The sequence below is a fragment of the Paraburkholderia sp. J67 genome, from assembly GCF_905220265.1.
GTDB lineage: Bacteria > Pseudomonadota > Gammaproteobacteria > Burkholderiales > Burkholderiaceae > Paraburkholderia.
Genome location: NZ_CAJMZK010000005.1, coordinates 115,344 through 346,029, shown reverse-complemented (window position 1 = coordinate 346,029; position 230,686 = coordinate 115,344). Strand labels below are relative to the sequence as shown.

Genomic DNA, 230,686 nt, shown 5'->3' with positions numbered 1-230,686 from the left:
AGAAGTGGGAAATGACAAAGGCCATTGTCAAAGCAATTGCCGATACGCTGGGTATGCGGGCGATAGCATGGCTTGTGCGTATCCCGGTTGCCTGCGCAGCACAACTGGCGCTCTCGATTGAGATCCTGCTGCAAGCAGCGCGGCCACGAGTCATCGCCCGATAAGAGCGACGCCTCGTGGCCGATTCGATCGCAGATTCAGTACCACACGCTCGACGGCAATGCAGCTAGCACAGGCGGGGTGAGCGCGCCATAGTACGACGAGGTTGTGCCGCCCGCGGTCGTGCTGCCAGCTCGATTCGCGATCAGATGCGCGATCACGCACTTCGTGCAAGGCGGCGGCGAGCAAAGGGAATTGGAATTGCACGCAGGCGTCGATTTGCCGTTGGCGCCGATCACGTAGTCGATCTGGATCGAGGCGAAGCCGACCACGGGCGTATCGCCGCCGCTGCCACTGCCGCTCATGATGGTGCTGTCGGCCACTACGGGCACCGTGACCGTCAGCGGCGGCGTCAACGGGAAGTTGTTGTAGATCGAGGATTCCACGCCGGGCTGGATCGATATCTGCGTGCCCGTGCCGATGGCCGGTCCGTTGCCCGCGCTCATCAGGCACTTCGCGGCGGTCACGCTGCTCGGGCTCATACCGGCGCAGGGGCCGTAGGCGCTCGAATTCGAATCGAGTGTAAGCGCGGTCCATTGCGCGGCGGCGCCGATGCAGTTCGACGGTGCGCCGTTGCCGATCTGAACTTCAACGCCCGCGATCGGCTGGCCGTTCTTCCAGTACGCCGCATTCTGATAGACGCACTGGTTCAAGGCGATCGGGAACAACGCGCCCGGCAGCGCAACGCCCGGCGCGGACACCACGGCCACTGCGGTCGCGCTCGCCGGTAGCGACGACACGCCCACCAGCGCGCCGAACACGAGCGGAAGGTTCGCACCGCCCGCGAGGCTCACCGTGACGATCACGGCGGGCTTGACCGTCGTCGAGGTGATGCTCTGAGACAGCGAAGATGGCATGGACGATGGCACATTGGCGACATCCCAATAGCCGACGCTGATGCTCTTGGCGCTGGCCGCTTGACCGTTGGCGATATTCGCCGACGCATATTGCGTGGCGGCGTCGTTCGCGGCCGTCGTGGCGGTGGCCCAGACGGCGGGCACGGCGCTCGCCGCCAACTGGCCCGGCAGCGCCCGCACGCCGGCGAGCGCTGCCGCGTCCGCGGCGTTCTGCAACTGGTGACGCACGACGACCCAGCGTCCGATGTCGAGCGCCATCGCGGCGCAGCCGAGCAGCGTGATCAGCAGCAAAGCCACCTGGACGGCGATCGCGCCGCGCTCACGGCGCGCGCGGCGTCCCGTAAAGTTCTTGTTCATGCTGTGGACTCCTGAAATGCGGGCTTGCGCGCCGTTATTCGCAACTCATCACCGTCGACGAGGTCAGCGTGAGCAGGTTGTTGAACGAGGCTGGAAACGGGCTGAGCGCCGCGCCTAACAAGAGTCCCTGGAACGTGTAGCTGACGGTCACGGTCAGCGAGTTGCCCGCGCTGCATCCGGCGCCCGTCGTGCAACTGCTCGCCGCCGTGCAACTCGAGAGCGTGACGCTGGGCTGATTCGACGAGTTGAAGTTGATCAGCATGGTCGAGAGTCCGCCCGTGGCGATCTGGGTGACCGTGGAGGGGGACATATAGTAGGGCGTTCCCGTGGCGGTTTCGCCGAACGCCACGCCTTGCCTCACGGCCGCGCGGCTCGCGCTCGTGATGACGGTCTTGTCGTAGAGCACGAAGCCCAGCTCGACGATGCCGAACAGCAGGATAAGCAGCATCGGCATGACGAGCGCGAATTCAACGATTGCCGACCCGCGTTGACCTCGTTTCCCTTGTTGTCCCCGTTGTCCAGAACGTGCGCGCCGTGCGCCGTTGCTGCGATGTCCCCGCTGAGCGGCAACTGTGCTGGAAGTCGCGGCACTCATGTGCTTGTGCATGATTGGTCTCCTTTCTTGTAGGGCTGTCAGCACGTGCTGTGGCTTGCCGCTTGTCGGCGTCGCCCGCCTGGTCCGAGGGCGCACGGCTGTCAGTTCGAGCAAATCTATTACGAATTGCCAGTCGCCTGCGTGCGGAATCAAACCAATCGCGTAGAGAGTGGCGCGATTTTACGAAATCGCTTAATGGAGGTGTCGCTATTCTTGTTGATAATCATATTCATTTAGAGCGATCGCTATATTTTAATTGCCGTATTATTTTTCGGTGCATTGCACGTTGCTGGTGCGGCATGCATTTTTTGTGGTGATTTTATGCGGGTTTGTACGGGCATTTTTCATGTCAACATAAAAAATAGCATGACTTTTTATCGTCGTTATATACATGGATATACGTCGAAAGTTCACGGACAGCCTTTCTGGATCGGCTGTGTCAGGCCTTTTCATCTCGTGCAAACCACCGTGTGGCATGGGATTGATGCCTGGTCAATCATAAGCATGGGCGGTTATCGGCGGCGCCATCAATGAATTAATCGGGGAATTCCCCAAGGCACTTCTGATTTAATCTCCTTGCTTGTGGATGATAATCAATCTCAATTCCAGTTCAGGTGCTAAAACGCAATCAGGAATTAATGGAAAACCCGGCTTATTGCTGTAAATCGCGATTAGCGTGCGAAATCCAACATTAGACGAATGGCGGGGTGCGTAAAACGGAATCACCTGAGCGGCACAATGAAATCGAAGTGCGATCACTCAGGAAACGGCGGGTAACCGGAGGGTCGTTAATCAAACGTAATGGAGTTAATCATGCAGACACTTATCGCCACGGCCAGGGATTTCATCAAGGACGAGCGCGGAGCAACGGCCGTCGAGTACGGCATGATCGTCGCGTTGATCGCCGCAGTGATCGTGACGGTGGTCACGACGCTGGGCACGCAGATCAACAACGCGTTCACCGCTATCTCGAACGCGATGCCGAAGAGCTGACGGGAAAGTGATAGGGGTGGGGGCAGGGAGCATCCACTCGGTTTCGGGCAACAAACTACATTCCACATCAAAGGGGTTTAATCATGCAAAAGCTTATCGCTACGGCAAAGGGTTTCATCAAGGACGATCGCGGCGCAACGGCTGTCGAGTACGGCATGATCGTCGCGCTGATCGCGGCCGTGATCGTGACGATCGTCACGACGCTCGGCACGCAGGTCAACCTGGCGTTCACCAAGATCTCGAACGCGCTGCCGAAGAGCTGATACCAGAAGTAACAAAGGTGGGTCATAGGTCGTTCTAATAATTGTGGATGACTAAGTAATTCTCAATTCAACGGGGTTAATCATGCAAAAGCTTATCGCTACGGCAAAGGGTTTCATCAAGGACGAACGCGGCGCAACGGCCGTCGAGTACGGCATGATCGTCGCACTGATCGCGGCCGTGATCGTGACGATCGTCACGACGCTCGGCACGCAGGTCAACCTGGCGTTCACCAAGATCTCGAACGCGCTGCCGAAGAGCTGATACCAAAAGTGAAAACGGTGTGGCATAGGTCGTCCTTGTAATTGTGGATGGCTAACTAATTCTCAAAGAAACGGGGTTAATCATGCAAAAGCTTATCGCTACGGCAAAGGGTTTCATCAAGGACGAGCGCGGTGCAACGGCCGTCGAATACGGCATGATCGTCGCGCTGATCGCGGCCGTGATCGTGACGATTGTCACGACGCTTGGCACGCAGGTCAACCTGGCGTTCACCAAGATGTCGAACGCGTTGCCGAAGAGCTGACGAGGAAGTGACACGGGTGGGCGCCGCGTGCGTCCACCCAGTATGGATAACGAATCAAATTCCGGCATGGAACCAGCCGGACGATACGGCGCCGCGCGATGTTTCACGCGCGCAGACCAGGTGCCGCGATCGGATAAATAACGGATCGAAAAACAGATCCAACAAGAACAATCGTAACGGGGTACATCATGATCATCACTCATCTTTCGGCGCAGCCGGTGCCGCTTGGCGTGACCTTGTCGGTCATCCTGGCGGCCAGCACGGACCTCACGGCACGACGTGTGCCGAATCTGCTCATCGCAGCAGGTCTGGCCGCCTCGCTCGCGGCGCAGTTGTGGCTCAACGGCGTCCAGGAAGGCGGCCTGCACTGGCTTGCCGGCGTGCTCACGGGTTTCGCGCTCCTTTTCCCGGTGTATCTGCTCCGCGGCATGGCAGCCGGCGACGTCAAGCTTCTCATGCTCGTGGGCGGCTGGCTCGGCGCGGACGCCACGCTCGGCGTCGCGCTGTTCGCCGGGTTGATCGGCGGCGTCTGGGCGCTCGCCATCGTGATCGTCCGAGGGCGGCTGCGCACGCTATGCACGAACCTCGTGTGGCTGCTTGGCGACATGCTGCATGGCTCCCGCGGACGCGGCTCGATCGAGCATCTGCCTGGCGGCTCAGTCGGCACGATTCCCTACGCCGGTGCGATCGCCGCCGGCACGATCATCGTGCTCTACCAATCCATTCGCTAACCACTCATCAGTCATCGAGTCCGGCCAGCCTGGACGGACCGTGTGCAAGCGGCGCGAGGCCCCCTGCCGGACGACGCGTATTTGACGGAGGAAGACATGAAAAACAGCCGTGTTTTTGCCATGCTGGCGATCGCCATGCTGGCCGGCCTTGCCGCCGTGGTGTTCGCATCGCGCTGGCTGGTGCAGACGTCGTCGGGCGCTACCGTCCCCATCGCGGTTGCCGCCAACGACATCAATCTCGGCGAGCCGATCAACGAAGCGATGGTGCGCACCGTCAACTGGCCGCGCGACAGTGTGCCGCCCGGTGCGTTCACCACGCCGAAGGCGCTCGACGGCCGCGTGGTGCGCGTCGGTCTCACGCACGGCGAACCCGTGCTCGAAGCCAAGCTCGCGCCGGTCGGCACCAAGGGCGGTTTGTCGGCGGTCATCGGCGCGGGGCGGCGCGCGATTACGGTGCGCGTCAACGATGTGGTCGGCGTCGCGGGCTTCGCGTTGCCGGGCAACTACGTCGACGTGATCGTGAACACGCAACAGACCGACGGTCCCACAAAGCGTGCCGACAACCAGGAAAGCATTTCGAAGATCGTCCTCGAAAAGATTCTCGTGCTGGCCGTCGCGCAGCAGGTCAATCGCGACGACACGGCGCCGAAGGTGGTCAACGCCGTGACGCTCGAAGTGACGCCCGAACAGGCCGAAAAGCTCGATCTCGCGCGCAGTGTCGGCACCTTGTCGCTTGTGCTGCGAAACCAGGTCGACCGCGACAGCGGCAGCACCGGCGGCGCGACCAAGCAGACGCTGCTCGACGAGAAGACGCCCGCGCCGGTTCAAGCGCCCGCGCCGAAGCCGGTGCACGTGAAGTACATCGCGCGGCAGGAAGTCAAGCGCGATTGCGTCGGCGTGCTCTCGGGCGTGGCCGGCAGTCAAGAGTGCTTTTGAGCGGCTGTCGCGATCCTGGCTCGCCCGGATCCGGTAAAAGTGACAAGTATTCCTTACTAGTTTAAACGGCAGTAATCGGGCAACCGACATCGTGCAACAGAGAAGGCAGCGAAGTCGCGACCACGGCAACGCAGCACGAGTCGCATGAAGCAGACAGACGCGAGCGCGGCAAGGCGTTGCGCGATCCATAAGATTCGATACGGGGTGTTAAGCCATGAACAAGCAAAGCAAGCGCGCCGCTTCGGCGCAAGGGCGAGACCGCCGCTCGGCGCTCGCGGCCACGGCCTTGATGGTCTACTCGGGACTGCTCGCGAGCACGCCCGGCGCGGCGCAGGAACTGGCGGAGGGCGCGGTTCTGTCGAAGGGCGCGCTCACCGCGCCCGCGCCGATGGGCAAAGGACCGATGCAGATGACCATCAGCATGGCGCCGACGCCGGCGGCCGGCGCGCCCAAGCCCGTGGCGGGACCGCTGCGCGGGCCGAACTGCGTCGGCGCGATTCATTCGGAGCGCAACGTCGTGGTGCCGCTCGGCAAGTCGGTGCTGGTACCCGTCGACGAACCCGTGCGCAACCGCACGCTCGGCAATCCGGAGATCGCGCAGGCCACCATGGTCTCGCCGCAGACGCTTTATCTCGTCGGTCAGGCGGTGGGCACCACCAACATGATCGTCCAGGGACGCAGCGGTGCGTGCCAGGTGATCGACGTGATCGTGAGCGCGGACGCGGGCGGCCTGCAAGCGGCGCTCGGCCAGCTGATGCCGGAGGAGCGCGACATCCGTGTGTCCACGGCCGCCGACAATCTCGTGCTCGCGGGCCATGTCTCGAGCGCGCAGGCGGCGGCGCAGGCCGTGGAGATCGCCAAGGCGTTCGGCGTGAGCAAGGAGGGCAGCAACAATCAGAAAAACAACGGTGGCGTGCTCAACATGCTCGCCGTCGATACGCCGCAGCAGGTGATGCTGGAAGTGAAGGTCGCCGAAGTGGACAAGACGCTGCTTGACCAACTCGGTTCGGCGATCAACATTCAGGGGGGCTTCGGCTCATGGCAAGGCGCGCTCGTGAGCAATCTGCTCGCGGGGGCGTCGAGCGTACTAGGCTTCTCGAAGGCGAACAATCTGCCGCTCAAGTTCGCCATCGACGCGCAAAAGACCGACCAGCTCGTCAAGATTCTCGCCGAGCCGAATCTCGTCACCATCAGCGGCCAGGAAGCCACCTTCCTCGCGGGCGGCGAAGTGTTCATCCCGGTGCCGCAAAGCTCGGGTTCCGGCGCGACGGCGATCACGCTGCAAGAACAGGAGTTCGGCGTGGGGCTCAAGTTCACGCCCACGGTGCTGGGCAACGGCCACATCAATCTGCGCGTCGCGCCGGAAGTCTCGGAGCTCTCGCCCACGGGCGTGACGCTCACGGCGGCCAACGTGAGCGGCCAGACCATCCTGCCGCTCATCACGACGCGGCGGGCCTCGACCACGGTGCAGATGGCCGATGGCGAGTCGTTCGCGATCGGCGGCCTGATCCGCAACAACATCACGGGCTCGCTCAAGGCGCTGCCGGGACTCGGCGAGATTCCGGTGCTCGGCGCGCTGCTGCGCAGCACGTCGTTCCAGCAGGACCGATCGGAACTGGTGTTCATCATCACGCCGCATCTGGTGAAGCCGGTGAAGTCGCTCGCGCAACTGCCGATGCCGACCGACAGCTTCACGCAGCCAAGCGAAGCCGACGTCTACGCCACCGGCAACATGGAAGGCCGCGCCGCGCGCAACACGGGACGTTTCGCGCCGCCGCCCGCCGCCACGCCTGCCGCACCGGCCGCGCCTGGCACGGCTCCGCAAAGCGACATGCAGCCCGCGCCGCAAACGCCCGCTCAGTTGCCGGCCCCGGTGCCCGCAGCCCCCGCCGCGCCCGTGACGTCTGCCGCACCGCCGGCACCCACGGCGGCGAACGACGGCCAGCCAACGCGGCGCCTCGCATCGGCCACCGGTGCGGGACACGACGAACCTGCCGACGCGGCGCCCGCCGCCGGCGCACAGTGATCGAGGGAGATGGGACGCCATGAACACACTTTACGCATACATCGGCCGCCTGCTGGCGATGACGGTGGCGAGCGCCGCGCTCGGCGGCTGCATGACCAGCTCGCCGATCTGGGAAGCGCACTTCGGCGAAGCGGTCCGCACGTCCATGCGCGCGCAGATCATCGACCCGGATGCCGCGCAGCACGTCAACCTGTCGCCGGGCATCGACGGCAAAGCCGCGGCGGCGTCGATCGAGCGCTACACCGAGTCGTACCAGAAGCCGCCCGTCTCTGACAACGCCTTCACGATGGGCGTGACCAGCGGCACGAGTCACTGACCCGACCCGTCAACGACTCTCGAAGCGGCGCGCCGCGCGGCCAGCCAGCAGCAACAGCGCTGCGGCGGCGCGGCAAGCGCGATCAAGCCACGGGCGGCGGGAACGCGGCCCTTAGCGGAGCCACACGATCATGATCGACTTACTCATTACCTCGACGGACGAAGCGCGCCTGAGCAGCCTCGTGCGGCTGGTCGCCGAGTGCGGCTCGTACCGCACGACGCGTGCGGCGGTGCGCCCTGGCCAACTCGCGGGCCGCGCCGATACGCTCGACGCCTTCGACGTGCTGATCGTCGACGCGCGCACGCTGCACGACGCCGACCTCGCCGCCGTGGCCGACCTCACGCGCCGCCACGAACGCCTGACCTGCATCCTGCTGATTCCCGAGGCCTCTCCCGAAGCGCTGATCGCGGCGATGCGCGCGGGCTTTCGCGATGTACTCACGGGCGAACCGGAGCGCCGCGCGATCGGCGACGCACTGCAACGCGCGGGCGAGCAGCGCAGCGCGGCCGCCGTGCATTCGACGCGCGTGATTTCCTTCGTCTCGTGCAAGGGCGGCGTGGGCGCGAGCTTCATCGCGGCCAACGTCGCGCACATGATCGCAAGCACGCATCAGCGGCGTGCGCTGCTGATCGACCTGAACCAGCTTTACGGCGACGCCGCGTTTCTCGTCACCGGCGAAGCGCCGCCCTCGACGCTCGAACAACTGAGCGCCCAGGTCGACCGCATGGACGTGGCGTTCTTCGAGGCGAGCGTCACGCACGCGGGCCCGCAGTTCGACATCCTCGCGGGTGCGGGCGATCCGGTGAAGGCCGCCGAGATTCGCGCGGAACGGCTCGAATGGATTCTCGGCGTGGCGATGCCGCGCTACGACTTCGTGATCCTCGATCTGGGGCCGAGCATCAATCCCCTGTCGATGCTCGCGCTCGACCGCAGCAGCGAGATTCATGTGGTGCTGCAGGCGAGCATGCCGCATCTGCGTGCGGGGCGGCGTCTGCTCGACATCCTGCACGCGCTCGGTTACGCGCAGGACAGCCTGCACCTCGTGCTCAACCGCCTCACGCGCCACGACGAGGCCGCGCGCGAGGCCGCGCCCGGCGTGCTCGGCATCAAGCCGCAACTCGTGATCGCCGACGACGCGCGCGCGGTCGGCGAAGCCATCAATCACGGCGTGCCGATCGCCGAAGCCGCGCGCGGCAGCGCCGTGACGCGCAGCCTGCAAACGCTCGCGGCCGACATCGTCATGCCGCAGCGCGCCAACGGCGGCGCGCGCGTCAAGCGCGAGTCGATGCTTGCACGCTTCGTCGGGCGCCAGGGCGCACCGAAGCTCGGTACCCTTTAACGGAGACACGTCATGTCGCTTCGTGACCAGATTTTTTCCCAGCGCATTGAACCGGCGCTCGCCGATTCGGCGAAAACGGGCTCGGGCGGCGCCGGTGCGCCGGCAAGCTCGAGCGCGGCCGCGGCGGCTGCAACGGCGGCCTCGATCAAGTCGGACGCCTATCGCAAGCTCAAGTACGACATGCACCAGGCGGTGCTCGAACGCGTCGAGCTCGAACGTCTCACGCGCCTGCCGCAGGACCAGATCCGCCAGGAGATCGCGGCGTTGATCGCGCGCATACTCGAAGAGCAGAAAGCGCCCGTGAGCGAACTCGAACGCCGCCAGCTCGCCATCGACGTCTACGACGAAATGTTCGGCTTCGGCCCGATCGAGGCGCTGCTGCGCGATCCGGGCGTGTCGGACATTCTCGTGAATACCGCACGCCAGACCTATATCGAGCGCAAGGGGCGGCTCGAACTCACCGATATTACGTTCTACGACGACGCGCATCTGATGAAGGTGATCGAGAAGATCGTCTCGCGCGTGGGCCGTCGCATCGACGAATCGAGCCCGATGGTCGACGCACGCCTGCCCGACGGCTCGCGCGTGAACGCGATCATTCCGCCGCTCGCGGTCGACGGCCCGCTTGTCTCGATCCGCCGCTTTGCCGTGAAGCCGCTCCTGATCGAGGATCTGGTCGCGCTACAGACGCTCACGTCGCCGATGGCCGAAGTGCTCAACGCGCTCGCGCGCGCGAAGATCAACATCCTGGTCTCGGGCGGCACGGGCAGCGGCAAGACTACGCTGCTCAACGTGCTGTCGGCCTTTATTCCCGACGACGAGCGTATCGTCACGATCGAGGACGCCGCCGAGCTGCAATTGCGCCAGACCCACGTGCTGCGGCTCGAAACGCGTCCGCCCAACATCGAGGGACGCGGCGAGATCACGCAACGCTCGCTCGTGCGCAACGCGCTGCGTATGCGGCCCGATCGCATCATCCTCGGCGAAGTGCGCGGCGAGGAAGCGCTCGACATGCTCAACGCGATGAACACCGGTCACGAAGGCTCGCTCGCGACGATCCACGCGAACACGCCGCGCGACGCGCTAACGCGCCTGGAAAACATGATCAGCCTCGGCGGGCTTTCACTGCCGCCGCGCACGATGCGCCAGCAGATCTCCTCGGCAATTTCGGTGATCGTGCAGGTCGCGCGTCTGACCGATGGCCGCCGCCGCATCATGAGCATTTCGGAAATCACAGGCATGGAAGGCGACGTCGTGAACATGCAGGAGATCTTCACGTTCAAGCGCTCCGGCATCGACGCGGCGGGCAACGTGCGTGGCTACTTCTGCGCGAGCGGCGTGCGGCCACACTTTGGCGACCGGCTTACCGCGTTCGGCGTGAACCTGCCTGACGCGGTGTTCGATCCGGGCCGCCGTTTCGACGTGGCGTGAACGCAGCCCGCGTCCACAAGGAGACGATATGAACACGACCTTCCTCACCGCCGCCGTGCTGCTGTTCGTCGCGGTGGTCATGAGCTGCCAGACCGCCTGGGTCTGGTGGAACGGCCGCCACGGTGCGGCGGCGAAGCGGATGGCCGCGCGCCTCGAATCGCTGACGGCGGGCAGTACGTCTCGCCGCGAAGCGCTCTCGATCCTCAAGGCGCGGCGGCTCGGTGCGGCCACGCCGCTTGCGCGCGCGCTGCCGTGGCTGCACTCGCTCGACGCGTGGCTGATGCAGTCGGGCCTGCCCTGGTCGCTCGGCCGTCTGTGCGCGAGTTGTGCCGCGTTCGGCCTCGCGGTGCTGGCGGGTGCGTCGCTCGCGAACCTGCCGCTCGCGGTGGCGTTGAGCGGTGCGCTCGCGGGCGCGCTGCTGCCGGTGCTCCACGTGCGCCGCCACCGCGCGCGCCGCCTGCGCCACTTCGAGCGCCAGTTGCCCGAGGTCTGCGACATGCTGGGGCGCGCGCTGCGCGCGGGCCATGCGTTTTCCAGCGCGATCGACATGGCGGGCACCGAGTTCCCCGAGCCCGCGGGCGGCGAATTCCGCACGACCTTCGACGAGATCAACTACGGCGTCTCGCTCAACGACGCGCTGTGCGGGCTCGCGAACCGCATGCCGGTACGCGATCTGCGCTACCTCGTGATCGCGGTGTTGATCCAGCGCGAGACCGGCGGCAATCTTGCCGAACTGTTCGACAGCATCGCGTGGCTGGTCCGCGAGCGCTTCAAACTGTTCGACAAGGTGCGCGTGCTGTCTGCGGAAGGGAAGCTCTCGGCCTGGGTGCTCGGCATGTTGCCGATCGGCTCGGCGGCGATCATCAACTTCGTCAACCCGGATTTTCTGGACCCGTTCTGGAACGACCCGGTGGGCATCCGGCTGCTCGATGGCATCGTGATCTCCATGATCTGCGGGGCCCTCTGGATTCGCCGGATCGTGCGCATCCGCGTGTGAGCGAGGCGCGCCGGATCACGCAGATCGACGGCATCGACAACATCGATAACGAATAGACGGACGGGGGAACATCATGCAGACGCTGGATCTGAAGCAGTGGGTCGTGTTGATCGGCCTGTTTGGCGGCGTGTTCGTGCTCACCTTGAGCGCGCTTTACACCCTCATGCCGCGCACCTTGCGGCGGCGCGTGGAGCAGGCGGCCGGCGCGCGCGCGGCCGGTCAGCGGATCGAGCCTGGCGAGCTCGACGCGGCCAATGACAAGCCGGTTTGGGTCGAGCGCGTCGCGCAGATGTCCGCACCGCTCTCGAAGCTTTCCGCGCCCGACCAAAGCGGCGACCTCTCGGCGCTGCGCGTGCGCCTCATGAATGCGGGCTGGCGCTCGCCGGGCGCGGTGGGGGTCTTTCTCGGCACGCGTACGGCGCTCGCGCTCGCGCTTCCGCTGGCGGCCTCGCTCACGCTCGTCGGTACGACGTTGCGCCCGAACACGGCGGTGCTGCCGCTTGCGCTTGTGGCCTTCGCGGGCATCGGCTATTACCTGCCGGGACTCGTGCTCAAGCACTACGCCTCGCGCCGCCGCAGGCAGATTTTCGAGGACTTTCCCGATGCGATCGACCTGATGACCGTGTGCGTGGAAGCCGGTCTCGGGCTCGATGCGGCGATGGTGAAAGTGGCCGAGGAAATCCGCCTGCGCAGCCCGGTGGTCGCCAGCGAACTCGATCTGCTGCTGCTCGAAATGCGCTCGGGCTTTTCGAAGGAGCAAGCGCTGCGTAACTTCGCGATGCGCACGGGCGTGGAGGACATCGACGGCTTTGCAACCATGCTGATTCAGGCCGAGCGCTTCGGCACCAGCATTGGCACTTCCTTGCGCGTGCTGTCCGACACGCTGCGCACGCGGCGGCGCATGCGCGCCGAAGAAACCGCGGCGAAGATCGCACTGAAGCTGCTCTTTCCGCTGATGTTCTGCATCTTTCCGACTCTGCTCGCCGTGCTGATGGGGCCGGCGTTCATCCATATTTTTCGTGCGCTGTCGCCCAGTCTCGGGGGAGGCTAAAGAGGCGGGAATCTTTCGAAAAGAAGTGTGCCCTTATGCCGGCTTTCACGTGATCAAGGCCCGTGGTGGCCGGCGCTTTTTTCTGTTGTCGGAGAGCGTGATAGGTAGCCCCTTCGGCCGTCAAGCGGTGGCACGGCAGGCGTAGTTTGCATCAACAACTGCGCAGCCGGACCAGCAGACATTCGATCGAGATTTCAGCTGAACGCAACTCACTGCGTGTGCGATCTTCGTTTCGCGTGGTGTTGCGGAACTACCCGCGCGCGGATGCCTCTTCCTCAACGAGCCTCTTCAGTCGATTGAGCCCTGCTCGATACACTACCTCGTAATGCCCGGCGAGCAACTCGGCCTTTTGCGTGTCGAGGGGATCGAAACGGCTCGACCACGTGACGGTCGTATCGCCGACAGCGCTTTGCTGCGCGCTGAGCGTCGCTGTGTAATCGGTCACCGGATCGGGGCCTTCCACGATCGAGTAGCGATAGAAAGTGTGCGGCTCGCTAAGCTCAAGCAGTTCCTCGACGATGGTCTTTCCATCAATCGTTTCCAGGTGCCGCAGCTGGCCATCGTGAGACAGGCGCGACGAACGGACGAATTCGAGCCAGCCGGGCAGGCCATTGAAATCGCGGAGTCTTGCCCAGACCCACTCCACGGGCGCCGCCATATCGACGGATACGCTAACGCTTGTCATGTTCAGTTATCCTTGGTATTTAGTTCTGCGGCGTCGGCGCGTCAGGGTTGATGACACCTGCCGTTTTCAGCTCGGTCCACAGCGCGGCGGGAATGGGGCAACGAGCGAGCGCGAGATTCTCCGCAATGCGTGCCGGGCGGCTCGCACCGGGAATGACCCCGGCCACTGCGGGATGCGCAAGCGAGAAAGCCAGCGCGACCGCGCGAATATCCACGCCGAAGCGCGCGCAGATCGCCTTGATCTCTTCGACGCGGGCGAGCATTTCTGCTGGCGCCTTCTGGTATTCGTAATATGAGCCGCCGGCGAGCACGCCAGAATTGTAAGGACCACCCACTACGATCCCGAGCCCGCGCTGCGCCGCCGCTGGCATCAACTTTTCGAGTGCATTCGCATGGTCGAGCAGCGTGTAACGACCGGCGAGCAGGAAGCCGTCCGGATCGGCGCGATCGAGCGCGAGTTCGCACGGTTCGACACGGTTCACGCCAAGCCCCCAGCCTTTGATGACCCCTTCTTCACGCAGGCGCGTGAGCGCCTTGGCCGCGCCCGACATGGCCGTGTCGAAAACATCGCGCCACGCTTCGCCGTGGAAGTCCACAGCCGGATCATGAATCCAGACATAGTCGAGATAGTCCGTGCGCAAGCGCTTGAGGCTGTCCTCGATCGAGCGCAGTGTGCCGTCTTCGCTATAGTCGTAGACGATGTGATTCGGCAACCCGTGTTCGAACAGGCCGCCTTTCTCGCCCAGATCGCGCGCCGTGGTGGATTCGATCTCATCCAGAATGAGGCGGCCCACTTTGGTGCCGAGGACATATTCATTGCGCGGATAGTGTGCGAGCGCCTCGCCGAGGCGCAGTTCCGCAAGCCCTGCGCCATAGAGCGGTGCACCGTCGAAGTATCGGATGCCGCTATCCCAGGCGGCATGAACGGTAGCGATGGCTTCCTGATCAGGGATGTTGCGATACATGTTGCCGAGCGGAGCGGTTCCAAAGCCGATCCGCGAGGGAATGGTGATACGCATGAGTGTTCCTTTGAATGTTGGGGCGGCAGAGGTGCCGCAGATGTGTGTATGGAAGTCGCTCGGGCGGCAGCCGCGGCGCTGTCGGCTTCCGCGATGCGAATGGGCTTCTGCGTATCAGTCCCACTGGGCGGCGAGACCCTCAGGGCTCACTTCGCGGCCATTGCGTTCGAGTGCGGCGATATCCGCCATGTCTTCGTCGGTCAGTTGGAGCGTCTGCGCGAGCAGGTTGCTCGCGAGGTTTTCGCGCTTCGTCGACGACGGAATCACCGAATAGCCGAGGCGCAGCGCCCAGGCGAGCGCCACCTGGGCCGGCGTCGCGTGGCGCCGTTCAGCGATCGCGCGAATGACCGGGTCGCCGAGCACCTTGCCGTAAGCGAGGGTCATGTACGACGTGATGTGAATGCCTTCCTGCTGAAGGAAGCTCACGAGCCTGCGGCTTTGCAGATACGGGCTCAGCTCGATCTGGTTGGTCGCGATGTTCTCCTTGCCGACCACGGCGATTGCCTGCTTCGTCAACTCGATGTTGAAATTGGAAATGCCAATCTGCTTCGTGAGGCCCTGCGACTTTGCTTCGGCGAGCGCACTCATGAATTCCTCGAGCGAAACACCGTTGTTGGGCGCGGGCCAGTGGATCAGCGTGAGATCGACTTCGTCGCTGCGCAGTTTCTTCAGGCTGTCCTTGAGGCTCGGGATCAGCTTGTCGCGCGAGTAGTTGTCGACCCAGATTTTCGTGGTCAGGAACAGGTCTTTGCGCGCGACGCCCGAAGCGGCCATCGCTTCGCCCACTTCGGCTTCGTTGCCATAGATCTGCGCGGTGTCGATCGCGCGGTAGCCGGCTTCGAGGCCGTTGCGCACCGAGTCGATGACGACCTGGCCTTGCAGGCGGAACGTGCCGAGGCCGAATGCGGGAATGTTGCTCATGGTGTTCTCCGGGTCAGTGATGGAAAGGAGAGGTCGATGGCGTCATTGTGCCGATTTCGATCTATGCGAAAAACGGCAGTAAAGGCGAAATACAATTGAATTGAAATCAAATATTGCCCGGCGGGAGATCGCGTGCCGAGCTGTGCTGCGGCTGCTGGCGCTGCAGGGCCATTTGCACGAACACGAGCGCCAGACCCGAAGCGGCGATTACGGCGCCGACGATGGGTACCGCGGCGTAGCTGAAGCCTGCTGAAATCGCCGCGCCACCCGCGGCTGCACCCACGGCATTGCCGAGATTGAAGGCGCCCACGTTGACGGAAGAGGCCAGCCCTGGCGCTTCGGAAGCGGCGCGCATGACGCGCATCTGCAAGGGCGGCACGACGGCGAAGGTCGCGATGCCCCAGACCACGACGGCAATCGCGGTGCCGATGTGATTCGTCGCGAGCAGCGGAAACGCAAGCATGATGGCGACGAGCAGGCTAAGGAACACGATCAGGCTGCCGTTGAGCGAGCGGTCCGCCAACCGGCCGCCCGCCACGTTGCCAATCGAAAAACCCACACCCACGAGCACGAGCATGGCCGTCACGAAGGAGGGCGAGGCACCGGTGAGTTGTTCGAGCGTCGGCGCGATATAGGTGTAGAGCGTGAACATCGCGCCAGCGCCGAGCACGGTCGTGGCCATCGCCATCAACACCACGGGGCGGGTGAGCACCTTCAACTCGCCGCGCACGTGCGGCACCTTTCCGGCTTCGCCCTTGGGCAGCGCCATCCGCAGGATCAGCATCGTGACGACCCCGAGCACCGCGGTCGCGGCGAACGCCATGCGCCAGCCGATCGTCTGGCCGAGCCAGGTCGCGGCGGGCACACCGCCAATGTTCGCGATCGTCAGCCCCATGAACATGGTCGCCACCGCACTGGCCTGCTTGTGACGGGGCACGACGCTCGCCGCGACCAGCGAGCCGAGTCCGAAGAACGCGCCGTGATTGAGACTCGTGACGAGGCGCGCGAGCAGGAGCATCGTGTAGTCCGACGAGAGCGCCGAGAGCAGGTTGCCGAAGGTGAAGAGGCTCATGAGCGCGATGAGCGCCGTTCTGCGCGACCAGCGCGAGAGCGCGAGCGTCATCAGCGGCGCGCCGACCATCACGCCAATCGCGTAGGTGGTGATCAGCATGCCGGCGGTCGGGATGGAGACGTGCAGCGTGCGCATTCTCGCGAGCCCGGCGTATCTGGAGGCCCACGGGCACCCCAGACGGGTTCAGGACCTCGCGAAGCATGCATTGCTGGGGTTCAATCAGCCTGAGGCGCTCAATGTCTGGCCGATATCGGGGCCGGACAACGAGCCGTATCGCATCTCACCAACCATCTGGTCGTCGAGCGGCGAGACGTTGCGCCAGCTCGCTCTGGCGGGCGCCGGTATCGTGTGCCTTTCCGACTTCATGACGGCGCGCGACCGGCACGAGGGCGCGCTCGTGCAGCTCTTCACTCGCCAGACCCAGGATGTCCGGCAGCCAATCAACGCGGTCTACTACCGCAATACTGCGATCTCGGCGCGCATTGCCTCGTTTGTCGATCATCTGATTGAGGCGGTGCGCGGGACCGAGTTCGAGCGCTAGTGGTTGGCTCGCACTCGGGCGCTGCTGCCAATAGCCGGCTTAGCGCGGAGAGACAATAATCGCGACCCGGCGATTCTGCACCCGGCCGGCTTCCGTGCTGTTGTCGCCCACCGGGTCGCGCTTACCTTTGCCGATGATCTCGACATTGGCAGCGGGAAGGCCGGCGTCGATCAGTTCGAGCGCCACGACCGTGGCACGGCGTTTCGACAACTCGAAGTTATAGGCGTTGGAACCCTCTGCGTCGGTGTACCCATAGACGCGTACGCTGGTAAGCCCTGCCGACATGAGCGTATGGCCGATGTGTTCGACAATCCGGCGGCCGTCGGGCTTGAGGTTGTAGCGGTCGAAGTCGAACAGAATGGGACCCGTCGACCCGAACTCGAAACCTCGCCCGGTCTCCTCGAAACCCGCCGATGTCAGTGCCTGGACCTGCGTTTGCGTCAGGCCACGATAAAGCGGCGGTGCTTTGCAGCCCGCAAGCAACATACACAGGAAAAGTGCGCTCGCAACGACCATTCGCCTGGTACCTTCAGGAGACGTGTGTTTCTTCATCGAATTCTCCTTGAGCGCGCGGGCGTGGTGCGCGCAGTTTCAAATTTTTGCGGCAGTTATCGCGCATTGCGTCAAACCGGCCCCGCGACACCTTCAGCGAATTGCCACGAGCCCGGTCGCGCACGCTTGGCCCGGTACATCGCTGCGTCGGCAGCTCGCAGCAAGCCGCTCGCGTCGCACGCGTGATCGGGATACAGCGCAATCCCGATGCTCATCATGGTGGCCACCGTGCGGCCGTCGGGCAAGGCGATCGGCGGTGTCATGCCGGACGCGATGTCCTCAGCGATACGGGTGGCGCTCGCCAGTTCGTGCATCGGCGCCAGCATCACGGCGAATTCGTCGCCGCCGAGGCGTGCCACCAGATCGACTTCGCGCAACTGCGTGCGCAGGCGCGCCGCGATGCTGATCAGCACCGCATCGCCGGCTTCATGGCCGAGGCAGTCGTTGATCTCCTTGAAGCGGTCGCAGTCGAGATAGAGGACAGCGACCCGCTGGCCCGTCACCATCGCCTCGTCGAGGGCGTTCTTGAGGCGGGTTTCGAACTGCGAACGGTTGGGCAGGCCCGTGAGCGCATCGTGGGTCGCCTTGTGTTCGAGTGACGCGTTTTCATGGCGCAGGTTGTTCTGCCAGTCTTCGAATTCGTCGAGCAACGCGTTGAAGTCGTCGCCGAGTTCCTTGAGTTCAGCGATTGCCGCGGCCTCGACCCGCGTCCCGAATGCACGCTCGCGGCGCACCGCGTGGGCGACGCCGGCCAGCGCGTGCAGCGGGGCGACGATGTTGCGCAGTACGTGCTTCGAGCTGACGTAAGCGCCAAGCACGCTCACCACGAGGCAGGCCAGGATGCCGCCCACGCCGCCGATCAGGAAGCCAAAGAACTGGTGCCCCTGGCCACGAACTTCGACGTAACCGACGACGACCCCGTCGTGGATCACCCGTACCGTTACGGGTCCAGGCAACGCTATGCCGGCGACCCCTCGCTCGAGCTTCGCAATCGTGCTCGCCGCTGGCGATTGCCATGCCGCGAATGGCCGGCCCCCGCTATCCGAGACGACGATCTCGGCCACGTCCTCTTCTTTGGCGATCAGCACGATCGCCTGGGTCGCCGCGACGCGGTCGCCGAACACCAGCGCCGCCTCCACCGTATAGGCCAGCGAGCGGGCCAGCAGGTTCAGGTTATTGCCGGCATAGGCACGCAACGCGATCACGGCGACCATGATCAACGACACGGCGGCCATCGTGACGGCGACGAACGCCAGACGCAGGTGCGCGCGGCGCAAAACGCTTTGCAGCGTCGGGCGCGCACAGGAGGCGGAGGACGGGGGCTGTCTCATGGTGTCACCGGCCGCCGCGCGAGACTGAGCACATTGGGCTGGACGCGTACGCCGCTGCGCGCCACGGCGTCGAGATTGATGTCGAACGTAACGCGTTCGCCATCGACATTGAGGCAGAACATGCTGCCAGCGGTGCAGGACGGATCGTGTTCCGCGATGGTCAGGACAGGGTGGCCCGCCACGGTGGCGCTGACCCGCTGTTTCTCGGCGCCGCTCAGGGCGCCGAGATAGACGACTTCGCAGGCCGCCCCAAGGGCGGAATCATCGAAATGGATATGCTGCACCTCGAGCGGTGTCGAGCCTGCCTGCAACGCGTCGACCAGGCCCTGTGCGTAGTCGGGTCGGCCCGTCACGCAAAGATGCAGGCGGCCGGGCGGCGTCGGCCAATGCGTAAAGCTGATGATGCCCAACACGACCTGGCGCACGGCGGCGTCTCGTGGCGAAATGGCGGGTTCGGTGTGGCTCGTGGCGACGACGTCGGGCGCCGTGTGGGTGGGATCGACTGTACTCGTGGATGTGTCGGCAAGCGCGCCTGGTACCGTACCTAGCACGCAAGCCAGTGCGAGCAAGGCATGGTGCATTCTGGTCGTCCAGCCAGGCCGGGCAGACGTCGGCAGCGCGGCGATCGGCGCCGCGCCCCCTGGCCTCATTGCAGCCGTACGACGGGCGACCACGGCGCGCACGCTCGCATGCATGATGAAAACACCTGTTGGCGTCGATTCAGGCGCTGTCTTCTGGCTCCCGCGATTCGCGGGCGGGTAGAAAGATTATGCGCATTGATTCCATCTTAAGCGCAAAGTCGCATAAGCAACCAGTTGGCAACATCCGTTTTCGCTGTGAAGAGCGTCGACTGCCGCGTTTCAGCGAATTGGTCTGCACATTGGCGAGATAAACCCGTTGGTGTGACCACTTGTGGGGTGCCTGCTCGCTCGACAAGGGCATACGTCATCGCGGACGCGCGAACGTTCCCAGCGGCACGCAACGTACACAGCGCACAGCGTTGCGTCGATTAGCATGCGCGTACGATGCCGACGAAATCTCGATCTTTCGTATGACGAACTGCCGTGCATTGCCCTGTGATTGAACGGGTAACGCAGCCACATTCCCAGTCCCGCAAGCCAGCGCCAAGCCGACCCGGACCGTGGCGCCCCGTCGCGTTGAACTTCGAGGAGCCGGCACAAAGATCTTCACGTACCGCATTGATAGCCGGGTGCCGTATCACATCCTGAAACTATGTCGCGTATGCCAGAAGGGCGAAACCTGGGAATGCACACCTGTCTTGCACATGGAACAATGGGATTGCATATTGTGAAATTCAATATATAGGCGATTGATTTATTTGTGTTTTTTATCGATTTCTCACGGGCGGAATGATGGCCTGTTCGAGGCGGGGTTGAGATACGCTGACTAGCAAGCGTATCAATCTGGCGGCTGCCCGAGAAATCTCAGGACAGCGGTTACCCGATTTTCAATCCTGTGGAGTGATGAGATGTTGCACGTTTATATTGAACCTCTGCCAAAGGGGCAGTGGGGCCCAATCGATGGCTATGCCATCGAAACCCCAGACGGTACAAAGCTCTCGGAGGAACGCCTTGCTTCGGAGACGCTTGCGGTAAGCGCAGCAAAATTGCTCGGGTATAGTCCGCTGTTGCCGACGGTCCGCATTCCAGACAAGACGAATATCGAACACTGGAAATCCGCCGGCAAGCAGGTTGCGGCTGCCCAGATATAAAGGCCGAGAGGAAGTACGTCGCCTGGCAGATCGATGCGAACGTCGGCAGGTCGTCCACGAACGAAAGAGCCCGCGGAAAGCGGGCTTTTTCTTGACCGTACAGGGTGCCGAATCTGAAGCCGGAAAGCGTGGGCGACGCGTACTTGATTGCAATTTTTTGCACGCCGATTGAGCAGGTAGAAGGTCAACCGGACTGTGCACTCCGACAGGTTCAGCTGACCGGCTCAATCCGGCCAGAAGCGCAAACGGGTGATGGCGATGCGAGTGTTTGTTCCGAGCCTGGATTCGGCCTCCCGGCGGATCCCGGTTAGAGCCCAGTGACAACCGACGCGTGGACCTCACGTGTGCTTACTTGAAAGCGTGCCCGCTACGCACAAGGCGGGCGACACTCACGTACCCTTTGCCCACGCCGACATTATTGACCATGCTGCCAAAGCATTGGCCAACATTGACGTTGTTTTGATCGTCTCGCATCGAGCTCGATAAATAGTACGTATTGGGCAACATTTCAGGGAAAACGGGCACAGGGTTGTCCGCCGTTTTAGTATCTGCGCAGGCTACTTCGAGAAGACTCATGACTTCTCCAATGTCAGGCAGTCGCCATCCGTTCTGATCCTTCTCAACGTCCGCTAAAACCTGGGTCATGCTCAAGCGCTTCGTCACACCCTTACACCAATGCTCCTCTTCGTCCCACGTTTCGCCGTAGTTGCATCGCTGCCATGTCAAATCGGTCTTTTTGTCATAAACCTCATTCCCGTGGACTACGAAGCGCCGCTTCAAAATTTGCTCAAATTCGACACGTTTGATCTGAGCGGCCGTCTTCGCTGATTCAACCTGATCAGGCGACGCAAGGCCAATTGTGGCGGGAGTTCGAGGCGTACCGGATAACATTTGTGCTTGAGCCGAAGCTAGCGGAACGCATGTGCCAAGCGCTAATGCTGTCAGGATATTTCTTATATTCATCATGATCTCTTCTACTTTGTTTTTATAGTAAAACAAGAAAATCGAAACAGAGAATCAGGTACTTCACGGACCTGCGGATGCCCTATCGGTTGATAACCTGCTCCCGCGCTTTCCCAGGTGTCGATTATGTGAGACGCAGACCGACGCACCCCGTATATGCCGGATAGAACACACAATGCAATGCATGGGCTTACTCCATGACGCAACGAGTTCGACCACCGGAGTATAACCAATCGGAAGATGATGGGATCAGCCGGTATCGGCATGACTTTGTCGTACTCTCCTGGCTAGCACAGGCATGGTGCACGCGACGCGAACGGGCCGATGATATCCCGCACTCGCGCAAAATCCAGGCATCTCCTTCAGTTTACTTCGCATGCGAATCACTTATATACTTCACATGCGAACTAAAACTTCAGGAGATAGTGATGATTGCGGAGATCCGTGTCGAACAGGCCAATGGCATTCTGACAATTACGTTGGCCCGGGCCGACAAGAAGAATGCCCTGACGAATGAGATGTATGGCGCGTTAGCCGATCTCATCGAAAACGCCGGGCAGGACGGTACGACTCGCGTGGTACTCGTACAAGGCGACGGTGACATCTTTACCGCGGGCAACGACGTGGGCGAATTCGCCGCGATTGCGGCCGGAAAAGGGCCCGGCGAGCGGCATGTGCATCGTTTCCTGCACGCACTGGCGAAATCGACGGTTCCGTTGGTCGCGGCGGTTCACGGCAAGGCGGTGGGTATCGGCACTACGATGCTGCTGCATTGCGACTACGTCCTGCTCGCGCCGGACGCGCAATTGATGACGCCATTCGCAAACCTGGCGCTCGTGCCCGAGGCAGCATCGAGCTACCTGCTTCCGCTGCGTGTGGGTCACGTGCGCGCCTTCGAAATGTTCGCGCTGGGCGAGCCGATCGACGCAAACAGTGCGGTAGCGTGGGGTCTGGCGAACAAGATCTGTGCGAAAGACGAGTTACGTGCGCAAGCGAAGCGCATGGCGGAAAAGATCGCCGCAAAACCGGCCGGTTCGCTCAGCGCCATGAAACTGCTCATGCGCAATGCCGAGGCGCTGATTGCGAAAATGGACAGCGAGAGCGCGAAGTTCGAAGAACGGCTGGCAAGCGCTGAAGCGAGGGAAGCATTCTCGGCATTCGCCGAAAAGCGCAAGCCGGATTTTTCCAGCATCTCGCAGCATTGATCGCTGTATGAATGGGGAGGGGCGATCAGGCGTCGCGATCGTCAGCGAGGGGGAAGCGGGATTGCAGGCTGGTCAGCCAGCGCGCCACGATGTCGATCTCCGCTTCCGTAAATCCTTCGGTCAATCTGGCGTTGAGATCCTTCATGCGAAGTTTCGAACGCTGGCGCGCGGCGCGACCTTCCTCTGTGAGCCACAGGCGCGAGGCTCGTCCATCGGACTCGTCGGCGCGGCGTTCAATCAAACCCGCTCTTTCTGTACGGTCGGCAAGACCGCTCATGCCCGGCGCGCCCAGATCCAGTGCCGCAGCGGCCTCGCTCAACAGCGAGCCGTCATGCTCGCCGAGGAAAAAAAGCAGCCCTGCCTGGGCGGCCGTCACGCCGCTGCTTCCCGCGCGTTCCTGCGACCAGCGTTGCAGTCGGCGTTGCCCGACGTTCAGCAAATAGAGGAGACGGTGCTTCACGATTGAGCGGGAAAAATTGATGGATATTTAGTTCGTATGTGAATCATATCATGCAGAATCAACCCGGCTTCACGGCAATATGCAGGTCTGATAGATCCTCACGCCGCTAGCCAAAGCACGCGTTGGCGTAGGTCAGTACACCTCTAGAGGCGAGCACCTTTCACGATCAGTACAGAGCACGCGGTAGGGAGTTTGCAATTCTGCAATACACCTGTAGTCCACCTGGCCCAGTGAATGGCAATAGAACTGTATCTGTCGGGCCGTACGACCGACAGATACACTGGGTCGTCCTGGGCAGCGGAACTGATCGGCCCAGGTTTGCTGCGTCGCCCCGACCAACCACGAACCTGCTGTCATCGCCATGCTGCAAATACTGGGGAAGGCCTCTTCCATCAACGTGCGCAAGGTTCTCTGGACCTGCGCCGAACTGGACATCGTGTTCACGCGTGAGGACTGGGGTGTCGGCTTCCATTCCACCCACACGCCCGAGTTTCTCGCGCTTAATCCCAACGCGATGGTGCCCGTCATTCGCGACGGAGATTTCGTGCTCTGGGAATCGAACACGATCATTCGCTATCTGGCCAATCGTGAACATGCCACCCACCTTTACCCAACGCCAGCACCGGCTCGCGCCCGCGTGGACCAATGGATGGACTGGCAGGCGACCGATCTGAACAAGTCGTGGGCTTACGCGTTCCTGGCGCTCACCCGGCGTCTTCCTGATTACCAGGATCCGGAACAGATCGCGCAGTCCTGCACAGCGTGGAGCAGGCACATGACAATCATCGAGCGGCAACTGGAGAAGACCGGCGGCTTCATCGCCGGAACGTCGTTCACGATGGCGGATATTCCTATCGGCCTCTCGGTTAACCGCTGGCTCGAAACGCCGTTGGCGCACGAAGATTTCCCAGCCACGCTGGCGTACATGGATCGCATGCGAGGGCGTCCAGGCTACGCCGACTACTGCCGCAACGGTATCCCTTGAACACCCCCCACCTCTCAACAGGATGGTCGACCGTCAGGCGTATTCATGCTTCGCACCGACTTCTCACGAGTTCGACAAGCCAGTCGGCAAACGCCTGAAAGCGACGGGAGAGGTGCTGCCGATGCAGATAGAGCAACGTGACCGGCATGGGTGCGGCACGATATTCCGGCAACACTTCAACCAGTTCTCCGGCACGGATATGGGCCTCCACGTCATAGGCTGGGATCTGTATGAGCCCGAGGCCCGCGAGACAGCAAGCGATATACGCCTCTGCATTGTTGACGGCGACGCGCCCCTTGATCGCGAGCGTCCTCGTCGTGTTGCCGTCGACCCATTCCCACGGCGCGAGCCGACCGTTGGATGGCGATGCATATCCAATCGCTATGTGGTGGGCGAGGTCGCCAGGATCGCGCGGCGTGCCGTGCCGGGCAAGATAGGCAGGACTGGCGACGTTGACAAGCGAGAGCGTGCCGATCGGACGGGCAATGAGTTCGGACTCGACAAGCGTGCCAACGCGCAGCGCGCAGTCAATCCGCTCCTCCGTCAAATCGACTGGTCGATCTGTTGCGTTAATTTCGACGTCAATCTGGGGATAGGCATCGAGAAACGCGGGAAGCGCTGGCGCGACGATCAAGCGGCCGATCCGGCCGGGCATGTCGACGCGTAACGTCCCGGCGAAGGCGAAGTCCGCTGAACGAAACAGATTCTCCGTTTCCTCGACATCGGAGATCAGGCGCTGACACCGCTCGTAGAAGGCTGCACCGTCCTGGGTTGTTGTGACCTTGCGCGTGGTGCGGTTCAGCAAACGCGTGCCAACGCGGTTCTCCAGGTCCTGAATGGCGGCCGATACGGACGAGCGAGGCATGCCGAGCGTATTCGCCGCGCGCGTGAAGTTCGCGCACTCCACGACGCGAGCGAATACACGAAAAAGGTCTATACGGTCCATGCTTGCCGATCAGCCAAAGCGGATTCGCCGGAAAAAACGCATCAACGGGTGGTCATTGCCGATGGATACGTCCAGAAATAAGGACGTCATAGACTGCAATTCGAGCTATGCCATTCGCAATCGAGTGACTGCATGGGGCGCTCACGTGCTACACCGGCCCCGGCGCGATGCCTGGATTCGCAGCCACAAATGCGGCCAGCGCCTGGATAGGCATGGGTTTGCCGAATACCCATCCTTGCGCGAACTGCACTCCGGCAGCACGCAGGATGTCACGTTGCTCGATGGTCTCGACGCCTTCCGCGATCATTTGCAGATTCAACGAGTGCGCCATTTCGATGATGTGCATCGTCACTTGCCGCGTGGGCGCCGTCGTGGCAATGGAGTCGACGAACATTCTGTCGATCTTCAGGTAATCGAGTTTGTACGTGGCGAGATACGACAAGCTCGAATTACCGGTGCCGAAGTCGTCAATAGCGACCTTGAATCCTTGTGCCCGCACGGTCAGCAATACATCCGTCGCCTTCTCCGGCGTCATGAAGCCGCGCTCCGTTGCTTCGATGACGATATTCTCCGGCAGTGCATTCATGGCGGCGAGCATGTCATTGAGTTTGGCTGGCGTCTCGGGAGAGTTTAAATCGGCGGCGGAGACGTTGATCGCGATATGCAGATCCGGATGGTTCTTGATCAGCAGTGCGGCATCGCGCGTGACTAATTCGATGACTTTCTGTGTGATATCGACGATCAGGTTGCTCGTCTCCGCAACCGGAATGAATTCGGATGGGCCGACCGCTTTGCCGTCGCGACGCTTCCACCGGATCAGCGCCTCTGCGCCGACGCATCGAAGCGTACGTAAATCCATCACGGGTTGATACAGCAGGTAGAACTCGTCCTTTTTCAACGCGATCTTGATCTGCGTTGACAGAGAGAAGTACCTGCGAATAGCGATCCAGCTGAGTACTGCCAACAGAGTACCCACCAGAACAGAAAGCGGAAGCGCGCTGCGCGCGGGGCCGTCAGATAGTGTCTGCCACCACGTGACGGGCATCGACGCGAAAATCACGTCGCTTTTCTTTTCCGTCCGCACGGCGACCACAAGCGTGTCTTTGTCGACAAAATGCGTGTGACCTTGCTGAAACCGTCGTGCCCATGCGGGTTCATAAATGCCATGAGAACGAATCACGGATTCAGATGGAAAGCTGATATGAGCAAACGAGACCGACGACGATGCCGGCAGGATATCGAGCACGACGCTCGGCGCAATGAATACGACATAGTTGCCTTGCGCATTGACATTGAATGTCGTGCTCCTCAAGGAGGGCAGACTCACGTCGCTCCACGATTTCATCCCGGTTGAGTCGACGCGCTTCGGTTCGCCCAACGGTTGGCGCTGCGTCAGGTTCGTCATCGTGGTGCATTCGAGTGCGCCGTCGGCTAGATAGCCCATGCCCTTGAGCATCGGTTTCGTCGCGACGACGTTTCGCATGCGCGCCAATTCGCTTTCGGAGCAAGGATCCCTGGTGGTTGAAACAGATGTCGATCCAGGCCTGCGCGCGCTTTGTACCTCGCCTAGCGCGCGAATAGCCTCGTAGCGCGTTTCGGACGAGCGTCGACCAATATCGGCAGCCAGCGCGCTCAGGTGCCGCACTTGCGTCTGCCGTCCGGCAAGCCAGGTCAATGTCACGCCGAGGGTAATGGGTAGAACCATGAAGACGGTTGCCCCAAGAAGTGCGGGAATCCAATATTTTCCGCCGGAAACCACGTTTGCCTCGCTATTGCTGTTGGAATTGCGGTAACGACCGGGTCGGGTTCTTTATGCAGAATGGGAACAAAAGGATGCGCGCGTCATCTAGGGATGCTTGCTGATGACCAGTGTAAGCGGTCGCGAGTCGAACGCGACCCAGAAATTCCGACGCTTAACAATAGTTAACAAATGCAAAGTGGCGGCGTTTTGGAAGCTTTTTTCACCGAGCCAGACTATCTGGGGGAGGCATGGTTTGCGAGGGAGCGATGGCTTTTCGACGGGCCGAGCATTGCGCATCACGGAATATTTTGAAACGGGAAGAAGGAACGGTAAATCGCCCAAATACCGGACAAATAACGGGGTCATCCGGAGGAAGCAGCACCGCCAACACAAAATCGCCTTAAAATCGGCCGAGTATCGTGACCATTGCGGACCAGGCACTCGTCACCGGTTGCACGCATTGCCTCGAAGTCAAGTGTTTTGTAGTGGCGATGCCCCAATGTGGGGTGTGCATCGGGGCATTTGCTGAAGTACATTGTCGTTAAGAATTCAACGAAAAGAATCGAACCGATGATGCAATACGCATTGGCAGTCATCCTCACTTTGACGGGGCTTCTCGGGGCGGCGGCGCACGCAGCGCGGCGCGTTGCACGGGCCACACGTGTATTGGCGGATAGCGAGAGGCGCTACCGTAATCTGATCGATCACATGCAGGATGGGCTGGTTCGCTTTGACCAGGACGGCGTCATCACACTTGCGAACGCGTCCGCCGCACGCCTTTTTGGCTTCGCGCATGAGCGCGATATGCCGGGCAGGCATGTGGAATCACTCTGGATGCCCACCGCCGGATGGAGCGAACTGGACGATCGCCTACGCGCAGCAAGCGCGCTTCAGCATGTATCGATTACCGGACGCCACCGGGACGGAACTGCGCTCGTGCTCGAAGCCACAATATGTCCGTTTCACGCGGCGAACGAAGCCTGGCTCGGCGCCGAAGCGGTATTGCGTGACGTAAGTGAATCGAGGCGGCTCGCTGCCGCGATTGCAGAGGCTGAAACTCGTGTGCAGGCAGCACACGAGGCGACAGTGAGTGTCAGGGCCGAACTCGAGCAGGCGCTGCTGGAGCAGAAAGCGGTACTGGAGCACACACCGGTCGGCATCTGCTTTGTGAAGGATCGGACAATCGTCCGCTGTAACAGCGGTTTCGAGAAACTTTTCGGCTACGACAAGGGTGAGCCGGTCGGCAAGTCCACACGCATCCTCTACGGCAGCGATCAAGAGTGGGAGGCGGCGGGAGCCGATTACAAAGTCATCGCTGACAACGTCTATGTTGGCGACGCGCATTTTGTGCGCAAGGACGGTACCCAGATCTGGTGTGCGGATCACGGTGCCGCGCTCGACCCGCAGGACTTGAGCAAAGGCTCGGTGTGGACGGCACTCGACGTGACCGGGCGAAAGCGCGCCGAGGAAGCGGTGCGCATGGCGAAAGACGAAGCCGAGCAGGCGTCACGGATGAAATCCGAGTTCCTCGCCAACATGAGCCACGAAATCCGTACGCCGATGAACGGCGTAATCGGTATGAGCAGGCTCGCGTTGAAGACCGATCTCAATCCGAAGCAGCGCAATTACGTCGAAAAAATTGCAGCCTCTGCCGAGAGCTTGCTCCGTATCATCAACGACATCCTCGACTTCTCGAAGATCGAGGCCGGCAAGGTCGTTCTCGAAAAGGTGCCATTCCGACTGGACGACATCCTTGACAACCTGTCCAGCCTGGTTGTCCTGAATACCGAGGCGACTGGCGTGGAGGTCGTGTTCAGGGTGGGCGACAACATTCCGCCCATTCTGCTGGGGGATCCGCTGCGGCTCAGTCAGGTGTTGGTCAATCTGGGCGTGAACGCTGCGAAGTTCACCCGGCAAGGCGAAATCGTGGTCAGCGTCACGTTGCTTGAGGCGAGCGGAACCAACGCGATTTTGCAGTTCTCGATCGCCGACACTGGCATCGGGATGACCGAATCGCAACTCGCGATGCTGTTCCAGTCTTTCTCGCAGGCCGACGGTTCAATCACGCGCCAATACGGCGGAACGGGTCTCGGACTGGCAATCAGCAAACAACTGGTCGAAATGATGGGCGGGGCGATCGATGTGCAGAGCACATCGGGCGTTGGGAGTCGCTTCACCTTCACTACGCAGTTTGAGATCAGCAGCGAAGACAGCGCTCGCGACCGGAGCGCGATCCTGTCGTTGCGTGATCAACGGGTTTTGGTGGTCGATGACAATGCTGTTGCGTGCGAGGTGCTCGCAGAGATGGTCGCCTCGTTCGGCGCGAAGGTGACCACCGCCTCGTCCGGCATTGCCGCGCTCGACGCTCTCGTTGCCGCATCCAGTGCCGGAAGGCCGATCGACCTGGTGCTGATGGACTGGCGCATGCCTGGCTGGGATGGTGTGGTCACGACCCGATGCATTCGAGGCGATGCGCGTATTTCCTCGACCCCGGCGATCCTGATGGTTACCGCCTACTCGCGCGACGACGTGGTCGCGGAGTCGGAGGGCCTTCACATTGATGGCTTCCTTTCCAAGCCGGTCAGTCCTTCGGATCTGCATGACACGCTGTTGAATGCGTTGTACCCGGCGCTGCGCAACGACAGGGCAGCCGATATACACGAAACGCAGCAGCCCGATGGCGCGAGTCGTCTCGCAAGACTGGCGGGTGCGAGAGTGCTGCTGGTTGAAGACAACGCGATTAATCGGGAGGTGGCGCTGGAGTTCCTTGCGCAGGCGCCAATCGAAGTCGATGTTGCCTGCAACGGCAGTGAAGCGCTCGAGCGCATACTCGGTGCTCACTACGATCTGGTGCTCATGGATATACAGATGCCAGTCATGGACGGTTTGAGCGCCACACGAAAGATCCGCGCGATGGCGGGTTTCGATTCGTTGCCGATCATTGCCATGACGGCTCATGCGATGGCGGGAGATCGGGACGCGAGCCGCGCGGCGGGGATGAATGACCACATTACGAAGCCGATCGATTCTGCCGGGTTGATGCATGTGTTGCTTAGCTGGATCGGACCGCTCACCCCGAAGCGCACGGTAACCATCCCGGATACTGGCCACCCGGCGCATTCTGCTGAACATCGCCCGCGAGTGCAGTTACCACGGCTCGCGGGCGTCGACTGGCAACTCGCGTTACAGCGTACCAATCGCAACCCAGCGTTGCTGTACAAGCTTGTGCAAAATTTCCGTGCGGATTATGCCCAGTCTGCGCAGGCGCTTCTGGATGCCGCACAGAACGGTGGCGATCTGAAAACGATCGAGCACATCGCACATGGGCTGAAATCATCCTCGGCGTATCTTGGCGCGGGAAACCTGTCATGGCTTGCACGCGAGGTCGAGAAGGCGGTGCGTCGCGGTGCAGGCGATGAGGCGCTGGCGCTGGTTCCCGATCTCGCCGGGACGCTGGCGGCCGTCGTTGAGGGCCTCGGGCAACTGGATATCCCGGCAGCTCCATCCGGCGACATGCCGGATCCCGCCAGGCTCGCGTCGCTCATGAACAGGCTGGCCGCTCTGCTGCGGGCGGATGACGCCCGTTCGGAGGAAGCCCTGGCCGACTTGCAGGCGGCTATGGGAACGACGTTTCCAGGCAGTGAGTTTGCGTCACTCAGGAGTGCAGTGGCCGACATCGAATATGGAGCGGCTCTGAAGCAACTCGAAGCGCTGGCTGTATCGGCGGGAATCCAACTGGGAGTATCGCTTGACCAAGAGTGACACGCAAAAGATTCTGGTGGTGGATGATGCGGCCATCAACCGTCAAGTCCTGGCTGAACTGTTAAAGGCCGACCACACGGTCATCCTCGCAAAGAACGGCGAACAGGCGCTGGCACTCGCGGCCCAGCACCAGCCCGACCTGATGCTGCTGGATGTCGTGATGCCCGAGATCAATGGCTACGACGTCCTGCGCCAATTGAAGTCCGACCCGCGAACCGCGGCGATCGCAGTGATCTTCATCACCGGACTGGATACGCCGGAGGACGAGGAGCATGGGCTGATGCTGGGTGCCTCCGACTACATTACGAAGCCGTTCAATCTCGCCGTAGTGCGCGCCCGGGTGCGGTGCCATCTGCAACTCGCGAGGCAGCGCCGCATGCTGGAAACGCTGGCTAACATCGACGGACTCACCGAGATCGCCAACCGTCGTCACTTCGACGACCGTTACGCGACCGAATGGGCCCGTGCAGTGCGTGATGGTCACTCATTGTCGGTGGCGATTCTCGATATTGACTTCTTCAAGGACTACAACGACCGGGCGGGACACGCGATGGGTGACAGGGTCCTGCAAGCCGTTGCGTCGGTATTGGCTGGCGGACTGCAACGCTCGACGGACCTCGTGGCCCGCTACGGTGGCGAGGAGTTTGTCTTGCTGATGCCGGGCACGGATGCGAAAGGCGCCGTGCAGTTAACCAATCATCTGCGCGAGGCGGTGAACAAGCTAGCCATGCCACATTCCGACGCGGCGGATACGGCTCACGTGGCTGTCAGTATCGGCGGCGCTACGCTGCAACCGGATTCAGGCGAACCCGCGGCCGACCTTCTGAAGGCGGCTGACGATCATCTGTACCGTGCAAAGAGAGAGGGGCGCAACCAGGTGGTCTGGCGCGCAAACAGTGTGACCGTGTAGGGCTCGTTTGCCCCGTCCACATGGCTCTTTGCGAGTGAGCAAGGCATCGGCAGGGAATCGGCGCGCACCCTGCAACGACTAGAACCAGAAACCTTTCGCGGTCAATTCATACTCAGGTATGAACTGATTGTCCAAAAGCATCTGAGACGCTACGCGGTCGTGGAATACCGGATCCCGATAATGTCGTTTAAGCTGCGCTTCAATTGAAATAATATTCGCCGCTTGAAAGACTGAGTCGATCCGTAAAGCGCGGTAAGCGTAAACATCTCGTTGGCCACGATCAGGGGAGTGAGCTGTGGTGAGGTCGAATTCGCAAAGGTCGTTGTATGCGGGCGCACCGGGCCGGTGTGAAAACCCGTGGGCACACATGGTACGCGGTCTGCTTTCGTCGCCATCCTCCCGGACGAGCGCCCCCGTTCGCCCTCAACGCAATGCGTGCATCCGGGACGATGACGCATTCCGGCGCTGCACGGTCAAAGTGGAGGAGCGCTTGCCCAACGCCGCCTTCGCGTTGTCGTGGACCGACCCAACGCGCTGTAGCTACCGCGAGCAGGTTTGGAAACGTGCGACCGCAAGGCGAGCCGGCGTTTGCGTGCTATCCGGTCAGGCCATTAAACGGGGCGATGCGGTATTTCGCCCTCAGGCTCACCGGTTCAAAATTCCTCTAAACTCCGGCGCAATGATTCTTGCCGTTTCGCTTGAAATGTGGGGCGGCAGCCAGGCCGATCCCGAATAGTGAAATAACGCGTCGTCAATCCATCCGGAAACATTGCCTGAAATTCATTATTTGGGATTTCAGACATTCGATGTTACTGTCGATCCGATCCACGCGACAAGCCGCGTGGAGTCGCCTATGCTTCAGCAAGGGAGTGGTATCCTTAATGGCTTGAATTCGCACAACATTATCAGCGTAGAAAAAATTGTAGATGATCAACACCGAGACAGCCCAGTCAACTCATTGCGACACGCATAGCATCGCGGGAATCGTCTATGTCGTGGACGATGACGAGTCGGTGCGCAGTGCCCTGGTGAGTCTGCTGCACTCGATTGACCTGGAAGCCGAGGCATTCCATTCGGCCGAGGATTTTCTCGCGGCGCCCAAAGGCCAGGGCCCTGCGTGTGTCGTGCTGGACGTGCGCCTGCGTGGTCAAAGCGGCCTGGCGCTGCAAAAATCGCTATTGACGATGGACCGTGTACCCATGCCCGTGATTTTCATGACGGGTTATGGTGACATTGCGATGACAGTCGAGGCAATGAAGGCGGGCGCCATCGATTTCCTCACCAAGCCGTTTCGCGACCAGGACATGATCGATGCGGTTGTCGCCGCTTTGCGGCGCGATGCAAAGCGCCTTGAGGTGAGTAGTTCGCTCGTCGAGACGCGCGAGCGATGGAACGCGCTGACGCCTCGCGAGCGCGAAGTCCTGTCCAACGTGGCGGCGGGGCTGATGAACAAGCAGATCGCTGCAAGAATGTGCATTGCCGAAGTCACCGTCAAGATCCACCGCGGACAGGCCATGCGCAAAATGAACGTGCGAACCGTCGCCGATCTGGTGCGAAACGTCGTCGCGCTCGGCATCGACTCCCCTGCGCGTTAGCGCCGCGCCGTCAATCCTCCGCCTTGATCCCGCACCGGCTGTTTCAAATCGGTGCGCGTGCAACCAGATGTCGTGGATTCATGAAACGCCCGTACTATTGTGACGGGCGTTCCTGCATGGGATAATTCCCTCATTTCCCTGGTTCAATCGATTGATCCACCTGAACGCAGGTCCTGGTGAATAACTTCGTCGCCTGCTCAAAAATATCAAAACAATGATGGGATTGGCAATTGATCTCGGCATCATGCTGGACGGGCTATTCACCATCGCCTGGACGGCCCATCCCGACGGTCGCGTCGATTTTGTGAACCGCAAGTGGTCCGAATACACGGGTCTCGATATCGAGGCGTCATCTGGCTGGCTATGGCGCGAGGCGGTTAGCGGCGAAGACCTGCCGCAAGTGCTCGAGCAGCACGACGCCATTCTGGCTTCCGGGCAAGCTGGAGAAATAGCGGCGCGTTTGCGGCGCTTCGATGGTCGGCAGCGCTGGTTCGCCATGCAATTCAGCCCGATCCGCGATCCTGAAGGTCAGATCGTGCGCTGGTGCGTCATGTGCAACGACATCGACGATTTACGGCAGGCGCAGGAGGCACTGAAACGCCGCGAGATCGACCTGCAATTGATCGTCGAAAGCATTCCTGTGCGCGTCACCGTCACGTCGCCAGCGGGCGAGGTCGAAGGCCAGAATCAGCTCACGCTGGACTATTTCGGCAAGTCGTTCGAGGAGCTCAAAGCGTGGCGAGGCGACGAAGTCGTGCATCCGGAGGATCTGGAAGCCGCGGTTGGGTCGCTGGAAGCGTCGCTTGCCAGCGGTACTTCGTACAACGTGGAAAGCCGTCATCGGCGTGCCGACGGCGTCTATCGCTGGACCAACGTGCGTGGATTTCCGCTGCGTGACCGCGACGGCAGCATTTTGCGCTGGTTCCTTCTTTCCATCGATATCGAAGACAGAAAGCGCGCGGAAATCACGCTCGCGGCAAGCGAGCGTCATCTCAACGAGACCATTAGCGCGCTGCCCGCACTGATCTGGTCGGCGCGTCCGGACGGGACCGGCGAATTCTATAATCGCTACTACCTCGAATATCTCGGGCGCACACTTGAACAGGTGCGCGATCTTGAATGGACCAAGGCGGTTCATCCGGATGATCTGCCGGGCCTGATAGCCGAGTGGACCGCCATCATGGCGAGCCGCATGCCGGGCGCCGCAGAGGCGCGCATGCAGCGCTACGACGGCCAATACCGATGGTTTCTGTTTCGCACGAGCCCCTTGCGGGACCAGCAGGGAAACGTCATCAAATGGTTTGGCGTGAATATCGATATCGACGACCGCAAGCGTGCAGAAGAAGAGTTGCGGCGCAGCGAAGCTTTTCTCGCCGAAGGTCAGGCGCTCGCCAGGATGGGCAACTTCTCCTGGCATGTCGATTCGAACGAGATCGCGTGGTCCGAGCAGCTTTATCACATATTCGGCATTGAGCCGGGCACAAGCATGACGCTGGAGCGCATCGTTGCCCGCTGCCATCCGGACGATTTGCGTTTCATTACGCAATTCATCGAGCAGGGACGACGCGGCGACGCCGATATCGAATGCCAGCACCGGATCGTGATGCCGGATCAGTCGATCAAACACCTTCACCTGATCGCGCATCGCGCAACCGACAAGCCCCACAGCTATGAATATATCGGCACGACGCTCGATATCAGCCAGCGACGCAGTTCGGAAGAGGCGCTCGACAAGGCGCGCTCGGAGCTTTTGCACGTTTCGAGGGTGATGAGCCTGGGCGCGTTGACGGCATCGATTGCGCACGAGGTCAATCAGCCGCTGGCGGGGATCGTGACCAATGCGAGCACGTGTCTGCGTCTGTTGGCAGCCACCCCGCCGAATATCGAAAGCGCACAGGAAACCGCCCGGCGCACGATCCGCGATGGCCACCGGGCCGCCGATGTGATTGCGCGGCTGCGCGCGCTGTTTAGCAAGCGCAGCGCGACGATCGAGGCCGTCGATCTGGGGCACACCGCCCGCGAAGTCATCGCCCTGATGCAGAACGATCTGGATCGGACCCGCGTCATCCTGCGCACGGACTTCGCCGACGATGTGCCGCTTGCCGGCTGCGATCGTGTGCAGGTGCAGCAGGTCATCATGAACCTGCTACGCAATGCGGCGGATGCCATGAGCGACCTGCACGACCAGCCTCGGCTCATGTGGGTCAAGACCGAAGCCGACCAGGACGGCATGGTGCGTTTGACCGTGCGGGATTCGGGTATCGGCTTCGATCCCCAGGACGCGGAACGTATGTTCGACGCGTTTTACACCACCAAAGAGGACGGCATGGGCGTGGGTCTTGCGATCAGCCGCTCCATCATCGAAAGCCAACGCGGGCGTCTTTGGGCGGAATTGCCGATGGACGGCCACGGCGCGATCTTTGCATTTTCCCTTCCGGCCTGCACGCCCGGGCTTATGCCGTAACACACGGCCCCCGGGTGTACACATACTTCCGTATGGTGGACGCGCCCGGTGGAATCAGGCATCGTAGGGCGTTTGATCCAGGGTCACACGGCGCGCATGCGTATTCGCGCCACCTGTCTCAGGCAGTCTCCGCGGGGCAAAGATGCTGGTAACGTTGGTTGATGATGACGAGGCAGTGCGGGAGTCGCTTCCCGACCTGGTTAGTGTGTTCGGATATGCGGTGAACGTGTTCCTTTGCGCGGAGGCGTTCCTTGCGTCTGCAACGGTCGATCAAACCGATTGTCTGATTCTCGACCTCAACATGCCAGGCATGGGGGGCCTAGGGCTGTTTCGCGAGTTGAAGCGGCTTGAGAAAAACTTGCCGATTATCTTCATCACCGCCCACCAGGACGAAGCGTTGCGCGAGCGCCTGCTCGAGCAGGGGGCAATCGACTGTCTGTTCAAGCCTTTCAGTGATACCGCACTTCTCGCGGCGCTCAAGGTTGCGCTGGGCGAAGACTGAAGGTCATTGCTCTGTTGAGCATTCCGGTATCCAGCGCCTATTCAGCGCCTATACCTGCGTATAGGGTGGTTACCCCATCGCCGTATGGCGCGCGGCGCGTACGCAATGTTACGCTGACGCCGTTTCTTATAGGCTTCGATTCAAAGTAAATTGGTGAATCGCGAGAATTATTATTCTGGATTACGAATTATAGGCCTCCAATGCGTTTGCCGACGCCATGCTCCAATTCAGCACCTTTAAACCGGAGACGAAGACGGATGATGTTCCATCGCTTTAGCGCCCGACTGCTTGCATCCACCGCGATGCTCGTGGCCGGCGCGAATCATATCGCGCTCGCCGCGGATGCCACGCCTGCCGCATCGCCCATTTACGGCGTGACGATTCCCCAGGGCTACCGTGAATGGCAGATGATCACGCCAGCGGCAGAAGCCGCGCCGCTTGACGAACTGCGCGTGGTGTTGGGCAATCCGCTTGCGATCAAGGCGATCAAAAGCGCTACGCAGCCGTTCCCGGACGGCACCATCCTGGTCAAGCTGGCCTACAAGAAGAAGCAGTCGGACGACTTCGCGCCTGCAACGGTGCCAGGCGCACCCACCACGGTTCAGATCATGGTGAAGGACTCGCGCAAGTATGCATCGACCGGCGGTTGGGGTTTCGGGCGCTTTATCAACGGCGTGCCCGCCGATCTGGCACAGCATCAAACATGTTTTGCGTGTCACGCCGCGCGCGTCAAGGATCGCGATTACGTTTTCTCGCGATACGCGCCTTAAGGCGGAAATCCGCGCATCAGTCCGATAGCGCGGAAATGCCCTGAAGCCGGCGTTTCAATGTGCGCCGGTTCGCACGGGCAGACTCGTCACACCGCGCAGATTGTTACGGCGATGCCAAACCAGCGAGTCAAGATCGACTGGGCGAATCCTGGGGAAGCGGGCCAGCAGGCTCCTGATAGCGATCTCCATTTCAAGCCTGGCGAGCCGTGCGCCGAGGCAATGATGAATACCGGCTCCAAACGCCAGCGATGGCGCACTCGTCTCCCGCGTGATGTCCAGCGTATCGGGTTGGGTGAAGATGGCCGGATCGCGATTCGCCGCGCCGATCAGCATGAAGACGACCGAACCGCGCGCGAGCGTCACATCCGCCACCGACAAATCTTCGAACGCGGTACGCACCAGCATTTGCACCGCGCCGTCATAGCGCATGCACTCGGCGATCGCGCGCGGCAATTGCGTCGGATCTTGCTGTAACGCCTCCATTTGCTGCGGATGGCGAAAGAGCGCGATCATCGCATTGCCAATCATATTCGACGTTGTTTCGTGGCCGGCAATGAACAGCAGGACCGCATTCGATACGACCTCTTCGTCAGTCAATCGCGAGCCTTCGTCTTCCACGCCCAGCATCGCGGAAATCAGATCGTCGCCCGGCTGTGCGCGACGCTGCTCGACCATGTCCTGAAAGTAGCGTTCGAGCGTGAGTGCCGCTTCGTCGGCGGCATGCAGGGCGTTTGCATCGAGCGGCGCAAGATCGAATGCCGCGACGAGCTGGCTGGCCGCCGTGCCCAATACCGTGGCTTGCGCAACAGGGATGTCGAGCAGGCGGCAGATGATTTGAACGGGCAGCGGGTGGGCATAGTCGATCACCAGATCGAATTCGGCGCTCGCGCCTGCGCGTTCAAGCAGTTCGTGACTTGTCGACTCGACAATCGCAGTCAGTTTTTCGATCGCCCGCGCATTGAATGTCTTCATCAAAAGCGCGCGTAAGCGTGTGTGCGAAGGGGGATTCATCATCAGCAGCGTGCGGTTCAACGACTGGAATACGGGCTGCGCCGTCGCCTGCTCGCCATAGCGCGCGGTCACGCTCTGTAGATAGGTCTTACCCATGCGCGAATCGCGCAGCAGCGCATCGACGACCGAGAAACGCCCGGTTACGAAGGCATTGGGGGCTACGGGCAATAGCGGTCCTGCATCGCGAATCTTTTGATACAGAGGATAGGGATCGGCGAAGAAGGCGGGCGACGAGAAGTCGGAGAATTGCATGATGACGATGGGGTATCAGACGTGGAGTGAAAGAAGTGAAACACGCGAGATCATAGGTTTATTCCTCGAACTTCAGGGCAACCAGAAAAAAGGCCGCTGGCGGCAAAATGCCTGGCCGTCAATTGACGCCGGGGGCGTCTGGCGCACCAGCATCATGCACGTCGTGGTGGACCGTGACGGCAATCGACAGCACATAGCCTTCGCTGCGCAGCGTCTTGATATAGCGTGCCGCGCGTGCCGTGTCGTTGAGCTTCTGCCTGAGTCGGCTCACCAGCAGATCGATCGAACGATCGAACGAATCGGCATTGCGACCCTGCGTGAGGTTCAGTAACTGGTCGCGCGTCAACACGCGTTGCGCGTGGTCGAGAAATACCCGCAACAGGCGATATTCGGCGGCGCTTAGCGTCACGACGGTGTCGTCGGATTCAAGCAGATGGCGCGCGGTGGTGTCAAGACGCCAGTCGCCGAAGCTGAGCACGCGCGCTTCGTCCGCAGGCTGAAGGGCAGGCGGCAGCATGCGCGTGCGGCGCAGCACCGCCCGTATGCGGGCGAGGAGTTCGCGCGCCTGGAAGGGCTTGGCCATATAGTCGTCCGCGCCCATTTCCAGCCCGATGATCCGGTCGGTGACGTCGCCGCGTCCCGTCAACATGAGAACGGGCACCGATCGATGGCGACTTTCGCGTAACGCACGGTAGAGCGTCAGGCCGTCTTCGCCTGGCAATATGAGGTCGAGCAGAATCAGGTCGGGCGTCCGCTGGCCCAGACGTTGGTGCATTTCCCGTCCATTGGACGCGCTCGAAACCTCCATGCCGTTTCGTTCGAGATAGGTGGTGATCAGTTCGCGTATGCCGCGGTCGTCGTCGACAACCAGGATGTAGTCGATTTTTTCCATGATGGTCATAAGCGGTGCCGCGGCGCATGGTGGCCGCTTGCAGCAGGCTAACCGGCTCGTGGAAATCGAGCTATTCCATGATCGATTGTGGCGGGCGATGACAAAGGATAGGCGCACTCATACTTTGGTATGGGTGCGAGGGGAATATAGGGTGAGCGCGTGCAAAAAATATAAATCAATCTGCGCGCAATGACCATACTCTTCGCGGCTTACGAAACATTACATTGGCGACACATACTAGATACATGGCCTGTTTTAAATGAGAGGCGACTTGTCACGCTCTCTCACCAAACAGGATGCTATCTATGCCCGAGAATACTTTTTCGCCGATGCGACGGACGCTTCTGGCTGCTTCGGCCGCGGCCGGTGCGCTCGCATTCTTTCCCAAGGCAATGTATGCCGCGACGGAAAACGCCAATATCCGCCCTTTCAAGGCGGATATTCCGGAATCGGCCTTGGTCGATTTGCGCCGGCGGCTCGCCAATACGCGCTGGCCCGCAAAGGAAACCGTGGCCGACGAATCACAGGGCGTTCGCCTTGCGCGCATGCAGCAGCTCGTCCAGTACTGGGGCACCGAATATGACTGGCGCAAGGGGGAAGCCAAACTCAATGGCTTTCCCATGTTCGTGACGGAAATCGACGGGCTGGACATTCAGTTCATCCATGTGCGGTCGCGTCATGAGAAAGCGTTGCCGATGATCATGACGCACGGCTGGCCTGGCTCGATCTTCGAACTGATCAAGGTCATCCGGCCTTTGACCGATCCCACGGCCTTCGGCGGTAGCGCCGACGACGCTTTCCATGTGGTCGTGCCGTCCTTGCCGGGCTTTGGCTTTTCGGGCAAGCCGACGACGCCGGGCTGGGGTTCCGATCACATCGCGCGCGCATGGGGCCAATTGATGTCGCGGCTCGGCTACGAGCGCTTCGTTTCTCAGGGCGGCGATTGCGGCTCGGTCGTTTCGCACCGTATGGCCATGCAGCATGTAAAAGGCTTGATCGGAATCCACGTCAATATGCCGGCGACCGTCCCTCCCGATATCGCGCGTTCGCTTGCGTTGGGCGAACCCGCTCCCGCAGGGCTTTCGCCGGACGAGAAGCACGCGTATGAAAAACTGAATGTTTTCTATCGCGACAACTGCGGTTATTCGGCGATGATGGTGACGCGACCCCAGACGGTGGGTTACGCGCTCGCCGATTCGCCCGTTGGTCAGGCGGCGTGGATGTACGACAAGATTTCGCAGTGGACGTATAGCGGCGGCATTCCCGAGCGTTCGTTGACGCGCGATGAAATCCTCGACGATATTTCGCTGTATTGGCTGACCAATAGTGCGACCTCGTCGGCCCAGATTTACTGGGAGGATCATTCGAATAATTTCAATGCGGTGGATATTTCGCTGCCGACTGCCATTACCGTGTTTCCGGGCGAAATTTATCAGGCACCCCGCAGTTGGGCCGAGCGCAGTTATCACAATCTGGTCTATTTCAACACGGTGGATAAAGGCGGCCATTTTGCGGCGTGGGAGGAACCGCAGCTTTTCGCGCAGGAGGTACGCGCGGGATTCCGGCCCATGCGAAAACTGGCTTAGTGCTTGTTTAGTGTTTGTTAGACGCGGTAGACCCACGTAGACCCGAACCTATACGTTCATATACTGGTGGGCACGTACAACGTGCCCTATTCTGACGCTGCCGGGCAGGGCGTCGCGTGCCCCTCCCGTACCAATCGAACAGTACAGGAGAACCGATATGAACGTGCACGCAATCGACGCCGCTCAACCGTACGATGCTCGCGTGGGCGCGTGTTCGCGTCTGTCCTTCGACGCATCGTCGCGGGCCTTGTGGGTCCTGCTCGCGCTTGCGTGTGTCTATGCCTCTTATGCGGCGCAGACCATCAGTGGGTCTGTGCTCGCGCGCGAGGCGCTGCCACTGATCTTGCCTGCCTTGCTGGCCACTGCGCTGGCCGCGCTCAAGGTTGTGGAATTGCATGCGCATCTTCGGCGCATGGTGGCGGCGCTCGCGCGCAACCTGGGCGACGAGGCGCAAGCCGTCCTGCCCGATTCGATTGGACCCGAGGCCATTGGCCGTCTCGCGCACGCGATCAACGCTTGCGCGCGCCATCGCGCCCGACGCCAGGCCGAATTGCTCCATGTGCTTGCTGCGTATGCTCACGATCTGCGCACGCCGCTTACACGAATGAACATGCGCAATGAACTCGTGGAAGACCCGGCGTTGCGCAATGCACTGGCCCGCGACCTTGCTGAAATGGCCGAACTGGTCGAGGGGAGTCTTTCGTGCGCGCGAATGCAATGCAGCGCCCAGGAGCCCCTGCGGGCTGTCGATGCGGATGGCCTGCTCGATGCGCTGATTGCCGATTATCGTGACGCGGGCTGCCTCGTCAAACTCGAGGGGCAGGTCGGGCGCACCGTGATGACGTGTCCGCATGCATTGCGCCGCGTGCTGGTGAATCTCATCGACAATGCGTTGCGCTATGGCGAGGATGTTTGCCTTGGCGTGAGCGTGGACGCCCAGCGACTCGTGCTGGCGGTGCTGGACGCCGGGCCTGGCATCGCTCCCGCGCGCCTCGAAACGGTATTCACCGCGTGGTATCGCGCGCCAGAAACGGCGAGCGCGGCGTCGGGCTGCGGACTGGGTCTTGCGATTGCGCAACGCCTCACCCAGATCATGGGCGGCGAACTCGAACTCACCAATCGCGACACCGGCGGACTGGAAGCGCGCCTCACCTTGCCGTTGCTGGCCGCGTGAGCCTGGCGCGGACAAACGCAAAACTAGTCCGATGCGAGGGTGACGGTCACGATCGTCGAGCCGCGCAGGCGCTCGGCCAGATCAACGTGTGCGGGGCGCTCGCTCCACCACGCTGGGCGTTTTGCGCGCGCCCGGTGGCCAAGCACGATCAGGTCGGGATTGAATGATTGCGCATGACGTGTGACGACTTCGGCGATGCGGCCGAATTTGACATACCCATTGGCCGCGATGCCGATGTCCGCCAACTGGCTGACTGCATCGTTTAGCGCATTGCGCGCATGTTCCTCGATATGCGTGAAGGCGACATCGGAAAGCAGGCCGCCACACTGCGCGTTGGCGCTTTCCGTATCGACGATGGCGACGACATCGACGGGGGCGGACAACGCGAGCGAAAGCTGCGAGCAGCGCTCCAGCGCCGCGCGGGCCTCGCGGGTGCCGTCATAAACGAGAAGCATGCGGGAAAAGGCAGACATGGTGTATCGATAGCGTTACGGCGCCGTCTCGGGCGCCTGGATGAAGGATGCGCTATCAGAACAACTGGTCAGGCCAATCTATTCCCTGCCTTCGTCGATCAACCGGATTGCGTCGAGGGTTCGGCGATCTGTTTGCCGATTTCAAGCAACTGCTTGTCGTCCAGTGCGCCGATCAATGCATAGCTGAGCGTGGCGCGACGCCATGTCAAAACGTTCATGCTTTCCACGCGCTGCTGAGTCATCGTCGTGTCCGGCATGTCATCCTTCATGACGCACAAGGCAACGGGCAAGCCCGCTTTCGGCAGATAGACGATCTGCACGAGCGGCTTGCCGTGAAAGCGCAGACGTTGAATGCGCTTGAACGTGAGCCCCGCGCGACGCAGGTCGGGTATATGGATCGATACGCGATCGTCGTCATGAATCTGTGCGACGACTTGCGAGGCGATGGCTGGCGTGGTCGCATCGAAAGCGACCGTATCGCGCGTGTACAACTGCTGATAAGTCACGGCCGCCGCTACCCAGGGTGAAACGCTCGCCGTCATGGCGTGTTGCGACCCGGAGCGTGCAATCGCTGTGTCGTGCGTCCGATCCGTTGCGAGGCGCAACACGAATGCGCAAGTCAGCGCTCCCGCCGTAAATGTCATGGCGAGACCCGGCAAGGCCAGTCGCGATGGAAAGCGAAAGCGCGCGATAAAACGCGAAAACCACTTAAATGGCGGGGCGGAATGAAGATCGCCGCCGATGGGTGGGGGCGTGGTCGAATACGCGCTGCCCAGACGAGTGAGTTCGAGCGCGAGCCGCTGCGGAACCGGCGGTAACTTCTGATGCCTGAAAGCGTGCTGATAATCGAGCGCCGACGCGGCATATAGCGCGACGCGCTGCGCGATTTCGGGCGATACGCTGATCGACTGCTCCACCTCGCTGCGTTCGCGTGGCGTGAGTTCGCCGTCGACATAAGCCATGAGCAGGATGTCATCCATCGTCATGCGCCAATTTCCTTGCGGTTCGCCGCGCTTTTCGCGCGTCCTGCTTCTTTGGGTTCGCTGAACCGGGCGCCGATGGCCTGGCGTGCCCGGGAAAGCCGGCTCATGATCGTGCCGACCGGAACGTCAAGCGCTTTGGCGGCTTCGCTGTAGCTCAATCCTTCCACCGCCACGAGCAGCATGACGACGCGCTGTGCCTCGGGCAATTGCTGAACGGCGCGGATGATCTGGCCATTCATTGCCTGTTCTTCCGGCGTATTCGCGGCCGGATCCGGCACCGTCTCCAGCAAGCCTTCGTCCCATTCCATGCCCGAACGATTACGCACGCCGCGCGCGCGAACTTCGTTGAGCCAGGTGGATTGTACGATGGAGAACATCCAGCTAAGCGGCGCTGTGCCGGGTTGAAGCTGGTGCGCACGCTCCAATGCCCGCACGCAGGCGCGCTGCACGAGATCTTCGGCATCGTGCTGATCGCCCGAAAGGCGCAGAGCGAATGCCCACAGACGCGGAAGCATGGACGGCAGCAGCGCGGACAGTTCGGCGGCCGTCATCGTCCTGATTGAGTTCATGTGTCGACGATAGGGTTGAGCGGCGAAATCGTCGCCTTGACCAGAACACCCGTTGGGTGAGGGAAATTCCATCCGCGTGGCGGACTCATCAATTAAAGCTGTGGAAGGTATCTGCGATATGTCTGGTCTGACGTTTATTGAAAACGTTTGTATCCAGGCGGGAAACCCGATACATGGCGACACAAATGTTTGCGCATCACGATCGACGCGCAGGATGGAATGCAGCGCGGGGCATGAGTGTTCTGGGTGATGTGGCGATGATGTTTGGCGCTTTCATCCTTTTATGGGCACACAATGCAGATGCGAAATCAACAAGCCGATACCCAATCGATCCGCAATCTCGGGGCGACGGAACAACTGTTCTGGCTGATCGATCGAAACCGTCCGATTCATTTCGCGCTCGTCGCGCAGATCGACCGGGTTTTCGCACCGCGAGCGTGGGACGCCGCATTGAGCGCGGTGCAGCAGCGCCATCCCTTGCTCCGCGCGCGTATCCTGGCCAACGCCGATGGCGCTGTCGCGTTCTATCACGATGCCGATGCACGGATTCCTCTGCGGCTGGTGGACGACGCGCAGGGGTCGCTGTGGCAGTCGGAGGTGCGCAGGGAAATGGCCACGCCCGTCGGCGGATCGTCCGCACCGCTTGTGCGCGCAACGGTCTTGCAGGGTGAGGGCATATCGACGATCGTCCTCACGGCGCATCACGCGCTGCTCGACGGCATGGGGGGCGCGTATGTGATGGAGGATCTGCTGCGCGCGCTATCGGGCAACGCGCTGGAACGCTTGCCCCTCGTTCAGCCGCTCGAGAACCTGCTAGGCGCGCAGATGAAGACGGCAACGGTATCCGGGGAGATGTCGCCTGCGCCCGAGCCCAAGGCATTCCGCGCAGCGCAGGGCGCGCGCGCGGAAGTCGCCACGCTGGCGCTCGGCGCGCAACTGACCCAGGCGGTGATCGAACGCTCGCGCAAGGAGCGAACGACGGTACACGGCGCCATCGCCGCGGCGGTACATGAAGCGGGGCGGCGTCTGTCGCAGGCCTGGTGCGCGCGGCCCATCCGCACGGTGACGCCAATCGATCTGCGCAAGACCGTTGACGGCGTGGGCAAAGCCAATGGTGTCTATATTGCGCAGACCATCACGATCGACGACCGCGAACGCGGCGCGCCGTTCTGGCATGCGGCGCGCGACGTCAAGGCGTTGATTGCGCCCGCGCAGACGGGCGAATCGGTTGCGCGAGAAACCAAAGCGCTCGACGCCTTCATGGCTTCGAATCCATCCGTCGACGATGCCGCCGGTTTCCTTTCGCACATGCTGGCATTCGACGTGCTGCTGTCGAATCTGGGCAGCGAGCCGATTGCTGCCTCGACTTATGAGGGTTTCGCGTTGAAGGCGCTGTGGGGGCCGTTCGTCAGTTCCGGCTTCGCGGACGATCAGGTGATCGGCGTGTGCACGCTTGGCGGCGTAATGCGGCTCGCCCATACGAGCTATGACGCCATGCCGGGATTGCTCGAAGAAGTGCGTGCGGTATTGAGCGAAGCGGTCGCCGCCTGAAGCGGCGCACGCCGACTACCATGACACTCGCAGGATCAGGGCGCTGCGTAAAGCGTCAGCTTCGTCTGGACCGACTGGACGCCCGCTACTTTCGACGCGGCATCCTGAGCGATCTGGTCCTGCGATTCGTCGAGAATCGTGCCCGCCAGAATGATCTTGCCGGTACGCTTGTTGGCGAACACGGCGATATCCGTGTCGTTCAGATCCTTGTTCTTGTAGAGGGCGTCGCGCACCTGCTTTGCCAGTGCATGGTTGGCGGCGCGGTCGGCACGCATCTCGGCGCGCAGTTGAGCCTTGGTCGGGGCGACGGTGTCGCCGGCCGTTGCGGTCGCGGGGGCGGCGCTCTGTGCGAGGGCGGCCGTCGAAAGCAGTACGGCGAGTGCGCCCGTCAGTACCTGATAGCGAAGCGTCATGAAATCACCTGTTGACTTGAGGGATGAACGAGAGGTTGTCAAAGCGGGTCTTGCCCGCCAGGAAGCATAGACCGCTGCGTGTGCTCTCTCCATCAGACCTTGGGTGGTTGGCCCTATACCAAAGTCAACGGTGCGCTATACGTGGGGATATTGATGCGGTGTGCTATCTACTGTGCGAGCGCGGCGGCAATCGTGACCTCGAGATCGCTGCCTCTGACCGGTTTGATCAGGAAGGCGCACGCGCCGTTCTCCAGTGCTTGACGCTGGAGTTCCGGCATGGGATAGGCGGTGATGAAGATCGTGGGGATGCGGATATCCGCGTCGATCATGTGCAGGAACATCTCGACGCCGGTCATGGCAGGCATCTGCACGTCCGAAATGATGCAGTGTGGCGGTACGCTAACGGTGTTCAGCGCGGCCAGCACATCCACGCCGGATGCGAATGTCACGACGTCGTAATCGAGTGAACGCAGAAAGCTGGAAAGGCTGCAACGTACCGAAGGGTCGTCGTCAACCACCCAGAATACCCGTGGCGTACACAATGATTTTCTCCCTTGGATTGCTGGGGCGCGCCACGATAAGGCGATTCACCGTGGCCGGCGGCGCTGACGCGGCGCGTGTACGCGGCTTCAGCTTACAGGAGTCGCGCGGCCGCTAGAACTATACGGAGGTATAGATAGGGTTTGCCGGTATCCCCAGGTAACATGCGGATAATATGCGGCGTAATTATCGGTAAGGTTGAAGGCGCCAGGCCCACGGCTCGTCGCGCAGCAAGAGCGGCTTGCAAAATGGTTGCAAATATCACGCCTGGCAGGTGCGGGGCATTCCATTGTACTGACGCATGAAATCAGATACCGGAGGAACGCGGCATGCACCCTGACGACCGCGATCGTGAATCAGGACGCCATGCGGCGAATCGCGGCGTAAAGGGATCAGGGTCGCCATACGGTTTCGAGGCAATGCGCGCGGTGAACCGGATCTGCGTGGAGCCTGGCGGATCAAAAGTCTTTGTCGTCGACGATGACGAAACGCTTCAGGAAGCGCTCAAGAGTTTGCTTGAATCGGCGGGATTTCTTGTCGAGACATATGCCACGACGGCGCAGTTTTGTGAGCGTGCGCGAGTCGATATTCCGAGTTGCCTGATACTCGATGTGCGCCTGAAGGGCGAGAGCGGGCTGGAGTTTCAGAAGTGGGCCGCAACCAGCGATATTGGCATGCCGATCATATTCATGAGCGGATACGCCGATATCGAAATGTCGGTGCGCGCCATGAAGGCGGGCGCCGTGAATTTTCTGGCCAAACCGTTTCGCGATCAGGACATGATCGAGTCGGTAAGCGAGGCATTGAGCCGCGATGCCGTGCGGCTCGCGAAATACCGGCAGGCGCACGAGCTAAGAGAGCAGTTCGCCATGCTGACGCCGCGTGAGCGCGATATCGCCCTGCTGGTTGCCGCCGGTTATATGAACAAGGCGGCGGCGAGCGAACTGGAACTCAGCGAAATGACCGTGAAGATTTACCGCGCGCGCGCCATGAAGAAACTCGCGGCGCGCACGACTGCGGAACTGGTGAGAAAGATCCGGACGTTGCAGATCGATAGCGAGGATCGCGCCTGATCATGGGAACGCTAATGGAGAAGAGCGCAATGCAGGTTGCACCGGTGATCGAAGGCGGCGTTGTCTACGTCATCGACGATGACGAATCGATTTGCGAGGGCCTGTCCAGCCTGTTGCGTTCGTGCGGCTTCATGGCTCGCACCTTTACGCGCATCGACGACTTTCTGCGGGCGCCCAAGGACGACATGCCGGGTTGTCTGCTGCTGGATGTGCGCTTGCGGGGCGAGAGCGGCCTGAGTTTCCAGCAGAGTGCGAGCCGCTATGAAGTCGACCTGCCGATCGTCTTCATGACGGCGCATGGCGACATTGAAATGTCGGTGCGGGCCATGAAGGCCGGCGCCATCGATTTTCTGACCAAGCCGGTTCGCGAGCAACGCGTGATCGACGCCGTTTCGACCGCGCTCGGACGTCACGCTGCGTGGCGCGAGCGCGCCCGGGCGGAGGCGTCGCTGCGTGCCCGCTACAACCTGTTGACGTCGCGCGAACGCGAAGTCGTCTCGTATGTAGTGGAGGGGCTGCTGAACAAGCAGATTGCCGGCGAATTGAAGCTCAGCGAAATCACGGTAAAGATCCATCGTAGTTCGGCCATGCGCAAGCTCGAAGCGCAATCCGTCGCCGACCTCGTGCGCAAAATGGAAGTCATCGCCGGCACGCAATACGCGCGCAATTAAACACGCTGGAACGCGGACAGAATCGGGTCAAGGAGACGTATGGCAGTTGGAGCGGGGCGGCTTCCGAGCGCCTATATTCCCGGTTGGGAGGCGACGGGCGCCGCCGAGTTTCACGGGCGCATCGTCACGGCGCAGCTTGTCCAGCGCCAGGACGACACGGTGATGTATCGCGTTGTCACCGAGATGAGCGCGCAGGCCATTCTGGTGAGAGCGCCGTCCGAAGAGCGCGGCTCGCGCGAACTGCTTGCGTCGTTCGAAAACGAATATGGCCTGCGGGCGGCCATCGACTCGCAATGGGGGATACGGCCGCTCGGACTGTTTCGCTCGGGCAGCCAGTTTCTCCTCACGCTGCGGGATTGCGATGGAGCGCCGCTAGATGGCGAATGCGGCCCTGAGCGCGCGATGGGGCGCATGGGGCATTTTCTCTCGCTGGCCGCCTCGTTTGCCGCCGCGATCAAAGGCATGCACGCCTGCGGAATCGCGCATTACGATCTGCGCCCGGAGAATCTGTTCCTCGATCAGGCGCTGCGTGTCTCGATCACGGGGTTCGGCAGCGCCAGCCGTATCGGCGGCAATCGCGCGCGCGGCAGCGAGAGCGGCGTCGTGTCGTTATGCCAGCTTCCTTATCTCGCTCCTGAACGTACGAGCGCACTTGGTCAGCGCGACGATCCGCGCAGCGACCTGTATTCGCTGGGCGTGCTGCTGTATCAATTGCTCTGTGGACATCTGCCGTTCGAGGCGCAGGGGCGCGACGAGTGGATCTACTCGCATCTCGTCACCACGCCGCGGCCCTTGAGCCACACGGTGCCGGACATCCGACCCGAGATCGGCTTTGTCATCAACAAGCTGCTGGCCAAATTCGTCGACGACCGCTACCAGAGCGCCGCCGGCGTCGAGGCGGACCTTCAGCTTTGCGTTGAAGAAGTGGCCCAGGGTGCGCATGTCCGCGCGGCGCAATTCGGCCGTGCCGACCACCAGGCGCCCGCGCTGTTCCCCGTGCGGGCGTACGGACGACAGCGCGAACTCGAACAGCTCCACGGTGCGCTCGAGCGCGTGCGTAAAACGGGCGACGCCGTTGCGGTGATCGTCGAAGGCGAGCCCGGCGTCGGCAAGACGTTTCTCATCGAGGAATTCAGGCGCAATATCGGCACGGCGGGCGTGCACTTCACGCTGGGCAAATTCGATCAGTACAGCGACAACGCTCCCTATGCGGCCTTCGTTCAGGTGCTGCGCGGGCTCGTGCGGCCGCTTCTGGGCAAGTCCGGCCCGGAAATCGCGCTGTGGAAGCAGCGCTTTGAAGACGCTGTTGGCAAAAGCGGAGCGTTGATCGTCGGTCTGGTGCCGGAAATCGCGGCGGTGGTAGGCCAGCAACCCGAAGTCGAAACGCTGCCGCCTCAGGAAGCGACCAACCGCTTCATGATGATTCTGAAGCGCTTTCTGATGCTGTTTTCTGACCGGCAGCGCCCGCTTGTGCTCATGCTCGACGACGTGCAGTGGCTCGATACCGGCACGCTGGAAATCATCGACGGACTGGCTTCGGATAACGAAATCACCCATCTCCTGCTGGTGCTCGCGCATCGCAGTGTCGATCCTGGCCGCTCGCGGGTGGCGAGCGAGCGGCTCAACAGCATTCTGTTCGGGCGCAAGGCGACGGCGAGAATCGGTTTGTTGCCGCTCACGCTTGCCGACGTCGTGATCCTGATCGCGGAGGCGCTGGGCGCGCCGCCCGAAACCGTCACGCCGCTGGCATCGGTGATTTTCGAAAAAACGGCGGGCAATCCGTTCTTCACAATCGAATTCCTGCGCGAGTTGATGCAGGAGCGGCTTATCGTGGCGGCCGCGCCTGGCGAGGGCTGGACGTGGGATATCGACAGGATTCGCGAGAAGGGCTACACCGATAACGTCGTCGATCTGCTGACGCTGCGGCTCACGCGCCTGCATGATGCGACCAAACAGGTGTTGGCGCTGTTTGCGTGTGTTGGCGCAACGGCGCGCATCGGCGCGCTGTCCCGCGTGCTGGGCGCGGACACGCAGAAGGTGCAGGAAACGCTGCGCGAAGCCGAGCACGCGGGTCTCGTGTCGCGCAAGGGCGATGCTTACCGTTTTGCGCACGACCGCGTGCAGGAAGCGTCGTACGCGATGCTGGACGAAGCGGCGCGCGAGCGCGCGCATGCGCAGATTGGCGCGAGGCTGCTGGGCGCGATGCCCGAAGCGCCGACGACCGCCGAGGTGTTCGAAGTCGTCGGGCATTTGAACCGCTCGCAGCGCATTCTGTGCCGGGAAGATCTTGCGCGGCTGGTCGAACTCGATGTGGTGGCGGGCGATGCGGCGCGGGCGGCGGCCGCATGGGGTTCGGCGCGCGAGTATCTGACTCACGCGCAAAAGCTGATCGTGCAATACGGGGTGAGCGAGGCGCGTGTCGACGTGTTCCGGTTGCTGCTTGATCTCGCCGAATGTGAGTGCCTGACGGGCGACTTCGAACGGGCGCTCGACACCGCGCGCAATGCGGCCCGGCATGCGGGCAATCTGCTGCAACGCACGAGCGCGCGGCGCACGGAAATTCGTATTCATCAGGCGTGCGGGAATTACCGGCGCGCGGTCGATACGACGATCGAGGCACTTGCGCTGTTGGAGATCGACGTGCAGGGCGATAGCGATGCGCGGGTCGAACACAGGCTTGCCGCGGTGCGCGCGCAATACCCGGCTCCTGCGGTTGCCGGATTGCTGACACGGGGTTGCGTGGAAGACCCCCGGCTCGATGCCGTGCTCGGCCTGATTATCGATGCGATCCCCAGCGCCTATATCTCCCGGCAAAAGCTGTTTCCGGTGCTGGTGATCGAGGCGCTGGAGTTGTGTCTCACGCGCGGAAATTCACGTCTGGCGGGTTACGTCTATGCGATTTACGCGCTGCTGCTGGTGGGGGTGGCGCGCGATTTCGATCTGGCGTTGTGCTTTTCGGAACTTGCGCTGGCGGTGAACAAGCATCATGGCGAAGCGCGTCTGAACGGCACCTTGCTGCATTTGCATGGCGATCATATTCTGATCTGGCGGCGACCGTTTCGCGCGGCGATTCCCGTATTGAGCCACGCCATGAGCCAATGCGTGGAGGCCGGCAACTTCATTTACGCTGGCTATATTGCGTTCGAAAGTATCTGGCAGGCCTACGAGCGCGGCGAACACCTCGACGAAGTCACTCGTCTTTGCCGCGAGAATTTGCGTTTTGCGAGTGAGCTGCGCAATCAGACGATCTGCGCCACGATCGAACTCGAATTGAGGTTCCTGCTGCGTTTGCAGGGCGTCAAGGCCACGGACTCCGGTGTAACGTCCACGTATGAAGCGCACCTGGCGTTGCTGCATGAAACGCAGTTCGGCTGCGGGATCGTCTTTGCGGCGATCATGGAAATGAAGCAGGATTTCCTGAGCAGCGCTTTTACCGCTACCGTTGCGCGCGCAAGGGAAGTCGAGCCGTTCCTGGGCGCCGTGATGGCGATGCCGATCGAGGTGACCTATTATTTTCTGCGCGCGCTGGCGCTCGTGCGCGTGCTCGGCGAGGAAGCCCATCAGGAAGCGCGTGGCAACGGAGAACGCGAACTCGTCGATGCCATTGAACGGTTGAAGACCTGGGCCGAAGGCGCGCCCGAGAATTACGGCAGCCGCTACGCGCTGGTCATGGCCGAATATGCGCGGTTCGTAGGCGATGATGCGCAGGCCGAGCAGGAATACGAGCGCGCCATCGAACTCGCGCGGGAGAACGGGCAGCCGCATTACGAGGCGATGGCGCGCGAATGCTCGGCGCACTTTTACAGGCAACGCGGTTTGACATCGGTTGCGCAGGCTTGCCTGCGCTCGGCGCGGGACGCCTACGCGCGGTGGGGCGCCGAAGCGAAAGTACGCAGCCTCGAACAGGAATTCCACTACCTGCGCGAAACCGCGCTTGCCGCGCGCAACGCCGCGGGTCAGGCCGCACTGGTCGGCACAGTCGATGTCGCGGCGATGGTGCAGTTGTCTCAGGCCGTGTCGAGCGAGATCGACCTGGACAAACTCGTGCATGCATTCATGCAGATCGCGGTTCGCCACAGCGGCGCGCAGCGCGCGTTGCTCATGCTCTGGCAGGGCGAGCGTTTGCAGATTGCGGCGGAAGCCGGTTTCGAAGGCAGCGGCATGACGATCGAAGCCCGGGAGATGGATCTGTGTGAGTCGTTGGTGCCGCTCGCGGTGATTCGGCATGTCGCCAGAGCGCACGAAACCGTCGTCATCGACGATGGTGCGGAACCGAACGACTTTCACGAGGATGCTTATCTGAAGGCCGGGCGCTGCCGTTCGATGCTTTGTATGCCGCTATTGCGGCACGCGGGACTGGTGGGCGTGCTGTATATGGAGAATGGCCTCACGCCTTTCGTGTTCGACGCCGCGCGGGTCAACCTGATGAATATGCTGGTGACGCAGGCCGCCATTTCAATCGAGAACGCGCGGCTGTATTCGGAACTCAAACGCGAGAATGTCGAGCGCCGCCACACCGAACAGCGGCTCAGACGCAGCGAGGCCTTTCTGGAGGAAGGCCAGCGCATCAGCAAGACGGGCACGTTTATCTGGAATACGGTGACGGGCCGGTTACTGTGGTCGCGAGAAAATTACGAGCTCTGGGGCGTGGAATTTTCCTGCGAGCAGCCTACGATCGAAATGTGTCTGGCGCGCGTGCATGTCGACGATCACCCGCGTTTCAAGGAGATTTTCGTACAGGCGGTGAGCGAGGACGCGCTCTATCGCTTCGAGTTCTCGACGGTGCAAGCTGACGGCAGTCTGCGCAGATTGCAGGTCATTTTCCGACCCTGGTCGGGCGGCGAAAACGGTACGCGCGAATATATCGGCTCGACGACAGACATTACCGACCGGCGTGCTTTCGAAGACGCCCTGCGCCGTAGCGAGATGTATCTATCGGAAGCGCAGCGGCTCAGCAATATCGGCAGTCTTGGCTGGAATGTGGATTCGCGCGAGATGACATGCTCGGCACAGACGTACCGGATCCTCGAAATGGAGGAGCCCCCACGAGCGCATATGGGCCTCATGCTCGAGCGCATTCACCCCGACGATGTCGATCAGGTCAGGCGCGCCTTGCGCGAAGCGGAAGAGGGCGCGTCGATTATCGAGGTCGAATATCGGGTGCAGGTGGCCACGGGCGCGCTCAAATATTTGCGCATGGTGGCGAGGCCCATCGCGTCCGCTTCGCGGGCGGTGGAATATGTGGGCGCGCTCGCCGACATGACTGAAATCCATCAGGCGCAGAATGCGCTGTTGCGCGCACAAGCCGAACTCACGCATGTCACGCGTGTTTCGACGCTGGGCGAACTGACGGCATCGCTCGCGCACGACCTCAAGCAACCGCTCATGGCGATCATCACGCACGGCGAGGCGGGCATGCGCTGGCTCAACCGTGCGGTGCCGTCGATCGACGAAGCGCGCAACAATCTCGCGCGCATTGTGAGCGATGCGGATCGTGCGAGCGAGGTCATCAATCGACTGCGTGCGCTCGCGCGCAAGGAGCCCTCGAATCGCACGCCCATCGACTTGACGCAAACCGTGACCGAAGTCGCCGCGCTGGTGCGGCAGGAAATGGAGAAGCACGATATTCGCCTGCGCGTCACAGGCGAGAGCGATCTACCGAAGGTGGCCGCCGACAAGATCCAGATTCAGCAGGTGGTGATGAACCTGATCTTCAACGGCATGCACTCGATCCTGCGCTCGTCCAGCGGCAACCGGGTGCTGAAAATCTCGGCGGAACGCTCGGGCGTGCAATCCGTGCGCGTGAGCGTGAGCGATTCGGGCACGGGCATCGACGGCGAGATCGTCGAAAGGCTGTTCGAGCCGTTCTTCACGACGAAATCGGATGGGATGGGACTGGGGCTGTCGATTTGCCGCTCGATTATCGAGGAACATCGCGGCGTGATCTGGGCTTCCAACAATGACGATAGCGGCGCGACCTTCTGCTTCGAACTCTGCGCGGCGGAACAGGACGCGACGGGCGGGATGGCAGCCTAACGCGTCCCGTCTTTATCTGCCCGTTAATCCCGCCGCGATTGCGTTCTGCACGTGCATTTCCAGTACCCGTGCACTGACGGGCTTCGTGAGGAATGCGTGAACCCCCAGCCCAAGGGCCTTTGCCTCGCTCTGAGCGGTGGGATAGGCCGTAATCAGCAGGACCGGCGTGCGTATGCCCATGTCGAGCATGGCCTGGCACAGTTGCAGGCCCGACAGACCCGGCATTTGAAGGTCGGAAACGACGCACGCGGTCTGGTGCCAGGCGAGCCAGCGCAGCGCGTCGGTGCCCGATTCGAATGTCTCGACTTCGTATTCGAGAGAGCGTAGCAAACTGGCGAGGGCGATCCGGATCGACTGATCGTCGTCGACCACGCAGACGTGATGAGCAGCGGACACGCATGATCTCCTGAGCAACGATATCGCGAAGGAGCGGAATTCCAGCGCGTATCGACGTGCCGATACTAATGGCGCAATCCGTCAGGCGGAATCATACGCTTGTATAGCGTGGTGTATCGGGCACACCAACACGGCATGGCAACATGTATTGCGGCCCGATGCAGGGCGGTACGCGGCCGGCGCGTTTGGGTCGTTAGCCGAGATTTTTCCAGAACGTTTCGGCCAGGCTCAGGCCGGTGCTCAGGAAGTTATCGGTTTTGGCCTGGTCCAGATTGCCGTCCGCATCTCGTGTATAGGAATCCAGAAGATCGTTGAACACCTGGCTTCCGCTCGCAATGCTCTTGTTCACGCCCGTCACGAACTCGGTAAGCGATACCTGTCCGTCGTCGGACGTGTCGAAGCTGCTGAAAAGCTGCTTTGCGTCGTCGGCGCCTACGCCGGCGCGCGCGAGTTGCGCCTGAAATTCGTCGAGCGACAGGGAGTCGTCGTTGTTCTTGTCGCCCTGTACGAACATCTGGGGCGCCCATGCAACTGCAAGCGGCGTGGCGCGCAGCGTTTGCGTTTCGGCCGCGCCGGTGCTGGTATTGATCGCCGTGACCGTTTGCTGGGTCGAAAAGCTGTTGAGCGTGGCACGATCGGGCGAGTCCGACGACGCTGACTGCTTTTGCGCGAAGCCGAAATAGGCCTCGTATGCAGAGGTCGAACCGTTCACTGAGGATAGGGACATGACGGAATCCTTTGACGAGTTGTGTTTGGTGGGCCGCAAGATGGCGTACGGCCGCGCAGACATTCACTCAGGATTACGGTTGTATTTCATCTCGCTTTAGGCTGTTGTACAAATCTGTACAAATCTCTACAAAAGGCAGGCGCGAATCGCGTGCGTGGCAGGTCGTAGATCAGGTGATCGCGCCCCGCGAGCCGAATGGATGCGGAGCGCGACGAATGACAATCTAAACCGGCACGCCGTCGCGGCTGCGCCGCAAGGCGAGCGGGTTGCCATCACGCAGCGAAGCGGGCAGTAGCGCGTCGGGCATATCCTGATAGCTCACCGGGCGCAGGAACCGCGCGATGGCGAGACTGCCCACCGAAGTCGAGCGGCCATCCGAAGTCGCGGGGAACGGCCCGCCGTGCACCATCGCATGCCCCACCTCCACGCCGGTTCCGAAACCATTCACGAGCACGCGGCCCGCGCGCCGTTCGAGCGTCGGCAACAGGGCGCGCGCGAGGTCGTGATCGGCGTCGTCCAGATGGAGCGCAATCGTCAATTGGCCTTCGAGTTGTTCGACGATGGACTGCAGCGTGTTCGCATCGGGGCAGCGCACCACGAGCGAAGCCGGCCCGAAGATTTCGTCGTGCAGGGCAGGCTGTTGCGCGAACACGGCTGCCTGCGTCACGAACAACGCACCGCGGCCCGCGTTCACGCAGCGGTCGCGCGAGGCCGCGCCAACGCCGGCCTGATCGACGCCCGGTTGTGCCGCCATGTTTTCAACGCCACGCTCGTACGCACCGTGTATGCCCGCTGTGAGCATGGGCGTGGCGGGCAGGGTTTCCAGCGCCGCGGCGGCTGATTCGATGAAGCGTTGCAGGTCCGGTCCATCGATGCCCAGGATCAGGCCGGGGTTGGTGCAGAACTGGCCGGTGCCGAGCGTCAGCGACGCGGCAAATGCCTGACCGATGGCTTCGGCGCGACGGGCGAGCGCATTCGGCAACAGCAGGACAGGATTGATACTGCTCATTTCCGCGTACACCGGGATCGGTTCAGGACGGCGCGCCGCGCGTTGCATGAGCGCCATGCCACCCGCGCGCGAGCCCGTGAAACCCACGGCCTTGATGTGCGGATTGTCGACCAGCGCAATACCCGCGTCGATTCCATCGTCGAAGACGAGCGAGAAAACGCCTTCAGGCAACGCGCAGTCACGCACGGCCTGCTGGATGGCGCGGCCGACCAGTTCCGATGTGCCGGGGTGGGCGGGATGCGCCTTCACGACTACCGGGCAGCCCGCCGCGAGCGCCGCCGCCGTATCGCCGCCCGCGACCGAGAAGGCGAGCGGGAAATTGCTCGCACCGAACACCGCCACGGGACCGAGCGCGATCTGGCGCATGCGCAAATCGACACGTGGCGCGGGTTTGCGCTCCGGCTGGGCGGGATCGATGCGCAGACCGAGAAAATCACCCGCGCGCACTACGTCCGCGAACAGTTTCAACTGGCCGATGGTGCGGCCGCGCTCGCCTTCGATGCGTGCGCGCGGCAGGCCCGTTTCGGCGACGCAACGCTCGATGAGCGCATCGCCGAGTTCGACGATGCACGCGCCGATCCGTTCGAGAAAGGCTGCACGTTGTTCGAGCGAGGTGTCGCGGTAGCGATCGAAAGCCTGGGCGGCGAGTTCGCACGCGAGCGCGACGTCTTGCGCCGAGGTGCGGGCGAAGGCGGGTTCGAGTTGCGCGCCGCTGACGGGATCGATCGCGCGAAATGCGGGTTCGCCCGCGACGCTGCGTTGGCCGATGAGCGCGCTGCCTGAAATCTGCATGGTCCTTCCTGTGGTCCGGTGTGAATGTGAAACGAGGGCGTGCTTAACGGCCCCAGCGCAGCACGAGCGGATCGAGACGCTTCGCGATGCGCAGCAGGCTGGCGCGGGTGGGTTCGGCGATGCCGGGCAGGGGCGCGCGCACGGCGTCGGACGCAATCACGCCGCCTGCTTTCATGAGCGCCTTCGCCGTAGCGATCCCGCCCTGGCGGTTTTCGTGATTGATGAGCGGCAGCCAGCGCTGATATTCCTGCTCGGCTTCCTCGATGCGGCCAGCCGCCCACGCATCGACGATGCGGCGAATGCCGTCGGGATAGCCGCCGCCCGTCATCGCGCCGGTGGCGCCCGCTTCGAGGTCGGCAATCAGGGTGATCGCTTCTTCGCCGTCCCACGGGCCGACGATGGCGTCGCCGCCCACGGCGATCAGTTCGCGCAGCTTCGCGGCCGCCTGCGGGACTTCGATCTTGAAGTAGCTGATGTTGTCCAGTTCGTGCGCCATGCGCGCGAGGAAGGGCACGGAGAGCGCGGTGCCGCTCATCGGCGCGTCCTGGATCATCACCGGGATCGTGATGGCCTCGGAAACCGCACGGAAGAAGGCGTAGATCGCCGCTTCGCTCGCGCGCAGCGTCGCGCCGTGATACGGCGGCATCACCATCACCATCGCGGCGCCGGCGTCCTGTGCGGCGCGGCTGCGTTCGGCGCACACACGGGCGCTGAAATGCGAAGTCGTCACGATCACGGGCACGCGGCCCGCGACCTGTTCGAGCACGGTGCGCATGACCGTGTCTCGCTCGGCGTCGGTGAGCGAGAACTGTTCGGAGAAGTTCGCGAGAATGCACAGGCCGTTCGAGCCTGCGTCGATCATGAAGTCGGTGCAGCGACGCTGGCCATCGAGATCGAGTTCACCGCTATCGGTGAAAATGGTCGGCATGACCGGGAACACGCCGCGATAGGGCGTAGGGAAGGTTGGCGTCGTCATGGGCCTGGGTGTCCTTGGAAAATAGTTCGGAATGCGATGCAGTGTGCGATTCAGGTAATCGCGCCAATCTGCCAGGGCACGAATTCGTTCTGGCCGTAACCGTGAAGCTCGCTGCGCGTGCGCTTGCCCGACGCGGTGTCGAGCATCATGCGAAACAGCACCTCGCCGAGCGCATCGATATCGTCGCCGCCATCCACCACGCCGCCGCAATTCAGGTCCATGTCGTCGGACTGGCGCTTCCACAGCGCGCTGTTGGTCGCGAGCTTGAGCGAGGGCGTAGGCGCGCAGCCATACGCCGAGCCGCGTCCCGTGGTGAAGCAGATGAGGTTCGCGCCGCCCGCCACCTGACCCGTCGCGGAAATCGGGTCGTAGCCCGGTGTGTCCATGAAAACGAGGCCTTTTGCGTTGACGGGCTGGGCGTATTCATAGACTTCGACCAGATTCGTGCTGCCAGCCTTGGCGATGCCGCCCAGCGACTTTTCCAGCACGGTCGTGAGGCCGCCTGCCTTGTTGCCCGCCGAAGGATTGTTGTTCATCGCGGCGTTATGACGGGCGCAATACGCTTCCCACCAGCGGATGCGCGCGACGAGCTTTTCGCCCACTTCAGGCGTGAGGGCGCGACGCGTGAGCAGATGTTCGGCGCCGTAGATTTCCGGCGTTTCCGACAGGATGGCCGTGCCGCCGTGGCGCACGAGCCGATCCACTGCCGCGCCCAGCACCGGATTCGCGGTGATGCCCGAGTAGCCGTCCGAGCCGCCGCATTGCAGGCCCACGCTCAGATGGCTCGCACTCACCGGCTGGCGGCGCACGGCGTTCGCATCGGCCAGCATCGAATTGACGATGTCGATGCCCTTGGCAATCGTCTTCGCCGTGCCGCCCGTGTCCTGGATCGTGAACGTGCGCAGACCGGCGTGCTCCTTGAGGCCCTGCGATTCGAGCAGACGTGGAATCTGGTTCGTCTCGCAGCCCAGGCCGATCACCAGCACGCTCGCGAAGTTGGCGTGACACGCGTAGCCGCCCAGCGTGCGCTGAAGCATCGCGAGCGCTTCGCCTTCGGTATCGACGGCACAACCCACGCCGTGGGTGAGCGCGACCACGCCGTCGACATTGGGGTAATCGGCGAGCGCTTCGGGGTGGATGTCGCGGCGGAAGTGATCGGCGATTGCGCGCGCGACCGTGGCCGAGCAGTTCACGGAAGTCAGGATACCGATGTAATTGCGCGTGCCCACACGCCCGTCTGCCCGCACGATGCCATCGAAGGTCGCGCGTTGAGACTCGGGCACGTAGTCGGTGGCGCGGGCGCCCTGGCCGAATGCATAGTCGCGTGCGAACTCGCCCATGTCGAGATTGTGCGTATGCACGTGCTCGCCTGCGGCGATCGGCTGCCGCGCAAAACCGATGATCTGGCCGTAGCGGTGTACCGGCGCGCCCGCCGCGATCGCGCGCGTCGCCACCTTGTGGCCCGGCGGAATCAGGCCGCTGGCGCGGATGTTTTCGCCTTCGATGGGCATGCCGCCGATCAACTGTTCGAGCGCGACGACCACGTCGTCGGCGGGATGCAGCCGGATGGTGCGGGCGCGCGCCTGCGGATCGCGTGTTTCACGTGTATCGCGCGTCAGTTCTGCGGTGGAAGTGGGGTGCATGAGTTCGTACCGGAAGGGTTAGCAGGTTCAGTCGAGGCCGCGATCGCGATAGTCGATCAGGCTCGCGCACACCGCGAGGCCGAATGCAGCGGCGACGAAGAACATGAGTGCAAGGAAGTAGGTGCCGGTCGTCTGCACGATGATGCCGATCAGGATGGGCACCACCACGCCGACGATGTTGCCGGAGAAGTTCATGGCACCGGCCAGCAGGCCGGCGCGCGACTGGCCGCCGAGCGTGGCGGGCACGCCCCAGAACATGCCGCACCAGCGGATAAAGAAGAGGGCGATCGAGAGCAGGACGACGACGCTCACGAGACCGCTCGCATAGCTCACGGCGAGAATCGCCGCCGCCGAGGCCAGGCCCGCGAAGCTGAACATCGACTTCATCACGCGATTGGCTTCGCCGCCTGCTGCGCGCCATTTGTCGGCGAGCCAGCCGCCAAACAGTTCGCCGATAAAGCCGCACATGAAGATCACGAAGGTTGCGCCGCCCATCTGCTTGAGGTCGAAGCCGTGCGCCTTGTGCAGGTAGCTCGGCATCCACGTCATCAGGCCGTAGAACACGCTGTTGTAGCAGGCCCAGCTCGCGAACATGAACAGCACGGAGCGATCGGCCAGCACGGCGCGCAGCGGCAGACGCTCGCGCGGCGCATGGGCGCTGGGCTGGCGGCGCGCCGCTTCGACGTGAGCCAGTTCGGCGGCGTTGACGCCCGGGTGCTCGGCAGGATGATTGCGGATGTACCACCAGGCCAGCACGCCGACCACCACCGTGCCGACGCCCGCCACCACGAAAGCGAGGCGCCACGAGCCCAGCCAGGCAATCAGCGCGGTGATGATGATCGCGCCGAAGGCCGAGCCGAGGGGTGCGCCGCCGTCGAGCAGCGCCGCGCCGCGGCCGCGTTCGGACGGCGTGAGCCACGAACCGGCCAGCTTCGCGCCTGCGGGCATGATCGGCGATTCGGCCACGCCCAGACCCAGCCGCGTGAGGAGTAGCGGCATCCAGTGAAAGCAGCCCGCGGCAAAGGCCTGGCATGCGCCCCAGGCAATCGTCGCCACGCCCACGATGTTGCGCGCCTTGAAGCGATCGACCAGCAGGCCGCTCGGAATCTGCATCAGCGCATAGGTCCAGAAGAAGGCGCTCAGCAGCACGCCTTCCATGGCCGGCGTGAGATTGAATTCGGTCGAGACGATCGGCAGCGCGACCGACAGCGAGGCGCGGTCGATGTAGTTGATCGACGAAAGCAGCAACAGGATCCAGAAAATGCGCCAGCGAACGGCGGTAGGCGCGGCGGCATGGGCTGCGGCGCGGGCCGTCTCAACCTCGTGGCGGGCGGCGGTGTCTTCGAATTGCATGGTGTCTCCTGCGTGGGGTACGCGTAGGTGCTCAATGCACTAGTCAACTAATATATTAGTACGCAAATGATAGGGAGTTCTCCGGTGAACGGCAACTGCGCATTGCCAGATCGCGGGAAAACCCTGGTGAACAGGCCGCCAGCGGGGTAAAAAGACTAGGACACTAATATACTGACACCCATGCCCCCATTCCGAAGTCGGGGCACACCGCTATCCAGACCGATATGACCGAAGACCGTAACGAACCGGACGCATTCGTCGCCCGGCTGCTTCCCGCCGACTTTTCGCTGGACCGCTCGAAGGCGCTGTCGACGCAGCTTTATCAGCTCCTGCGCGACGCCATCGTGACCATGACGTTGCAACCCGACGATGTCGTGTTCGAACGCGCACTGGCCGATGCGCTCGGTATTTCGCGCACGCCGGTGCGCGAGGCCTTGCTGCAACTGGCGCGAGAGGAGCTGGTGCGCATCGCGGCGCAATCGGGCACTTTCGTCGCGCCGGTGAAGCGGGAGCAGTTCGCGGAAAGCGCGTTGATTCGTCAGGTGCTGGAAATCGCCAGCATCCGGCGTGCCGCCGAGATCATTTCGACGCGTGAGCTCGAACAGCTCCACGACATTCAGGAAGCGCATCGGCGTGCGATCGAGCGCAACAACGCAGTGGCGGCGATTGCCTGCGATAACGCGTTTCACGCCACGGTCTGCACGGCGGCGCGTCTGCCGCGTGTCCAGCAACTGGTCGAATTCGCGCGCGCGCCGATCGACCGCGTTCGTCATGTGACCGTGCGCGACCCGGTGGTGGCCGACGTGACGCTCAAGCAGCATCAGCGCGTGCTGGATGCGCTGGAGAAGCATGATCCCGATGCTGCCGAACAGGCACTGCGCGAACATCTGGACGATGCATTCCGGCGCCAGCAGGCGGCGTACGACGCGAACGTTGCGCTGTTCGAGGGGCGTTAGACACTTGGCTCGAATGTTTCGCGCTATCGGCGTGAGCGACTGAATCTATCCGGGCAAGAAGCTAAAGGCAGCCCATTTATTGCCGTTAACACACAACTGTGCCCAAGGAGTGAGAGGACAGAGGAGTGGAGTACAGCAGGAAAAGAACGGGAATTAACGTAATGGTGATGATCATGGGCTGCTCGTTGATCGCTCATGTCGCCCATGCGAACACGCAGACCAAGGGGCATCACGGTGCTGACGCCCATAACACCAAGGTTCACCACGTCCAGCAATCCCGTCATCCGATGGTCGTCGCCCGCTCGCATGGACGACGCAGGACTGAGCACGCGCAGCACGCCGGGCGCTCGAAACACGAGGAGCGCACTGAACACGAGGAACGTGCGAAACACACGCGAGTGGCGATGGCCCATGCAGGCGGGCACAGATATTTGCATCGTGTGCGAATGCAGAAGCACACGGTGCACTACGGCGAGGTGCACCTTGTTCAACGGGCGCCGACCACGCAAGATCTGTGGTCCGCCCAGACCCGACGCGCTCCCACGTGGGTTCTGCCCCAGGTCTGTGAGCAGGTGTTGAACTACACCGGCGCGTGCCAACCAGCGGTCCTGGAGAGCTTACGCGTTCTCGGTCTCCAGGCGCCGCATGTGGAAGACCGCGAGCAGATGGCCCAGCATCTCCAGTCGATTCTGGATCACCAGGGATTGGAACAGGTGCAGGCCCAGTGCCAATCCGTATTGGCTGAAGATCAGCGAAAGATCGACGGGCTTCAAACGCTGTTGGCTCGTGCCCATGTTGTCCCCTCGGACGACTGCGCCCAGGAGGTCCAGAGTCTGGCGGCCCAGCCACTGACGGTCCAGGCCACTGCGGCCCAAGCCCAGTCCGCGTCAGCGTCCGTCGCTACGTCTGCGTCGGACGTTGCTCAGGCACCCGTGGCCGTGTCCGCACAGCACAACGCACAGCCGTAGTAACGGCTCCGCCAGGTTGACGGGTAGGCGACGGTAGCATTGCCGTTGCCGACCTGGCGGGAAGGTGCGCACACCTCTAAATCTATTTTAGAAATCGAATCGACTCGATACTGCGCGCCGTATCCGCGTCATCGCCAATGGATCCTTCCGTATTGGTGACGACCGCACGTTTCCCGTTAGAGATCACCGCATTGATGCAAAAGCCCGTGTGGGGGCCGGACTCAGGATCAAATACTTCACACGCGCTCGCCGCTCGCATCCCTTTCCAGCCGGGACCATCAAAGGACTCGACTTCCGCGGTGGCATCTCCTGAGACGACCCATTTGCCCTCTTCGAGGCTAAAGCCGGCTTCATCGGTGGCCACTTTCGCCAGTGTCCCTGCCACGACCTCAAACGCAATGATGTAGTCGCTAGTCCCCATATTGCGACCTGCCAGCGCTACGCAACGATTTCCGGAGTAGGGGCGACAGGGCTTCTTGATCCAGCGATTTCCGGGGTATTCGAATGAAATGCCGAGATCAGGGTCACTGTAGGTTTTCCATTGCGCGTGCTTGACGTTTTTTATTGAGGCGATTTGCTTCGAATAGATATTTTCGAGGCATTCGACATCAATGCAGCGATTACGTGTTTTTATCCATTCACGCTGCGACTGAACGAGCGATGACGGGTCGGCAGCCTCGCCGAGGGCAGTCTGGAACACGTTGCCAAGTTCATCGTCCAGTCTGCCAAGTTCCGGGTGATCACAGATTAAATGCTCAATCCTGGTTTTGGCGTTGCTGCAATCGAAACTTGCCGCGTGCGACCAACTGGTGGTGATGAGCATGAGGACTGCGATGAAGAGCCTTGCTGAGTTTCTACGCATGGAGAAGTGCCGGGTTATATCGAAGTCATCGCAAGTGAGCGAGTTCTACGGACTTTACCCTGCGTGGTTTGTTTGTTGTGCGCCTTTTGTGAGCACTCCAACAGCCGAATGTAAAACAACCCACGCGGCTCCTTTGGATATCAGAACAAATTCGTTTCATTCCGATCGGGAGGCAACTCACAATGCATTGACGATATGGACTAGCTGACCCAGCCTTCAGCCGCTGGCGGCCGTGCCGATCGGCGTCGAGTTTTCGATCCTCGTTGATGACGGGCGATGGTCGCCGTGACGTCAAGCCCTGGAAGGAGCGACGAAAATGCATCGGCCCGCGAGACGTGACCAGCATGCCCACGCCGCCTGGCATGAACCGGGTGCGAACGTTGCGCGCCCGCGCCGCCGGGCCGTTGTTGCCTTTCTAGCCGTCATGCTCGTGCTTGCATTCCTTGAGAGGGAGGTATGGGGCAAACACGAAGGATCGCTGCGCGCCTGGCTCGCCCCTTATATCGTCAAATACACGGGGGACGAGCGAACAGAAGACGGTCAACGAAGCAGTTAAACGGCGCGCTGGCGGATCGGGTGAGCGGCGTGCGAAGGTGCGATGCCAATGCTCGCCGCTTGATTCAACGGTTACGATGCCGCTCGGGCGCGTCCGTCGAATGCGCCGCCCGTCTGCGCCTTGTCCGAGATCGTGACGGCCTGCTTGCCGGGCAGCAGCGGGAAGACGAGTTCGGCGAAGCGCCACGCTTCCTCCAGATGCGGATAGCCGGACAACACAAAGGAGTCCGCGCCGATATCCGCATATTCGCGCAGTCTCGCCGCGACGGTGGCGGGGTCACCCACGAGAGCGGTGCCCGCGCCGCCACGCACCAGCCCGACGCCGGCCCAGAGGTTGGGGCTGATTTCGAGCTGGTCGCGCCGCCCCTGGTGGAGCTGGGCCATGCGGCGCTGGCCCACGGAGTCCATGCTCGCGTAATTCTGCTGGGCCCGCGCGATGTCCTCGTCGCTGAGCTTGCTGATGAGGGAGTCGGCGGCGGCCCAGGCTTCTTCGTTGGTCTCGCGCACGATCACGTGCAGCCGCACGCCGAAGCGGACCTTGCGGCCGCGCTGCGCCGCCCGCGCGCGCACATCAGCGAATTTTTCGGCGACGGCCGCGGGCGGTTCGCCCCACGTCAGGTAGGTGTCGATGTGCTCGGCGGCGATCTCATGCGCCGCCTCGGACGAGCCGCCGAAGTACAACGGCGGATGAGGCTTCTGCACCGTCGCCACCAGGTTCTGGGCGTTCTCGACCCGAATGTGCTTGCCGTCGAAATCGACTGGCGCGCCGTCGAACAGTTTTCGCCACACCGTGAGGAATTCGCCCGCGTGCTCATAGCGTTCGTTATGCGAGAGGAACACGCCATCGGCGGCGAGTTCAGCGGCGTCGCCGCCCGGCACGACGTTCAGCAGCAGCCGTCCTCCGAGGGCCTCGTCGAGCGTGGCGGCCTGGCGCGCGGATGCGGTCACGTTGCCGAGCGAGGTGCGCAGCGCGACCAGCAACTTGATGCGTCGCGTGACCGGCGCGAGACTCGCGGCGGTCACCCACGGATCGAGGCAACTGCTGCCGGTCGGGATCAGCAGGCCGTCGTAGCCGAGTTCTTCGGCAGCGACCGCGATCTGGCGCATGTAGGCGTTGGTGGGCGCGCGGCCTGAATCGGATTTGCCGAGATAACGCGTGTCGCCGGAGGTCGGCAGAAACCAGAAGATGTCGAGGCTCATGAGGATTCGCTTCCGTAGGGAGGGGCTGGGCTCGTGCGTTCGAGCAGCATGGATGGCGATTACAGCAGACAAGACCCGCGCGCCCTACCAATGACGAGGAAATAGCTTATTCCTGAGTGATGAACCGCTTGCCGCACGGCCGCGCCGGCGCGATCGCGGCGAATCGACGCAGTCGGTGCGGGCCGTGTTGCCTCACTCCGCGTATCGCCAATATCAGAAGAACGCGCCCGTGGGCGGCAACTGTCCGCTCAACAGGTTCTGGCCAAGCAGCCGCTCCTTGTAGAGCCGCGGATTGTGCGAGGCGATCACCTTGATGTTGCGCCAGTGCCGGTCGAGCGCGGCGACACTCGAGACGGCCGAGCCCGAGCCCAGGTCGATTAGCCAGCTGGCGACCTGGGGCGCGAGATCGTCGATTACGACCTTGGCTTCCGACGCGGCGAGCGTTGCCGCGAGCGTGCCCGCATATTCGTCGCGCGAGCCCCGGCTGTCCGACGCGCGTTGCAATGCCTGCACGGCGCGCTCCGCGCTGGCCTCGATGCTCGCGGCGTAAGCGCGGATGCGTCCCAGCAAGGCCTGCAAGGCAGGTTCATCGGCGGGCTGAGCGGCGTCGCCGTGGTAGAAGTTGCGCTTGCGCGCGCGCAGCACCTCCACCGCATCGAGCACCACACGCCGCACGATGCCGGCGATGCAGTTGGTGAGATAGACCTGGTGGAAGGTGAAGCCCCAGGGCGCGGCCTCGGGCGCTTGCTCCGGGTCGGGCGGATAGACGTGCGCGGGCTGTACCACGACCTCGCGAAACCGCGCCGTGCCGGAGCCGGTCAGGCGCTGGCCGAAGCCCTGCCAGTCGTCGTCGCTCGACACGCCTTCGCCGCGTTCGAACACGTATTGCACGGTGCGGTTCTCGCGGCCTTCGATCGCCACCCCGACGAAGGCGTCGTTGTAGAGATTGCCGGTCGCGTAGACCTTGTCGCCCGAGCCCACGTACACCTGCCTGCCAGCGTCCCACTCCAGGCGGCTCAGAACGCGGCTGGAACGCGCGCCGGCTGCCGTTGCATCGCTATCGGCGAAGCTGAGCCCGACCGTCTTGCGCCGACGCGCGAGCTCGAGCACGTGAGCGTGAAAGGGATGATCGCGACGGGGCAGCGCCGCTTCGATTTGCCAGAGGTGATTGCGAAACGCGTGAGCGATGTTCGAGTCGGCCGCGGCAACGTCGCGTGCGAGCGCAAACAGCTCGCCGAGCGAGAGGCCGTGGCCGCCCTCATCGGCACTCAGGCGCGCCGCGCCGAAGCCGAGCGCTTTGAGCGTGTCGATTTCGGCGTGCGGCAGGCGTTGTTCGCGCTCGCGGGTGGCCGCCGTCGCGGCGATCTCTTCAAGCACGGAGGAGAAACCGAGCGACGCCGCCAACCGCGAAACAAGCGTAACCGCTCCGGCTGATTGCGTGGAAATGTCGGACATACGAGTACCTGGCATCACACCTTCACGCTGTAATCGGCGACCTTGATCGGCGCGTTGATGATCTTGCGTTGCGCGAGCCAGTCGGCGGCGCGCTGGAACTGCGCCATGAAGGCGGCGTCGTCAGGCTCGTGGAACTGGTTGACGCGCTTGAGGCTGGCCAGATAGTCGCGCACCTGATCGGGATATTTCGCTTCACGTTGCACCAGCGCTTCCGATTCCGCCGGATGCTGCGATTGCCACGCGCCTTCCACGTAGTACGCGTCGAGCACGGCGCGCACGAGTTCGGAGTTTTCCTCGGTGAACTTGCGGCGCGACACCAGCGAGCTGTAATCGATCAGGAAGTCGAGATCGCGCCCCTCGTTGAAGATATCCTTCGCGTCGTTCGCGTGACGCGCGATATCCACGGCCGGCGACCACATCGACCATGCGTCCACACGTCCCTGAGCGAAGGCGGGCGCCGCATCGGGCGGATTCAGATAGACGAATTCCACCTTGCTGCGATCGACATGGTATTTCTCCAGCGCCGCAATCAGCAGGAATTCGCCAAGACCCGAACGGTTCACTGCGACCTTGCGGCCGGCCAGATCGGCCACCGAATTGATGCCGCTGGTCTTCTTCACGATGATGGCGGTGGAGCGCGGCGAATAGACGTCGAAGCCCGTGAAGACGATGGGCGAGCCGGCCAGCATGGCGGCTAGCGCGGGGGTGGTCGATCCCCAGAAGCCGAAGTCGGCGCTGCCGCCCACCACGGCCTGGATCGACGGTGCGTGATTCGGAAACGGGCCGATCCACTCGACCTTGATGTTCTTCGCGGCCAGTGTCTTTTCGAACACGCCGCGTTGTCTGGCGATGTCGGGCAGGGCGCCATAGCCCCAGCCGATACGAACCGTGTCGGTGTTGCGCGTGAGTTTCGACGACACTTGCGCCGATCGGGCCACCTGGGCGGGAATCAGGCTTGCCGTAGCCGCGCCGGCCAGCAGTCCGCCCGCCGCGCGCAGGATCTGGCGGCGGGTCATCGGAACGTTATTCATTCGTTATCCTTTCTTTGTTGCCGTGGGGCGGTTCAATGCGATTGAACGCCGAGTTCCGCGAGTAGCGTGAGCCGCAACGATGGCGGCGTGTGATCTTTGAGGTGAAACGACGCGGCGATGCGTCCGGCGCGCATGACGAGAATGCGGTCGGCCAGCGCGAGCGCCTCGTCCACGTCGTGCGTGACGATCAGGACGCCCGGCGCGTGACGCTCGACCAGCTCCTTGACGAGGGCGTGCATCTTGATGCGCGTGAGCGCATCGAGTGCGGCAAAGGGTTCGTCGAGCAGCAAGAGCGCAGGATCGCGCACCAGTGCCCGCGCGAGCGCGACACGTTGCGCCTGCCCGCCGGAAAGATTGCGCGGCCAGTCGTGCTCGCGTCCGGCCAGACCCACTTCGGCCAGCGCGCGCGAGGCGCCTGCCTCACCGATGCTCGATTCGTGGCCCAGCGCCACGTTCTGCCACAAGTTCGCCCACGGCAGCAGCCGGTGCTCCTGAAACACGACCGATGGCCGCTCGGGCGCGCGGATCTGTCCGGCGTCCGGCGTATCGAGGCCCGCCAGCGAGCGCAGCAACGTAGTCTTGCCGCAGCCGCTTTCGCCGAGCAGCGCGACGAATTCGCCTTTGCGGATATCGAGGTCGAGCGCATCGATCACGATACGCGCGCCATAACGGCGCTGAAGCCCGCGTACCGAAACAGCCAGTGATGAAGCGACAGTCGCGCTCATGGCGTTGCTCCCTTCGTGTAATTCGCGTGCCACGACAGGAAGCGCGCTTCGAGTGCGCGAACCAGCGCGTCGGCCACCACGCCGATGATCGCGTAGATAATCATGGTGAGCAGGATGACGTTGGTCTGCAGGAACTCGCGCGCATCCATGGCGAGAAAGCCGATGCCTTTGGTGGTCGCGAGCGTTTCGGCGATCACGAGCGCAAGCCACGCATGCGCCAGCGCGTAGCGCACGCCGGTGAGGATGGCGGGCATGGCGCCCGGCAGAATGATCCGGCGCACCACAGCGGGCCAGCTCATGCCGATCACCTTGGCAAGTTCCATCAGCTTCGGGTCGATCTGGCGAATGCCGAGCATCGTGTTGATGTAGATCGGAAACAGCACGGCCAGCGCGACGAGAAAGACTTTTGCGCCTTCGCCCACGCCGAACCACACGATCACGAGCGGCAGCATGGCGAGAAACGGAATCGCGCGCACCATCTGGATCGAGCGGTCGATGAGCGCCAGCGCCAGACGCGAGAAGCCGACCAGCACGCCAAGCGCAAGCCCGATCGAGCCGCCGATCACAAAACCGCACACTGCGCGCAGCAGCGACACGCCAAGGTGGACGAACAGATCGCCATTGCGGGCCAGATTCCCTGCCGTCACGGCGACGCTGCTCGGCGCCGGCAGCACTTGCGGATCGATCCAGCCGATACGTGCAGCGAACTCCCAGAGCACGACGATCAGTGCGGGAATCCCCCATGAAAGCCAGTAGTAGAAACGATTCGTCGAGAGCCGGGTGACGCTGCGTGAGCGCAGCATGAAGCGGTTCGAAGTAGAAGTGACGTCAGCCATGTCGGTCCCGTGTGCGATGAACAGATACAACCGTCGGTAAAAAGCCGCCCATGCGGTTGGCTGCGTGGCCTTGCGCGAGCAAGGCAATGAGTGCCCTCGAAAACAGGCGTGGGAAGCATGCACGGGAAACAGCCGGCGCTTCGTTGAAGGAGTCCGCGTTGACGCGGCACGAAGCTCGGTATTAAAGACGCTCTAACGTAGCGATGACAAACGGTTTTTTATTCTTTGCTTTTTCGTTTTGCTGCGCTGGACGTCGGAAATCAGTCATGCGTTGTGCGCATGATATTTTGGCATTAAAATGTCGGGCGTAAATGTTATCGCGGTTGGATATGCGCGTAGCGCTGCGGCCGGCATATACCTAAGCGGCGGACGTGCGCGGGTAAGCCTCCACGCAAGCAGTCCGGCATGGCAAATCGCGCGTCAGGCAAAATTGCCGGCGCGAATCGTGCGGATAAATCGGCTAGCGAGCAGCCAGACAGGATTTTCCTTCTGCATGAAGCCGAACAGAAAGATCAGGCAACCGATCAGCGCAGTCGCGCTTTTATCGAAGAAGGGCGCGCCCACCAGCATGCCCATCACGCCAACCGCGGCGATACAGGAAGAAATCGAGTCCGCAACGGTATGCCGCGCGCTCGCGCGCAGCACGCCCGCATAACTCGCGTGGCCGTTTTTCTCGGCGTGGCTGGCGGTCCATTTCAAATAGCCATAGAGACCCGCCTTGACGAGAAAACTCGCCAGCGCGATCACCAGCGAAACCAGCGTGACGTGATGCTCAGCGTCGTCGCCCGAGGCGAAGGTGCCAAACACGCTGATGAGCAGGAATTCCGCGCCTACCGCCATCACCATGAGGCTGGCAAAGGCGGCTACCACGGGTAGCAGGTGTTTTCTGCGGCCGTCGGGATTGCTGTGCACCCAGAAAATCGCTGCTGCCACGAGGCCGTCGGTGACGACATCCATCAGGCTGTGCGCCCCGTCCGCGATCATGGCGTTGGAGCCCGACGTCCAGCCGGCCCATGCCTGGAAAATCATCAGCACGAGATTGACGAGCAGGGTAACGAGTGACGCTCGCTTGAGCGTTTTCATGGTGTGCACGCGCAACGAATAACCGTGGGATCGACTTGGCGAAGAGCCGCTAGCGTATCGAGGTCAGATTGCAGGCGAGTGACAACACGCGTTTGTCATGGTGCGGCGTGTAGGGTGCGGGAAGCGGCCGTTCGGGCCGCGCGTCGCGAGACATTCAGTTATCTTTATCAACGTGCCGAGTTGGCGACGACGGGGGCCATGAACATGTTCCTCCCGTTCTTTATCGAATCGATTCAGGCGATGGAGAAACGTTTCGATGGGCGAGGGAGTAAAACGGCTACGCGCACACGTTTGGTGCTCACAGTGATGTGACAGCGACACATCGAAGTCGCAGCGGTAACATCGCCGGGCCCTGCAATCGGCATCGGCATCGGCATCGGCACGGTGCTTGCTCCTCGACTGTCGCAGCCGTTGCGATCGTGAAAGTGAAACCGTGAGAAGGAGCAAGCATGAAAAAACTGGCAGCCCTGTTGGGAACGGTTGTGCTGGCGACCACGTTGAGCGGATGCTGGTGGGGACCGCCGCCGGGCGGTCCGGGTGGCGGGCCTGGCCCCGGTGGTCCGGGTGGGCCTGGCGGCCCAGGCGGTGGACCGGGCGGCCCAGGAGGGCCAGGAGGCGGCCCGCGCGGATCGATTCAGGTTCCGCATTCGTCCGCTGTTGCGTGATGGGTCGCGTCTGAGCGACGGCAATCTCGAGGACCGGAGGGCGCGATTCGCTCTCCGGTTCGACGCCTGACGCCTGGCTTCGTGAGGGTTCGCTTGCCCCTCACTCGCGCTCGTTCACCGCCCCGAAGCGCTGATTCACCACGCGCCGCCGAATCGAGCAGAACGCCGAGCGCGCCGATCACCAGCGAAGCGGCTCGAACTTCCGATTGCTGCATCCGTGAGCTGCGCCGGCGTCTCAAACGACAATTTTTCGAGAAGCCCCGCCTTTTATCGTCGTTTGCGATAATATTTCGAGACTTCTGAACGTTTTCCGAGTCTCATGGCCGATCTTGAACCTGTTGGCTACCAGCACCTTATCGAGAGCCTCAACCTGGAATCGCGGGTTCGGCCACTCGAGCACCCCGCCTGGCTCAACCGTTCCGTGAACCAGAAGGTGCGTGGCCACAATGGATTCTGGTATCCGCGCAAGACTGCGGTCGAGCCAACGCTTGTCGGCCACGTCGAATTCGCACTTCGCAATGAGGGAGTGAATCTTGAGGTGCTTGAGGCGGTGTTCGAGCACCTGCCTGAGACTGAGCTTCTACGCCGGTGGGCCGAGTCACCGAACAGCGCATTCGTACGAAGGGCATGCTTCTTTTGGGAGTGGCTGACTGGCGGGAATCTGGCCGTCGAAGGAGGCCCAACCGGTGCCTACGTCGATGCACTGCCGCAGACTGATTACTTCACGGCGGATGCCGCGCACGCAGTCCGGCACCCCAAGTTCCGGGTTCGGGACAACCTGCCAGGGAGCCGCGATTTCTGCCCGCTCGTGAGACGCGATGTGCTGGCGGATGGACCGTCGCTGGAAGAGTTGCTGGATGAGGCGAGCTTGACGCTGGAGCGGGTCACCGACGCAACCCTCTATGAGCGCGCGGTGCGCTACCTGTTCCTTTCCGAGACCCGCAGCAGTTACAGCATTGAACGGGAAACGGCCAGCGGTAGCAAGGGCGAGCGCTTTGTCCAGCTTCTCGCCCGGGCCGGCGAGGAAGAGCGTATTACCGAGGACTGGCTTATCGACCTGCAGAACGTGATCGTCAGGGATGCCTACGCCCAGGAAGCGTCGTACCGGACGAAACAGAACTGGCTCGAGGATGGAACGGGGCGCGTCACGTTTTTTCCGCCACCGCCCGATGAGCTCCCGCGCGCCATGCAAGGATGGGGGGCCTTCATCAACGAGCAGCCCGACGCTGGCGGATACCGGTGCGCGAACGCGCTCGTGCGGTGTGCCTGTGCGGCCTTTGGATTTGTCTACCTGCATCCCTTTCTGGATGGGAATGGGCGTATCCACCGCTTTCTGATTCACCATGTGATCAATGCCACCAGGCGATTGAAGGGCGGGGCCATCGTGCCTGTTTCAGCCGTCTTCAAGCGCCATGAAGACGCGTACCTTGGTGCGCTGAACGGCTTCTCCCGCCCGACCACGCGGCTGTGGCGATATTCGCCCGGCGAGGACGCACCGCACATCATTTCGTCACCGGGTGGGCGGCCGTACCGATTCTTCGACGCGACAGCAGAAGTCCGATTCCTGCACCGCATGCTCATCGAGGCCGTGCGGACGGAGTTGCCACGCGAGTTGCACTGGCTGAGCGGATTTGACTCCGCGTTTGAGCAACTGAACGGCGAACTCAATCTTCCCCGCCCGGACCTGTCGGCACTCATCCGCATGGTGCATTCGAATAACGGAAAGCTGTCGTCGAACAAACGCAAGTCGTACCCGCATCTACCCGATGAGGTCATTGTCCGCATCGAAGAGGTGGTCCGCGAGGCTTTCAACTCGGCATCGGAGCACAAGGGCAGTGAGGGCTAGTTGTCCTGGCCCGGGGGACGGCAAACCACGCCATGCCTCTGGCAGCGATCGTTTTTCGAGGACTAAGCGCCGATGGCGAGGTGGATTGAAGAACTTTCGATCAATGCGACAGAATTTCGGGACTTAGCCGCGATTTCGACGTAAACGTCGCGGCTTGGGCTAGCCCTAAGCTTCAACGCGAGCACTGCGCTCCAGGTGCGTTTCCCCCTCTGCGATCAAGTCGGCGGCCGTCTCCAGTACCTCGGCTAGCCTGAACAGCAATTGGTCGCGCCACTCATCGTCGTCTTCGGACGGCGAAGGCTTCGCAAGGCTCTCGATGAGCGAGTTGGCCGTTTCAAGAAAAGGGAGCGAACGGTGGTAGTTCAGCACGGCCGCCGTTGCGTCATCCGTTGCGCCCTTCAGCACGCTCAAGTACTCGTCGGTGTGATCCGTTGGCGGCGATTGCATTGCCGCAGCCAACTGGTCAATGCGTGACTGTCCCAGAGAGCTGAGCAGCAGGGCGCGCTGCTGGAGGTTTGCATACTGGCCTCGGAGTTCGGTTTCACTGGGCATTGCGGTATCTGCTGGTTCGATGTTCATGGGCGGCATTTTACGGCATCACTCTGAAACGGCTCACCATTCGCCGCTCGTTGGCTCATTCCCGCCGACAATGGCGCTTCTCCGGGAAGGCGAGGCTTTGCGCGGGTTACACTAGCCGGCGCGTACCGATCGACGACGGCCTGAACAGGCATCCTTTCAAGACAATGCTCTGGAAAATCAAAGACTCGAATACCTACATTCTCGGCTCCGTTCATCTGTCCAACACTTCGAACCTGCAGTTTTCGAACGTCGTGGAGCGGGTTTTTGCGGAATCTACCCAGGTGATTTTCGAGGCTGATCAGAGGCTGGCGCCCGATCCGCTGCTATTGATGTCGCCACCGGGCGTGCTGCTCGATAGTCTCATTCCGAAGGCGCTATTGCGCAACGTTCGCGAGCACTGGCTACGACTCGGACTTCCAGAAGAAAATCTGCTGAAACTACGACCCGTCGTGGTCGGGATCACCTTGCAAGTTCTGGAAGCCGCGCGTCACAGCTATGTCGTAACACTTGGCGTCGACACGGTTCTTCGCGAACGGGCAGAAAAGGCAGGAAAGGAAATTCGCTATCTTGAGAAAATAAATGATCAGTTCAGTCTGTTGGCTGGCATTGCGCAGAATGAACAGATTTCATTTCTCAGCCATATCGCTAACCAGGCCGATGCGGGTTTTTCGGAGATCGTTAATATGATCTCGGCATGGCACGGTGGTGATATTCAATATTTCGAAGGTCTCCTGGACCAGCGAAGAAAGGATTGGCCTCAGATGGTTAATGATGTGCTGACGAAACGCAATATGAATTGGGCGCGACAGATCGCGGATCTAGCGAAAGCTTCCGAGCATAATCTGGTAGTTGTCGGCGCATTGCATCTTATCGGCGAGACTGGCCTCCCAACGCTCATGCATCAATATGGACTGACGCTCGTAGCGATGCCTTGATCATGGTATCCACGGCGTGGTAGATCGACCCATTTGAATAAGTAACCGGGAGATGTCATGCTCGACGCGAATCCGTTCCCGACCGGCGCTTTCGAAGGTCGACTCGGGACCGTGCTTGTACGATTCAATCTCAGCGTTGGCCCCGACGACCGACTGGCCGTAACAATTGATAGCCCACATCAGGGCGCGTACGCAATACCTTGCGATTCCGTCTCGATTCGAGACGCCACGCTAGCCTTCACGGTCCCTTCGATTCAGGCGTCGTGGTCCGGGACGTTTCTTGAAGGCGACCGCACCCTCTCGGGCATCTGGACGCAAACGACGGCGTCGTCGCTTGTGCTGACCCGCGACACCTTTGAACCCGCAATGCTGCCACCTCCTGTTGACGGCATCTGGCTCGGGACCCTGTCGCTGGAAGATGAACGGCTTCGAATCCAGCTTGTTATCAGGACAGACGCCAATGGCGTGACGCGTGTTCGGCTCGACAGCGTCGATCAGCATGCCGCGGAGCTGGAGGGCGCGATGGCTTCGCTCGATAGCGACCGGTTCTCGTTCGAAGTGCCGTCGATCAGAGGGCGCTGGGAGGGGCAGCTACAAAACGACGCCCAGACTCTGCAAGGAACCTGGCGACAGCTTAAAACCCGGCCACTGAACTTCAAACGACAAGCCGCGTTGATTCCCATCGAACCGCGCCCGATGCCCCGCATGTTGCCCGCCCGGCCACCTGTGCCGATCGACGACCTCGATGCCCTGTTGAAGGTCGACATGGCGGAGTCTCTTGCAAAAGGCTGGCTCTGCGAATCCAGACAAGGCGCACTCGCGATAGGCGTGATGCGCGCCGGCAAGCGGGTTGTGCTCACATACGGCGCGGCCACACCAGAATCACTGTTCGAAATCGGCTCGGTCACGAAGCCGTTCACTGGTCTTTTGCTGGCGCAGTTGTCGCTGCAAGGTCGTGTTGCGCTGGACGAATCGGTCGACACGTTTTTAGGCAGGCAATCAGCGATGAAAGAGGGCGAGGTTCCCATCAGCCTTCTCGATTTGTCGACGCACCATTCCGGCCTACCGCGGTTGCCCGAAAACATGACGCCCGCCGATCCCGCGAATCCCTACGCGGACTACGACGAACCGAAGCTTCTCGAATACCTGTCCAGTATCAGGCTCGTGCGCGCGGCGCAGACCGAATTCGAATACAGCAACCTTGGCGTGGGTCTGCTCGGATACTTGCTTTCGAAACGCGCCGGCATGGCTTTCCTTGACTTGCTCAGCCAGCAAATCCTGGAGCCCCTGGACATGCGCGAGACCTTTATCGATGCGCCCGCTTCTTCCCAGGAGCATTGCATCCAGGGCAGAAACCGAAAGGGCAAAGCCGTCCCCGCGTGGGACCTTGGCGTCCTTGCGGGCGCCGGCGGCATACGCTCGACGGCTTCCGACATGCTGACGTTTCTCGCTGCCTTTCTCGATCCTGAGCGCGTTAGCCCGAGAGGCGGGTTGCCAGGCGAAACCCTCGGCGCCGCACTGGTTGAAGCGCAACTCGCGCGAGCCGATGCGCCCGGCTCGAGCATCTGTCTTGGATGGAGCCGGTACGGCGACCCCGAGACATATGGCCACAGCGGGGCGACTGACGGATTCTCGAGCCACTGCTCTTTCAGCCATGACGACGAGACTGCCATCATCGTGCTCACGAATAGCGGCCCCAACGGTACCGCGTCGATGGCGGCCAACATGCATGCCTACGTGTTGGCCAGGCTTCGCGGCAAGGACGCACCCCTGCCTCCCGACTGTTCGCTGGGCGCCTGAACGCGATTGTTCAGGATTCTCTTGTGCGGATTTCGTTGTCGAGTCGATTAGTATTGCCAGGAACTACGCGATTCAGTTGATCACCCCGGTGTTGTTTCGCATGCGTTTGGAAGTGAGGCACCAGGCATCCATCGGTACGCTTTTCAAGCGCCTTATGTCTTCATCAGTTGATAGTTTTTATTAAATAAATTGGTTTCTATTATTGATTTTCAATAATTAAAAGGATTGCAAACCAGTGCAGGAAAATTGACATTCTTTAGGTGTCGCCTATATTGTCCTGACGCGTCGAATGGCGCGTGTCTATGAAGCCGGTACACGAATCGGCACGATCGCCAACTGTCGGGCGTCGTTTATAGATGCATTTGATAACGCCGCCAGAGGAGTCAGGCTGCGTGCCACGGCGCGTTGCTGTGGGAGCTACGCAGTCGCCGTTGCACTCTGGATTGCGCATTTTCGGGGGAGGGGTGATCGTGCATTCACTGCCCAGTCTGGAAAGCGAAAGACCTGTGCGGGCGTGGCGCCATCGAATTTCTCATTCACTGATTGCCGGTAGGCTAATAGTCGCTTCCTGCCTGTTGGGAGGGACAGCGGCCAATGCCACGGATGCGTGTATACCCGCATCATCGTCTGTCAACACGATGTGTGACGTTAGCGCAACCGAGTTGGCGAATGCGATCAAGCGCTATCCGGCGGCCGCAATCGCACCTATGCTCGCGAAGGATGCCCCGCCCCCTGGCGAGGTAGAAAAGAACGCTCCCACCGATGAAGCAGCGGCCACGCAAACCGTAGGGGGTGTACGCCTGTTTCCGCGTAACGAGCAGTGTTTTCCGACCGAGACGCGAAATATTTTTAGCGAGGTCGACAAAGTCGTTGCAGGCGACGATCCGACGCTGCGCCCAATGGACTGGTCCGATGGGCACACCACTTCCAGGACCGCACGATCCGCCATCATGGGGCAGAACACCTGGATGCTGTGGGGCGAGGGCAATGAAGCATTCTGGGGCTGGGTGCAGGAGAATGGGTACGGCATCGCGGACTTTCTCGTCCTGCTGGATTCGAAGAACCGGGCGCATCGTTTCAGGGACGGCGGCTTGATCAATCAGCCCGGCATGGTGGAGCGCGACACGCCCCTGGCCGGGCTGGGTCTTTACATCGACGGACCTGACGGTGACAAGGTCAAAATGCATGCGCCGGGCAATGATGTCGATGCGGACGGCAAAGCCGTGGAGCGTCCGAAAATGCCCAGGGACCCGGCGCACGATCACACGACGTTCTTCGAAATCGGCGACCAGGCGCTGTATGACCAGGCAATCGCGCAACTCGGTGACGATGGCGTTGACCCGCTTATCTACGGTTATCCCTCCGGTGTCGTCGGTCTGCGGCTATTTCCGAATCCGGATTTCTTCGGCAAGTCGACCGCCGCGCAGCAAGCACGCGAGCACTGGAACGAACAGGTCGTCAGCGATCAGGGCAAGAGGTACTACTCGACCGATCCACGGGACGCTGATTTTCACGCCGATCCATTGCTCGTGCGGCCATTTCGCGTCAGCATGGCATGCGCATTCTGTCATGTCGGCCCGCATCCACTCTCCACACCGAAGGATGCAGAGCATCCCGAATGGGGCGATATGTCGAGCATGATTGGCAATCAATACTGGCTGCCATCGAACGCTTTTACGAATCTGAAAACGCCGGATAGCTTTCTCTGGCAATTCGTGGCGAGCCAGCAGCCAGGGACCATCGACACGTCGCTGGTGGCGACGGACCACATCAATAATCCGAATACGATCAACGCCATTTTTGAAGTGAACGCACGCCTTGCTCGCGCTGCCATTAATCCACCGGAAGCGCAAAGCAAGAGCAATCTGATGATGCGCGGCATCGAGGACAAACCGCTTTTCACGCTCGACCCGCGCCACACGCCGCGCGTCTTGCTCGATGGTGCTGACAGCATCGGCATTGAAGGTGCGTTATTGCGGGTTTATCTCAACATCGGCGCTTATTCGGAGCAATGGCGCAGGGTGCAGAACACGATTGTTGGCTTTGCGCCGCAGCGGCCATTCGATATTTCGACTATCAAGGCCCGGTCGGTCTACTGGAACACGACCGAACACTTCCGGGTGGAGGAGCTGGAGAATTTTTTCACCTATATCACGCAATCCGGAGCCACGGTAGCCCAGCCAATGAAGCTCGCTTCGACCGAAGAGGGCCTCGCGCGAATTAATGCCAGCAAGGCAGATAGCGATAAAGGTCGCGAGGTTTTCATTCGCAATTGCGCAATTTGCCATTCGAGCAAGCAGCCTCCCAATTTGCCAATTACATTTTCGCGCGGCTGGCGTACGGCAAACGCGAGCGCCCAAGGCGGTATCACGCTGCCCATGGATTTCGCCGATTGGGATGCCTTCAAGCTGAGCGCACCCTGGCTCGCTTATGTGGACCGGCTCGAAAAATATATCGCGACACAACCGAATGGAGGGCAGGACTTCTTCGAGGAGAATAACTATCTTTCGACCGATGTACGCATACCCATCACCCTTGTCGGCAGCAATTCGCAGCGCGCGGTGGGCACCAATGCGATGCGCGGCCAGGTCTGGGACAACTTCTCGTCGGAAACGTACAAGTCGCTCCCGGCCGTCGGATTGGTCCACTTCTTCAATCCATTCAAGGATACGGGAGCCGTCGACAGGTGGGGTAACAACGACGAATACGCGCCGCCGGGCGGAGGACCGGGTTACTACCGGCCAGCCTCGCTTGTCAGCGTGTGGGCGACGGCGCCATTTCTGCACAACAATGCGCTCGGTCTCTATGACCGGGATCCGTCGGTGGACGGACGCCTCAAGGCATACGACGACGCAATCGACAAGCTACTCGACAATAGCAGGCGTGCCGTCGTCGGTGCGGCCGCGCATGGCGCTGCGCGGCGGGTGAACGTTTATCCCGCTGAAAAAGAGGCGTTCTGTCATGAAAATCCCACTGATCAGAGCCTGGAATGCAGCGCGCTGCGAGGCGATTTCCGCCAATCTTTCGCAGCGGCAGGCATTGCTGATCAACGTGGATTCAGGGACGTCGGTTTTATCTACAGGACGACGAAGGATTCCTGGATCGACTTCGCCCCGCGATTCATCAAGCCGCTGATCACCGGCGTGCTGGGTGAGCGCTGGACGTCGTTCCTGTTCATCTATATCTGGCTGTTGTTGGCGCTGATTGCCGTGGTCCTGATTTTCGTGGGGCAACCGCGCCTCGCAGGCGGCTTGCTAGCTTTGCTCGTGGCGGGGCTGGCGACGCTGCTGCGCGTGTCGGGTATCGATACCATTTACCCGTGGCTATGGGTCGTTCCTCTCGTCTTCCTCGGCCTCGTGGTGGCGTTTTTCCGCTTCCCCAACGCGTTGCGTTGCGCACGCGTGTTCTTCGCTGCGAGCGCCGTGGGGTTCATCGTCATGGGCGGCGTAGGGAAGGCATTTATCGATGGCCGTCTTATCGGCATCGACATCGGTCCGATTCCGCGCGGCACGCCGGTGAATCTGCTCATGAACATCAATCCTGATGCGCCCACCGTGGACCTCATCAATGCGGTGACTGCGCTCACGCGCGGGGTATTGCTGGTGCGCCGCGACGACCCGAAGGACGGCAGTTTCAAGGCGCTCGACGAGTTTCAGCAGGAAGCCGGACCGGCGCTGCTCAAAGCGAGCAAGTGTCCCGACTTCGTGCTGGATCGGGGCCACTGGTTTGGCGAGTCGCTTCCCGCTAGTGAAAAGCAACAGCTGAAGGCCTTCCTCGAAACGCTCTGACTTGCCACCTTCGTCGACCGGAGCCGCGATGAATCCCGATGACCCGCTATGGCAAGCCAGAGATCCGGACACGACGCCCTTCGACTATGTGATCGTGGGGTCGGGTGCGGGCGGAGGCCCGCTCGCCGCGCGGCTGGCGCTAAATGGGTGCCGTGTTCTGTTGATCGAAGCCGGCAATGATCCCGCCGTTGCACAGCACGGCGCGCCTGCTCAGCCACTGACGCGCGGTGCGCCCGATCTCGCGCAGCAGCCCATGCGCCAGGTGTACGCGGTGCCAGCCTTCCATGCGCGTGCGACCGAAGACCCGGACATGAGTTGGGAATTCTCGGTGCGGCACTATACGAATACCGCGCGCCAGCAGGATGATTCGAAATACAACGGCGCGATGGACCCTTCGCTGGCAAAAGGCGGGGAGCAGCAGGGCGGCATCTTTTATCCGCGCGCGGCGGCCATAGGCGGCTGCACGTCGCACCACGCAATGATCATCATTCGTCCAAATGACGCCGACTGGGACCATATTGCACAATTCACCGGCGACGATTCATGGCGGTCGCAGAACATGCAGGGCTATTTCGCCAAGATCGAAAATTGCCTGTATTACGCAGCCTACCGCACGTTCGCCGGCAAAACGCTGGGACTGTTATTCCGCTTTCTGGCGTGGTCGGCACGTGTGCTCGATCCGCGTGGTCAGCTCGATCCCGGTGGCCACGGCGGCGCGGGCTGGCAGAAAACGAGCTTCATCGACCCGTTCGTCATCTGCGCCATCGTGCGGGGCGACCGCACCTTTTTAAGTGTCATCAAGGACGTGCTGTTTGCGTCGCTGGCGAATCGCAACGCGGCCTCGATGTTCGGCCGGGCGCTTGCCCGTTTTCAGATTTTGCAGTTCCTCGATCCTAATGTCCGCTTGCCCGATATTCAGAGCCGTGCCCATGTTTCGCTGATCTCGATTGGCACCGATGGCAAGCGTCGCTGCGGTCTACGCGACCATCTGCTGAATGTCAGGGACGCATTCCCGGATCGGCTCGTGATACTGAACCCGGCGCATGCAACGCGGATTGTGTTCGAGAAACCCGGCAACGACGTGCCGCGCGCGATCGGCGTGGAGGTTCGCATTGGCCCGCATCTCTACGCGGCCAGCCCGAAACATGGCGGCAACGACGTTACGCCCGACACCTGGCAGGTATTCGCCCGCCGCGAGGTGATTGTCTGCGGCGGTGCATTCAACACGCCGCAATTGCTCATGCTCAGCGGCATTGGCGATGCAGCGAATCTGGGCGCCATCGTCAAAGGGCCGTGCGGCCGCGATGGAACACCGGTCGCGCCGATCGTGAATCTGCCGGGCGTCGGCCGCAATCTTCAGGACCGCTATGAAATCAGTGTGATCAGCGAGACGAGCGAGCCGTTTTCCACGCTCGACGGCGCGAGTTTCGATCCCGGCGACAACGCGGACCCCATGCTGCGCCAGTGGCTCGCCGATCAGAGCGGCCTGTACTCGACCAACGGCGGCGCGCTCGCCATGATGATGTCGTCCACTCATGGCGCCCGCATACGCAGCGACCCCGATCTGTTCGTATTCGGCTTGCCGGCCGCGTTTCGGGGCTACTACTGGAATTATTCGAAGCAGTTGCTCTGCCGGAGCATGACGTCGCATGAAAAGACGCGAAATTTGTGGAGCTGGGTGATCCTCAAGGCTTACACCAATAACAACAATGGCACGCTCACCCTGCGTAGCGCAAACCCCTTCGAAACGCCGGAAATCAATTTTCACTCGTTCGACGATACCCCCGAGGGCGCGCAAGACTGCGATGACGATGTCGATGCGCTGTGTTACGCGATCAAGCGCATGCGTGAAATCAATGGCCGCGTGAGCGCGTTGAGCAATGAAGTTCAGCCGGGTCTGGACAAGCCTGATTGTTCGCCGGCGATGCGTCAGTGGATCAAGAACGAGGCGTGGGGGCATCACGCGTGCGGGACTTGCCGGATCGGTCACGATCCCTGGCACGCCGATCCGCAGGCGCTCCAGGACCGCTTTGCCGTGGTGGACAGCAATTTTCGCGTGCATGGGGTGGAAGGTTTGCGCATTGTCGATACCTCGGTCTTTCCGCAAATTCCTGGCTACTTCATCGTGACGCCGACCTTCATGATCAGCGAAAAGGCCGCCGATGTCTTGCTGGCCGACTCGCAGGGATATCCACGCGCGCTTGAGAGCGTGGAAGCGCGCGCGGTACGCGAGCGCCGTCGCCTGGCGCGGCCCGAATGGCAGGAGCCTGCCCATGCAGACCCGGCGCGATTGCCTGCCGATGCGGTTGGACTTGCCTTGTCCGGCGGTGGCGTACGCAGCGCCACCTTTTGTCTTGGCGTTCTTCAGGCGCTCGCCAAAACGCGGCGGTTGCGTGATATCGACTTCATGTCATCGGTATCCGGCGGTGGCTATATTGCTTCATTTCTCGGCAAGCTCTATACGCAGATGCCGAATCAGGATCGCCAGATGCCCGTGGAGCGCGTCGAGCGTACGCTGACGAATCTGGCTTCGTCGACGATCCAGTGGTTGCGCTACAACGCGCAATATCTTGCGGGCGGTGGCCGTCGCGATACGCTATTCGACGTTGCCGTCATTTTGCGCAACCTCGCGGCAGTACATGTCTGGATCGGCGCGCTGTTGTTTGGCGTGCTCGGTGCACTGCACTGGTTCGTGCTCGACTGCTCGACGTTCAACTTCCTCTCACCGGTGTGCGAGCGCGCGCCGCCGCAATGGTACGGCGTGACGCTGTCCGCCTGGTGGTGGCTGCCGCCGTGGCTCTTCGTGCTCGGCGTGCTGCCGCCATCCATCGGCTACTGGCTGACCATGCGGCGTCGCCCGAATAGCGATTGGCGCTCATGGATGCCCTTCGTCCTTTGGATCGTGATGCTCGGTTGCGCGATCTACGGACTGACGCTGCCCGACATCGAAATCTGGAGCGCCGTCGCGCTCGCTGTGCTGCTGATCGCGTGGTTCGAGCAACAGGCGGCGGGCCTGTTCATCGCCAATCCGGCGGCGCCCGGAACGGGTGCGCCGCCGATCAATCCCGGCACGGCGCAGCCTGAGGGCGGCACGATCGTCATTCGCAACCGTTTGACCCGGTTGCTTGGCGCGGCGCTCTTCGGCTTTATCGTGACGGTGCTGTTCGTGGTGATCGACACGCTCGCGCAACGCCTTCCGCTGCACGGCATGCAGGCGGTTGGCTGGTCCATGGCCGGCGCTGCGCCCGTTCTGGTGCTGCTCAGGGGAGTTGTGGCGAGCGTATTGAAGCGTCAGGCGAGAACGGCTGCGGCGAGCGCGTCGGATGCGGGCAGCAGCCTGGCAGGAGACCTCGTGCGGGAGATCTTGCTCGCTGTCGTTGCATTTGCTTTGGCATCCGTATTGTTTCTGTTTCTCGATCTGCTCGTTTATCTGGCGTTCACGCTCGACTCGAACACGGCGCGTTTTTGCGTGGTGACGGCCTTGCTCATTTCGGCGGTGAAAGGGCGGGTGCTCCTCTTTCTGAATCTGTCCTCGCTGCAACAAAGCTACGCGCAGAAGCTGGTGCGGACCTGGCTGGGCGCGTCCAACGATGCCCGCGTGAATCCGCCAGGCACCAGCAAGCCTGTGCCGGTTGGCGTGAGCGACCTGGGCGACGATGTCTTCTTCGACGAATACCATCCTGAAAGCCACGGCGGCCCGCTGCACCTGGTGTGCGCGTGTCTGAACAACACGGTTGACCCACTTTCGGGCAACCAGCTGCGCGACGACAAAGGCATGCCGATGTGTGTCGGGCCGGCCGGCATGAGTGTCGGGAGGCGCTTTCACGCGCTCTGGGGCGAGCGCGACGTGAAAACGACGCCTGTGCGTGTTGCGCCCGTCAGCGCTGTGCGCGTGGACCCCGATCCGAACGCTTTCCACGCGCTCGCCAGAGCGGACGGCGCGCAAGTCAATGTCGAACGGCTGAGCCTGGGGCAGTGGATGGCGATCTCCGGTGCGGCGGCATCCACCGGTCTTGGCCGCAACACCAAACTGGCGCAATCGCTATTGCTTGGCCTGCTGAATGTGCGCATCGGTTACTGGTGGAACAGCGGGATCGCGGCGGGCGAGCGGCCCGGGCACTATCCCCGAGGGCTCTGGCGCTGGCTCAAATCGTTGCCTGCGTCGATCTTCACCTTGCAGGCAAAGCTGCTCGACGAATGGCGCGCCTATTTCGAGGGCCCTTCCGCGCGCATGTGGTATCTGAGCGATGGCGGTCACTTCGATAATACGGGCATCTACGAACTGATACGCCGCAGACTGCCGTTCATTGTCGCCGTCGACGCAGCCGCCGATCCCGACTATTCCTGTGAGTCGCTCGCACTGCTGACGAGGCAGGTGCGCTATGACTTCTGCGCGACGATCAGCTGGCTCGACCCGAGCGCGGTGCGCGCGAGGCTCGCGCGTCGCCAGTTCGGATGGAGTGCATTCGAGCGTGGGGCGAATGAGCCGCGCGTGCCGGACTGGATCAGGACTTCGCTCGATCCGGAAGCCATTGGCTCGTTTTCCGAACTGAAGCGCGACGGCTTGCGTGGCGCCGCGCTTGCCTGCATCACTTACTCGAACCAGCCGGAGCGCGTGAGCTGGATGCTGTACGTGAAGCCAGGCATCGGCATCGGCCTGCCCACCGATGTCCGTACCTACGCGGAAAACTACAGCGACTTCCCGCAGCAAACCACGGCGGACCAGTTCTTCACCGACAGTCAGTGGGAAGCGTATCGCGAGTTGGGCTACTGCGCGGGCATGCACGTATTCACGCCCGATCGGGGCTCGTGAGGCCAATCATGAAGACGATCGGAAAGACGTTGCGCAGTGGCTGCGTCAGGTTGCGCGCGCGAATGTCGGGACTGATCTTTCAATCGGCCACTGAATCAAGATTCCTTAAACGCTCGTCGGCGCCCGGCGCGGTGCGCGCATGGCTGGTTGACATTCTCTGCTGGCCGGCGCGTTTCGACGACCCGAAGGTCGAAGTGGAATTTACCGAGGACTATGGCCGACGGTTTGCCGACTTTCGTCGTGCCGCCCTGGTACTCGGCACGCTGATCTGGGTGTGTTTTGGGTTCTGGGAAATCAGGCTTGCGCAAAGCAGCCCCGTCTTCAGGCCTTATTTCCCGGAGGTTTTCGCGTTCCGTTGGGCCGGCGCGCTCGGCGCGACCCTCGGCATCGTGCTGGCCTTCAGACTCGCGTTTCATCGGGACAGGGTGGCGCACTGGATCTTGCTGTCTGGCCTCGCGTTCATGTGTCTGTGCCTGCTGATGCAAACGGTCCTGGCACCCCGCCCATTCAATTTCACGCATTTTTTTGTCGGCTTTTATTTGATTCTTTTCTATCAATTCGGCTTTCTTCGTTTGCGAGCCAAGGCGACGCTGATACTGACGCTGTGCGTGATCGCTGCGATCGTGATGGCGCAACTGCTGACTCGGGCGATCGAGCCAGAGAACTTTGCGGCGGGCATGTTCTACCTTCTGAACGTCGCTGTGCTGGGCCATAGCGTCAATGTGAATGCCGAGCGGCATGTGCGCGAGCGCTATGTCGCTGTTCAGGCGCTCGCGCAAAAACACGATGACCTCGAACTCGCCCGGCGCGACCAGCAGATCCGGTCGGACGCACTGATCGCGTTGCGCGAGCAGCAGCGCGAAGCCGCCGAGCGGGCAAGCCGGGCGAAATCGCGCTTTATGGCTGCCGCAGCGCATGATCTGCGGCAGCCCATGCACGCTTTGAACCTCTTTCTTGCCGCAGCCGACGAAGCGCTGAAGGCGCGCGACATCGACGCATCGAGCCGGTTGATCGGCGATGCGCGCAAGGCGTCGGTACTGACCGCGCGTCTGTTCAACGGGGTACTCGATCTGTCGAAGCTGGAATCGGGGCACGTCAATCCGGTCTACACGAGCGTCGACCTGAGCCGCGTGATCGACGAGACAGTCGAGCAATTTGCCTCGTTTGCCGCGAGTCGCGGCGTTGCGCTGCGATATGGAAGGGCGCTGCAACGACCCGCCTGGGTACGCACCGATGCCGACTGGATTCCCCGCGTGCTAAGCAACCTCATCGCGAACGGGATCAAATACGCGGATCCATCGAAAGCAGGGCGATCCGCGGTCATCATCGGATTAGTACGTATGCCGAACTATGTGAGGATCGATGTTCTCGACAACGGTATTGGCATTGCGTCTGAGCATTGGGATGCGATCTTTCAGCCGTTCGTGCAGATTGGCAACCCGGAGCGGGATCGCGAAAAAGGGCTCGGACTGGGTCTGTCGATTGTGAATGCGGTCGTGGCGTTGCTGGAGGGGCACCGTCTCGAACTGAAGTCGGTCGAGGGGCGAGGGTCGCGCTTCTCGGTTCGCATGCCGGTGGCCGACCAACTTACATTTCCGGACCTGGCGATATCGCCTGTCGAATCGACATCGTTGCCGTCAGCGTCGTCGTTGCGTGGTCTCTATGTGTTGCTGATCGAGGACGACAGCCTGGTACGCGCTTCGATGGAGGCGTTGTTTGCGCGATGGGGGGTGCTGTTCGATTCGGTTCGCACCGTGGCCGCATTTGACGAGTTGTTGCAAACGATCGAGCGCGTGCCTGACCTGATCATCAGCGACTACCGGTTGCCGGAGGGCGCAACCGCACACGACGTCGTCAAACTGCAGGGCGAGCACTTTTCGCGGCCGGTGCCGTGCCTCGTGGTCACAGGCGAAGCAGGGATAAGCATGCAGGGGACGTTGCCCGAGCGCAGCGTGCTCAGCAAGCCGCTCGCCGCTGACACGCTGATTGCACGCATGCTCGAACTGATCGAAGTGCCCATTCGTGCGTGTTAATCCGCTGTGGTCTGCGCAACGGTGGGGATAGCAATGCCGCGGCGCGCCATTTCAACGATCAGGAAAGTGCGGCGCGACACGTTGAAGCGACTCAGCAGATCGCTGATGTACTCCTTCGCGGTGTTCTCCGCGATATTCATCTTTCGCGCGATGGCCTTGTTCGACATGCCCTGCAAAAGAAAGCCCAAGGTTTGCGCGAGGCGCGGCGGCAGATTCAACGATTCGATGGGAATGCCTTTCTGCGGACCCGGAGACTGTGGCGTATGGCCGCCTTTGCCAAGCACGCTGTTGGGCAGGTAGACGCGTCCATTAAGGATCGTTTGCAGCGCTTCGCGAAAGACCGCTCCACCTTCCTCGCTGGCCTTCGAGATGAAGCCGCCGGCGCCATGCTTGATGCAGTCCAGCACCGTTTCGCGATCGTCCTGCGCGGACAGCATCACGACATGCGCGGCACATTCGGATTGTTGTAGCCAGCGTAACAAGTCAAGCCCGGTGTGATTGCCCCCGATGTGATAGTCGAGGAAAACAAGGTCGTAAGCCTTGTTTTGCAGCTGTTCGACGGCCGCGTCGTACGAGCCGGCTTCGTCGATATCCAGCGTCGGCTCTGACGTCAGGATCAGGCTTTTCATCGCGATACGGGTCAAGCCTTCGTCTTCCACGAGCAGTACGTGGCGGAAATACAGGTTGTCCATCGGGCGTTCTCCATTGCGGACTATCGTACCCGCATTTTCTCCGGGCGCTATCCCCCCAAAGCGGGGGACGCTTATGGTGCCGCCTTCTGGAGGCAATGTTTCCCCGACACGGCGGGTTTTGCCGGAGCACGGGAACGCGCAGGATGACTTCACCGCAGATTCACTGTAGATCCGAGCCTGGCAGACGAGGAGATCTTGCGATGAAAGATAAGTCCGTGCCCTATGCGCTGGATGAACAGCGCCTGGAGAATCTGTTTGCACAGGGGCGCAGCGGGCCCTTGCGGGGGAGCGCGGCGGGCAGCGACAAAATAATTCGGGCGCGGACGGGAGCAGAGACGGAGGTGGGGCGGCGGCCGATCAGTCCCTATACCGTCCACAACCTCGATACCGCCATTGCGCACCTGGAGATCGCGATGAGCGCGGACAAAGCGATGGCGATTTTCGAACTGAGTTATTGGCACGGACGCGTGCACGAAATTCGCTCTACGCCAGGCATCTTGCACAGCCAGGAGCGTCGGCTTCAGTGTTTGCTGGATTGGTTCACGTCCAACGGGGAGGCAGACGAGCCGCTTTTTCAACACGAAAATCCTGGCGCAATGTGAGGTGTTCAAAACCGCAGTGACCACCGCTGGGGCAATGCGTGACGGGGTCACGCTCTGCAAGCGTTGAATCACAAGTCAGTTAGAGCGCGGAGGAGACCAGACAAACGAGAGCAGCGGGGGACGGGGCAACCCGTCTCCTGCTCCCCGCTCAGGCATTGCCATTTTCTTTCCAGCGCCGGATGCTAGGTCAGTGCTTGTGCCGCGGCCCGGATTTGATTCTTTACCCATACAACAGCCAGGTCGTGCTGCTTGTATTTGTGCCATTGTATTGTTTCATTCAACGGCGGAAGGTCTATCGGACAGGGTATGACACGTAATCCATAGAACGGGCTGATGAAGCGGGCAAGGCGCGTATGCAATGTCGCGATGCGATTTGTACCAACAAGCATGCGCGGCAAAAGCGTGAAGCTTGGTGCAACGATTTCGCGTCTGCGCTGCTGTCCACGCTCCAACAACACAGTTTCATCCATGGTGTGAACCTTATTGAGACCCCATTGGACTGCGACGTGCCCCATCTCAAGATATTGAGACTCCGAAATACGCTTCTTGATAGCCGTGTTTCCTTCCCATACGAGACAGCAGAAGGTATCTCCAAAGAGTTCTTCCGACGGGTGCCCAGGTGCGTTAAAGAAGTCGGGAACAATCAGCAGATCCACGTCTCCGCCGTCCAGATTCTCACGCGACTTTTCAGTGAGGGTTGAGATTTCGAACGTCATATGCGGGGCCGCTTCCCAGAAGGTCCTGAGCGCGTCTGCAAGAAGCATTTCGATAACGTAGTCGGATGCTTCAATTCTGATTTTCCGGTTCGACGTTGCCGGGTCAAACGCTGGCCGAGCGGTAGTAATCGCTTGTATGCGCAGCAGTACATCCTTCACCGGCTCGACAAGACTCTCTGCGAGAGGCGTCAGCACCATAGCCCTGCCAACGTGGACAAGGATTTCGTCCGAAAAGAAGTCCCGCAAGCGCGCCAGGCCGTTACTGGCAGCCGGCTGACTGAGGAATACTCGCTCAGCGGCTCTAGCGACGCTTCGCTCCGATAGTAAGGCATCCAGTAGAACGAGCTGATTCAGGTCGAGTTTATTGAATCGCAAGGGTGTCTCCTCCGCTGACATTCACGCGCTGAATGTATCACATTGAACGAATCAAGTTGAGTTAGTCCATGGCGCAAGCCATTATCCGTTCAACAGAACATAGGTATGGCCTGAGCCAGCCAGCGGAGACATCAATCATGGTCACCCAGTCCCCTCCTTGATTCCGGCGTAGTCACGCCAATCCGACATTGCCCCATTGTTGCGAGCACTCGAATGCCTCGCGGGGGCGCGTTCGTCCTTATCAATCGCCAAGGTCACATCATGACTATCCTCGGTATCAAATCGCTCGTGTATGGCGTCGAAGACGTCGAGCGTTGCACGCGTTTCTTCGACGACTTCGGGCTTCCCCTGGTCGAAAGCGACGCTGAGCAATCCGTATTCGTGCTCGCAGAAGGTTCGAGCGTCGTCGTGCGCTCGCTTGACGACAAGCGCCTTCCGACGTGTGCCCTCGTGGGCCCTGGCGTGCGGGAAGTCGTGTGGGGCGTCGACACGGAAGATAGTCTTAGGGCGCTGGTCGCGAATCTGTCCATCGACCGACGTGTCGAGATTGATGACGCTGGGGACGCACACTTTCTTTCGGACTGCGGACTTCCTATGGCGCTGTCTATCTTCAGCAAGCGTCCGGTTGTGAACGCACCCGACGGTTTGAATGCACCGGGCGTTGTGAACCGATTGAACACGCATCGCAAATGGCGCCGCAGAGCACACCCCAAGACCATCCAGCATGTCGTGTTCGCGGTGAAGGACTTCAAACAATCCTTCGCATTCTTCCGTGACCGGCTGGACTTCAGGCTCACCGATTATCAGCGCGGTTTCGGCATCTATAGCCGTGCGGCCGGAAGCAATAGCCATCACAACCTTTTCCTGCTCGACGCGTCGCTGCCGTTTCCCGGTCTTGATGGCCAGCCGCGTTTCCACCACGCGAATTTCGGTGTCGAAGACATCGATGAAATCATGACCGGCGCGAACTACATGGAGCGAAAAGGGTGGCCAAAGTCGCATCTGGGTCTCGGGCGGCACCGTATCGACTCCGCGCTCTTTTTCTATCTGCCGTGCCCGACGGGCGGCGAAGCGGAATACGGCGCCGATGGCGACTTCATCGACGACGCCTGGGTGCCCCGTGAATGGAGCGTTCCGCTTTTCGGTTACGCCCACTTCGTACACAACCTCCCGGAGTGGCTACGTGAAGTCCCGGAGTGGGAATTCAAGTTCCTGAAAGAAGGCGTCGCGCTGCCGGAATGACCGGTTCTTAAAAATTAGAGGGCGGCAGCAGTCCACCCGAATGAGGAGATACGTTGTGGAAAAGGTCAAGAAAGTCCTGATTGTAGGCGGTGGCATCGCCGGTCTGACGGCTGCGATTGCGCTCAAGCGCAGCGGAATTGAATCGCATGTCGTGGAGAAAAGTGCCGACTGGTCCGTATATGGCGTGGGCATTATCCAGCCATCGAACGCGCTTCGGGCGCTCCGCAGCATTGGTCTCGGCGATCTGTGTCTCGCGGATGGTCGAGGTTTCAATGGCTGGAGGTTCTGTGATGCCAACGGAGCGGTGCTGGCAGAGGCGGCGGCGTTTAGCGTCGCTGGGCCGGGCTACCCAGCGGCAAATGGCATTACACGACCTGCGCTGCACAAGATTCTCACTGAAGCAGTGCTACGGCAAGAGACGCCGGTCAGCCTCGGCGTGACGGTCGAGTCACTTGAGGACACGGGCGACAGAGTGAACGTCAGCTTCACAAATGGCGAGTCAGGGCGATACGACCTCGTCATTGGCGCAGACGGTGCTTACTCGAAAATCCGCGGGATGCTGTTTGGCGATGCCGTGCGTCCGCGATATACGGGGCAAGGCGTGTGGCGCTACAACTTCCCGCGCCCGAAAGACTTCGATTGGGGATGCATGTACTTCGGCAAGCAGAGCAAGGCCGGTCTCGTGCCGCTGACCGAGCAGGCAATGTATCTCTTCCTTGTAACCGCGGAGCAGGGGAATCCGCGCATGGTTACAGACCAGCTCGCCGTTCTTCTACGTGAGCGTATGCAGGAGTACGGCGGTCTGCTCGGAGAGTTGCGCGAGCTGGTCACGGACCCGACTGCCGTTGTCTATCGCCCAATGGAAGTGGTGATGCTGCCGCAGCCGTGGCATCGGGGCCGGGTGCTGCTCATTGGTGATGCGGCCCATTCCGGGACGCCGCACCTTGCCGAAGGCGCGGCAATGGCAATCGAAGATTCCATCGTCCTCGCCGAAATGTTGGACGGTGCGACGAGCATCGAGTCGACCCTCAACGCATTCTGGGCGAGACGCTCGCCTCGTGCGCAGCTCGTGTACGAGACGGGCATTCAACTCGGTGAGTGGGAGCAAGCCGAGTGGCGAGGGGAGCCCGCGGCCGGTGCTGCGTACAACGAAGCGTTCGCTAACGCCTATGCGGTGCTCAGCGAACCCATCTGATTGCAGGAGAAATCATGAACAAGGTAATTATCAGCTGCGCAGTAACGGGGGCCATCCATACGCCCTCCATGTCCCGGTATCTTCCTTTGACCCCGCACGCTATCGCGCAGCAAGCTATTGAAGCGGCAGAGGCTGGTGCGGCAATCCTGCATTTGCACGCGCGCGACCCCAAGGATGGCCGGCCCACGGCCGACCCGGCCGTATTCCAGCAGTTCGTACCGCAGATTGCACGTTCAACGAATGCCGTAGTGAACATCACAACGGGCGGTAGCACGAGTATGACGCTAGCAGAGCGGCTGGCGTATCCGCTCATCGCGAAGCCGGAAATGTGTTCGTTGAACATGGGGTCGATGAATTTCTCGATTCATCCGGCCGCACGCAAGATAACGGAGTGGCAATTCGACTGGGAAAAGCCTTATGTCGAAGGGACCGAGGACATCATCTTCCGTAACACGTTCCGCGACATTCGACGAATCGTCGAGCAACTCGGCGAATCCGGGACTCGCTTCGAGTTCGAATGCTACGACATCGGCCATCTGTACAACCTGGCGCACTTCGTCAACGAAGGTTTGATTAAACCTCCGTTCTTCATCCAGTCGATTTTCGGCATTCTCGGTGGCATCGGCCCGGACCCCGAGAACCTTGCGCTCATGCGGACAACGGCTGACCGTCTCTTCGGACGCGAAAACTATCGCTTTTCTGTACTCGGCGCCGGGCGTCATCAGATGTCGCTGCTGACCGCTGGCGCGGTGTTTGGCGGGAATGTTCGCGTCGGCCTGGAGGATAGCCTGTTCCTGGAACGCGGAAAGCTCGCCACGTCCAATGCAGACCAGGTTCGGAAGATTAAGCGAATCCTGCGGGAGTTGTCGCTGGAGGTTGCCACGCCCGATGAAGCGCGCGAGATGCTCCAGCTCAAGGGTGCCGCGAGCACGTCAATCTAATTACTCGGTCATTGCCAACGTCTCACGCGTTGGCGTGTGCCACAGCCCATTTATACAGAGATACAAAATGCTTGAATATTTCCCGACTAATTACGTGTGGAACCTCGCAACAAACCTCGCGCTGATGATGGGCGGAAACGTCGGTGAAATCGACGTAATTTGTCGTGGGCTGGTGGATGCATCCACGCGCGGCGACGACGAAGGAACGGAGGCGTTCTTCGAGGCGTGGTGCCACCAGGCAGATACGCTGGTTGAACTTGCCAATGAAGACATCGAACAGGGCCGAAAGCTGAGCGCTGGCAAGAAGCTCGGCCGCGCCGCGACCTACTATCTCACGGCCGAGCGGGCCCAGAACCGTGAATATGAGCCGCGTCGCCGGGCCTATTCGAAGATGCTCGATTCGTTCTCGAAGTTCACTCAATACAACCAGGAGAATTGCGAGCGCGTCGAGATTCCCTACGAAGGGAAGACGCTCGCGGGTCTCCTGGTCAAGGCCGAGCGCGCCGACGGTTCGTCGGCGCCGTGTATCGCGCACTTCAATGGTCTGGACAGCACCAAGGAGATGATTTACGGCGCTGGCATCGCACAGGCTCTGGCGCGCCGCGGCATTTCCACGCTCATGGTCGACCAGCCCGGCGTCGGTGAAGCACTTCGGCTCCATGACATGACGGCCATCGTTGAAAGCGAGAAGTGGGCCGGCGCCGTCGTCGACTATCTCGAAGGTCGCAAGGAAATCGACCGCGACATGATTGGCGTGTGCGCCTGGTCGCTTGGTGGCTATTACGCTCCCCGTGCCGCGGCATTCGAAAAGCGTTTCAAGCTTTGCGTCGCCTGGGGAGCGAATTTCAACTGGGGCGAACTCCAGCGTCGTCGACTCGCGCGTGAAGGCGATAAGCCGGTGCCCCACTACTGGGAGCACGTTCAATGGGTGTGGGGCAAGGGCTCGCTCGAGGAGTTCATGGAGTTCGCGCCGCAAGTTACGCTTGAACATGTGGTCGACAAAATCACGGTGCCGTTCCTGGTGACACATGGGGCGAACGACCGCCAGATTCCGCTCGAATACGCTCACGCGCAATACGAAGGCGCGGTGAACAGCCCGAAGCGCGAACTGAAATTCTTCACGCAACGGGAAGGCGGCGTTGAGCACGTGAGCGCGGATAACGTCGAGAACGCCCGGGACTATATCGCCGACTGGATAAGTGAGACGTTCGCGGAACTGGGCGCGAAAGGAGTGCGCAAATGAGCCAGCGCATTGTCGACCTCTCGATCTACCTCGAGAACGATGTGGTGTCCGACCCGCCGATTTACAGGCCGAAGATTCAGTACATCGACCACAAGATGTCCGTGCCGGACCTGACCAGCTTTTTCCCGGGCCTCAAACAGGAGGACCTTCCCGACGAGGAGGCGTGGGCAATCGAGCGTATCGAGCTGATTACCCACAATGGCACGCACCTTGATGCCCCATACCATTTCGCCTCGACGATGGATGGCGGCGAGCGGGCTTTGACGATTGACGAAGTGCCCCTCGAATGGTGTTTCCAGCCGGGCGTCAAGCTCGACTTCCGACACTTCGAGGACGGCTATGTTGTACAGGTCGAAGACGTCGAGTCGGAACTCGCGCGTATCGGCCATACGCTGAAGCCCTTCGAGATTGTGCTTGTGAATACGTCAGCGGGGTCTCGCTACGGGAACGACGACTACGTCAGCGCGGGATGTGGAATGGGCGCTGACGCCACGTTGTATCTCCTGGATCACGGCGTCAAGGTGACCGGTACGGATGGCTGGAGCTGGGACGCGCCATTCGTTCACACGAAGGAAAAGTACGCCGAAACCGGTGACGCATCGCTCATTTGGGAAGGACACAAGGCGAGCAGACTCAAGGGCTACTGTCACCTTGAGAAGCTCCATAACCTCGAGTCGCTGCCTCCCACGGGATTCACCGTCGCCTGTTTCCCGTTCAAGATTCGCGGCGCTTCAGCGGGTTGGACGAGAGCGGTTGCCATCCTCGATCACTGATTCAAACGCGTCGATGCGCGGAAACGCGATTGGAATAACGGGCGAAAGCTAGACCTGTTGTAGTTTGAAACCGCTCGTCTCGCGAGCGGTTAAATATAAATAGTTTGGAGACGACAATGAATGGCAAGCAGTTGAAAGCAGCACTTGTGCTGACGCTGGCGCTCGCCTGCACGAAAGCGATGGCTACGGAGAACGGACTTCAAAGTTACCCGCTCGGTGTGAATACGGTACTCGACGGCATTTTGCCGACTCCGGGAACGACCCAGTTGTACAACTACACGACGTTCTATAGCGCGAGTCGGTTCGCGGGTTCGGAAGGCGGCAGTGTCGTTCCCGGATTCAAGACACAGGTATTCGTGGACAGCCCCCGTGTCCTGCATACCTGGGGGCCTACGCTTGGTCCGCTTACTTTCACTTCTGGCCTCGTTGTCCCGGTAATCCACGCGAATATCAGCGCGGCGGGCGCAAGTGACTCCCGTTGGGGGCTGGGCGACATGGTCGTTCACGCGCTCACAATCGGGTTCTCAAATCCGTCTCATTATCTCTTCTCTGCGTTTGCGTTCGACTTTGCCTTGCCAACTGGCAGTTTTTCGGCGGACCGTATGGCGAACACTGGCCTGCATTCGTATGCCTTCATGCCAAATCTGAGCGTTACGTATTTCCCGTTCGAAAAGGTCGAAGTGTCGGCTACGGCGGGGTACGAAATCAATTCGCCGAACCACGAGACAGGGTATCACTCGGGGAACGTGGCGTTTCTCGATTGGGTTGCCGGCTACGCCGTGACGTCGAGGCTTCAACTCGGCGTGCAAGGATACGCACTGAAACAAACGACGGACGATACGCTAAACGGTGCGGTTTTTGATGGTGGTTTTCGCGGACGCGTCTATGCAATCGGTCCGCAGATTCGGTTCGATATCACGAAGTATTCCGGTGTCGTGTTCAAGTGGCAGCATGAATTCGGGGCAGAGAACCGTCCACAAGGGGATAGAGTCTGGCTCGAGTTCACGTTCCCGATTGGCGGTTAATTTCAAATAATGGAGAAAAGCTCGATGCTCAAATTGGTCATCGCCGTCAAGCGGCACCCGGATTTTACTCAGGAGGAGTTCCGCAGATATTTGAGCGTCGAGCACGCGAAGCTCATGCGAGAGTGCCCAGCAAGTGAGAAATACGTACGCCGGTACGTACAAAGCTACGCGCTGCCGATGGGGCTCAACGGTGGCGAGCCTGAAGCGCCTTGCGTGTTCGACGCTGTCTCCGAGTTGTGGTTCGATTCGGGAGCTGACATGAAAGCGTTCTTCTCGGACCCTGACTACCTGGCTAACGTGCGTCCTGACGAGTCCCGGTTCTCTGAAAGGGACAACTGTGTATTCTTCATGACGGAAGAGCGTCAAATTATTTAGGCGATCGGGGCAGGCAGCTATAAGGGCGCGGATACCGATCTTCGTGGTGCGAGACCGATCCGCGCGCAAATAGCGTTCCCCTCTTGACACAAACGCCCCGGTCCTGCCTTTTGGCGGAACCTCGCGCGCGTAGTCGATGAACAACGCTTCGCCTGGCGGGACGAGCCGCGTTGACTCGATTGACACGCGGTCCGATTCTTCAATTGCTCCGCAGTTTGCCGCGCAGCAGCGATTCGGGATGGCGCTCCAGGTAATCCGCGAGCGAGTTGAGCGATTGCAGCGTGCGCATGAGTTCCTGTAGCGCCTGGTGCACGTCCGATTGCAGCGGCGAATCCTGCTGCAATGTGGACTGCGCGGCGGCGAAGGTCTTTTGCGCCTCGTCGAGCGTGCCGCTCATTTTCGGCAACACCTGATCGTTTACCTGCGCAAACAGCTTGTTGGCGTTGACGAGCGATGCGTTCAGGTTGTTACCGATCTTGTCGAACGGAATCTGATTGAGTTTCTTCGTGATGTCTGCGACCTGCTGCTGGAGTTCTTCGAGCGAGTTCGGCAGCGTCGGAAGTTCGATCGGATCGCGGTCGAGATCGGCCTTCGCGGGACCCGCGTTCGGGAACACATCGAGCGCGATATACAACTGACCGGTAAGCAGATTGCCGTTGCGCAACTGCCCGCGCAAACCATGCTCCACCAGGCCTTCGATCAAGGCGTTGCGTTGAGCGGCATCGGGTGGCGGCGTAGGGCCGCCCCGCGAGTGTCGGGCCAGGCGCTGCGGATACAGATTCATTGTCACCGGCATGGTGAAATTGTGCTGCTTCGGGTCGTATTCGATGCCGATGTTGGTCACCTGACCAAGCACGATCCCGCGCAGATCCACCGGCGCGCCCACCGATAGACCTCGAAGCGACTGGTTGAAGTACATCACCACGCGCAACGGTGCGCCGTCCGGCTCGCGCATCGCTTCGCTTTCGTCGGTAGCTAGCGTGAAGGTGGCGTTGTCGGGCGCTTGCGGGCCCGAGGCCTGACCAGTTGGCGCCTGGAAAGCGAGGCCGCCTGTCATGACGGTCGCGAGCGACTGCGTATTGACCTTGATACCGCTTGAATCGAGCTGCACGTTCACACCGCTTGCGTGCCACCAGCGCGTGTTGGTGCCCACGTACTGATCGTAGGGCGCGCTTATGAACACCCGGGCGGTCACGCCGGCGCCGTCCTTGTCGAGCGAATAGCCCGTGACCTGACCGACCTGGATGCGGCGATAGAAAATGGGCGTGCCAATATCGAGCGAGCCGAGAGTTTCGCTATGTAGTGTGTAGTGGTGACCCTTCTGGTCGATGGTGACGGCAGGCGGCGTTTCCAGCCCGGTGTAGTCGTTTGCAGTGTCCTGCGAACGGCCCGCATCCGCGCCGATGTATGCGCCGGACAGCAGCGTGCCCAGTCCCGAGACGCCGCTTGCGCCCACGCGCGGACGCACCACCCAGAAACGGCTGTCCTTCTTTGCGAAGTTTTCGGCGTCCTTGGTGAGTTCGACGGTCACGAGCACATGCGAGAGATTCGGCGCGAGCTTGATGGCGCGCACCGAGCCGATATCGACGTCCTTGTATTTGACCTTGGTCTTGCCCGGCTCCAGCCCATCGGCGGTCATGAAACTGATCGTGATGGTCGGGCCGCGCATTGCAACCGTCTTCACCACGAGCGCTACGCCGACTAGTGCCGCGATGAGCGGAACGATCCACACGAGCGAAGGCAGCCAGCGTCTGGTTTCGATGATGTCGGGCTCGCGCATGTCCGATGGGGCGGCATGACCGGAAGGGGTATTCGTTCCTTTCGGATCAGTCATTCGGTTGTTCCTGTGTGTTGCGAGCGTTCTTTGGTGGCGCGGTGTGCCGGGTCCCAGATCAGCCGCGGATCGAAGCTCATCGCGGCCATCATGGTCAGGATGACGACCAGACCAAACGCGACGGCTCCCGGCCCCGCAGTCACAACGCCGAAGGATCCAAAGCGCACCAGGGAGACCGTGAGGGCGATCACGAAGATATCCAGCATCGACCATCGGCCGATGAGTTCGACGATCCGATAGAGCTTCGCGCGTTCTCCTGTTCGCCAGGTCGAGCGCCGCTGGGCGGTAAAGGCAAGAAGCGTGAGCGCAGAGAGCTTCAGCATCGGCACCATGATGCTGGCGATAAAAATGACGCTCGCGATCAGCCATTCGCCAGAGAGCCAGAAGTGGACGATGCCGCTCAGGATGGTGTCGTGCCGCTCGTGCGCAAGCGTGGTGGTGTACATGATCGGCAGGAGGTTCGCGGGAAGGTAGAGAAACCCCGCTGCAATCAGGAGGGCCCACGTGCGCCCGAAGGAATCGGGCAATCGCACGCTGATTCGCGCGTGGCAGCGACCGCAGTACTGATGGTGCTTGTGAGGATGCCGCTTTTCGAGTTGACCACACACGTGACATCCGACCAGCCCGGCTCCAGCCGAGGTAAGGCAGTGCTGGTGAGCGTTGCTAGCGGTGCTGGGCGCCCCGACACCCCGGTCGAGTACATTCGGCCCGGCATCCGGCAAACGTCGTCGTGATCCGGCACGTAGCGATTCAGCGATATCCCAGAGCACGCGAGGTTCGAACGCGGCGACGAAGGTGAGCATCAGCGCAAGGATGCCGAAGGCGAACAGGGACGTTTCAGGCGTAACGTGCGCGATGCTCACCATCTTGACGACCGTGACGAGGATGCCCAGAACAAATACTTCAAGCATGCCCCACGGTCGCACGAACTGAACCATGCGCAACACCTGGTTGAATCCCGGTGGAACGAAGCCGCTGCGAAGGGGCAACAGCACGTAAAGCAGCGCCAGAATTTCAATGAGCGGAAAGAGGGTGGTTGCACAGAACACCATCGCCGCCACGAGCTGCATGTTCTCGTTCCACAACACCACGAGCGCGCCGAACAGACTCGAATCCGACGTGATGCCGTTGATGTCGAGTTCCATGATGGGAAACGCCTGCGAGATGACGAACGTAACGAGTGCCGCTACGGTGATTGCGCAGATGCGGTCGAGGCGCGCTGAACTGGCTTGACCGAGCGCCGAGCCACAGCGCGAACAAAGCGCCGACTGCCGCGCCAGGAGGCGCGGCTTGCGATAGAGGGCGTCGCAATGTCGGCACGCTACAAATTCAGGGTAAGACATGGGGGCGGCGTGAAGCAGGTAAATAGGGCGGGAGGGCTCATCGCACTGGCGAATTTCATAGACAACCACCAGTGGCGCCGTATTCCACTCCAACGCGGATCGTGCTCGAAGCGTTTGAATACGGTCCTCAAGCATCACCGTCGACAATATTTATTCCAGGTGGAAAATATTCCAATTGGAATATATGTGTCAAGTGATATATTTTTGCAACGCCTACCAATTCTTACTTCTGCGCGCGAAAGGTGGTGGCATGCCACGGGGATTCGGCGATGGGGCGGCGTCAGTGAGCGCGGGTTTTATCGCGCGTTGCATGGCCGAGAGAGAACGGTGCCTGTAGACCGTGTGGCTGCGGTCACTGGGAAAATACAAGCAGCCTTGGTAACTTTCACGGCGTGCGCGAGCTTTGTGGGCATGCGCGTCACGCCGCCGATAGCCGCCCTCGCGATGCAAGGGCAGCACGAGCAGGTGGCGAACCTGCAAGTCAGGGATGAGGCGCCAGCAAGATATTCGCGATGACACCCGTGGTGACCGCTGCCAGCACGAATTCACCATTGACGTTTAGCCATTCGTAGCCAACGGGCGGCGGTTGCAATTCGTACGCCCTCCAATCGTCCACTACGTATTGAGGCGCCAGGTATTGCGGAGGCACGGGCGCGCCGCGGTGCCAGTCATGGTGAGGCACGGGAAATTTCGCAGCCGGTCCTGCAGGACCATTCGGGCCATTCGGACCGTCGGGGCGGTGCGCGTAAGGGGCGCCGTCATCGGGTCCCATCGGACCTTCCTGCGCGTATCCAGCCACGGAAAGGCAGAGCAGGCTTGTCGCAAGGGCAAGCGCAATCGTGGGCTTTCTCATGGAATTCTCCTTTGAGTGAATGGGTATCTCGGTCACTCGTCAGTCGCCTGCGACGCTGAGAATGCGGCTTTCCATTAGTCGACTGCTGCCCGTTGATGGTGTTCGGGCGCTGAGCGTCGTTGATCAGGGGCGGATTGAAGGCTACGGTGCGGTGCATCGCCGTGGGCCTTTGCATGATCGGGTGCGTGGTCGTTTCGCTTCGCCTGGTGGCCGCCGGGCTGGTCGCCGAGCCTTTCCTGAGCGGCTGCCGGCAACGCGATAACGCCTACGCCCGCCGCAGCGATCAGAGCGAATACCTGCTTCTTCATCAAACGGTCCTTGGATAAGTCAATGTCGAGCGCTCATCCTCTCACCCTTCATATCGAAGCAAGTTACGAAATCTTGTTCCTGGATGCGCCTGGCATGCGCCAGAACGGGGTTGTATCGCCTCAAACAGTGCGCAGACCGCGAGGGCTAAAAAGAACATCTTGTTGCAAATTGGCTCGAAGATTCAGACATCGCCGCTTCTATCGGCAGTCGTACAGGATTTCAGCGGTTCGGCGAACGTCAGGTCTTCTTCAACCGCCCCAGTAGTGTTGGGCCGCATACCGGAAGCGAAAAAATCGGCATAAATGACCTGATTTTTTAAATGAAACGAACTATAAATCGCCACTTTTACCTCGTCTTGCGTTGAGAATCATTATGTTAAAAAATGACGCCCGAGTAGAGGCGCGCGCTACGTAATCGGAAAAAAATGATTGGCGATGGGTATGCATATCAACGATGTCGAGTTGCAGGCATTGCGGGAGCGCTGGCGCGAAGGCAAGTACAGGGCCGTACAGGAAGCGCTCGAACGAACCGTGCCGCAGGCCGATTGGATGGATCTATGCGACGCCATCGATCATCCGGTCGGCAAACGGCTGGCAAACGACCTGCGGGGCGTGCAACTGCTTGCGCAGGATTTGAAGAACCTCGATCTGGGCGACAGTTTGCTCGATCTTGCGGTGTTCGATCGCAGCAGGTTCAACGGCGCGCAGTTCCAGTGGTCGATCATGAATGGCGCGTCGTTTCGCGAATGCACGTTGCGCCTGACGCAGATGATCATCGTTTTCGGCGAGGCAATCGACTTTCATGGTGCGACGTTTGAGCGGGCCTATATCGAACATGCGCAGATTGAAAAATCGAACTTCTCGACGGTCGTGATGCAGGGGGGAACCCTGAGCAATTCGAACGTAAAGCACTGCGATTTTTCCGGCATGCAATTCGCGAACGGGAAGTTTGAAAATAACGATGCGCGTCGCGGCGATTTCTCGGCAGCGCGTTTCGTCGACTGCAATTTTTCGCAATCGCTGCTCAACGAGGCGCGCCTCATCGGGGCGTCGTTCGACAATTGCGATCTGAGCGGCGTCGACTTCCGTGGTGCGAATCTGGACGGCGTGGATTTCCGCGCCGGTACGTTCTGGAGCGCGCCAGACGGTACGTCAATGGGCCGAACCCGGTTCGACGATACCCCGGCGGCACGACGCGCGGTTGAACGCAGCACGGCGTCGGGGAAGCAAGATATCGAATGGTGAATAGCTGCTGCATGGAGGTGGTGGACAAGGACTATGGCTGGAAAGGCGCGCCGACCTTCGTAACTCGCGGACCGGCTGGCGTGTCTCCGCTGGCGTTATCTGTCTGGTTCGATGTCGTGGTGATCGTCGCTTCGGCGATTCCCTCGCGACCACAGCAAACGCAAAAGATCGCGCGTCGATAGTTGAGTTGTATCTGCGCGGAGCGTCGACGGTAACGCATGCCACGGAATAGCAGGGCTGCGATGATGTTGCTGATGCAGATTGATGTGATACGGCCAAAGGATTACGCGCTCGACCCAGCCCACACGCCACGAATAGGTCCAGTCATCCCAGCCTTTCGTTACTTGCGGGCCGCCGCTATGCTCGGCCATGCTGCGGATCTTCTGGATCATCGCCGAAATTGTCAGTAAAGGCCCAAACCAGAGCGCCGCGATGATCGCGAGCGTGGAAGCGGAACAGAGAAGCACGAGCACGGCGACAATGCCTGACCACACGAACGCCGCAGCATGAAATGGGCTGGACAGTCGAATCGGCCTTGCGCCGGATCGGCGATAGGCGGTCATGTTGCGCACCATGTTCAGCACAAACAGATCCCCGAGTATTTGACGCGCGAGTGCGAACGTCCTCAGCGGTCGGAACTTCCATGGTTGGCCGACATACAGAAAGCGTCGCTCAGGATCGTCGGGCGTACCAACGTTGCGATGATGATCGAGATGCAGCGGACGATAAAATTCAATGGGCACAAGTCCCGGCACGCCAATCGCCGTGTTGATCAGAAAATCGTTGACGGCGCGCCGGCGAGTGAGGTTGTAGTGCGTCGCGTCGTGGTAGAGGATGAAGAGCGCGTGCTGGCGGCTCGCGACAACGAGCATGGCGGCCATATAGACGTACCATGCGTTGACGGCGATGGCGATGCGTATTGCAAATAGCAGGCAGACCCATTCGATCAGTAACGCGCCCATCGTGCGCAGATTCACGTCGAATCGCACGCATACAAGCGTGGCGAACGCAGCGGCGAGTCCCACGACCGCGCCGGCTGCGACATCAGCAAGATAGTGTTGGCCCGTGGTGAGCACGGTGACGGCCAGCAAGGCGGTCCACGCCGCGAACAATCCGGCCACGCGGCGACGCAGGCCGGCGAGCGTCGCGGCGATCGCCATCGGCAACGCGATATGTCCGCTGGGTGAGGCGGCCAGCGGTGAATCGGCGCGCTGTAGCCAGTCAAGCCATGCATCGTGCGCGTTGGGCCGCGCGATCATCGTAGGATGGAAAAGATGGCAGACCAGGCAGCCGAGTGCCGCAACCGAACCCGCGAAGAATGCGGGCAGTAGCCAGTCTTGCGTGCGCCCGAGACCCACGAGCACCGGCATGATCAGCAGATAGCTCAGATAGAGCGGTACGGTGGCGGGAATCACAGAGATGCGGCGATCGGCCCAGCCGGGCTCAATCGTCTGGATCTGACCGAACGGGAAATGCGTAACGAATCCGTATAGCAGGCCTGTCACGACCAGATAGGCGACGAGAAGCGCCCACGGGCGGTTGATCGGCAAGGTATTGGCGCCGGACCTTCGGAAGTCGTGTGTCATGGCTGGAAAGGCACGAGTGACCGGCTATCATAGCAAGCTGTCTTGTTTCGTCCTGCAGGAGTGGTATCGATGGAACTGCGCGCCAGCGCTGCTGAACTTTCGACTTTGCTTCCGTCTGAGATAGAGCGCATGTATGCGCTCTATGCGACGTCGTATCGCGACACCACGTACGCACGTTTTCGCGCGGATCTCGACGATAAAACGCATTGCATCATGCTGCGTGGCGTAGATGGCGCGATTCACGGGTTCACGACGCTCAAACGCTACGCGACGCGCTGGCAGGAAACGGATATACGTGTCATTTTTTCGGGCGACACGATTATCGATCCGGCGCACTGGGGCTCGCAGCAACTGGCATTCGAATGGATTCGCCACGCAGGGCAGATGTGGCGTGAAGCGCCCGATCTGCCGCTCTTCTGGTTCCTCATCGTCAAGGGACACCGGACCTATCGTTATCTGCGCGCTTTCGCGCGCGATTACGCGCCGCGAGCCGGCGTCGCCGCGGCCGATGGAACTCGTGCCTTGATGGATCATCTCGCAACGCAGCGCTACGGCGACGCCTATGACCCGTCGACCGGCCTGCTCAAGTTCGACGAGCCGATGGGGCGTCTCGCACCTGCGCTTGCCGAAATTCCCGCTGCACACCGTCAGTTGCCAGAGGTGGATTTTTTTCTGAAGCGCAACCCGCAATACGCACGTGGCGACGAACTCGTCTGTCTGTGCGAACTCAAGGCGTCCAATCTGCGGCCACTCGCGCGGCGTCTTTTCGATGCGGTCTGACTCGCCATGCTGATCCGCAAGGCCGATTCCTCTGATAACGAGCGCATCCTTGCTTTTCAGGCACAGCATGCGATGCGCGGAAAGCTGCCCTTGCGCTTCGATCGAACACCCGATTATTTTGCATTGCATCGCTGTCACAGCGATCAGCATGAAATCTGGGTTGCTGAAGACGGGCTTGAAGAGATCAAGGGAGTTGCCAGCCTTGTTGTGCGCAACGGGTATATCGGCGGTCGTGTGCGAAGGATTGCGTATCTCGGCGATCTGCGTCTCGTGCCTGACCGTCGTTTGTCACGCGAATGGACCGGCGTGGTACGCAGTCGTCTTGAAGCGTTGCGACGCGAGCAGGGTGTCGAACATGCCTTCTGCTGCATGATTCGCGACAATGCGATCGCCGTGCAATCACTCGCGCGCTCGCGGCGACCTGATCGACTTCGCTTTGGGCATTGGCATGGTTACGACAATGTGTCGATCTATGCGCGCCGGGGATTTCGCCGTCGAGAGGCGGCGGCGGAAGGCATCCGCATCATCGAGGCGCGGCCTCAACATGCGGATGCGTTGCGCGAGTTTCTCGACACCATGTCGCGCGAGCAGGCATTGGGCTGCGTGTTTTCCGAACAGGAATTTGAACGACGCTTGACGGCGTGGCCGGATTTTGGGCTATCGTCGTTTCTGCTTGCGATCGACGCGCGCGGCGCGCTGGCGGGTTGTGTCGCGCCGTGGGATGCAGGCCGCATCAAACGCATCGTGATCGAGCGTCTGCCGCCTTCGTTGCAGGCGTTACGCATCGGCGTCAACGCGCTGGCTTCGGTGCTGCGTCGCCCGCCTGTTGCCGCGCCGGGTGAACCGCTGAGCGACGTTTATCTGACGCATTTACAGGTGCGCAACCGCAATCCGGCGGTGTTCCGCGCGCTTCTCGACGCTGCATGGTCGCGCGTGCGTTCGACCCATGCGCTGATGCAGCTTTGCCTCTACGACAACGATCCGCTGTGGGCTGCCATGCAAGGGTTTCGTTATACCCGCACGCCAATGGACCTCTACACCCTGCCCACGGATGCACGGGAAGCGGCCGATCCCCGCACTATCGACCTGGAATTGAAGGGCCGTTTGCCAGGCTTCGAGATTTATCTGGTTTGAATCTGGTGCGGGCTGTGACCGGATCGGGTGACGTGCAGTAGATCCGCGAGCGCGAGCCAGAACCGACCCGCGTCGAAATTAAGGCCGCCAAGCACAGGCTGTCCGTGATCGAGCCGTGGCAGGCAGACCTGAGGTTTGCCGGGCAGAATCTGCTGTTCGAGATAGAACTGTCCGTCGTGTGCGCAATCTGGCCGGTTTGCATTGAGCTTCGCATGATGCGAATCGAATCGTGTAGACGCTTCGATCGACCAGCTCACCGCGTGAATGAGATGGACCGACTCGGGAATGTTCTGTAATAGCGTGGCAATACGTGGATCGCGTCCGCTGCTGATGTCGCGCGTGCCGTCAGCCATCCAGCGCGAAGCCAGCATGGCGCGCGCAACGCGTTTGCGCAACGACGTGTGCGTTGCATGACCGGGGGCGCTGAACACTTCATCGATGAAGGTCGAAGGGCCGACCGGAGGTTGAACCAGCACGACGCCGTCACAGCACGCCATCAAGGCAGGGGCGCCGACGAGCGCGGCGATTGTATCGAGACCGCCCTTGCTGTGTGTGAGCGCGACGAAGGCTTCGTGAGGCGCGAGCGTCTGACTCAACCAGGCAGCAATGTGCTTGCCCTGAGCGACGACGCCACGAGCGGAGCGCACGGGCACTGTGAGAACACGATAACCGGCGGCCGTCAGCGCACGGTGCGCATCGCGATGGCAACCGGACAGGAATTCAGAGTAGAGCCCGGCAATGAGCACGATCGTCGTGCTACGGGGAAGTCTGGCATGGCGTTGGCGCCAGCAATCGAGGAATTGTCCGGTCCAGTCGAGCGATCCAGCCTGACGGGCGAAACGGGTAGCGGGATAGTGCCGTTGCCAATCATCGAAACCATCAGGTGTCCACGGAGCGTGCTTCATCCGCAAAGACTCGTCATATCTGCGTGCAAAGCCGCCTGGCGCGTAGGCATACAAAATCCCGGAGCAATGCGCATGTGTTGTATCCTCCCGTGCATTCCAACGCCATTATGGGGCCCATGCGAGCCATGAATCCTTCGCGTGCAGCGTCTGCTATAGCAATAGAAACGCGACGCTACGATCGCGCCAATCTGCTTGTTCTTTGCCTGCAAAGCGTTGCCTGGGCCGGCACGCTCACCTGGCTTTCCCATACGCAGTTGGGCCCGTTGAAATGGCTTGTGCTCGTGCCATTCTGTCTCGTCATGCAAGGCGTTTTTTCTATGATGCATGAGAGTTTTCACGGCTTTGCGCATCGGCATGCAAGGGTCAATTATATGATGATGGCGTGGGCTTCTACGATGTTTGGCGCTTCGGCCACACTGATTCATGTGAATCATCTCGGCCATCATGTACGCAATCGCACGGGTGCGGAGCGCGTCGATTTTGCAGCGCCAGGCGAATCGCTCGCGCGCAAATACATCGAGTACTACCTGGGGATACTGGGCGGGATCTGGCTGGGCGCTTCGCTTGGGGGCATCGTGCTCGCGCTGCTGCCCATGCGCACTATTCGGTGGATCACGAAGCGTATCGGCGACAGCACCTATGCAGTGGCGTTCGCAGAATTCTCGGCGGCGGACTTTCGGCGCGTACGCTATGAGATCCTGGCTGCCGTCATCATCTGGCTGGCTGCGGCCTGCCTGCTGGGGTGGTCGCCGAAAGTCGTGTTGATCGCCTACGGTGCGTTTGCTTTTTCGTGGTCGTCGCTGCAATGGGTCTATCACATGCGTACGCCACTGGACGTCGTCGAAGGAACCTACAACTTGCGCGCGCCTTCGGTCGTGCGCTGGCTTTTCCTCAACTTCAACTACAACCTCACGCATCACAGACAGCCTGCCATGCGCTGGCAGGACATGCATGCGGCATCGGATCCGCGTGAGACGCGACCGCTATGGTACGGCTGGATTACCGTCTTCGCGCCGCCGCGCCGGTTGCCGGACGACCTCTCCACACTGGATAAAACCTATTTCTGATGAATGCAAGCACGGTTGATCCCGTTGTCCGCTGGCGGGCATTCGAACAGGCTTCGCGGCCCGATGTCGAGCGCTGGATGCAACAGATCGAGGCGCCCGCGGCGACGCAGACAGAACGCTTGATGACATTGCTCGAGGCGAATCGCGACTCGGTCTTTGGACGGCGCCACGGTTTTTCCAGCATCCGTACGCCGGAGCAGTATCGCGAGCGCGTGCCGGTGCAGTCGGCCGCCGATTTTCTCCCGTGGCTCGAGCGCGCCTCGAACGACGCTCGAGCCGTGCTGACCAGCCAGCCGCCGCAGTTCTTTGAGCGCACCAGCGGCAGTACGGCGCGTCAAAAGCTGATCCCGTATACGCCGTCGTTCCTGCGTGAATTGCAGACGGCGATGATCGTCTGGCTCGCGGACATGATTCGTGTCTGCCCCGGCATCGCGCAGGGACGTGCCTATTGGTCGATGTCGCCGTCATTGCAGCCGCGCGGTATCGCCGCGAATGGCGTGCGTATCGGCTCGGCGAGCGATCTTGAATATCTCGGCGGCTGCAGCGCGCAGGCGCTGGCGTCCACGCTGATCGTACCGTCGTTCAGCGGCGGTGCGAGCCGATGGCGATATGAAACGCTGCGCTCACTCGTTGCGGACGAAACGTTAACGCTGCTCAGCGTCTGGAGCCCGACTTTCCTCGCAACCTTGTTGCGGCCGTTGTTCTCGCCCGCCGATGTGCAGAGCGCACGTGAACTTGCTGCGCTGGAAGCCGAGTTGCCTGCCGCGCGTGCCGTGGCGTTGCGGCGTGCGGTGGAAGCCGGGCATTGCGGTGGCTTGTGGCCGCGCCTCGCCGCCGTGAGTTGCTGGCTCGACGGCCCGAGCCGGGTCTATGCGCAAGCGCTGCGCGGGCGTTTTCCTGGCGTGCAGTGGCTGGCGAAAGGGCTGTTTGCAACCGAGGGCGTCGTGAGTATCCCCTACGGTACGGAACCGGGCTGTGCTTTAGCGATCGGCAGTCATTATCTCGAGTTTTTGCGCGATGATGGTCGAGTTTGTGACGTTTCGGGACTTTCGCCTGGCGACGAAGCACAGGTGGTGATGACGACCGGCGGCGGTCTCTATCGCTATGCGCTGGGCGACCGTGTGCGAGTGACGGGAAAGAGTGGGCGCACGCCGCACGTCTCGTTTCTTGGCCGCGCGACGTCCAGCTCCGACCTGGTCGGCGAGAAGCTCGACGAAGCGATCGTGAGCGAAGCACTGCAACCCGTGTTCGCGCGGGGCGCGAGTGCATGCATCGTGCCGGACCGGTTGGCCGACGTGCCGCACTACGTCTTGCTGCTGGCCGGTGCGCAAGAGAACGAAGCCCACGCGTTGGGCAGTGAAGTTGAGTCGGCGTTGCAACGCGTCTTTCACTACGGGCATGCGCGTCGGCTCGGGCAACTGGGCGCGCTGCGCGTCGGGTTTGTGGGCGCGGCGCCCTCCGCCTTAGGCGAACGATTGCAGCTTGCCGCGGAAAGCGCTGGATTGCGCGCGGGTGACGTCAAGGCGAGCGCACTGGTCAGTCGGCAGGCGCTGGCTCAAACACTGTTGTCGATAGACGGTGAATGACGCGATGGGCCACATGGTACGGGGAAGGCATGCGGGAATCTGATTCAATCGAAGTCGATCGCGGGGCGTCGTGCGCACATACATGTATGGCAGCCGACGCGCTGGCTACGGCGCAGTTCGATGGCTTGCGCGAACAGTGGTATGTGGCGTGCACCTCCGAAGAGCTGCCGCACGACAAACCGCTGGGCGTCAGGGTTCTGGACGTGGGCGTCGTGTTGTTCCGCCAGCGCGATGGGGGCGTTTGCGCGCTGATCGACCAATGTGTGCATCGGGGCACCCGGCTTTCGGCCGGCAAGGTACAGAACGACCGGCTCGTTTGCCCTTATCACGGCTGGCAGTACGATGCCGAAGGGCAGGTTGTATGCGTGCCGAGCATCGACGGCGTAAAGCCCGTATCGAAGCAAAATCGATATCCATTCCGGCAACGCGCATTGCCGGTACAGTCGCTCGACGGCCTGGTGTGAGTTTATATGGGCAATGGGGACGCGTCGGCGCGCCCGGTATTTCGTATGCCGATGCGCGACGTCAGGCCGTGGCAATCGTATTACATGGTGAACACGTTCGACGGCGATATCGCCATGCTGGCGCAGAATTTCATGGACGTGCCGCACACCGTTTTCGTGCACGACGGCATTTTTCGCAGCAGCCGGGGCGAGCCGATGGAGGCGAGCGTCGTGACGACGCCGAATAGCGTTGACGTCACCTATCATGACGGTGGCGACCGCATCGGTTTTTGTCTCGATTGGCTCACGAATCCCGATGACGTGCCGCTCGAGCACACCGATCGGTTCATCGCGCCAAACGTGACGCGTTGCGAATATCGTTGGGGCGAGCGCTCGGGCTTTTTGATCGTCAGCCAGATCACGCCGCTCGATGCGCGTCGCTCGCGCGTCTACACCTACATCGCGTATCGTTTCAGGCTACCGCGCGCGATTCTGCGTGCGCTGCGCCCGCTATTGCATTTCTACACCCACCTTGTGATCCAGCAGGATGTGCGCATCTTGCGAGCGCATCGGGAAGGTTTGGACAGCGCGCCCGGATTTCGGCCGCATAACGTGCGCGCCGATATCGTGCATGTGGCGATCGATCGCCTGATCGATACGGTCAGGCGTGGCGAGCCGCTGGATGCCGCACAGATTGGCGAGAAGACCGTGCGTTTCGAAATGTAGCGGTGCTGCGCGACAAACATCCGCTTCGGTGAATCAAATCAGCTCAATTGTGGTTCAAGTAGCGATGGGGGCCACGAGCTATGCTGCGAGCCAACGAATTGCGGTTGATAAGTGTAGTCAATATACGGTCGCGGGATTTTTCGAATGGGTGATCTGCCGTGAGAATTTCGCGCCACGGTATGAGTAGTCACGGGTTGTCCAGCGACTAGCCGTGCTCTATCGCGACTCGCGGATCATCGGGCGCGGTAGTGCCACGTCGCGTCCCGGAATGTCCGGTATCACGAATGCGAATTCGGGCTCTGATGCTGCGAGCGTTGCGCGTTATGGTGGTGATGGGGTTGCTTGCGAGCGGCCTTCCTGGCGTGGTGTGACTGTGGCGTGCTCTGGCCTTCGCCAAAATAATACGTTTGTGAGGTTTGCGCGTGACCGATGACGGGGAGTAGCAGGGCGATCAATAACAGGACCTTGGGCGATTGCATGGATTCTCCTTCTAACCGCGGCATGATTGCGCAGCGTGCACGGATAGCAGCATAGCCGATGGTTCATGTTTGCGCCGTTCAGGCAGGCTGAATGCGACCGCTAATGCTGTCTGAGTCCCAAACCGTGGCAGCAACGGAGAGACGATTCTGGCGTTACCATTTCGTATGACAATCAATCATCGCCTGACCTGGTGACACCATGGATTCTCCTCCAACGAATCGATGCCCATTCAATCGGACCTCGCCGTCCGGGACGTCTACGACTCGCCCCGCAGGTACATGGCCGCCCGGCCCGCGAGGCGGGATCACCGGTTGGCGCCTGCTTGGTGCGATGTCGCGCGATTTGCCAGGCGCACTGTCGGCATGGAAAGCGCAGTATGGCGACCTTGTGCATCTGCGCCTCTGGCCCGAACATGAAATCATGGTTGCGGAACCGACCCTCGCGCGAGAGTTGCTCGTCACCCATCACGACGCGCTGGTTCGCTGGGAGCGTGGCATTCGCATATTTTCCGCAGTGCATGGGCAAAGCGTGCTGACTACCGAGGGTGAAACATGGCGCGCCCGTCGCCACGCGTTGCTACCTGATTTCTCCCCCAAGGCCATGCAGCGATTTACGCCGTCTATCGTGGATGCCGTGTCGCAAGCGTTTTCGCAATGGCCTGCAAACGCCTGCGACTGGCCCGTAGAGCGCGCGCTTACGACGCTGACCATGGATGTGATTCTGAAGATGGTCTTTTCAGGCAGTATCGGCGATGACGTGCACGTGGCCGAGCATGCGATCCGCGTGATAAGTATGGCGACCAACGCGGAGTTCTTTTCTCCGGTCATCCTGCCCGACTGGATGCCCTGGAAACACAGCAAGCGCCGCGCGCTAGGAAGTTTGAAAGCGCTCATCGAGCGGCATTTGCAGGAGCGCCTCGGTCTGGATCCTGACGCCTGGCCAGACGACCTGCTCACTCGCCTTCTGCAACCACGCGACGACGCGGCGGCGTTGTCGCTTCAAGACGTGCGCGACGAGTGCATGACCAGTTTCCTCGCGGGACATGAGACTACGGCCGCGACACTGGTCTGGTGGGCGTGGTGTATGGCTTCGAACCCGGCTGCCCAACGCCTTGCACGCGATGAAGTGCAGCGCGTGCTGCGAGGCGCCGCGCCGTCCGTCGAAACGCTGCCGGCGCTGGATTACGTGGTTCAGACGATCAAGGAAACCTTGAGGCTCTATCCTGTCGTGCCCGTGCTGTTCAGCCGCCGGGCCAGTCGTTCCATTCAGCTGGGCGGCTGGACATTCCCCGCACGCACGCTATTTGTCATTCCCGCGAACGTGTTGCATCGCGATTCGCGTTGGTTTTCCGATCCTGAATCGTTTAAACCCGAACGCTTCGCCTCCGACGCGCCGGAACTGCCACGTGGAGCTTATATCCCGTTTGGAGCAGGCCCACGCGTCTGTCTGGGACAGCATCTGGCGATGAGCGAGATGACCGTCATCGCCGCGATGTTGCTGCAGCGATTCGAACTGTCCATCCCGCACGGATCGGCACCGCCGCGCGCGGTTTTGAACGTGACGCTCCGGCCGGATCAACCCATGCTGCTGAGAGTTTCACCTGTCGGTGACACCGCCGCGTAGGACACGTCGTCATCGAACTCATGTGCTTGCCTGGCGCTCGCTGAAATGCGTTGCGCATACAACGTTTTCAGATACGCCTGATTGATGCAGACTGGCGCCAGTTTGTGTGTCGCTGGCGTATTTAACGCCAGCGTCAATGGATAATATCTAGGGCGAAGTTTTATGAATCGGTGTAGATGGCTTGCGGTGCTCCTTCTTTCGTTGCTAACCCTGACGCTCGCCCATGCAGGCGAGCGTCAGGATTCGGTCCAGCGCGACGATGCCATGGCGCAGGCATCCAACGCGTGCAGGCACGCCTATACCGCGCCGATCACCGGAACAGCGATCGACGCGGCGACGCTCACGCATCCACAAGGGCGCATCACCGACCTGACGGGTGCGATTTCCGAAGCCTGCAAGGCCGATCTCACGCAGCGCCTCGCCGCGCTCGAACAACAAACTGGCGACCAGCTCGCGGTGTTGCTCGTGCCAGGCATCGGCACTGGGACCATCGAGCAATATGCGACGCAAATCTTCGATCAATGGAAGCTCGGCCAGAAGAACGTCAACAACGGCATCCTGCTGGTGGCGGCGCTGGACGATCATCGTGTGCGCATCGAAGTGGGCTATGGGCTGGAGGGCACGATTCCAGACGTGGAGGCCGGGCGCATCATTCGTGAGGCGATCGTGCCGGCGTTCCGTGCGGGCGATTTCGAAGGCGGGGTGAGCGCGGCCGTCGCTGAGCTGATGCTCAAGCTCGGCGTCACGCCTGATGGCGCGTCCCGTATCGCGCCCGCGCCGCCCGAGGACAAGACAGCCACGTTGCTCTGGAGCCTGTCCGGTTTCGCGCTTGCGAACATGTTGTTCGGCGTGATCGCAGCCTGGCGCAAGATTCCGCTCCCGGCGGCACTTATCGGCACCTATCTGGTTGCGGCGGTCGTCACGTTCATATTGCTCGCGTGCGAGCTTATCGAGTTCAGAGACGGCATCAAGGCACTGGAAGCCGCGCTGGTGTTTCCCGCACTCATCAGTTGGCCCTTCTTTGCGGTGGGCTGCGGGTTCTACAACTCAAGAATTTTTCTCAGGGACATGGTGCTTGCCACGGTTTTGCTCGGCGTGTGTGCCGCGACGGGGCGTGCGCTTGGCTACGACGTCATCAACGTGACGCTGATCGCGTCTAGTCTCCTGTACCCGATTGCTGGGATCTGCGCATGGGTCGAACATTCGCTGAAGCATCCGTACGGCTCTGGCGGCGGCGATATTACCTCGACGGCTTCAGTGTCCGGTTCCACGTGGTCGTCAACGTCGAGTTCCGATTCGTCCAGTTTCACTTCGAGCTCGGACTCGTTCAGCGGCGACGGCGGAGCGAGCGGCGGAGGCGGCGCATCGGACAGTTGGTGAGCCGCTTGCACCGGCAATCTTACTTCTGAAAAAGTACCGCGATGTGTTGCGCATACAACGTTTTCAGATACGCCTGATTGATGCAGACTGGCGCCAGTTTGCTTTTTCTGATGAAGGTCGGACCTATCCACACCTTCAATCGGACGATTAAAAGGACGAAGTCTCATGTACCGATGTAAAGCGCTCGCGGCGCTGCTGATTTCGCTGGCCTGCATGCCGGCATACGCGAGCGGCAGTGCCGACAGTGCCAGTGCCGCCTTCCAGGCTTCTGCAACCGCAGTCCCCGCCGAGGCGCCCGCGAATGACTGCACGCACGCCTACACCGCGCCCATCGCCGATACGGTGGTGGACGCGGCGTCCCTCACGCATCCCAAAGGCCGCGTCACGGACCTCACCGGTGCGCTCTCCGATGCCTGCAAAGCCGATCTCACGCAACGCCTCGCCACGCTCGAGCAGCAAACCGGCGACCAGTTGGCGGTCCTGCTGGTGCCGGGCATAGGCTCCGACACCATCGAACAATATGCGTCGCAGACATTCGAGCAATGGAAGCTCGGCCAGAAGAACGTCGACAACGGCATCCTGCTGGTGGCCGCGCTGCATGATCACCGCGTGCGCATCGAAGTGGGTTATGGGCTGGAGGGCACAATTCCCGACGTGATGGCGGGGCGCATCATCCGCGACCGGATCGCGCCGGCGTTTCGCTCGGCGAACTACGAAGCGGGGATCAGCGCTGCGGTGGATGAGCTTGCGCAGCAGTTGAATCCGGCGGCCGTCGCTGAAGCCTCCGCGCCCGTCGAACAAAGCAGTCCTGCAGACGATGCCGCGAACTACGTGCCGCGCCCGCCCGCGAAGCCCGAAGCTCCGCCGCACTACGTCGGCCCGCGTTTCTGGCTGGCGCTGGCGCTTGTCAACGTCGTCGTCGGCGTACTGCTGGTGCGACGCAAGCTTCGCCGAGCCATATGGCCCTATGTGGTCAGTTTCCTCGTCAACATGATCGTGCTGATTGCCTGGACGCCGAGGGATACGTTTGGTGACGACGATGGGCTGTTCGCGCTGCTCTTCGCGTCTGCCGTCGTTGGCCCCGCGTCAAGCCTGCTTGGCGTGAGGCTTTATCGTTCGGCTCGCGTGCGGAAGTGGGCGGTGATTTTTGTCGGGACCGTGGCCGTGGGGACCGGCATTGGCTGTGCGATGCATTACAGCTTCGACAATGCGCTGCTCACGGTCAGCGGCTCGTTGCTGGCCTTGATTGCGGGCATCGCAGGGATCATCGCGAAGATCAACGGCACGGACAGCGGCTCGTCGTCCCAATCGTCTTCATCATCGAGCTCATTCATCGACAAGGTTATCGATTCGGCGACCGGTAGCGATTCCGGTTGGGGCGGCGGTGGCGGATCGAGTGGCGGCGGCGGATCGTCCGGCAGTTGGTGATCGCTGCGCAAATTTATTCATCAATACAGGAAACAAAATATGAAGTGGCTTCGCATCGTGCTGCCTTGTCTGATTCTCGCGTTGCTCGCGGGCTGCGGTTACAACGCGATTCAGTCGTCCGACGAGGACGTGAACGCTGCCTGGTCCGAGGTGCTGAACCAGTACCAGCGGCGCGCGGATCTTGTGCCGAATCTCGCCGCTGCCGTGAAGGCGTATGCTGCGCACGAATCGAATGTGCTCACGCAGGTGACCGAGGCGCGTGCCCGCGTCGGCAGCGTGCAGATGACGCCCGAAATGGCGAAAGATCCGAACGCGCTCGCTGCCTTCGATGCGCGTCAGGGAGAGCTGACGAACGCGCTGAGCCGTCTGATGGTGGTGTCTGAGAACTACCCGCAGCTTAAAGCCGACGGCCTGTTCAAGGACCTCGAGGTACAGCTCGAAGGCACGGAGAATCGCATCGCCGTTGCCCGCGGCCGCTATATCCGCACCGTGCAGCAGTACAACGTGCAGATCCGGCAGTTTCCGGGTGTGCTGATCGCTAAAACTTTTGGCTATCAGCCGCGGCCGAATTTTGCGGTTGCCAATGAGGCCGAGATCTCGAAGGCGCCAGCGCTGGATAGTTTGCTGGCCAAATGATTGAATTTTGCCGCCTGAAAGCGGTCATCCCTATCGGGAAACCCGCAACGCCTGGTGCCATCGCGTTCCTGTCGATAGCGATGGCACAACCGGCTCGTTTCCCCCGCGTCAATTGGCCAACTGCGCTCCCGTCGTGATCGCGTGTTGGATGCTACCGACTCAGCCAAGGAATTCTGATGACCCAATCGCAAATCAATCCAGCTTCGCGCGCTTCGCTGGCGGATCGCATCATCGATGCAAAAGTCCGCAAGAATCTCACATTCGAGGCGATCGCCGAAGGAACGGGGCTGTCGACCGTCTACGTTACCGCCGCCTTGCTTGGCCAGCACCCGCTGCCGGACACTGCGGCGCAGGTCGTCGCACAAAAGCTCGAACTGGACGATGAGGCAGTCAGGCAATTGCAGACCATTCCGGTGCGAGGCAGCATCCCCGGCGGTGTGCCCACCGATCCGACGATCTATCGCTTCCATGAAATGGTGCAGGTTTATGGATCGACGCTGAAGGCGCTGGTTCACGAAATGTTTGGTGACGGCATCATCAGTGCCGTCAACTTCAAGCTCGACATCAAGAAAATCGACGATCCAGAAGGGGGGTCCCGCGCGGTCATTACGCTAGATGGAAAGTACCTGCCCGCCAAACCTTTTTGACAACGGGCGTGTGGTTCGCGTAGGCCGAATGGCGAACGATCTCGCTGAGATGGGCGAATGTGACGCGCGATGCCTTCGCGTCAATCACATTCGCCGTTTCAGCAAATGTCCTTTCGGCCTGATGGGTTAGTCGTTGGTCACGTCTTTGAGAAGCACACGGCCATCCAGCATCGGCTTCGCAAGCGTGATCGCGTAGCCGCTGCGAATCGTTTGAATGACGGGACGCTTCAGATTGTCCTGATGCGTCGCTTCAGTCGTCCAGCGTTCAAGCTGAACCATCTCGTTCTTGTCGTCCACGTTCTGGTAGACATCGAAAGAGAGGTTGCCGGGTTCCGAGCGGAAAGTCGGCGTGACTTTCGATACGTCGTCGCGGAATTTCGACGCCTCCGTGGGTTTGACGGACAGGAACACGAGAACATTGCTGGTCTGGTCGGCGCGCTCGATCTGTTTGGGTTGCAAGCCGCTGTCGGACGTCACAGGCACGATACGCATGTGGCTAATACCGCCGTCCAGATCCTCACTGGCGGCCTTGTGCATTGCCAGTAACGCGGGCTGCTTCATATGCGCCTCGTAGGCGGCCTGATCTCTCCACTGCTCGAGCACGTACAAAGTGGTTGCCGACGTGGTCGATTCAAAGACCGTGAAGGACAAATTGCCTGCCTCGCGGCGTGCATCGGTTGCGTTGTCGCGCAGCGCTTGCAGAAATGGCTGCAATTGAGCCGGTTTGACATGCAAGGTCGACAGATTGGCGTAAGGGATCGAGTCCGGCGTCCCTGTCGCAGCGAAGGCCGATGCGGCTAGCAGTGATGCGCCGGTGAGCACGGCGAGGTTAATGGCGATTTTCCGGACATTCGCGAGTTTGGGTTGGCGCATGATGGTGGGCAGATCAGGACGAAGATGTGTGTAATGGTGCCTGATCGTGAGCCTGTCGTAGATGAAGAATCTTTTAGGATTCGGTGCCCGCTGGCAGATTGCGCGTGGAGCATGCCATTTCAGCATGATTTCAAGGCCTTACCTTCGAATACGTATCAGATACGGATTTCACAATCTGCAAATCAAGCGTTCATATCGACCACGTGCCTCGCGCTGAAAATATCTCCCTTGCCTGTTTCTCGTTTCAGGCGTCTTCTAAATCGAAAAATTCCATCATCGCTTTTCGCCATCAAGATTTGAGGGGCCCTGGTCGTCGCGGGCCTGAGTTATCTAAAGGGTTCCGAAGATCTTGCCGTCCGGCGCCTGCAGGACCGATGTACCGATGGCCATCGTGCCGTGCGCTTTGCTGTGTATCGAGCGGCCGGCGGGCGGTGTGAAGACCCACGCGCCGGGGTACTTTTCACGCAGGCCACGCCAGGCCGAAGAGACCTGGGTCGCCACGGGATAGGTGAGATCCCCAACTGTGGCCTCGCGCGCGAGTTCGGTGTAGCCGACAGAGACGATCTGCATTTCCTTATCTAGTGTGAGCAACGGGTGTCGCAGCGCCAGACCGTGCAGAACGACAACGTCGCTGTCGTCGACGTCGATGCGCCAATAGTCGTTGTCCCGAAAGCCGTCCCCGTAGACGGTGGTATCCCTCATTACCCTGGAGCCGGCTGGAACAGTCGCGCCGCCCACCTTGTTGCCAGGGGCTAGATAGCACAAGTAAAGCGTTGCTTCCTTTGCATCATGCGGCAGGACAATTTCTAGTGGCTTGGTGGCACCGCAGCGCCAGCCATCAAGCACAACCGAGGCGTCAGCTGCGGTCAACTCGATGGCAGGGAAATAGTCGGGTTTAGATGCGTCGTCCATCGATTTTTCATGGTTGATCTCCGACCGCGGTTCAATCGTCATGGCGCGTATGCCATAAACGTCAACTGGACTCGGAAACTCCGCTTTTTCAATCGACGTCATGTCTTTCGCATCCTGGAGCGACAGTTTGGTGCCAGTCGGCATGGTGATGCCGCTCCACTTCATCGACGCCGTCAGGGTGGGGTGCTGGGCGGCCACTGCAGCGCGAACCTCGAATTCCCCATCGATAAAAACAGCTAGCACCAATACGAAGAACAGGCTCAGGAAACCCAACAGGCCGAAGGCGCTCACGGACCGCGCGCGGTGCCTCGCGAAAGACCGTCGCGCGGCGGGAATGAATGCAAGGGCGAGCGCCCAGACCAGGACCAACAGCGCCGCGAGAAAGGAAACGCAGAGAACAACGAAGAACGCGTTCGAAAATACCGGTACCGGAATCATAAAAATTGCGAGTTTCAGCTACAGCAAGGACCAGTGGAAACGGTGTGTCCACAGGCGCCAGCGATTCGGGCGTGACCTTAGACGTGGCCTGCGAAGATCACGACCAGCGCCGGCAAACACAGTGCGACGTGCAGCGCGGCCGCTATCCATGCGGCCGTCCGGTTCGTCGATGGAGGCGCGTTGACGATCGTATTGACCGCCCAGATCGACCCGACTAGCGAAAAGGGGAATGTCACGATCGCCGAAAGCAGGATCACTGCGCCTAAGGCACCGCCGGAACTAACGCCGCCTCCAGAAGCCCACATGGCAACGACGAAGATCCCGCAGAGTTCAAAACCGGCCAGGATCAATGCACCGACGCCCTTCAACTCGGGCTCTTCAGCAGGTGCGGTGGTCATCTTCACTGTCCTCAAAAGGTAAGTTGTCAACGCAGCAGGAGACGCCGCGGCGATCGGCGTTCCCCTTCTTACTAATGCCACGGGCAGGTCGCCTGGCTGGATACGCTAAAGGATGGCTATGGCGATAATTTTTCGACAAGCTTTTAGCCGCTCTCCCGGTCGGACCGTAGAAAATTAAAGATCAATGAATCGCGGCAACAGGTCCTGGTCCGCCAGGCGGATCTCGATATCGTTTGCCACCTTGACATGCGCCCGGTCGTTCACGTTGAACACTTCGTCCGTCACACTGACAATAATCGTGCCTTGCTGCCGACCGTCGCGGGTGATTGGAATCAGGGCGCGCGCTTCAGGCACCTGGTTTGATGTGAGGACGTAGGGCAGGTAGAGCATCCAGCTTACGCCGGGCCGATCATTGAAAACCGACTCCGTAAAGTATTTGCGCGGGCCATAGATAGCGTAAGACGGTGCGTACATTTCCACCACCTTCTCAACAATCTGTGCCACAGAGCGGAAGTCTCCAAGTCTGGATGAGGATATTGACTTCTCTTTTGCATTAAAGTCGATCTGTTGCGAAAAATTATCTCCACCGTCAAGGGAAATCATGAATAAAGCACCATCTTTCTGTGTCGCTCCATTCCAGATTCCAATTGACTTCGGATCATCTCTGGATTTTCCTTTGTATTCCTTGATCATCTCATCAACCGCCGCGGGAGAAGGTTGATGATCGTCTCCATAAACACGATACTGCATGGCTCCCTCAACGCTGCCGCCCTGGATGTACCAGTCCTTGAGCGTCGAATCTGAATTTGCCAGCGCATCAATGACGGGCCTTAATCGACGCAGATGAAATTCGAAGTCAGCGTCCGGCAAATCAGGCGGTTCTTTATATTGTGCAAATAAATTCATTTCGACCTCAAGGTCGGTAGAGAGAAGGGACGCCATTTTTGACCAACGTGGGCATCATGCAGTCTCTCGCTTGAGGTGTCCCGAAATACCGGGTGGTGCTACTTCGCGGCATTATTCGCGTACCACCGCTGATGCGCCGGACTCAGCTGCATGGATCAGACATTCGAGGCAGATGGAAGGAGCGGTCGCTGCGGCAGCGGTTGCCTCCGTACCGCCAGCCTCTGCGCTTCCGGTTGGTTGCGCCCATCTCGAACTCGATTGTTGCGCAATGATGGTTGCTCCGCACGCAGTCTTGCTGCCGTCGATGGCGGCTTGTTTCGAGCCAATAGTAAACGCGCTTGTGCCTGTGACGATGGGATACGTGCCGTTGCATTTCGGACATGACGTCAGATCTCCGACCTGCGCCAACTGCCGCCCGCCGACACTGAACGTCGTACTCCCGGTTATGACTCGACCACCGTGACTGGTTTGATCGCCCACGCAAGCTAACGCGAAAGTCATATTGCGATCCTCGCTAATTCAATTTGATGATTGTATCCAGGAGATACACCGAGTTTGTCAATCCGCCACGCTTTCGCTATTTAGCTAGGCAGAACGATGCGAAAGACATGGCCTGAATCATTGAACTACGTTACCGCCGACACTGCTATATAAGGAAAGCGGCACCTGCTCGCGGCGGGAACTTTATCAGTGTGCGGTTATCGCGGGTCGACAGAACGACTAGTTGGGTAAATCTGTGCATGGGTGCATAGAGTGGCAGTAGCGAAGCGATGATGGTGCTGAACAAGTGGACGCCCGTGCCGCTCAGACGTTCCTGATCGACGTGCAGGCGGAACTCCAATCCCCGTGCCAGACCGGCCGGTGGTGGCGTCGCCAGCCACGCCGTCGCGACGGTCATGTCGAGACCAACAACGCTATCCGTTAATCGCGCCGATTCGAACGAGTCTTCCATTTCATGCAGTCGTAGCAGTTCGCGCAAAGGCGCAATGCCACGCGCGAGTGAATTCGGGTTCATCGACAACTGTGAGATCAATCGCCATAAATCACCGTGAGCGTGGCGGAAGCGGCGGGGCCGGGACGGAGCGTGGAGCAAGGAGATGCGCCTTGCAAGAGAGCCGCCCTCCATCAACAGATCGCCGCCGTTCAAACCGTGCGGCGTGAGTGGCGCGAGGTTGCGGCTGGTGCAAGTGAGAGAGCAGCGCAGTGGGTCTGGAGGCGCTACGCGCTCAAGGCGATCGTTCACAAAGTTGAGTGCGCAATCGTCGTCGAATGCACCATTGCCATCCAGTCTCCAGTACAGGCTGCCGCGCGCGTGCTGACGCGTCGGCGCCGGCGTATAGAGCGGGTCGAAGTGGATGACCCGTTCGCCGTGAGGTGTCTCGTCGATCTGTGTGACTGAATCGATCGCATAGATTTCACAGGCGTGCCGGCTATGTTGATCGACTGCGAGCGTGGCTCGCGTTCCCGCTTCTGCAGTATTGGCGGGTGCGACCGCTTTGCCTGATGCCTCGAACAGGTTAACAACCGGCACGCATCCGAGCAGCAGATGAGAGGTATCGAGGGACTGCAGGATCTGGGCGACTGGACTGTCGGCGGGAATGTTCTCCAGCACCAGGTGCACTGTGAATTCGCGTCCTCCGGAGCCGGCCGCATGGCTAAGGTCGAGGTCGATAAAGTTAAATTTCTTGGGGAATGCGAATAGCTCGGTCAACCAGAGGAAGGGTAGCTCCGTATCTTCGGAATACGGAATCAACGCATCATCGCGTGTCATGCCGGCCTGGCTGAACGGATTCGCTTCCAAAGGAATCCATCGTCTGGAATTTCCCGGCTCGATATACGCGCGCAACGCGTGCATGGTCAGCGCATCGCGTAGCGCTGCCGTGAACTGCGGCTCGCCGTGAGCATAAAGGCGTACCGATGTCATCTGCAGGTCGGCGACACTTGCATGCCGCGACTGGAGCGAAAAAGTCAGCGAGATTTGTGACGACGCGTGATCGGGAGCCAGCGTCAGGTCCGGGATATCGGGTGTCGCACGAAAACGCGCGCTGGACAGCGTCAACGGTGACAGGCGCAGCGCGGAGGTCGTCCGGAAAAACACTTTGCTGCCCTGCACGGGTTGACTGAAGAGCTGGGTGCCACGAGGCACGACGATGGTCGATGACATTTGTGCGGCACGACTCTGGTCGAGCGCAAAGTGGGCGATCGAGCACGAGGGGAACGCTCGCAGATAGTGCGGATAGAGGCTTTCGATTAATGCATGCGTGAATTCGGGGTAGTCGTCATCGACTTTGTGGGAAGCGCGTGCCGCCAGCAAAGCGAACGTTTCGAACAGCCGTCCGACGTGCAAATCGTCGCTCTCGCCGCGCGCACCGAGTCCGAACCGGCTGGCAATTTTGGGGTAGCGCCCGGCAAATTCTCCGGCGCCGCTGTGCAAGTGCACAAGCTCCCGCTCGTAGTAGTGCAGCAGTTCATCCATGCGTTGATTCAACTCCCCTGTGTTCAACTCCCCTGTGTTGCTCGCATGAAAGCGAGTCGGCGTGCGTTGTCCGGCTAGCTGGCGCGAAATCTGCGCTGCGGGGAACCGGGGCGCAGATCGGTCGCGAGCAGTCATGGCGCAAATGGGCGGCGCCGTTGTGCCAACGTCGATTGAAGATGCCGTCGTCGGGGCGTGTCGGCCCCGTCATGCGGCCACCTTTGCCATCTCGCGCGACTCCGAAATGCTCGTCGCGCTGGCTACCGGAAAGCTGACTGGCACGATGGCATATGAGCCCCCAGTTGCGACCGATATGGCTAACGCGGGGCGCTGCGTTTGAACCGCCAGAGCGCCGGCCACTGCGATGGTACTCAGCGTGAGTGCGGCGCTATCGCCGTTCGCCAGCCCGAGGTGATCAAGGCGAACTGGCGCCGATTGGTCTGGCCAGGCGGATTCCGCAGCTGAGGTCAAGTCGAGGCGCGGCTGACTGGTCGATCCCGCATCGCTGACGAGCGCGCATGGATTCGGCCGCGTGCCGGCCGGGACGCTTGCATTGTGTGCCTGATCCAGAAGAGCGGCCAGACTCGCGTTGTCTTCAACGCTCGTGGTCGCGCTGCGGTCTGATTGGCCTTCGCATGGCGTTTCTGTCTTTAAAAGACGATGTAGATGAGGTGGCGGTGTACCGTCACCGTCGGGCTTGCCGGCATCGTAGCCGGGCGATGCCACGAGCAACGCGCAGGCGCCTTCGGCGGGTATTTTTCCTTCCGGTCTCCCGTGGCCATGGAGCGCACCGGTACGCTCGAGTTCACTGACGTCTGCCTGAGCCAGCCGCGAGTCGCAAGCCAGTACGACGTGCTGTACACGCGAGTTCGATTCGTTGATCGCCGTGTTCACGCTGTCCATTACGCCGAGCGCGTCCTGGGAGGTGGAGAGCAGGTGTAGATGAAGTTCAGTGAAATGAATCGACCTTGATGCATGGGAGAACTGCGCTTGCAACCATGCAGCCAGCGTGGATGCTTCATCCTGCCAACGCTTGGGGAGGAGGAGGTGAAGCTCGGCGGTGATGGGTGATTTTTCGCTTGCGGATGGGCTCGCCTTGGCGTCGGGGTCGCCCGTTTTCTCACTACGCGCGAACAGTTTTTCCAGTACGTTGGCGCTTAGCAGGAGCGCCCGGCGATGCGCAATATCGAGTCGCGCAATGGCTTCTGCATCGAGCGAGGCCGGGGGGAAATCGGCTGGCGAGAGCGAGGGAACCTCACAGGCGTGTACGGGGCTTGCGTCACTGCGAACGAGAGTGGAATGCAGTTTCGGCATCGTACCGCGTCGCGCGGCGGCAGAGACAGCGTTGGGCGTATCTCCGGCCGGCAGGCACAAGCTGGCGCCGAGCAGCGCGATCGAGTTGCCGTGAGCACGCCGCTCCGCTGCGGCCGGTGGCGCGACGGGCGGACGAACTGGCGCACGAGTTGGCGCACGAAAGGCGCTCCGCAGTCCGGCAATAACGAGCAGCACCAAAGCCGGAAGAGCGATACCTGCGAATGCCAGCCCGCTGGGAGTCAAGGCGAACCGTGTAACGCTCCAGGCGAGCCATACGGCGGCCCACGTCGCGACGACCACTGCGCCCGGCCTCGCAATGGTTCGTGCGAGGCGATTTGTATTCATTCTGATTCCCCGTTCATGGTCATGAATCGCGACATTCAATGTGTCGGGCGATCGGTAATTTTGATTGAATAATTATGCAAATCAAATATTTCTGGCTGGAGTCTGGTTTGGCCAGGGCAATATAGGTAATTAATTCCTTGATTGAATCATGCGGTGAAGAAATTTCCGAATTTCGTCTGTCGAGCTTTATCGTTTCTAGAATTGATTTGATCAATTATAATACGCTGCTCTGTATCGCTGGGGTGTTTGCTCGCTGCGCGTCTAAACGACAATTACGCAGGATGCCACGGTATTCGTCTTCGCTATTTGTCACTGAAAAATCAAATTGCACCGTCCAATAAAAAGCTGAGGGCCGAATGAGCGCAGTTATCCAGTTGGCGCAGACATTCAGCGCGAATCGACTTTACTCGCTGGACGCAGACGACCCCATCGCCGCCCTGCAGGTCGAGCGTTGGACGGGCGAGGAGCATCTGTCGGCGCTTTATCGTTGGGATATTCATGCGTTGTCGACCGATCCTGGCCTGGATCTGGACGCAATGCTCGGCCAGCGAGTCGTGCTGCGCGTGAGCTTGACCGATGGCAGCACGGCTGCGCGCAGCGGACTCGTCGAGCAGGCCGAATGCATCGGCTTTGATGCGGGACTGGCGCGCTACCGGCTACAGCTGGTGCCCTGGCTCGCCGCGCTCGCACATGGACGCGACCAACGGACATTCGAGAATCAGGGTATCGCGGACATTCTCGGGCGCGTATTCAATGAATACCGGAGTATTGCCAGTTGGCGATTTACCGCCGACGCGAATCAGCGTCTACAGGCAATCGAACCCTCGGATTACGTCGTCCAGTATCGCACGCACAGTCATCTGGAATTCATCGACCATGTGCTCGCGACGGCGGGGTTCGGTTATACGTTCGTCGAGGATGAACAGGCGCCGTCCCATCACACGATGTTGATCTTCGACGACAGCACGCAGCTCGGCGAAGACGTGACATCGTCGCGGCTCGACGGCGTGCAGCAACGTATCAGCGGCATGACGACCGAGCCCGCCGACACGATCATCGGCATAGGTCAGTCGTTTTCGTTAATGGCTGACCGTATCACCGTGTTAAGTGGCGACTATCGCGGCAATCAGTCGGTCACGGCGTCAGCCAGTCTCGGCAACCCGACCGGTGCGTGCGAGCTGTACGACGACGTCGGGCCAGAAGCTTTCGACAGTCTGAGACATGCGCAGGACGCCGCGCACAGGCAGGCCGACGCTTTTGTGTCAGCTGCGCGCGTGTGGATGGGGTTCAGCACGATCCGTACGGCTAATGCGGGACGTTTTCTGCGTGTCGCGAATGCGGCCTGGCAGCAGGTGAAGGCGAGCTCCTCAGGCACAGCGTCCAATGAGCTGCTGGTGACAGGCGTTCGGCACCTCGGCATCAACAACCTGCCAGCCGCACTGGTCGAAGAGGTCGAGTCCCGGCTTGGCGCACTGCCGGCTGGCGGGATTGATCCACGCGTGCTTGTCGAAGCGAAGGCGGGCGGCTATGCGAACCAGTTCGATGCGGTGACGCGGTCGCAGCCCTGGCGCCCGACGCTGGAAGACGGCACCGGCCAGCGGCTAAATCCTGTTGCGACCGCGCCCGGCAGCCAGACAGCGATCGTCGCCGGGCCGGCCGGATCGACGACTGCCGGCGCGAGCGGCCCGGTTCATACGGACGCGCAAGGGCGGTTGTGGCTACGTTTTCACTGGCAGGCCGCAGGCGACGACGGGGGCTATCCGACGCGCGCGATGCAGCGGCTCGCCAGCGATGGCCACGGGATGCAGATCACGCAGCGAATTGGCCAGGAAGCGCTCGTGCAGTTCCAGAACGGCCTGATACATCGGCCAATTGTGCTGGGTGGTCTATACAACGGACGCGGTGAGGGCGGCAATGCACCGACGCCCGGCGGGAGCGCTACCCAGCAGAGCGACACCACTGTGTTTGCGCAATCGACCGATCTGGTCGCCAGCGCGCAGAGCAACCTGGCGGGCGGCAATAGCCCGGCGTGGCACGGCGCTGCGTCGGCTACTGCGCAGCATGGCCACGCAGGCGCGCTCTCTGGCTTCAAGAGCCAGGGGTTCGACGGCAACGGTGCGAACCAGATGGTGAGCGACGACAGCGATGGCATGGGGCGTCTGCAAATGGGTACGACGCAGGCGGCAACCCAGTTGAATCTTGGACACCTGCGTCACCAGTCCGATAACTTCACCGGCAGTTTCCGCGGGCAGGGTTTCGAATTGCGGACCGATGGCTCCGGTGCGCTTCGTGCTGAGCGTGGCGCGCTGATCACCAGCTATGCGGCTTCGCCGTCGCAACCGGCTGGCGAGGTTTCGGCGCTGCAATCGTTGCTGGCGCAACAACGTGTGCTGGCCCAGTTGCTCGACGCGTCTGCGTCACAGCATTTGACGGTGCCGTTTTCGGTTCAGCGTGGTGTGCAGAGCGCCAGCCAGTCGCAGCTCGACGCATCGGCGGCTCCGCTCGACGCGTTCGACCGCAGCATCCACACGACGGTTGGCAGCGCGGGCTACCAGCAAGCGCTCGCCGACGCGCAGCAGCGGCAGAAAGACAAGGCGCTGCCGCATTCCGGGGACGCGTTGCTGGCGGTCGCCGCGCAAGGCGGGCAGGGGATACTGGCCGGTCAGGGCTTGCAGTGGTCCGCAGGCGAGACGATGGCGACGGGCAGCGGCGGCGATACCAATCTCGTCACGAATGCACGGCTCAATGTCCACACCGGACAGGCGATCGGCTGGCTCGCGGCTTCGCGCGGCACGGATGCAACCGGCCTTGCGCTGATTGCGGGCGCCGACGATTTGCGGCTCGCCGCGCGCGGCGATGCGCTCGCGCTTCGCGCGAAAGACGATCTGACGGTCAGCGCAGTACACGCCAACGTCGATCTATTGGGCAAGCAGGTCGTCAATCTGGCGGTCAGTGGTGGCGCTCACCTCACCATTGAAGGCGGCAAGGTCACCTTCGGGTGCCCAGGAACGCTGACCGTTCACGCCGCGCAGCATCAGTTCCTTGGAGCCGATGGCGCAAGCGGAATCGTGGGTGAGCAGAGTGTGTGAGCGTTGTCCGGTTTGCGCGAGGTGCAGCGCTGCGGTTCGTGGTTTTCATGCAAAGACATAAAGGGGTGTCATGAACGTTGCTGCCGTGCTGGCGGGCTACGCGCAAACCAGCCGCCACATCCAGATCGATACCGTACTGCCCGGTGTATTCTCGGTCGAACGCTTTTACGGTCGAGAAGCGCTGAACGAGTCGTTTCGCTTCGAAATCGACGTGCTGACGTCTGCGCCATTTCTCGACCTGCTGCCGTTGATTGGCAGCGCCGTGCGTCTGCGCCTGGCAACCGGCGCCGGCGAGCGGTGCTGGAACGGTTATGTGACCCACGCGGCCTATGCGGATACCGATGGGGAAATCACGCGCTACCGCCTGACCATGGAGTCGTGGCTCGCGTTCCTGCATCATCGGCGCAACTGTCTTTATTTCGCGGATCTCGACACGACAGATATCTGCGAACGCGTATTCGGCGACTATGCGCAGGCGCGCCGTCGCTACGTCACGAGCGAGCCACTGCGCAAGTTCGCGCTGCGCGGCCAATATCGCGAGACCGATCATGCCTTTGTGTTGCGCCAGTTATCGGAAGCCGGGCTGTCGTTCAACTTCGAGCATGCGCAGGATGGCGCGGGCGGCAATGCTGCCCCCGCGGGCGATCACACGCTGGTCGTTTTCGACCGGCAGGCCGATCTGCCGACTGGCAGCACCGTGCCGTTCCAGATTCAGGATGTCGGCGATCCCGACGGCGTGGTGACCGAGTTCACCGAACGTTACCAACTGGTGCCCGACCGCTTCGTTGCGTCGAGCTGGAAGGCTGGCGAGGTGGCGGCGCTGGCGGGCCACGCACAGGCATCCGCCGATTCGTCAGCGCCTTCGATGCCGGTGCGCGAAATATTCGACGGAGGCCGTGCCGGGCGCTTCGACGTTTCGGGCGACGCGCAACGCTATGCGCAACAGCGTCTTGATGCATTGCGCGCGCCGGCGAAGCGCCATATCGGACGAAGCAGCTCGCGCACGCTGGAAGTCGGCAAGGTGCATACGCTGACCGGTTATCTCGATACCGCGCCGACCTTCGTGCCGGTCGTCATCGAACACGAAGGCGTGAACAATCTCGGCGCGGAGATTGGGGCGCTGCTCGCACGCAGCGAACTGGAGAGCGGCCATTACCGCAATCGCTTCGTTGCCGTGCCGGCTGGCACGCGACTCGTGCCGCCTTACCGCGAACGCCCGACCGTGCACGGTGTACAGACCGCGATCGTGGTCGGCGAGCCGCAGAAGCTGGTGAGCAGCACACGTGACCATACGGTTCGTATCCAGTTTCCATGGATGCGTGGCGTCGCGCCGTTGCCAGGCGGCCTGACCGATACCGCAAGCCGTTCCAGTCCGGATGGGCACGCTCCGGGCGATCATCGTTCTGGGGTTGTCGCGCGGATTGCCGAGCAGGCTGCCGGACCCAACTTCGGACATGCGTTCACCCCCCGCATCGGCGCCGAAGTGGTAGTGGGATTCGATGCGGGCAATATCGATCTGCCCGTTGTGCTCGGCCAGGTATACGGCGGTCGGGTCCAGCCGCCGTTTGCGGCTGGCGAAGGCAGCGACGCCAATCATTCCGGCACGCTCAGCGGTCTGCAGACACAGACTCTGGACGGCGAGGCCGGCAGTCGCTGGGTGCTCGACGACGCAGCAGGGCAGTTGCGTCACGAACTGGGCAACTCGGTGGCGGACAGCCGCCTGTCGCTCGGCTATTTGATCGATCAGCAAGGCGCCATGCGCGGTGCGTATCGGGGCGAGGGTTTCGAGCTGAGTACGCAAGGCTGGGCAGTCGCACGCGCGGGTGAAGGACTGCTGGTGTCGAGCACCGCACGGCAAGGCGCAGCTGGCACGCAAATGGAGGCAACGGGGAGCATCAAGCAGCTGAAGCAGGCGGCGCAAACGGCGCAAGGCCTCGATTCGGCTGCGCGTAGCGCCAAAGCGGGCGGCCTCGCGGCGAACCCGGCGCAGACCGCACTGCTCGCCGCGATCGATCCTGCGCAGGACGGCAAATACGCGGGAGCGGTGAACGGACAGAGCGCGACGCAACCCGTCGGTACGCAACGCAGCGGGGGCGCGCCGGTCGAGCGCTTTTCCGTACCGGCCGTGCTGTTCGAGTCGCCGGCGGACATCGTGATGTCGACACCTTCGAGCGCACTCGCGTACGCGGCGCAGCATCTGCATTTGACGTCCATGTCCGACGCCCACCTGACGGCTGGTGCAACGCTTGCAGCGGCGTCGGGCGACGCGGTCAGCCTTTATGCCGCAACTGGCGGGCTGAAGGCAATTGCGGCGACAGGGCCGGTCAGTGTCGAGGCGCACACGGCGTCGATGGAACTGCTCGCGGATCAAACCGTACAGATCTCCGCGACGGATGGCCGTGTCGATGTGCTGGCGCACGAGTCGATCGTGCTGCAGCAGGGCGCCAACCGGATCACGCTGAAAGGGGCGGACATCACCATCGAAACCACAGGGCAATTCGCGGTGAAATCGGGCTCGCAGGTGTTCGAGGGCCCTGATTCGGCCACGCCTGCGCTGCCGCCGTTGCCGGACTCGCGCGAGCGGGCATACGACCAGGGCTTCGTGCTGAAGGACCGCGATAGCGGCCAGCCTGCGGCGTTTCGCCGTTACCGGATCACGCTTGCAAACGGCGAGGTGCAGTCCGGCGTGACCGATGCAGCCGGTAACACGCATGTGGTGCCAACACTGGCATCGGAAATTCTAAAGATTGATGTCGGGGGCTGAAGGCGTGGCGGACACTTACAAGACGACGGGTCGGTCGACCACGACACCGGTTGCCGACAAGCAGCGCAAGGAGTTGCTCGTCGACAGCGACGTGCTGGAAATCCAGATCAACGATACGCCGACGGCGAACGACGATTGCGTACAGGTGAAATGCGATTGCATGCAGCATCGGCACAACGCGCCGTGCCGTATTCGCTTGCGCAAGCCCGGCTCGGGTGACATCACGGCTGTGTTGACGAACCCGGATGGCCGCTTGCGCTTTGCCGGAGCCGGCGACACCACCACGACGGTCGTGGTGCCGGGCAGTGGTGCGTGGGTGTCGTTTGAAATTTCCGGCGAGAAGGGCAGTCAGGCAATCGACGATGCCGTGATCGAAGCGCACCGCGATAGCGCGGACGGCGAGGTGCTTGCGCGCAAGCCGGTGACGGTGTTCTGGTTCGATCAGGCGAAGATGGATTTGAAGGTCGGGTCGGCTTATGCGATAGGTCGCGATATGTATCAACCGCAGGACAGGGAAGGCATCACCCACTCAGCACAAGCCAGGCTGCAACCCGATGGGCTCGATTATTCGGCCTCGCCCTTGTCCGTTCTCAAGGTCGGGATCGTGCAGAACGACATGACCAATGGCTTCAGCGGGGAAACAGTCTGGGGGAATCCTACGATTGAATGGTATCTGGACGTGCCGCCCGGGACCAAAACGTCTGTCCCGGCCCAGTATCACGAAGTCTGGAATACAGTCGGGATCAATAACGACACCGATCCATACTCGACACCGCTCTACGATCAGCCTGGTACGCCGGAGGACCCCAACCATTGGGAGCATTCGACCATGCCCCCGATCAACTGTCCGGGCGGCGGTCCTACGCTTTCGGCCGACGGTCCGGCCACGCCGACGGACGACGCACGTACACAGACGGCAACCGACACAGACGGCGACGAAGTCGGCACCGTGACCTATCCGGTGACGCGTTATCGGGTCTCCGGGAAATTCATGGTCTGGACGGTAATCTTCAATACGAAGACGAAGGAAGTATGTCCTTTGCGGCAACGCGGCTGGAGCGTCGATGCCACTTCGTCGGCCACCACGCCGCAATTGATCAAGATCGACGCACACGATGCTCCCGTAACGCTGAAGCCGGTGCTGGATCGAATTGCGAACGATGTAGTCAACGACCCGGCTAACCGCTTTAAAGGGCCGATAGGCAGCAAGAAGATCACCTTTTCGCGCTGATGTTGAACGTCGACGTATGGCGCAATAGCGCATCGTCGCCGACGACCTGAACGACTTTACGAGGCAACGCATGGCTCCTGTTGACGCATTACCCGTCGACAATCGAATCGAGATGGTTATCGGCATACAGGCTCGCACCGTCCACGATTCGGCGCTATTCAAGCTGGCGGACTACAGCCCGTCGGCTGGCGACGGGTGGGTGGTGGCGACTGTCGAGCCCACACCCGACAGCGGTACGAGTTATACGCCAGGCGCGGGATTCAAGAGCGACGGTACGTATTTCGAACCCGCCGGCAGCCAGATGATGATCAAGATGAAGGGGGCGTGGCGCGTCATAGAGGCCGCCGATGCATCGCTGCCGCCATCGACACCGTATGACTGGTCGAAGCCCTATCTATTGCACACCCGCGTAAGGCAGCCCGACGAATACTATTTGCTGTTCGTGAAAGGCGGCACGGCCGTGTTCGAATGGGAGCCTGCTGCAACGGGCAGTCAGCAGTTCGGCGCTCCGCGCATGATTTATCCGGAGTGGACACACGACGCGGCGCAGCTACTGCGCTCCGCTTCGACCACCGACGCCGAGATGGCCGCACTGGCTACGGCTGGACCGGCTTCAGCGCAGGCCAATGCCTTGCTAGGCTCTCCTAACGGGCTCATCGCCGCTATCGCGCTGCGCACGCTGTTGCATGGCGATAGCCCAAAAGCACTGATCGCACGCATGCCAGAATTGCTGCACGATGCCGACGCACGCAGGCTAGGCGTATTTGTGTACGCGTGCCTGATGGAATCAGATCGGGCTAGTCGCGCATCGCTTGTTGCAGCGATCCGTTCCGAAGTCGCACTCACGTCCGACCCGGACCGCCTCGGCGCCGTCACCTATGCCACTTACGCATCCGCGAAATACAACCGCGTCAACCACGACGCGCGCCAGAATGCGATCGACATCGTGACGGACGTGCAACGCCGCAGCGCCGCGCTGCATGTACCCGTGAATGCAACCGCGCCGTGGACCTTGATCTTCGAACGGCTGGGCGTGCTGCCCCCAGATACGTTCGTGCGCTGAAGCCGGTGCTGGATCGAATTACGAACGATGTAGTCAACGATCCGGCTAACCGCATTAAAGGGCCGATAGGCAGCAAGATGATCACCTTTTCGCGCTGATGTTGAACGTCGACGTATGGCGCAATAGCGCATCGTCGCCGACGACCTGAACGACTTTACGAGGCAACGCATGGCTCCAGTTGACGCATTACCCATCGACAATCGAATCGAGATGGTTATCGGCAGACAGACGCGCACCGTCCACGACTCGGCGCTGTTCCGTCTCGCGGATTACAGTCCGTCGTCCGGGGACGGTTGGGTGGTTGCGGCTGTCGAACCCGCGCCAGGCAGTGGGGCTTCATACGTTCCGGGTGCAAAAATCGACGGCGCGACCGGTGAATACGTAGAGCCGGCCGGTAGCCAGCCGATGGTACGGATGAAAGGCGCGTGGCGCGTCATCGAAGCCGCCGATGCGTCGCTGCCGCCATCGACGCCTTATGACTGGTCGAAACCCCTGCAACATCGAGTCTCTGTCAAGGAGCCTGATAGTGGCTACCCGCTGTTCAAGGCAGGCGGAACAGCCGTATTCGAATGGGAGCCAGGCGCCCAAGGCGAGCAGCAGTTCGGTGCCGTGCGCATGATCTTCCCGGAGTGGGCGCGCGACGCGGCTCAACTGCTGCAATCCGCCGCGACCACCGACGCCGCGATAGCCGCTCTTGAGAAGGCAGGGCCGGCTTCGGCACAGGCCGATGCACTGCTGGCATCGCCCAACGGACTCACAGCCACCATCGCCCTGCGCACGCTGTTGCACAGCGACAGCCCTCAAGCGCTGGTCGCACGCATGCCCGCCTTGCTGCGCGATTCGGACGCGCGCAGGCTCGGAGTATTCGTCTACTCGTGTCTGATGGAATCGGACCCGGCCATCCGTGAATTGCTGGTTCCGGTTATCCGCTCCGAAATCGAATCGACGACGGACGCGAACCGCCTCGGCCCTATCGCCTATGCCGCCTATGCCGCGTCGAACGACGGACGCTTCGACCCAGACAAGCGCCAGGCCGCGATCGACATCGTGACCGACGTGCAACGCCGCAGCGCCGCGCTGCATGTACCCGTGAATGCAACCGCGCCGTGGACCTTGATCTTCGAATGGCTGGGCGTGCTGCCACCGCACACGTTCGTGCGCTGAATGCCTTGATGCATCGCATTGAAACCCCTGGAGCACGAAAACGATGACCGTGATCACTGACATCATCGAGGCCTTGCAAAGCGGCTGGACCCAGAACAACCGGTTCCTGCGCATCAGCACGACGCTCGGCAGCGACGTCCTGATGGCCGAGAGGCTCGACGGATGGGAGTCGGTCGACCACGGCGGCTTCCGTCTGCACATCAGCGCGCTGACGACGAACACCGCGCTGGCGGTCGAGACGGCTATCGGCACGCCGGCGCTGCTTGAATGGCGGCAATCGGATGCCGACGACAGCTGGCGCCCGTTGCATGGCCACGTCGTCGTTGCCGAGCGCACCGGGCATAACGCCGGGCTTGCGCGCGTAAAGTTCGTTGTCGAGCCGTGGCTGGCGATGCTGCACCAGCGCGTCGACAGCTACCACTACCAGAATGCGAGCGTCATCGATATCAGCGAGCAGATCTTTCGCTACTACGCTCGCGGCGTGGTCGCGCCTGCGTGGCGCTGGGCACTTGCCGACCGGACGATTTACGCGCAGCGCAGCCTGACGGTGCAGGCAGGCGAATCCGACTTTGATTTCCTCACCCGCTTATGGGCCGAAGAAGGGCTGTTCTACTGGTTCGAGCATCAGGCAGATGCGGGCTCGACGAGTTTCGGCGCGCATACGCTCGTGCTGTGTGACACGAATCAGGGCTTCACGCCGTCGGCGCCCGAAACCCTCCCATTTCACCAGACAGGCGAAAGCGATCCGGGCGGGGTGATCACGCATCTGATGCCCACGCGCCGCTGGCGGATCGGCCAGGTCGCGCGCGCGAGCTGGGACTATCGCAGCCTGTCCGTGCGGCCCACCGCGGCGAGCGTGCAAGGCGCAGTCGCGCCCGGCGAGGACCGCGACGTCGCGGCGCCGTACGCGTACCCGACGAGCGCCTTGGGGGATCGGCGAACCCAGCAGCAACTCGATGCGCTGCGCGTCGACGCCGTGCGCAGCCAGGGCGATGGCACCCGGCGCGATCTGCGACCGGGCCTGCGTTTCACGGTGAGCGGGCACCCAGTGATTGCCGCATCCGAGGCCTTTGTCTGCCTGCGTGTGGAGCACATGGCGCACGCGAATGTGAGCGCCGATATCCGTAGTGCGATCACGCAACATCTTGGCGACATCCCGTCGAGCGGCAACGTCGACGACACCGCCCAGAGCGCGCTCACGGCCTCTCTCGTCACCGCGCCGGCGGATAGCGGCGGCACATCCTCAAGCGCCATGCACGCGGACACGGACCTGTACGCGAACCGGTTCGAGATGATGCCGGCTGCGCAAAGTTACCGTCCGCTCGCGGCAGACGGACACGGTGCGCGCACGCATGCATCCGCTATCGCGCCAGGGGCGACGACGGCGATCGTCGTTGGCGAAGGCGGCCCGATCCACACCGACCGCGATCACCGTATCCGCGTGCAGTTCCATACCCAGCGCGGTGGCAACGCGGCGAGTCGGGAGGCGCATCCGCATGCGGACAACGCGCCAGCTAACGCTAGCTCCGGAACCTGGACGCGCATGCTGACCACCGTCGGCGGCGACAACTGGGGCGGGGTCGCGATTCCTCGGGTCGGACAAGAGGTCTGGGTCGAACTCCTCGAGGGCCAGCCGGATCGGCCGGTCGCGCTTGGCGCGCTCTACAACGGCGCGGGCAATGCCGACGCCCAGCACAACCTGCAGGCCGGTGGTCCGGCCGGCGGTACAGGGAATGCAGCCGCCTGGTTCGCGGGCAATACGCACGCGGCGGTCATGAGCGGCTTCAAAACCCAGGACATGGGGCAGAGCCAGGCCGGTACGGGCGGCTATCGACATTTTCTTCTTGACGATAGCGCGGGGCAGTCGCGTGCGCACCTGTACACGACCGATCATGCGAGTGGACTGACGCTTGGTCATATCAAGCAACAGGACGACAACCAGCGGCTCGCCGATCGCGGTTTCGGCGCCGAACTGACGACGGCCGCTGCAGGCGCGTTGCGTGGCGGCTCGGGACTCCTCGTCAGCACTGCTGCGGGCGCGAGTCAGATGGACGCGCAGGGCACCGCCGATGGACTCGCGGCGAGTTTGCAAAGGATGCAGTCGCTGTCGAACGCGGCGCAGGCGCAAGGTGCGGTCGCCAAAACGACTCAAGGGACCTCTTCTGCGGCGTTTCCTGCCGTGAAGGCCGTACAGGACAGCCGCGCGGCACTGATCGCGACCAGCGCGGGCGCCAGCACGGAGTCCGGGTCGGGCGGCGGCGGTACTGCGGTCGCGTGGAGCAGTCCGCATCTCGCGATGCATGGCGCAGATGGCATGCTGGCGATGTCCGGCGCAAACCATGTCTGGCTGTCGGGCAAGGAGACCGCCATCGACGCTGGGCAGGATCTGCAGATCATGGCGGCAGGCAAGACCAGCGTCGTTGCGAAGAACGGGATCGTGCTGTACAGCAACGGGGCGGCAGCGGGAGGGCGTCCCGTCGATACGCGCGGCATCGCGTTGCACGCGGCGACCGGCGGGGTTTCTGCGCAAGCGCAGCACAACGGTTCGCTGGTCGCCAGTGCACGTACGACGGCTACGCTAACCAGCGTATCGGGTTCCACGTCGATGCACGGGGTCAAACGCATCGTGCTGAGTACGGCAAGCGCGTTCGTAAAAATGGAAGGCTCGGATATCGAGGTCAGCGCGCCAGATTCTGCGCAGTTTCGTTCGGGCAATTTTCAGTTGACCGGTCCGCAAGGAGCCGGCGGCGCGGCAACGCTTGCACAGAGTGCAGCCGTCGATTGTCCGCAAACGATGAGCGATATGGTGGCGTCGAGTGCGGCGTACGTCGATTTATGAGCAATGTTCAAGAGCTGGGTGGCACGTTGGTATTGGATTCGCCACATGAGAGCGTTGAAGCGACGCCGCAGCCTGCACAGTCGGCCGGCGCTCTCGTCGACGCGTTGCGCATGCAATGCAAAGCGCTGGATCTCGAGCACTGTGTGCTGCTGACCGGCCCGGCAGTGCTGGAGGCATTCGCCTCGAGCGAACTCGACCCGTTGCGCCGTATCGGCGCGACCGTCGCGGAGCTGCCGCTGCAGCCTGACCGTGTGAGCCGCGATTATTGGCCTTCCTTGATCGAGCTCGATCTCGGCCACCCTGTTGCGCACGCGGTGTGCGAGAGCGCGATTGCGATGGCCCTTGAGGACTGGTCGCCGGAAGGGCTGAAAGCGGCGCAAGGACATCGGATCGGCGCGTTTCTGTTCAGTTCCGTGCCTTTCGAACGGCTCGCGCGGCATCTCGCGACGGCCTTCGTTCAGCAACGGCCGGACGGCGCCGCACAGCGGCTCCTGACGCTCGCGGATCCAGCTGCATTCGAAGGCATATGGCGGATCTGCAATCCCGCACAGCGTGACCGGCTACTAGGTCCCATTGCGGTATGGCGCACGCTCGGACGCCACGGCGTCTGGTGCGAGGCACGTCGCCCCGAACAAAATGGCCGCGCTGACGGCACGGCATCGGATGGTCAGCTTGCGTTCGATGGCGATCAGTGGCGCGCACTGGCGGACGTGCGGGCGATCAATCGGGCGTGGGCGCAAATGCGCGGTGCCGGCAAGCGGGTCGATCAGCGCGCATTTGCCGGGCTGCCTGCAAGCCTGCGCCGCGCACAAGGCTATGGCCTGAATGACGCTCAGGACATCGAACGCTATGCGCTCGATGCGCTCGAGACCGGTGCGGAATTCGACCAGCATCCGCGCATCCAGCGGCTGTTGCGCGAACGTCCCGCGCAGCAATACTACAGCCGCACCATTGCGGACCTCGGTCCTTCCGATTGGGCTGAGATCCGCGCGGATCTCGCTGCCTGTCAGCGCGTGTGAGGAAAGAAGATGGCAGGTAACGACGATCGTTGTGATGTGTGCAAGCTCAAAGGGCTGGCGGTGTATATGGCGCGCTATACCGTCGTGCCCAAAACGTTCAATGCCCCGGCACTCGGCCCGTTTAGTGCGGATAAAGTGAAGCAGGTGTCGATAGGCGAGAACAAATACGCGCTGCGCCAGTTGCGACAAGGCTTTGTCTATCTGTTCTACGAGAAAGGCCCGCGCGGCAATCACTACTGGGAGGTCTACGCGGTTGCCGCCGACGGCACGCTAACCCGTCAGCTCGATCCCGCAGCGGCAAAGCCGGTTGACGAGCCGCAGGCGTGCTCGCGCAGTGGGCATAGCGCATTGCGTCTCCTGTACGTGGTGATCGAAAAGCCGCAGGAATGCGGCAAGGTCTGGTTCGCTTTCGCCGAACGCGCATGGAGCGACGATACGGTGAAGCGTTACGCCGGTAGCGACGAGTTGCGCAACCGGCGGATGCAGGCAATCGAACCTGCGAAGTGGATCGCGTCTCCCACGCCGGGCTCCCATACCGCGCCGCTGAATGCCGCCAATGTGCAGCATGTGATCGAATATGCCGGTGGGCTCGGCGAGACGCCGAAGGAGTGTACAGCGCTGCCGTATGAATTCCGGCCGCCCGTCAGTAATGAGGCGCGTGGCGCCTTTCACGACAACGTCGTCGAGATGTGCACGACGCGCTATCCATGGGCGATCAGGCAAGGGTGGTGGAACGGCCACGCGACGGCGCAACTGGTCGAACAGGCGCAGTCCAATTCGTTCAGCGACGCAGCCGGCAAGGAGCATTGCGCGCCCATGATGCTTGCGCTGTGGGACGCGGTGGGGATTACCCATGAATTGAACGGGTTCCGCAACGACCCTGTGGCCTGGCTAAACCAGTACGCGCTCGAACGCGCACTCCAGGTCACCGCACTGTCCGACATCGACACCGCAAAGACGACGGTGGAGAAGGGCGCTGTAAATCGCGAAGCGCAATTCCAGTCGGAGGTCGGTCAGGCGAGCACAGCCGGGTTGAAGGACAGCGCCGCTTCGCTGCGCCAGCAGGCGGCCACGATGCAGGCCGGCGCGGAACGCACGCGCGCCCTGGAGACTGCAGACGACTACGACTACCTTGCGCAGAACGGGCTGGGCGGTCCGTATGTTGCGCAGGTCCAGTCGTTTGGCTCCGAGGCAGAACGTCAGGCCTGGCGCACGAAGACGGACGCTGAAATTGCGCAGATCAACAAGACGAAGCAGCAGCGCCTGAGCGACGCGAGAACCAACGCCTGGCCGCGTTACGAGAACCGTCTCAAGCGTGCCGATATCGATTATTTCCGCGGCAGGTACGCAGCCATTCAGGAGAAGGTGCGCTTGCTTCAGGAGAAACGCACCGACGACATCGCAGCGTGGCTGGGGGCGCAGCCGTGGCTGGATGCACTGGAAGATTGTCACGACGCGAATTTTATCGACGGACTGAAATACGAGGTCACCGTCGGGACCGCCCTATTCGGCCTTGATTCGACGCCGAAGGGCGCGGCCAAGGTCGATTCGCTCGTTGCCATGCTGGATGCAAGCAAGCCCGAGAGCATCGTCTGGCGCTCGATTGCGATGAACCAGAAGGATGCGCGAATCGAGATCACTCAGGCGTTGCAGAGCGCGGACAGCAAGAAGGAGACGCCGCTGCAGGGCAATGTCGAGGCGGTCGCGGCGGTGATGGCGCAGATCAAGTCGGTGGTCGGTTACTACAAGAAACTGTCGGATCTTGCGCTGGAAAGCGACGCGAAAAAAATTACGCCGATTGGCAGTCTGCTAAAGGCGCTGCAGGTGGATCAACTGGTGATGACGACCGGTGATTCAATTTTCCGACGGTTCCGGATCAACAAGGCAGCCGATTTTGTCGGCGAGAAAATCATCCAGTCGATCTTTTTGCAACGGTCGGGCATTAGCGACTACGACGCGCTCGCACTGGTCAGGAAGCAGGCCGAGCTCGAAGGACTGAGCCGCAAGGAGATTCTCGGGACGCTGAAGGTCGCGCATGGTTTCATCAAGGGCGAAGAGGCGCTCGGCGGCCTGGGCAAGCAATCGCGCACGCAGGCACTCGTGCAGGCCTGGGGGCAAATCAAGGACACCGAGGACGGCGCGAAGGCGCTGCGTTCGGCGCGTATTACGCTGGTCAGCGGGCTGCTGGAGGCAGTCAACTTCTACAAGCTGATGGTGATGCCGAGCGACGACAACACGAAACTGAATCTGGTGAGTTCGGGAATGTCGCTCTGTTCGGCAGTGATCGATATCGGCATGGCGCCGTTCTATGCGGCGCTGAAAAACTCGACGCGCTCGCAGGCCTGGAAACTGACTGGAGGCGCACTCGGCACGCTTGGCGCAATGATCGGCGCATGGATGGATGCCGCGAAAGCCGGCTCGGCCTTTTCGAAGCAGCAATACACGATCGCGATCCTTACGTCGGTCAAGGCCGCGACGGGCGCGGCCGCGGGGATATCCGTGTTCATCAGCGCGATCGGCAAATCGGGTCTGCTGTTGCGGCGTGTCGCTGCCCGCTTTGGCACCGAGGCGATCGTTGGTCTTGTCGAAGCGGCGACCGAGCGCGCGCTGGCCTTCGCCGCGCTGCGCGGCATTGGCATGCTGTTGGGGTGGGAAGCGACGGTCGGGCTGCTCGTCGTCCAGGGATTGATCTGGTATTTCACACCAAACGCGCTCGAGAGCTGGTGCGCGCGATGTGCGTTCGGAACCGGGCGCGAAAAGGATTTTTTCGTGGATCACGACGTTCAGCGCTACACCGACAAGGACATCAAGTTGCAGGTCACCGAATTTTCGACATCGCTTGCGGCGGTACAGTGACTTGCTGAAACGGGACGTTGGACGAGCCGTGCGCAATGCGCGCGTTGGCGGTCCGGCACGGGTCAACATGATGTTGACCATTCGACAGGAACAATCAGATCAGATGGAACGAACCAGACTTTTGCGCGGGCGTATCAGCAAGCTGCGGCGAACCAAGGTCACGCGCGATTTCATGCGCACCGAAAACCAGCGCATTGCAACGGATATCGGCACCGTGGCGCTTGGACTGTCAGGCATGACGGCGCTGTCCGTTGGCCTCGCGGTTTCGGCCGGTCATAGCGAGGAAGAGGTCGATAAGGTCGAATTCGACATCGATGGCGTGCATGTGGAAGGATGGCTCTGGCGATGCCCCTTCCGTGAAAACGATGAGGTGGAAGTTGTGGCCGAGCAGACCGGTGCGGGCGTGACCTGCTTCGCGGTGCGGCGCGTGGAAGATGGGCTGATCGCGGTCTATCCGCATTGCACGAGCGGCCGACAAGCCTATCTGAAGACGGTATTCAAGGTGTGCCTGTCTTTCCTGCTGCCGTGGATAGCCGTAAGCGCCTATCTGTTCTTTGTGAAGGCGCAGTTGTTGACGCTGCCACAGAGGTTTTTCTATCTCGGCGTGGCAGCGCTGATTCCTGCGTTGTTTCTGCTCTTTTTCGCCGTCTCTGGTTATCGGAAGGATCGCGCGTTCATTGCCTTGTCGGAGCAGATTTTTGCGACTTTCGGCTGGGAGAATCCGCCGGGCATCAACTTGAAGAAGACATCGAAGGGCAAGCGGCGATCGACCGATGGCTCGGGTTATGGACTGTGGATTTTCCGCCGTTGAAGCTGATGAACCAGCGTGACGAGCCAGGCTTCTGATGGACGAGCTGCCCTGCTGCGATTCTGGGACCCCAGGGTGCTCCATGCGCTGAATGAAGTCTGCCAGGGCAAGTCCGGGCGCGATTTGTTCAGGATCGCAGAAGCATGGCACTACCTTCACGAAGGACAGCGCTTCATTATCGACGGAAGTGGAACTCACCGACGAGCAATGGGCGCGGCTAAAAGTCCATGATGGCAATTGGGACAGGGTATAAGTCGATGCCGGAAATGGGGAGTGGAGAATGAGTTTTGATATTAAAGATATCGATATCGATATCGATCTTGTTTTTCGGTTGAAGAGCTCGACAATCCCATCTCCCGCGGAACAATGCCGGGAGTTGTGGGCAATTTCCAGGGCTTTGGGCCGAAATGGTCTGGATGTCGCGAAATGGGGAATTGGAGATGTCAGCGATTCCGGGGGGATTGAAAATTCCCGGGCGTTTACCGATCTCGGCCCGACTGATGAGGCGATTTATTCTGTCATTGAGACGCCAGATATTGGAGAGCAGTCGTTTTCGGTGTGGAACGGCATAGAGGGACCAGGTGGAGCGGCTTTTTCTATTTCCTGCAGCCTGAAAAATTTATCCGTTTTTGAATTGAAGTCGGAAGGATTGGAGGCGCTGTATTCATTGCAATCCTTATCCGATGTTGTGAAGGAAGCGGTGAACATCTGGCCTGCCGCTGTCGCGCAAGTGGGTCCATACCTGTATTCGCAAAAAAAGGTATTTCGTGATCGCCCAGGCGTTGGATGGATGCTCTACCTGCCGTATGCTCTCACTTCCGCCCAGGTCCCAGAAGCGCGTGCCCTGATTCCTGTTACGCGCGACGGCAATCAACAAGGCACGATTATCGTAAGCGTCGCTGATGAGGTATTCGATGTGAGCAATCGGGCGCACGTCAAGGTAGCGAACGATATCGAAATTCGACTGGCTGACCAGGACCTGTTGCCCCGATTCGTTGATCTTTGATTGTCGGTATCGGCAGTTGATCCTTGCACCCCACTTCTGTGGGGTTTTTCATAGACGCCAGGATTACGGATTCCGTCCGTGCCCACTCGGCGAAGCTACGCGTAGAGATCAACTTCCGACCGCCGTGCCTGGCCTCACTTGCCAATACGACGATGCCGGCATCAATCTTCAGGCGGCCGGATTCAGAAACGTTCTTTTCGATCCGTCTTTACATATCGCGAGTCCCTACGACGCTCCCGAGGGTGCTGTGATCGTATATGGTACGACTGACGGATCGACGCATGGTCATGCCGAGGTCGTATTGCCCGGGCTTTTGTTCGCAAGCGATTACATCAGCCCGAATAGCAGAGTCATGCGCAAGGGCGAAAAGCCCACTTTGATCGGAAAGGGTAGGAGAGTGACAGGAGTCTGGATTAAATGAATTGGAAGGCCTGGTTTTTGGTGGGTGGAACGGCATTTTCGTGCTGGGCGGCGACGGCGCATGCGGAACAGGGCGGTGCGGATCCCTTCACAGCGTTTCAGCAGCGCTTCGGCGGCAATCAGGCGTTCGTCTGTGCGGCAACGGGCGGAAAAAAGCTTTCCGTGAGCGTGAACGTGCCTCAGGCAGACGAGGACCAGATGAAGGCAGTACCGCGTCAGCAGTGGGCGAATGCTCTGTCGATCTATCTCTCCAAAGCAGAGGGGATGCCTGTCGATGCTTCGTGGGGAATACCGCAGTTCGACCAGTCGATGAAATTCATGTCGATACGGCTGCAGAACGGGAAGACGCTCGTTTTCGAGCGGTTTCGCAATATCCCGGATCCTGACGCTGACGAGCAGCATTTCGATCGCAAACCGTACTTCGATCTGACGATCGATCGTGGAGAGAAGCTGCATTGCAGTCAAGTCTTCAACTTGCCCTGACCTTTGAAATATCGTTATTGCTATTTCGGCCTGCTGTGATCGCCGAATGAAGAAGGCTCCATGATTGATCTGATTCGACTTGGCGACACTACAGACCACGGGGGCGAGGTGATTACCGCTTCGGAGACCATGCGCTATGCCCGGCAATGACATCGTGGTTCACTTCAGGCCGAACGGAAGGTTACCCGCAACATTAGAGGCGCTCGCCACTGTCGGGAGCGTCGGCGAGTCGGTTGGGATCTCCCGTATAAGTTGCTACTTGATGTGCTGCACGACTGCCCGCGTTCTGCGTTGCGCCAGAGCTATTCAACGTGGTGGCGGCCGTCGTCGGTGCGTTTTTGAAACAGTCTGGATATCAGTCGTTCAATGATTTTTGTCGCGCATATGCCGAGAACGAAGATGACGAAGAAATACGATGCGACATAAATGACTGCATTGATATCCGCACCGCCCAGGAAGGTCAGAATTGAAACGACACCGTCTGTCAGGCCAGCCTGGTATCGCTCGTCGGCGTTCGTGCCTGCAATTCGTCCGATATAAGAAAACCAACGCCCAACAATGTCGTCTCCCCAGAATGGGGCGAGGTCGTCATAGGTGTCATTGTTCTGGCCAAAGCAGGCCTCATTGAGCGGAGCACGGGGATTCTTGTCTGAACATTGATTGAATGGGTCGCTGTAGGGTGCTGGCCCTGTCGCAACGCGCCTGCAACGGCCCGTCGTCAGAAAGGACCGATAGTCATCCGCCACGATTTTCCGAAGTTCACCAGGGTCGCTCAGGTGATCCTGAAAGCCCTTTGAGGATGAGTTTGCGTCTCCCGAGCGTGCGCATGTCAGTTCGAATAAAGGTGCGCCAGCGGCCGCTGCGAACCAACCCGCTGCATACCCGCCGATTGAAGCACCGATTACGAGGACGAATCCCACGATAGTTACGCCAGCAACCGCTCCGCCAACGAAGACGATAGCTTGCATGTAGCGATACTTGGTGAATGACATAGCGCTCTCGCGTTGGAGCCACCGCCAGGCGACGCGTAGGCATCGCCGCGAGCATCCCTGCGGCTCGGTCGTTGGGACCGACTGGATATTCCATGAGAGTGGACCGTGAGATGCTCGCTGTCAAAGAGTACAGCGCAGGCCGAGTGCGAACCTGAGGAGATTTTCTACCTGACGAGGCGTCAATAGCGAGTTCTGAACCTTGAACGGCACGTCCGCTCGCTGAACAGCAGGTTGTGCCTCCTGGCGCATCCGCGTTCCGTCACACGGTGCTCTGTCACGCAACAGACACATACGCGCCTTAAGCTTCGCGGTCATCATTGGCAGCCACAGGCCGTACGACGGCCACACGAATCCATCCGATGAGCACCAAGGAGAAAAGCTGGGCCGTGGCCGAGGACGTCGCGCGCATGGCCGGCGTTTCACGCTCGGCCGTCTCGCGTACGTTTACGCCGGGGGCGAGCGTGTCGGCGAAAACGCGAGCGCGCGTACTCGAAGCCGCGCGCTCGCTGAATTATCACGTCGATATCAACGCGCGCAACACGATCCAGGGACGCAGCAATTTCGTCGGCGTGGTGACATCTGCGCTCGCGAGTCCGTTTCGTGCGCAACTACTTGCGCCGATCGCCCATCATCTCGGCACGCGCGGCATGCTGCCGATTCTCATGAACGCCGAAGACCCCGACCAGATCGGCTATGCGCTGCACGTGTTGCTGAGCTACCGGGTTGCGGGCGTCATCATGACGTCGGGCGCGCCGCCGCTTGCGCTTGCGCGCGAGTATCTCGACCGGCATGTTCCCGTCGCGATGATCAACCGCGCGGCCGAACTCGAAGGCGCCGACCTCGTCAATAGCGACAACGCGACAGGCGGCGCGCTTGCCGCGCGTGCGCTATTCGATTCCGGTGCGCTGCGCTTCGCTTTCATCGGCCCGCAGGCGACACACCACGGCGCGCGCCAGCGCTGCGAAGGTTTTCTCAGCGGGCTTGCAAGCTGTGGCGTGCGCCGCGCGCGCGTGACGGTTTGCAACACGACGATCGTGTCGTACGAGGCCGGGCAACTGGCGGCACGCGAACTGCTTGCGGGCGGCAACGCACCCGACGGTGTGTTCTGCGCAACCGACATGATCGCGCTCGGCTTCATGGACGAAGCGCGGCGCGCCTTCCAGCTGCGCATTCCCGAAGATATGCGCATAGTCGGCTTCGACGACATCCAGCACGCCGCGCTCGACAGCTACCGGCTGTCCACCATCGCGCAAAACACCGACGCGCTCGCCCAGGGCGCCGTCGATCTGCTCGCCGAACGCATCGGCGACTTCTCGCGGCCCACGCAGGCCCGCGTCGTTCCAGTCTCGTTCGTGCGCCGCGCCACGACCGGCTGACGCCCTCTTTTTCGCCACTTCCCAACGCCATGCCCTTGATTTCCCGCATTCGACAACTTCCGCGCCGTTTTGCAATCGAGTGCAAAACGCCCATGCGTGCGTTCGCCGCCGTGCTTGCTTCGACGCTGTGGTTTGCAACGCCGCCCGTGCATGCGGATGAGCGGCTGAATCTGCTCTGTTCCGCCGATCTCGAGTGGTGCCAGTTGATGAAAAACCGCTTCGAACACGAGACCGGCGCGCATGTGGCGATGGTCCGCAAGAGTGCCGGCGAAGCGCTCGCGCTCGTCACCGCGCAGCGCGCGCATCCGCAATTCGATATCTGGTGGGCCGGCTCCGGCGACGCGCATTTGCAGGCCGCGTTTGAAGGGCTCACGCAGGACTATCGTTCGCCGCAGCTTGCGCAGTTGCAGCCGTGGGCGCAGCGTTTCGCGCAGGTTGGCCGCGGGCGCACCGTTGGGGTCTATCAGGGGGTGCTAGGCATCGGTTACGACGCGGGGGCGCTGCGCCGTCGCAATCAGACGCCGCCGCGCTGCTGGCGCGATCTGCTGGCCGATGCCTGGCGCGGCGAAGTCCAGATCGCCAATCCCAATGCGTCGGGTACGGCCTACGTCGCGCTCGCGACGCTCGTGCAACTCGACGGCGAGGACGGCGCGTTCGACTATCTGCGCCGCCTGAACACGAACGTGAGCCAGTACACGTCGACGGGCGTCGGGCCTGGTGAGGCCGTGTCGCGCGGCGAGGCCGACATCGCCGTCGAATTCCTGCACGATCTCGTCAAGCAGCGCGTGGCGGGTTTCGACGTCGCGACGCTCACGCCGTGCGAGGGCACGGGCTACGAGGTCGGCGGCATGAGCCTGATGGCGGGCGCCGCGCATGCCGCGCTCGCGCAGCGCTTCTACGAATTCGCCTTGCGCGCCGACGTGCAGTCGCTCGCCGACAAGGCCCACGCGTATCAGATCCCGTCGAATCGCGCGGCCGCGATTCCCGCCAACGCGCCGCGTCCCGATGGCATTCGCCTGATCGATTACGACTTTGCGCGCTTTGGCGATCCGGCCGTGCGCAAGCATCTGCTCGAGCGCTGGAACACGGAGATCTATGCGCATGCGCGTTGATGGCGGCTTCGACGGCTTTGCGCGTGCCGTGTTGATCGCGGTCTGCGTGGCGCTCGGCGTATTCGTTGTCGCGCCGCTCGTGGGCAGCGTGCTGCTGCCCGCTGCGCGCGCGTGGCGCAGCGTGTTCGACGCGAATATCTGGTCGCTCGCGTGTCTGGCGGGCGGCGCGAAGGGTGGGGCGTGCGGCAGCGGCTGGCACACGCTCGCGCTTGGCGGCGTGAGCGCGACGCTGGCCACGTTCATCGGCGGCGCGCTGGCGATGCTCGCGCAGCGCGGGCGACCCGCGCGCTCGCCGGTATTGCGCGCCGCGCTGCGCGGCATGGCCTTGCTGCCCTCGATCACGCCGCCGTTCGCGGTGGGCCTCGCGCTGATCCTGCTGCTCGGCCGCAATGGGCTCGTGACGCGTGCCGTGGCGGATCTGTTCGGGCTAGCTCCGGGACGTTGGCTCTATGGCGCGCCGGGCATCGTGCTCGCGCAATGTCTTGCGTTCACGCCGCTCGCGTGGCTCACGCTGCGCACGGTGGTTGCGCGCGTGCCCGCACCGCTGGAAGAAGCGGCGGCGACGCTGCGCGCGTCGAACTGGACGATCCTGCGTACCGTGACCTGGCCGATGCTGCGCCCCGGTGTCGCGAATGCGTGGCTGCTGTGTTTTATCGAAAGCGTTGCTGATTTCGGCGACCCGCTCGTGGTTGGCGGCAATTTCCACGTGCTGTCGACGGACCTGTACTTTGCCGTCGTCGGCGCCGAGCAGAATCCGGCACGCGCCGCCGTGCTCGGCGTGTGGCTGCTGGTCATGGCGCTCGCCGCGTTCGTGTTGCAGCGCGCGTGGCTTGGCCGCGCGCGTTTCGCGAGTGTGAGCGGCAAGCCCGTGGCAGGGCGCGCCATGCCGCTCGGCGCATACGTGCAGGGCGGGCTCGCGTTGGTCTGCGCACCGTGGTGCGGGCTCGCGCTCGCTGTCTACGCGACGCTACTGGTGGGCGGGTTCGTGCGGCTGTGGGGCGTGGACTTCACGCTCACGGCCGACCATTTCGCGGACGTGCTGGGCGTCGCCATCGACGATGGCCGACTGCTGTTGACCGGCGGGGCCTGGGACGCCGTGCGGGAAACGCTGCGTCTGGCCGCGCTTGCCGCGCCATTGACTGCCGCCGCCGCGCTGCTGGCGGGCTGGCTGCTTGCGCGCCGCCGCTTCGCAGGACGCAGCGTGCTCGAAGGCACCTTCGCGCTCTCGCTCGCCGTGCCGGGCACGGTGATGGGCCTCGCGTGGGCGCGCGCCTTCGACGCGCCGCCGCTCATGCTCGCGGGCGGCGCTTCGATCCTCGTGCTCTCGTTTGTGTTGCGCAACATGCCGCCTGGTCTGCGCGCGATGTCGGCCGCGTTCGCGCAGATCGATCCCGCGCTGGACGAGGCGTCGGCGAGCCTGCGCGCCGGTTCATGGACGACGCTGCGCCGGGTGCATGTGCCGCTGCTGCTGCCCGCGCTCGGCGCGGCGCTGATCCACGGCTTCGTGCGCGCGGCGACCACGGTGAGCGCCGTGATCTTTCTCGTCAGTGCCGACCACGATCTGGCGACGACCTATCTCATGGGCCTCGTGTCGAACGGCAACGACGGCCCGGCGCTGGCGTTGGCGGGTGCGCTCGTCGTGGTGCTGTTCGCGCTGTTGTGCGTTGCGCAGGCGCTGGCGCGCATGGGCCGCACATCGGAAAGAACCCTTGAATCAAGGCATCGAATGCATGCGCGCAAGCCACAGGCCGCGCAGGTCGCTGCGTGCACGACCACGGAGTTTCCATCATGAGCACCCTTGCAGAGCCCGCCCGTGCACCTGCCGATGAAGCGGCTGCGGCGGTCGTGTTCGACAACGTACGCAAGCAGTGGGGCCAGCGCACCGTGCTTGATGGCCTGTCCCTCACGATCGCGCGCGGCAAGCTCACGACCTTGCTCGGCCCGAGCGGCTGCGGCAAGACGACGTTGCTGCGGCTGATCGCCGGCCTCGATCTGCCTGACGCCGGACGCATCGCGATTGGCGGGCGCGATGTGACGCGCCAGGGCGCGCAGGCGCGCAACGTCAGCATGGTGTTTCAGTCATACGCGCTGTTTCCGCACCTGAGTGTGGAAGACAACGTGGGCTACGGGCTGAGCGTCGCGCGCGTGTCGAAGCGCACCGCCGCGCCGCGCGTGGAGGCCGCGCTCGCGCGTGTCGGACTGGGCGCGTACGCGCGGCGCATGCCACATGAACTCTCGGGCGGCCAGCAGCAGCGCGTCGCCGTGGCGCGCGCGCTGGTGCTCGAACCGGACGTGATGCTATTCGACGAACCGCTTTCGAATCTCGATGCGCGGCTGCGCGTGCAGGTGCGCGAGGAGATTCGCGATCTGCAGCGCGAACTGGATCTGAGCGTCGTGTACGTGACGCACGATCAGGAGGAGGCGCTCGCGATCTCCGACGAGATCGTCGTTATGGAAGCCGGCACGGTTGCACAACACGCCGATCCGCGCACGCTCGTCGAACAGCCGGCCACTGCTTTTGTCGCGTCCTTCATCGGCAACGCGAATTTTCTGGACCTTCCGGTGCTCGCCTGCGCTCACGGCCGCGCGCGTTGCGATTTGCACGGCATGCCGCTGGAGTTCGCGTGGCAGGGCCCGCTTATCGCGCGTGCCCGCATTGCCGTGCGGCCCGAGGCGCTTGCGCTGGAAGTCATCGATAACGTTGCTCCGCATCCTGGCCTCACTGGCGTGATACGTCGCGCCGTGTGGCTTGGACGGAGCACGCACTACACCGTCGCAACGACGGCAGGAGAACTCTCTGTGTCATCGCATTCATTGGACCGGCCGCTGGCCGAAGGCGCACGCGTGGCCGTGACGCTCGACGTGCGCGGCGCGCATCTGCTGGGAGAGGCCGCATGAGCCATTCATTCCAGTCGGCGCGTTACGCGGCGGCGCGGGCGATCGCACTTGAAGCGGGCCGTCACGCGCTCGCGTGCTTCGAGCAGCGCGAACGGCTCGTTGTCGAATACAAGGGCGTGCAGGATGCCGTGAGCATTGCCGATCGCGATGTCGAGGACCTCGTGCGCTCGCGTATCGCGAGTCAGTTTCCCGAGGACCGCTTCCTTGGCGAAGAAAGCGCCGCGCTCGCACAGCAAACGTCTGCTCAATGCGCTTCGCGGGCACTCTGGATCGTCGATCCGATCGATGGCACGAGCTGCTTCTTGCATGGCATGTACGCGTGGTGCGTGTCGATCGCGGTCGTGATCGACGGTGAACCGGCCATTGGCGTGGTCTACGATCCCAACGCCGACGAACTGTTCCACGCCGAGACAAACGGCGGCGCCTGGATCGATGCGAACGCAACGAAGGGGGAAGTACAGCGCCGCGCATTGCAGGTCGCCGATGCGGCAGGTGCGCGCGATGGCGTGCTCGGCGTGGGGATTTCGCATCGCGTGAGCAGTGCGCCGTTTCTCGCTTTCATCGAGCGCTGGCTCGCGTCTGGCGGCATGTTCGTGCGCAACGGCTCGGGCGCGTTGATGCTCGCGTACACGGCGGCCGGGCGCTTGATCGGCTATTACGAGCCGCATATGTATGCCTGGGATGCGGTTGCGGGCATCGTGCTGGTGACGGAGGCGGGCGGCAGCACCAACGCGTTTCTCGCCGACGATGGTCTCGCGCGTGGCAATGCCGTTATCGCTGCGAATGCACGCGTCTATGGCGAGTTGCGCACCGGGATCGAGGCTGCGGATTTTTTTGCTGCTCGAATGCACACGTGTGCAGAAGAGGCGTGCGTGACGTCCGGATAAAGCTGAGTGAAATGATGAGTAAGGCCGATGTCATCCCCACGTAACGCTCAGCCACTACATTACGCATCGTCGTACGAAGCAATCTTTATGGCCTTGAATTGCACACGTGTGCAATTGTGATTTGTTCAAGCGCGTGCCTTGCGGTACGCGCTCATGCAAGGAGAAACCATGTCCGGCGCTCACGGCTCGATTACGCCGTTTATGCAGGCGATGCCGCCCGTCACGTCGTCACGCCAGCGTCGTCCCGCGACGACGCATCGAGCAAGGCGTGCCGTGCTGCTAGCCGCGCTCGTTGGCGTGCACGCGGGCGGCATTGCATTACTGGTTGGCCAGCATTCGATTCCGCCAACCCACGCGGCCGTTGCGCCGATCTATGCCACGCTCGTGCAGGCGCCCACGCCCACGCCCGAACCTGCTGTTCAGCCCGCGCATGCGGCACAGCCCCAGCCCCAGAAAGCCGTGACGCACCGCGCTGTTGTACGTACCCGTACGACCGAACGCGCGCCCGCGCAGGCTGAGACCACACCGACGCCGGTTGCCGCACAACCAGCCCAGCCCACGCAGCACGCTGCCCCCACGCCGCCCGTGGCGCAACCTTCCGCACCTGCGCCAGCCGCCGCGCCCGTGCCCGCACCCGCGACGCCCAGAACGGTGACGCGTGGCGTGCAATATCTGCGCGCGCCCGTTCCGCTGTATCCGGACGCGTCGCGGCGCATGGGCGAAGAGGGCGTGGCGCAAGTGCGTGTGCTCGTCGACGAGGAAGGCCAGCCGCGCGAAGTCGAATTGCGCGCTTCGTCCGGATCGGCGGCGCTCGATCAGGCCGCGCTCGATGCCGTGCGCGGTGCGCGTTTCAAACCTTATGTCGAGGATGGCCGCGCCATTCCCGTCTATGTCATCGTGCCGCTGCGGTTTTCGCTCGGCGACTGAATTCATTTTTAGCGAGAGGTAATGTATGGCAACGACTTCCATCGGCATCGGCGCGCTCTGGGCGCAGTCCGATATCGTCATCAAGTGTGTGGCGGCGGGACTGCTCGCGATGTCCATCGCGTCGTGGTACGTGATCGTGACGCGTGCCTTCGCGCAATGGCGCGAGCGTGCGCTGGCAAGCCGCGCGGCGCGCGTATTCTGGCTCGCGCCCTCGCTCGCCGAAGGCGCTCAGGCGATTGGCGGCGACGCACGCGGGAACGCTTACGTCGATCTGGCCCGTACGGCACTCGATGCAAGCGCACAGCATGAGCGCGCCACGCAGGCAGGGCGCGTGCCGCCCGCGCTGACCGACTGGCTCACGCGCGCGCTGCACGAATGCATCGCCCGACGTCAGACGCGCGTGCAAAGCGGCCTGCCGCTTCTCGCGACCATCAGTTCGAGCGCGCCGTTCATCGGCTTGTTCGGCACGGTGTGGGGCATCTATCACGCGCTGATGACGATCGGCGCGACGGGGCAGGCGAGCATCGGCGAAGTCGCGGGTCCGGTGGGCGAAACGCTGGTGATGACGGCGTTCGGTCTGGCGGTCGCGATTCCCGCTTCGTTGGCGTACAACGCGCTGCTGCGCGGCAACAAGACGGCCATCGGCGCGCTTTCCGGTTTCGGTTTCGATGTGCTCGACGCGATTGTTGCGGGCGAGCGACTCGACAGCCAGCACGTGCCTTCGCATGCCGACGAGAAACGCCACACGGCGCGTCTGGGCGCACGCGGCATGCAGACGGAGGCGGCGTAATGGCGGGCCGATCGTTGCGTGACGATCTCGAGGACGGATTCAATCCCGAGATCAATACCACTCCGCTCGTCGACGTCATGCTCGTGCTGCTGGTGGTGTTCATCATCACGATGCCCGCGTTGCAGCACGCCGTGAAGGTGGAATTGCCGCGCGTTGCCGCCGCGCAGATCCAGGCAAAACCGGCCAGTGTCGATGTGGCGATCGACGCGGGCGGCGCGCTTCACTGGAACGACCAGAGCGTCGATATCGCGGGACTCGAACGTCTGGCCGCCGATGCCGCGCAGCACGACCCGCAGACGGAAATGCACCTGCGCGCCGACCGCCGCACGCCTTACGAGGAAGTGATGCGGGTGATGAGCGCCGCGCAGCACGCCGGCCTGAGCCGTATCGGCTTCGTCAGCGACGACAACACGCACTGAGCGTGTCAGCGCCTTTGGCCAGAAAGATCACGGTCAATTAATCAGGATCACGAAAAGAAAGATCAAGTACGGGAAGCGGTTGGACCGCTTCCCGCGAACCCACACATCTGCACCGCTCACCTACCTAATCATGAAGATCACGAGTTCGTTTCTGCCGCCGCGCGTTTCGCGCCTGCAGGCGCAATTGATGGCCGCGGGCCTTTGTCTGGTCGGCTTCGCGCCTTTTGCCGCGGCGCAGACCGCTGCGGCGGCCACTGGCGCAGCGGGCACGGCCGCTTCTGCGTCGGCATCCGCGTCGGAAGCGACCTTGCCCGAAGTGCAGGTGAGCGCGGCGCCCGACAAGCCAGAAAGCCTCAAGCAACGCGCAAACGCGGGCGCGCTCGGCAGCCACGCGGAGATCGACACACCGTTCTCGATCCAGTCGGTGAGCGGCGAAGAAATCGAGGATCGTCAGGCGGATATTCTCTCCGAAGCCGTGAAATACGATGCATCGGTGACGTCGATCAGTTCGAGCTACGGCACGCACCCGGCGACGCTCGCGGTACGCGGCCTGCCGCTCGACGACCTGAACGGCTACAAGGTCGACGGCATGGCGAACGTGAATCGCGGCGTGGAAATGCCGCTCGAGATGTTCGACCGCATCGAAGTGCTCAAGGGGCTCGCGGGCTTCATGTATGGCTTTGGCAGCCCCGGCGGCATCGTCAACTATGTGACGAAGCGCCCAACGGACACCTTCACGTTCAGCTACGACCAGGGCTACTCGTCGGATAACGTGTTCAAGGAGCACATCGACACGGGCGGGCGCTTCGGCAAGGACAAGATGTTCGGCTACCGCTTCAACGTCGTGCACGAGGAAGGCGACACGGCCGAAGATGGCGCAACGATCAATCGCACGGCAGTGGGGCTGAGTCTCGACGCGCAACTCACGAAGGACCTGTCGGTGACCTTCGATACGATCTATCAGCAGCGCCGCACCTCCGGCGGCGTCGACATCATCACCAGCACGAAATACGCGGTGCCGAGCCCCCTGTCCGGCCGCTCGCGTCTCTACAGCGACGGCTCGTACACGGACGTCGACTACAAGCTCGCGACGCTTGGCGTGGCCTACAAGATCGCGCCGCAGTGGCAGGCGAAGATCGCGTACCGATACTCGGATTCGGTGCGCCGCTACGCGAAGGACCAGTACTACATTACGAGCAACACCGGCAACTACCAGGACCGTATCAGTTCGGAATATCACAGCTATGAATTCGACGACGTGCAGGCCACTGTCGAAGGCAAATTCAACACGGGGCCATTGCAGCACGAAGTCGTGCTGGGCGCGTCGTCGATGGTGCTGCTGTCGAACAAATCGGTGAATACGCCGAAGACCGTGGTGGGCACCGGCAACATCTACGATCCGACGATTTTCTCGGCCGATGGCATCGGCTACAGCGGCGGCACTTTCGGCGACGACAAGATCACGCAGCAGGCGTTGTTCGCGAGCGACCGCATCACCTACGGCCCGTGGTCGTTGCTCGCTGGCGTGCGATATGAATCGTACGACGAGGTTGGGCACGATTCCGCGACGTCGGGCGCGACCCGCTACCACAAATCGCCCGTGACGCCGACGCTTGCGCTGATGTTCACGCCGCGCAGCGACCTGACGTTCTACGCGAGCTACGTCGAAGCGCTGGAGTCGGGCGGCACGGCGGATAGCTCGACGGCGAACGCGGATCAGGTGATGGCGCCGATCAAGAGCCGCCAGTACGAAATTGGTGCGAAAACCGATCACGGCCGCTGGCGCGCGACGGCCGCGTTGTTCCGTATCGAGCGCGGCGCGGAGTATACGAATAGCGAGAATGTCTACGTCGAAGACGGCAAGATCGTCTATCAGGGCGCGGAACTCAATGCATCCGTGGACGTGCTGCGTAGCTTGACCATCGACGCGAGCCTGATGGCACTCGACGCACACTATCGCGACGCCGCAGCGGGTGTGAGCGGCAATCGCGCGGTGGGCGCGCCGAAGTATCAGGCCGCGCTGCAGGCAGTGTGGCGCGTGCCGGCCGTGCATGGCCTCTACGTGCAGGCGGGCGCACGGTATCTGGGCGGCATGGCGATCGACTCGGGCAACGTGCACTACATCAACGCGACCACGCTGTTCGACGCGGGCATCGGCTATCGGACGATCATCGCGGGGAAACTCGTCACGCTGCGCGCGAACATCACGAATCTGACGAATCACCATTACTGGACGTACTACCAGGAAAATTATCTGCAGGTAGGCGCGCCGCGCACGTTGAGCCTCAACGCACGTGTTGACTTCTGATCATGCCACGCCGGTGTGCGTGTCGATACGAGAGAAACCGATGAATCATTTCAGGCACGTTCGCAATGCGTTCGCACGCGCGTCGTGGATGGCAGGTGTTGCGCTGTGGATGACGTGTGGCGCCTCCTTTGCGCAAGGGCAATCGGGCGACGCGCAGATCGCGCGCGCCGACGAAGCTGCGCCAGCGGGCATGCAACTCGATCGCGCGGTGATCGTCATGCGGCACGGCGTGCGTGCGGCGACGGATACACGCAAGATGAATGCATCGTCGGCGCAGCCCTGGCCTGCATTCGAGGTGGCGGATGGAGAACTCACGCCACACGGCTATCGTGCGATTGTCGCGTTGGGCCGCTGGGAGCGCGATTACTTCGTGCATCAAGGGCTGCTGGATCGCGAGACCTGCGCCAGCGCGCATGATGTGTTCGTGTGGTCGAGTCCAGCGTCGCGCACGCAGGCCACCGCGCATGCCTGGCTCGATGGTGTGTTGCCCGGTTGCGGCGTGGCGGTTGGGCACGCCACGCAGAGTCAGGACACGCTCTTTCACGCCGACGAAGCCGAAGCGGATGCCGCCGATCCACACGCAGCACAGGAAGCGCAAACTGCGATGCTCGCGGCGATGGGGTCGCCGGAAGCGGCAAGCCGCCGCTATGCCACCGATGTCGCGTCAATGGCGCGGGTAGTGGGGGCGCCGCGTGAGTGCGTCGAGCAAAAGGGCGCGCAGCATTGCGGGCTCTATGCTGCGCCTTGGGGCGTGAAGGTGGCGGGTAACACGGCGAAGTTGACGGGGCCGGCGGCGGTTGGGGCGGCGATGAGCGAAACCATCCGTATGCAATATGCCGATGGTTGGCCGCTAGAGCGTATCGCCTTCGGTCACGTGCATGGCCGCGCCGATGTGATCGGGCTGATGGGCCTGCGTAGCGCGAAATATGCGTACACGAATCATGTGCCGTTGATTGCGCGCCGTGGCGGCGCGCCCTTGCTAGCCCGTGTCTCGCAGGCACTGAACGACGATGGCCGGGGTGAGAGCGCGACGCGTCTGCTCGTTCTCGTCGGCCACGATACGAATATCGCGCAGTTGCGTACGCTGCTGGGTTTCGACTGGAAACTGGGCGACTATCGTACCAACGACGCGGTGCCGGGCGGCACGTTGTTATTTGAGCGCTTCGTGCGCGAACGTGACGGGGCGGCCTTCGTTCGGGTGTCGTATATCGCGCAGAGCCTCGATCAGATGCGTGCCGTTTCTGCCTTGAAGGGGCGCGACGGTCCGTTGAAAGCGGTATTGCGCGATGGCGAAGGGCGTACGCTTATGCCGCTCGATGCTTTCAATGCACGGGTGAGGAATTCGTCTTGAACCACGGGGGCGCGCTGAGCGCCGCCTGCTGGGTGACATGAAGTTTCTGGTTCGCTTCAGAACGGTTCGGCAGTCATCGCGAGAGCAGACGCGCGTCCTCGCTGTGAGTACCTGTCGAGGAGGTGAGGCGCTCGCTCGCTGTGAAACGCGCTGTCGGAAAGGATCGTTCGCGTGAGTCGGACTATCCGATATCAACTTGACATTCTGTCTGCGATGTCTGGATCCGACCGGCGAATAGTTTAAAGCAGTGTCGCCGTCCATGAAGCGATATAGGGATGCAGTAATAAGGTGGCGTGCGGAGGCTGCCGTTCAGCTGGCCGTCGAGCGGGTCTTATCGACCCATCTCAGCCGTTCGTTGCTGCACGCGAGCAATGGCCGTTAGCGGAGTGGTGCAGTCGTTCTAATGGCAGGTGCGGCCGCTCGCTGAACGCCAGGTTGTGGCCGACACCGGAAGTCAGCAATCAAGCAGTGGCAGACTAGCCTGATGTTTCCTCGAACTGCTGAAGTCGTATCGCTGGCGTCGTTCGCAGCACTGCGCGCCGACGATGTCGCGATATACGCCAGCGCATCCATCGCCTTCAGCGTCTCGTCTCTCACCAAACGCGACGCATCAGAGGCGGGTCGAAAATGTCCTCGCTCCGGCGCATCGGGCACTTTTCCGGCGGGAACGTCGCCAGCACCAGAACGGCCTTGATGCTCGATAAATCGAACACTATGGCGTTAATGCTCGATTTATCGAGCATTTGAATTCACGCTGATACCGGCCATCTGCTACACTTATGTTCGATAAATCGATCCTTAAGCCGATACAGCTCGTTTTAACGATCATGAAAAGCAAACAAAGCGTCACCGTCAGCCCCGCGATCCTCAAGCAAACGCAGCGCTTAGGGCAGTCGCTCGCGCGACTTCGCGTCGCGCGACATGTTCAGCAAAGTGAAGCCGCCGTGCGAGCGGGACTCTCGCGCAATACCGCGTACCGGCTAGAAACCGGCGATCCTGGGGTCGCGATCGGTCAATGGCTACGCTACCTCGAAGCCATTGCACCTGGACTCACCCTGCTCGATCTGATTACTGCCCGGGACCCTGCGCTTTTAGCGCAGACGGAGCGCGAGCGCACCCAGCGCGTGCGCAACCTTTCAACCAAAGAACTTGGCGATCTGGATTTTTGATGTCCGCGTCAGAAAAACGCCTTTATGTGTTCGCGTCTCTCGCCGATGGCGAATGGGCTCCGGCTGGCCAGCTCCTCATGACGGAGGACGATGCAGATCTGCAGGCGTCCAGCTTTGCATATGGACTGCGCTATATCGATCGCGCTGACGCGGTGGAGATCGACCCGGTCAGCCTGAGTTTGTCTGATAAGGACGCTGTACGCGCAAAGCGCCTCTTCCCCGCGAACGGGCTGACGCTTTTTGGCGGCATTCGTGACGCTGCGCCAGACGCATGGGGCCGGCGAGTGATTGAAGCGAAGCTGAAGGTGAAGGCAAATACGCTTCCAGAATCGACGTATCTGCTTCATGCTGGCACGCAGCGCATCGGTGCGCTCCACGTCAATGGAGATCTCGCGTGGCGCCCTGACGATGCTGGTGGCGCGGGTGTCGACTCACTTCAGTATCTCGTTGAAGCCGCCGATCGCATCGAAGAAGGCATTCCAGTACCCGCGACCCTCGAGGCGATTTTCGTACAGGGAAGCGGACTGGGTGGCGCGCGGCCAAAAGCGACCGTACGCGATGACGCAGGGGTCCTGTGGCTCGCGAAATTTCCGAGCAAGACCGACCGAATGGCCGTGACCGCGATCGAGGAGGCCACGCTTCGACTCGCAGCTGACTGCGGCATTCGCGTGCCCCCGACCCGGATCGTGTCCCTCGGCAAGCGCCAGGTCATGCTGATCCGCCGGTTCGACCGCTACTGGAGCAACCCGGAATTCGCCACGAGCGCCGGCGACAACGGATTGTATCTCGCACCAGGCAGAGGCACGCAGGAGCGCCGGGTGCCGTTCGCGAGCGCCCTCACCCTGGTCGGCTGCTCAGAGGTCGAGGCGATCACGAAAAGCTACCAGGACATCGCAGACTCAATCCGCAAGTATGTGCATGTCGGTATGGTCCGTGCGGATTTGCGCGAACTCTTCAAGCGCATGATCTTCAACATTTTCGTGAGCAACGACGACGATCATCTGCGCAACCACGGGTTCATCTGGGATGCGAGACTGCCGGGCTGGCGCCTTAGCCCGCTCTATGACGTCATGCCGCGCCCTGGCAGCGCATATGAGCGCACGTTGCATCTCGGCATCGGTCAGCAGGGACGCGCCGCCACGCTCGACAACGCATTACCGGGTGCTGGCGCCTTCGGACTCTATGGAGCAGATGCGCTCGAGGCGATCAACGAGGTCTGGACAAAGGTGCGTGAGTGGAAAGTCTTTTTTGAGGGCCATGGCGTAGCAGCGAAAGAGATTGACAACATCCAGCCTGCTTTCCGGCACATCGACGATGTATCGACTGCTGAGCTCCGCAAAAAGCTCCCCTGAAGATAGGTGAACCCACGTAAGACAGTGCGAGACAAAAGATATTCAGCCGCTGCGCATCGGCGCGCGAGTCGTCTACGCGCAGCCCCATAAGTACGGTTTAAGGCCTTCGCGCACAGCGCAAGGACTTGTTCATAGTCGTTGCTTTGGCCTTCCTGTCACGTAGCAACAGGAGCGTTGCGCGATACCTGCAAAGGTAACGCGGGCATTCAAAGCCTGACCAGCGAGCCGCTCGCACCTGAACGCGCACTCGCGCTCGAGCGTACGTCAACAAGCGGTCAGATTTATGGCGCCGGTCCTTCGATGACGCGTCGTCAAACGGCGGGTCTTCCGTTATCAAGAGACATTTATTGTGTGTTGGCCGCAGGCCGCTTCTGGCCGTCTAGTGCCCGACGACGAACGTGATGTTCCAGTCGGGCGCGTGCGATGCAATGGCATCCGCCGGCGACCGACGGTCCGATTCACGCCTGATCCAGTGCACTCCCACGGCGCTCTTCGGACAAGCCGGACCAGCGGTCAGTCTGTCCGCTTTCAGTTTTCCCTGATGGGCTCACACTCAGTCCAATTCTTCTCTCGACATATCGCGCAGAAACAGGATGCCGATGATGGCAGGGACAGCGCAAGCGACCACGTACCACGCGGGCATCAGCGGATTTCCGGAATAGTTGATCAGTGCCGTTGCAATGAAGGGGCCAAATCCGCCAAAGATCGCAACGGCCAGGCCGTAAGGCACCGCCATGCCCGTCGACCGGATGTGACGCGGAAATGCTTCGGCGAGCATGGGACCGTTTGCCCCAGAATTGACGCCATGGAGCGTGCCCAGAACGCCGAACACTGAAATCAGGGTAAGCGCAGTGGGATGCTGACTCAGTAAAAGAAAGGACGGGTAAACAAGCAATGCGATTGCGACTCGACTTGCCTGTGCAATTGGCTTGCGTCCGAAGCGATCCGAAAGAGCACCGCCGATGGGGGCCATCACAAACGTCAATCCACCACCGGCGATGGCAGTGCCGAGGGTCGTTGCGGCAGACATGTGCAGTTGCGTTACCGCATAAGTGGGAAGATAGAACAGCACAATGGCCTGCGTCGCAGTACCTGATACCACCAGCAAGAACGTGATCAGGGCCGTGCCTGGATAGTCACGGATGAGTTGTTTCAACGGATTTGAACGTCGCGCTTCAGTTGCGCCCACAGCAGTCGACAAATCTTTCATCTCGAGGCTCGACCGCAACCACAGGCCGACCGGCGCAACCAGTACGCCCAGGATGAACGGTAGGCGCCATCCCCAGTTTGCAAGAGCATCCGGGGGCATTGAAACTGTCAACAGAAATCCAGACAACGCGCCTATAGCAGCTGCTCCGCCCTGACTCGCGAACTGCCAACTTGCAGTCCAGCCGCGGTTACGATTGTTCGATTGCTCCAGTAACAGCGCAGTGGCGGGACCGATTTCCCCGCCTGCAGAGAGACCTTGAAGCATTCGCGCGATCACGATCAAAATCGGAGCAGCAATACCAATGCTGCGATAGGAGGGCGTGAACGCGATAGTTCCCGTCCCTAGCGCCATCAACAGGAGTGTCAGTCGCATGGCTACGAGGCGCCCGCGGCGATCTGCCATGTAGCCGAAAAGCGCCGCACCGACAGGCCGAGTCAGATAACCGATGCCGAAGGCGGCCGATGAGAGAAGGATCTCAATCGCGCCACTGCCGGCGGGGAAAAACAGACGGCCGATGATTGGCGCGAAGAAGCTGAATACCGTCAGATCGAAGTATTCGAAAGCGTTGCCGATCGTGGCAGCGACCAATACTCTATGAGGTGACGCCCGCTGTTCTTCGTTGTGTGACATGCAGGCGGAGAGTTTGACGTCTTGATTCAACATGGGTGTCCTTGGAAGGGGGCCGCGTTGAGACACGGGCTCAGCCATGTTAGAAACCGTCGCTTTTTGAAAGTGTCGCTTCCTTTACTTTCTCCGGGTTTGTGCCCATCCCGAACGATTCAAGCCGATCGATAAATGCTGCCTCACGCCTGCGCGAGTTGGCGCAGTAAAGCTTCGTCACGAACCTCTATGGTGCCGTAACGAGCAACAATCGCACCGGCTGACTCCAACTCGCCAAGTGCCTTGTTGATGGTTTGCCTCGACAGAGAAAGCATCATGGCAAGTTCTTCCTGTGAGAGGGCAATGCGTGCCGGAGATTGTCGATCTGCATTCTGCTGCATTAGCGCAAGCAATCGTGATGCGAGACGGGGCACGGCGGGAAGCAGACAGACTTCCTCAAGATTCGCGTAGGCGGCCCGCAGTTTTCCGGCCATCAGGCGTGCGAGCGCACGCCATAGCAGAGGATGTTTCGCGCAGATCAGCTCGAGCCGTGCACGGGGAACGTGGAGCAACCGACTGTCTGACGTCGCAAATACTTCGTGCGTGCGTCCGCCCTCGTCAAGCATCGACACTTCGCCGAACCAGTTGACCGGATACACAACATTCAGAAGAAGTTCGCGCCCACTCCAGCTGGTTGCGCTGACCTGGACTGCACCATCCAGCAGACAATAAAGGCCGTTACTGCGATCCGATCGATGCCAGACCGCATTGCCACGTTGCAGGTTCAAGACTTGACTCTGAGCGATCAGGGCGAGCCGGATCTCATCATCGAGCGTGCTGAACCATGGATTGGCTGCGAGTTCGGGATACTGGCTGGGCTGATTCATAGAAAGATCGACTGTCTGGTTGATTCCAATGGATTTCGCTTGCCGCTGAATACCCTGATACGGAGCATCTGACCGCACTGATAGAGCGGTGCACAACCTTCGGTAGTCGAGCGGCCCTATTGCATCGGGGTGAATACCAAATTGTATATCAGGCGACGTTTTCAATAATCCGATAAGAGGAAAGTTGCGACGGCGCTTCGTTGATCTGCTCATCAGGCATCGAAGTCCCTCCGAAGACAGGTGGATTCGTGATAAAAAGGATAACGAATGAAAAGGGTATTGATTGGAGCGTCTGTTATTTTTGTCAGCGTCGGAGCAAACGCTCAGAGCACGCTCACACTTTATGGCATCGTCGACGAGGGCCTGAGTTATTTCAGCAACGTGGCCACAACTCCAGTCGAAGGTCACTCAACCGTGCGTCTGTTGAGCGGTGTAATGCAGCAGAGTCGATTCGGCCTGCGAGGCACTGAGGATCTGGGTAGCGGATACAAGACGCTATTCGTCCTGGAAAACGGTTTCGATGCCAGCACGGGGAAATTAGGGCAGGGAGGCCTGCTTTTCGGAAAGCGCTCATTCCTCGGCGTCATTAGCCCCTACGGAGCGGTGACACTCGGACGTCAGTACGACACGAACGTCGATATGGCTGGTCAATTTGAGGCTGCGTCGCAATGGGGCGGTTACATCGTCGCTCACCCAGGTGACGTCGATAACCTGAACAATACGATCACTACGAATCAGTCGATCAAGTTCACGACAGCATCGTTTGCCGGTTTAAAGGTGGCTGCACTGATCGGGTTAGGCGGCGTTGCTGGCGACACTGCGCGTAACCGCATCTGGTCTGCATCCGCGGGCTTCACGAACGGTGGGTTCAGCGCCGGTGCGGGCTACCTGCGTATCAACAATCCGAACGTATCCTTCTTTGGGAATGGCGGAAGTCCAGCTGCTGCGATTAGCGGTGTGCCTGGCAACAATATGGCGTCGCCGGTGTACTCAGGATTCTCTTCCGCGCGAACACAAAGCGTGGCTGTCGCAGGAGCGAGTTATACGATCGGTGCGGCAGTGATTGCGGCAGTCTATTCGAACACGATATTTGGGGAATTGGGCGATCTGACGTCTGGCCAAAACGCTCGAAACTTGCGCGGGCAAGCGGTGTTTAACTCGGCGGAAGTCAACGCCAATTACCGCGTCACACCGGCCTTGCTTGTCGGTGCGGCATATGACTACACGCGGGGCGCATCAACGGGAGGTCGAACTGGCGCAACCTACAATCAATTTTCGGCTGGCATCGACTATAACGTGTCATCGCGCACCGACCTGTACACCGTTGGCGTGTTTCAGCATGCCACTGGTACTGATTCGACGGGAAATGCTGCCGTTGCGGCAATCAATGGCCCGTCTGCGTCCGCGAATGGCAAACAGGCCATTATACGAATCGGCATCCGGCATAAATTCTGAAATCCGGTCCCGTGTTCGAATGCCTCAAAAAATATAACCGAATGTTTCGAACGGAGTCGCGCGTTTAAAGAACCATAGGATTGCGGCTGCGGCGAATATCCCTTGCGGGGAGTGCCTGAAGGATTCATCTTCGGGCCATTCGCCGACGCCGCTACTATAGCCCCGATAGGTACCGGAACGGTTGTTTGACTTCCGGCACGCCTTCACTTATCTGGCCGCATTAGCCCGCGATATGCATGCGGGCATCGCGATCAACGAATGCGGTAAGCCACCGGACGTATTTGCCGGTGGCGTGTCAAACGGATCTAGAAACCCACCGCCTGGCCATCACGTCTGCCATCTGATGCACCCAGATATCCGTGAACACCGCGTTGTATTGCCTGCGCCGCACCAAACTTTGGATGGCCCCAGTGCAGTCGCTCGATGTGATGTCCACGATTTTCCAGGGCGGAGGTGACATGCGACGCAGCGCTCTCCTCAAGGTTGACACGTCCTGTGTCAGGTTCAACCATCAGTCGCGGTGCGTCAATGATGGCCTGAGGATTCTGCTTCAGGTCAGCCAGGCGGCTCATAGTCTGCACATGTCCCTGTGCTTGCATGAAACCACCCATGACGCCGAAGGACATCAAGGGTTTTCCGTCAGAGGTAATGAAGCCCGGCATTATCGTATGCAGGGGTTTCTTTTTCGGACCGACTTCATTGCAATGCCCTGGCACGAGATTGAAGTTCGCCCCACGGTTATGTAGCGAAATGCCGGTTTGCGGGACGACAACTCCCGAGCCGAACGCGAGGTAGTTAGACTGAATGAACGAAACCATCATCCCGCTGGCGTCAGCGGTGGTGAGGTAGACCGTACCACCCGCCTTTGGCTTTCCCGCGATTGGAAAGCTTGCGCGATCCATCCGGATAGCGGTAGCACGACGACGTAGATAGTCGTTGTCGAGAAGCTCATCGGTCGTTGCCGACATGGAGTGTCTGTCGCCGATGTGAGCGTACAGATCAGCGAATGCAAGCTTCATCACCTCGGCGTGCAGGTGGTAAAAGTCTGCGCCGTCAGCCATCGCTTCGGTGACATCGAAATACTCGAGAATACCCAGTGCGATCAGCGCCGCGATCCCCTGATTGTTAGGCGGCATTTCGTGTAGCGTCAGATCGCGGTATTTCCGCGATAACGGCTTCACCCATTCGGCCTTATGCCCGGCAAGGTCCTCCATGGTGATGCTCCCGCCGGTCGCCCTCGCAAAACTTGCGATCTGTGCGGCGAGGTTGCCTCGATAGAACGACTCGCCGCCGGTGCGTGCAATCTCGCGAAGCGTGTTTGCCATCGCAAAGCTGCTCCAGCGCTCGCCTGCTTTGGGGGCGGTTCCGTCGGTCAAAAATGTCCTCGCGAACCCTGGCTGATCCTTCACCATTTCTGCGAAAAGCGACCAGTGCTCAGCGATTCTGGGTGAAACGGCGTAGCCCTCTTCGGCATACTGGATCGCGCTTTCAAACAAGCGCTCGAAAGGAAGTCTGCCGAATCTGGCGGATAGGGCCCGCCATCCAGCGACCTGACCAGGCACCGTCACCGTATCCCAGCCGACGCTGGGCATTTCAGTTCTGCCTGCGAATTTCTCCGCAGTCCATGCGGCAGGAGATCGCCCAGTCGAGTCGAGAGCATGAAGTTCACCATCGGCCCATACCATCGCGTACATGTCCCCGCCAATGCCGTTCATTGACGGCTCGACCACGGTTAGCGTAATTGCGGTCGCAAGTGCCGCATCGACCGCGTTACCGCCGAGAGCGAGCATCCTGAGACCAGCCTGTGCGGCCAATGGTTGAGAAGTCGCAACAATGTTCTCCGCGAAAACGGGAAACTTGCGCGTGGCGTAGGGATAGGTGGATTCGATATTGCTCATCACTCGGCTCAATGAGGAAGGAATCTAGCGATTCCAGACTGGTTGAATGCTCCATTCCTCGCATGAAATCGCGAGTCGTGGATAGCTCAAAACGAAGGAACGTCGTCTGATTCATTGTGACGAGCCTTGGCTTGCGCAGATGTCGCATACCTTACTTTTGCAAAAATTCTTCTCCAGACTGCCGCATCACGTTGTACGCAGGCGGCACTCGCTTCTGTTGACGCTGCGTTGGTTACGGAGTCAACAAAGGTCGGCGTCTGCGGGGAACGTATTCGAGCAAAGCGGGCGTTTGAATGATTCTCTTCGAGCGATAGCGAACAGCACTTCTCGATGGCGAAGCGGTTGCTCATGGTGCGGGCTATCGGGTTGTGCGACTGACTCATCATGGCCGACTACGACCCGATGTGCTTCGATGGAGACAAGGCGGCATCGGAGTAGGGCGACCGGCTGACCGTTCTGCAAGTTTGTGCGGGTACCGTCGACGTTTAGCAATTGTCCGGCGCGCCTGCCAGGGTTCCATGTTGGCCCGATCTCTGCCGGGATGACCAGGTTGAATCGTTACAATGCTGCGACGAGTGCTCTTCTACCGATTCGAATGCGAAATATCCTGACCTCCTTTTTCTGGAGCGGCGACGCCATCCGCAGTCGCCGCGTAAGTGACATCGTTTTATCTGCAACGCTCGATCTGCCGGCGCCTCCCGTGGCCGTGCTTGCGGATTGGCAAAGAGAGATAGGGGTGCGGATCGCTCTGGAACCAGGGGATGTCGAGGTGATGCCTCTGGCGCGCACGCAGATGCGTTGGCCGGACTACAGGCGCTGCGTGCAGGCGATCTCGGAGTGGACCGGCGCCCTGGGACTGCCCGTGGTGATTGCAGATTGCGACATGGCGCTGATGGCCTGTCGTGGCGCGAGGTATCACCATGATGGCGAACAATACGGCGGTAACGCTTTCTGCAATCTTTCTGAGTGAAGATAAGGGTCTGGACTTGCACTTTCCCTTGACGGGCCAACGCATTCCCCTCAAGCGGGGAACAGCCGTAATTTTCGATCCAGTTCAGCCCCACGGCGTCATTCGGCGCGGCAGCGACAGTTTTTCTGCGGCCGAATTCGCCCCTGACCAGGACTTCGCCCAGATTTTCCTGACGTGGGAACTTCCCATAGAAGACGCCAATATTGGCAGCGCGCTGAAGATCGTATTCGATATTGCCCCCTCGACGTCGCTGCAACTCGAGAAAGAGCAAGTCTGGTCCAACGGCTCACCAGCCGCCGTGTGCCCGCAATCGGGCCGCTTGCTCCGCGTTGACTAGCTTGGAGTCACGGCCCAGTACTGTGCACAGAAACGCGAAGCAAGCGACTCGCAGCTTGTGAGGAAAGCTGCCGAATGTCAGCAATTGCCCAACTTGAGAGGACGCTGTACCAGCGTGCGTCCGCTGCCTGGCTCGTGCCGATGTTTGAATGTGCGCGCGAGAAGACTGGTTCGACAAGAACTACTACAGTCACAGCCCGAAGGCGAACCCGCAAGGTTCCCGACACGGCTCGCTTCGCAGCGTGCGCTACGCGACCGGCAATCGCGTTCGTCTCGTGATCGACCGCATTGGCGTGGCGCCAGGCGACGAAAGCGCCGCTGATTTTGGATTCCGTTGAGTGATCAACCAACCCGCGACGTTTGCGGACCAGGCATGCCTGGCTGCGTGATCGCTGCCAGGCAACGAGTAGGTCTCGGCTCGCAAGTTCTCAAGCCATGGCGAGCCGCCGCCATTGCCATCGCCAGCATCATTGGGTATCGTTACCGCGCGGAGAGTCGCGGTAATACTCGTGCCGGGCGTCGCGGGCGCTGCACCAGTCGATGACTTCGAAGCTGTGTGCGTCGGCTTCGGGCATCGGCACTTGCATGAAGTAGATTGTCTGCCCCTGGCGGGCATAGACTGATTCTGGAAAGACATGTAGCTGCTCGGGAATCGCGCCTGGAAGCGGATGTGCAGCGTAGTAAACGCGCTGGGCGTCCTGCCAATAGTGAAAGTCCGCGTTCGGCACCGCGCTGACCGAGGCGCCATCAGCATCCTGTACCAGTTTGCCTTCGTACCATGCATACCTGTCGTCGTAGGCCAACTCACGGTGAGACGGCGCGCAAACCAGTTCGCCGCTGGCGCCCTCAAGTGAATTCAGCGTGCCGTGCAGGTAGTAGCCGCGGCGATCGTCGGCATAGTACTGGCCGCCGAGATGTCGCAAAGGTCCGTCTCCTAGCGGGATGCGCCGCGACCAGAAAAAGGCTTCGTCGACGCCGCACCAGAGGTCTCCGACACGCTTCATGGTCCCCGGGTGGATACCGTTGAGCACCGTCAACGCGCTGTCGGTCGGTATCAGATAAACCCTATCGTCGTCTTCGAACACGAATTCGCCGAGATGACGGAAGCTGGCGCCATCAACCTCGCCATGATCGAGCCACTGCAATTGGAACTTTCCTGCGGACACCAATAGCGCGCCTCTCCGCACGATTGCATCGAGCAGGGCTTGCCGGTCGGCAGGCGTGTCGTCCTTACGGTCGGTCTTGACCAGGTGCCAGATGGAGTCACCGCACAGAAGGAGCGGCGACGCGCGGGAGCCGCCAGGATTGAAACCACGCAAGCTGGCGTTCGGCAAGTCCTGCAGCCGATACAGGCGACTCTGGAAATCCAGATACCACACCTGGCGGCTGTCTGCATAGAACGCCGCGCCATCACTGCCGGCCGTAACGCGACGGAAGGAGTGCGGATCGGCTCCCGAGACGACGGCGGGCGGCAGGTCGTGGAAAGCCGACTGCTGGATGACCTGGATGCCATCAGTATGAAATTCCAGATCATAGTCGAACGGTTGATGCGGCGTCGCCATGGCGACACCCCGATTGATCAATTGCTTGAGTCCCTGCAGCAAGGGCGGCGCGAGTGAACGACTGAGGTCGGCGTCCGGTCCGATCTCCTGGAGCGTGAGCAGCCACTCGTGTAGCCATTCCGGCCAAATTGGCTGTGTACTCTCCATCACCTCACTATGACCCTGCCCGATACCAATGATGGCTACCGGCCGCATGTTGCCCATGTCGTATACAACAGCATGAGCCTCGCTCTCGCCGCCGCGGAAATCTGCCGCGATACGCAGCAGTGTCAGCAGATCGCGCATCGCGGCCCGACTCTCCGTCGAACCGCCATAGTTTTCGTATGCGGCAAAGTGCAGTTCGCACGTGCTCTCGTCGTATATGCACATCAGGTACCCGTCGCCGCAGGTCAGCGCATTGGCTGTCCGTTTGATCAGTGCATCCTTGACGGTGGTGGTGGCAGCCGCAGGCGGCGGGCCCGCAAGTATTTCAGGCCAGTCTGCAAACACCGCATCGGCCGGGCCGTCGAGCCAGCGATGGAACGCGATTGCGGAACAGGGAATGGCGGCGACGAGTAGCAGCGGCTCTGACATCAGGAACTCCGGATCATGAGATGGCATCGTGTGCAATGTTTGGCGGCATCGAGAATAGGATGATCTTCGGGAACGCGTGTCCTATGCAGAACCCAGTTGTGAATGAGAACTCTGGATAGTTGGATTCCCCAAAAATCTGCGTGCGAACCCAACTGGCGGATTGTCGCCTTGATGCGCTTTCCGAGTTTCAGGTACAGCTCGACCGCCCGGACGCGATCTTCGTATGAATACATGGACTACCTCCAAAGTAGTCCAGGATTTTGGACGCATCCCCCGTGGGTCAGTTCTGCGTGAACATCAACAGTGCATGATATTTCGAAGTCGTGCGATGCAAAATAATGCCCAATGAATGACTGAGAGAGCTTGAAATTTAAGTTTTGACTGTGTCGTATTGTCTGTGCTAGTTTCCTCAGACTTAATGTCAAGAAACTGAGAAAGGCTCGACGTGCAACGAAATTATTTGAGGGTCGGTGACAAGTCCTCAGCGGGAGGAACCGTTATAGAGGGGATTCCCTTCGTTTCCCATGAAGGGCAAGCACTGACTTTTGTGGGTGCTCATGTTAGCTGTCCGGCTTGCAAGTCCACGGGCCAGATTGTCGCCAAGGGGCCGCGTCTGCCCGTTGTCATGATGGGCAAAATGCGGGCTCTGCAAGACGATGTCTGTCAGTGCAGGTGCAGCCCTCCCCCTGTCATGATTGCTTCCCAAGCGTCCATGTACGAGACCATTCAAGGTCATGAGCTTGACAGCATGGGCTATAGTTTGACTGGTAACCTTCTGGCTGACGAACCGACTGGGGATCACTGGATACGCTTTGCCCTGAATGATGCGGGCAGTTGCGAGGGCTTGCGCTGCCGTGCCCATTTCTCAGATGGCTCGATGCAGGAAGGAGTGTTTGGCTCCGATAACAAGGTGCATTTCGAGCGCCCCAATGCTTCAGCCTGCCAGAAATTAGAGGTTGTCCATTCTGCGCCTCAGACTGACGGCACGTCAGTCATGGGCAGTCTTCTTTCCGCGATGGCGGGGCAGGCATGAGCGAAGTCAAACCATCTAATCACGCTGTCGCTGAGGGTTCATACAACACTCAGACGACTCACGCTATCGAAAGTGCGATTCTCGAAGCTGCCATCAAAGACTTCGAGTCAGTTGCAAACCTCTTTGCAACTAATGCCATTCTCGACAATGCCGTGCGTCAGCAGTATGTGAAACATATACGTATGCTCTCTGACCAGGTAAGAGAAGAAGTTACCAATGGAAATATGACGGTCAAAGATGGGGCTGAATATTGCAGTGGCCTGCGTGACAAGATATTTGTGGAGTACCGAAAATACACTTCTGCCCTAGGTCTCGCCCAAGCGGAAAAGCTCAAGCTTCAGGCACGAGGATTCGACTACTACCTGAATAAATACTCTCACGAGCTTTACCAGAAAGACTTTGTCAATCTGACAGTAGGGGAACGGAATGCGGTCTACTACAAGGTCTTGAGCAAAGCAGGTCAGGGTAGTGTCAGGGTCACGACAAAGGTTCGCAGACTTCAGATTGGTGCTCGGGTTGCGGTGCTCGTCACTGCGATTCTGGCGACGGGTGAGGTCATAAATGCCAAGGACAAGGTCAAAGAGGTTGCCAGGCAGGGAAGCATCATTGCAGGCGGCATGATTGGGGGCGTCGTCGCCGGGCTGGGTGCATCCTTTATCTGTGGACTTGCTGAGCCCGTGTGCGCTGCCGCCGTGGTTCTCATTGGAAGCAATGTCGGTGGTATGGCCGCTGAGGCTGCTAACGACATGTATCAGGAAGAGCTTCCCGTGTTCATAGACTGGATGAGCAACTAACCATGTCCATGCTTATTTTTCTAGTCATATTCATTGTCTTCGCCATTTCTGCGGTGATTATCCTAATTAACGTCATGGGGGAGCCAGGGGTGGATTACTGGGACCTCGATGGCTCAAATGAGCCCCCCGCCTCCAGGCTAGATTTCCTGAGAACGAAAACGTGGCTCTATGGTTCTGCTGTAGCTCTCGTCGCAAGTGCAATTTCTTATTTTGTCCTTCGATAGTCGACTGCGGCGTGCAGGCGCGGTCTGACGCAAATGACGAATCCAGCTCCAGGCTATGAGCAAATTTGGAACTGGAAGGAGAACGTTAAAGTAGGCGTGAAGCTGTTCCAAGAGAAACAATCTGAAGCGAAGGACTCGTTCGGACATCATCCCTACACCGATGATCAACTCATGCGCGAAACGTTCACCATATGGAACGGCGGCACGTATTACCATTGGAACTCCGAGACACAGCAATTTGAACGAAAGAACGTATTGTGTGACCCTGACCTGCTCCCCGAGATTAGTACGCTGACGGTGTAGAGTCCGTTCAAGGCGCTTTGTGGACGCTGTTCGTTTCAATGCTCGAAGGCGATATCGAGATTGCGCGCAACCAACGCGCGTCAGGCTTCGGCATGAAGGTCACGTAGTCGCGCTTCATCGTCTTTACGACGCTCTCAGCCGGGCTGCACACCAGCGTCGTCAATAGCTTCAGGCCGATTTCGGCAGCGAAGGCGAAGGTCTTCTCGGAGACGTGGCCCGATAGTTGTCCGTAAGTCAATCGATTTTCGCTGGCGCTTTCAAGGCGTCGCCAAAGCGATGTTCTACGGCCGCGAGCATCACGTAACGCATGATGTTCCCGCTGGCTCCCGCGCGCGACCAACGCAAGCTTGCCAATCATTTTTTGGTTTTTCGAGCAATCGGCATCGGGAGCGGCTCGCCGTCCTCGATTCTCTCGTCCAGGCAATCCGCGACCAATTGGCGAATTCCGGCCAACGCGTTCTCCTTCGTTAGTTCAAGCCAACTCAGGCTAGGGAATTCATCGCACAGACCGACGTTCTCTTGATCCTCCTCAGACCAAACGATCCGGTAGGTGTATTTTTCAAGCCGCCAGTCGCGATCCGAACGCAGCCCCGTCATCTGCTCAGCCGACAGTTCGGCAGCGTCGGTTGGGTCCTCTGCAATACTTCCCTGGATTTCGGCCTCTCTTTCGGGGCTGGATATACGCGACTCTCGTTTTGTTGCCTTCGCATACTCCGCTTGAAGGACTAGCCAAGACGCCACGTCGCCGCCAAACCTCTTGGTGATGTGGCAGGCGATTTCAAACGTGATGCCGCGTCGCCGAGCAAGGATTGCATCGAGAACCACGGACGGCATATGTAGCTCAGCGGCCAGCGTCGCTGCGTCAATGCCAGCTGGGTTCATGTAGTCTTCGCGCAGCACGTCACCGGGGTGAATAGGGTGCATATTGTTTTGAGGATTTCGTAGCGCCTCTGGCTTCGTGAACGGAGACCAATCCGGCGCCGGCGTAACTTCAGCGACCACACCGCGCTGGTGCGCGCGCCACAGGTCGTACTGAGCCTGCATCCGCAACCAGAATTCAGCGTCGCCACCGTGAGCAACGCCAAGCCAAGCCTCGATGCGTAAAGCTAGTTCAGCAGTAACGGGGGTCTCGGCTTTCAAGACCAGCACGAGGTCGTCCAGCGGAACCCCCAGTTGTGCCGCGACTTCTTGTTGAGTGAGATTGAGGCCGGGAATGGTCATCTCGCGCAGGATTTCGCCTGGATGCGAAGGGGCGTGCATACGTGTCCGTTGCGTACTCATTGTGTCTTCTCTCTATAAGGCGCGGGCATTACATCGAAACTGCCACGCTGCCGCTTGCCAGAGTTCGTAGCATGCCGGTGCGGCTAGCAATACTTTGGCACGGCCACCACGATTTACGCCCCGCCAAGTTTCAATGCACAGAGCCTACTCTGCAGTTATTGCAGAGAGGTTAGCGCGTTTTGGTGGCGTCGCGGTAGGCGGCTATTGGTATTGTCGCTACATGACGCTAACGCGTAGCCCGGGGCTGGACATGCTGTAAGAAGGCCCATTGTTAAGCCTCTCAACGCCTCTGCACTTAAAAAATCAGATTTCGGGAGGCTACCTCGTCCATTCAGCAGGCTCAATGCTCACGTGGTGATAGAGCGTAGAGGGACTCAGGATTGAACTTAAAAATTTATATTCCTTAGTGTTTATTGCAAATTCTTTCGAGAGTGGCCGGAGCGGTTATAAGGTCTCGCAGGCAATGTTGCGTTTGCTTAAGAATGTGGGGCGAGTGCCGATAACTGAGTTGCTAGGGTCAGCGCGTACGGGAGTAGCGGAAAATACGCCGAAGGCACCGATGTCGAGGCCCCAGAAATCAACCATAAGAGCCAACCACCGAGGAGTCTCAATGCTGGTCATCAAAATTTTTATTGGCCTCGCCATCATTTTTGGTCTGTACACTGGAGTGAAGAGGTTCAATATTCTCTGCAACGATAAGTTCGGGCATGTCTTCTTCACGAAACATGCTTTCATTGCCACAATTGCAGCGCTCATCTTGATTCTCATCGGCAATTGGTGGCGGCAATCAGCCGCTCAAAGCCATGGTGACGTACTCAACGGAATCATCATCATGGCTCTCGGGTTAGCGATTGCCGGCTACATGATCGTTGTGAACGTACGGGAAACAGATATCGTCTACGGCGTGGGCGGCTCTGTTGTGCAACTTGGCGCATTTTTTATCTTGGCGTATTTAGCTATCCCTTTGATGATTGTCGCAGCCTTCTTCTGTTTCTTTGCAAATGCGCGCGTGGTGCCAGTGCGAGTCGTCAACAAATAAGCGCTTCAGCTATGGCCGAAGGCTGCCCACGTCCTCCGGTCCGTAGCGACAGCATCCCCAGCAGACGATACTGCCATCTGTACAAAGCGGGGGATAGGGATGTGCATGCCCAGCGTGATTAGTCTCCAGGTGATACACAGCCTCGTCAGGGGATGCTATCGCGATAGCGCTTTCGTCCGCGTCTATGAGCTCGCCAATGCCGATACTGCGCAGCTTCAATACCGCAGCCGACGGCACATCCACTCCAGCGACACTGATAGTCAACCGGAGGCTCAAGTCGTGCCAAGCATTGCCGGTTGGCAGTAGTTGAAATTAACGATACTCGGCATGCAATCTACTGTAATACAAGCGACAGTGTCGATATTGGATTTATGCAAATAAATAGTATCCATCTGCCGGAGCTATATCGGCAAGGAATTCGCTGTAAGGATCTCCTAAACGCGTGCAAGAACATCTACACTGCGGCCAGTCTTATTCGACGCAACATGAATGCGCATCAGCGTTTCTGGGAAACGGTGGGCAAGTACCATTCCGCTACACCGAAATTTTACCTCCACTATCTCCAACTCGTTCGAACAGAACTCCACCGCGAGTAGCAGGCGCTCATGGAGGAAATGCTAATTACGTATTAATTCACTACCTATTTGTAATAATTGGTAGTTATTTGTAGTAAAAACAAGGAAAGACCAATCATGAAAACATCCTATATCACAGCAAATAAGATCGCGATTCTCGTTGGTATCGCCTTCTCTCTCGTCGGTTGCTCGAGCAAGCCCTCGGAAGGCGATGTGCGCAAAGGCGTCATTGCAAATCTTGGCATCGACGACTGCGATCTCTTCAAGCTAGCGAAGTTTGAGAAGGTCAACGGACTCAAGGAAGATGACAGCCACTACCAGATGGAGATGTCGGGCGAGATCATCATGAAGCCGTTGTCGGCCAACAAGGACTTCATCGAGGACACTGAGTCATATCTTGAGAAGAACAAGGATGCGTCCACGCAGGCCCAAAGCGATCTGAACGATCTGGCCAAGAAGATTGAGGCTGGCGAGCAGGAACTTGGCCAGAGCCAGGATCCTGAGATCCGTGCGGCCATCGTGAAGGGCATCATGCAGGTGGATCCCGCAATTCGCGGAATCGTGGGCGCAGTGGACGCGCAAAACGTTGGTTTGGCCGAGATTTACTATAAGGCCCACCCGGACGAGTTGGAAGAGGCGACGAAGGACTTCAAGACCGTGACCGACTATCGCGAACACCAACTCACGGAGGCCTCGATGCGCAACGTCATCTTCAAGAACATCGCCAAGGAATGCCCGAACGTTAGCGCAGCACTCGTGCGGACCTTTACCGGTGCGAACGTTTCCACCGATCAGTTCAAAGATGACCTCCCCTACGACTTCACCTTCACCTACAACATGCAACTGACGGACAACGGTTGGCAGATCGCGCAATGATGCGCATTGAGTAAAGATCACTCCCTTTTCGGACGTTTTTTTGTTTCGGCGTGGTGTTGGAGCCCGGCAGTAGGTACGCGACCTATAGACCTTACTCACAAGGCACCATGCTGAAACTTGGCACACGATCAGGGAAAAGCGCCACCCTAAGGGAGAGCAGGCGCTGACGTGCTGCATCTGGGCTCAAATTCACCCGGCATAAAACCAACTGCGGGTGGAGTCGTCCCTTCTATCTTTGCGGTCGGGGCAGCCCGACTCCAGAAGACCATATTTCCGGGGGGGACACAAACGCGCTGTACCTTTTCCTCTCGTTTCGCTTACTGATCGTATTGACCGAAGATCCGGCAGCCGCATCAGCTCACCCGCGAGCAATATCTTCCTGTTTCGCATACTCGAAATTGAAATGTTGCCCTCTCAACCGACGATTCCGTTAAGATGCCGCTCGCGTTGCTGTTAAACGGGTGAATCGGTTGGTATTTCCTTTCAGGTAAGCAAGGAATCGATCCGTGTCCCTAGAACTAAAAGAATGATGAGCTTCCGGCTGGTGACTGCAGTTACAGCTGTGCGCGTGTCGCCCCGGCGCTAGAAGCCCTCGCAAGAACCAAGGTTTGTCCAACTCGTTGTCAAATCAAAGAGTCCTTAAGGAGAATCGGGTAATGCCAGAAACCGGTGCGTGCATCGTTGGTGACAAGACCAACAACTACGTGGTGTTTGATCCCCAGAGCAGTGCCGTCTATACGTTTGACATCAAGGCCAACCTGTACGGCAAACCCAGATTCGATCTTCCTTCATCATCTTCCGCGAATAGTTCAGTTTTCCCGGCCGCCAGTGGTAGCAACACAGGGAGTGCGGCCACCACCGCGAAAGCTCCTGCTTCCCTGGGTGTCAGTAGCACCGCGGGCAATACAACCACCGCTGCGAAGACTCCCGCTTCCCCGCCCGCCAGTGGCATCACGGGCAATGCGGCCACCGGTGTGGTGTATTTCTCGGGCCAAACCGTCTCGTATCTCACCGATGTCGACAACCCACTGGCAACGTGGAAGACGCTGCGGGATGCGCCGTTCGCCATCAAGGGAATCTGCGGCGATCTGGTGAACGGCATCGTCATCCACGACGGCGACAACCTTGCCCAGATCAAGGACGTCTTCAACAACCCTGTATGGCAGGAATCTGCGATCAGTCCTCGCATTCCGATCGGCGGTATCGCCGGCGACGCCACCAACGGTATCGTGGTCTACCGCCAGTCTCCGTGGGACGACAAGGTCAAGTACGACGGCGAAGACAAATTCGTGCCGAGCGTCTATATGTTCAGCGGCCAGCCCTATGGTTCGCCCACTTCGCCGCTGGAGCCGCGCGTCGCGATCGAGGCCATCATGGGCGATGGCGTGAACGGCTACATCGCCATGGGTGAGAACCAACTGTTCTCGCTTATCAAGGGTGTTTGGGCCAAGCTCGCTTCGTTGAAGTTCGGTCTGGTCTGCGCCACGGGGAACCCGAAGGACGGTGTGGTCGCCCTGATCGGTGCCGAGCGCTACCTGGCGACCAGCGCCGACACCAAGACCTGGACGCTCGTGAACACCCTGCCGGCCTCCGCTCCCGTCCAGACCGCACCTGCTGCTCCATCTACTCCGGCTGCTTCAACTACGCCGGTTGGTTCAGCGACTCCAGCTGCTTCAGCTACACAGGCACCCGAATCGGTTCAGACCGAACCCGCCTGATCCGTCTGCCTGAAAAATGGCGGCCGCCGCAAGCCGGGTGCTGCGGTGGCCGTTGGCCGATTTGAACTGGAGAGACCATGGATCAGCAGTACAAGACCCCCGACGTGTATATCGTCGAGCAGGACGCATTTCCCAACACAGTGGTGGCAGTCGAAACCGCCATTCCGGCTTTCATCGGTTACACAGAGAAAGCCCGGGACGGCAACGCAGCCAGAAAATACAAGCCGACTCGTATCGAGTCGCTGACTGACTACGTAAAGGTTTTCGGTGGCCCCTACAAGCCGCTGTTCTCGCTCAAGCAGAGCGACGACAAGACTCACTACGTGACCGCGCAGAATCTGGAGAGCCGCTTCTTCCTGTACTACGCAGTGAGCCTGTATTTTGCAAACGGCGGTGGCCCGGCCTATGTGATTTCGGTGGGCAACTATAGCGACGCCGTGCTGAACGGCAAGAACGTCAAGGACTTCACCCCCGATCCGGATCCGAACGACCTTACTCTCGTCGCGCCGTTCGATGCACTGAAGAAGGTGCAGGACGTGACCTTGCTGGTGGCTCCGGACACCGTGTTGTTCGATAGCCCGGCCGCGTGCTACGGGTTCTGGGAGGCGGCGCTCGCGCACTGCAATACCATGCGCAGCCGGATGGCGATGATCGACATCTACGGCGGCGACAAGCAGCGGACTTATGACGACCAGACTGACGTGATCTCCGGCGAGCCGTTTGGCTTTCGCGAGATGATCGGCACGGACTTCCTCAATTACGGTGTGGCCTACTACCCGTGGGTGAACTTCGACGTCGTGGACGAGAGTAAGGTCACCTACGCCAATCTGGACAGCGATTCGCTGGGCGTGCTGCGCCAGGCGCTCGCCGACGAGCTGGCCGCGACGAACCCGCAGCCGAGCGTGTCGCAACAGCAGAAGATGCAGAAGCTGTTTAGCGGGCTATCGCTGCTGGTCAATGACCCAGTGACGAACAGCGCGTTGACCGACGACAAGGGCAACCCCTTGCCCGATGACAAAGGCAATACGGCCGCCAACGCGGCAGCTGCGGCCGCGGTAATTGCGCGTATTCACAACCAGCTCACGGCAGTCAGCCCGCTCTACAAGACGCTCGCCGCCGACATGCTGGCACATCCGAACCTGCTGCCGCCGTGCGGCGCGATGGCCGGCGTGTATGCGCGCACGGACTCGAACAAGGGCGTCTACGTGGCGCCGGCCAACACCAGCATCAGCCTGGCCGTCACGCCAGCGGTGGACATCACGGCGGAAGATCAGGAAGACCTGAACATGCCGCTCGATGGCCGCGCAGTCAACGCGATCCGCACGATCCCTGGCCGCGGTCTCGTGGTGTGGGGCGCACGCACGCTGGACGGCAACAGCGGCGATTGGCGCTACGTCAGCGTGCGCCGCACGATGATCATGCTGGAGCAGTCGGCCAAGGCTGCGACGATGGCCTATGTGTTCGCGCCGAACGTTTCCACGACGTGGGTGGCGGTCGAGGCCATGATTTCCAACTTCCTGTACACCATGTGGCGCAGCGGGGCGCTTGCTGGCTCCAAGCCGGAGGATGCCTACGACGTGCAGGTGGGTCTCGGTAGCACGATGTCTGGCCAGGATGTTATCGACGGCTATATGCGCGTCACGATCCGTGTAGCGGTCACGCATCCGGCGGAATTTGTCGAGCTGAATTTCCAGCAAAAGATGCAGGTTTCCTGATTGAGACGGAAAAGGAGAATCGACCATGGCAGGTGAAGTACAGGACCAAAGCATTTGGCCGTTGCCGAAGTTTTATTTTTCCGTGGACATCGGCGACCAGCAGAATCTGGCGTTTCAGGAAGTCACGGGCCTGGAGACGGAAAAGCAGGTCATCGAATATCGCGCTGGCAACAGCAAGCAGTTCTCCACGGTGAAGATGCCGGGCATCGGCAAGGTTGGCAACGTGACCTTGAAGAAGGGCATTTTCGTCAAGGACAACAAGTTCTGGGACTGGTTCTCGCAGATCAAGATGAACGTGATCAAGCGCGTGCCGGTGGTGATCAAGCTGCTCGACGAACAGGGGGGGACGACGATGGTGTGGACGCTGACGAACGCTTTTCCGGTCAAGATCACCGGCACCGACCTGAAGTCCGACGGCAACGAGGTGGCGGTGGAGACGCTGGAGCTCGCCCATGAAGGCCTGACCATCGAGAACAAGTGAGCGGCGACCCGTGAGCTATTACCCGCCGACAGGTTTCTATTTCAAGGTGCAGATCGCGGGGGCATCGTCGGAGGACGATGCCGCCTTCACCGAGGTCTCGGGTCTGGACATGGAAATCGAGGTAGAGGAAATCAAGGAAGGCGGGGAGAACGGCTTCACCCACCGCCTTCCCGGCCGCGTCAAGTACAGCAACCTCGTACTCAAGCGCGGCATCCTGGTCAAAGGCTCGCAGTTCGCGCAGTGGTGCCAGTCGACGCTGCGAACCGGGCCGGGCGGCAGGCTCACCTGCAAGGACCTTGACGTGTTCCTGCTCGACGAGAATGGCAACCCGCTCTTGACGTGGAGCTGCTCGAGGGCTTGGCCAGTGAAGTGGAGTGTGGGAGCGTTCGATTCCACCCGTAACGAGGTGGCGGTGGAAACGCTGGAATTCGCCTACCGGCAGTTAAAGCGCAGATGAATCATGCCTTTGGAAATTCATGAGTTGGTCATACGCGTCACCGTGGCGGAGCCGGAAGCGCCTGCGCCGGACTGGGAATCCTTGCAGCGCCGCTTGAAAGCCGAGTTGCTGGAGGCGTGCCAGGAGGAGATCCAGGCGCAGTTGCAGCGAGTGGGTGAACGCTGAACACTGGTTTTGGCCAGCATTAGAGAGTAATGACACATGGTCCCGCAAAAGCTCACCCTGACCGCGTACAGCGACGAAAAATTCACCAGCAAGGTTGGCAGCTATACCCTGCAGATCAATCCGGAAAGCTACACGCACAATCATTCTGCGAGCTACAACCTGGCGCAGAGCACCGACACTGCCGGCAGCACCACCAAATACAGCTCGATCGAGCCGGAAACTGTCTCGTTCAGCTTCTACCTGGATGGCACTGGCGTCGTCAGCGACCTGAAGCTCGGCAGTTCGATCAAATCCTTCAAGCAACTGGCTTACCAGTACAACGGCAACATCCATAGCCCGAACTATCTGCTGCTGGTGTGGGGCACCCTGTCGTTCAAGTGCAGGATGACGAGGCTCGATATCGAGTACACGTTGTTCGATCCGGACGGCATTCCGCTGCGCGCGAAGTTGACGCCGAGCTTCCAGCAGTTCGTGTCGGCGGACGATCTCGCCAAGCTCAGCGGCAAGAACTCGCCCGACATGACTCACCTGCGCTACGCGGGCGCAGGCGACACCTTGCCGCTGATGTGCCAACGCATCTACGGCGACAGCCGCCACTATCTGATGGTGGCCAACTACAACGGCCTGAGCCAGTTCCGCAACCTGCAGGCGGGACAACCCATCGTCTTTCCTCCCCTGTCCGCATCATGAACGTCTCGCCGCTGGCAGGCAAAACCGATCTGGTGGCCGTAACCGTTCTCGTCGACGGCAACGCTATTCCCGACACTTATCAGGTGAGCACCGTCAAGGTTGTACGCGAGGTCAATCGCATCGGCACTGCGCGCATCACGCTCACCGATGGCGACGCGAGCACCGGCACGTTCGCAATCAGCGAAGCGGCCACCTTCGTGCCGGGCGCCAAGGTCGAGATCAAGATGGACTATCACAATCAGGCTGTGTCGGTGTTCAAAGGCATCGTCGTCAAGCACGGCATTCGCGTACGCGAGCACGGCGCCGCGCAGCTGTTCGTGACTTGCAGTGACAGTGCGATCAGGATGACGGTTGGGCGCAAGAGCACTATCTACCAGGACACGACCGACGAGTCGGTGCTCAAGACCCTGATCCAGGGCCATCGGCTTACCGCTGACGTTGAATCAACGAACGTCACCTACAAGGAACTGGTGCGCTACTACAGCACTGACTGGGACTTCATGGTGAGCCGCGCAGAAGTCAACGGCAAGCTCGTGCTGGTGGATGACGCCAGGGTCACCGTGTGCTCGCCAGCGGTGGCCGAGGAATGCGGGCTGATCGTGAAGTACGGTGATTCGCTCAAGGTTCTGGAAGCGGAGATCGATGCGCGCAACCAATATACGCAGGTCAGCACGACCGCATGGGACATCGACGAGCAGAAGGTGCTGACCGTCAACAGCGCAGACCCGACCATCAACGACCAGGGCAACCTCGATGGCAGCACGCTCGCGGGGGTGCTCGCCGCAGGCACGTTCGAGCTGAACTCACCCGCGCCGCTCGCCAATGATGATCTCCAGCAATGGGCCGATGCCCAGTTGCTCAAGTCGCGGCTCGCGCGGATTCGCGGCACAGTGACGTTCCAGGGCAACAGCAAGGCTGTGCCGGGCAAGACTATCCAGCTAGCCGGTCTCGGCGCGCGCTTCAATGGCCAGGCGTTCGTCGCCCGCGTGACGCACACTGTGGAGCACGGCAACTGGCTCACGGAAGTGGGCTTTGGCCTGTCTCCGCGCTGGTTCGTCGAAGAACAGAGCGATATCGAGGCGCCCGCCGCCGCCGGTCTGTTGCCCGGTATCAATGGATTGCAGATTGGAACGGTCAAGAAAATCGACGCCGATCCGCTGACGTTGACGCGCGTGCAACTCGACCTGCCACTGATCGACAGCGCGGGCAAGGGCATCTGGGCGCGCCTTGGCACGCCCTACGCCTCCGATGGCGCCGGGATCCAGTTCATGCCGGAGATTGGCGACGAGGTGATGGTGGGTTTCGTCAATGGCGACCCGCGTTTTCCGGTGGTGCTCGGCAGTCTCTACAGCAGCAAGCACACGCCGCCGTACACGCCAGACCAGCCGAACACGAACAAGGGCATCGTTACCAAAGGCAAGCTCAAGATCACGCTGCAGGATGCCGACAAGATCGTCACCATCGAGACACCTGGCGGCCAGAAGGTGGTGTTGAGCGACAACGGTTCGTCGATCAATATCAGCGATTCCAATCAGAACAGCGTCAAGATGACGTCGAGCGGCATTGCGCTTAGCAGCCCGAAGGATATTTCGATCAAGGCCACCGGCTCGGTCAGCATCGAGGGCACGGGGAGCGGGGTCACCATCAAGTCGTCGCTCAGCGTGCACAGCGAGGCGCCTGCCATCAGCGCCGACGCATCGGCTACCCTCAAGCTGAACGGCAACGCTGCCGCGGAGCTGACGTCATCGGCCCTGGTGGCGGTGAACGGCGGCGTGGTCACGATCAACTGAAGGAGACGTTTCATGCTGCCAGCCGCACGCCTTCTGGATATGCACGTATGCCCCATGCTGACGCCGGCCTTCCCGGTGCCGATTCCACACGTAGGCGGCCCGGTGACCGGACCGTGCGTGCCGACCGTGCTAATCGGCGGCATGCCGGCGGCCGTCGTGGGCGACGCGCTCGTCTGCATCGGACCGCCGGACGCCATTGTCAAAGGGTCCACCACGGTGTTCATCGGCGGGCGGCCCGCTGCGCGGGTGGGTGATACCTGCGCGCATGGCGGCACGATCACTGTGGGGTGTCCGACGGTGCTGATAGGAGGCTGACCCGGCATGGCTAGCGCAGACGACAAGGCATTCCTCGGGCGCGGATGGCAATTTCCGCCCAGTTTCGACAAGGCCGGTGCGGGCGTTCTGATGGCCGAGGCGGAAGCCGACATCCACCAGAGCCTGATGGTGTTGTTTAGTACCGTGCCCGGTGAGCGGGTGATGCTTCCCGACTATGGCTGTCCGCTGCACCTGCATGTGTTTGACGCGATGGACCAGTACAACCTGACCTTGCTACAGAGCCTGATCTCGGATGCGGTGCTGCGCTACGAGCCGCGCATCCTGCTGGAAGAGGTCGACTTCGACCTGAGCCGGGCGATGGACGGCCTGCTGCGCATCACGCTGACGTATCTGATCCGCCAGACCAACACGCGCAGCAACATGGTGTTTCCGTTCTACCGGTCCGAAGGAACCAATGTCCGCACTATCGCTTGACGGAAAGCCAGCGTGAACGGCACGACACAAGCCAGCCGCGGTCTCGCCGCGCTGTCTCCGGACAGCGCGCCGGTGGACGCTCGCACGCTCGCCCAGCAGCTCGAATTCGTTCAGCAGGTGGCGCGCCTCGTGAGCTATGTCGGGCTTGACGGCAAGCCCGATGGCGACTGGCGGCCGTTTTTCGCCAACGACCTGAGCTTCCTGCTGGCGCGCATCGTGAGCTTCGACGGCGACCAGGTGCTCGCGGGCGTGCGCAGCGCAGTGCATGGCGAGCCGCAGCCACGGCACCGCGACCACCGGCTGCTGTTGCAGCTGTTCGGCCTGTTCCGCCAGGTGAGCGAATGGGCGCTCGGCCTCAAGCACATCGGCACGCCGCTCGAACTGGGCACATCTGCGGGGCTGACTCTGGAACGCCTGATCGGGCAGCAACTGGCGCCTTTGTGCCAGATGGTCGCGAAGCGCACGGCGTGGGGGCGCGAGTGGCAGACAATGAGGCAGCGCTTGCTGCATCCGTACCCCGGCGACGATCAGCAGTACCTGAACTCGCTCTGGAGCACGCCGTTGCAGCCGGACGGCACCGCCGATGCCGGGTCCGACCTGAACACCGTCATCAAATCGTTCGTGCTCGGCGTCGAAGCTGCGTTGCCGGCCATGCGGGCACATTTCGCCGATTCGCTGACGAAGACGTTTGGCCACCAGCCGCAGTCCGCGCTGATGATCGCCTTTCTGCGTTTGCTTCGGCATGCGAAGGACGATGCCAATGCGATCACCGGGAAGCATCTGGCGTTCTATTACCGCGACATCCTGCAATTGCACGAACGGTCCGCCGTAGCCGACCGCGGGTTCGTCAGCCTGCGGCCGACACCCGCCAGCACCGGCAGCCTCGTACCGGCCGGCACGTGTTTGAGCGCCGGCAAGCTGCCGGACGGCCAGGACCTTGTCTACGCCGTGGACAGCGACCTGGTGGTCAATCAGGACACGCTCGGCGAGCTCAAGACCGTCTACGCGGAGCAGGCGCCGCTGCCGGGGCTGACCTACGTTCCGCGCCTTTATGCGGCGCCGCGCGCCAATTCCGAGGACGGTCTGGGGACGCCGCTCACCCAGCCAGCGCAAGGCTGGCCTTCGTTCGGCCGCGACTGGAGTGGCAATTCGCGCGCCAATCCGGGCGGTGGCTCGCCGCTGCTGGACAGCGCGCCGCTTGCGCAGACCGGCTTACTCATCACGTCGCCGATGCTGCTACTGCGCGGCGGCCGGCGTATCCTGCGCGTGCGTTTCCAGTTCGACCCCAAGCCAGCCTCCATCCCGCGCTCCCCGCTGGGGCTGCCGGCGGGCGCTGCGGCGGCTGAGCCGCGCGCGTTCGCCGACGTGGCCCAGGCCTATCGCGACGTGCTGGAGCAGACCTATGCCAGCTTTGCGGGACGTTCGCCAGGCGCGATGGCACAGGTGGCGATGACTGAAGCCTGTGACGTATCCATCACCACGGCGAAGGGCTGGCAGCCCGTCGAGCAGGTGACGGTGCGCGCCAATCTGGAGCAGTGCTGGGTCGAGCTGATGCTGCTGCTGCCGGCGATCTTCCCGGCTGTGGAGCCAGGTCCTCCCGCGCCGCTGGAAGCTGGTGGCGCATCGCCGTGGCCGCGTCTGAAGCTGATGCTCAAGCCGGCTGCGCGTGTGTATCCCTACGCGTTCGTCCAGCAGTTGCTGCTGACGGGCATTACCTTGCGCGTCGCGGTGACCGGGCTGACGCCGTCGGGCATGACGACGACCCAGGGGCCCGCCGACGCGAGCGCGCCGTTTGCGCCGTTTGGGAAATGGCCTATCCGCGGCAGCTATCTGGAGCTGGCGGACGCCGAGCTGGCGAGCAAGCCGATCGTGCGCGCCGCGCTGCAGGTGGATTGGTTCAACCTGCCAAAAGCGCCGCAGGATCTTGCGTCGTACTACACCGGCTATGCCGTGCCGCGGCTCGCAAACAATGCGTTTCGCGCCGCATTCCAGGTGAGGCGCGCAGGACGCTGGAGCGAGGCGGGCAGCAGCCGGCCGCTGTTCACCGCGACCGACGACGAAAAGGCCGGCTTGCATACGCCACTTCGCTTCGCCGTCTCCGGGGTGGCGGGCAACGTCGCGCCGTGCGCGCTGGAGTCCATCCGCATGGAGCTGGCCGCGCCGGATGGCGGGTTCGGTCAACAACTCTATCCGCGTCTTCTGGCCGAAGCGTCGATGAATGCTGCGCTGGCGATCAGCGCCCGGGCGCTGGCCGAGGCGCAGAGTAAGCCCGTCGATGCGCTGCCGGTGCTGCCCAGGCAGCCCGAGCCGCCGTTCGTGCCGCTAGCTAAGAGCGTCGCCATCGACTACGTCGCCAGCCAGCAGTTGCCGGCCCAGTTGGCTCCCGACGCCGTCTCGGACCCGGTGCCGTGCTTTTACCAGCTTGGCCCATTCGGTTACGCTGCGGCTGCGCCGCGCGGGACCTTGCTGCTGGACGGCGTCCTGCGCGCCGGGCAGCTCTACATCGGCCTGCGCAGCGTAGTGCCGGGGCAGCTCATTTCGCTGTTGTTCGGGATGGGTGAGGCGGCCACACCGGGACTCGCGACCGGGCCTGACGGTCCCTCGTCCGGCCTCGCGCCTGCGGCCGTGGACTGGTACTACCTGCAGGACAACCAGTGGCAGCGCTTCTGCCGCCGCGATGTGCGGGACGGCACCGCCGGCTTCACGCAAAGCGGCATTGTGCGCCTGCTGACGAGCGGCACGCAGCCCAGCTGTGACACTACGCTGTTGCCGGCCGGGCTGTTCTGGCTCGCCGCTGCGGTGGACGATCCGCAGATGCGCGCCCGTACCACGCAGGTCTTCACGCAGGCGGCCGCGGTCACGCAGGTGCTGAACGAGGCGCGGCCGGAAGCGGGCAGGGCGCTGCCCGCTGGCTCCATCAAGGACTTCGTGCGCAAGCCGCCCGGCATTCAGGCGGTGATTCAACCGCTACCCACCCTCGGCGGACAGGCGGCGGAGTCGCCAGATAAGTTCCGCATTCGCGTCAGCGAGCGGTTGCGCCACAAGCAGCGCGCGCTAAGCGCGCAGGACTTCGAGCAGATCGCACTGGACAGCTTTCCGGCGCTGCTGCAGGCCACCTGCTTGCGGCCCGGCGCCGAACGCACGAGCGGCTATGCCTGCGCGCGCGTGCCGGCGGGCACGGTCAGGCTGGTGGTGGTGCCGTGTCCGCCTCTGGGCAGCAACCATCCGCCGCGGCCTGGGGTGGCGGACCGGGCTCTCGTTGAGATTCGCAAGGCGTTGCTGCAAAAGAGTGCCGTGACCCTGAGCAATCTGTTGGTCCTCAGCCCCGCCTACGAAGAGATCAAGGTGGTGCTGCAAGTCAAACTGCAGGACGGCCTGGATGCCGCGTATTACCTGCAGGCGCTCAGCGATACGATCGCCGCCTGGCTCGCACCGTGGCGCGTCGACAGCGCTGTGCCGCTCGCCATCGGCGGTGGCGAGCAGCGGATGAGCGACCTGTATGTATTCGTCGCCGATCAGGCAAGCGTCGCTGGCGTGGTGTCGCTGAAAGCCCTGCATACGTACGAACGCGACGGCGTGCGTGCCGCGCGCTGGTTCGGCATGGACGACGTCTTGATGCCCTCGTGCCCCTGGGGCGTGCTGGTGTCGGCGCCGCGCCACGCGATCCGCGCGGATGGCGAGCGTTACGGCATTGGCAGCATGGCGATCGGCGAAGACCTGATGCTTCAGCCCGCCCCGCAGCCGGTCGCGGTGAGTCAGCTCCGTGCGCCGCCCGGACGGCAATATGCCTTGCGTCTGCCGCTCGGCCTGCTGGAACGGCAACCCGATGTTTTCCCTTCAGACACCGATGATTAAGAAACCTGAAGACCTCAAGAGCGTGTTCCTGAACGGCGCGATCCCCACGCAGATGGACTTCGCCGATCTGATCGACTCGTTCGTTCCGAAGGATGAACTATCGGATGCTGATCTGGGGGCGTTGCGCGAGCTCATCGCCTGGTGGCGAAGCGGCAATGCGCGCACTGGCGCGCCTGGGGACGCCGCGTCCGGCACCGGCAGCAACCCCGGGACTGGCGCGCCGTTGACACCTGTTGAACCGCTCGTACCCGTTCAACCGCTCGTGCCCGTCGAACCGCCCGCACCCGCTATACCGCCTGCACCCGTTGTGCCTGCTGCTCCCGGCATCGGCGCCACACCTGCCGGCGCCCCGTCTTCCGGCACGGCGACAAGCTGCGTGGTGCCAGCGGACGGCAAATGGCATCCGTTGCCGATCACCGACAAGACCGTCGGTACCTGGGCCTGCACAGCGGCCACCGTGAATGCGCGCCCCGGTTACCGGATCGTCAACAACGCGATCGCCGTGATTGGCACTCAGTTGTCGGCGCGGCGTCTGGTGCAGAGCGTCGACCGGGACAGCCTGATTCCGTGGCACACCCTCCAGTTCAAATGGCTGCCGGAGACCGGCTCCACGTTTCAGCTCAACGTGCGTGCACGCAGCGCCTTTGGTTCAGACACCGCTGGCAAGGCGATGCAGATCCAGTGCCGCTGGTCACATCAGGACTAAGCGATGGCCGATACGCCGCTGGTGCAGGATTTTCCGGCCTCGCTTCCTCCAGGTCTGGACTTCGCCGCTTTGCTGGCGGAGGCTATCGCCTACGCGCAGGACACGTCGGGCGACGACTGGACCGACTATAACGAGCACGATCCCGGCCTCACCATAGCCGAGCAGCTGTGCTATGCGCTGACCGATCTCGGCTTGAGAGGCCAGTACGAGATGACGGATCTGCTGGCGGACAAGCGTGGCGCCATCGCCCGCGACACGCTGTTCACCGGCGACCGGATCCTGACGTGCGCGCCGCTTACGGCCAACGATTACCGCAAGCTTGTCTACGACCGCGTAAGCGGCCTGAAGAATTTGTGGCTGGAGCCGGTGCCGGGGATGCCCGGCTTGTACAGCGCCTGGATCGAGCGATTCCGCTGGGGCGACCGCGACAAGCTCGTCGCCCAGGTGAGCGACATCCTGTGCGCCAATCGCACGCTGTGCGAGGACATCGTCAGCGTGGACGTGCTCAAGTGGAAGCAGCTTGAGCTTGGAGGGGTGCTTACTCTGGCGCCTGGCGCCGATCCCGACGAAGTCATGGGCATGGTGCTGTTCGACCTCGACTGGAAACTGCTGCCGGCACCCGTGACCAGCGCCATCGACGAGCGAATCGCCGCTGGTGAGCCGTTGGAGCAAATCTACGAAGGCCCGCGGATCGAGCTTGGAACCGTAGAGGACACCTCGCTGGTTGAGCGCCCGACCACCGTGCATCTCTCGCAGGTCGCCAGCGTTGTGCAGGGCGTGCGCGGGGTGAGCCTGTTAACCGGCCTGCACTTCGTGAATGTCGACGGCGACGTGGATGGTGACGTGCTGAGATTGGACGATCACGCGGTGCCTTTCGTGGACATTCCGCCGCAGGGCGGCCCGTGGCCGTTCGAGCTGCGCGATTCGTCCGGTGCGCGCGTGCTGCCCAATGCCGAGCGCGTGGGCCGCGTGTTTCACCAGCGCTTCATGGACGAGCGTGCGCGCGAAAGCGCGGCGATTCGATCCACCGATAGCCTGAGCTATCGCCGCTTGCCAAGCGGACGCTACCTGGACATCGGGCGCTATCACTCGATCCAGCATCAGTTTCCGGTCACCTATGGGCTCAGCCACTACGGCATCGCAGAAGATTTCCAGTGGCAGGCCGCCGACGTGGAACCGGGCATCACTCCGCCCCGCAGCGGCCCCGCAGCGGCCAGGCGCTCGGCACAGGTCAAGCAGCTGCGCGCCTATCTGATGCTGTTCGAGCAGGTGCTCGCCAACGCTTTCGCGCAACTCGCCAACGCGCGCTGGCTGTTTTCACTGCGTCCGCCCGAGGTGCGCAGCTATTTCACGCAGTCGCTGGCCGATGATCGCGAGGCCGATTTCCCCAATCCTGCTGCAATCGCCGAGCTACTGCGCGATTTGCGGAGCGAGGAACGGCAGCAGCACGGGCATCGCGCGGTCAGTCTGCGCATCTCGCACCTCGACCGGCCGGCGTTGCGCGCGCGCTGGCCCGGTACGCTGGCCGAGCGGCAGTCGCGTCTGAACGAGGTGCTGGCGTATGGCAGCCGTGCGCGCTATTACCATCGCCGGCAGACGAATGGCGGCGAATGGTTTTTTGTACTGCTAAATGTTCACGGCATGGAAATCGCCGAAGGCGAGCTGCGGGTCGGCACGCTGGACGAGCTTGAGCGCGAGCTGCTCGAAGTCGTCCGTTTGATCGCGCGCGTGCGCATCGAACCCTCGGCGCACGCGCACCACGTACGGATAGAGCCGCACCATACGGACAAGGAGCAAGAGACGGAGCCGAGCGTCGCGCAAAGCTACCTCGCCCACCTCGAACGGCTGATGGCGCAGTTCGACCCCTATCCGCAGCGCCGCAACGACTTCCTCAACCATCTGCTGGCGCGCTTCAACGAGCGCTTCGAGGACGAACTGCTACAGCATTTCGATCCGCGGCAGGCCGCCGACAGCCGCTTCCTGGCGGAGCTGGCCAGTTGCAAGAGCAGCTTCCTGATGGCGTATCCGTTCGCCAGTGGCCGGCGCGCATGCGGTTTCGACTACAGCCGGAAACTCGCCAGGCCCATGCCGTTCGGCTCGGGGCTGGAGCACCGGTTGTACAGTCTGCTCGGCATCGGCGGCCGGCAGCGTTTCGCCCGCTATCCGCAGTCGCGGGAGGCACTCACCACGCGCCATCCCGGCTACGATTTTTATCGAGATGGGAAGGCGACGAACGGCACAAGTGAGCAAGAGGAGGAGCCGGCACTCGTCTTCGAGAGTCGCCACCCTGGCCTCTTCGCCCATCTGCTCCGGTCCGGCACCGATCTCGCGCGCTACCGGATCAGGCGGGAACCGGGCGAGTGGGGGCGGATGCTGGTTTTCCTGTCGCCTGGCGGGACCGAGCACCGGCTGTTTCGCGATGACGACCCGAAGCGCCTGGCGGCGCTACGCAACCGCCTTGTTGCGTGGTTGCAGCCGGACGGCGCGGCCTGGCAACACCTGTTCGACGGCGAGGGCCTGTATGTGGTCGAGCACATCCTGCTTCGGTCGCTGACGCAGCCTCTCGCGCAGGACGACGGCTTTCACGCGTGCAGGATCAGCGTGTTGCTGCCTGACTGGCCGGTGCGCTTTCAGAGCGACGAATTCAAGCGTTTCGCGCAGCGGCTGGTGAACGAAAACTGTCCGGCCCACGTGCAGGCGGATTGCTACTGGCTCAACTTCGAGGAGATGAAACGCTTCGAGGATCGATATGCTCTCTGGGCGCGCGCGAAGTACCTGGAATCGCAGGATGGCAACGAGGCATTCGGCGCGGTGGTGGATGAACTCTCCGACGACTTGCGCCAGATGCTTCAGGGTCTGGCGCAGCGGAACGGATTGTCATGAAGGCTCACGCTGCCCACAGTGTGAAGACGCTGCGGCTCGACGTGCAGCTGCGTTCCGGCACAGGCCGTGCCCACGAGCGCGGCAAGGCCATTCAGCAACGGCTGGGCGACTATTGCCGCGAGCAGCTTGAGCAAGCCTTGCAGCCTTGTTTCGACGAGGCCGCTGGTGATGCGCGCGTCTACCAGATTCGGCGCATCGAGCTGGATCTAGGGCAAATCCCGCCGGGGCGGCTGGAAGCCGAGCTGGGCGAGCGCCTCAGGAGCGCGCTGCGCGACCAGTTGCGCCGGCTCGGCTTGCCGCGGCCCGCGCGGGCACTCGCGGTGGATGCCGGACAGGAGGCGGAGTCCGCGTACTGGCAGGCGCTGCGTGCCTGGCTGGAGAGCGGCACAGTAACGAACGATCACGAGCCGGCCGGCTTGTTGCAGAAGGCGATGTTGCACGAGCCTGCACGCCTCGCCCGGATGCTGCGCGACGCAAGCCGTCTTGCCGAATTGAGCGGGCGTCTTGTCACGGCGTTGCCAGAACCAGTCGTCGAGGCGCTGGTGGGCGTGCTGGAGCCGGGCGACACCGCATACATCGTCGGCTATGTGCGCCAACTGCGCCACATCCCGCATGCCGAAGCGCAACCGCGTCTCGACCGCCCCGGCTTCGGCACGGCGCTGTGGACACTCATCCTGAACTACCTGCTCGATTCGCGCGGCTCGGAATTCAACCGGCGAGCCTTTGTTAGCGCGACCTTGAGCGGGATGGCGTCGCGCTACCAGCTTGACTTCGACGCGTTGCTGATCCAGCTGACCCAGGCCGTCGAACGGGTGCGCAGCCGCGAGGGCCGCTCCGGCGGCTTGCTGGACACCCTTTACGCGTTGCGGTTGCCGCCAGATCCGGCGCAGTCCAAACCGGGCGTGACCGTGATCGAGCCTGGCGAGCGCCAGTTGCAAAGGTTGACGGCGTTGCTGCAAGGCCGTGCAGATCGCTTCGACGTGCAAGCCCTTGGTGTTCTGGAGGTGCGCCTGGCCGAGCTTGCGAAGCAGCAACCGGCGGCGCTCCAGGCGGCTTTGCGTGCGGCGCTGCGTACGGGGGATGCACGACGGCGCTTGCTGCGAGGCTTGTCGCCGCAAGGCCGACGCCGGCTATGGCAGTGGCTCGCCCCGGCGCAATCGCGGCGTATCGGACGGCTGCTCGGCTGGCTTCGACACGAATTGCAAAGTGCCGGCGATGTGCAACTGGAGCTGTGTCTTGACGAAGCCGCGCTCGGCTACTGGACGATCGCTCCGGCGGCGCTCCAGCCTGCGGCGTTTGCCCGCGGCGTGTTGACCCGTTATGCCGACGCGCAGCCAATGCCGGCTCGTGTGCTGTTGCATGGGATCGACGCTGGCGATGTTTCGTTCGGCGCGGCGGCAAGGCATTCAGACGAGCCGGATCCGCCGCCGACTGCCGAACGTCTGCAGCATTGGCTCAGGATTGGAATCTGGCGTCCGGCTGACGGTCTGCTGCTGCACGAATGGCTGGACCGTGTGCCGGAGCGCGTCGTCGCGGACGTGGCACTTGCCGTCGGCCCTGTTGCGGCGGTGCGCATCGTTCGGGAGACGGCACCGGCCTGGCGCGAGCGGCTACTGCGCCTGCTCGCCGGCGAGCGCGCCGATGCACTGTTCCGGCTGCGTGCCAGCCTGCCAGCGGCGGCACGGCGACTGCGTCTGCCGGAACACGAGCTACTGCGCCAGGCGGACCTCGCGTGGCTAACGTCGCTGCTCGATGCGGCCGCTGTGGTGAGGGAGCCATCCGAATGGGTGGTGCCGCTCGCTGAGGCATTGTCGCTGCACACGCTGCGTGACTACCGCGAAGTGCGCGCCCTGGTTGAGGGAGGCGGCGCTGTCTTTGGCCGGCAGCCGGAGTTCGGCGAGATACGGCCACACTCGCTCAAACGGGCCGCAACGTCGCGCCGCATGACGGCTCTGCTGCCTTCGCGCGGGCCACGAAGCGCCCGCCACCGCGTGCGTTCGACGCAAGCGGAGGGGCGCGGCGACCAAACCGGGCTGGCGCACCTGATCGCACTTTTCGCGAACGGCACGCCGCCCCCTTGGGACAGTCCGGCCCAGCATCCGCAACGCAGCTTCCAGCGGCTGCTGGCGAATCAACCGGAAGCGCTGCTGGACGCATTGCGCAAGGCTCTGCTGCGTCCAGGCGCGTCCGCGCGTCTGCTGCGCTGGCTCCCGGTGCCGGCGCTGCGTCAGTTGGTGCTGACCTTGAATCCCGGCATGGGTGGCCTCGTGCTGAGCTGGCTCCATGCTGGCAGCGCGCTTGCAGATAGCTGCGCGCTGACCGGCGCGCAACGCCGCCAGGCCGGCAACGTGCATTGGGAGGTGGCGCTGAGCCTTCTGTTGCGTCCGCATGGCGAGGGCGTTGCGGCGACCAGCTTTCTCGACGAAGCCGCGGGACAGGCTGCGCACCGGCTGCGGCTTGCGCCGGCGCGCTACCGGCAGGACCTGCTTGCGGTGGCGAGCCGGGGCGCCGGGCGCGACGCACGTTATGCCGTACTGGCGGAGTTGCTCGGCGGCGAAGGCGTCGCGGACTTTCTGCCCGAACACGTTCCTGAGCCTGCAGCCAATCTGACTGTGCGCTACCTGCGCAATCAACGCGACCGGGCGCACATTGCCGAACCGGCCAGCCGCGACCACACCGTGCTCGCCGCGCTGGAAGACCTCCTGCGCTACGGCCACTCGCTGACGCACGTCGCGCGCGCGGAGTTCGCCGTGCTTGGCGCTGCGCTGGCGGGTTGGCCGGCTGCGCGCCGCCGCCTGTGGCGGCGTTTTTTCCAGCAAGCGCTCAAGGAACCGTTGCAGCGCCGCCGCCTGGCGAGCCTGCTGCCGTCGGCGCTACTGCTGCGCCTGTTGCCCCTGTGGCTGACGTCGGCGCAAGTCGGGATCGTTACGCCTTTGCTCGAACGCTTCGCGACCCTCGCCGTCCCTCCCGCGCAGCGGCGCTCCCACGCGCAGACGCTCGCCTGGGAGGCGTTGCTAGAGCGGGTCGCGGATGGCGGACGGGGCAGCCACTGGTCAGTGACACAATTCCTGACGACGCTCGCGGAGCTCGCGGCCCGGCAATACGAACTGGCGCCGCTGCCGCTTCTGGCGGCCCTGGAGCGCAGCCTGCCCGGTTCGGCGACCGGCGCGCGCGAGGAGGTGCGCAAGGCGCGCCGCATGGCTGTCGTCGAGACCTTTCCTACGCCACCGTCACGACCTGTGCCTTTCGTCGATCCCCGCAAGCAGGCATTGCCGGACGACGAACCGTTGTATGTCTCGAACGCCGGGCTGGTGCTGCTCTGGCCGTTCTTCACGCGCTATTTCGAGATTCTGGGCCTGGTGGACAAAGGCGCTTTCGTAGACGAGGCTGCGCGCAGCAGCGCCGTCTATCTGCTGCAATACCTCGCCAGCGGCAACCACGACGCGCCGGAGCACATGCTGGCCCTCAACAAGCTGCTGTGCGGCATGCCCTTCGAGCAAGCGCCTGAATTTGTGGCTCCGCCTTCGGTGGAAGCCATGCGCATCGGACGCGATCTGCTCCACGTCGTCACACAGCGCTGGGACAAGCTCAGGCACACGTCGGTGGAGGGCCTTCAGCAAACCTTCCTGATGCGCGAGGGGCGCCTGTTGTGCCAGCTGGACATGGCGACGCTGACAATCCCCCAGAAAACCGTGGATATCCTGCTGGACAGCCTGACCGCGTGGAGCTTCACCACGATCCGGCTGCCCTGGATGCCGCAGCCGTTGTTCGTCAACTGGAGATGACCGCCATGCACGCACAGGCGAACGCGCTCGAACTGGAGCTAATGTGGCTGGACAAGATCGTTTCCGCCGCCATGAAGTTGTATTTCGGGCAGGAATCCGACATCGAGCATATCCGGCAGTTGCCGCCCCCGGTGCTGCCCGTCGATTCGCCCTATACGCGCGCCGTGGCCGAATGGTCGCTGAACGATGAGGAGCGCCTCGTGCTGATTCTCGCTCTCGCGCCCCACGTGCGTCCGCAGGTGCTGGACCCGTTCCTGATTCACAACGCCAACCTCCAACAGCCCTTCAGCGAGTTCGGGGGACACACGGGCGCGCAACATCGTGGCTTCTGGCCGACGGCGGAGACAGCGGCCTTTGTCCTTGCCGGCGACAACCTGCGCGATCGCGTGGCGGTCCATCGCCTGTTCGCCGCGGACGCGCCGCTGCGCCGCCTCGGCATCCTGGCGTGGGACGACGCACGGCCAGCGGAGGGAGCGGCGACGATCCGCGCCCAGCTCGGCCAGCCGCTGCAGATCGGCCGCGAATGCCTGAGCCTGCTCACCACTGGCGAGCGCTTCCAGCCGAGCTACGGCGGCGAATTTCCGGCGCAGCGCATCAGCACGAAGCTGAGCTGGTCCGACCTCGTCCTGCCTGCGCACGTGCGCGACGACGTCGCGGAGATTCGCGCGTGGATCGAGCACCGTGGCACGCTGATGGACGACTGGGGGCTGGCCCGCCAGATCAAGCCTGGGTTCCGCTCACTTTTCTATGGCCCGCCTGGCACCGGCAAGACGCTCACCGCTACGCTGCTCGGCAAGAGTACAGGCCTCGACGTCTACCGTGTGGACTTATCGCTCGTCGTCTCCAAGTACATCGGCGAAACCGAGAAAAATCTGTCGCGGGTCTTCGACCATGCCGAGCGCCAGAACTGGATCCTGTTTTTCGACGAGGCCGACGCCCTGTTCGGAAAGCGCGGCAGTGGCTCGGGAGCCAACGAGCGCTACGCGAACCAGGAAGTCGCCTATCTGCTGCAGCGGGTGGAGGATTTTCCAGGCGTGGTGATTCTGGCGAGCAACCTCAAGGGCAATATCGACGAAGCGTTCGCGCGCCGTTTCCAGTCGATGATCCATTTCCCGCTGCCGGACGTCGCGGAGCGCCTGCGTTTGTGGCAGGGCGCATTCGCGCCGCCGTGCCAGGTCGGCCCCGGCTGCGATTTTGGCGCGCTCGCCGGGCAATATGAGCTGTCGGGCGGCTCCATCGTCAACGTGCTGCGCTATGCGGCGCTGACGGCGGTGCGACGCGGCCAGCCGCACATCGACGTCGACGACATCCGCCAGGGCATCCGGCGCGAGCTTCGTAAAGACGGACGTGTCAGCATCTAGGAATAAAAACGGCCATGATCGATAAGACTCTCGGTTTCCTGCTGGACGAACTGAACGGCTACCTCAGCCTGCACCTGCAAAGCCACGAGAAGGTGGCTGTGCTGTCCAGCCTCGCCAACGCGGACGGCTCGCCGGTCCACGGGCTCAACGGCAAGCTGATCCTCACGCTCGTCAACATCGGCAAGGAGGCGGCGGCGCCCGCGCTCGGCGTGCCGGTCCGCTCCGAAGGCGGCGGCTATGTCCGTAACGCCGCGCCGCTCAATCTGAACCTGTACATCATGGTGTCGGCGTCGTTCGGCAGCTATATGGATTCGCTGGGCATGCTAAGCCGTGCGCTCGGTTTTTTCCAGGGCCGCCCGAGCTTCGATGCACAAAGCTGCGCGGGCCGCTTCCCGCCGAACCTCGATAAGCTTTCGGCTGAGCTTGTGAGCATCAGCACGCAGGAGATGAATAACCTGTGGGGCATCCTGGGAGCCAAGTACCTGCCGTCGGCCGTCTTCAAGCTGCGCATGATCACGCTGCAACAAGGTTGGGCCGACGCGATGGTGCCGGAAGTCAGCAAGCCGGAAGTTAATGTGGCACGCCGCGAATGACTCCGCTCTTCACCATTCAGTGCCGGCACGACTATTTCGCCGATGGCGTATGCCGGGCCTTGAGCCTCGTACCGACGCAGCGTAGCGCGGCGCTGCTGGCGCGCTATCGATTGCTGTTCCGGCCGCTGCCCGGCGGCGGGAGCATCTACTACGAGGACGGCGCGAGCCCTCTCGCACAATTCTCCGAAAGCGCGCCGCTGGCGTTCTGGCTGATCGGTCGCGACCCGGCGCTTAACGACTATACCGACGTCGCCGCGAAGGGCAGCACGGGTCTCTTCTACTTCGACAATCTGCACTGCAAGCCGAAATCCAGCAGCAAGCTGGCGAGCGGACCGCTCACCGCGCCACGCCTGTCGGCGTACCCACCACGTTTCAGCCTGCCGGTCGACCCTGCGCGCCGGGCGGCACGACTCGATCTGCTCGGCCAGTTGTCGGGCGGAGCGCCACCGGTCTGGCAAGCGCAAAGTCCTGACGCGACACTCTCAGCCTTGCCGCTCGATTTCAGCGCGCTTGACGAAGGCCGCTACCGGTTGAACGTGGATGGCGCCCACACGCTCGACTTCTGGCTGGGCAAGCCGCCCTCGAATGCCTGGGGTGTCGCGGCGATCTACCCAGGGGGGCTGCTGCTGGCGGATAGCGTGCCGGCAGCAGCGCGCACCATCGACGGCAAAGGCGAGGTCAACCTAAAAACCTACAGCATCGAGCTTGCTGCAAGAAGCGTGCGTTGGCGCTATCACCTGATTGGCCAAAGCGGCATGAACCTCGCGGACTACCAGTTGCTGGCAACGCGCACGACAGGCGAGACGGTGCATTTCGAGGGCGCGCCGGGAGACACCGTCGACGGGCGGCCCAGTTACTGCTTCACCGCGAGCGATCCGCTGCCGCTTGCCGAGCGGCCGGGCGACAAGGTCAGCGTGCAACTGGCGTCGCTGCCACAAGCGCGCACGCAACTGAGCGTGAATCTGGCTTACCCGCGGATGGGGAACGTCGGCGGTGCTCAAGGCAGTGCACAAAACAGGCAGCAATTTGCCGATATATTCGTGTATCTCTAGGACACCATCCGCGGAATCAGAGGAGAGACGTCATGCCGGAACACAGTTCAAGGATGTACCTACCCGCCGTCCAGGCCGCGGAGCCGCACACGCATGCCCGATCGATGGCAAGCGAGCGGCACCAGGGCCTTGTGCAGTTGGCGGCCGACATCGCGGCGAGCCCGCGCGCAGTTGCGCAACGTGCGCAGCTGGCGCAACTCAAGGGGCAAGGTGTTGTGCAGCGGGTTAGTGACGAAGACGTCAAAAGCGAGGCGCAGAAATGCGAGGACGCAACGCGCAAGTACATCCCCCTATACAGCCGTAACTGGAAGAGTAAGAACAACGCCACCAGGCTGCGAATTTTCGCGACTGTGCATGAAAAGGAGCCTGTTTGGGATGGGATGCGTGACCATGTGATGCAAGGCGAGTACAACGGGCATCCTGCGGGATATCACAGCAAGTTTCTGGGCGGCGCGAGCAAAACTGAGGCGACGGGCGTGAAGCAACCGGCGGGTGTCGGCGGCACGCGGCCATACAAGCAATGGATCAAGAAACGCGGGCAGGTCGCGAACAACAATCTCAAGATTTCAACCTTCTTTCCGGATAACTGGTCGGAGGACAAAATCCGTGCTTGCGTGCTGCTCAGCAGTCTCGGGGAGGATCACCAGTTGATTGACCAGTTGCAACTGGTCGAGTCCGGTGATGCCACGGTTTATCCCGCCACCAAACATCGCGATCCGCAGAAGCCGCAATAAGGAGAGGCATCGTGTACGAACGCAGCGCAGTGCTCCAATCCGCAGAGGGCAAGGCAGCGGAGCGTGATTCCCCGGCAAGGTCGATGTCGAGTGAGCGCCATGTCGCGCTGACGCAGTTTGCCGCCGACATTGCCGCCAGCCCGCGAATGGCGGCGCAGCGCAGACAGATCGGCAGCTTGCCGGTGCGGACGCCGGGCAAGAAAGAGAAAGTGCCGGTCCAGGGCAAGTTCGATGCGGCGGCACGACTGGGCACGCCGGAGAAAACGCCCGTGCAGAGGGCGGGGCAAGGCGAAGGTGTCCCGCACGAAACGCCGTTGCAGAGAAAGGCGGACCGCCAGGCGCACGGAGGTGGTCTGCCCGCACAGTTGAAGCATGGCATCGAGCGCTTATCCGGCTATTCGATGGACGACGTCAAAGTGCATTACAACTCGTCCCAGCCTGCACAACTGCAGGCGCATGCCTACGCGCAAGGTTCTGATATCCATATAGCGCCCGGCCAGGAGCGCCACCTGGCGCATGAAGCCTGGCATGTCGTGCAGCAAAAGCAGGGGCGGGTGCGGCCCACGATGCAGATGAAGGATGGAGTTCCGGTTAATGATGACATGGGGCTGGAACATGAGGCCGATGTAATGGGTGCAAGGGTGGTGCAGACTATGGGTGCGCAAAGCACAAGACCTGACTCCGCTTCCTGGATTCCGATGAATACGGTGCAGGCGAGGAAGGCGCAGATTTTTGGGGGGGCGGGGCGCGGGCATCATACGATGCAATTCGCGCGGCTGAATATTCGAGCGGACGGAACGATCAGCGGCGTGTCGAATTTCCCCTCTAGGCCGCCATCCAATGTGCGCGGCACTCAAGGGCAACATTTTACTGCATATGTCGTATTCGAAGACACCATCCTGGCCAAGGTAAAGGATCGCGCGCCCGGAGACGCGGTGATCGCATTAAAGGGCTATTTGGACGAAATACTTACCCTTCCGGGTATGCAGCAGAGCAACGTCAAAAATTTGACCGATGCGATTAAATACTGGAGTGATCAACTAGAAAAACTATCAAAAGTAAAGGCCATCAATCCAAAAACCATAGGCGATATCATCGATTACATCCTCTGCATTCGGAACATGGTGCCGGGAACCGCGCGGCGTGGGAAAGGCGGAGGGCACGATGAGGCAGGTTCCTCGGGCAGGCTCGAACTCGTAGAGACGACGCTTAGAAGAGGTGAATGGGAGAACACGTGGGTTGCAGCCACTATTGCGGATCAGTGCCGCGCTCTCGTGTGGCAGCTCCTGGATTACCAGCCGGCGGACCCCACTGATGACCAAGAAGAAGCGGCTATCGCCAAGGTCATCATTACGCACTTTAAGTCGATTGTCAGCGCCTATCCTAACTTAGATGCGTGGCTGAATCATCGTGGAGCTTATTACACGTCCTATTTGGAAGCACACCGTAACAATGCCGGAATGCCGCTCTTGAAAGTGGGACAGCCTCAATTAACCCGAATTTTCGAGCTGGTCGGCGCGGGCATGTAACGTGCCCCTATGTGACTCGTCAAGCGGTAGGGGCGGAATTCGGTTTGTAGAGGGGGCGCCTCGACGATTTCGGTAGCCAAGCTCTTGCCCATGCGAGGTGCGTGTTTGGTGAGGCGGTTGGCGAGTGTTTTCTCGCTGACTGAGGCGAGCTCGGCGGGTGACGGGTATCGCTCAAGCAGGTCAAGCACGGCCGGATGGTAGAGGTGCGGCCCTAGGACCCGTTCCAGCGCCGGATGGATCTGGGTGAGCAGACCTCGAATGCGGTTGCTGGTCTGCGTGATCTGGGCCGCGAGATCGTCGTCGAAGCCGCACAGCATGGTGAGTTCGCGAGTGGTTCGTCAGCCAGCCGGAAGTGAGCGCAGCGTATGCAGCGTTGGGCGCGCGGCTGCAATGATGGCAGCATCGCGGGCATCAGTCTTGGCTTCATGAGCGTGCAGGTCAGCGATGCGGCGCATAGCCAGACCCGGTAGATACGCGGCCAGAACACTTTCATCACGGGCGACTGCCACGGGCGACGCGCCGATGGTCGCGGGTTGATCGACGACGAACGGGAGCTGGCCGTGCGTCTTGAGTTCGGTGATAAGGGCGCGCAGCTTGGCTTCGTCATTGGGCAGCAACTTGTTGTAAAGGCGCTTTCCTCGGCGATCTAAGGGGACAGCGTGATGGTGGCCTTTGCCGACATCGACGCCGACGAATACATCGACAGAGCTAAGTTGTTGGTTTTCTTGCATCGAAGGCTTTGCTGGTTGAACTGTTTGGCATGGAACATCGGTGGCAAGTCTCGGCATCCACGTTTTCGCGCCGCGCGCGAGCGGGACCAACTGGCGCCGGATACGATCGAGTACGCTACGCGCGGATTTCCTGTCGCCCAGTGCCGAAGGCAGGTAGCGCTCGACGGCTGGACGCACGGCGACACCCGCATACCAGGCGCGTAACAAGCGCGAATTCAGCAGTATCGGGAAAGCCGGACGAATCGTGTTCGCCTGGACGGGACGGGACGGAGCGGGCAGCGGGGTGTGACGCGTTTTCATACAACGTAGTTCACTCAATAAATCGATGCATTATGATAAGAAGGATTATCTAAATAGCCGTATCATGTGGTGCTTTTTTGGGAAAAACTTCAGCTGCTCACGCAAGCAAAGTTGTATCTATCGGTCTGGGCGACCTGGAGATTTTGACGGGCGCGATCCTGAACCGATACTGCAGCAGGGCGGCGCATCGCCGATGCGCCTTCTGATGTCCTGATTTAGCGGTTGGGTTTTCTGTTGGCTGGAAGATGCCATCATCGACTCCGACGGACGCGAATGACCGACAGTGTCAACAGGGAGAGGAGAATGGGCACGTTGTCTCTGACGGTCGAGTTATCCTTCAGGCGCCAAAACCGGCGGCATACATTGGAGTGGAAACGATCGGTCGTCGAACAGACATTTGAACCCGGTGCCGCAGTCGCCCGTGAGAACAACATCGACGCCAACCCGGTGCGCATGGCGCTTCGACCGCGAGCCCGCTATGCAGATGTAATCCCGCTGCTGGTTGCGGCCAAAGTCGTCGGGTGGAAACTTGAACTCTACAACTTCCCGGATATCCGATTGCACCGGTGGTTGCGACGGGGCGTCCACGATCACGACGTCCGGTCGGCGCAAGTTGCCATTTCCCGCCATGTACTTTTTCCGGCCACCTGCATTCGCTGAGGTGATGCGCGCCTGGGTAACATTGAACTCTGACGCGCATCGACAGATGTAATCGAAGTCACCATCGGCCAATGTATGATGGATCAGCGATCGAGCCTCAATCGCATGAAGCCGAGGTGCTTAGGCAGTGTGGGCAACGGGCACGTTTTCGGCGTATGAGCCGGCGATACCACTGATGGCGCCCAGCGCTTCCACACTGAAGGTCGTAACTATTGCGCCAATGAGACTTAAACATGTCCACCGTGAAGACACATTATCTGGACCTGCCTGTTGCACTGGAGTCAGGTCACCAACTCGAGATCGCACATCAGCGGTTCGATGTAGGCATGCTGCCCGCTCATCAGCAGCTCAGCGCATGGTGCGATCGAATGATCGGTGTCGTCGACCTGCTAACAACGCGCGATAGACGTGGACAGCCGTTTCGCGGCCGGATCGACCGCTATGCCGTGGGCGAATTCCTTTTCGCGGACTGCTACACGGATCCCATCACGCAGGACCGCACGATCGCGAGAATTTCCAGGGACGACGCTCGCAGCATCGTGTTCCACATATTCTTCGACCGCGCGCCCGACAACGAGCTGATCTACGCCGGCAAAAAGCGCACTGACCCGGCGCTCGAAGGCGGCATCTTCGCCATCGACCTCGACCAGCCGATGCAGTTCAGGCGAGCCGCTTGCCGACACGTGACGATTTTCGTTCCAGGCCTGTTGCTGTGCGACGTGTTTCCGGACCCATCGGCGCTACATGGGCGCATGCTCTCGCCCCTCCTGCCGGTCGTGCGCTTTCTCTCGGATAGAGTCATGTCGCTCGCTGCGCAGATCCGCCACATGGCTGCAGGTGATGTGCACCGCGTACTGCGGGAACTGGTACTGCTGATCGCGGATGCGTTCGCTGATCAGGCGGGGTTGAAAGGCAGCAAGCCATCGCTTGGACGTGCGATCGCATTCGATCAGGCGCGGCGCTACGTACGCGAGAACCTGCATGATGACAGCCTCTCGCCCGACAGCGTCGTGGAATCGCTGGGTCTTTCCAGGCCAACGGTGTATCGACTTTTTGAGCATGACGGCGGCCTCGCTGCGTACATCAGACACGTCCGCTTGCGCGCTGCCGCCCGCGAACTGGTCGCGTGGCCGGAATTGCCTGTCAAGGACGTCGCGTATGCCCACGGCTTCACGAGCGCGTCCGACTTCACACGTGCCTTTAGACGCGCCTATGGTATGGCACCTCAGGACGTGCGGGTGCATCACCAGGCCGGGTATCTCTTGCCCACGGGGGCGTAATGGCTACAAATGACCGCCGTCCTGTGCGAGTCCGGTCCCAGTGCCGACCCGGCTCGCACAGGACGACCGAATGTGCGTCGAACATGGCGTCGAGCACGTCGCCTTTGGATTCGGCGCTAATTGAAGGAGGAGTTCATGGGCGATCACTGTACTTTTCTTGTCAACACCAGGATTTCACGGGGCGAGGCGCCGGCGGCTGCGCTTGGAATTTACAGGCAACTCGTCGAGGGCGGCGTTATCGTTCCCGGGCTCAAGGAAAAGATTTCGATTGCCGGCCAACCGTTCGCGATCCGGCAAGACTATAAGGGGTTTGACGTCCTGTACCGATGGTCCGACGAACAATCCAGAAGGACCTGGCCAGATCTCGTCTTTCATCACGGCGTGAACGCGATCGAGATTGAAGTCACTGGCTACGTGTGGCATAGCGGCCTCAACGGCGAGCCGGAACTTCGCCCTGCCGCCGATGGAGAATATCTGGGCGGACTGTTCTTCGAAATGGAGGGGGGCTTCAGCCTGAATTGCCCCTGCTGTGGCGATATGGTCAGTCTCGGCCAAGGCGGGGACCAGGACGACGCACTGACTGATGCACTCAACTCATGGTGTGTCGACCCAGAGTCAGCGCGCCTTCGCTGTTACGCCTGCAACGAAGAACGTTCCTTGCGAGACTGGAGATCCGAAGATCAGCAGTTCGCAGTAGGCCATCTTGCAATCACTTTCTGGGACGAGCATCTTCTAGCCCTTGCACAAGCGCCCGATCTGGACGTTTCCCGGTTTTTCAGGGGGCTGGCCGGGGGAACGACGGACGCTGATCCCGCTGTGGTATTCCGGAATATTTAGCATGGCATCGCTGTGAAAATACAGCCATTCGCGCCATAAGGCTGAATAGCTCAATAAATGCACCAAGCCGGACTGCATATGATCGCGTAACTGAAGCTGCTCGCCAACGATTCGGCGAGCCGTGTCCCGATGAATCGTGAACGGTGAGGATGATTTTCCGGCACCCGACAGACCGGTAAGCCACAAGACGGGATAGATCACGCTTGTGTGTCGCATTCAGTGAGTGCACAACGGTAGGCGCTCTCTTCATAACAGGACGTTTCCAGCTAGAAGTTGCCCAGACTAATTGGGCTAATATAGCCGTCGATCGAGCAGGGGCTGCAACCGCGCATCAAGAATAAAGGCTGATCTAGCCCGGCTGCCACGTCTTTCGCATTGAAATATCCTCCGTGTACCTCATGTCGACCCCATCCAGTCAGCCAACCATGAATCTCGCCGAAGCGCTTCAGCGTGCGCACGCTCACTGGAACGCCGGTCAGGCCGATCAGGCCGAACAGTATTGCCAGCGCGTGCTCGCGGTCTGGCCGGGCCAGGCCGATGCGCTGCATCTGCTCGGCCTGATGGCCCATGCCTACGGCAATCTGGACGTAGCCATTGAGCATCTGCGCAAGGCCTGCATGGCGCCGCGCGCACCAGCGATGTATTCGAGCAACCTGGCCGAAATGCTGCGCCAGAAGGGTGCGCTGGCTGAAGCCGAGGCGGCCGGGCGACGCGCAGTCGCGATGGATCCGTCGAACGCGATGACCTGGAACAATCTGGGTATCGTGTTGCAGGAGGCCGGCCAGTTCGAGGAGAGTCGCAATTGTCTCGAACGTGTGGTCGCGCTCAAGCCCGACTGGCCAGAGGCCTGGAACAATCTGGCCAACACCTGTCGCCGTCTTGGTCGCTTCGACCTGGCCGAGTCGCATTACCGGCGGGCGCTGACCCTCAAGCCCGAATATCCTGAAGGGCACAGCAATCTCGCCTTCCTGCTATCGACGCAGGGCCACGCCGACGAAGCGGCCGCTCTGGCCCGGCGCGCCATCGAACTCAATCCGCGGCTGGTGGACGCTTACCTGAATCTGGCCGACGTGGAAATGTCGCGGCGTAATCCCAGCGCAGCGCTGCGCGCGCTTGACATGCTGCGGGCGTTCGCGCCGCAGCATCCCGCTGGGCTCCTGGCGTACGCGAAAGCGCTGCGGCAGGAAGAACGTCACGACGAAGCGCTCACGTTCGCGCGTCAGGCGGTGGCGATCGTGCCGCAAAGCGCAGACGCGCGCTGTACGCTCGCGACGCTGCTTCAGTCGCTCCACCAGACGGACGAAGCGCTCTCGCAGTTCGACCAGGCCGCGCAATTGCCCGGCGCGGTCGCCGAGGAAGCCTTGACGGGCCGCGCGACGCTGTTGTTGCAGGCCGGGCGCAAGGACGAGGCGTTGGCCGCGTTCGATCATGCGTTAGCGTTGTTTCCCGAGTCGGCGCCATTGCTCACTGCGCGTGCCGATGCCAGAACCTTCAAGGCAGGTGACCCCGACTTCGCCGTACTCGAAGGGTTTCTCGCGCAAGGCGAGCGTCGCGCGAAGGCGGATCTCATCGCTGTGCATTTCGCGTTAGGCAAGGCCTGGCTCGACGTGAAAGATTCCGCAAAGGCGTTTCATCACTTTGCGTCAGGCAACGGCCTGAAGCGCTCTACCTTCGCTTACGATTCGACGAGAACCGGTGCGTGGATCGAGGCTATCGCGGCGGCGTTTCCCGCCGGGTTGTTTGCGCGGATGAGCCATTCGGGAGCGGAATCGGAGATGCCCGTTTTCGTGATCGGCATGCCGCGTTCGGGCACGACGCTGATCGAGCAGATCCTCTCGTCGCATTCCCAGGTGAGCGGCGCGGGCGAACTATCGACGTTGCGCTATGCCGTGGAGGCGCGCGGCGCCTTTCCGGAGATGGTCGCCCATCTGAGTGAGCAAAGCGCCACGGAACTGGGGCGCGACTATCTCAGACGCGTCGCGCCGCTTGCCAACGGGCGGTCTCGCCTCGTCGACAAGATGCCGGCCAATTTCCTTTACGCCGGGATCATTGCCCTCACGCTGCCGGGCGCGCGCATCATCCATGCGCGGCGGGACGCGGTGGACACCTGTCTGTCCTGCTACAGCAAGCTGTTCGGCGGCGACCAGTTGTTCAGCTACAACCAGACCGAGCTAGGCGAGTTCTATCGCCATTACGAGCGTCTGATGGCGCACTGGCGCGCCGTATTGCCCGCTGATCGATTCATCGAGGTGGACTACGAGGCAGTGGTGGATGATCTGGAGGGCGAAGCGCGCCGTCTCATCGGGTTCCTTGGTCTGCCCTGGGAAGACGCGTGCCTGCACTTCTACAACAACCGGCGGGTGGTGCGCACGGCGAGCGTCAATCAGGTCCGTCAGCCTATCTACCATAGCTCGAAGGGGCGCTGGCGAGAGCATGCCGGTCATCTCGGCGAGTTGCTGGCAGCGCTCGGGATCGCGTCGTGACAGCGCTCGATAGCGCCCGTGTGCGCGAAGTCGAACAGCAGGCACGCGCACTCGTGAATTCCGGCCAACTCGAAGCAGCGGAGGCGCTCGTGCGCCCCTGGCTCGCGTCAGGCACCGGGCCGCTGGTGCTGTGGCGCGTGCTGGCGGCGGCGATCCGGCCGCAGGGGCGTATCGCCGAGACGCGGGCGATCCAGGAAATGTTGGTTGCCAACGCGCCGGGGGATCTGCCGGCGCGCTTCGACTTGTCGGAAACACTGCTGTTGATGGGCGATTTCGAGCGCGGCTGGCGTGAATACCGCTATCGCTACAGTCTTGCGCATACCTCGTCGATTGAACGCAAGGTACAGATGCCACGCTGGAACGGCCAGCCGATGCCCGGCCGCACCTTGCTCATTCACGACGAACAGGGTTTCGGCGATACATTCCAGTTCATGCGCATGGTGGCGTGGGCAAAAGCGAAAAGTGGCGCGCGCGTCGTATTCGAGGTGAACCCGGCAACATACTCGCTAGCACAGCGCGCGGAAGGTTTCGACGATCTGATCGTCCGCGGTACGCTGCCGCCGCGCTTCGACATGCATTGCGAATTGATGAGCCTGCCCATGAGCATGGGCCTGAAGCTGGCGGACCTGCCGGGCAAGATGCCTTATATGAGCGCCGACGCGGGGCGCATCGAAAAATGGCGCATGCGCCTCGCCGATCTCGCGCGTCCGCTCGTCGCGCTCGTCTGGGCAGGCCGTCCGACGCACTTCAACGATGCCAACCGCTCGATGTCGCTCGCGCAACTGGCGCCGCTAGCGCGCTCGGGCGCGACGTTCGTCTCGATTCAGAAGGGGCCGGCGTCCTCACAGGCGTTAGACGCGCCCGCTGGCATGCGCATGGTTTCGCTCTCGGACGAGATCGCCGATTTCGAGGATACGGCTGCGATTCTGAGCGTGGCTGATCTGCTGATCTCGGTGGACTCGTCGCCGGTGCATCTGGCGGGCGCGCTCGGCAGGCCTGCGTGGGTGTTGCTGCCGTTCGTGCCCGACTGGCGCTGGCTGCTTGGGCGCGACGACACACCCTGGTATTCGTCGGTGCGCCTGTGCCGACAGCGTGCGCGTGGCGACTGGGGCGGGGTGATTGACACGGTGGCGCAGGATCTGACCGCGTGGACCGCAGCAAGGCAGCAAGGCCATGCGAAGCGCTAGCGCGGTGTGGGTCGTACGGTTAGTGGCAGTTGCGGCCTCCATACTGATGGCTGGCTGCGCGGGCATGGACCGCAATCAACACGCCGACGCACTGGCCGCCAGCGCGAGCCTCAAGCGTGAGCAGATCACAACGGGCGATTTTGTGCTGACCGCGTTTGTCCGCGTGACACAGTCGCACGCGCCTATTGACGTCTATATAGAAGGCGATGGGCTTGCGTGGGTATCGCGCACGGAACCGTCGCTTGATCCCACGCCACTCGATCCCATTGGCCTCGCGCTTGCGGCCGTGGATCCGGCGCCAAACGTTGCCTACATCGCGCGCCCGTGCCAATACACGCCGATGGCGCTCAATTCCCGCTGTGCAATCACCTGGTGGACCGACAAGCGCTTTTCAGCCGAGGTGGTCGCCTCGATGAACGAAGCCGTCGATCAAATCACAGCACGCGTGCCGGGCCAGCGCGTCAACCTGACCGGTTATTCCGGTGGCGGCGCAATTGCCGTTTTGCTGGCGGCGCAGCGGCGCGATATCGGGCTGCTGAGAACCGTGGCGGGCAATCTCGACGACGAATATGTCAATGCGCTGCACCATGTGTCGGCCATGCCGGGCTCGCTTAATCCGATTGATTACGCCACCCGCGTAAATCTATTGGCACAGGTGCATTTCAGCGGCGCAAACGATTTCGTCATACCGCCCGAGGTCGCGCGCCGCTTTATTGGCGCAGAAGGGTCAACCGGCTGCGCCCGCGTGCAGATTGTTCCTGGCATGACGCATACGGGTGAATGGCAGAAGGTTTGGTTGCAATTGCTGGGCGTATTACCCACATGCATGACAAATGGGGGCATGAATGCGGATTGACTTAAATCGCTTTAATTAAAAGAGCACGCGTCAGAAATATTGTCAACATGTAAGGCAAGGTAAGAAACCGGATTGATCGTTGCATGTGCATTCATGCTAATGTCGCGTGCGAAACATGCCGGTGATACCAATGCGAAATAAAATTCTCTGCATTTTTATTTGACTCAGGCCTGTGCATTAAAGCCTGAGTCATTTAATTTCGCGTTTGCTTGAATGTATCTGGCTCGCTGTATCGATAAAAAATTCTGACCAGTAAGAAAAGAAAAAAGCTTATCCAGGGGGCGACCAGGGCCGGTCGCATTTGAAATGCTGTGCTGGCATCAGGACCAGCACAGCAAAAGCAAAGGACAACAATAATGAATCGCGCATATAGCGTCGTCTGGAACGAGGGACGTGGGGAATGGCAGGCGGTTGGCGAACTGGCAAAGCGGACCGTCGCCGGGTTCGGGGGGACTTCGGTGACTTGCCGCACGCGTCTCCCACTATTGACGCGCCGGCTTGCGCCCAGCGTGCTGACGGCGGCCGTAGCAGGCGCCTTGACGTTGATGTCGGCGTCCGATGCGCGGGCTGCAGTCCTATGGGAGACCGGAAATTATGTGGTTTCCGCCAGTCAGTCTGTCTTTGGGGTGACGGGCTTGATGGCGGTCAATACGGTCGGCACGCTCACCAACTATGGGACCATTTCGGGTGAAACCGGCGTCTTCGCATTTTTCGCCACGATCAGCTCCATCGCCAACAGCGGAACGATTTCCGGTTATTCTACCGGCCTCTATAGTATCGAGAGCACGATTGACACGCTGACCAATACCGGGACCATTTCCGGATCTACCGCTGGCATCTTGAATGATGGCACGATCGGTAGCCTCATCAACAGTGGCGTCATAACCGGTACTTATGGTGTGTTCAACGAGAGTGCGGGTTCGATCGGCACACTGGTCGATACGGGCTGGATTGGCACGAGCGGGGCCGACATCACGATCGCCAGCGGGACCGTCAGCAGCGCCGAACTGACCGTGACAAACGAGGGTACTATCGGCACGGCGATCGAATCGGGCATATACAACTCGGTGTCGATCACAGGTATTACCAACAACGCTACGATCACTGCCGGCACGGGCCTGACCATCCTGGGCACGGCCGCGGGAACGCAGACGAGCGCCGGTATCTATAACGATACGACTGGCACGATCGGCACGCTGACCAATAGCGGAGTGATTTCCGGCGGCGACTACGGCATCCTGAATAAAGGCACGATTGAAACGCTGGCCAATACCGGCACGATTTCCGGCGCAGACGAAAGCATCTGGAATCAAGGCACGATCGTCTCGTTGGTCGACGCCGGGTCCATTACCGCCAGCGGCGCCGATGTGACGATCGCGAGCGGTAGCACTCTCACCGCCCCGACGCTTTCGGTCTACAACACGGGTACGATCGGCCTTGCGGTCGAAGCGGGTATCTACAACGACGAGTCGATCACCGGGATCACCAATAACGGCACGATCGATGCTGGCACGGGGCTGACCCTCTCGGGCAGCGGGACCAGCTCCAGTGTCCTGAGCGGTATCTACAACGACGCGAGCGGCACGATCGGCTCGCTGACCAACAACAGTAGCGGGGCGATTGGCAGCACGGATACGGAAGCCGGTGTCATCAATTATGGTTCGATCGACGCGTTGAATAACAGCGGCACCATCGCCGGTGATTTCGCGGCATACAACGATGGATCGATCGGCACGTTGACCAATAGCGGCACGATCAAAGGTAATGATTATGGTGTAGTGAACATCGCCACGATCGATTCGCTCATCAACAGCGGCACGATTGCCGCTTCCTTCGAAGGGGTGCTGAATCTCGGCACGATTGGAACCGTGAACAATAGCGGGACCATTTCCTCCACGGATTATGCCTTCGTCAACGACGATGGCCGGATCGGCACGCTGAGCAACAGCGGCCTGATCACCGCTGGCGACACCGCGATCAAAACCAGCGCCGGCACGATCGGGACGCTCAGTAACAGCGGCACGATTTCGGGTAACGCCGACGGGGTCTATGTCGACGGCACGATCGGCGCGCTCGACAACAGCGGCACCATCTCCGGCGGCCAGTACGCAATCTACAACGCCTCCACCGGTACGATCGGCACATTCAGGAATTCCGGCGTTATCGAAGGCAATATCGCCAATCTGTCGAGCACGGCGCTCACGATCACCGGCGGCGACGGCACGATATTCGGCACGCTCACGGGCTATGGCGACACCATCGGCACGATCACCAGCGACGCGGGCGTGAACTTCAGCAGCGGCAACATCCTGCTGAACGACAATATCAATGTGGGCAGCGGTACGGTCAGCAACACGAGTGCGACGCTTGAAGTCGACAACACCGTCACGATCACCGGCAACTACTCGCAAGGCGAGGCGGCGACACTGCTCGTGGGCGTCTCGAGCGGCACAAGCTATGGCTCGCTCGTCGTCACGGGCGACTCGACGATTGCATCCGGATCGTCGGTCGAACTCAAGAGCACCAGCGGCTATGGCTTCGCGGCGGGGCAGCGCTATGTCGTAGTCCAGACCGAAGGCACGGCCACCTATAACGCGAGCACGCTGAAGTACTCGGTCGCGGGCTACAGCAGCGGCGCCACTGGCAGCGTCACGACTTCGAATGGCGACACCGATCTGGTGGTGACGCTCAACAGCGCCGCCTCCGATACAGGAACCGGCACCGGCACGGATACTGGCACGGGAACGGGTTCCGACTCGGGTTCCGGCTCCAGCTCCAGTTCCGGCTCTGGCGGCGACACGACGAGCACGACGTCCTACGCTTCGCGCGCCACCCAGACCAACGCAGAGAACGTCCTCACGGGACTGCTCGGTTACAGCGGCACGAGCAACGCACAACTGCTGAATCTTTACGATGCGACGCTTGCCGCAATCGAAAGCGGCAGCAGCGCAACAGCCAACCGCGTGGGCAACCAGCTCTCGCCGCTGCAAACCCAGCGCGTGGGGACCGTCTCGACGCTCGACGCCATGAGCGTGGTCGGGACTCACCTCGACGCACTGCGTGTCGCCCAGGGGCAGGGTGCTACCGGCCTGTCGACCGGCGACAACCCATTGAACTGGACCGCTTGGGGCCAGGCCTTCGGCGGCCACGCCAGCCAGAACGAGCGCGACAACGTCGCGGGTTACAGCGCGAATTACGGCGGCCTCGTGCTGGGCGCGGATCGCGCCTTCGGCGATGCCTGGCGCGTGGGCGGCGCGTTCCATTACTCGCATACCGCGACCAACTACAGCGACGATCAGGCGGGCGACAGCGCGGGCATCAATGCGTTCGGCCTGATCGGCTATGCGAGCTACCAGGGCGCGCCGTGGTACGTGAACGTCTCGGGCGCGGTGACCCAGCAGCACTACGACACGACGCGCGTGGTCAGCATGACCGGCTACGAAGGCGTGGCCAACGGTAGCTTCAACGGCCAGCAGTACGCAGCCCACGTGGAGTTTGGCTGGCCGCTCGCGGTAGCCAGCGCTACGCTGACGCCGCTTGCGAGCTTCACGTATAGCCGCCTGAACCAGTCCGGCTATACGGAAACGGGCGGAAATGGCTCGGCGCTCACGGTGGGCAGCCTGGGGACGAATTCGTTGCGCAGTGCGATCGGTGCAAAGCTCGAGAAGGCTTACGAGACGTCATACGGGCTGCTGGTGCCGGTCGTGTGGGCGCAGTGGATCCACGAGTACGACCAGACCCGCCAGAACACGGCGGCCTACTTCTCGGGTGCGGCCGACGAGACGGGTTTCACCACCACAGGCGCTACGCCGGTGAGCAACCTGGCGGATCTGTCTCTGGGTGTGACGCTGGTGCGCGCAAACAACCTGAGTCTGTCTTTACGCTATGACCTGCAGGTGGGGTCGGGTTTCGTGTCGAATACCGGCATCCTCCGACTTCAGCAGAAGTTCTGAGAATCAAGGCAAATCTGTACCCGGCGATGGCAAGCGTGCCATCGCCGGATGCGGCTGAGTGGAGTGGTCTGATTTTCACGGAACAAGTACTGACATCTGTCCCGGTTGCACGACCTTGATCACGCCAGCCCACATGCACATGAGCGTTGCGCCAGCATCGAGCGCGGGCATGGAGCCGATCAGCACCGTTGGCGAGCCGCCGGGAATCCACGGAGCCGTTGTCGCAGGAATGCACGGCATGGGAGTAAAGACGCCGAGCGCGGCGGCGGTCGCCCCGATCACCGCGGGATTGGCCGGACTCTGACACATGGCGAACGGGGCGATATTGACGATCGGTGCCGAATCCATGATCGTGGCGGCCGGAACGCCGCCAGCCAGAACGCGATTCGCGGGCAGGACGTTGAGCACGCCGGGCGCGGCGCCGAATGAACATTGCAGCGTAGCGCCCGTGCAAACTTGCGGACAACTCATGATCGTCTCCAGCTAGTGCGTGCGGATGTCTGCGCGGTGGCCTGCACGATGGCCGGCATCACGCGGCCCGATCCGACGGATTGCGCGCATCGGAGGTTTCGCCGTCCCACCATTGCTTCCAGCGCGGCACGGGCTTGCCGTTCGCACCGATCATGCGGCCATCTTCGCTATAGCGCTCGGCGTCAACGATGGGTTTGCCGCTGGCGTACGCCTGTCGCAGTGCGATTTGCCCATTCGGGTGGAAGCGCTGCAGAAAGCCCTGCAGCTTGCCGTGCCGGTAGTGGGCCTCTTCGAACAAGGCGCCATCCGTGAGCCATGTGCGGCAGGCGCCCTGTAATTGGCCCTGCACGTAGTGAGCCTCGCGCTGCAAACGTCCATCGGGGAAGTAAAAGCGCGCCTTGCCGTCGAGTTTGCCTGCACGATGCGTCACTTCGGCCGATGGCGTGCCGTCCGCATTGAAATACGTCGCGGGGCCGTTCAGCACGCCGCGCTCGTAGCGCAGGATGGCGAGCGTGCGGCCCTCGGCTTCAACGCGAACGGTTCCGTGCAGCGCGCCGCCAAGCGCGGTGCCAGCCACGCGCGAATCGTCGCGTTCGATCGTCACAGGTTGAAGTTTTTCCATCGCATGTCCCTGAATTTCCTCAGTTCAGCTTGACGATGCCGCCCTTGACGGTCAGCATCGCGCCGCCGTCGACGGTCTGTTCGACGCTGCCTTTGTTCGTCAAACTCTGTGCTTCGTTCGACAGCGTGCCGTCCGATTTATTGGTGAGCGCTGTGCCCGCCTGGTTGGTGAGCGACATCGCGGCCTGGTGGGTCATCGACGCATCGCTTTTGGCGGTGAACGTGCCCGTGCTTTGTATCGAGAGCGAGCCGCCCACCTTGATCGTGAGATTGCCGTCGATCGTAAGCGTCATATCGCCCGTGACCGTCTGCTTGAGCGCGCCGCCCACCGAACGTGTCTCGTCGCCGCCGGCCTTCACCGTGCGAGCGGCCTTGATGTCGATGGTCTCGCCGCCGGTCTGGACCGTCACGCTCCGGTTGCCTTTTTCCACCGTGAGCGTTTCGTCGCCTTCCTGGATCGTGTGGCTGCGCGCGTTCTTCACGGTGCGGGTTTCGTCGTGTCCGATCGTGGCGCTTGCATCATTGAGCACATTCACGTTGAGATCTTTTTGTGCCTGCAAAAAGACTTCTTCGCTATCCTTCTTGTCCTCGAAGCGCAGTTCGTTGAAGCCCGCGCCGCCCTGCGAACTGTTGGTTTTCAGGCCCGATTGGGTCTGATTGTCGGGCAGGGCATAGGGCGGCAGGTTCGCGCCGTTATAGACGCTGCTCGTCACAAGCGGCCGGTCGGCATCGCCGTCGATGAAACTCACGACCACTTCGTCGCCGATACGCGGCAGGAACTGCATGCCAAAGCCCTTGCTCGCCCATGGCTGCGCCACGCGAATCCAGCACGAACTCTGTTCGTCGCGCTTGCCTTCGCGATCCCAATGGAATTGCACCTTGATGCGGCCGTACTGATCGGTCCACAACTCCTCTCCGCTCTTGCCGACGACAGTTGCCGTCTGGGTCGGCATGAACGGACGGCGCGTCGTGCGCGGCGAACGCCAGCTGACCGAAGCGGGAAACGCCTCGAAGCGGTTGCGATAGTGCGTGTGATCGGCCTCATGCACGACGCTCGCCACGACCCATTCGATATTCGCGTCCTGCGCTTCGTGGCCCGCCAGCGTGAAGCGATAACCGGGCGTGAGCGCTCGGCAGTCGCTTTCGCCGATCAGCCGGCGCGTGCTCGCGCGAAGGGCGTCCACGCGTTGTTTGGCGAGCGTGGACGCCGCATCGCTGGTCGCGAAGCGGCCCGGGTATTCATAGACCGCCAGGCCGTTCTGTGCCGCTTGCGCTTGCGAGAATAACTGGGCGCCCGGCGTCTCCCACGCGTAGTCGCCGTGTGCGAAGTCCCCCGTGGCGGTCTGTTCGACGACTTCGCAGTAGAGGATCTGGCCGCTTTCACGCGCGCCGCCTACGTGGCTCACGCCGCTCGCGAGCGGCGCGCAATCGAGCGTGGCCGCGCCGGGCAGTACCGCGAAGGCATCGTTGCTATCGGCGATCACGAGCGTATGCACGCCGTCCTGGTGGCGAAAGAAGTAGAACCAGCCTTCTTCCTCGCACAGGCGGCTCACGAATGCGAAGTCGCTTTCGCCGTATTGCACGCACCATTCGCGCGTGGCGGGCGTGCCGCTGATCGAGAACGCGTAGTCGCTCATACCGTGCCCCGAGAACACGGCTTCGACGATCTGCATCGACGTTTTGCCCTGAAACACGCGATTATTCTGCGCCAGCGTGAGCAGCCAGAGCCACGAGCGCAGCGTCAACGCGAAATGGCTGGCTTCGACCGTAGACGGCAGTTGCGCGGCGCGCGTGCAGAGCGCATCGACGAGGCGTGCGTTTTCGCCCCACACGAACTTGAGCGTCGCATGCTGGCCGGGCATGCCGCCGCGCGCGGGCGGCGGCACCGCGCCAAGCGCGCGCACGCTGACTTCGGTGGGCGCGTCCAGTCGCTCGTCCACCGTCACCTGGGCGGCGAACAGGCCCGCAAAGGCGCTACCAGTGAGTTCGATGCGGGCGTTGGTGTCGGTGAGGGGCGGTCGGTCCATCGGCGATATCAGGTTGGCGGGCAGAGGAGTCGAAAGGCGCCGCTCATTCGAGCGCCCACTGGGCAAGTGTGCCGACCAGCTCGTTCATCAGCACGCTGTCGATTTCGCGCGCGCCGGCGCTGCGGCAGTGCGCGAGCACCGCGTCGATGATCCCGGCGTCGAAGGCGAACTGTTTGCCAGTCGCGTCGCGATAGCGGGTACGCAATTGTTCGAGCTTCATTTCGATGATGATGCGCAGGGCCGCGTCGTCGAGCGCGACATAGGGCACGGCCGTCATGCGTGCAAGAAACGCGGGCCGGAAGGTCTCCTGAAGCGTGTCGTGCAACTGACGATTGAAGGCCTCGGCGGCGAGCGCGGAAGCGGGCGTTTTCAGCAGCAATTCAGCGCCCACGTTGCTGGTCGCGAGAATCACGGTATTGCGGAAATCAACCACCAGTCCTGTGCCGTCCTCCATCACGCCTTTGTCGAACACGTTGTAGAACGCTTCGAGCACGTCGGCGTGGGCCTTTTCGATTTCGTCGAGCAGCACGACGCTGTAGGGGCGGCGGCGGACCGCCTCGGTCAGTGTGCCGCCCGCCGCATGGCCCACATAACCGGGCGGTGCGCCGCGTAACTGCGAGACGGTATGCGCTTCCTGATAGGCCGCGAGATCGATCACGATAAGATTGCGCTCGCCGCCATAGAGCGCGTCCGCGAGCGCATAGGCAGTTTCGGTCTTGCCGACGCCTGTGGGCCCCACCAGCAGAAACACACCCACCGGTCGCAGCGGATCGGCCAGACCCGCGCGCCATGCCCGGATGCGTCGCGCGATGCGTTCGAGCGCCGCGTCCTGACCGACGATGCGCTGCGCGAGCCGCGTTTCGAGCGTGCGGACGGCGTGCATTTCGTCGGCGAGCATCTTGCCGACCGGAATGCCGGTCCATCCGGCGATCACGGCCGCCACGGTCTTGGAGTCGACGCACACGGGCACCATCGGATCGTCGTCGCGAATTGCGTCGAGACCGCTTTCGAGGCGCGCGAGTTCGGCTGCGAGGTCTTCGAGTGCGTCGGCGCTTTCTTGCGCGCTTTTTTCCTCGCTGTCTTCTGCGATTTCGCCGGCATTGTCTTCGGCATTGGCGTCGGTGCTTTTATCGAGCGCGGCCAGACGCGCGCGCACGGCCAGAATCTCGCGCACGGCGGCGGCTTCATCGCGCCAGCGCGATTCCAGCTCGTGCACATGCGCCGCGTTACGGCCATGCTCCGCTTCGAGCGCGGCGACGCGCTGCGTGTGATGGGCGCCCAACACCATTTCCGCACGCAGGCGCAGCAGCTCGTCGCGCAGTGCACGTTCGCGGTGACGCGCGTTTTCGAGTTGCACCGGCACGTCGTGCTGGGCGAGCGCAACCCGCGCGCAGGCCGTGTCGAGTACGGCAATCGCCTTGTCGGGCAACTGGCGGTCCGAGATATAGCGATGCGAGAGCTTCACGGCATCGACGATCGCGGCGTCCAGCAGCGTCACGCCGTGATGCGCCTCGAAGCGCGGGGCCAGCGCGCGCAACATGCCGATGGCGGTTGGCTCGTCCGGCGCCTCGACCTGCACGAGTTGAAAGCGCCGGGCGAGCGCCGGATCGCGCTCGAAGTATTTCTTGTATTCGAGCCAGGTGGTCGCGGCGATCGTGCGTAGCTCGCCGCGCGCGAGTGCGGGCTTGAGCAGGTTGGCCGCGTCGCTGCCGCCTTCCGCGCCGCCCGCGCCGATCATCGTGTGGGCCTCGTCGATGAAGAGAATCACCGGCATGGGCGCGCGGCGCGCCTCGTCGATCACGGCGCGCAGACGGCGCTCGAATTCGCCCTTCACGCTCGCGCCCGCCTGCAGCAGCGCGAGATCGAGCACGCGCAGCGTGACGCCCGCGAGTGGCGGGGGCACGTCGCCGGCCGCGATGCGCAATGCCAGGCCTTCGACGATCGCCGTCTTGCCGACGCCGGGCGCGCCCACCAGCAGCGGATTGTTCTGGCGCCGCCGCAGCAGGATATCGACGCTCAGGCGGATCTCGGCGGTGCGCCCGACGATCGGGTCGATGCGTCCCGCGCGGGCCTCGCCAGTGAGGTCGATGGTGTACTGATCGAGCACGGGCAGCGCAAGCGGCTGCGGCGCGGTTGAACTTGTGGCGGCAGGGGCCTTGACGCTCTCGCCGATGCTCCCGGCGGGTGCGACAGGTGGGGCGGGCACGTACGCGGCACGCTCAGGTGGCAGCCACGCGGACAGATTCGCGCGCAGCGCCGCGCTCGCGACGCGCAGCAACGACGGTGCGCTCTGCGCCGTGCGTGCCCGCAAGCTGCTGTTGTCGAGCAGCGCAATCAGCAGCACGGCCGCGCTCACATGCGAGCGTTGCAGCACCACGTTGGCCTGCACCAGCGCGTCCTGGAGCCACACGAGCAAATCGGGGGAGAGGGTCGGCGTGGCGCTATTGCCGCGCCGCAGCCTCGCCAGCGCTTCATTGAGTTCAGCGCCTGGCGTGGCGCGTTCCAGACCGAAACGCGGCAACACGGCGGCGAGTTCGCCATCCTGCGGCTCCAGCAGTGCAAGCAGCCAATGCTCGACCTCGACGGCGAAATGCGTTTCGCGCAGGCAGTGATGCGTCGCCCGTTCGAGGGCGTCGCGCGGTTCGCGCGCGAGGCGCGCCATCAGCGTCTTGAGATCCATCGTCACGCCGATGCCACGTCGGGCGCGGCGTCAGGAACGAGGCGCGTGAGTCTTGCGGGCGCGGCATCGCCCGCTCCTGCCCAGGCGGTCCAGCCGAGCCTGGGCGGTGCGGCGCGCGACAGCCGCGCGGGCGCGAGTTGCCCCGCCGCGAGCCGCAATTCCACATGCACGTAAAGCTGCGCACCGAACCACGCGCTCGCCAGCGTGCGCAGTGCGCCATGCGAGTCCCCGCCTGGCAGGAAGGCTTCGTACTGTGCGCGTGCGAGCGGGCCGATCGTCACGCGAATGCCGCGGTGCTCGTCCCAGACCCGCGTGCCGACCATGGCGCCCGCGCCGAGCGTGCCGTTGCGTCCCGCGCGCCCGATGGTCGTGCGGCTTGCGGGCGGCACACTGCGCCAGCCGCCCGCGAATGGCGTCGAGCGCGCATCGATACCAAAGTGATGACGCAGCAGCACGTCGAAGCCTGCGAGCGAGCGGCGGCGATTCGCGAACAGCCCGGCGCGCGCGAGGACCGCGCGCAGTGCGTTGCCGTCGTCGGAGCGGGCCGCGGACCCGGCGGTATCGGCCAGCGTTGACGACGCTTCGCCCTCACGCTGCCAGGAGAGACCCGTGAGCGCGCGCAGCACGGGATCGACGGCGCGCTGCGAGAAGGCCGGATGGGGGTCGGCGCTGCGGTATTTGCGTTGCGCGCGATAGAGCAGTGCCAGCAGCCGGTGTTGAAACAGATCGAGAAACGCGAGCGCCGATGTGTCCTTTCGGCGTAACCGATCCTGAATCCATTCCTGCCACGCGCCGGGTAGCGGCCCGTTCGGGCCGCCGAGCGCGAACGCATTGACCTGAAGCTGCGGCTGCGGATCGCCATGCGCGTCGTGCTCATCGTCGTCGAGCGCGAGCGAACGCGGCGCACGCTCGCGCAGCGGCCCGAGCGCGCTGGGCGGAAACGCAGGCGACAGCGTGCCGCTCAGCATCAGCGCTTCGCGGCGCGGATCGAGCCCGGTGCCCAGCGGCGTCGCGCCGGGTCGCAGCAGTTCGAGCAGACGCACGGCCTGCGCGAACTCGAAGGCGTGCGGTTCGGCGTACAGCCGCTGCGCTAGAGTACGAGCGGGCTGCCCGTCATCGGCCGCCATAGATGGATCTCCCTGCCGTCGCACACGAGCGCGGTCTGGACGAAGCGGTTGACGCTCGCGTAGAGCGCGAAGAAGTGCGCGAGCACGCCCGAAAACAGCACCGGGCTCGCGCCGACGAAGTCGTCACGCCCCAGCTCGATACGCACACCCAGGCCGTTGCGCCAGCCGCGCCAGCGATCCTCGCCGACATGGGCGACGACCGGCTCGCAGGCAACCGACTGAATGCCCGCGATCTGCCGCTGCGTTGCCGCGTTGGCGCCGAGGTTGTGCAACACCAGCATTTCGCGCAGCGTCTGCAAGGCCTGCGGACCTTCCACGAGCGAGACGTGATTGAGCATCAACTGCGAAACGAGGCGCCAGCGCGAACTGCCGTCGAGCGTCGCGACGATCTGGCGCGTGGGCCGGTGCGCGATGCGCACGGCGGCCACGGGCCCGGGACTTTCGAACGACAACAGCGCACCGGGTTCGAGCGCATGCGCCAGTTCGCGATTGGTGCAAAGCAGGTCGGCGGTGAGAGTGCGGGCGGGCGCGGCGGCCGGATCGAAGCGCGTATCGACGAAGGTGAGCAGCATGTCGCTGCCGGGGCGGCTCGCGTGCAGGCCGCTCACGCGGCGCGCATGCCAGTAGACGCTCGACGCGTCGCCGTGATGCGCGCCATACCACGGCGGCACCTCTTCAACGTCGCGGCCGTTCACGCTGCGCAACGCGCGCAGGGCATAGATTTCCGTACTCGCTTCACGGTGCGCGTCCGGGCTGATGCGCTGCTCGCGCTGCGTGCCGTCGGGGCGCAGCGGCTCGGAGGTGCGCGCGAACAGATTGATGGCGCTCGCGCAGCCCAGGGCGAAATCCTCCGCATGGACGGTCAGCCGTCCTTCGGGCGCGGCCCGGAAGCCGATCAGCAGATCGACCATGCCGCTTTTGCCGACGCCCAGCGCCTGCGGGGCGAACGGGATATCGAAGAACGCGAATTTCTCGGGAAACGCGAAATACTCGACCAGCAGGCGGCAGGCCGGATGCGCACCGTCCTCGCGCGGCAGCAGCGCGTGTTCCTCGTCGAAGCCGAGCGGCTGGGGGCGGCCGCGCAAGCGCTGCAATCGGCCGTCGGCGTCCTGTAGCCACAATGCGGTGGTGTGCGCCGCGAGCAGGTCGTAGAGCGCGGCGACTGTGACGGGCGACCCCGCCAGACGCACGCGCAAGCGTTCGACGGGCAGTGCGCCGGGCGGGAGCGCGCCGGTCGCGCGCACGCGCAGGCGCAGCGCCGATTGCAGCGTGGCGTCGCCGGTGAGCGCCTGACTCTCCTCGGCGTCGTGCAGTTGCGCATCGGCAATCGCGAGCGGCCAGAGCGTGACGTCCGTGGCGGTGCGCCAGTGGATCGTGTGACCATTGGCGTCGATGTGCGTGAGCGGCGTCGCGCGTGGCACGAGATAGCCCGCGGCGAGGCTGCCCTGGGTGGCGTCGGGTTCGAACTGCACCACCGTCATCGACGGCACCGGCCGCGAGGCATAGGGATAAAGCTGTTCGAGCAGGCCGTCGGTGAGCGTCGAATATTCGTCGTCGAGTGTGCGCTGAATGCGTGCGGTCAGCACGGCGAAGCTTTCGATGAGCCGTTCGACATGCGGATCGGCGCATTCGCCGGGCCCCAGCTCCAGCCGGCGCGCGATCTTGGGATAGCGCGCCGCGAAGCCTTCGCTCGCGCGCCGCAGATAGGTCAATTCGCGCTGGTAGTAATCGAGCAGCAGCGGATCGAGAGAGTCATTCATCGACAATTCCGGGCGTGTGACTGTCGGCGTCGAAACGCACGAGAAAGCTGGCGGTTTGCTGCGCGCCGTCGCGCCCGCGCAGCAGGCCGCCGATACGCAGACGCAGGCGCCACGGCGCGTCTGGGTCCGGCTCGATCGTCGCGCGCGGCTCGGCCAGACGCGGCTCGAACGCCCGCACCGCCTGCGCCACCTGGCGCTCCAGCACGGCGCGGTCGCCCGCGTGCGCCGCGCTCAGCGCGCTCCAGTCGGGCAGGCCGTAGTGCAACACGTCCGGCTCGCCGAGCGTGGCGGGACCGCGCGTGCGGCCGCGCCGCGTGTTCAGCAGGCGCAGCAGTTCGGCACGAATCGAGTCGCGCAGCCCTTGCGCATCGAGCGCGCGCGCCGCGACAGCATCTGCGCGCTCGTGGGCATCGAACGGCGCTTCGTCGGCGAGCCGCTCGAAGAGCGGCATCGGCGCGACGAAAACGGGCGGGCGAAGCGGCACGCTTACTTCGTGAGCTTATTGGCCGCCATATCCCACGTCGACGCGGCGGTGCCTTCCTTCGAGCCGTCGTCCTTCTGCGTGGTCATCTCCCATTTGACCTTGGTGAAATTCAGCGACAGCGTTTCGACCGGCTTGCCGCCGGCGCCGCCCGAGACGCTCACGTTGCTGATGATCACGTTGGTCAGCGTGTAGGTGATGAACGGCATGATCTTGCCGTCGCTCTCGGCGGCGTTGCGGCCCACGATGATGGTCGCCGTGGCGATTGCCTTGCCGCCGCAACAGTATTCGTTGAGCGTGGGCGTGGACACGTCGATGAATTTCGTGACCGTGAATTCGCCGACGTGGGGCTTGCCCGAGGTGCGCTCGGAATTGCTCACGTCGTTGGTGACCTGCATCGAGACATTGTGGCTATACGACATCAGTTCGATCTTGTCCGTATAGCCTTCGAGCGTGCTTTCGCCCTTGATGTCGCCGCCGAGATCGAGAATGATCGAATCCATGTTTCAGGGCTCCTGAAGCGTGTGTGAGCGCGCGCGCCGGATGAGGCGCGCGTCGTCGTTGACTGGGAATGCGCGGGACGGCGGCCGGGCCGCCGCCTTCATCAAGCCGCGGCCGGTGGCGGCAGGCTCGCGACGAGGCGGATCGAGGCGGTCAACTCCTCGAGCTGGAAGTGCGGGCGCAGGAACACCGTCGCGCGATAGGCGCCGGGCTTGCCGGGCACCTCCGTCACGTCGATGCGCGCTTCGCGCAGCGGGTACTGCGCCTTGATTTCCTGCGGCGCGTTGTCGTTCACCAGCACGTAGTCCGCAATCCAGGTATTGAGGTAGGCCCGCACGTTATCGCGCGTCATGAAGCTGCCGACCTTGTCGCGCATGATGACCTTGATGTAGTGCGCGAAACGCGAAGCGGCGAGCACATACGGCAGCATCGCCGAAATACGCGCGTTGGCGTTGGCCTCGGCCGTGTTGTACGCGGTCGGACGATTTGCGGTCTGGCCGCCGAAGAACACGGCAAGGCCCTCGTTCTTCTTGTGCACGAGCGCGATGAAGCCGAGCGCGTCGAGCTCTTTCTCGCGGCGATCCGTGATCGCGACTTCGGTCGGGCACTTCATGGCCTTGTCGCCCGCCGCGGTCTGGAAGATGTGATCGGGCAGCTTTTCCACCGCGCCGCCGCCTTCCACGCCGCGAATCGCGGCGCACCAGCTATGTTGCGCGAAAGCGTTGGTGATGCGCTGGCCCAGCGCATAGGCCGCGTTGCCCCAGAGATACTTCGCGTGGTCGGTGCCGTCCACGTCTTCGACGAAATGCATGCCTTCGACGGGATTGCTGTCCGGGTGATACGGGCGGCGCATCAGGATGTGCGGCAGCGTGAGCGCCACGTAACGCGAGTCCTCGCTCTTGCGGAATTCGCGCCAGCGCGACATTTCGATCGTCTCGAACACCTTGGAGAGATCGCGCGGCACGCCCAGTTCCGTGAAGCTCGCCATGTCGAACAGTTGCGCGTGGGCCGCCGAAATAAACGGCGCATGCGCGGCGGCCGCCACAGCCGCGAGCTTTTCGAGCAGGCTCACGTCGGGCGTCTGGCGCGTGAAATAGTAGTCGCCGATCAGCACGCTGAACGGATGGCCGCCGAAGGTGCCGTATTCCTCTTCATAGATCTTCTTGAAGAGCGCGCTCGTGTCCACATCGACCGCTTTTTCCAGATCGTTCTGCAGATCCTTTTTCGATGCATCGAGCAGACGCAGCTTCAGGCGCGAACTGGTTTCCGAGTTCTTCACCAGATAGTGCAGCCCGCGCCACGACGATTCGAGCGCCTGCAGATCGGGGTGATGCAGCACCTGGTTCAACTGCGCGCTGATCAGCTCGTCGATGTGCTTGATGTGATCGTTGATCATCGCGACCGTGTCGCGGCTGACCGTCATTTTCTTGTCCAGCACCTGCAGCGCGAATTCGGCCAGCAGCTCGCGTGCGTGCTTTTGCTGCTCTTCGTCGTGGGCCATGCGGCCTTCCTGCACGATCTGATCGAGCAGGGTGAGCGGTTCCGCCTGCGCCGGTGCGGCGGCAGCCTGAATGTCGGACATGGTGTTCTCCTCGTGGCTGCGGATCAGGCGGCCGGCTGATCGCCGGACGGTTCGGGGTTGCCTTCGGCTGCGCCGCCGCTGCGGCCATCGGGTTTCTCGTCGGGCGCGGGCAACTGTGCCACGGGCGCTTCGGCGGGGTGCGCTGCGCGAATCTCGGTCAGGCCCTGCGTGTTGTGCACGACGTCCTGCAGCAACTTGTCGAGTTCGTCGTTGCCGTCGAGCTTGGTGAGCAGGTCGCGCAGGCGCAGCCGCGCGTCATAGAGCTGCTTGAGCGGGGCGATCTGCTGCACGAGACGCACCGGATCGAAGTCGTCGATGTTCTGGAAATTGAGTTCGACGTTCACCTTGCTGCCGTCGGCGGCGAGCGTATTGTCGACCTGCAGCGCCAGACGCGGCGCGATCGACTTCATCACGTCGTTGAAGTTGTCGCGGTCGATATCGACGAAGCGGCGCTCCGTCATCTTCGGCAAGGGCTTGTTGCCGGAGAGATCGGCAAGCACGCCGACCACCAGCGGCAATTCCTTTTTTTCGATCGCATTGCCGGTTTCGACGTCGTACGTGATCTGCACGCGCGGCGGACGGTTTCTTTCAAACCAGTGTTGAGTGCTGTCTGACATGGTCACCCCTTCGGCTCTTTCGTTATGGTGCGTAAATTGACGCAATAATTCGAATCGTTATGGCATGCTAATTAAATCAAAAAGAGCGTAGCGCCTGCGATCTGCCCGGCATGACTATTTGCGGTCCATGCGGCGCGATATGCCGGAGCGCATTCCCTCGTTCTCCCTGCCGTACAGGGCCAAAGACAGCGATGTATTTCGCAGTGACGGAAAGCTACGCTCGATAGACAGACGGACAGGAATGTAGGTGAGTAAACAAAAAAACTCAAACACTATTTACCGCGCATAAAGCGAATATGTTTCATAATTTCTAAACGAATTTTGTTGTGATCGCACATAGCGAAATTGTTATTGCGCGACGCGCATGCGCACTTGTAGACTACGCGCGGCATACCGCACGGGTCTATCGCCCAGCGATGCGAATTGATTAGAAATACAAAGGATATGCCTCGCCTGGCGATTTCAGGCGAAAGACCAAAAGCAGTATTTCGCTCATCGATGGGGCTCGCCGAGTGATTTTCACGTTTTTCTTTCGGATGGATTTCACGTGGTTTCGCAGCGCCGCCTGGCCGCTCGCCTGCGCCGCCGCGCTCTGGCTGGCGGGCTGCGGCAGCGCCTTGCCCAAGGTGGACGTGGATACGCTGGCGATCGCGGTGACGAGCGAGGCAAACGTCGATACGCCGATCGCCGTGGACGCCGTGCTCGTGCGCAGTCCGCAACTGCTCGACGCGTTGCTCGCGTTGCCGTCCGCCAAATGGTTCGAGCAGCGCGATCAATGGCTGCGCGATCACCCCAAAGACCTGAACGTGATTTCCTATGAGGTGGTGCCGGGCCAGCAGATCGCGCCCGCGCCGTTTGCGTTTGGCGGCAAGCGAGCGGCGGGCGTGGTGATCTTCGCCGGCTATCAGACGCCCGGCGCGCATCGCGTACGGCTCGACGCGGGTCCATCGAACGCGCTGCTCATGCTTGGCGACCAGGACCTGAGCATTCAGCCCGCACATTGACGGCGCAACGCACCGCCGATCATCCGTTGCCTGATTTGTCGTCTGCTTCTTTGCCCACTACGCTGCCGATTCCGTTGCCTATCCTTCACATGCCTACAACGTTTCCCGATGCAGTCTGCTGGTTCGACGGCATGCCGCTGCTGCCGCAACATTTCCAGACCCAGGCGCTTCATGCGGCGGGCCACGCAGCATCGCTGGCAAGCGCGGCGCGGCCATATTACTGGGGCGTGCTCGCGCTCGACCACGAAGCCGCAGGACTCGCGCAAGGGCAGGTGCGCATCAGCGCACTCGACGCGATTCTTTCGGACGGTCTCGTGATCCGTCACACGCGCAGCGACCCCGTTTTGCAGATCGATGTGCGCGAGGCGTTTTCAGCGCCCAACGAAATCGTCACGATCTATCTGGCGGTGCCGCCGCTGTATCGCGGCGGCCAGATCGATGTGGCCGCCGCGCGTTACATGCAGCGCGAGGCCGACGATGTGCCCGATCTCTCCTCGAAAGGCGAGCCTGCGTCGATCACGACGTGGTATCCGCGTCTGCGCCTGATGACGGATCTCGGGCGTCACGAATTCGACCGCTTGCCGCTGTTGCGGGTCAAGCAGCAGGGCGGCGGCGTGGTGCTCGCCGAATATGTGCCGCCGAGTCCGTGCGTGCGCGTGGACTCGGCTCTCGGCCAGCGCATCGCGCGCCTGCTGCTGCGCGCGCGTGAAAAATGCGTGTTTCTTGCCTGCCGCCTGCAAGCCGCGCAGCGCGCCGAGGAGGGCGACGACGTTGCGCAGATCGAGCGCCAGCTCAGTGCGATCTGGAGCCGCCTGCCGGAAGTGGAGGCGATGACCGGGTCGGGCGTCGCGCATCCGCTCGACCTGTATCGCGTGATGGCGGGCATGAGCGGCGCGCTGGCCGCGCTGCGGCCCACGCGCGGCGTGCCGGCATTCGCGCCGTGCGACTACATGGAATTGCTGGCCTCGTTCGACCCGCTGCTCGAATGGATCGACGAGGCGCTCGCCACCATTCGTCAGGGCTACCGCGTGCGCGTGTTCAGCGAACAGGGCGGCAGCTTCTGGATCGATCCGCCTTTCGACGGCTCGGGCGCGGCCGTGCGCGAGGTCGTGATCGGCCTGCGCATGCCGCCCGATGCCACCGAACACGACGCGAGCCTGTGGCTCGATCAGGCGGTGCTGGCCTCGCGTGCGCACGTGCTCACGCTCGCTCGCCAGCGCATGCGCGGCCTCGCGCGCCGCCGGCTGGCCCGCGAAGAGCGCGCGGCCTATGCGACCGGCGACGATACGGTGCTCTATGCCGTCTCGCTCGACGACGAATGGTTCGATCGCAGCCAGCCCCTGTGTATCGAAGTGCGTGCGGTGACAGGGCGCGCGCCGTGGGCGGTGCAGCTTTTCATGCGCTCGGAAGACGCCGCCGAAAACGCGGCCGCGGGAGCCAACCTTGCCTGACGCCGCCGACAGCAACATTCAGCGTTCCCCGCTTTCGCGTGCGTTTGTCGGCGCGTTCATGCAGGCGCAGACCGCGCGTTCGCGCGTTGCTGCACAGTTCGCGGCGGCGAAGCTCGATGCCGGTGAGATTGCGTCCTTCGATATCGCGGACGGGGAAGCGGGCGCAGACACTGATGCGCCGGCGGCACCCGATACGCAGCCCTCCAACGCGCAACCTGCCGACGCCGCCGAAGCGCTCGCCTCGCAACTGCAGGCGGCCACCCGCAAGCTCGCGCGCGACGCGATGGCGTGGACGGGCGCGGCGGGCGAGGCCGATATCGCCGCCGCGCAATTCGCCTTCGTCGCGTTGCTCGACGAACTGCTGGTGTTCTCCGACTGGCCCGGCGCGGGCGCATGGGAGGCGCAGCCACTGGAGGCGCGCATCTTCGGCACCCGCTCGGCAGGCGAGCGCGTGCCGGAGGCGATCGAGGCGCTACTTGCCGAGCGCGACCCGGGCCGGCGTGATCTCGCGAATGTCTATCTCGCCTGTCTCGAACTGGGCTTCAAGGGCAGGCTGCGCGGCGAGGCCGGCGCGATGCGCCTCGATCAATTGCGCCATGCGTTGTTTGGCTTCGCGATGCAGCGCGACCCCGATCCCGCGCGCATCGCCGCACCGCTCGACGCCGCGGCGGTGCCGCCGCGCGAGCCGCGCATGCTCACCCAGATGTTTCCCGATCGCACGCGTTTCGCGCTGCTCTTGCTGGGCGGTTGCGCCGCGCTGCTCGGCGCGTCGCACGCGCTCTGGTGGTACGAGACCGCGCCCGTGTGGCCCGCTCTGGCGCAGTTCGAAGCGATCTCGCGCGAAGATGCGCAGTCGTCGGGCGCGCGTGCTTCGGGCACGGTCGCGCCGCCCGTGACCAATGGCGGCACCACGCGCGGCACGGCCGTGCCCATGCCCATGCCATCGGGCGCGGGTTCCGCGCCGCTCAATACCGTGTTCAGCGGTGCAGTCATGCCGTTGCGCGTGGCCGTCGCGGTGCAGTCCGCGCCGCCGCGCGCGCTCGCCGTCCAGGCCGAAACGCAAGCACAAGAGCAGGCACAAGAGCAGGTGCAGGAGCAAACCCAGGCGCAGACCGGAGCGCAGCCATGACCAATACGTTGATCATCGTGTTGCTGGTGCTCATCGCACTGCTGGTGCTGGGGCTCGTGGTGGTCGCGCTGCTGCGCTGGCGGCGCACGCGCGACGAGCGGCGGCCCCTGCGCACATTCAGCGCGGCGATGCGGGCCGCGCATGCGGCCATGGGCGTGCGCGATCTCTATTCGATTCCGCGCGTGCTCGCGACCGGCTCGCCCGCCGCGCTCGATGCGCTTGCGCGCGGCTGGCGCCTCGCGGGCAGTGGGGAGCCCGGTTGGTTCGGCCGCATCTGGCACGACGCCGAAGGCATTCTGATCACCGAGCCGGGCGACGCGCTGGGCGCCGCTACGCAACGGCAGCGCGGCAACTGGGTGCGCCTCACGCGCGCATTGCTGCGCTCGCGGCCGGGCCGCCCGCTCGACGCGTTGCTCTGGGCTATCCCTTATGACGCGCTGCTGGACGAAAATGGCGCGCCGCACGCCGATAGCAACGCCGCGCTCGACGCCTCTCGCACGCTCGTCGCGTTGCAGCGGCAGTTCGGGCAGTTGCTGCCGCTCTATATCGTCGTGACGGGTTGCGATGCGCTGCCCGGACTCGAAGCGCTCGGCGAACGGCTGCGGCGCGCGCGCATCGACGCGGCGCTGGGCTGGGCCTCGCCCTATGGACCCAAACGCAGCTTCGAGCGCGGCGTGGTCGACGAAGCCTTCGTCGCCATGCGCAGCGCGCTGGCCAGCACGATCACGGAACTGGGCACGCTCGACGGCGCGCTCGACGCCGATCAGTTCCTGTTACCGCAGCGCCTCAACGCGCTGCGCGAGCCATTGCGCGAACTGATCGAGCCGGTATTGCGCGGCGCGGCCGACGGCACCGCGCCCTCGCTGCGCGGTATCTGGTGCGTGTGCGCCGTGCCGCAGGCTGGCAGCGCACCGGTCTTTTCGCTCGACGGTCCGACGACTTCGCGCGCGGCCCCCGCCTTCGCCGCGCGTCTGTGGCACGACGTGCTGATGCCGGGGCAGGGACTCGTGCAGGCGATCCCGCGCGTGCTGGCACTGCGCATGCGCCGCCATCGCTTCGCGACGTGGGGCGCGCTGGCGCTCGGTTGTTGCTGGCTGGCCGGCATCGCGGTGTCGGCGTGGCAGGTGCGCGGCGACGCGCGCGCGCTCGCCAACGGCTACGACTCCCTGACGCTCGCCCGCGCGGCGTGGCGCGAGTCGGATCATGGCGACGCCGCCGCAACGCGCACGCTCGCGAGCGTGGCCGACACCTTCGTGCGCGTGCCGCGCTGGCGGCTCGCGACGCCCTTCATGCCGCTGTCTTACTTCGCCATGAGCGGACGGCTCGACGACGCCCAGCATCACGTTCTGCGCGGGCTGGTGTTCACGCCGCTGCGCGAGCGGCTCGTCACGCGGCTCGGCCAGCTTGGCTGCGCGAGCACGCCCGACGTGTCGTCCACCAGCGCCGCGCGGCGGCCGCAGGATCTGCCGCAATACGTGGCGGGCACCCAACTGGTGACGAAGGCCGCGCAGGTCGAACGGCTGGTCGGGCGCTACAACACGCTGGTCGAAGCCGGTTCCGGCAATGCCGTGATGCTCGCGCAACTCGTGCACGAGGCCGTTGGCGTGAAGTTCACGCCGGAGCATGTTGCCGACCGCGCAAGCCTCGACGATGCCGTGCGCGAAACCGGCGCGGAGGGCGGCGAGTTGCCGTTCGACGGGCCGCTTGCGCAGGCCGCGCGTCAGCGCACGAGCGTGTGTTTCGAGGACACTTTCGATGCGTGGTTCGATCAGATCTATCTGGATTCGGCGCTCACGGCCAACGCCGCGCAAATCCAGGCAACGCTCAACGACCTCAAGGCGCCGGGCGCTACGCCCACGCCCGACGTGCTCTCGACTCTCGCCTCGGACATCGACGTGCTCGCGACTGAAGTCGATACGGCCGATCACGGCTGGGCGGGCGCGCGCGGCCAGGAACTCGTGCCGGGCATGAGCGCGATGTTCGATACGGCAAAGCAACTGAACCTGATCGGCGACGCGCCGGTCGCGGCTGTGCTCGGCCATGAGCAGCAGGAGCAGAGCGCGTTCGCGGCGCGCTGGCTCGCGAGCGGCAACCTGCCCGGTGTGCTGAGTTCGAACGCCGCCAATGGCCTGCAACTGGCGGCCGATCTGCTGCCGCTGCGCGATGCATTGCGCACGCTGCTGGGGCAGCCGTTCGTGGCCGAGTCGAGCGGCAGCGCCGAGATTCGCGGCGTCGATAGCGCCTCGACGCAGCGAGCGCTCGCGGTCTTGCCGGGCTATCGTCAGTATGTGGCCGGGCCGCTCGCGCAGGCACCCGAGGCCTGGCGCGGCGCGCTGCTCGCGGCGGCCGGCAACGCGACCGTGCGCAGCATGGTGGCGGCGCTCGCGGCGTCAACGCCCACGAGCGCGACCCAGGACGTTGCATTCGCCGTGGGCGCGCAGGCGCCGACATTCGACGCGCTGCGCAAGAACGCGCTCGACCTGATCGAGGCGTTCGACTCATTGGGCCGCGCCGATCTCGCGCAGACCGTGGCCTTGCGCGTGAGCGACGTGGCCGTCGGCGTGTTGAAAACGGGCGATGCGCAGTTGCAGACGCTGGCGCCATTCCGGCCCGTGCGCGGCGACTTCTCCGACTGGAACGGCAACGTCGGCGGCGCAACGCGCGCCTATGGCGCGGCCTCGCCGGAAGAATTGCGCTCGTATCTGAATGCGCAGTCGAGTGCGATCGCCGATACCGCAGGCGCGGCGGCCAGCGCGCTAGACTGGCTCTCGACCCAGAACCCGCCACTCGACGCCGCCGACGCGCGCCTCGTCGCGCGCTGGAAAGCGCTGTACGCCGATCTCGCGCAATACCGCGCGAAGAGCCCGGCGAGCGCGCTGGTCGCCGTGCCCGCGATCATCGCCAATCAGCTCGACAAAATGGACCTCAATAGCTGCGGCGCGACGCTCGCGCACGTCGATCTGCCCGAGGGCGCGGATATCGTTTCAGGCACGGGCGCGCGGCTTGTGGCGTCGGCGCGCGAGCGCTGCTTTCATCTGCAGATCGGCACGGGCATGACGGCATACGACCAGTTGCGCACGTTCTTCGCGCGCAATCTCGCGGGCCGTTTCCCGTTTGCCGCCGATGCCGATGCGCCCGCCGCCGATCTGCGTCAGACGGCGGCGTTCGTCGCGATGCTCGATGCGAGTCTGGGCGATGCGCAGCGCGGTATGAGCGCAGCGGTATCGACGGGGCGCGCGCAAGGCGATGCGCAGCAGTTCCTCGACACCTTGGCGCATGCGAAACCCTGGCTCGATGCGCTCGTCGCCCGTGGCGCCGATGGACGCTATACCGGCATGCAAGTGGCCGTCGACTGGCGCGTGGATCGCGGCGAGGAGGAGGGCGCGGATCAGGTGATCGAATGGTCGCTGGCGAGCGGCACGCAGACGCTCGGCTTTCCGTCGACGGATGCCACGCCGCTGCGCTGGTCGCCGGGCACGCCCGCATCGCTTACCTTGCGCTGGGCGAAAAATTCATCGTGGCAGCCGATGCAGGATGCGGCGCAGCCCACCTTGACCACCAACGGGCGCGCGGCGATCTGGAGTGTGGGCGATAGCTGGGCGCTGCTGCGGCTCGTGCGCTTGCACGCGGGCGGCATGTCGGAGGCGGATGGCTCGGCCGCGCGGATGCTGTTGAGCGTGCCGGTGCGCGACGGCCACGGTGCGAATCAGACGGCGCGCATGTATATGCGCGTGACGTTCCTCGCGAATGGGAAAACGCCGCTCGACTATCCCGAGCTGCCGTACACGGCACCCGGTATGCAGGCGCGAGCGGTCACGATGACCCGTTATCCGGCGCGGTCGTTCAATCTTGCAGCGGGGCGCGAATGAGCTTTTCCTTCGATATCGAAACCTTGCTGCAACCGCTCTGCGCCGAATCGCCTTGCGGGGTGTCGTTGCTGCACGACCCATCCGTCGAGGCGATCAAGGCGGCGCGGCGCGAGGACGATCCGTCGTTGCCGACCGGTGTTTGGCAAACCGAATTAAAAGTGGCGGACTGGTCGGCAGTCGAGACGCGCTGCGTGGCATTGCTGAGTTCGAGAAGCAAGGATTTGATGGTGGCGGCGTGGCTGGCCGAGGCCTGGCTCCATCGCTATGGATGGGAGGCGCTGCCGGTTGGCATCGGCTTGATCGAGGCGCTCTGCGAGCGCTTCTGGGATGGGCTTCATCCCTTGCCACGCGATGGAGACTGGGGCTTCCGGGCGGCGCCGCTCGCGTGGATCGCGGGGCAGTTTCCGGGGTTGCTTGGCGCACGCGTTGGCTTGTGCGAGCGGGGCGAAGGTGAGGGGGCTTTCACGCTGTCGCAATGGGAGAGCACCACGCGACTCGCCATCACGCTGGCCGATCGCAAAGATGTGCCCGCCGCGCGGCGCGAAGAGGCCACGCGAGACGCGGAGGCACTCCATACATCGGCGCAGGCGGCCCGCCGGCCAGTGCTTGCGGGCCGCCTGGCGGCAATGAGGACCGCACAGGGCGGCATCGCTCGTCTCGACGCGTGGTCCAACCAACATCTCGGTGACGACGCGCCTGCGTTCGGTCCGCTATTGAATGTGCTGGAGCGCGCGAGCACTTTACTGAAGGAGTGGGTGCCAATGGACATGATTGCCAGCCCGAAGGAAATCAACGCGGCAGACGCGCCAGGCCTGCCCGAAGATCCGTCGGATGCTCCCCCGCCAACTGGCATGGGCACGCAGCCCTTCATGCCGGTCACGCGCGATGGTGCGTATCAGCAGCTTGCGCTCATCGGCGAGTTTCTGATGCGTTACGAGCCGCATAGCCCGGTGCCTTACATGATTCAGCGAGCGCTGGAGTGGGGAAAGATGCCGCTTCCCGAATTGCTGCAGCAACTGACCGAGGCTGGACGCGGGCGAATGCTCGGCGCGGC

Annotated in this window: 184 protein-coding genes and 8 pseudogenes (2 of these 192 only partly in view); 122 read left to right on the top strand and 70 right to left on the bottom strand. The window is 61.8% G+C overall.

The window, feature by feature from the left end; translation table 11 throughout:
- Both U5782_RS13130 and U5782_RS13125 read left to right on the top strand, forming a co-directional pair.
- Positions 1 to 15, top strand: partial view of a LysR substrate-binding domain-containing protein gene (locus tag U5782_RS13130; RefSeq protein WP_322044243.1) — the final stretch only. 918 nt of this gene lie to the left of the window's left edge; only the last 15 of its 933 coding nucleotides appear in the window; its start codon lies off the left edge, out of view; its stop codon occupies positions 13 to 15.
- Complete coding sequence (locus tag U5782_RS13125; protein ID WP_322044242.1) at positions 12 to 164, top strand: hypothetical protein; 153 nt, start codon at positions 12 to 14, stop codon at positions 162 to 164. The genes U5782_RS13130 and U5782_RS13125 overlap by 4 nt, the downstream gene beginning before the upstream one ends.
- A gap of 33 nt (positions 165 to 197) precedes the next feature.
- On the opposite strand, the gene U5782_RS13120 is transcribed toward U5782_RS13125, so the two are convergent.
- Positions 198 to 1,373: a pilus assembly protein TadG-related protein gene (locus tag U5782_RS13120; protein WP_322044241.1), complete on the bottom strand. Its 1,176-nt coding sequence runs from the start codon at positions 1,371 to 1,373 to the stop codon at positions 198 to 200.
- 34 nt (positions 1,374 to 1,407) lie between these two features.
- The gene (locus U5782_RS13115; protein WP_322044329.1) at positions 1,408 to 1,968 is read right to left on the bottom strand and encodes a TadE/TadG family type IV pilus assembly protein; all 561 of its coding nucleotides are present in this window, start codon (positions 1,966 to 1,968) and stop codon (positions 1,408 to 1,410) included.
- Between the two features lie 813 nt (positions 1,969 to 2,781).
- On the opposite strand from U5782_RS13115, the gene U5782_RS13110 reads away from it, so the two are divergent.
- The 12 genes from U5782_RS13110 to U5782_RS13055 all read left to right on the top strand — a co-directional run bounded on the left by U5782_RS13110 (position 2,782) and on the right by U5782_RS13055 (position 12,575).
- Positions 2,782 to 2,961: a Flp family type IVb pilin gene (locus U5782_RS13110; protein ID WP_322044240.1), complete on the top strand. Its 180-nt coding sequence runs from the start codon at positions 2,782 to 2,784 to the stop codon at positions 2,959 to 2,961.
- 83 nt (positions 2,962 to 3,044) lie between these two features.
- On the top strand, positions 3,045 to 3,224 hold the full coding sequence (locus tag U5782_RS13105; protein WP_322044239.1) for a Flp family type IVb pilin: 180 nt from the start codon (positions 3,045 to 3,047) through the stop codon (positions 3,222 to 3,224).
- 82 nt (positions 3,225 to 3,306) lie between these two features.
- Positions 3,307 to 3,486 (top strand): Flp family type IVb pilin, encoded by a 180-nt coding sequence (locus tag U5782_RS13100; RefSeq protein WP_322044238.1) that lies wholly within the window; start codon positions 3,307 to 3,309, stop codon positions 3,484 to 3,486.
- An 82-nt stretch (positions 3,487 to 3,568) separates the two neighbouring features.
- Complete coding sequence (locus U5782_RS13095; protein ID WP_322044237.1) at positions 3,569 to 3,748, top strand: Flp family type IVb pilin; 180 nt, start codon at positions 3,569 to 3,571, stop codon at positions 3,746 to 3,748.
- 188 nt (positions 3,749 to 3,936) lie between these two features.
- Complete coding sequence (locus U5782_RS13090; RefSeq protein ID WP_322044236.1) at positions 3,937 to 4,479, top strand: prepilin peptidase; 543 nt, start codon at positions 3,937 to 3,939, stop codon at positions 4,477 to 4,479.
- A 96-nt stretch (positions 4,480 to 4,575) separates the two neighbouring features.
- Positions 4,576 to 5,415 carry a Flp pilus assembly protein CpaB gene (gene cpaB / locus U5782_RS13085; protein WP_322044235.1) on the top strand — a complete coding sequence of 280 codons (840 nt, stop codon included), beginning with the start codon at positions 4,576 to 4,578 and terminating at the stop codon, positions 5,413 to 5,415.
- Between the two features lie 214 nt (positions 5,416 to 5,629).
- Positions 5,630 to 7,441: a type II and III secretion system protein family protein gene (locus U5782_RS13080; RefSeq protein ID WP_415914313.1), complete on the top strand. Its 1,812-nt coding sequence runs from the start codon at positions 5,630 to 5,632 to the stop codon at positions 7,439 to 7,441.
- 19 nt (positions 7,442 to 7,460) lie between these two features.
- Positions 7,461 to 7,757, top strand: coding sequence for a hypothetical protein (locus tag U5782_RS13075; protein ID WP_322044234.1), 297 nt, complete (start codon positions 7,461 to 7,463; stop codon positions 7,755 to 7,757).
- 130 nt (positions 7,758 to 7,887) lie between these two features.
- A complete protein-coding gene (locus U5782_RS13070) occupies positions 7,888 to 9,096 on the top strand; it encodes an AAA family ATPase (protein ID WP_322044233.1) in 1,209 nt (402 codons plus the stop codon).
- A 12-nt stretch (positions 9,097 to 9,108) separates the two neighbouring features.
- Positions 9,109 to 10,527: a CpaF family protein gene (locus U5782_RS13065; protein ID WP_322044232.1), complete on the top strand. Its 1,419-nt coding sequence runs from the start codon at positions 9,109 to 9,111 to the stop codon at positions 10,525 to 10,527.
- A 28-nt stretch (positions 10,528 to 10,555) separates the two neighbouring features.
- Positions 10,556 to 11,524 carry a type II secretion system F family protein gene (locus U5782_RS13060; protein WP_322044231.1) on the top strand — a complete coding sequence of 323 codons (969 nt, stop codon included), beginning with the start codon at positions 10,556 to 10,558 and terminating at the stop codon, positions 11,522 to 11,524.
- A 73-nt stretch (positions 11,525 to 11,597) separates the two neighbouring features.
- Positions 11,598 to 12,575 carry a type II secretion system F family protein gene (locus U5782_RS13055; RefSeq protein ID WP_322044230.1) on the top strand — a complete coding sequence of 326 codons (978 nt, stop codon included), beginning with the start codon at positions 11,598 to 11,600 and terminating at the stop codon, positions 12,573 to 12,575.
- Between the two features lie 250 nt (positions 12,576 to 12,825).
- On the opposite strand, the gene U5782_RS13050 is transcribed toward U5782_RS13055, so the two are convergent.
- The 4 genes and pseudogenes from U5782_RS13050 to U5782_RS13035 all read right to left on the bottom strand — a co-directional run.
- Positions 12,826 to 13,260 (bottom strand): SRPBCC family protein, encoded by a 435-nt coding sequence (locus tag U5782_RS13050; protein WP_322044229.1) that lies wholly within the window; start codon positions 13,258 to 13,260, stop codon positions 12,826 to 12,828.
- A gap of 19 nt (positions 13,261 to 13,279) precedes the next feature.
- Complete coding sequence (locus U5782_RS13045; protein WP_322044228.1) at positions 13,280 to 14,278, bottom strand: aldo/keto reductase; 999 nt, start codon at positions 14,276 to 14,278, stop codon at positions 13,280 to 13,282.
- A gap of 114 nt (positions 14,279 to 14,392) precedes the next feature.
- Positions 14,393 to 15,199, bottom strand: a complete 807-nt coding sequence (gene dkgB, locus U5782_RS13040) for a 2,5-didehydrogluconate reductase DkgB (RefSeq protein ID WP_322044227.1) — start codon at positions 15,197 to 15,199, stop codon at positions 14,393 to 14,395.
- Positions 15,200 to 15,305: 106 nt separating this feature from the next.
- Positions 15,306 to 16,397: pseudogene (locus U5782_RS13035) on the bottom strand (MFS transporter); the annotation flags it as partial.
- Between the two features lies 1 nt (position 16,398).
- Between U5782_RS13035 and U5782_RS13030 the strand changes: the two are divergent.
- Positions 16,399 to 16,812: pseudogene (locus U5782_RS13030) on the top strand (LysR substrate-binding domain-containing protein); the annotation flags it as partial.
- 39 nt (positions 16,813 to 16,851) lie between these two features.
- Here U5782_RS13030 and U5782_RS13025 read toward each other — a convergent pair.
- The 3 genes from U5782_RS13025 to U5782_RS13015 form a co-directional block, all read right to left on the bottom strand.
- Complete coding sequence (locus U5782_RS13025; protein WP_322044226.1) at positions 16,852 to 17,364, bottom strand: OmpA family protein; 513 nt, start codon at positions 17,362 to 17,364, stop codon at positions 16,852 to 16,854.
- Between the two features lie 71 nt (positions 17,365 to 17,435).
- Positions 17,436 to 18,695: a diguanylate cyclase domain-containing protein gene (locus U5782_RS13020; protein WP_322044225.1), complete on the bottom strand. Its 1,260-nt coding sequence runs from the start codon at positions 18,693 to 18,695 to the stop codon at positions 17,436 to 17,438.
- Positions 18,692 to 19,390, bottom strand: a complete 699-nt coding sequence (locus U5782_RS13015; protein WP_322044224.1) for a YfiR family protein — start codon at positions 19,388 to 19,390, stop codon at positions 18,692 to 18,694. The genes U5782_RS13020 and U5782_RS13015 overlap by 4 nt, the downstream gene beginning before the upstream one ends.
- A gap of 794 nt (positions 19,391 to 20,184) precedes the next feature.
- Between U5782_RS13015 and U5782_RS13010 the strand changes: the two genes are divergently transcribed.
- Positions 20,185 to 20,427, top strand: a complete 243-nt coding sequence (locus tag U5782_RS13010) for a hypothetical protein (protein ID WP_322044223.1) — start codon at positions 20,185 to 20,187, stop codon at positions 20,425 to 20,427.
- A gap of 348 nt (positions 20,428 to 20,775) precedes the next feature.
- On the opposite strand, the gene U5782_RS13005 is transcribed toward U5782_RS13010, so the two are convergent.
- Positions 20,776 to 21,393: a DUF1566 domain-containing protein gene (locus U5782_RS13005; RefSeq protein WP_322044222.1), complete on the bottom strand. Its 618-nt coding sequence runs from the start codon at positions 21,391 to 21,393 to the stop codon at positions 20,776 to 20,778.
- Between the two features lie 425 nt (positions 21,394 to 21,818).
- Between U5782_RS13005 and U5782_RS13000 the strand changes: the two genes are divergently transcribed.
- Positions 21,819 to 22,595 (top strand): enoyl-CoA hydratase, encoded by a 777-nt coding sequence (locus tag U5782_RS13000; protein ID WP_322044327.1) that lies wholly within the window; start codon positions 21,819 to 21,821, stop codon positions 22,593 to 22,595.
- Positions 22,596 to 22,620: 25 nt separating this feature from the next.
- On the opposite strand, the gene U5782_RS12995 is transcribed toward U5782_RS13000, so the two are convergent.
- Positions 22,621 to 23,055, bottom strand: a complete 435-nt coding sequence (locus tag U5782_RS12995; RefSeq protein ID WP_322044221.1) for a MarR family winged helix-turn-helix transcriptional regulator — start codon at positions 23,053 to 23,055, stop codon at positions 22,621 to 22,623.
- Between the two features lie 361 nt (positions 23,056 to 23,416).
- Between U5782_RS12995 and U5782_RS12990 the strand changes: the two genes are divergently transcribed.
- Positions 23,417 to 24,040, top strand: coding sequence for a glutathione S-transferase (locus U5782_RS12990; RefSeq protein WP_322044220.1), 624 nt, complete (start codon positions 23,417 to 23,419; stop codon positions 24,038 to 24,040).
- Between the two features lie 43 nt (positions 24,041 to 24,083).
- On the opposite strand, the gene U5782_RS12985 is transcribed toward U5782_RS12990, so the two are convergent.
- Together U5782_RS12985 and U5782_RS12980 are read right to left on the bottom strand one after the other, a co-directional pair.
- Entirely contained in the window at positions 24,084 to 24,986 is a 903-nt protein-coding gene (locus U5782_RS12985) for a LysR family transcriptional regulator (RefSeq protein ID WP_322044219.1), read from the bottom strand.
- A 148-nt stretch (positions 24,987 to 25,134) separates the two neighbouring features.
- A complete protein-coding gene (locus tag U5782_RS12980) occupies positions 25,135 to 26,691 on the bottom strand; it encodes an EAL domain-containing protein (protein ID WP_322044218.1) in 1,557 nt (518 codons plus the stop codon).
- Positions 26,692 to 27,297: 606 nt separating this feature from the next.
- Here U5782_RS12980 and U5782_RS12975 point away from each other — a divergent pair.
- The 7 genes from U5782_RS12975 to U5782_RS12945 all read left to right on the top strand — a co-directional run bounded on the left by U5782_RS12975 (position 27,298) and on the right by U5782_RS12945 (position 36,730).
- Positions 27,298 to 30,489: a response regulator gene (locus U5782_RS12975; protein ID WP_322044217.1), complete on the top strand. Its 3,192-nt coding sequence runs from the start codon at positions 27,298 to 27,300 to the stop codon at positions 30,487 to 30,489.
- A complete protein-coding gene (locus U5782_RS12970; protein WP_322044216.1) occupies positions 30,476 to 31,399 on the top strand; it encodes a diguanylate cyclase in 924 nt (307 codons plus the stop codon). Before U5782_RS12975 ends, U5782_RS12970 begins: the two co-directional genes overlap by 14 nt.
- 367 nt (positions 31,400 to 31,766) lie before the next feature.
- On the top strand, positions 31,767 to 32,135 hold the full coding sequence (locus tag U5782_RS12965; protein ID WP_322044215.1) for a DUF3331 domain-containing protein: 369 nt from the start codon (positions 31,767 to 31,769) through the stop codon (positions 32,133 to 32,135).
- Positions 32,136 to 32,325: 190 nt separating this feature from the next.
- Positions 32,326 to 32,994 (top strand): response regulator transcription factor, encoded by a 669-nt coding sequence (locus U5782_RS12960; RefSeq protein ID WP_322044214.1) that lies wholly within the window; start codon positions 32,326 to 32,328, stop codon positions 32,992 to 32,994.
- 217 nt (positions 32,995 to 33,211) lie between these two features.
- Complete coding sequence (locus U5782_RS12955) at positions 33,212 to 35,458, top strand: PAS domain-containing protein (RefSeq protein ID WP_322044213.1); 2,247 nt, start codon at positions 33,212 to 33,214, stop codon at positions 35,456 to 35,458.
- A 142-nt stretch (positions 35,459 to 35,600) separates the two neighbouring features.
- Positions 35,601 to 35,960 carry a response regulator transcription factor gene (locus U5782_RS12950; protein WP_322044212.1) on the top strand — a complete coding sequence of 120 codons (360 nt, stop codon included), beginning with the start codon at positions 35,601 to 35,603 and terminating at the stop codon, positions 35,958 to 35,960.
- A 302-nt stretch (positions 35,961 to 36,262) separates the two neighbouring features.
- Positions 36,263 to 36,730, top strand: a complete 468-nt coding sequence (locus tag U5782_RS12945; RefSeq protein WP_322044326.1) for a cytochrome P460 family protein — start codon at positions 36,263 to 36,265, stop codon at positions 36,728 to 36,730.
- Positions 36,731 to 36,784: 54 nt separating this feature from the next.
- On the opposite strand, the gene U5782_RS12940 is transcribed toward U5782_RS12945, so the two are convergent.
- Positions 36,785 to 37,993 carry a cytochrome P450 gene (locus tag U5782_RS12940; RefSeq protein WP_322044211.1) on the bottom strand — a complete coding sequence of 403 codons (1,209 nt, stop codon included), beginning with the start codon at positions 37,991 to 37,993 and terminating at the stop codon, positions 36,785 to 36,787.
- 118 nt (positions 37,994 to 38,111) lie between these two features.
- On the bottom strand, positions 38,112 to 38,885 hold the full coding sequence (locus tag U5782_RS12935) for a response regulator (RefSeq protein ID WP_322044325.1): 774 nt from the start codon (positions 38,883 to 38,885) through the stop codon (positions 38,112 to 38,114).
- 305 nt (positions 38,886 to 39,190) lie between these two features.
- Here U5782_RS12935 and U5782_RS12930 point away from each other — a divergent pair, with 305 nt between their 5' ends.
- The gene (locus tag U5782_RS12930) at positions 39,191 to 40,471 is read left to right on the top strand and encodes an epoxide hydrolase (RefSeq protein ID WP_322044210.1); all 1,281 of its coding nucleotides are present in this window, start codon (positions 39,191 to 39,193) and stop codon (positions 40,469 to 40,471) included.
- A 157-nt stretch (positions 40,472 to 40,628) separates the two neighbouring features.
- Entirely contained in the window at positions 40,629 to 41,645 is a 1,017-nt protein-coding gene (locus U5782_RS12925; protein ID WP_322044209.1) for a HAMP domain-containing sensor histidine kinase, read from the top strand.
- A 23-nt stretch (positions 41,646 to 41,668) separates the two neighbouring features.
- On the opposite strand, the gene U5782_RS12920 is transcribed toward U5782_RS12925, so the two are convergent.
- The 3 genes from U5782_RS12920 to U5782_RS12910 all read right to left on the bottom strand — a co-directional run bounded on the left by U5782_RS12920 (position 41,669) and on the right by U5782_RS12910 (position 43,652).
- Positions 41,669 to 42,118, bottom strand: coding sequence for a universal stress protein (locus U5782_RS12920; RefSeq protein ID WP_322044208.1), 450 nt, complete (start codon positions 42,116 to 42,118; stop codon positions 41,669 to 41,671).
- A 98-nt stretch (positions 42,119 to 42,216) separates the two neighbouring features.
- A complete protein-coding gene (locus tag U5782_RS12915; RefSeq protein WP_322044207.1) occupies positions 42,217 to 43,104 on the bottom strand; it encodes an anti-sigma factor in 888 nt (295 codons plus the stop codon).
- Positions 43,101 to 43,652, bottom strand: coding sequence for an RNA polymerase sigma factor (locus U5782_RS12910; protein WP_322044324.1), 552 nt, complete (start codon positions 43,650 to 43,652; stop codon positions 43,101 to 43,103). The genes U5782_RS12915 and U5782_RS12910 overlap by 4 nt, the downstream gene beginning before the upstream one ends.
- 318 nt (positions 43,653 to 43,970) lie before the next feature.
- Here U5782_RS12910 and U5782_RS12905 point away from each other — a divergent pair, with 318 nt between their 5' ends.
- A complete protein-coding gene (locus U5782_RS12905; protein WP_322044206.1) occupies positions 43,971 to 45,221 on the top strand; it encodes a phthiocerol/phthiodiolone dimycocerosyl transferase family protein in 1,251 nt (416 codons plus the stop codon).
- A 35-nt stretch (positions 45,222 to 45,256) separates the two neighbouring features.
- Here the strand turns inward: U5782_RS12905 and U5782_RS12900 are convergent, their stop codons facing one another.
- Both U5782_RS12900 and U5782_RS12895 read right to left on the bottom strand, forming a co-directional pair.
- Positions 45,257 to 45,634, bottom strand: coding sequence for a BON domain-containing protein (locus U5782_RS12900; RefSeq protein ID WP_322044205.1), 378 nt, complete (start codon positions 45,632 to 45,634; stop codon positions 45,257 to 45,259).
- A gap of 167 nt (positions 45,635 to 45,801) precedes the next feature.
- Positions 45,802 to 46,152: a response regulator transcription factor gene (locus U5782_RS12895; RefSeq protein WP_322044204.1), complete on the bottom strand. Its 351-nt coding sequence runs from the start codon at positions 46,150 to 46,152 to the stop codon at positions 45,802 to 45,804.
- A 351-nt stretch (positions 46,153 to 46,503) separates the two neighbouring features.
- Between U5782_RS12895 and U5782_RS12890 the strand changes: the two genes are divergently transcribed.
- Genes U5782_RS12890 through U5782_RS12880 form a run of 3 tightly spaced genes read left to right on the top strand, consistent with a single transcriptional unit; the run spans position 46,504 to position 53,954 of the window.
- Entirely contained in the window at positions 46,504 to 47,247 is a 744-nt protein-coding gene (locus tag U5782_RS12890) for a response regulator transcription factor (protein WP_322044203.1), read from the top strand.
- Positions 47,248 to 47,261: 14 nt separating this feature from the next.
- Entirely contained in the window at positions 47,262 to 47,918 is a 657-nt protein-coding gene (locus tag U5782_RS12885; RefSeq protein WP_415914312.1) for a response regulator transcription factor, read from the top strand.
- Positions 47,919 to 47,957: 39 nt separating this feature from the next.
- Complete coding sequence (locus U5782_RS12880; protein WP_322044201.1) at positions 47,958 to 53,954, top strand: AAA family ATPase; 5,997 nt, start codon at positions 47,958 to 47,960, stop codon at positions 53,952 to 53,954.
- Positions 53,955 to 53,966: 12 nt separating this feature from the next.
- Here the strand turns inward: U5782_RS12880 and U5782_RS12875 are convergent, their stop codons facing one another.
- The 6 genes from U5782_RS12875 to U5782_RS12850 all read right to left on the bottom strand — a co-directional run bounded on the left by U5782_RS12875 (position 53,967) and on the right by U5782_RS12850 (position 60,850).
- Positions 53,967 to 54,350 carry a response regulator gene (locus tag U5782_RS12875; protein WP_322044200.1) on the bottom strand — a complete coding sequence of 128 codons (384 nt, stop codon included), beginning with the start codon at positions 54,348 to 54,350 and terminating at the stop codon, positions 53,967 to 53,969.
- A gap of 193 nt (positions 54,351 to 54,543) precedes the next feature.
- Positions 54,544 to 55,077 carry an EF-hand domain-containing protein gene (locus U5782_RS12870; protein ID WP_322044199.1) on the bottom strand — a complete coding sequence of 178 codons (534 nt, stop codon included), beginning with the start codon at positions 55,075 to 55,077 and terminating at the stop codon, positions 54,544 to 54,546.
- Between the two features lie 223 nt (positions 55,078 to 55,300).
- On the bottom strand, positions 55,301 to 56,878 hold the full coding sequence (locus U5782_RS12865; protein WP_322044198.1) for an aldehyde dehydrogenase (NADP(+)): 1,578 nt from the start codon (positions 56,876 to 56,878) through the stop codon (positions 55,301 to 55,303).
- 43 nt (positions 56,879 to 56,921) lie between these two features.
- The gene (locus U5782_RS12860; protein ID WP_322044197.1) at positions 56,922 to 57,854 is read right to left on the bottom strand and encodes a dihydrodipicolinate synthase family protein; all 933 of its coding nucleotides are present in this window, start codon (positions 57,852 to 57,854) and stop codon (positions 56,922 to 56,924) included.
- Positions 57,855 to 57,904: 50 nt separating this feature from the next.
- Positions 57,905 to 59,497, bottom strand: a complete 1,593-nt coding sequence (locus tag U5782_RS12855) for an altronate dehydratase family protein (protein ID WP_322044196.1) — start codon at positions 59,495 to 59,497, stop codon at positions 57,905 to 57,907.
- Between the two features lie 27 nt (positions 59,498 to 59,524).
- Positions 59,525 to 60,850, bottom strand: a complete 1,326-nt coding sequence (locus U5782_RS12850) for an MFS transporter (protein WP_322044195.1) — start codon at positions 60,848 to 60,850, stop codon at positions 59,525 to 59,527.
- Between the two features lie 224 nt (positions 60,851 to 61,074).
- On the opposite strand from U5782_RS12850, the gene U5782_RS12845 reads away from it, so the two are divergent.
- Positions 61,075 to 61,806: a GntR family transcriptional regulator gene (locus U5782_RS12845; RefSeq protein ID WP_322044194.1), complete on the top strand. Its 732-nt coding sequence runs from the start codon at positions 61,075 to 61,077 to the stop codon at positions 61,804 to 61,806.
- 617 nt (positions 61,807 to 62,423) lie between these two features.
- Here the strand turns inward: U5782_RS12845 and U5782_RS12840 are convergent.
- The 8 genes from U5782_RS12840 to U5782_RS12805 form a co-directional block, all read right to left on the bottom strand.
- The gene (locus tag U5782_RS12840; RefSeq protein WP_322044193.1) at positions 62,424 to 62,600 is read right to left on the bottom strand and encodes a hypothetical protein; all 177 of its coding nucleotides are present in this window, start codon (positions 62,598 to 62,600) and stop codon (positions 62,424 to 62,426) included.
- Positions 62,601 to 62,856: 256 nt separating this feature from the next.
- Complete coding sequence (locus U5782_RS12835; protein ID WP_322044192.1) at positions 62,857 to 63,597, bottom strand: lysozyme inhibitor LprI family protein; 741 nt, start codon at positions 63,595 to 63,597, stop codon at positions 62,857 to 62,859.
- Between the two features lie 666 nt (positions 63,598 to 64,263).
- Complete coding sequence (gene ssuD, locus U5782_RS12830; RefSeq protein ID WP_322044191.1) at positions 64,264 to 65,391, bottom strand: FMNH2-dependent alkanesulfonate monooxygenase; 1,128 nt, start codon at positions 65,389 to 65,391, stop codon at positions 64,264 to 64,266.
- Positions 65,392 to 65,604: 213 nt separating this feature from the next.
- Entirely contained in the window at positions 65,605 to 66,846 is a 1,242-nt protein-coding gene (locus U5782_RS12825) for an acyl-CoA dehydrogenase family protein (RefSeq protein ID WP_322044190.1), read from the bottom strand.
- Between the two features lie 14 nt (positions 66,847 to 66,860).
- Positions 66,861 to 67,877, bottom strand: coding sequence for an NrtA/SsuA/CpmA family ABC transporter substrate-binding protein (locus U5782_RS12820; protein ID WP_322044189.1), 1,017 nt, complete (start codon positions 67,875 to 67,877; stop codon positions 66,861 to 66,863).
- 32 nt (positions 67,878 to 67,909) lie between these two features.
- Positions 67,910 to 68,602: an ABC transporter ATP-binding protein gene (locus U5782_RS12815; protein ID WP_322044188.1), complete on the bottom strand. Its 693-nt coding sequence runs from the start codon at positions 68,600 to 68,602 to the stop codon at positions 67,910 to 67,912.
- Positions 68,599 to 69,438, bottom strand: coding sequence for an ABC transporter permease subunit (locus U5782_RS12810; RefSeq protein WP_322044187.1), 840 nt, complete (start codon positions 69,436 to 69,438; stop codon positions 68,599 to 68,601). The genes U5782_RS12815 and U5782_RS12810 overlap by 4 nt, the downstream gene beginning before the upstream one ends.
- A 420-nt stretch (positions 69,439 to 69,858) precedes the next feature.
- Positions 69,859 to 70,521: a cation diffusion facilitator family transporter gene (locus U5782_RS12805; protein ID WP_322044186.1), complete on the bottom strand. Its 663-nt coding sequence runs from the start codon at positions 70,519 to 70,521 to the stop codon at positions 69,859 to 69,861.
- 984 nt (positions 70,522 to 71,505) lie between these two features.
- Here U5782_RS12805 and U5782_RS12800 point away from each other — a divergent pair.
- Positions 71,506 to 73,032, top strand: a complete 1,527-nt coding sequence (locus U5782_RS12800) for a Fic family protein (protein WP_322044185.1) — start codon at positions 71,506 to 71,508, stop codon at positions 73,030 to 73,032.
- A gap of 165 nt (positions 73,033 to 73,197) precedes the next feature.
- On the opposite strand, the gene U5782_RS12795 is transcribed toward U5782_RS12800, so the two are convergent.
- Positions 73,198 to 73,611: a hypothetical protein gene (locus tag U5782_RS12795; protein WP_322044184.1), complete on the bottom strand. Its 414-nt coding sequence runs from the start codon at positions 73,609 to 73,611 to the stop codon at positions 73,198 to 73,200.
- Positions 73,612 to 73,775: 164 nt separating this feature from the next.
- Between U5782_RS12795 and U5782_RS12790 the strand changes: the two genes are divergently transcribed.
- The 5 genes from U5782_RS12790 (at position 73,776) to U5782_RS12770 (ending at position 86,980) form a co-directional block, all read left to right on the top strand.
- Entirely contained in the window at positions 73,776 to 74,546 is a 771-nt protein-coding gene (locus tag U5782_RS12790) for a TraB/GumN family protein (RefSeq protein ID WP_322044183.1), read from the top strand.
- 57 nt (positions 74,547 to 74,603) lie between these two features.
- A complete protein-coding gene (locus U5782_RS12785; protein WP_322044182.1) occupies positions 74,604 to 76,346 on the top strand; it encodes a serine hydrolase domain-containing protein in 1,743 nt (580 codons plus the stop codon).
- Between the two features lie 662 nt (positions 76,347 to 77,008).
- On the top strand, positions 77,009 to 80,134 hold the full coding sequence (locus U5782_RS12780) for a hypothetical protein (RefSeq protein WP_322044181.1): 3,126 nt from the start codon (positions 77,009 to 77,011) through the stop codon (positions 80,132 to 80,134).
- 28 nt (positions 80,135 to 80,162) lie between these two features.
- Complete coding sequence (locus U5782_RS12775; protein WP_322044180.1) at positions 80,163 to 84,947, top strand: GMC oxidoreductase; 4,785 nt, start codon at positions 80,163 to 80,165, stop codon at positions 84,945 to 84,947.
- An 8-nt stretch (positions 84,948 to 84,955) separates the two neighbouring features.
- A complete protein-coding gene (locus U5782_RS12770) occupies positions 84,956 to 86,980 on the top strand; it encodes a hybrid sensor histidine kinase/response regulator (RefSeq protein ID WP_322044179.1) in 2,025 nt (674 codons plus the stop codon).
- On the opposite strand, the gene U5782_RS12765 is transcribed toward U5782_RS12770, so the two are convergent.
- Positions 86,977 to 87,639 (bottom strand): response regulator transcription factor, encoded by a 663-nt coding sequence (locus U5782_RS12765; RefSeq protein WP_322044178.1) that lies wholly within the window; start codon positions 87,637 to 87,639, stop codon positions 86,977 to 86,979. The genes U5782_RS12770 and U5782_RS12765 overlap by 4 nt on opposite strands.
- Positions 87,640 to 87,872: 233 nt before the next feature.
- On the opposite strand from U5782_RS12765, the gene U5782_RS12760 reads away from it, so the two are divergent.
- On the top strand, positions 87,873 to 88,274 hold the full coding sequence (locus tag U5782_RS12760; protein ID WP_322044177.1) for a hypothetical protein: 402 nt from the start codon (positions 87,873 to 87,875) through the stop codon (positions 88,272 to 88,274).
- Positions 88,275 to 88,456: 182 nt separating this feature from the next.
- On the opposite strand, the gene U5782_RS12755 is transcribed toward U5782_RS12760, so the two are convergent.
- Complete coding sequence (locus U5782_RS12755) at positions 88,457 to 89,365, bottom strand: LysR family transcriptional regulator (RefSeq protein WP_322044176.1); 909 nt, start codon at positions 89,363 to 89,365, stop codon at positions 88,457 to 88,459.
- 261 nt (positions 89,366 to 89,626) lie between these two features.
- On the opposite strand from U5782_RS12755, the gene U5782_RS12750 reads away from it, so the two are divergent.
- The 7 genes from U5782_RS12750 (at position 89,627) to U5782_RS12720 (ending at position 96,159) form a co-directional block, all read left to right on the top strand.
- The gene (locus U5782_RS12750) at positions 89,627 to 90,607 is read left to right on the top strand and encodes a VOC family protein (RefSeq protein WP_322044175.1); all 981 of its coding nucleotides are present in this window, start codon (positions 89,627 to 89,629) and stop codon (positions 90,605 to 90,607) included.
- A 55-nt stretch (positions 90,608 to 90,662) separates the two neighbouring features.
- Positions 90,663 to 91,802 carry an FAD-dependent oxidoreductase gene (locus U5782_RS12745; protein ID WP_322044174.1) on the top strand — a complete coding sequence of 380 codons (1,140 nt, stop codon included), beginning with the start codon at positions 90,663 to 90,665 and terminating at the stop codon, positions 91,800 to 91,802.
- Between the two features lie 14 nt (positions 91,803 to 91,816).
- Positions 91,817 to 92,743 carry a 3-keto-5-aminohexanoate cleavage protein gene (locus U5782_RS12740; RefSeq protein WP_322044173.1) on the top strand — a complete coding sequence of 309 codons (927 nt, stop codon included), beginning with the start codon at positions 91,817 to 91,819 and terminating at the stop codon, positions 92,741 to 92,743.
- A 67-nt stretch (positions 92,744 to 92,810) separates the two neighbouring features.
- Positions 92,811 to 93,986, top strand: a complete 1,176-nt coding sequence (locus U5782_RS12735; protein ID WP_322044172.1) for an alpha/beta hydrolase family protein — start codon at positions 92,811 to 92,813, stop codon at positions 93,984 to 93,986.
- The gene (locus U5782_RS12730; protein ID WP_322044171.1) at positions 93,983 to 94,759 is read left to right on the top strand and encodes a cyclase family protein; all 777 of its coding nucleotides are present in this window, start codon (positions 93,983 to 93,985) and stop codon (positions 94,757 to 94,759) included. Before U5782_RS12735 ends, U5782_RS12730 begins: the two co-directional genes overlap by 4 nt.
- A 116-nt stretch (positions 94,760 to 94,875) precedes the next feature.
- Positions 94,876 to 95,784: a transporter gene (locus U5782_RS12725; protein WP_322044170.1), complete on the top strand. Its 909-nt coding sequence runs from the start codon at positions 94,876 to 94,878 to the stop codon at positions 95,782 to 95,784.
- Between the two features lie 24 nt (positions 95,785 to 95,808).
- Complete coding sequence (locus U5782_RS12720; RefSeq protein WP_322044169.1) at positions 95,809 to 96,159, top strand: EthD domain-containing protein; 351 nt, start codon at positions 95,809 to 95,811, stop codon at positions 96,157 to 96,159.
- Between the two features lie 199 nt (positions 96,160 to 96,358).
- Here the strand turns inward: U5782_RS12720 and U5782_RS12715 are convergent, their stop codons facing one another.
- The 4 genes from U5782_RS12715 to U5782_RS12700 form a co-directional block, all read right to left on the bottom strand.
- Positions 96,359 to 97,993 carry an intermembrane transport protein PqiB gene (locus U5782_RS12715; RefSeq protein ID WP_415914311.1) on the bottom strand — a complete coding sequence of 545 codons (1,635 nt, stop codon included), beginning with the start codon at positions 97,991 to 97,993 and terminating at the stop codon, positions 96,359 to 96,361.
- A complete protein-coding gene (locus U5782_RS12710; RefSeq protein ID WP_322044322.1) occupies positions 97,990 to 99,474 on the bottom strand; it encodes a paraquat-inducible protein A in 1,485 nt (494 codons plus the stop codon). The genes U5782_RS12715 and U5782_RS12710 overlap by 4 nt, the downstream gene beginning before the upstream one ends.
- A gap of 343 nt (positions 99,475 to 99,817) precedes the next feature.
- Positions 99,818 to 100,189, bottom strand: coding sequence for an RcnB family protein (locus U5782_RS12705; RefSeq protein ID WP_322044168.1), 372 nt, complete (start codon positions 100,187 to 100,189; stop codon positions 99,818 to 99,820).
- Positions 100,190 to 100,263: 74 nt separating this feature from the next.
- Entirely contained in the window at positions 100,264 to 100,497 is a 234-nt protein-coding gene (locus U5782_RS12700) for a hypothetical protein (protein WP_322044167.1), read from the bottom strand.
- A 441-nt stretch (positions 100,498 to 100,938) separates the two neighbouring features.
- Between U5782_RS12700 and U5782_RS12695 the strand changes: the two genes are divergently transcribed.
- On the top strand, positions 100,939 to 101,742 hold the full coding sequence (locus U5782_RS12695; RefSeq protein WP_322044166.1) for a pentapeptide repeat-containing protein: 804 nt from the start codon (positions 100,939 to 100,941) through the stop codon (positions 101,740 to 101,742).
- A gap of 95 nt (positions 101,743 to 101,837) precedes the next feature.
- Here U5782_RS12695 and U5782_RS12690 read toward each other — a convergent pair whose 3' ends face one another.
- Positions 101,838 to 103,292: a fatty acid desaturase gene (locus U5782_RS12690; RefSeq protein WP_322044165.1), complete on the bottom strand. Its 1,455-nt coding sequence runs from the start codon at positions 103,290 to 103,292 to the stop codon at positions 101,838 to 101,840.
- Between the two features lie 165 nt (positions 103,293 to 103,457).
- On the opposite strand from U5782_RS12690, the gene U5782_RS12685 reads away from it, so the two are divergent.
- The gene (locus U5782_RS12685) at positions 103,458 to 104,108 is read left to right on the top strand and encodes a hypothetical protein (RefSeq protein WP_322044164.1); all 651 of its coding nucleotides are present in this window, start codon (positions 103,458 to 103,460) and stop codon (positions 104,106 to 104,108) included.
- A gap of 6 nt (positions 104,109 to 104,114) precedes the next feature.
- Positions 104,115 to 105,242, top strand: a complete 1,128-nt coding sequence (locus tag U5782_RS12680; protein WP_322044163.1) for a hypothetical protein — start codon at positions 104,115 to 104,117, stop codon at positions 105,240 to 105,242.
- Here U5782_RS12680 and U5782_RS12675 read toward each other — a convergent pair.
- Positions 105,230 to 106,147, bottom strand: coding sequence for a hypothetical protein (locus tag U5782_RS12675; protein ID WP_322044321.1), 918 nt, complete (start codon positions 106,145 to 106,147; stop codon positions 105,230 to 105,232). The genes U5782_RS12680 and U5782_RS12675 overlap by 13 nt on opposite strands.
- A gap of 125 nt (positions 106,148 to 106,272) precedes the next feature.
- Here U5782_RS12675 and U5782_RS12670 point away from each other — a divergent pair, with 125 nt between their 5' ends.
- The 4 genes from U5782_RS12670 (at position 106,273) to U5782_RS12655 (ending at position 109,969) form a co-directional block, all read left to right on the top strand.
- The gene (locus U5782_RS12670) at positions 106,273 to 107,214 is read left to right on the top strand and encodes a fatty acid desaturase family protein (protein ID WP_322044162.1); all 942 of its coding nucleotides are present in this window, start codon (positions 106,273 to 106,275) and stop codon (positions 107,212 to 107,214) included.
- Positions 107,214 to 108,800: a GH3 family domain-containing protein gene (locus tag U5782_RS12665; RefSeq protein WP_322044161.1), complete on the top strand. Its 1,587-nt coding sequence runs from the start codon at positions 107,214 to 107,216 to the stop codon at positions 108,798 to 108,800. The genes U5782_RS12670 and U5782_RS12665 overlap by 1 nt, the downstream gene beginning before the upstream one ends.
- 86 nt (positions 108,801 to 108,886) lie before the next feature.
- Positions 108,887 to 109,264 (top strand): Rieske (2Fe-2S) protein, encoded by a 378-nt coding sequence (locus U5782_RS12660; protein WP_322044160.1) that lies wholly within the window; start codon positions 108,887 to 108,889, stop codon positions 109,262 to 109,264.
- Positions 109,265 to 109,309: 45 nt separating this feature from the next.
- Positions 109,310 to 109,969 (top strand): hypothetical protein, encoded by a 660-nt coding sequence (locus U5782_RS12655; RefSeq protein ID WP_322044159.1) that lies wholly within the window; start codon positions 109,310 to 109,312, stop codon positions 109,967 to 109,969.
- Between the two features lie 278 nt (positions 109,970 to 110,247).
- On the opposite strand, the gene U5782_RS12650 is transcribed toward U5782_RS12655, so the two are convergent.
- Positions 110,248 to 110,448 carry a hypothetical protein gene (locus U5782_RS12650; RefSeq protein WP_322044158.1) on the bottom strand — a complete coding sequence of 67 codons (201 nt, stop codon included), beginning with the start codon at positions 110,446 to 110,448 and terminating at the stop codon, positions 110,248 to 110,250.
- A gap of 199 nt (positions 110,449 to 110,647) precedes the next feature.
- Here U5782_RS12650 and U5782_RS12645 point away from each other — a divergent pair, with 199 nt between their 5' ends.
- The 5 genes from U5782_RS12645 (at position 110,648) to cynS (ending at position 116,163) form a co-directional block, all read left to right on the top strand.
- On the top strand, positions 110,648 to 112,072 hold the full coding sequence (locus tag U5782_RS12645) for a cytochrome P450 (RefSeq protein ID WP_322044157.1): 1,425 nt from the start codon (positions 110,648 to 110,650) through the stop codon (positions 112,070 to 112,072).
- Between the two features lie 162 nt (positions 112,073 to 112,234).
- A complete protein-coding gene (locus U5782_RS12640; RefSeq protein WP_322044156.1) occupies positions 112,235 to 113,452 on the top strand; it encodes a TPM domain-containing protein in 1,218 nt (405 codons plus the stop codon).
- Positions 113,453 to 113,617: 165 nt separating this feature from the next.
- Entirely contained in the window at positions 113,618 to 114,880 is a 1,263-nt protein-coding gene (locus U5782_RS12635; RefSeq protein ID WP_322044155.1) for a TPM domain-containing protein, read from the top strand.
- A 39-nt stretch (positions 114,881 to 114,919) separates the two neighbouring features.
- Positions 114,920 to 115,516, top strand: a complete 597-nt coding sequence (locus U5782_RS12630; protein ID WP_322044154.1) for a LemA family protein — start codon at positions 114,920 to 114,922, stop codon at positions 115,514 to 115,516.
- A 176-nt stretch (positions 115,517 to 115,692) separates the two neighbouring features.
- On the top strand, positions 115,693 to 116,163 hold the full coding sequence (cynS, locus tag U5782_RS12625) for a cyanase (protein WP_322044153.1): 471 nt from the start codon (positions 115,693 to 115,695) through the stop codon (positions 116,161 to 116,163).
- Positions 116,164 to 116,289: 126 nt separating this feature from the next.
- Here cynS and U5782_RS12620 read toward each other — a convergent pair whose 3' ends face one another.
- The 7 genes from U5782_RS12620 to U5782_RS12590 form a co-directional block, all read right to left on the bottom strand.
- Positions 116,290 to 117,162: a putative quinol monooxygenase gene (locus U5782_RS12620; protein ID WP_322044152.1), complete on the bottom strand. Its 873-nt coding sequence runs from the start codon at positions 117,160 to 117,162 to the stop codon at positions 116,290 to 116,292.
- 204 nt (positions 117,163 to 117,366) lie between these two features.
- The gene (locus U5782_RS12615; protein WP_322044151.1) at positions 117,367 to 118,386 is read right to left on the bottom strand and encodes a hypothetical protein; all 1,020 of its coding nucleotides are present in this window, start codon (positions 118,384 to 118,386) and stop codon (positions 117,367 to 117,369) included.
- Positions 118,387 to 118,463: 77 nt separating this feature from the next.
- Complete coding sequence (locus U5782_RS12610) at positions 118,464 to 118,784, bottom strand: hypothetical protein (RefSeq protein ID WP_322044150.1); 321 nt, start codon at positions 118,782 to 118,784, stop codon at positions 118,464 to 118,466.
- 174 nt (positions 118,785 to 118,958) lie between these two features.
- Positions 118,959 to 119,726, bottom strand: a complete 768-nt coding sequence (locus tag U5782_RS12605; RefSeq protein ID WP_322044149.1) for an immunity 52 family protein — start codon at positions 119,724 to 119,726, stop codon at positions 118,959 to 118,961.
- Positions 119,727 to 119,801: 75 nt separating this feature from the next.
- Positions 119,802 to 120,191 (bottom strand): PAAR domain-containing protein, encoded by a 390-nt coding sequence (locus tag U5782_RS12600; protein WP_322044148.1) that lies wholly within the window; start codon positions 120,189 to 120,191, stop codon positions 119,802 to 119,804.
- A 145-nt stretch (positions 120,192 to 120,336) separates the two neighbouring features.
- Positions 120,337 to 122,166: a type VI secretion system baseplate subunit TssF gene (tssF, locus tag U5782_RS12595; RefSeq protein ID WP_322044147.1), complete on the bottom strand. Its 1,830-nt coding sequence runs from the start codon at positions 122,164 to 122,166 to the stop codon at positions 120,337 to 120,339.
- Between the two features lie 204 nt (positions 122,167 to 122,370).
- Positions 122,371 to 123,822: a hypothetical protein gene (locus tag U5782_RS12590; protein WP_322044146.1), complete on the bottom strand. Its 1,452-nt coding sequence runs from the start codon at positions 123,820 to 123,822 to the stop codon at positions 122,371 to 122,373.
- 356 nt (positions 123,823 to 124,178) lie between these two features.
- Between U5782_RS12590 and U5782_RS12585 the strand changes: the two genes are divergently transcribed.
- From U5782_RS12585 to U5782_RS12535, 11 genes and pseudogenes are all read left to right on the top strand, one after another.
- Complete coding sequence (locus tag U5782_RS12585; RefSeq protein WP_322044145.1) at positions 124,179 to 126,911, top strand: type VI secretion system Vgr family protein; 2,733 nt, start codon at positions 124,179 to 124,181, stop codon at positions 126,909 to 126,911.
- A gap of 70 nt (positions 126,912 to 126,981) precedes the next feature.
- Positions 126,982 to 129,636 (top strand): annotated as a pseudogene (locus U5782_RS12580) (type VI secretion system Vgr family protein); the annotation flags it as partial.
- Positions 129,637 to 129,661: 25 nt separating this feature from the next.
- On the top strand, positions 129,662 to 130,906 hold the full coding sequence (locus tag U5782_RS12575; protein ID WP_322044144.1) for a hypothetical protein: 1,245 nt from the start codon (positions 129,662 to 129,664) through the stop codon (positions 130,904 to 130,906).
- Positions 130,907 to 130,976: 70 nt separating this feature from the next.
- A complete protein-coding gene (locus U5782_RS12570; protein ID WP_322044143.1) occupies positions 130,977 to 131,969 on the top strand; it encodes a hypothetical protein in 993 nt (330 codons plus the stop codon).
- A gap of 168 nt (positions 131,970 to 132,137) precedes the next feature.
- Complete coding sequence (locus tag U5782_RS12565; protein ID WP_322044142.1) at positions 132,138 to 133,133, top strand: hypothetical protein; 996 nt, start codon at positions 132,138 to 132,140, stop codon at positions 133,131 to 133,133.
- Between the two features lie 43 nt (positions 133,134 to 133,176).
- Complete coding sequence (locus tag U5782_RS12560; RefSeq protein ID WP_322044141.1) at positions 133,177 to 135,972, top strand: type VI secretion system tip protein VgrG; 2,796 nt, start codon at positions 133,177 to 133,179, stop codon at positions 135,970 to 135,972.
- A complete protein-coding gene (locus U5782_RS12555) occupies positions 135,915 to 136,991 on the top strand; it encodes a DUF4123 domain-containing protein (protein WP_322044140.1) in 1,077 nt (358 codons plus the stop codon). The genes U5782_RS12560 and U5782_RS12555 overlap by 58 nt, the downstream gene beginning before the upstream one ends.
- Positions 136,992 to 137,000: 9 nt before the next feature.
- Positions 137,001 to 139,847: a T6SS effector BTH_I2691 family protein gene (locus tag U5782_RS12550; protein WP_322044139.1), complete on the top strand. Its 2,847-nt coding sequence runs from the start codon at positions 137,001 to 137,003 to the stop codon at positions 139,845 to 139,847.
- 67 nt (positions 139,848 to 139,914) lie between these two features.
- On the top strand, positions 139,915 to 140,658 hold the full coding sequence (locus U5782_RS12545) for a putative type VI secretion system effector (RefSeq protein WP_322044138.1): 744 nt from the start codon (positions 139,915 to 139,917) through the stop codon (positions 140,656 to 140,658).
- A gap of 277 nt (positions 140,659 to 140,935) precedes the next feature.
- Complete coding sequence (locus tag U5782_RS12540; protein ID WP_322044137.1) at positions 140,936 to 141,661, top strand: immunity 52 family protein; 726 nt, start codon at positions 140,936 to 140,938, stop codon at positions 141,659 to 141,661.
- Positions 141,662 to 142,078: 417 nt separating this feature from the next.
- Positions 142,079 to 142,564, top strand: coding sequence for a hypothetical protein (locus tag U5782_RS12535; protein ID WP_322044136.1), 486 nt, complete (start codon positions 142,079 to 142,081; stop codon positions 142,562 to 142,564).
- 302 nt (positions 142,565 to 142,866) lie between these two features.
- Here the strand turns inward: U5782_RS12535 and U5782_RS12530 are convergent, their stop codons facing one another.
- Positions 142,867 to 143,556, bottom strand: a complete 690-nt coding sequence (locus U5782_RS12530; protein WP_322044135.1) for a hypothetical protein — start codon at positions 143,554 to 143,556, stop codon at positions 142,867 to 142,869.
- A 359-nt stretch (positions 143,557 to 143,915) separates the two neighbouring features.
- On the opposite strand from U5782_RS12530, the gene U5782_RS12525 reads away from it, so the two are divergent.
- The 12 genes from U5782_RS12525 to U5782_RS12470 all read left to right on the top strand — a co-directional run bounded on the left by U5782_RS12525 (position 143,916) and on the right by U5782_RS12470 (position 158,145).
- A complete protein-coding gene (locus U5782_RS12525) occupies positions 143,916 to 144,932 on the top strand; it encodes a LacI family DNA-binding transcriptional regulator (RefSeq protein WP_322044134.1) in 1,017 nt (338 codons plus the stop codon).
- 92 nt (positions 144,933 to 145,024) lie between these two features.
- Positions 145,025 to 146,044 carry an ABC transporter substrate-binding protein gene (locus U5782_RS12520; RefSeq protein WP_322044133.1) on the top strand — a complete coding sequence of 340 codons (1,020 nt, stop codon included), beginning with the start codon at positions 145,025 to 145,027 and terminating at the stop codon, positions 146,042 to 146,044.
- A complete protein-coding gene (locus U5782_RS12515) occupies positions 146,034 to 147,836 on the top strand; it encodes an iron ABC transporter permease (protein ID WP_322044132.1) in 1,803 nt (600 codons plus the stop codon). Before U5782_RS12520 ends, U5782_RS12515 begins: the two co-directional genes overlap by 11 nt.
- Positions 147,833 to 148,942 (top strand): ABC transporter ATP-binding protein, encoded by a 1,110-nt coding sequence (locus U5782_RS12510; protein WP_322044131.1) that lies wholly within the window; start codon positions 147,833 to 147,835, stop codon positions 148,940 to 148,942. The genes U5782_RS12515 and U5782_RS12510 overlap by 4 nt, the downstream gene beginning before the upstream one ends.
- Positions 148,939 to 149,829 (top strand): inositol monophosphatase, encoded by an 891-nt coding sequence (locus U5782_RS12505; RefSeq protein WP_322044130.1) that lies wholly within the window; start codon positions 148,939 to 148,941, stop codon positions 149,827 to 149,829. Before U5782_RS12510 ends, U5782_RS12505 begins: the two co-directional genes overlap by 4 nt.
- Positions 149,830 to 149,997: 168 nt before the next feature.
- Positions 149,998 to 150,756 (top strand): TonB family protein, encoded by a 759-nt coding sequence (locus tag U5782_RS12500; protein ID WP_322044129.1) that lies wholly within the window; start codon positions 149,998 to 150,000, stop codon positions 150,754 to 150,756.
- 25 nt (positions 150,757 to 150,781) lie between these two features.
- Positions 150,782 to 151,546 carry a MotA/TolQ/ExbB proton channel family protein gene (locus U5782_RS12495; RefSeq protein ID WP_322044128.1) on the top strand — a complete coding sequence of 255 codons (765 nt, stop codon included), beginning with the start codon at positions 150,782 to 150,784 and terminating at the stop codon, positions 151,544 to 151,546.
- Entirely contained in the window at positions 151,546 to 151,965 is a 420-nt protein-coding gene (locus U5782_RS12490) for a biopolymer transporter ExbD (protein WP_322044127.1), read from the top strand. Before U5782_RS12495 ends, U5782_RS12490 begins: the two co-directional genes overlap by 1 nt.
- 130 nt (positions 151,966 to 152,095) lie before the next feature.
- Complete coding sequence (locus tag U5782_RS12485) at positions 152,096 to 154,273, top strand: TonB-dependent siderophore receptor (protein ID WP_322044126.1); 2,178 nt, start codon at positions 152,096 to 152,098, stop codon at positions 154,271 to 154,273.
- 40 nt (positions 154,274 to 154,313) lie between these two features.
- Positions 154,314 to 155,624: a histidine-type phosphatase gene (locus tag U5782_RS12480; protein ID WP_322044125.1), complete on the top strand. Its 1,311-nt coding sequence runs from the start codon at positions 154,314 to 154,316 to the stop codon at positions 155,622 to 155,624.
- Between the two features lie 779 nt (positions 155,625 to 156,403).
- Entirely contained in the window at positions 156,404 to 156,793 is a 390-nt protein-coding gene (locus tag U5782_RS12475) for a helix-turn-helix transcriptional regulator (protein WP_322044124.1), read from the top strand.
- Entirely contained in the window at positions 156,793 to 158,145 is a 1,353-nt protein-coding gene (locus tag U5782_RS12470) for a HipA domain-containing protein (protein ID WP_322044123.1), read from the top strand. The genes U5782_RS12475 and U5782_RS12470 overlap by 1 nt, the downstream gene beginning before the upstream one ends.
- 553 nt (positions 158,146 to 158,698) lie before the next feature.
- Here U5782_RS12470 and U5782_RS12465 read toward each other — a convergent pair.
- The gene (locus U5782_RS12465) at positions 158,699 to 160,018 is read right to left on the bottom strand and encodes an MFS transporter (RefSeq protein WP_322044122.1); all 1,320 of its coding nucleotides are present in this window, start codon (positions 160,016 to 160,018) and stop codon (positions 158,699 to 158,701) included.
- A 140-nt stretch (positions 160,019 to 160,158) separates the two neighbouring features.
- On the bottom strand, positions 160,159 to 160,842 hold the full coding sequence (locus U5782_RS12460; RefSeq protein ID WP_322044121.1) for a Crp/Fnr family transcriptional regulator: 684 nt from the start codon (positions 160,840 to 160,842) through the stop codon (positions 160,159 to 160,161).
- Positions 160,843 to 161,109: 267 nt separating this feature from the next.
- Here U5782_RS12460 and U5782_RS12455 point away from each other — a divergent pair, with 267 nt between their 5' ends.
- Entirely contained in the window at positions 161,110 to 162,297 is a 1,188-nt protein-coding gene (locus tag U5782_RS12455; protein WP_322044120.1) for a porin, read from the top strand.
- 305 nt (positions 162,298 to 162,602) lie between these two features.
- Here the strand turns inward: U5782_RS12455 and ggt are convergent, their stop codons facing one another.
- Both ggt and U5782_RS12445 read right to left on the bottom strand, forming a co-directional pair.
- Positions 162,603 to 164,195, bottom strand: a complete 1,593-nt coding sequence (ggt, locus tag U5782_RS12450) for a gamma-glutamyltransferase (RefSeq protein ID WP_322044119.1) — start codon at positions 164,193 to 164,195, stop codon at positions 162,603 to 162,605.
- A gap of 86 nt (positions 164,196 to 164,281) precedes the next feature.
- Complete coding sequence (locus tag U5782_RS12445) at positions 164,282 to 164,545, bottom strand: hypothetical protein (protein ID WP_322044118.1); 264 nt, start codon at positions 164,543 to 164,545, stop codon at positions 164,282 to 164,284.
- A gap of 245 nt (positions 164,546 to 164,790) precedes the next feature.
- Here U5782_RS12445 and U5782_RS12440 point away from each other — a divergent pair.
- A pseudogene (locus tag U5782_RS12440) lies at positions 164,791 to 165,502 on the top strand (hypothetical protein).
- A 148-nt stretch (positions 165,503 to 165,650) separates the two neighbouring features.
- Positions 165,651 to 165,839 carry a hypothetical protein gene (locus U5782_RS12435; protein WP_322044117.1) on the top strand — a complete coding sequence of 63 codons (189 nt, stop codon included), beginning with the start codon at positions 165,651 to 165,653 and terminating at the stop codon, positions 165,837 to 165,839.
- Positions 165,840 to 165,968: 129 nt separating this feature from the next.
- Here the strand turns inward: U5782_RS12435 and U5782_RS12430 are convergent, their stop codons facing one another.
- The gene (locus U5782_RS12430; RefSeq protein ID WP_322044116.1) at positions 165,969 to 167,636 is read right to left on the bottom strand and encodes a DKNYY domain-containing protein; all 1,668 of its coding nucleotides are present in this window, start codon (positions 167,634 to 167,636) and stop codon (positions 165,969 to 165,971) included.
- A gap of 445 nt (positions 167,637 to 168,081) precedes the next feature.
- Here U5782_RS12430 and U5782_RS12425 point away from each other — a divergent pair.
- The 4 genes and pseudogenes from U5782_RS12425 to U5782_RS12410 all read left to right on the top strand — a co-directional run.
- A pseudogene (locus tag U5782_RS12425) lies at positions 168,082 to 168,300 on the top strand (PAAR domain-containing protein); the annotation flags it as partial.
- A gap of 48 nt (positions 168,301 to 168,348) precedes the next feature.
- A complete protein-coding gene (locus U5782_RS12420; RefSeq protein WP_322044336.1) occupies positions 168,349 to 168,669 on the top strand; it encodes a hypothetical protein in 321 nt (106 codons plus the stop codon).
- Entirely contained in the window at positions 168,666 to 169,463 is a 798-nt protein-coding gene (locus U5782_RS12415) for a hypothetical protein (RefSeq protein WP_322044115.1), read from the top strand. Before U5782_RS12420 ends, U5782_RS12415 begins: the two co-directional genes overlap by 4 nt.
- A 257-nt stretch (positions 169,464 to 169,720) precedes the next feature.
- Entirely contained in the window at positions 169,721 to 169,990 is a 270-nt protein-coding gene (locus U5782_RS12410; RefSeq protein ID WP_322044114.1) for a hypothetical protein, read from the top strand.
- Positions 169,991 to 170,028: 38 nt separating this feature from the next.
- Here U5782_RS12410 and U5782_RS12405 read toward each other — a convergent pair.
- A pseudogene (locus U5782_RS12405) lies at positions 170,029 to 170,320 on the bottom strand (IS3 family transposase); the annotation flags it as partial.
- Positions 170,321 to 170,344: 24 nt separating this feature from the next.
- A complete protein-coding gene (locus U5782_RS12400) occupies positions 170,345 to 171,271 on the bottom strand; it encodes a HigA family addiction module antitoxin (RefSeq protein WP_322044112.1) in 927 nt (308 codons plus the stop codon).
- A gap of 610 nt (positions 171,272 to 171,881) precedes the next feature.
- On the opposite strand from U5782_RS12400, the gene U5782_RS12395 reads away from it, so the two are divergent.
- The 21 genes from U5782_RS12395 (at position 171,882) to U5782_RS12300 (ending at position 198,025) form a co-directional block, all read left to right on the top strand.
- On the top strand, positions 171,882 to 172,310 hold the full coding sequence (locus U5782_RS12395; RefSeq protein ID WP_322044111.1) for a hypothetical protein: 429 nt from the start codon (positions 171,882 to 171,884) through the stop codon (positions 172,308 to 172,310).
- Between the two features lie 296 nt (positions 172,311 to 172,606).
- The gene (locus U5782_RS41625; RefSeq protein WP_415914310.1) at positions 172,607 to 172,906 is read left to right on the top strand and encodes a lytic transglycosylase domain-containing protein; all 300 of its coding nucleotides are present in this window, start codon (positions 172,607 to 172,609) and stop codon (positions 172,904 to 172,906) included.
- Positions 172,907 to 173,002: 96 nt separating this feature from the next.
- Positions 173,003 to 173,761 carry a hypothetical protein gene (locus tag U5782_RS12390; protein ID WP_322044110.1) on the top strand — a complete coding sequence of 253 codons (759 nt, stop codon included), beginning with the start codon at positions 173,003 to 173,005 and terminating at the stop codon, positions 173,759 to 173,761.
- 656 nt (positions 173,762 to 174,417) lie between these two features.
- A complete protein-coding gene (locus tag U5782_RS12385) occupies positions 174,418 to 175,479 on the top strand; it encodes a hypothetical protein (protein WP_322044109.1) in 1,062 nt (353 codons plus the stop codon).
- 77 nt (positions 175,480 to 175,556) lie between these two features.
- A complete protein-coding gene (locus tag U5782_RS12380; protein ID WP_322044108.1) occupies positions 175,557 to 177,194 on the top strand; it encodes a phage tail sheath family protein in 1,638 nt (545 codons plus the stop codon).
- A gap of 25 nt (positions 177,195 to 177,219) precedes the next feature.
- A complete protein-coding gene (locus U5782_RS12375; protein ID WP_322044107.1) occupies positions 177,220 to 177,675 on the top strand; it encodes a phage tail protein in 456 nt (151 codons plus the stop codon).
- A gap of 10 nt (positions 177,676 to 177,685) precedes the next feature.
- Positions 177,686 to 178,132, top strand: a complete 447-nt coding sequence (locus U5782_RS12370; protein ID WP_322044106.1) for a phage tail protein — start codon at positions 177,686 to 177,688, stop codon at positions 178,130 to 178,132.
- 3 nt (positions 178,133 to 178,135) lie between these two features.
- Positions 178,136 to 178,297 (top strand): DUF5908 family protein, encoded by a 162-nt coding sequence (locus U5782_RS12365; RefSeq protein ID WP_322044105.1) that lies wholly within the window; start codon positions 178,136 to 178,138, stop codon positions 178,295 to 178,297.
- Positions 178,298 to 178,333: 36 nt separating this feature from the next.
- The gene (locus U5782_RS12360) at positions 178,334 to 178,987 is read left to right on the top strand and encodes a hypothetical protein (RefSeq protein WP_322044104.1); all 654 of its coding nucleotides are present in this window, start codon (positions 178,334 to 178,336) and stop codon (positions 178,985 to 178,987) included.
- Entirely contained in the window at positions 178,984 to 180,777 is a 1,794-nt protein-coding gene (gene vgrG / locus U5782_RS12355; RefSeq protein WP_322044103.1) for a type VI secretion system tip protein VgrG, read from the top strand. Before U5782_RS12360 ends, vgrG begins: the two co-directional genes overlap by 4 nt.
- A 12-nt stretch (positions 180,778 to 180,789) precedes the next feature.
- A complete protein-coding gene (locus U5782_RS12350) occupies positions 180,790 to 181,092 on the top strand; it encodes a PAAR domain-containing protein (protein ID WP_322044102.1) in 303 nt (100 codons plus the stop codon).
- 6 nt (positions 181,093 to 181,098) lie between these two features.
- A complete protein-coding gene (locus tag U5782_RS12345; RefSeq protein ID WP_322044101.1) occupies positions 181,099 to 181,527 on the top strand; it encodes a GPW/gp25 family protein in 429 nt (142 codons plus the stop codon).
- A 12-nt stretch (positions 181,528 to 181,539) separates the two neighbouring features.
- The gene (locus U5782_RS12340) at positions 181,540 to 185,382 is read left to right on the top strand and encodes a baseplate J/gp47 family protein (protein ID WP_322044100.1); all 3,843 of its coding nucleotides are present in this window, start codon (positions 181,540 to 181,542) and stop codon (positions 185,380 to 185,382) included.
- Positions 185,354 to 186,088, top strand: coding sequence for a hypothetical protein (locus U5782_RS12335; RefSeq protein WP_322044099.1), 735 nt, complete (start codon positions 185,354 to 185,356; stop codon positions 186,086 to 186,088). The genes U5782_RS12340 and U5782_RS12335 overlap by 29 nt, the downstream gene beginning before the upstream one ends.
- Before the next feature lie 3 nt (positions 186,089 to 186,091).
- A complete protein-coding gene (locus U5782_RS12330) occupies positions 186,092 to 188,971 on the top strand; it encodes a hypothetical protein (protein ID WP_322044098.1) in 2,880 nt (959 codons plus the stop codon).
- Positions 188,968 to 192,756: a contractile injection system tape measure protein gene (locus tag U5782_RS12325; RefSeq protein ID WP_322044097.1), complete on the top strand. Its 3,789-nt coding sequence runs from the start codon at positions 188,968 to 188,970 to the stop codon at positions 192,754 to 192,756. The genes U5782_RS12330 and U5782_RS12325 overlap by 4 nt, the downstream gene beginning before the upstream one ends.
- Positions 192,757 to 192,761: 5 nt before the next feature.
- A complete protein-coding gene (locus U5782_RS12320) occupies positions 192,762 to 194,117 on the top strand; it encodes an ATP-binding protein (protein WP_322044096.1) in 1,356 nt (451 codons plus the stop codon).
- A gap of 14 nt (positions 194,118 to 194,131) precedes the next feature.
- Positions 194,132 to 194,710: a DUF4255 domain-containing protein gene (locus U5782_RS12315; protein WP_322044095.1), complete on the top strand. Its 579-nt coding sequence runs from the start codon at positions 194,132 to 194,134 to the stop codon at positions 194,708 to 194,710.
- On the top strand, positions 194,707 to 195,762 hold the full coding sequence (locus U5782_RS12310) for a hypothetical protein (RefSeq protein ID WP_322044094.1): 1,056 nt from the start codon (positions 194,707 to 194,709) through the stop codon (positions 195,760 to 195,762). Before U5782_RS12315 ends, U5782_RS12310 begins: the two co-directional genes overlap by 4 nt.
- 32 nt (positions 195,763 to 195,794) lie before the next feature.
- Positions 195,795 to 196,496 carry an EndoU domain-containing protein gene (locus U5782_RS12305; protein WP_322044093.1) on the top strand — a complete coding sequence of 234 codons (702 nt, stop codon included), beginning with the start codon at positions 195,795 to 195,797 and terminating at the stop codon, positions 196,494 to 196,496.
- An 11-nt stretch (positions 196,497 to 196,507) separates the two neighbouring features.
- Positions 196,508 to 198,025: a DUF4157 domain-containing protein gene (locus U5782_RS12300; protein ID WP_322044092.1), complete on the top strand. Its 1,518-nt coding sequence runs from the start codon at positions 196,508 to 196,510 to the stop codon at positions 198,023 to 198,025.
- A gap of 41 nt (positions 198,026 to 198,066) precedes the next feature.
- Here U5782_RS12300 and U5782_RS12295 read toward each other — a convergent pair.
- A pseudogene (locus U5782_RS12295) lies at positions 198,067 to 198,756 on the bottom strand (IS110 family transposase); the annotation flags it as partial.
- 603 nt (positions 198,757 to 199,359) lie between these two features.
- Here U5782_RS12295 and U5782_RS41620 point away from each other — a divergent pair.
- From U5782_RS41620 to U5782_RS12260, 8 genes and pseudogenes are all read left to right on the top strand, one after another.
- Complete coding sequence (locus U5782_RS41620; protein WP_415914309.1) at positions 199,360 to 199,716, top strand: hypothetical protein; 357 nt, start codon at positions 199,360 to 199,362, stop codon at positions 199,714 to 199,716.
- Between the two features lie 233 nt (positions 199,717 to 199,949).
- Positions 199,950 to 200,996: an AraC family transcriptional regulator gene (locus tag U5782_RS12285; RefSeq protein WP_322044091.1), complete on the top strand. Its 1,047-nt coding sequence runs from the start codon at positions 199,950 to 199,952 to the stop codon at positions 200,994 to 200,996.
- Between the two features lie 135 nt (positions 200,997 to 201,131).
- Entirely contained in the window at positions 201,132 to 201,833 is a 702-nt protein-coding gene (locus tag U5782_RS12280) for a hypothetical protein (RefSeq protein WP_322044090.1), read from the top strand.
- A gap of 398 nt (positions 201,834 to 202,231) precedes the next feature.
- Positions 202,232 to 204,316 carry a tetratricopeptide repeat-containing sulfotransferase family protein gene (locus U5782_RS12275; RefSeq protein WP_322044089.1) on the top strand — a complete coding sequence of 695 codons (2,085 nt, stop codon included), beginning with the start codon at positions 202,232 to 202,234 and terminating at the stop codon, positions 204,314 to 204,316.
- A 20-nt stretch (positions 204,317 to 204,336) separates the two neighbouring features.
- Positions 204,337 to 205,503: a glycosyltransferase family 9 protein gene (locus U5782_RS12270; protein WP_415914316.1), complete on the top strand. Its 1,167-nt coding sequence runs from the start codon at positions 204,337 to 204,339 to the stop codon at positions 205,501 to 205,503.
- Positions 205,504 to 205,567: 64 nt separating this feature from the next.
- Positions 205,568 to 206,359, top strand: coding sequence for an alpha/beta hydrolase (locus U5782_RS12265; RefSeq protein ID WP_322044087.1), 792 nt, complete (start codon positions 205,568 to 205,570; stop codon positions 206,357 to 206,359).
- Positions 206,360 to 206,715: 356 nt separating this feature from the next.
- Positions 206,716 to 206,811 (top strand): annotated as a pseudogene (locus U5782_RS41615) (ESPR-type extended signal peptide-containing protein); the annotation flags it as partial.
- A 144-nt stretch (positions 206,812 to 206,955) separates the two neighbouring features.
- Positions 206,956 to 210,312, top strand: a complete 3,357-nt coding sequence (locus U5782_RS12260) for an autotransporter domain-containing protein (protein ID WP_322044086.1) — start codon at positions 206,956 to 206,958, stop codon at positions 210,310 to 210,312.
- 75 nt (positions 210,313 to 210,387) lie between these two features.
- Here the strand turns inward: U5782_RS12260 and U5782_RS12255 are convergent, their stop codons facing one another.
- From U5782_RS12255 to tssB, 10 genes are all read right to left on the bottom strand, one after another.
- Positions 210,388 to 210,783, bottom strand: coding sequence for a DUF4280 domain-containing protein (locus U5782_RS12255; RefSeq protein ID WP_322044085.1), 396 nt, complete (start codon positions 210,781 to 210,783; stop codon positions 210,388 to 210,390).
- A 58-nt stretch (positions 210,784 to 210,841) separates the two neighbouring features.
- A complete protein-coding gene (locus tag U5782_RS12250) occupies positions 210,842 to 211,405 on the bottom strand; it encodes a hypothetical protein (RefSeq protein ID WP_322044084.1) in 564 nt (187 codons plus the stop codon).
- 19 nt (positions 211,406 to 211,424) lie between these two features.
- Positions 211,425 to 213,431: a type VI secretion system Vgr family protein gene (locus U5782_RS12245; RefSeq protein WP_322044083.1), complete on the bottom strand. Its 2,007-nt coding sequence runs from the start codon at positions 213,429 to 213,431 to the stop codon at positions 211,425 to 211,427.
- A gap of 43 nt (positions 213,432 to 213,474) precedes the next feature.
- Positions 213,475 to 216,111 carry a type VI secretion system ATPase TssH gene (gene tssH, locus U5782_RS12240; protein ID WP_322044082.1) on the bottom strand — a complete coding sequence of 879 codons (2,637 nt, stop codon included), beginning with the start codon at positions 216,109 to 216,111 and terminating at the stop codon, positions 213,475 to 213,477.
- A 2-nt stretch (positions 216,112 to 216,113) separates the two neighbouring features.
- On the bottom strand, positions 216,114 to 217,238 hold the full coding sequence (gene tssG, locus U5782_RS12235) for a type VI secretion system baseplate subunit TssG (protein ID WP_322044081.1): 1,125 nt from the start codon (positions 217,236 to 217,238) through the stop codon (positions 216,114 to 216,116).
- A complete protein-coding gene (gene tssF / locus U5782_RS12230) occupies positions 217,202 to 218,998 on the bottom strand; it encodes a type VI secretion system baseplate subunit TssF (protein ID WP_322044080.1) in 1,797 nt (598 codons plus the stop codon). Before tssF (U5782_RS12230) ends, tssG begins: the two co-directional genes overlap by 37 nt.
- Positions 218,991 to 219,482 (bottom strand): type VI secretion system baseplate subunit TssE, encoded by a 492-nt coding sequence (gene tssE, locus U5782_RS12225; protein ID WP_322044079.1) that lies wholly within the window; start codon positions 219,480 to 219,482, stop codon positions 218,991 to 218,993. Before tssE ends, tssF (U5782_RS12230) begins: the two co-directional genes overlap by 8 nt.
- 2 nt (positions 219,483 to 219,484) lie before the next feature.
- On the bottom strand, positions 219,485 to 219,982 hold the full coding sequence (locus U5782_RS12220; RefSeq protein ID WP_322044078.1) for an Hcp family type VI secretion system effector: 498 nt from the start codon (positions 219,980 to 219,982) through the stop codon (positions 219,485 to 219,487).
- Between the two features lie 101 nt (positions 219,983 to 220,083).
- Entirely contained in the window at positions 220,084 to 221,562 is a 1,479-nt protein-coding gene (gene tssC, locus U5782_RS12215) for a type VI secretion system contractile sheath large subunit (RefSeq protein WP_322044077.1), read from the bottom strand.
- Between the two features lie 23 nt (positions 221,563 to 221,585).
- Positions 221,586 to 222,179: a type VI secretion system contractile sheath small subunit gene (gene tssB / locus U5782_RS12210; RefSeq protein WP_322044076.1), complete on the bottom strand. Its 594-nt coding sequence runs from the start codon at positions 222,177 to 222,179 to the stop codon at positions 221,586 to 221,588.
- Positions 222,180 to 222,691: 512 nt separating this feature from the next.
- On the opposite strand from tssB, the gene U5782_RS12205 reads away from it, so the two are divergent.
- The 5 genes from U5782_RS12205 to tssA all read left to right on the top strand — a co-directional run.
- On the top strand, positions 222,692 to 223,183 hold the full coding sequence (locus U5782_RS12205; protein WP_322044075.1) for a hypothetical protein: 492 nt from the start codon (positions 222,692 to 222,694) through the stop codon (positions 223,181 to 223,183).
- Positions 223,184 to 223,272: 89 nt separating this feature from the next.
- Entirely contained in the window at positions 223,273 to 224,634 is a 1,362-nt protein-coding gene (tssK, locus tag U5782_RS12200; protein ID WP_322044074.1) for a type VI secretion system baseplate subunit TssK, read from the top strand.
- Entirely contained in the window at positions 224,627 to 225,763 is a 1,137-nt protein-coding gene (locus U5782_RS12195; RefSeq protein WP_322044073.1) for a DotU family type IV/VI secretion system protein, read from the top strand. The genes tssK and U5782_RS12195 overlap by 8 nt, the downstream gene beginning before the upstream one ends.
- Positions 225,760 to 229,632, top strand: a complete 3,873-nt coding sequence (locus tag U5782_RS12190) for a type VI secretion system protein (protein ID WP_322044072.1) — start codon at positions 225,760 to 225,762, stop codon at positions 229,630 to 229,632. Before U5782_RS12195 ends, U5782_RS12190 begins: the two co-directional genes overlap by 4 nt.
- Positions 229,629 to 230,686 carry the 5' portion of a type VI secretion system protein TssA gene (gene tssA, locus U5782_RS12185; RefSeq protein WP_322044071.1) on the top strand. Its footprint extends 28 nt past the window's final position, so only the first 1,058 of its 1,086 coding nucleotides appear in the window; it begins with the start codon at positions 229,629 to 229,631; its stop codon lies off the right edge, out of view. The genes U5782_RS12190 and tssA overlap by 4 nt, the downstream gene beginning before the upstream one ends.

Excerpts from the sequence above, each read along its gene's own strand:
- U5782_RS12335 (WP_322044099.1), top strand. The coding sequence starts at position 185,354 with ATGTTTTCCCTTCAGACACCGATGATTAAGAAACCTGAAGACCTCAAG.
- U5782_RS12470 (WP_322044123.1), top strand. The coding sequence starts at position 156,793 with ATGTCCGCGTCAGAAAAACGCCTTTATGTGTTCGCGTCTCTCGCCGAT.
- U5782_RS12505 (WP_322044130.1), top strand. The coding sequence starts at position 148,939 with ATGAGCCATTCATTCCAGTCGGCGCGTTACGCGGCGGCGCGGGCGATC.
- U5782_RS12785 (WP_322044182.1), top strand. The coding sequence starts at position 74,604 with ATGCTCGACGCGAATCCGTTCCCGACCGGCGCTTTCGAAGGTCGACTC.
- U5782_RS12415 (WP_322044115.1), top strand. The coding sequence starts at position 168,666 with ATGAGCGAAGTCAAACCATCTAATCACGCTGTCGCTGAGGGTTCATAC.
- U5782_RS12850 (WP_322044195.1), bottom strand. The coding sequence starts at position 60,850 with ATGCAATTCGAAGACACCGCCGCCCGCCACGAGGTTGAGACGGCCCGC.
- U5782_RS41620 (WP_415914309.1), top strand. The coding sequence starts at position 199,360 with ATGGGCACGTTGTCTCTGACGGTCGAGTTATCCTTCAGGCGCCAAAAC.
- U5782_RS13075 (WP_322044234.1), top strand. The coding sequence starts at position 7,461 with ATGAACACACTTTACGCATACATCGGCCGCCTGCTGGCGATGACGGTG.
- U5782_RS12800 (WP_322044185.1), top strand. The coding sequence starts at position 71,506 with ATGGCCGATCTTGAACCTGTTGGCTACCAGCACCTTATCGAGAGCCTC.
- U5782_RS12960 (WP_322044214.1), top strand. The coding sequence starts at position 32,326 with ATGATCAACACCGAGACAGCCCAGTCAACTCATTGCGACACGCATAGC.
- U5782_RS12460 (WP_322044121.1), bottom strand. The coding sequence starts at position 160,842 with ATGAATCAGCCCAGCCAGTATCCCGAACTCGCAGCCAATCCATGGTTC.
- U5782_RS12900 (WP_322044205.1), bottom strand. The coding sequence starts at position 45,634 with ATGACGCTTCGCTATCAGGTACTGACGGGCGCACTCGCCGTACTGCTT.
- U5782_RS12790 (WP_322044183.1), top strand. The coding sequence starts at position 73,776 with ATGCTCTGGAAAATCAAAGACTCGAATACCTACATTCTCGGCTCCGTT.
- U5782_RS13080 (WP_415914313.1), top strand. The coding sequence starts at position 5,630 with ATGAACAAGCAAAGCAAGCGCGCCGCTTCGGCGCAAGGGCGAGACCGC.
- U5782_RS13065 (WP_322044232.1), top strand. The coding sequence starts at position 9,109 with ATGTCGCTTCGTGACCAGATTTTTTCCCAGCGCATTGAACCGGCGCTC.
- U5782_RS12255 (WP_322044085.1), bottom strand. The coding sequence starts at position 210,783 with ATGAGTTGTCCGCAAGTTTGCACGGGCGCTACGCTGCAATGTTCATTC.
- ssuD (WP_322044191.1), bottom strand. The coding sequence starts at position 65,391 with ATGAGCCTCGACATCTTCTGGTTTCTGCCGACCTCCGGCGACACGCGT.
- U5782_RS12835 (WP_322044192.1), bottom strand. The coding sequence starts at position 63,597 with ATGCTCATCACCACCAGTTGGTCGCACGCGGCAAGTTTCGATTGCAGC.
- U5782_RS12350 (WP_322044102.1), top strand. The coding sequence starts at position 180,790 with ATGCTGCCAGCCGCACGCCTTCTGGATATGCACGTATGCCCCATGCTG.
- U5782_RS12615 (WP_322044151.1), bottom strand. The coding sequence starts at position 118,386 with ATGATTCCGGTACCGGTATTTTCGAACGCGTTCTTCGTTGTTCTCTGC.
- U5782_RS12475 (WP_322044124.1), top strand. The coding sequence starts at position 156,404 with ATGTTCGATAAATCGATCCTTAAGCCGATACAGCTCGTTTTAACGATC.
- U5782_RS13050 (WP_322044229.1), bottom strand. The coding sequence starts at position 13,260 with ATGACAAGCGTTAGCGTATCCGTCGATATGGCGGCGCCCGTGGAGTGG.
- U5782_RS12700 (WP_322044167.1), bottom strand. The coding sequence starts at position 100,497 with ATGAAGAAGCAGGTATTCGCTCTGATCGCTGCGGCGGGCGTAGGCGTT.
- U5782_RS12510 (WP_322044131.1), top strand. The coding sequence starts at position 147,833 with ATGAGCACCCTTGCAGAGCCCGCCCGTGCACCTGCCGATGAAGCGGCT.
- U5782_RS12275 (WP_322044089.1), top strand. The coding sequence starts at position 202,232 with ATGTCGACCCCATCCAGTCAGCCAACCATGAATCTCGCCGAAGCGCTT.
- U5782_RS12365 (WP_322044105.1), top strand. The coding sequence starts at position 178,136 with ATGCCTTTGGAAATTCATGAGTTGGTCATACGCGTCACCGTGGCGGAG.
- U5782_RS12530 (WP_322044135.1), bottom strand. The coding sequence starts at position 143,556 with ATGTCATTCACCAAGTATCGCTACATGCAAGCTATCGTCTTCGTTGGC.
- U5782_RS12515 (WP_322044132.1), top strand. The coding sequence starts at position 146,034 with ATGCGCGTTGATGGCGGCTTCGACGGCTTTGCGCGTGCCGTGTTGATC.
- U5782_RS12345 (WP_322044101.1), top strand. The coding sequence starts at position 181,099 with ATGGCTAGCGCAGACGACAAGGCATTCCTCGGGCGCGGATGGCAATTT.
- U5782_RS12445 (WP_322044118.1), bottom strand. The coding sequence starts at position 164,545 with ATGAGCAACCGCTTCGCCATCGAGAAGTGCTGTTCGCTATCGCTCGAA.
- U5782_RS12320 (WP_322044096.1), top strand. The coding sequence starts at position 192,762 with ATGCACGCACAGGCGAACGCGCTCGAACTGGAGCTAATGTGGCTGGAC.
- U5782_RS12420 (WP_322044336.1), top strand. The coding sequence starts at position 168,349 with ATGTACGAGACCATTCAAGGTCATGAGCTTGACAGCATGGGCTATAGT.
- U5782_RS12430 (WP_322044116.1), bottom strand. The coding sequence starts at position 167,636 with ATGTCAGAGCCGCTGCTACTCGTCGCCGCCATTCCCTGTTCCGCAATC.
- U5782_RS12795 (WP_322044184.1), bottom strand. The coding sequence starts at position 73,611 with ATGAACATCGAACCAGCAGATACCGCAATGCCCAGTGAAACCGAACTC.
- U5782_RS12495 (WP_322044128.1), top strand. The coding sequence starts at position 150,782 with ATGGCAACGACTTCCATCGGCATCGGCGCGCTCTGGGCGCAGTCCGAT.
- ggt (WP_322044119.1), bottom strand. The coding sequence starts at position 164,195 with ATGAGCAATATCGAATCCACCTATCCCTACGCCACGCGCAAGTTTCCC.
- U5782_RS13100 (WP_322044238.1), top strand. The coding sequence starts at position 3,307 with ATGCAAAAGCTTATCGCTACGGCAAAGGGTTTCATCAAGGACGAACGC.
- U5782_RS12945 (WP_322044326.1), top strand. The coding sequence starts at position 36,263 with ATGCTCGTGGCCGGCGCGAATCATATCGCGCTCGCCGCGGATGCCACG.
- cpaB (WP_322044235.1), top strand. The coding sequence starts at position 4,576 with ATGAAAAACAGCCGTGTTTTTGCCATGCTGGCGATCGCCATGCTGGCC.
- U5782_RS13010 (WP_322044223.1), top strand. The coding sequence starts at position 20,185 with ATGTTGCACGTTTATATTGAACCTCTGCCAAAGGGGCAGTGGGGCCCA.
- U5782_RS12695 (WP_322044166.1), top strand. The coding sequence starts at position 100,939 with ATGCATATCAACGATGTCGAGTTGCAGGCATTGCGGGAGCGCTGGCGC.
- U5782_RS12635 (WP_322044155.1), top strand. The coding sequence starts at position 113,618 with ATGTACCGATGTAAAGCGCTCGCGGCGCTGCTGATTTCGCTGGCCTGC.
- U5782_RS12905 (WP_322044206.1), top strand. The coding sequence starts at position 43,971 with ATGCGAAATCAACAAGCCGATACCCAATCGATCCGCAATCTCGGGGCG.
- tssG (WP_322044081.1), bottom strand. The coding sequence starts at position 217,238 with ATGGCGGCCGATGACGGGCAGCCCGCTCGTACTCTAGCGCAGCGGCTG.
- U5782_RS12630 (WP_322044154.1), top strand. The coding sequence starts at position 114,920 with ATGAAGTGGCTTCGCATCGTGCTGCCTTGTCTGATTCTCGCGTTGCTC.
- U5782_RS12265 (WP_322044087.1), top strand. The coding sequence starts at position 205,568 with ATGGACCGCAATCAACACGCCGACGCACTGGCCGCCAGCGCGAGCCTC.
- U5782_RS13020 (WP_322044225.1), bottom strand. The coding sequence starts at position 18,695 with ATGAGACAGCCCCCGTCCTCCGCCTCCTGTGCGCGCCCGACGCTGCAA.
- U5782_RS12605 (WP_322044149.1), bottom strand. The coding sequence starts at position 119,726 with ATGGCGTCCCTTCTCTCTACCGACCTTGAGGTCGAAATGAATTTATTT.
- U5782_RS13095 (WP_322044237.1), top strand. The coding sequence starts at position 3,569 with ATGCAAAAGCTTATCGCTACGGCAAAGGGTTTCATCAAGGACGAGCGC.
- U5782_RS12670 (WP_322044162.1), top strand. The coding sequence starts at position 106,273 with ATGAATCCTTCGCGTGCAGCGTCTGCTATAGCAATAGAAACGCGACGC.
- dkgB (WP_322044227.1), bottom strand. The coding sequence starts at position 15,199 with ATGAGCAACATTCCCGCATTCGGCCTCGGCACGTTCCGCCTGCAAGGC.
- U5782_RS12880 (WP_322044201.1), top strand. The coding sequence starts at position 47,958 with ATGGCAGTTGGAGCGGGGCGGCTTCCGAGCGCCTATATTCCCGGTTGG.
- U5782_RS12920 (WP_322044208.1), bottom strand. The coding sequence starts at position 42,118 with ATGTCTGCCTTTTCCCGCATGCTTCTCGTTTATGACGGCACCCGCGAG.
- U5782_RS12820 (WP_322044189.1), bottom strand. The coding sequence starts at position 67,877 with ATGAATAACGTTCCGATGACCCGCCGCCAGATCCTGCGCGCGGCGGGC.
- U5782_RS12485 (WP_322044126.1), top strand. The coding sequence starts at position 152,096 with ATGAAGATCACGAGTTCGTTTCTGCCGCCGCGCGTTTCGCGCCTGCAG.
- U5782_RS12330 (WP_322044098.1), top strand. The coding sequence starts at position 186,092 with ATGGCCGATACGCCGCTGGTGCAGGATTTTCCGGCCTCGCTTCCTCCA.
- tssB (WP_322044076.1), bottom strand. The coding sequence starts at position 222,179 with ATGTCAGACAGCACTCAACACTGGTTTGAAAGAAACCGTCCGCCGCGC.
- vgrG (WP_322044103.1), top strand. The coding sequence starts at position 178,984 with ATGAACGTCTCGCCGCTGGCAGGCAAAACCGATCTGGTGGCCGTAACC.
- U5782_RS12650 (WP_322044158.1), bottom strand. The coding sequence starts at position 110,448 with ATGCAATCGCCCAAGGTCCTGTTATTGATCGCCCTGCTACTCCCCGTC.
- U5782_RS12525 (WP_322044134.1), top strand. The coding sequence starts at position 143,916 with ATGAGCACCAAGGAGAAAAGCTGGGCCGTGGCCGAGGACGTCGCGCGC.
- U5782_RS12680 (WP_322044163.1), top strand. The coding sequence starts at position 104,115 with ATGCTGATCCGCAAGGCCGATTCCTCTGATAACGAGCGCATCCTTGCT.
- U5782_RS12805 (WP_322044186.1), bottom strand. The coding sequence starts at position 70,521 with ATGAAAACGCTCAAGCGAGCGTCACTCGTTACCCTGCTCGTCAATCTC.
- tssF (WP_322044147.1), bottom strand. The coding sequence starts at position 122,166 with ATGGATGAACTGCTGCACTACTACGAGCGGGAGCTTGTGCACTTGCAC.
- U5782_RS12280 (WP_322044090.1), top strand. The coding sequence starts at position 201,132 with ATGGGCGATCACTGTACTTTTCTTGTCAACACCAGGATTTCACGGGGC.
- U5782_RS12465 (WP_322044122.1), bottom strand. The coding sequence starts at position 160,018 with ATGTTGAATCAAGACGTCAAACTCTCCGCCTGCATGTCACACAACGAA.
- U5782_RS12980 (WP_322044218.1), bottom strand. The coding sequence starts at position 26,691 with ATGGTTCTACCCATTACCCTCGGCGTGACATTGACCTGGCTTGCCGGA.
- U5782_RS12870 (WP_322044199.1), bottom strand. The coding sequence starts at position 55,077 with ATGTCCCTATCCTCAGTGAACGGTTCGACCTCTGCATACGAGGCCTAT.
- U5782_RS12655 (WP_322044159.1), top strand. The coding sequence starts at position 109,310 with ATGCCGATGCGCGACGTCAGGCCGTGGCAATCGTATTACATGGTGAAC.
- U5782_RS12810 (WP_322044187.1), bottom strand. The coding sequence starts at position 69,438 with ATGGCTGACGTCACTTCTACTTCGAACCGCTTCATGCTGCGCTCACGC.
- U5782_RS13005 (WP_322044222.1), bottom strand. The coding sequence starts at position 21,393 with ATGATGAATATAAGAAATATCCTGACAGCATTAGCGCTTGGCACATGC.
- U5782_RS12675 (WP_322044321.1), bottom strand. The coding sequence starts at position 106,147 with ATGAAGCACGCTCCGTGGACACCTGATGGTTTCGATGATTGGCAACGG.
- U5782_RS12750 (WP_322044175.1), top strand. The coding sequence starts at position 89,627 with ATGACTATCCTCGGTATCAAATCGCTCGTGTATGGCGTCGAAGACGTC.
- U5782_RS12770 (WP_322044179.1), top strand. The coding sequence starts at position 84,956 with ATGAAGACGATCGGAAAGACGTTGCGCAGTGGCTGCGTCAGGTTGCGC.
- U5782_RS12285 (WP_322044091.1), top strand. The coding sequence starts at position 199,950 with ATGTCCACCGTGAAGACACATTATCTGGACCTGCCTGTTGCACTGGAG.
- U5782_RS12685 (WP_322044164.1), top strand. The coding sequence starts at position 103,458 with ATGTATGCGCTCTATGCGACGTCGTATCGCGACACCACGTACGCACGT.
- tssK (WP_322044074.1), top strand. The coding sequence starts at position 223,273 with ATGCCTACAACGTTTCCCGATGCAGTCTGCTGGTTCGACGGCATGCCG.
- U5782_RS12570 (WP_322044143.1), top strand. The coding sequence starts at position 130,977 with ATGGCTCCTGTTGACGCATTACCCGTCGACAATCGAATCGAGATGGTT.
- U5782_RS12730 (WP_322044171.1), top strand. The coding sequence starts at position 93,983 with ATGAGCCAGCGCATTGTCGACCTCTCGATCTACCTCGAGAACGATGTG.
- U5782_RS12190 (WP_322044072.1), top strand. The coding sequence starts at position 225,760 with ATGACCAATACGTTGATCATCGTGTTGCTGGTGCTCATCGCACTGCTG.
- U5782_RS12665 (WP_322044161.1), top strand. The coding sequence starts at position 107,214 with ATGAATGCAAGCACGGTTGATCCCGTTGTCCGCTGGCGGGCATTCGAA.
- U5782_RS12325 (WP_322044097.1), top strand. The coding sequence starts at position 188,968 with ATGAAGGCTCACGCTGCCCACAGTGTGAAGACGCTGCGGCTCGACGTG.
- U5782_RS12935 (WP_322044325.1), bottom strand. The coding sequence starts at position 38,885 with ATGGAAAAAATCGACTACATCCTGGTTGTCGACGACGACCGCGGCATA.
- U5782_RS12565 (WP_322044142.1), top strand. The coding sequence starts at position 132,138 with ATGGCTCCAGTTGACGCATTACCCATCGACAATCGAATCGAGATGGTT.
- U5782_RS12950 (WP_322044212.1), top strand. The coding sequence starts at position 35,601 with ATGCTGGTAACGTTGGTTGATGATGACGAGGCAGTGCGGGAGTCGCTT.
- U5782_RS12825 (WP_322044190.1), bottom strand. The coding sequence starts at position 66,846 with ATGTCCGACATTTCCACGCAATCAGCCGGAGCGGTTACGCTTGTTTCG.
- cynS (WP_322044153.1), top strand. The coding sequence starts at position 115,693 with ATGACCCAATCGCAAATCAATCCAGCTTCGCGCGCTTCGCTGGCGGAT.
- U5782_RS12545 (WP_322044138.1), top strand. The coding sequence starts at position 139,915 with ATGATGTTGACCATTCGACAGGAACAATCAGATCAGATGGAACGAACC.
- U5782_RS12435 (WP_322044117.1), top strand. The coding sequence starts at position 165,651 with ATGTGCGCGCGAGAAGACTGGTTCGACAAGAACTACTACAGTCACAGC.
- U5782_RS12705 (WP_322044168.1), bottom strand. The coding sequence starts at position 100,189 with ATGAGAAAGCCCACGATTGCGCTTGCCCTTGCGACAAGCCTGCTCTGC.
- U5782_RS12955 (WP_322044213.1), top strand. The coding sequence starts at position 33,212 with ATGGGATTGGCAATTGATCTCGGCATCATGCTGGACGGGCTATTCACC.
- U5782_RS12390 (WP_322044110.1), top strand. The coding sequence starts at position 173,003 with ATGAAAACATCCTATATCACAGCAAATAAGATCGCGATTCTCGTTGGT.
- U5782_RS12740 (WP_322044173.1), top strand. The coding sequence starts at position 91,817 with ATGAACAAGGTAATTATCAGCTGCGCAGTAACGGGGGCCATCCATACG.
- U5782_RS12965 (WP_322044215.1), top strand. The coding sequence starts at position 31,767 with ATGGTACGCGGTCTGCTTTCGTCGCCATCCTCCCGGACGAGCGCCCCC.
- U5782_RS12305 (WP_322044093.1), top strand. The coding sequence starts at position 195,795 with ATGCCGGAACACAGTTCAAGGATGTACCTACCCGCCGTCCAGGCCGCG.
- U5782_RS12645 (WP_322044157.1), top strand. The coding sequence starts at position 110,648 with ATGGATTCTCCTCCAACGAATCGATGCCCATTCAATCGGACCTCGCCG.
- U5782_RS12245 (WP_322044083.1), bottom strand. The coding sequence starts at position 213,431 with ATGGACCGACCGCCCCTCACCGACACCAACGCCCGCATCGAACTCACT.
- tssC (WP_322044077.1), bottom strand. The coding sequence starts at position 221,562 with ATGTCCGACATTCAGGCTGCCGCCGCACCGGCGCAGGCGGAACCGCTC.
- U5782_RS12760 (WP_322044177.1), top strand. The coding sequence starts at position 87,873 with ATGAAAGATAAGTCCGTGCCCTATGCGCTGGATGAACAGCGCCTGGAG.
- U5782_RS12890 (WP_322044203.1), top strand. The coding sequence starts at position 46,504 with ATGCACCCTGACGACCGCGATCGTGAATCAGGACGCCATGCGGCGAAT.
- U5782_RS13055 (WP_322044230.1), top strand. The coding sequence starts at position 11,598 with ATGCAGACGCTGGATCTGAAGCAGTGGGTCGTGTTGATCGGCCTGTTT.
- U5782_RS12985 (WP_322044219.1), bottom strand. The coding sequence starts at position 24,986 with ATGGACCGTATAGACCTTTTTCGTGTATTCGCTCGCGTCGTGGAGTGC.
- U5782_RS12315 (WP_322044095.1), top strand. The coding sequence starts at position 194,132 with ATGATCGATAAGACTCTCGGTTTCCTGCTGGACGAACTGAACGGCTAC.
- U5782_RS12310 (WP_322044094.1), top strand. The coding sequence starts at position 194,707 with ATGACTCCGCTCTTCACCATTCAGTGCCGGCACGACTATTTCGCCGAT.
- U5782_RS12410 (WP_322044114.1), top strand. The coding sequence starts at position 169,721 with ATGACGAATCCAGCTCCAGGCTATGAGCAAATTTGGAACTGGAAGGAG.
- U5782_RS12975 (WP_322044217.1), top strand. The coding sequence starts at position 27,298 with ATGATGCAATACGCATTGGCAGTCATCCTCACTTTGACGGGGCTTCTC.
- U5782_RS12940 (WP_322044211.1), bottom strand. The coding sequence starts at position 37,993 with ATGCAATTCTCCGACTTCTCGTCGCCCGCCTTCTTCGCCGATCCCTAT.
- U5782_RS12930 (WP_322044210.1), top strand. The coding sequence starts at position 39,191 with ATGCCCGAGAATACTTTTTCGCCGATGCGACGGACGCTTCTGGCTGCT.
- U5782_RS12600 (WP_322044148.1), bottom strand. The coding sequence starts at position 120,191 with ATGACTTTCGCGTTAGCTTGCGTGGGCGATCAAACCAGTCACGGTGGT.
- U5782_RS12360 (WP_322044104.1), top strand. The coding sequence starts at position 178,334 with ATGGTCCCGCAAAAGCTCACCCTGACCGCGTACAGCGACGAAAAATTC.
- U5782_RS12990 (WP_322044220.1), top strand. The coding sequence starts at position 23,417 with ATGCTGCAAATACTGGGGAAGGCCTCTTCCATCAACGTGCGCAAGGTT.
- U5782_RS12715 (WP_415914311.1), bottom strand. The coding sequence starts at position 97,993 with ATGACTGATCCGAAAGGAACGAATACCCCTTCCGGTCATGCCGCCCCA.
- U5782_RS12915 (WP_322044207.1), bottom strand. The coding sequence starts at position 43,104 with ATGACGATGGATGACATCCTGCTCATGGCTTATGTCGACGGCGAACTC.
- U5782_RS12500 (WP_322044129.1), top strand. The coding sequence starts at position 149,998 with ATGTCCGGCGCTCACGGCTCGATTACGCCGTTTATGCAGGCGATGCCG.
- U5782_RS12725 (WP_322044170.1), top strand. The coding sequence starts at position 94,876 with ATGAATGGCAAGCAGTTGAAAGCAGCACTTGTGCTGACGCTGGCGCTC.
- U5782_RS12585 (WP_322044145.1), top strand. The coding sequence starts at position 124,179 with ATGAGCGCAGTTATCCAGTTGGCGCAGACATTCAGCGCGAATCGACTT.
- U5782_RS12540 (WP_322044137.1), top strand. The coding sequence starts at position 140,936 with ATGAGTTTTGATATTAAAGATATCGATATCGATATCGATCTTGTTTTT.
- U5782_RS12560 (WP_322044141.1), top strand. The coding sequence starts at position 133,177 with ATGACCGTGATCACTGACATCATCGAGGCCTTGCAAAGCGGCTGGACC.
- U5782_RS12480 (WP_322044125.1), top strand. The coding sequence starts at position 154,314 with ATGAATCATTTCAGGCACGTTCGCAATGCGTTCGCACGCGCGTCGTGG.
- U5782_RS12775 (WP_322044180.1), top strand. The coding sequence starts at position 80,163 with ATGAATCCCGATGACCCGCTATGGCAAGCCAGAGATCCGGACACGACG.
- U5782_RS12250 (WP_322044084.1), bottom strand. The coding sequence starts at position 211,405 with ATGGAAAAACTTCAACCTGTGACGATCGAACGCGACGATTCGCGCGTG.
- U5782_RS12845 (WP_322044194.1), top strand. The coding sequence starts at position 61,075 with ATGACCGAAGACCGTAACGAACCGGACGCATTCGTCGCCCGGCTGCTT.
- U5782_RS13025 (WP_322044226.1), bottom strand. The coding sequence starts at position 17,364 with ATGAAGAAACACACGTCTCCTGAAGGTACCAGGCGAATGGTCGTTGCG.
- U5782_RS12395 (WP_322044111.1), top strand. The coding sequence starts at position 171,882 with ATGCTGGTCATCAAAATTTTTATTGGCCTCGCCATCATTTTTGGTCTG.
- U5782_RS12855 (WP_322044196.1), bottom strand. The coding sequence starts at position 59,497 with ATGCACCCCACTTCCACCGCAGAACTGACGCGCGATACACGTGAAACA.
- U5782_RS12840 (WP_322044193.1), bottom strand. The coding sequence starts at position 62,600 with ATGGGCACGAGCCAACAGCGTTTGAAGCCCGTCGATCTTTCGCTGATC.
- U5782_RS12815 (WP_322044188.1), bottom strand. The coding sequence starts at position 68,602 with ATGAGCGCGACTGTCGCTTCATCACTGGCTGTTTCGGTACGCGGGCTT.
- U5782_RS12400 (WP_322044112.1), bottom strand. The coding sequence starts at position 171,271 with ATGAGTACGCAACGGACACGTATGCACGCCCCTTCGCATCCAGGCGAA.
- U5782_RS12490 (WP_322044127.1), top strand. The coding sequence starts at position 151,546 with ATGGCGGGCCGATCGTTGCGTGACGATCTCGAGGACGGATTCAATCCC.
- U5782_RS13115 (WP_322044329.1), bottom strand. The coding sequence starts at position 1,968 with ATGAGTGCCGCGACTTCCAGCACAGTTGCCGCTCAGCGGGGACATCGC.
- U5782_RS12735 (WP_322044172.1), top strand. The coding sequence starts at position 92,811 with ATGCTTGAATATTTCCCGACTAATTACGTGTGGAACCTCGCAACAAAC.
- U5782_RS13015 (WP_322044224.1), bottom strand. The coding sequence starts at position 19,390 with ATGCATGCGAGCGTGCGCGCCGTGGTCGCCCGTCGTACGGCTGCAATG.
- U5782_RS12885 (WP_415914312.1), top strand. The coding sequence starts at position 47,262 with ATGGAGAAGAGCGCAATGCAGGTTGCACCGGTGATCGAAGGCGGCGTT.
- U5782_RS13125 (WP_322044242.1), top strand. The coding sequence starts at position 12 with ATGACAAAGGCCATTGTCAAAGCAATTGCCGATACGCTGGGTATGCGG.
- U5782_RS12220 (WP_322044078.1), bottom strand. The coding sequence starts at position 219,982 with ATGGATTCGATCATTCTCGATCTCGGCGGCGACATCAAGGGCGAAAGC.
- U5782_RS12610 (WP_322044150.1), bottom strand. The coding sequence starts at position 118,784 with ATGACCACCGCACCTGCTGAAGAGCCCGAGTTGAAGGGCGTCGGTGCA.
- U5782_RS12620 (WP_322044152.1), bottom strand. The coding sequence starts at position 117,162 with ATGCTGAAATGGCATGCTCCACGCGCAATCTGCCAGCGGGCACCGAAT.
- U5782_RS12375 (WP_322044107.1), top strand. The coding sequence starts at position 177,220 with ATGGCAGGTGAAGTACAGGACCAAAGCATTTGGCCGTTGCCGAAGTTT.
- U5782_RS12385 (WP_322044109.1), top strand. The coding sequence starts at position 174,418 with ATGCCAGAAACCGGTGCGTGCATCGTTGGTGACAAGACCAACAACTAC.
- U5782_RS12860 (WP_322044197.1), bottom strand. The coding sequence starts at position 57,854 with ATGACGACGCCAACCTTCCCTACGCCCTATCGCGGCGTGTTCCCGGTC.
- U5782_RS12575 (WP_322044144.1), top strand. The coding sequence starts at position 129,662 with ATGTCGGGGGCTGAAGGCGTGGCGGACACTTACAAGACGACGGGTCGG.
- U5782_RS12380 (WP_322044108.1), top strand. The coding sequence starts at position 175,557 with ATGGATCAGCAGTACAAGACCCCCGACGTGTATATCGTCGAGCAGGAC.
- tssH (WP_322044082.1), bottom strand. The coding sequence starts at position 216,111 with ATGGATCTCAAGACGCTGATGGCGCGCCTCGCGCGCGAACCGCGCGAC.
- U5782_RS12925 (WP_322044209.1), top strand. The coding sequence starts at position 40,629 with ATGAACGTGCACGCAATCGACGCCGCTCAACCGTACGATGCTCGCGTG.
- U5782_RS12550 (WP_322044139.1), top strand. The coding sequence starts at position 137,001 with ATGGCAGGTAACGACGATCGTTGTGATGTGTGCAAGCTCAAAGGGCTG.
- U5782_RS13060 (WP_322044231.1), top strand. The coding sequence starts at position 10,556 with ATGAACACGACCTTCCTCACCGCCGCCGTGCTGCTGTTCGTCGCGGTG.
- U5782_RS13090 (WP_322044236.1), top strand. The coding sequence starts at position 3,937 with ATGATCATCACTCATCTTTCGGCGCAGCCGGTGCCGCTTGGCGTGACC.
- U5782_RS12865 (WP_322044198.1), bottom strand. The coding sequence starts at position 56,878 with ATGCAGATTTCAGGCAGCGCGCTCATCGGCCAACGCAGCGTCGCGGGC.
- U5782_RS13105 (WP_322044239.1), top strand. The coding sequence starts at position 3,045 with ATGCAAAAGCTTATCGCTACGGCAAAGGGTTTCATCAAGGACGATCGC.
- U5782_RS13070 (WP_322044233.1), top strand. The coding sequence starts at position 7,888 with ATGATCGACTTACTCATTACCTCGACGGACGAAGCGCGCCTGAGCAGC.
- U5782_RS12910 (WP_322044324.1), bottom strand. The coding sequence starts at position 43,652 with ATGACGGCCGCCGAACTGTCCGCGCTGCTGCCGTCCATGCTTCCGCGT.
- U5782_RS12720 (WP_322044169.1), top strand. The coding sequence starts at position 95,809 with ATGCTCAAATTGGTCATCGCCGTCAAGCGGCACCCGGATTTTACTCAG.
- U5782_RS13120 (WP_322044241.1), bottom strand. The coding sequence starts at position 1,373 with ATGAACAAGAACTTTACGGGACGCCGCGCGCGCCGTGAGCGCGGCGCG.
- U5782_RS13110 (WP_322044240.1), top strand. The coding sequence starts at position 2,782 with ATGCAGACACTTATCGCCACGGCCAGGGATTTCATCAAGGACGAGCGC.
- U5782_RS12520 (WP_322044133.1), top strand. The coding sequence starts at position 145,025 with ATGCGTGCGTTCGCCGCCGTGCTTGCTTCGACGCTGTGGTTTGCAACG.
- U5782_RS12535 (WP_322044136.1), top strand. The coding sequence starts at position 142,079 with ATGAATTGGAAGGCCTGGTTTTTGGTGGGTGGAACGGCATTTTCGTGC.
- tssF (WP_322044080.1), bottom strand. The coding sequence starts at position 218,998 with ATGAATGACTCTCTCGATCCGCTGCTGCTCGATTACTACCAGCGCGAA.
- U5782_RS13000 (WP_322044327.1), top strand. The coding sequence starts at position 21,819 with ATGATTGCGGAGATCCGTGTCGAACAGGCCAATGGCATTCTGACAATT.
- U5782_RS12590 (WP_322044146.1), bottom strand. The coding sequence starts at position 123,822 with ATGAATACAAATCGCCTCGCACGAACCATTGCGAGGCCGGGCGCAGTG.
- U5782_RS12660 (WP_322044160.1), top strand. The coding sequence starts at position 108,887 with ATGGCAGCCGACGCGCTGGCTACGGCGCAGTTCGATGGCTTGCGCGAA.
- U5782_RS12455 (WP_322044120.1), top strand. The coding sequence starts at position 161,110 with ATGAAAAGGGTATTGATTGGAGCGTCTGTTATTTTTGTCAGCGTCGGA.
- U5782_RS13045 (WP_322044228.1), bottom strand. The coding sequence starts at position 14,278 with ATGCGTATCACCATTCCCTCGCGGATCGGCTTTGGAACCGCTCCGCTC.
- U5782_RS12640 (WP_322044156.1), top strand. The coding sequence starts at position 112,235 with ATGAATCGGTGTAGATGGCTTGCGGTGCTCCTTCTTTCGTTGCTAACC.